Below are 227672 nucleotides of genomic sequence, written 5' to 3'. Positions count from 1 at the left end.
GGCTTGCCGAGGCGGCGGTCGAGTTCGTCTGATGTGATTATCTGTTCAGGAAGCGCCTTGCCGGTCGCTATGATGTTCAGCCGTGAGGCTATCGGGGCGTGGGATGTGAATACCATGAGGCGCTGTCCCTGAGCTAAACGTCCCCGACAGGCGGGGACGTTATCTGAAATGGTGTCTGGCGTTATTGTCAGTGGCGCGAACCATACCACGTCAGAAGGGACAAAAAAATATCGCTACCTTTTCCAGGTAGCGTGCGCTTACTCGTCTTCGTCGTCTTCAAAACGCGCGACGATGCGATCGCCCTGATGGGTAGCGCGAATTTCCTGCGCCACCTGTGCGATGGCCTCGCCGCTGCTCATGCCCTGTGACATCAGCTCCTGAATACGCTCGACGGCTTGCTGCTGCTGTTCATGGGTGAGAGAAGGTAAACCTGCAAACATCGCTGACTCCTGTTACATTGCTGAGTTCAATTATTTCATGCCGCGCGAGCCAGCGCCAGACGCCGCCCGCGCACCTGTTATCTGTCGTCCTGATGAATACGAACCTGACTCCTGAACTGATCTCCCTGCCCTGGCGCGCCGACGCGCTGCAAGATATTTTCTCCGCGCTGCATCATTTCCCCTGGGCGATGCTGCTGCACTCGGGGTTTGCCGATCATCCGCATAATCGCTTTGACATTCTGGTGGCCGAGCCGCGCGTCACGCTGACCACGCGCGGGGCGCTCACTATGACGCAAGACCCCAACGGTTGCCAGTACAGCGAGGACGATCCGCTGCGCCTGTTGCAGGCAGCGCTGGCGCGATTTGCGTTCGCTCCTGCGCCGGACGCGGACTTCCCGTTTCAGGGCGGCGCGCTGGGGCTTTTCGGCTACGATCTGGGGCGGCGCTTTGAGCGACTGCCTGCGCAGGCGGCGGCCGAACTGAACGCGCCGGATATGGCGGTCGGCATTTATGACTGGGCGCTGATTGCCGATCACAAACGTAAGCAGCTCACCCTGCTGTGCTATGGCGACGCCCGGGCGCGTCTCGCCTGGCTTGAGGCGCAGCAGCCGGTGAAAACCCCGCCATTTCGCTTAACCACGCCCTGGCGTTCTAACATGACGCGCGAGCAATATGGCGAGAAGTTTCGCCAGGTGCAGGCTTTTCTTCGCAGCGGCGATTGCTACCAGGTGAACCTGGCGCAGCGTTTTTGCGCCGGGTATGAAGGCGATGAATGGCAGGCGTTTTTAACGCTCAACGCCGCCAACCGCGCCCCGTTCAGCGCCTTTTTACGCCTGCCGGAACAGGCAATTTTAAGCCTGTCGCCGGAGCGGTTTATCCGCCTGCACGACGGTCATATTGAGACGCGGCCCATCAAAGGCACGCTGCCGCGTCTGAAGGATCCGCAGGAAGACGCGCGCCAGGCCGCCCGACTGGCGCAGTCGCCGAAAGATCGCGCTGAAAACCTGATGATTGTCGATCTCCTGCGTAACGATATTGGCCGCGTGGCGACGCCCGGCAGCGTGAAAGTGCCGGAGCTGTTCGTGGTCGAGCCGTTCCCGGCGGTGCATCATCTGGTCAGCACGATTACCGCGACGCTGCCGCCGCAGCTTCATGCAACTGATTTGCTGCGCGCCAGTTTTCCCGGCGGCTCGATAACCGGCGCGCCGAAGGTGCGGGCGATGGAAATTATCGAAGAGCTGGAGCCGCAGCGGCGTAACGCCTGGTGCGGCAGCATCGGCTATCTCAGCTTTTGCGGCGCAATGGACACCAGCATTACTATCCGCACGCTGACCGCTGAAGGCGGCGCGCTGTATTGCTCAGCGGGCGGCGGCATCGTGGCGGACAGCGAGGAAGCGGCGGAATATCAGGAAACTTTTGATAAAGTTAACCGTATCCTGCACGCATTAGAGAGGTAGATATGGAGAACAGTCCGCTCACGCTCGACCGGTTTTTATCGCGTTTTCAGCTACTGCGCCCGCAGATGACCCGACACAGCCTGAATCAGCGCCAGGCGGCAGTGCTGGTGCCCGTGGTGCGCCGCCCGGAACCGGGCCTGCTGCTAACGCAGCGCGCCGCGACGCTGCGTAAACACGCCGGTCAGGTGGCGTTCCCCGGCGGCGCGGTGGATGACACCGACGCGTCGCTGATTGCCGCGGCGCTGCGCGAGGCGCAAGAAGAAGTGGCGATCCCGCCCGAATCGGTTGAGGTGATAGGCGTTCTGCCGCCGGTAGACAGCGTGACCGGTTTTCAGGTGACGCCGGTAGTCGGCATTATCCCGCCGGATCTGCCGTATCACGCCAGCGAAGAGGAAGTGGCGGCGGTGTTCGAAATGCCGCTCGCCGAGGCGCTGCGGCTCGGGCGCTACCACCCGCTGGACATTCACCGGCGCGGCAACAGCCATCGCGTCTGGCTCTCCTGGTATGAGCACTATTTTGTCTGGGGAATGACCGCAAGCATTATTCGTGAGCTGGCGCTACAAATCGGCCATAAGCCCTGACTATTATTAAGGGTGAAAAGTGCGATCTGCAGCACTTTATTAGGCGGCCTTGCCGTATCCATTAGTATAATTCATGTGAATAGTTAACTGCGCAGCACAATAACCTCTTACACTATGCGCTGTTTTCACACCGTCATCTGCAAGGCAGATGACTCTGTCAGGAGTTACCACGTGATTAGTATATTCGACATGTTTAAGGTGGGCATTGGTCCCTCCTCTTCCCATACCGTAGGGCCGATGAAGGCCGGGAAGCAGTTCGTCGATGACCTGGTCGAAAAAGGATTATTGCAGGACGTCACGCGCCTCGCGGTGGACGTTTATGGCTCGCTCTCATTGACCGGCAAAGGCCACCATACGGATATCGCCATTATTATGGGCCTGGCAGGCAATGAACCCGCCACAGTGGATATCGATGCCATACCGGCGTTTATCCGGGACGTGGAAACTCGCGGTCGTCTGCTGCTCGCTCAGGGTAGCCACGAAGTGGATTTCCCGAAAGACAACGGCATGCGGTTTCAAAGCGACAACCTGCCGCTGCATGAGAACGGCATGACCATCCACGCCTACAGCGGCGACAAAGAAGTCTACAGCAAAACCTATTATTCCATCGGCGGCGGTTTTATCGTCGACGAAGAGAATTTCGGCAAAGCCGCCAGCAATGAAGTGAGTGTGCCGTATCCGTTCCACTCTGCAAAAGATCTGCTGGCGCACTGCAAAGAGACCGGCCTGTCGCTCTCCGGGCTGGTCATGAAAAACGAGCTGGCGCTGCACAGCAAAAAAGAAATCGAAGACTATTTCGCGGATGTCTGGCAGACCATGCGCGCCTGTATCGATCGCGGCATGAATACGGAAGGCGTGCTTCCGGGCCCGCTGCGTGTGCCGCGTCGTGCCTCCGCGCTGCGCCGCTTGCTGGTGGCGAGCGATAAGCTCTCCAGCGATCCGATGAATGTGGTGGACTGGGTGAATATGTTCGCGCTTGCCGTGAACGAAGAGAACGCCGCCGGCGGTCGCGTGGTGACCGCGCCGACCAACGGCGCCTGTGGCATTGTGCCCGCGGTGCTGGCCTACTACGATCACTTCATCGAATCGGTGAGCCCCGATATTTACATCCGCTACTTCCTGGCGGCAGGCGCTATCGGCACGCTGTATAAGATGAACGCCTCTATCTCCGGCGCCGAAGTGGGCTGCCAGGGCGAGGTGGGCGTCGCCTGTTCGATGGCGGCGGCAGGGCTTGCCGAACTGCTGGGCGCGAGCCCGGAACAGGTGTGCGTGGCGGCGGAAATCGGCATGGAGCATAACCTGGGGCTGACCTGTGACCCGGTCGCAGGCCAGGTGCAGGTGCCGTGCATCGAGCGTAACGCGATTGCCTCCGTGAAGGCGATCAACGCCTCGCGTATGGCGATGCGCCGCACCAGCGAGCCGCGCGTCTCGCTCGATAAAGTTATCGAAACCATGTACGAAACCGGCAAGGATATGAACGCCAAATACCGTGAGACCTCACGCGGCGGGCTGGCCATCAAAGTACAGTGTGACTAACGCCTCACAGCGCCGCGCTCGCGGCGCTTTTTTTATCCCCGCCCGTCTTTTATTCCTCCCGTCGCGTCAACCCCCACTACACTCTTAACATTCAGCCTTTTATTACTCAGCTGAGCCTGAGAGATTAAGCCTATGCAAAAAGCGCAGCGTATTATTCGGGCTTACCGCCGTCGGCGGTTGATCCTCTGTGTCGCCCTCTCCCTGCTGGCGTTAATTCTGACGCTGGGAATACGCTATTTCTCCGACCGCAAACAGTATCAGCACGACACTACGCGCTACGCCGACCATGCGGTGAAAACCCTGGATGAGCTGCTGGTACCGCTGGACGCCGCGCGCACCGCGCTGTTGCCGCTGGTGGGTATGCCGTGCCAGCAGGTGCATCGCCAGCTGCGCGAAATGGCCGCGAGCCTGCAGACGGTGCGGACCATTGCGCTGGTCGATGATGGCACGCTGTATTGTTCCAGCATTTTCGGCGCGCGTAACGTGCCGATACATGAGTTGCAGCCCCATCTGCCCGCCGCCACGCCGCTGATGCGGCTGTCGCGCGACAGCTCGTTAATTAAAGGCAGCCCGGTGCTGATTGTCTGGACGCCCGCTATTGATAACGGCAAATCGGGCGTGTTGCAGTCGGTAAATATCGAGTTTATCGCAAGCCTGCTGCTCAACCCTGACCCGCCGGTGATTGAGCATGTGCTCTTTGACGTGGCGGGCACGCAGCTGGAATATGGGCGCGGCCTCGTGGAGACATTGCCTACCGGCGATGACCTGACGCGCTATGAGAAATCCTCCAGCCGTTACCCGTTCTCGGTAACGCTGTTTGGCCCGTCGCCTGGCGCGCTGGCGCTAAAAAATCTGCCGAACCAGCTGCCGCTGGCGGTGCTGTTAAGCTTGCTGATTGGCTATATCGCCTGGCTTGCGACCGCCCGGCGCATGAGTTTTTCCTGGGAAATTAATCTTGGTATAGCCAACAATGAGTTTGAGGTGTACTGCCAGCCGCTGGTGAGCGGAAAAACCGGCGAATGTATGGGCGCGGAGCTGCTGCTGCGCTGGAATAATCCGCGCCTGGGGCCGATTGCGCCGGATGTGTTTATCCCCCTTGCCGAGCAGCTTAAGCTGATTAACGCGCTGACACGCTACGTGCTGATTAAAACCGCCGAACAGCGCCACTATTTCCCGGCCTCCGCTGATTTTCATATTGGGGTGAATATCGCCGCCAGCCATTTTCATCAGGGCGTGATTATTGAAGATCTGAAACGTTACTGGTATCCGTCTGACCCGATACAGCCGCTGTTTCTGGAGCTGACCGAGCGCGATGCGCTGCCGGAGGTGGATTATCGCGTGGCGCACGATCTGCGCCAGCTCGGCGTGAAGCTCGCGATTGACGATTTCGGCACTGGCCAGAGTTCGCTTTCCTATCTGGAAACGCTGAGTCCCGACGTACTGAAAATGGACAAACGCTTTACGGCGGCCATCGGCACCGACGCGGTGAACTCCACCGTGACGGACATTATTATCGCGATGGCGAGAAGGCTGAAGATTGAACTGGTGGCGGAAGGCGTGGAGACCGAAGAGCAGGCCGCCTATTTGTGCCGCCTCGGCGTGCCGGTGTTGCAGGGGTATTTATTCGCCCATCCAATGCCGATACGGGAACTGCCGCAGTGGCTGGAACAACGGCGCGCCCATCCGGGCACGCCGTTCTGGCGCCGGCGTCTTCCGGCGCCGTTGGTCTGACGGTTACTCTTCTTCGTCGTGCAGCGGCGCGTCTTTCACCACACGCACCAGATCGATGCGGTAGTCGTTTGCCTCCACGATGGTAATGCGCAGCGGCGGCACAGCCAGTTCGTCGCCCACGCGCGGGATTTGCCCGTTAATGGCGATAACGAGGCCTGCGACCGTCGCGATATCCTCTTCATCATTGACTAACGAGGACAGATCCAGCGTCTGTTGCAGCGCGTGAAGGTCGGTGGAGCCTTTTACGAGCCAGCCGTCGCCGTCGTGAATGATTTCCGGCGTTTCGTCGGCGTCCGGGAATTCGCCCGCGATAGCCTCCAGCACATCCAGCGGCGTTACCAGCCCCTGTACCACGCCAAACTCATTGTTGACGATAACGAAGCTGCCTCGCGCGCGGCGCAGCACGCCCAGCAGGTTGATCGGGTCCAGCGTTTCCGGCACCACGATAACCGGCGTCGCCGAGGCGATGGCCGCCACGTCGACGCCCTCTTCCAGCGCCACCAGCAGCTCTTTAGCACGCACCACGCCGATAATTTCATCCAGCTCGCCGCGACATACCGGGAACAGGCTGTGCGGCGACGATAACAACTGCTCGCGGATTTCATCAACGCTGCGGTTAGCGTCCACCCAACTGATTTCGCCGCGCGGCGTCATGATGCTGCGCAACGAACGGGAGGCCAGCGTCAGCACGCCGTTAATCATATAGCGCTCTTCCTCCGCAAACGCTTCGTCATGCACCGGCACCACGGCATGGTGTTCCGTCTCACTTACCGGCGCCGGGCGACGACGGTTGCCCATCAGGCGCAGGATAGCTTCCGCCGTACGCGCGCGCAGCGGCAGATTAGACTGGTGCTTGAGGAAGTTGCGGCGCGCCACCTGGTTAAAGAACTCGATGATGATGGAGAAACCGATCGCCGCGTAGAGGTAGCCCTTCGGAATATGGAAACCGAAGCCTTCCGCCACCAGGCTCAGACCTATCATCAGCAGGAAGCTCAGACAGAGCACCACGACCGTCGGGTGCGCGTTGACGAAGTTAGTCAGCGGCTTCGAGGCAAGCAGCATCACGCCCATCGCAATGACCACCGCGGCCATCATCACCGGCAGATGGTTCACCATGCCAACGGCGGTGATCACAGCGTCCAGCGAGAAGACGGCGTCGAGCACCACGATCTGCAATACCACGACCCAGAAGCTGGCGTAGCCTTTGCCGTGGCTGTCGTTGTGCTGGCGGTTTTCCAGACGTTCATGCAGCTCCGTTGTGGCCTTAAACAACAGGAACAGGCCACCTAAAAGCATAATCAGATCACGGCCAGAGAAGCTCAGGTCCCAGACGCTGAATAGCGGACGGGTGAGTGTCACCATCCACGAGATAAGCGAAAGCAAACCTAAGCGCATCACCAGCGCCAGGGATAAACCAATCAAACGCGCTTTATCGCGCTGCTTCGGCGGCAGTTTATCCGCGAGAATAGCGATAAACACCAAGTTGTCGATGCCAAGAACAATCTCAAGCACGACCAGCGTTAACAAGCCCGCCCAGATTGAGGGGTCCATTAAGAATTCCATAACAGGCTCCTGCGCAAGGAATGACTAAACGGCACCCCGACAGTGTCGGGCGCTTTGATATGTTTTATCAGTGAATTAAGGCGAAAGCCTTGTGACATGACGGCTGATGAAAGCCTGGAAAAGAAAAGACGTCGGTGACGGTCCATACGGTGGGCTGCTGCCCGCTACTCCTGTGAATTAATCGGAAATCTACCTTAACAAAGGGTAATAGCGTTTGGCAAAGATTTACCAGAATTTGCAATCGACGTGACACAAAAGGCGCGCATATTTTCCACAGACGCCGAATGCCTTGTTTTGATAGCGAAATTACAGAGCTTCATCACAAACATTATTTTTTCGCGTTCTAAAATAATTCGTGCTTAGGTTCTGAATGCTTACAAATCCTTATCTGAATCGATTCGATAAGCGAATCACTGTTAGCGGTGCCTGTTAGGGCATTGACGATAACCACGGAGGTAGCAAGTGACCATTGCTATTGTCATAGGCACGCATGGCTGGGCGGCTGAACAACTGCTGAAAACAGCGGAAATGCTGTTGGGCGAGCAGGAAAACGTTGGCTGGATCGATTTCGTGCCCGGCGAAAATGCGGAAACCTTGATCGAAAAATATCACGCACAGCTCGAAAAACTGGATACCAGCAAAGGCGTCGTCTTTCTGGTTGACACCTGGGGTGGCAGCCCGTTTAACGCGGCGAGTCGGATTGTGGTGGATAAACCCAATCATGAGGTTGTCGCTGGGGTGAATATCCCGATGCTTGTTGAAACGTTAATGGCGCGCGACGACGACCCATCTTTCGATGAACTGGTGGCGCTCGCCGTCGAAACCGGCCGCGAAGGCGTCAAAGCGCTGAAAGCGAAACCCGCAGAAAAAGCCGCACCCGCGGCGCCCGCCCCAAAAGCGGCAACGCCGGCAAAACCGATGGGCCCGAACGACTATATGGTCATCGGCCTCGCCCGTATCGATGACCGTCTGATCCACGGTCAGGTCGCCACCCGCTGGACCAAAGAGACCAACGTGACGCGCATTATTGTGGTGAGCGATGAAGTCGCCGCTGACAACGTGCGTAAAACGCTGCTTACTCAGGTCGCCCCGCCAGGCGTCACCGCGCACGTGGTGGATGTGGCCAAAATGATCCGCGTCTATAACAACCCGAAATACGCAGGCGAGCGCGTGATGCTGCTGTTCACCAACCCAACGGACGTCGAGCGTCTCGTGGAAGGCGGCGTCAGGATCACCTCCGTGAATATCGGCGGGATGGCCTATCGCCAGGGCAAAACGCAGGTCAATAACGCGGTCTCCGTCGATGAAAAAGATATCGAGGCCTTTAAGAAACTCAACGCACGCGGCATCGAGCTGGAAGTGCGTAAAGTCTCTAACGATCCCCGACTCAAAATGATGGATTTAATCAGCAAAGTGGCGCATTAACGGCTTTGCAGGGTTAACGCTTACTCAGTTTCTACACGTCAGTTTGATAACACAGGAGAAGTACAATGGAGATTACCACTCTTCAGATTGTGCTGGTGTTCATCGTCGCCTGTATCGCCGGTATGGAATCGGTGCTTGATGAATTTCAGTTTCACCGGCCGCTGGTGGCCTGTACGCTGGTCGGGGCCGTGCTGGGCGACATGAAAACCGGCATTATCATCGGCGGTACGCTGGAGATGATAGCGCTCGGCTGGATGAATATCGGTGCCGCCGTGGCGCCTGACGCCGCGCTTGCGTCGATCATTTCCACCATTCTGGTTATCGCGGGCCATCAGAGCATTGGCGCCGGTATCGCGCTGGCCATTCCGCTGGCTGCGGCAGGCCAGGTACTGACTATCATTGTGCGTACGATTACCGTCGGCTTCCAGCATGCGGCGGATAAAGCAGCCGAAAACGGCAACCTCACCGCGCTGTCCTGGATCCACGTCTCGTCCCTGTTCTTGCAGGCGATGCGTATTGCTATCCCGGCGGTGATTGTGGCGATTTCTGTCGGTACCAGCGAAGTGCAGCAGATGCTGAGCGCCATCCCGGAAGTAGTGACCGGCGGTCTGAACATCGCAGGCGGCATGATCGTGGTGGTAGGTTACGCGATGGTTATTAACATGATGCGCGCGGGCTATCTGATGCCGTTCTTCTATCTCGGCTTCGTCACTGCCGCCTTCACCGATTTCAACCTCGTGGCGCTGGGCGTCATCGGCGCCGTTATGGCGGTGCTCTATATCCAGCTGAGCCCGAAATATAACCGCTCCGCAGCGGCACCCGCGCAGACCGCAGGCGCAAACGATCTTGATAACGAACTGGATTAACAGGTGAGCGACATGGTTGATATGACTAAAACAACTGGTGAGAAAAAACTGACCCCGGGCGACGTGCGCGGCGTGTTTATCCGCTCTAACCTCTTCCAGGGATCGTGGAACTTTGAACGTATGCAGGCGCTCGGCTTCTGCTTCTCAATGATCCCGGCGATTCGTCGCCTGTATCCTGAGAATAACGAGGCGCGTCGTCAGGCCATTAAGCGCCATCTGGAGTTTTTCAACACGCATCCGTATGTCGCGGCACCGGTGCTCGGCGTGACGCTGGCGATGGAAGAACAGCGGGCGAACGGCGCGGCCATTGACGATGGCGCGATTAACGGGATCAAAGTAGGCCTTATGGGGCCGCTCGCGGGCGTCGGCGATCCGATATTCTGGGGAACGGTGCGTCCGGTGTTCGCGGCGCTCGGTGCAGGCATCGCGATGAGCGGCAGCCTGCTCGGCCCGCTGCTGTTCTTTGTGCTGTTTAACCTGGTGCGCCTCGCCACCCGCTACTACGGCGTGGCATATGGCTACCGTAAAGGCGTCGATATTGTCAAAGATATGGGCGGCGGCTTCCTGCAAAAACTGACCGAGGGGGCGTCTATTCTCGGCCTGTTTGTCATGGGGGCGCTGGTTAACAAGTGGACGCACGTAAATATCCCGCTAGTGGTGTCGCGCATTACTGACCAGAACGGCGCGCAAAAAGTCACCACTGTGCAAACCATTCTGGACCAGTTGATGCCGGGCCTGGTGCCGCTGCTGCTGACGTTCGCCTGTATGTGGCTGCTGCGCAAAAAAGTGAATCCGCTGTGGATTATCGTCGGGTTCTTTGTGATTGGTATCGCGGGTTACGCGGTCGGCCTGCTCGGCCAGTAGTGATATCGAGTGCTCGCCGGGGGCCGATGGCTCCCGGTTTTTTTATTTAAGGGAGATGGCATGACGCTGACTGACGGGATTCTGGTCGCTTTTATTATCGCGCTGCTGGGCTGGGCCATTTACGACCAGTGGGGGCTTGAACGGCGTCACGGGAAAACGCTGCTGCGGGTAGCGCTGCTACGACGCGGGCGCGCCGACAGCCTGATCTTTACCGGCCTCGTCGCCATTCTTATCTGGCAGAACGTCACGACCCACGGCGCCCCGCTCACCACCTGGCTTTTGTGCGCGCTGGGGCTGGTGGCAATTTATCTTTTCTGGATCCGCGAGCCGCAAATACGCTTTAAGCGCGAAGGCTTTTTCTTTGGCGGTGGCTGGGTGAAATATAACCACATTAAGACAATGAATTTATCTGAAGATGGCGTACTGGTCATTCAATTAGCCCAGCGCCGTTTGCTTATTCGGGTGAAAAATATCGACGATCTTGAAAAGATTTATCATTTTATGATTAATAATCAATGACTTAAAAATATAGCACAGGCTATTTTCATGCGTAAAAAATAACCATCCCTATAGCCAGTGCTATATTTCCCGGTGTTTCCTTTCCGTATTTTTTAACATGCCTTACATGTCCTGCTATTAAGCGAAAACAATTCTCATTTATAACCTGAAGGGTATTACGCGATTATTGTCTTTGCCGTCCTGAATATGGTATGGTTGCGCCCGTCATTGGGGAGTAGCCAATTTCCGGTCAGGAAATGTACGCGTCAACATACTCGTTGCAAAACGTGGCGCGTACGGACTGAAGCCCTTTCAGTCAGGCGAGACCATTGCACGCTGCTGCTGTTTACTGGGGGCGGTCGGCGTGTATATGGAGATCCCGGTCAGGACCTGTGTATGAATCTTTCCGCAACCCTGCTTCTCGCTTTCGGCATGTCAATGGACGCGTTCGCGGCGTCTATCGGCAAAGGCGCCACGCTGCACAAACCGAAATTCTCCGACGCCCTGCGCACGGGTCTGATCTTTGGGGTTATCGAAGCCATCACCCCGCTCCTGGGCTGGCTGCTGGGCCTGCTGGCCACGCAATTTGTACTGACCTGGAATCACTGGATTGCCTTCGTGCTGCTGGTGTTCCTGGGCGGTCGAATGATCCTCGAAGGCATGCGCGGCGGCGGCGATGATGAGCCGGAAAAAACCCGCCGCCACAGTTTTTTACTGCTGGTCACTACCGCGTTCGCCACCAGCCTTGATGCGATGGCGGTCGGCGTCGGTCTCGCTTTTCTTCAGGTTGATATCATAAAAACCGCGCTCGCCATCGGTTGCGCCACGCTGATAATGTCTACGCTCGGCATGATGATAGGCCGCTTTATCGGCCCGCTGCTCGGCAAACGGGCGGAAATTCTGGGTGGCGTGGTGCTGATTGGCATCGGCTGTCAGATCCTCTGGAGCCATTTCGCGGGCTAAGCGTCGCGTCGCCACAACCGCAGACAAAAATCAGTTTCACAGGCGAATGACGTCTGTTCGCGCAGCGTCTGCCAGACGTCAGAGCGCGCACGCCAGGCAAACGGCGTCATCTGCAGCAGCGTCGTCGCCTCTTCGCCATTCAGACGCATTTCATAACTCAACGTCTGCTCGTCTGCCAACGTAAAGCCCGGCAGGGACTCCTTATTCGGCGCATGCAGCCGCACCTCATCATAGATAAGCCCTTTGAGCTGAACTAAATGCCGCGGCCCCGGCGTCACGGTCATAACCACCGCGCCGGGTTTCACCACGCGCGCCAGCTCCTGCGCTTTACAGGGGGCGTAAATACGCACGACCGCGTCAAAAAACGCGTCGGGGAACGGCAGACGGTGGCTTGATGCCACACAAAACGCGATGTCAGCGTAACGCTTCGCGGCAGCGCGGATGGCGCTGCGCGAGACATCAAGCCCCCAGCTTTGTCCGGCTCGGGCCGTCGTCAGCGCCGCAAAAGCGCGGGTGTAATACCCTTCCCCACAGCCGATATCGAGCAGCGTCGCGCCATCATCCGGCAGATGCGCCGCCAGCATCTGCGCGGCGCGGTCGCGCAGCGGCGCATAATGTCCGGCGTCAAGAAAGGCGCGGCGCGCCTGCATCATTTCGCTGCTGTCGCCCGGATCGCGCGAGCGCTTGTGCTGCACCGGCAGCAGATTGACATACCCTTCCTTCGCGATATCGAACTGGTGATGGCTGGCGCAGCGAAAGCTTTTTGCTTGCGCCAGAAGCGGCAAATGGCAAAGGGGGCAGAGATAAGACATGGTGACTCCGAAACAGCGCAAAGCGCGGAGTTTAACGTGATTCGGCAGATGGGGAAACGCTGAGGCGCATTATGCATGAAAAAGCCCCGCCAGAGGGCGGGGCTTTAGAATAGCTGGCCGGTGAAACAAGGCACCGGGTCAGTTTAAGTGCGATTAGATAGCAACTACGTTAACAGCTGCCGGACCTTTCTGGCCGTCCTGAATCTCGAACTCAACGTTCTGGCCTTCAGCCAGAGTTTTGAAGCCATTACCCTGAATAGCAGAGAAGTGTACGAACACATCTTTGCTGCCGTCAGCCGGAGTAATGAAACCAAAACCTTTAGATTCGTTGAACCACTTAACTTGACCTTTAATCTTTGCCATTTCGCAAATTCCTTCAATTGTTTTGTTCGCCCGCAGGCGCTGACTTAGATAAAACAGAGACATTACTGCTTGAGGCACTAAAATAAGGTTCGGCAGAGAAGCGGTATTCAACGACAACGTGTTTACTCAGGACTTCTTTACTGAAAATGCCACACATAAACAGAACTGTACCTCGTTTAACCCAAAACTTGTTATCACATACAACGTAACCAATGGCAAGCCATTTTTATACGCTGCACGATCTGCCGCACAGATTCCTTAACAGATCGCTATGTGCCTGACAATAAAGCACAGAAGGGGCGCACATGGCCCCGCAAAGCGAGGTTCTGCCGCCCGACGCCGGCATGTTGCCAGAATGCACACTTTAAACGTAGCCCAATAGTTTCACTTCGTCCAGGCGACACGAGATTATGTTTATCGCTTTTTCTGCTTTGTTATTATTTCTGCAAAAGCTTATTCATTAATGTCGTTAAACTCCATTTTAACGAGGCTTTATTACAGCCTGACGGCAGTAAACAATGTACAAATCAAGAAAATTTGTACAAGCCATTTTCGTCATGCACCAAAATAATGACAATTTAATGAAAATGCCTCAAAAAGAGGCAAGCGCAATAAGACAATGTGATTATTAAATCAGCCAGCCAGAAGTAAATTTAACCAGCCCGATATATTCTTGTTTAACGTTTATTTGCCGCCAGCGATAAATATTCACCGATACGGCGCGGCGCGAACGTTGCTGCTTTTTCGCCGCGTTCAGTAAGTGCGCTCATCAGCTCTGCTGGCGGCGCGTCCAGAGATTCATCCGCCAGTTCAAAAACCCCCCAGTGGATAGGAATGGCAAGCGGCCTGCCCGCGTGCTGCCAGAGCTCAACCGCGTGTTGCGGATCCATATGGTGCGGCGCCATAAACCAGCGTGGCGCGTAAGCCCCGATAGGAATGGCCGCACCAGTGAGTGGCCCGAGGCGGCGGGGGATCTCAAGCAACTCAGGCGTGTATCCGCTGTCGCCGCTGAACCAGAAGCGCTGCGACGCGCTCTCCATTACCCAGCCACACCACAACGAGCGGTTCCGGTCCCACAGCGTGCGCATGCTCCAGTGCTGCGCGGGCACGGCGGTCATCCGCAGCCCTTCCCATTCCCGGCTATCCCACCAGTCGAGTTCGGTGACGTGACTGATGCCGCGTTTCGTAAACCACCCTTTCAGGCCCAGCGGCACAAAATATGCCGCGTCAGGAAATCGCTTTGCAAGCCGGCGTATCGTGCTGCTATCAAGGTGATCGTAGTGATTATGAGAAATCAGCACCGCGTCGAGGCGCGGCAGGCGGGCAAGCTCCAGCGGCAACGGCGTTTTACGGGCGGGGCCATAGAAGCTGACGGGTGAAGCGCGACGCGAAAAGAGCGGATCGGTGAGCAGGTAACGGCCGTTGAGGCGAAGCAGCAGCGTGGCGTGGCCGAGCCACCAGACGCCATCATCTTCGCCGTCAATAACGGCGGGTTGCCACCACTGGCGGATGAACGCCTCGTACCCCCCGGAAGGCGGCCGAGGCAACCCCTGGGCTTTACGTTCATCCTGCCAGCGGCGCAAATCGCCGGGCTGATGCCCGACGTCGTGCGTATTGCAAAAGCCGTCAGGGCGGTGATGGGCTTTCGAGGGATCGTACCAGGGATTTTTCCAGACCATGCCCATCACCTCGCTGGCGTTGGCAATTAACGTTCAGCCACCAGGCGGACAAACCCGTCATCGTCATCCTGAGTAGCGGCGGGAGCAGCGCTCGGTGCCTCTGGCTCGTTGGCATCGCAAAGGCGACGCAACAGCGCCGTTTGTCGTTTTTCCTGCTCAAGCAGCGCTTCCAGCAGTTCCACCTGCTGGTTGGCGCGCACGCTCGCGCGGTTGATAAAGAACCAGGCGACCAGCGCCACGATGATGCCCGCCAGAGACATCGCCAGGGAAACGAAATTTAATGCACCAGAATTTACAATGTCATTCATGCTAACCACCTCAAAGTAACGCGCTATCTTACCACCGCCGCGGCGTAAGGGCATCGGTCTCAGGCGTTACCAGGGGATGAACTTATTGATAGTGCAAATGCCGCTGAAAAACTGAACGTCCTGATCGCACATGACATTGATCGTCTGCGTCCACAACAATACACAGGCCACCAGCACGGCCAGCAAAATAGCCCATCTCAATTTTTTCACTACCTTCTCCGTTACGGCATTCACGGGGCCAAATTATCACGGAAACCTTAAACCAAATATCACTGTAACGTTAAGTCACGTAATCCGGAATCCTCTCCTTGTGACGCAGCGGCACACGCGGCAGGCTGTCCGCCTGAACGTTAACAAACGGAGCCGTTATGCGCTATTTGATTCGTGTTGTCGCGCTGTTGGTCGTGGTCTGGATTGCACTGCTTTTCAGCGGTTATGGCATATTGATTGGCAGCCATGAGAATGCCGCAGGTTTGGGGCTGCAGTGCCGTTATCTGACAGCGAGACAGGTGGTCAACGCGCAGTTTATTCACTCTGACAGTGGGCTTATCGGCATTACCGCCTGCCCGGTGCTGCGCAAAAGCGAAACCGTAGTGGATAACGGCTGATGCGCGCCAAGGAAAAAGCCGCAGGCTGGCTGCGGCTTTTTTCAGCACGGACTGTTATCAGAACGGATAACTGTTATACCCCATCTGCTCGGAGATTTTCCGCGCAGCCGTATGCAGGATTTCCACATACTCGTGCAGGCGCTCTTCGGAGAAGCGCAGCGTCGGGAACGAGATGCTCAGCCCCGCGATCACCACCCCGAAGCGGTCGAATACCGGCACCGCGATGCAGCGCAGCCCTTCTTCCTGCTCTTCGTTATCTTCGCCGTAACCGTGCTCGCGCACCTGATCCAATACCGGCAGCAGCGCGTCGGTGGAGACGATTGTGCGGTCAGTGCTGCGTTTATACTCAACGCCTTCGAGGATCTGACGAACCTCGTCGCGGTCGCGCCAGGCCAGTAATACTTTACCGATAGCGGTGCTGTAGAGCGGATTGCGGCGGCCAATGCGCGAATACATGCGCAGGTTATACATTGAGTCGATTTTATGGATGTAGACAATGCTGTCTTCATCCAGCGCGCCCAGGTGAATGGTTTCTTTCGTCAGACGCGACAGTTCACGCATCTGAATATCCGCGCTGCGGATAAGGTCGACATTCTGTAACGCGCGGGCGCCCAGCTCAAACAGCTTGAGGGTCAGGGAGTACTTTTCCGACTCCCCTTCCTGCGCGACATAGCCCAGAGATTTCATGGTTTGCAAAAAGCGGTAAACGGTGCTTTTTGACATCATGACGCGCTGCGACAATTCGGTGATACCAATTTCCCGTTCTTCACCCAACGCCTGCAAAATACCAAAGACCTTGAGCACCGAAGAGACGGAGTCAGGCTGTTTATCTAATTCTGCGATTGCCATTGATCACCTCGATCGCATTTGTTTTATAAAAATCAGAACCGGTTTTTATTATAAATTCGGGGCGTCACCGCCGCAATGAATCTGTGCCTGATGGTGGCAAATCTGCGACATCAGGCCTGATTATGCATGAAGGATATATCGTGAACGGCAGATCAACCGCTTAGAATGCGTCAACCACCTTAAAGCCGCGTTTAGCCTGGCGCTTTCGGGTATAAAAAAAGCGCGCCCGCGGGCACGCTTTTGTTGAGTTAACGGCGCGATTACTTGAGGTATTCACCGCTACGCAGCGCTTCGATACGTTTATCCAGCGGCGGGTGCGTCATGAAGAGTTCGCTCAGCGATTTCGATTTACCGTTGATGCAGAACGCCATCATGCTGCTCGCTTCCTGCGGCTCATAGCTCGTTTTCAATCGCTGAAGCGCGGCAATCATCTTCTCGCGGCCGACCAGTTTCGCCGAGCCTGCGTCGGCGTGAAACTCACGGTAGCGCGAGAACCACATGGTGATGATGCTCGCCAGAATACCGAACACCAGCTCCAGCACGGTTGCCACCGCGAAATAAATCAGCGGGTTGCCGTTGCTCTCTTCGCCCTCGTCGCGGTTTCCGCCAAGGAACCCTGCCGCTACCTGCGCGATAATGCGCGAAATAAAGATAACGAAGGTGTTTACCACGCCCTGAATCAGGGTCATCGTCACCATGTCACCATTGGCGATATGGCTGATTTCGTGGGCGATAACCGCCTCCGCTTCATCGCGGCTCATATTCTGTAAAAGCCCGGTACTGACAGCCACCAGCGAGGCATCACGGCGCGCGCCGGTCGCAAACGCGTTAATATCCGGCGCATGATAAATCGCCACCTGCGGCATCGCGATGCCCGCCTGGCGTGATTGCTGCGCCACGGTATCCATCAGCCAGCGTTCCGTTTCGTTACGCGGCGCTTCGATAACCTCGCCGCCTACCGATTTCAGCGCCATCCATTTGGACATCAGCAGCGAAACGATCGAGCCGCCGAAGCCAAACAGCAGCGCCATGATCAGAAGGCCCGTCACGCTGCTTGACTGGATCCCTGTCAGGCTGAGCACCAGACCGAACACCACCATGACGGCCAGGTTAGTCAACAGGAAAAGCGCAATTCGCATCATAATTTTCTTTTTACCTCGGTTTAACAATACGCCTTATGCGATTACACACATCGTAGGGGCGCGCACGCCGTTTTCAAGCACCACAGGCTGGCAAGTCTCTAAAAATACGAAACTTTACATTTTGTAGCATTTCGCTGACGGGGGGATAACACGATGCTAAAAAAACCGGCGCATCATCTGCGCCGGTTGGGGAGTTTACTTCTTCGCGGCATCGGCCTGCGCCGTGCTCTCTTTGGTCATATCCGCCAGATCGAGCGCGATATGGACCGTTTCATCGAGATACGGATCCGGCTCCTGATAATCCTTCGGCAGATCGTCGAGTTTCGCCAGCGGCGGTTTCCCGGCGCGCTTCAGGCGGTCGTTGATACGCGCCAGCCGGGTTGCGTCATCTTCGCGGTTCTCTTTTTCACGCTGAGCCAGATTAAGCGATACGATATTACGCTTATCTTTCATGGCGTTAAAACGAGCAATGTCCTTGATGATGTACTGAAACTCCGGATCTTTCGCGATACGATCGTTATGATTCTTGAGCAGTACAGGGCCGACCGGTTTGAGATCGCCTGACTTCTCATACGTGGCGGCGTTAATGCTATCCCACGGCAGCGCGTTATCCTCGAATTTCTCACCGGTTTCGGTCTCTTCATTGCCGGTCGGCATGATGATGTCCGGCGTCACCCCTTTACGCTGGGTGCTGCCGCCGTTGACACGGTAGAACTTCTGGATGGTGTACTGCACTGAACCCAACGCCGGCCATTCCGGACGCAGCATCTGATCGTAGATGCGGTTCAGCGAACGATACTGCTGCACGGTGCCCTTCCCGAAGGTCGGCTCGCCGACAATCAGCGCGCGGCCATAATCCTGCATTGCGGCGGCGAAAATCTCAGACGCCGAGGCGCTGAAACGGTCGACCATCACCACCAGCGGGCCTTTGTAATAGACCACGCCGTCGGTATCGCGATCTTCACGCACCTTGCCGTTGTTATCACGCACCTGAACTACCGGGCCGGACGGGATAAACAGACCGGAGAGCGAAACCGCCTCGGTCAACGCTCCGCCGCCGTTGGAGCGCAGGTCAATAATTACCCCGCTGACGTTCTGTTTCTCAAGCTTCTGGAGCTGCACTTTCACGTCATCGGTGAGACCAACGTAGAAGCCAGGAATATCCAGCACGCCGATTTTTTCTTTACCGACATTTTTCACTGACATCTTCACGGCACGGTCTTCAAGACGAATGCGCTCACGCGTCAGCGTAATAATGCGGGTTTTAGTGCCTTTACCGGCAGGCAGGATCTCAAGGCGCACTTTGCTGCCCTTCGGCCCTTTAATCAACGCCACGACGTCATCAAGACGCCAGCCGATGACATCCTGCATCTGCTGACCCACCTGACCGACGCCGACAATACGATCGCCAACGCTAATCGCCTTGCTTTTCGCAGCCGGACCGCCTGCGACCATGGAGTTGATAACGGTGTAATCGTCGTCCATTTGCAGTACCGCGCCGATGCCCTCAAGCGAGAGGCTCATTTCGGTGTTGAACTGTTCGGTGCTGCGCGGTGAGAGATAATTGGTGTGCGGGTCGATTTCGTGCGCGAAGGCGGTCATCGCCAGCGAGAACACATCTTCACTGTTGGTTTGCGCCAGGCGACGGATCGCGAATTTATAACGCTTGGTCAGTGTTTCGCGAATTTCCGCATCGGTTTTGCCGGTCAGCTTCAGGCTCAGCTCATCATATTTGACTTTGCCGTCCCAGAGCTTATTCAGCTCCGCTTCGCTGGCAGGCCAGGGCGCCTTGCTGCGATCGATATCAAACGTATCGTTACCGGTGAAATCCATCGGTCTTTCGAGCACTTTCAGCGCGTATTGATAGCGCTCAAAACGGCGCTGCTGTGCCAGATTATAGAGATCGTAAAACACGTCGAGCTTGCCGCTGCGCAGTTCGTCGCCGATCTGGCCCTTTTTCTTCGCGAACTGTTCAACGTCACCCGCCAGCAGCACGTTATGGCTGTAGTCGAGCAGGTTGAGGTAGCGATCGAAGATTTTGGCGGAGAAGGCTTCGTTAAGATCGAACTGGCGATAGTGAGAGCGGGTGAACCGGGAGGTCACGCGCTCGCTTACTGTGGCATGCTGCGGTTCTTCTTTAAGAACCGGGATCTGGTCAGGACGGGTAATGTCATCCACGGCCAACGCCTGGCCCGCCATCAGCAGCAGGCCGGCGACGGCGGTAAGCTTAAAAAAAGTGTTCATGCCCTGGTTGACCTCCGTTTCAGAACAATAAATGTTCTGCGCGTACAATCATCGACATACCAGAAGTCAGCTGTACACGGACGCCATCTTTGGTAATTTCCTGCACGGTGGCGTCCATCGCGTTATTGCCTGCTTTCACCTTAATAGCCTGGCCGACGCTGAGCGCCGTGATGTCAGATACCGGGGTGTGACGTTCTTCACGCGCAGGGCGTGGCGCTTTAGCAGCGGCGGCTTTAGCCGGACGAGGTTTACGCTCGGCGTTTTCCTTACGGCGCGGAGCCGGACGCGGCTTACGTTCACGACGCTCTGCGCCGTTTTCTTCGCCTTCAGCGCCTGCCGCTTCGCGTTTTTTCGCCTGCTGCTCGGCGCGCTGCGCCTGAACGCGGGCTTTCGCTTCTTCAAGCTGCTTGCGGGCGTGTTCTACGTGCTGCTCTTCCAGCACGCCGCACGGATTGCCGTCGAGGTCGACACGCGTCGCGCCAGGCTTAATACCGTAAAGGTAGCGCCAGCTCGACGTATAAAGACGTAATGCGGAACGCAGTTGCGTTTTGCTGAGGTTCATTTCGCCCTCAACGCGCTCCACCAGATCCTGAAAAATGCCGATCTTCAGAGGACGCGCTTCGCCTTCAGCACTGAAACACTGCGGAAAACGTTCGGCCAGAAAGGCGATAACTTCTTTACTGCTATTCAACTTAGGTTGATTTTCCATGAAATTTCCTGATTACAACGGATGTTGCCAACAAGCCGCAGGCATGAACAGGCGTCATTATAATGACGCCATCGGTAAATGCCACGTTATCCGTTGCTTATCATGCGTCTGGCGCAAAGAATTTTTTAAAGTCAGTACCCGCAATAACGGCTTCAAGCTGCTCTACCAGGGTACGCAGGCCTTGTTCGTCGTCGGCATCGAAGCGGTTAAAGACGGTGCTGTCGATATCCAGCACGCCGAAAACCTGACCGTTAACGCGCAGCGGCAGTACGATTTCGGCATTGCTGGACGCGTCACAGGCAATATGGCCATCGAAGGCATGCACGTCATCCACGCGTTGCACTTCGCCGGTCGCAACGGCGGTTCCGCACACGCCACGGCCATAAGGGATGCGCACGCAGGCGATTTTGCCCTGGAACGGGCCGAGCACCAGCGTTTTGTCTTCCAGAAGGTAGAACCCTGCCCAGTTTACGCCATCAAGACGTTCGAACAGCAGCGCACTGGTATTCGCGAGCGTCGCCAGAAAACTGGTTTCCCCTGCCATAAGGGATTGAAAATCGCGATTGAGTTCCGCGTAAAATTGTGTTTTGTTCATTAATCCGATCGCTTTGTTGTCTTACTTACTCTGCCAGCCTACTAAAATAAGCATTAAATGCGCTCATGCTCAAGATTAATCATTTCATGAGTTACGATAACAGAATCATATAAAATAATGCTTCGCACATGGCACTCAAAACCCAACAGCTTTCTCCTGGCAAAAAACTGACCATTCACGCCATCGGCGAGCCGTTGCCGATGGAACATTATCAGCGTTGTCCGCAATGCGATATCCTTTTTATGCTGCCTGTGGTCAAGTCCAACCAGACCGCGCACTGCCCGCGTTGCGACGCGAAAATCCGCGACGGGCGCGACTGGTCGCTCACCCGGCTGGCGGCAATGGCGATAACGATGCTGCTGCTGATGCCGTTTGCTTACAGCGAGCCATTGCTGCGTCTCTACCTGCTCGGCACGCGCATCGACGCTAATCTCTTTCAGGGCATCTGGCAGATGACCCGTCAGGGCGACACCATCACCGCCGCGATGGTACTGTTTTGCGCGGTTGGCGCGCCCGCCACGCTGGTGGCCGCCATCGCGTATCTCTGGTTTGGCAATATTCTCGGCATGAACCTGCGGCCGGTGCTTCTGATGCTGGAGCGGTTGCGCGAATGGGTGATGCTCGATATCTATCTGGTGGGCATCGGCGTCGCATCTATCAAGGTGCGCGAATACGCCTGGCTTGAGCCGGGGATCGGGCTGCTGGCATTTGTGGCGCTGGTGGTGCTGAGCGTGATGACGCTGATTCATCTTAATGTGGAACAACTCTGGGAACGGTTTTACCCGCAGCGCCCCGCCACCCGCTATCACGAGGATCTCCGCGTCTGTCTGGGCTGCCATTACACCGGCGTGCCGGATAAACGCGGTCGCTGCTCGCGCTGCCACATTCCCCTGCGCCGCCGCCGCCGTCAGAGCCTGCAAAAATGCTGGGCGGCGCTGATTGCCTCGATGGTCTTTCTGCTGCCCGCCAACCTGCTGCCGATCTCCATTATCTATATCAACGGCGCGCGCCAGGAAGATACGATCATGTCAGGCATCGTCTCGCTGGCGCAGAGCAACATTCTGGTGGCGGCCGTAGTGTTCATTGCCAGTATTCTGGTGCCGTTCACCAAAGTGCTGGTGCTGCTGACGCTGCTGGTGAGTATCCATTTCAAATGCCAGCAAGGGCTGCGTACGCGCATTCTGATGCTGCGACTGGTGGCCTGGATTGGCCGCTGGTCGATGCTCGATCTGTTTGTGATTTCTCTTACGATGTCGCTGGTCAACCGCGATCAGCTGTTGTCGTTTGTCATGGGGCCGGCTGCGTTTTATTTCGGCGCAGCGGTGATTTTGACTATTCTTGCTGTTGAATGGCTGGACAGCCGCTTACTTTGGGACGCACATGAGTCAGGAAACGCCCGCTTCACAGACTGAAGCGCGAATTAAAACAAAACGTCGCATCTCTCCGTTCTGGTTACTGCCCGTTATCGCTTTGCTGATTGCGGGCTGGCTTATCTGGACAACCTATGAAGAGCGAGGCACAACCGTCACTATCGATTTCATGTCCGCCGACGGGATCGTCGCCGGGCGCACGCCGGTGCGCTATCAGGGCGTCGAGGTCGGCACCGTTCAGGATATCCGCCTGAGCGATGACCTGAATAAAATCGAAGTCACGGTCAGTATTAAAAGTGATATGAAAGAGGCCCTGCGCGATCAGACGCAATTCTGGCTGGTGACGCCGAAAGCGTCGCTTGCAGGCGTCTCAGGGCTGGACGCGCTGGTCGGCGGCAACTACATCGGCATGATGCCGGGCGAAGGCGAGCCGCGCGACCACTTCCGCGCGCTCGACACCCAGCCCAAATACCGGCTTAACACGGGCGAGTTGATGATTCACCTGCACGCGCCGGATCTCGGCTCGCTGAACAGCGGCTCGCTGGTCTATTACCGCAAAATCCCGGTCGGGCGGGTTTATGACTACTCGATTAACACCGACAAACAGGGTGTGACCATTGACGTTATCATCGAACGTCGCTTCACCAATCTGGTGAAAAAAGGCAGCCGTTTCTGGAACGTCTCGGGCGTGAAAACCAATATCGGGCTGAGCGGCGCCAAAGTGGAGCTGGAGAGCCTGGCGGCGCTGGTCAACGGGGCTATCGCCTTTGACTCGCCGGCGGATTCTGCCCACGCCGACCAGAACGACACGTTCGGGTTGTATGAAGATCTTGCCCACAGCCAGCGCGGTGTACTCGTGAAACTCGATGTACCTGGCGGCCAGGGGCTGAAGGAAAATTCCACGCCGCTAATGTATCAGGGCCTTGAAGTGGGTACGCTGACTAAACTCAATCTCAACCCAGGCGGCGCGGTCACCGGCGAGCTGACCGTCGACCCGAGCGTCGTCAATCTGCTGCGCGACGGCACGCGCATTGAGATGCACAGCCCGAAACTCTCGCTTAATAATCCGGAAATCAGCACGCTGCTGACTGGCAGTACGCTGGAACTGGTGCCGGGCGAAGGCCAGCCGCGCAACCATTTTGTGGTGTTGCCGGATGACAAAACCCCGCTGCAAAAGCCTGGCGTGTTGACCCTGACGCTGCATGCGCCGGAGAGCTACGGCATCGACGCCGGGCAGCCGGTTATCCTGCACGGCATTCAGATAGGCCAGGTGCTGGAGCGCTCGCTGAATGCCAAAGGCGTCAGCTTCTCCGTCGCTATTGATCCGCAATATCGCGATCTGGTGAAAGGCGACAGCAAGTTTGTGGTGAACAGCCGCGTGGATGTCAAAGTCGGCCTCGACGGCGTCGAGTTTCTCGGCGCCAGCGCCAGCGAATGGCTGAGCGGCGGCATTCGTGTGCTGCCGGGCGAAAAAGGCGAGATGAAAGACGATTATCCGCTCTACGCCAATCTGGAAAAAGCGGTGGAGAACAGCCTGAGCGATCTGCCGACCACGACGCTGACGCTCACCGCCGAAAGCCTGCCGGACGTACAGGCCGGGTCGGTCGTGCTGTATCGTAAGTTTGAAGTGGGCGAAGTCATCACCGTGCGCCCGCGCGCCAACGCGTTTGATATCGAAGTGCACATTAAGCCGGAGTATCGCAAACTCCTCACGACGAACAGCGTCTTCTGGGCCGAGGGCGGCGCGAAAGTGCAGTTGAACGGTAGCGGGCTGACGGTGCAGGCCTCGCCGCTCTCCCGCGCGCTTAAAGGCGCCATCAGCTTCGATAATCTTAATGGCGCGGGCGCGGGCCTTGGCGAAAAAGATAAGCGCACGCTCTATCCGTCAGAGACCGCCGCCCGCGCAGTGGGCAGCCAGATAACCCTGCACGCCTTTGACGCCGGGAAAATCGCGGCGGGTATGCCCATTCGCTATCTCGGTATCAACATTGGCCAGATTGAGTCGCTGAAGCTCATTACCGAGCGCAACGAGGTGCAGGCGACGGCGGTGCTCTACCCCGAATACGTTAACACCTTCGCGCGCGCCGGCACGCGATTCTCGGTGGTGACGCCGCAAATCTCCGCCGCGGGCGTCGAAAACCTCGACACCATCCTGCAGCCCTATATTAACGTCGAGCCGGGTCGCGGGCCGGGCCGCCGTAGCTTTGAGTTGCAGGAAGCGACGATCACGGACTCTCGCTATCTCGACGGCCTGAGCATTGTGGTGGAAGCCCCTGAAGCGGGTTCGCTGAACATCGGCACGCCGGTGCTGTTCCGCGGCATCGAAGTGGGCACGGTCACCGGCATGTCGCTTGGCAGCCTCTCTGATCGCGTAATGGTGTCGATGCGTATCAGCAAGCGTTATCAGCATCTGGTACGTGAAAACTCCGTGTTCTGGCTCGCCTCCGGCTACAGCCTGAACTTCGGGCTGGTAGGCGGCGTGGTGAAAACCGGCACGTTTAACCAGTTCATTCGCGGCGGCATCGCGTTCGCCACCCCGCCACAGACGCCAGTCGCGCCGAAAGCGCAGGCCGGTAAGCACTTCCTGTTGCAGGACAGCGAGCCGAAAGAGTGGCGCCAGTGGGGGACTGCCCTGCCTCGTTAACGCCAGCGCCCCGGTGTCACGCCGGGGCGTTTGTGCTACACTTCGCGCCCTCTTTTTCTGCCCGCTGAGGTGTGCTGTGGCGCAATCCGGTTCTGTCTGCCTTCCTGAGGCTTTTCTTGATGTTATGCGTGATGCGATGCCCGCAGGGCTTGCGATGGACGATTTCATCGCTGCCTGCCAACGCCCGCTGCGCCGCAGCATTCGCGTTAACACGCTCAAAATCAGCGTCGAGGCGTTTCTCGCGCAGGTCGCCCCCTATGGGTGGCAACTGACGCCGGTGCCCTGGTGCGCGGAAGGTTTCTGGATAGAGCGTGATGACGACGAGGCGCTGCCGCTTGGCAGTACCGCCGAACATTTAAGCGGTCAGTTTTATATTCAGGAAGCAAGCTCCATGCTGCCGGTGGCGGCGCTCTTCGCCGACGGCAACACGCCCGCACGGGTCATGGATGTCGCCGCCGCGCCGGGCTCGAAAACCACTCAAATCGCCGCGCTGATGCAAAACCAGGGTTTTATACTCGCCAATGAATATTCCGCGAGCCGGGTCAAAGTGCTTCATGCCAATATCAGCCGCTGCGGCATCCGCAACGTCGGCCTCACTCACTTTGACGGGCGCGTTTTCGGCGCCGCGCTCCCTGAACAGTTCGACGCGATCCTTCTTGACGCGCCCTGCTCCGGCGAAGGCGTGGTAAGAAAAGATCCGGACGCGCTGCGCAACTGGTCGCCACAAAGCAATCAGGAGATTGCCGCTACCCAGCGCGAGCTTATCGACAGCGCGTTTCACGCGCTCGCGCCCGGCGGCACACTGGTTTATTCCACCTGCACGCTGAACCGCGAAGAAAATCAGCAAACGGTGCGCTGGCTGCTGGCGCGCTATCCGCAGGCGGTGGAGATACTCTCGCTTGAGGGGCTATTCCCCGGCGCGGAGGCGGCGCTGACCGATGAGGGTTTCCTGCACGTCTTTCCGCAGATTTACGACTGCGAAGGCTTTTTTGTCGCGCGGCTGCGTAAAACCGCCCCGGTCGCCCCGCTGCCCGCGCCGACCTATAAAGTCGGCGCTTTCCCTTTTACCCCGATGAAAACCCGCGAGGCGCAGGCGGTCATCGCGGCGGCTGGCAAGGTGGGGCTGGTCTGGGATGAGACGCTGGCCCTGTGGCAGCGCGATAAAGAGATCTGGCTGTTCCCGCAGGCGTTCACGCCGTTTATCGGCAAGGTACGATTCTCGCGCACTGGCGTTCGGCTGGCTGAGGTCCATAATAAAGGGTACCGCTGGCAGCATGAGGCTGTGGTGGCGCTTGCCGGGAGCGATAACCCGCTCGCGTTTGAGCTCACCGCCGAAGAGGCGCAGGAGTGGTATCGCGGGCGCGATGTCTGGCTGCAGACACCGCCGGATGCTGATGACGTCATCGTCACCTTCCAGCGCCAGCCGTTGGGCCTTGCGAAAAAAGTCGGTAGCCGGCTCAAGAACAGTTATCCGCGCGAACTGGTGCGCGACGGCGTGCTGTTCGCAACGCCCGTATAAGGCGAACAAAAAATCATCGCTGAGTTTTTGGCATTTCCTGCGCTTTTGACTATGCTAAAAGTGGGGCCTGACTGGTCATACCACCTGTCTACTGTCTGAGGGAGAGCGTTATGTCAAAAACCAGCGTTAAAATCGGTACGTTCGAGATTGATGATGCAGAGCTGCACGGCAACGCGCCCGGCGAGCGCAAGCTGAGTATTCCCTGCAAATCCGACCCGGATCTCTGCATGCAGCTTGATGCCTGGGATGCCGAAACCAGTATTCCGGCTGTACTCAACGGCGAACACTCCGTGCTATACCGCGAACATTACGATCAACAAGCTGATGCCTGGATCATGCGTCTTGCCTGATTCAAAAAGAACCCGTCGCTGAAGGCGGGTTATTTATTAAGAACCTTCGGTTTTCCCTTCCCGCCTGCTTCCCCTACACTTATGACAAACGTTGTCACTCAGAGGACGCCATGTTCGCTCTGGTTTTATTTGTTTGTTATCTGGATGGCGGTTGCGATGACATCGTCGTGGATGTGTACAATTCTGAACAGCAGTGCCTGAAAGCGATGGATGAGCAGCGGATGCGTCACGGCGGCTGTTACCCGGTAGAAGATTTTATTGACGGTTTCTGGCGCCCCGCACAGGACTACAGCGATTTTTAATCACTGTACCCGAATAAGCGTCAGCGGGTTGCCGAAGACCGCGCCGGTATCAATATAATGCAGATTCCCCCTGACGAGCGGTTCGCGCAGCGGCGTATGGCCGAAATAAAACGCGTCTGCGCCGTAGATATGCTCCTCTCCTCCCGCCTGCAGGCGATGAACTCGCGCCCGGCTCCAGACCACCGCATGCGTATCCAGCGGCTGCTGCCACGCATAGCGCGACGACGGGTAATCGGCGTGCGCCACCACCAGCGTACGCGCGCCGCTTCGTATCTCTATTACCAGTGGCAACTCTCGCGCTCGCGCCAGCTGCGCGTTAACCTCACGCTGCGCGCTGTCGCCAAGCGCGAAATACCAGTTCCCTCCGTTCACTGCCCACAGCGCCCCGTCGCCGGTTTCCAGCGCCTCCAGCGCCATCGCTTCATGATTACCGCGCACCGCGAAAAACCAGCGCTTACCGATAAGCGCCAGGCAACCTGGGCTGTCGGGGCCGCGATCGATAAGGTCGCCCACCGAAATCAGCGCGTCGACGCACGGATCAAACCGCTCGGCCTTCAGCGCGCTGACAAGCAGCGCCAGACAGCCGTGTAAATCGCCCACGATATAAATGCGCCGCCAGGCCGCGCCGTCGATTCGCTGATACATCGCCTGCTCCTCTGGTTATCAGGCAAGTATAGCGCTGCACCGGCGGCGTTAGCGCGTTGTCAGGCGCTTGCGGCGTCAACGCCCGCCCGGCACCGGTGCGCATCATTAAAAGTATGTTGTAACTAAATGGCACAAAAAAGCCTTACAGTGATCCCTTTAATTCGTGTCGGGACGCTTACTCTGCTAAGGATGTTCTATGCTTAAGGTAAGCAACGTCGGGAGGTGTCCTGTGACCATTTTTACTCACGAAGCTATCGTCAGTTTCATCGGCTGTGTCGTCGCGGCCATCTTTATGATTTGGTTCTTCAGCCGCAAGCACGACAAATAGGCGACTCGCGTCAGGCCGGTTTACCAAAGCCCCAGCACGGAAGCGGCGCCGGCCATTTCACGTAGCGCATCAAGCGTCAGGATCAGGCCAAATACATAGATAAAAGGATTCATCGGAATTAACTCCTTGTTTTCCTTCTCTCAATATAACCCACTCCTTAGTCTGCTACCGGTTCGTTTATAGCGATCCACCAGAATTGGTGGGGAAATCGCCATGCGCGGATGCAGGGACACAGGCGCCAGCACGCCCCTGTGCGCAGGCGGCCTTAAACGGCTCTTCACCCTGCGCATGATGCTTTTTGCACTGGCGATAAAAAAGCCTGGACGTTTATACCGCAGCCTGTGTTATGGTTGAAGCAGAAAAGTAAAGCGGAAGTTATGGATAGACGGGCTGCCTTTTCTCAGGATAAAAAAAGACCGAATACGATTCCTGTATTCGGTCCAGGGAAATGGCTCTTGGGAGAGAGCCGTGCGCTAAAAGTTGGCATTAATGCAGGCTCAGTCGCCTTGCCATTTAAGAATAGATGACGACAGCAGCTTTTCCAGTCCGCGCCGAAAGTCGTGGTAAAAAGCGCCTGAAACGTCAATAAAAACGAAAAACCGCAGCATTCGGCCTGGAATGCTGCGGTTTTTTTATCTCTGGCGGGATCAGCAGAGCTTTTGCGCACGCTCGATAAACGGTGCGAGGCTCATCTTCTGGCCCGGATGCGCCGGATCGTCAATCTGGATGACCGCGATCGGCTGTCCCGTCACTTTGCCCTGCGCCAGCTGTTTTTCCGCAATATCGTTCAGCGGATATTGCATTAGCGTACTCGGGTTAATCGCAAACAGCGCGTTGCCCGGACGGCAGGCGAGCATGACCTCTTCTCGGTTAAACGCCCATTTGTCTTTGCCGATTTCATAGCGGCTGACCGTGATAATCTGCGGCGCGGCGAGGGCCATGCCGGAACAGGAGAGCATCAGCAGCGCAAGCAGCGATTTCTTCATTTTATTCTCACCAGTTAAAAAGGTTCCCAGGTGGCGAACAGGCTGACGCTTATCAGCACCAGCGCCCCGAGCGCCACCTCCAGTTTTGTCATCAGGATAAAACGGCGCTGCGCCGTCGCCTGACGTGAAAATTTCGGCACCAGAACATAGCGGTTAACCAGGGCTATCGCCACCATCACCGCCACCAGCGCGATTTTAACCGCCAGCATACGGACATAGCCGCTGTCAGCAGGCCAGGCGACGCCGAGAATCAACACGCTGTTAACGACGCCTGTCGCGATAACGCCCGCCACCGCGAGATGCCCGTAACGTGAAAAGCGCATCATGGCGGTGATGGCGTCCGTGCGCCACGAGGTCTCTTTCGCGAAACGCATCAGCCGCAACAGCGGCACGAGCCCGCCAAACCACCAGGCGGCGCACAGCACATGCAGCGCATAACAGAGCCGCTGGAGCGCGCCGGTTATCCCTTCATGCATCGCGCCATGCCCGACACCCGCCAGCAGCACCAGTTGCGCGCAGAACACCACGAGCAGCCCCCCTCCGCGCTGCGGCGCCAGAAACGCGCACGGCAGCGTTGCCAGCGCGAGGACAATTTGCCACAGCCAGACGGCACCAAAGCGAGTCGATAACATGGCCTGCCAGATTTCCGGACGCAGGCTGTCTGCCGGGCCATCGCCCATCAGTCCCGCCTGCACGGCGAAAATCGCGACGGCACCGACTGCCGCTATCACTGCCGTGATGCGCCACAGACGGCGTGAATCCCGCGCTAACGTCGGCCTGAGCGCGCCCGGCGTCAACAGCGCCGTGTAAAGCGCCCCGCCCGCGCCGAGCATCAGCGCCGCGACATGCGCGAAACGCAGCGCCACATAACTCCATTCCAGCACGACGTTACTTCACGCTAAAGCGGTAGCTGCCTTTGGTTTTATGGCCGTCCACCGACACCACATGCCACTGAACCTGGTATGCGCCACTCGCCAGCGGCGCGCTCAGCGGGGCCACCAGCTGTTTGTCGTCGTCTGGCGCACATTTCACCGCGCCGGTTTTAATTGTTTTGCCATCGGGGCCAGTCAGCGTCACGCCGCTGAACGCCGGTTCGATGCCTTCAGAAAACGTTAAGGTCAGCGCCTCGGGCGATGTCGCGACGGTCGCGTTCGCGGCGGGCTGTTGCTGTTGGAGGTGAGCATGCGCCCAGACGCCAGGCGCGGTCATAACGGCGGCGACAAGCGCCAGCGCACGGCAAAAACGTGCGGCGAACAGTGCCATATGAATCATTCCTTTTTATTATAAATCAGGCGCAAGAATACCCCTGCGCTGATAGCAAGTCGAGCCGCGAGGGCATTTCCCGCCACATAAGACTTGTCATCCGGCGCGCGGCGCAGTACCTTCACGGCGATTAACAGGAGCACACCATGAACCAGAACCTTGCCCAACTTCCGCAGGAAGAGATGGATAAAGTGAACGTCGATCTGGCGGCCTCCGGCGTGGCTTTTAAAGAGCGCTACAATATGCCGGTCATCGCCGAAGCCGTTGAGCGCGAACAGCCTGCCCATTTGCGCGACTGGTTTCGCGAGCGCCTTATCGCGCATCGCCTGGCGTCGGTAAACCTCTCTCGCCTGCCCTACGAGCCGAAAGTGAAATAAACCGCTTTCTGCCTCGCCCGCCGCGCCTCTTCAACATGACGGCGGGCATCTGTTTTCCCTTCCGGCGGAGCGCATATGCTACGGATTATTGATACCGAAACCTGCGGCCTGCAGGGCGGCGTTGTCGAAGTGGCGTCGGTCGATATTATCGACGGCGCCATCGTCAACCCGATGAGCGATCTGGTGCGACCGGACCGCCCTATCAGCCATCAGGCGATGGCGATACATAAAATCACCGAGGCGATGGTCGCGGATAAGCCTTACATTGAGGAAATTATCCCGCGCTATCACGGCAGCCCGTGGTATGTGGCGCATAATGCGAGCTTTGATCGCAAAGTGCTGCCCGAAATGCCCGGTGAGTGGATTTGCACGGTGAAGCTGGCGCGCCGTCTCTGGCCGGGCATTCGCTACAGCAATATGGGACTCTATAAATCGCTCAAGTTGCAGGTGGAGACGCCGCCGGGGCTGCATCATCACCGCGCGCTCTTTGACTGCTACATCACCGCAGCGCTGCTGCTGGAGATCATGAAAGTGTCCGGCTGGACGCCGGAGGAGATGGTCAATATCACCGGACGCCCGCAGCTTATCGCCACACTGCCGTTCGGCAAATACCGCGGCGAACCGGTGGCGGAGATCGCCGGGCGCGATCCGGGGTATTTGCGCTGGATGCTCAATAACGTCAAGCAACTCAACCCCGATCTGCGCCTGACGTTAAAGCACTATCTGGATAACGATTAATCCACAAGCGGGTCCGGCGGCAGCGTGCCCTGGGCCAGCCCAATCAGAAAGGCGTACTCCATCGCCACCCCTTCATATGACTTGAAGCGTCCCGACTTCCCGCCGTGCCCTGAATCCATATCGGTACAGAGCAGCAGCAGGTTATTGTCAGTTTTCAGCTCGCGCAGCTTCGCCACCCACTTTGCCGGCTCCCAGTACTGCACCTGTGAATCGTGCAGGCCGGTCGTCACCAGCAGGTGCGGATAGCGCTGCGCGCTTACCTGGTCATAGGGGCTGTAACTTTTCATATAGTGATAAAAGGTTTCATCCGCCGGGTTGCCCCACTCTTCGAATTCGCCGGTGGTCAGAGGAATGGATTCATCAAGCATCGTGGTGACCACATCGACAAACGGCACCTGGGCGATGACGCCGCGAAACAGCGCCGGGCGCTCGTTAATCGCCGTGCCCATCAACATGCCGCCCGCGCTGCCGCCCATGCCGAACAGATAATCCGGGTCGCCATAGCCCTGCGCCAGCAGCGCATCGCAGACGTCCAGATAATCATTGAAGGTGTTTTTCTTCTTGAGGAACTTTCCTTCTTCGTACCACTGCTGGCCAAGCTCGCCCCCGCCGCGCACATGGGCGATGGCGTAGACAAAACCCCTGTCCAGCAGGCTCAAGCGGCTGGCGCTGAAATCAGCGTCGATACAGGTGCCGTATGAGCCGTAGCCGTAAACCAGCAGCGGATTTTTTCCTTCGCGGAAATGGTCTTTGTGCCAGACCAGCGATACCGGCACCTCGACCCCGTCGCGCGCCGTGATCCACAGATGTTCGCTGCGGTAGTTGCTGGCGTCGAAGCCCGCCACTTCGGTCTGCTTAAGCACGCGGCGCTCGCCGGTTTCCATATTCAGCTCAAACAGCGTGTCCGGCATGGTCATTGACGAGTAGCCATAACGCAGCTTGCAGGTTTCCGGCTCCGGGTTATAGGCGACCCACGTCACGTAGGCAGGGTCGTCAAAAGCGATGCCGAGCGACTCATGGGTTTTGCGGTTGATTTGCCGCAGGCTGGTGAGGCCGCGCTGACGCTCCTCCACCACCAGCCAGTCGGCGAAGAGCGTAAACCCCTCCAGCATAATGTGCTCGCGCGCCGCAATGATCTCTTCCCAGCGCGCCTCATCGCGCACGCGGCTGCGGTACAAACCGAAGTTTTTCCCGGCGCGGTTAGAGCGGATATAAAACATATGCTGAAAGTGATCGACGCTGTATTCGTGATCCTTTCGGCGAGGCAGAAAACTCAGCGGCGGCGCGTCAGGCAGGTCGGCGTTGACCAGCAGCACCTCCGTGGTGGTGGCGCTGCCGAGAAAAATCAGAATGAAATTTTGCGAGGTAGTTTTATAGAGGCTGACGTAGAAGGTCTCGTCTTTCTCTTCATACACCAGTTCGTCCTGGTCGGCGGCGGTATCGAGCGTGTGGCGCCAGATTTGATACGGCAGCAGCGTGACCGGGTGTTTGCGCACGTAATAGAGCGTGCGGGAGTCGTTCGCCCAGACGAAACTCGCCGAGACGTTCTCCAGCACTTCCGGGTACCACTGGCCGGTTTCAAGATTGCGAAAGCGCAGCCCGTACTGGCGGCGGGAAAGAAAATCCTCTGCCACCGCCATCACACGGTTATCCGGCGCGATATCCATCCCGCCCAGCGTGTAGAATTCGCTACGGGCGGCGCGTTTATTGCCGTCCAGCAGAACGTCCCACTCTTCCCATTCGCTGTGGATAACCGACTGGCGCTGATAGATGGCATATTCGCAGCCGGTTTCATAGATCTGCCGGTAACGATAGCCATTTTTGACATAGGGCGCAGAGACGTCGCGCGGGGGAATACGGCTGACCATTTCAGAGAGCAGCCGTTCCTCCAGCGCGCTCTGGGTGGACATCACGCGGCGTCCGTAGTCATTTTCCTGGCGCAGATAATCCAGCACTTCCGGCTGCGAGCGCGTGTCGTCACGCAGCCAGTAGTAGTTATCAATGCGGGTGTCGCCATGCCGGGTCATGGCGTAAGGTATCGGTTTCGCTTTCGGTGGCATGTCGCTGTTCTTTTTGTTTAACACACTGTAAGGGTGGCAAAACCCGCGCGCGTTGCAAGCGAAACATGCCTGTTTATCGCATTATCTGCTTATCCCGGCAGCGCTTTTTTCTCCTGCTGGATGTCACGCTCGATCTCTTCGCGCACCTCCTGCGGGATTTTCAGGGCGTCGCCGAGCGCCTGCAAATAGCTGCGCTCCATAAAATGGTCAATATCAATGGCCGCACAGCTCAGGAAATAGAGTTCCAGCGCTTCTTCTTCATTTTTCACGTCGGCGGCAAGACGCATCGGGTCGAGCGGCTGGTTAATGGCCTGCTCCACCAACACACGCCCCTGTTCTTCAATGCCCGCGTCGCGCAGCTGACGTTCAATCGCCGCGCGCTCGCTGTCGTCGATATGACCGTCGCTTTTGGCGGCGAATACCAGCGCGAGAATTAACCGCTCTGCGCGCCTGTCGATCGGCGTCTGCTGCTGACCATATTGCGGCTCATCCTGATGCGCCGCGCGGATTTTATCTTTGTACTTGTTCCACAGTACCGTGCCGGCAACCGCCCCGCCGCCGACCAGCAGCGCGCCGCCGCCATATTTCGCCAGCAGCTTGCGCGATGATTTACTCGCGACCAGCAGCCCGGCCAGGCCGCCCAGCGCGCCGGGAGAGAGAAGTTTATTTAACCCCTTTGAGCGCAGCGCGTCCTGAATCCCTGACGCGCCGGATGATGACCCTGCGCCGCTTTGCCCCAGCATTGACTGAAGCTGTGTTAACCAGTTGCCCATAATGTTCCTCTGCGCGGATTAGTGATAACCCAAGCGTAAGCGAGTGGACGTCAAGATGTGTCGGGAACCGCAAGGAAGGGAAAAGACGCGGCCCGAGATGGCGGGCCGCCGGGGCTCAGTGCTGGTAGTGCGCCTGGCCTGCCGCACAATCAACCCTCACCTGATAATGGATGTCGGTGTTTTTCCCGCGCACGGTGAGCGGCACTGACCATTTGTCATCTTTACCGGTTATCTCTTTGCTGTTGATCCAGGCGACCGGATCGGCCTGGCCCAGCGTTTTCTGATCGTCGGCCCATTTGACAATGCGGTTTTGCAGATAGTCGCGCTTCACGCTCGCGGCGATGCCTTCCGCCGTCATGCCTTCGCATTTCGGGAATGGAACCTGACGCGGATCGTCTGCGCGCGCCGTGCTCACGGCGGCGAGTAAGGCTAAGGAAATCAGGGCTCCTGCTGTTTTTTTCATCGTGCTTCTCCGAAGACGGGTGATGAAAAAAGTCTGGTACAAAAACAGCGAAGCGCAAGCAGCCCACAAAAAAGGAAGGGATAAAAAAAGCGCTATGAGCGCGGGCGACAGGCGACAGGCGACAGGCGACAGGCGACAGGCGACAGGCGACAGGCGACAGGCGACAGGCGACAGGCGACAGGCGACAGGCGACAGGCGACAGGCGACAGGCGACAGGCGACAGGCGACAGGCGACAGGCGACAGGCGACAGGCGACAGGCAGGAATGATGACCCGTGCGCCTGTTTTAAGCGATACCTGTTTTCAGCGTGCCCCCGCCTTCAGCAAATGCGCAGCATCAGGTGCGAAGGCCCGACGTACAAAAACCGCACCGCTACCTCTGAGACAGGCCGCGGCGCAGCGGAGGGGCGAATCAGGCCGCTTTGGTGCGTTTACGCGCGCTGTGCAGCGCGACAGCGCCCTCATCAGCTTCAGCTGCGTCTTCCTGAGCAGGCTGTGCCGCGTCGTTGGTTTGCTCGCTCGTTTCCTGCGGCAGACGCCCGGTGCGCACGATAGTGTTAAGGTTGTCTTTCTGTTCCGCCATCCACAGCGCCAGCTGTTCAACCTGACCTTCCGCAAAACCGACAGGCGCCTGCTCCAGCCAGCCCTCCAGGGCTTCGGCTAAATCGAGCATTTTGTCCCAGGCGTCGGCTTCCTTTTTACTGGCAAATGACATTTTTTCCACACCCTCACGGATTACGACGTATTTAATTTCTACCGCCATGATGCAACTCCCGTTACTGTATTTATATACAGTATAACGCTGTCAGACACGAAAAGCAACCGGGCGCGCACTGCGCAAAGCAAACGTTTTCGTATATACTGCCGCCAGAATTTCACACAGCAGGAAATCAGCTATGGCTATGTTAGGAACCGCTCTGCGCCCGTCAGCAACCCGCGTGATGCTGCTCGGTTCAGGGGAACTGGGAAAAGAAGTTGCGATTGAGTGCCAGCGTCTTGGCATCGAAGTGATCGCCGTTGACCGCTATGCCGATGCGCCTGCCATGCAGGTGGCGCACCGCAGTCACGTTATTAATATGCTCGACGGCGCGGCGCTGAAGAATCTGGTGGCGCAGGAGATGCCGGATTTTATCGTGCCGGAGATAGAAGCCATCGCCACCGACGCGCTCGTCGAGCTTGAAGAGCAGGGTCAGTGCGTGGTGCCGACCGCGCGCGCCGCGCGTCTGACCATGAACCGTGAAGGCATTCGTCGGCTCGCTGCGGAAGAGCTCGGGCTGCCGACGTCCGCCTATCGCTTCGCCGACAACGAGGCGCAGTTTCGCGAGGCCGTCTCGCAGATTGGCCTGCCCTGCATCGTCAAACCGGTGATGAGCTCCTCCGGCAAAGGCCAGAGCGTTATCCGCAGCGCCGATGCGCTGGATGCCGCCTGGCAGTACGCCCAGCAGGGCGGACGCGCCGGCGCGGGCAAAGTCATCGTCGAAGGCGTGGTGAAATTCGATTTCGAAATCACTCTGCTGACCGTTAGCGCCGCAGACGGCGTGCATTTCTGCGCGCCGATCGGCCATCGCCAGGAAGATGGCGACTACCGCGAATCCTGGCAGCCGCAGCAGATGAGTGATGTGGCGCTGGCGCGCGCGCAAGAGATTGCGCGGAAGGTGGTGCAGGCGCTCGGCGGCTATGGTCTTTTCGGCGTGGAGCTGTTTGTCTGCGGCGACGAGGTGGTGTTCAGCGAAGTGTCGCCGCGCCCGCACGATACCGGCATGGTGACGCTAATCTCTCAGGATTTCTCCGAGTTCGCGCTGCATGTGCGCGCGTTCCTCGGCCTGCCGGTGGGCAGCATTCGCCAGTATGGCCCCGCGGCCTCGGCGGTGATCCTGCCGACGCTCAAGAGTGACGACGTAAAATTTGCCGCGCTGTCCGGCGCGCTCGGCGCGGGGTTGCAGCTGCGTCTGTTCGGGAAGCCGGAGATTGACGGCTCACGCCGTCTCGGCGTGGCGCTCGCTACCGGCGAGACGATTGACGACGCCGTCGCGCGCGCTACCGCCTCTGCCGCGAGTGTGACGGTTAAAGGCTAAAAAAAACGCGCCGCCTTCTCAGGCGGCGCGCTTGTATCACATGGCGCAATATTACTGCGCGCCTTCCACCGCTTCGCGAGCCAGTTTCGTGATGCGATCCCAGTCGCCCGCTTCCATCGCGTCCGCCGGCACCAGCCAGGAGCCGCCGATGCACAGCACGCTTTTCAGTGCCAGGTAGTCGCGGTAGTTCGCCGGAGAGATGCCGCCGGTCGGGCAGAAACGCACCTGGGAGAACGGACCTGCGATAGCCTGCAGCGCTTTGGTGCCGCCGTTCGCTTCCGCCGGGAAGAATTTGAACTCTTTCAGGCCGTAATCCATGCCCAGCATCAACTCGGACACGGTGCTGATGCCCGGGATCAGCGGGATAGCGCCTTCGGTCGCGGCTTTCAGCAGCGGTTCAGTGAGTCCCGGGCTGATGGCGAACTGCGCGCCGGCTTCGGTCACTTCTTTCAACTGCTGCGCGTTAAGCACGGTGCCCGCGCCGACGATGGCCTCCGGCACGTCTTTGGCGATAGCGCGGATAGCGTCCATCGCGCACGGGGTGCGCAGGGTCACTTCGAGTACGCGTACGCCGCCTGCCAGCAGCGCCTTCGCCATCGGGACCGCGTGCTCCAGCTTGTTAATCACAATCACCGGCACGACCGGACCGCTTTTCAGGATCTGCTCGGCACTCGTTTTCCAGTTTTTCATCTGTGGATCTCTCCCGCCATTTTTAAAAAGTGAGGTGCGCGCCTGCGCACCTGATAGTCAGAAATCGATGCAGGTCGCGCCCTGCTCCGCCCCGGACAGCTTTTCACGCAGCGCGCCGAACAGCTCGCGCCCCGTTCCCACGCGCTGGGCGCTGAGATCCGGGTGGTACGGCTCGCGGCGCGCCAGCTCGGCGTCATCCACCAGCAGCGTCAGTTCGCCAGTCTGTCCATTCACGCGGATAATATCGCCGTCGCGCACTTTCGCGAGCAGGCCGCCGTCGTAAGCTTCAGGCGTCACATGGATGGCCGAAGGCACTTTCCCCGACGCGCCGGAAAGGCGACCGTCCGTGACCAATGCAATTTTGAAACAGCGGTCCAATAATACACCAAGCGGCGGCATAAGTTTATGTAATTCTGGCATACCGTTCGCTTTTGGCCCCTGATGTCTTACTACCACGACACAGTCGCGATCCAGCAGCCCGGCTTCAAAGGCAGGCATAACGTCATGCTGGCTCTCGAACACCACGGCAGGCGCTTCCACCACCTGGTTTTCTACTGGTACGGCGGAGGTTTTCATGACCGCACGGCCCAGATTGCCGCTCAGCACTTTGGTGCCGCCATGCACTGAAAACGGCTTGTCGATGGTGGCGATAATGGCGTTATCGAGCGAGGCTTGCGCCCCGTCGCGCCAGGCGAGTTCGCCGTTGTCGAGCCACGGCTCCTGGGTGTAACGCGCAAGTCCAAAGCCCGCCACGGTATTGACATCCTCATGCAGCAGGCCGCCTTTCAGCAGTTCTCGCATCAGCACCGGCACGCCGCCTGCGGCCTGGAAGTGGTTGATATCCGCCGGGCCATTCGGGTAAAGACGCGCCAGCAGCGGCACCGCCTCGGAGAGCTCCGAGAAGTCGTCCCAGTTGATGATGATGCCCGCCGCGCGCGCCATCGCTACCAGATGCATGGTGTGGTTCGTGGAACCGCCGGTCGCGAGCAGCGCCACAATGCCGTTCACCACCACTTTTTCATCCACCAGTTTGCCAAGCGGCATCCACGCGTTGCCATTGCCGGTAAGACGCGTTACCTGACGCGCGGCGGCGGCGGTGAGCGCCCGGCGCAGCGGCGCGTCCGGGTGCACAAACGAGGAGCCCGGCAGCTGCATCCCCATAAATTCGATGACCATCTGGTTGGTGTTGGCGGTGCCGTAGAAAGTACAGGTGCCCGGCTCATGGTAAGAGGCGGCCTCCGATTCCAGCAGCGCCGCGCGATCCACTTTGCCTTCAGCGTAAAGCTGGCGAATGCGCACTTTTTCTTTATTCGGCAGCCCGCTCGACATGGGGCCGGACGGAATAAATACGGCGGGCAGATGCCCGAACGACAGCGCCGCCATCACCAGCCCCGGCACGATTTTGTCGCATACGCCGAGATAGAGCGCGCCGTCGAACATATTATGCGAAAGCCCCACCGCCGCCGACATGGCGATGACTTCACGGCTCAGCAGCGACAGCTCCATGCCGTCCTGGCCCTGGGTGACGCCGTCGCACATCGCCGGTACGCCGCCTGCGACCTGCGCGACGGCGCCGACGCTGTGCAGCGCCTCACGGATCTGCTGAGGATAATTTTCGTAAGGCTGGTGCGCGGAGAGCATATCGTTATAGGAGGTGATAATGCCGATATTGTTACGCAGCATGCTTTTCAGCGCCGCTTTATCATCAGGCTGGCAGGCGGCGAAACCGTGGGCAAGGTTACCGCAGGCAAGGCTCGCGCGATGAACGGTCTGGCTTTTGGCCTGCTCAATGCGCGCCAGATAGGCTTCACGCGTGGCGCGGGAGCGTTCGGAGATGCGTTGTGTTACCCGTAACAATTTAGGATGCATAAAAATTCCTCTCTGGTATCTGCTGAGGCCGCCCGATTTGCGTTGCGCAACACCGCAGGGTTTTCACGTACACGCGCCAGCCGCGCCTCTCAGGAGCAAAATCGCTTCAGCCAGTGTAATGAAAAAAGCCCCGCTGGTGAATCCAGACGGGGCTTGAAAATGGAATTTTTTACACAACTCGTGTTCCGGATCATGTTACCGGTAAAGTAACGACGCTCCAGCGCGGGGGATTACTCGAATTCGCTCCAGGAACGGCCATCGCGGGTGATCATCGCCACGGACGCGACAGGCCCCCAGGTGCCCGCCTGATACGGCTTCGGCGCATCGTTGTCCGCCGCCCACGCTTCGGTGATGGAGTCGACCCATTTCCACGCCTCTTCCACTTCATCACGACGCACGAACAGCGCCTGGATGCCGCGCATGGTTTCCAGCAGCAGGCGCTCGTAAGCGTCCGCCAGATGGCTTTCGTTGAAGGTTTCGGAGTAGCTCAGATCCAGCTTGGTGGTTTGCAGATTATGCTTGTGATCCAACCCCGGCACTTTGTTAAGCACCTGGATATCCACGCCCTCGTCCGGCTGCAGGCGGATGGTCAGCTTGTTCTGCGGCAGCTCCTGCCAGGACTCTTTAAACAGGTTGAGTTCCGGGGTTTTGAAATAGACCACGACTTCAGAGCACTTCGCCGGCAGACGTTTGCCGGTACGCAGGTAGAACGGCACGCCCGCCCAGCGCCAGTTATCGATATCAACACGGATAGCGACAAACGTTTCGGTATGGCTGGTTTTGTTCGCGCCCTCTTCTTCCAGATAACCCGGCACTTTTTTGCCCTGGGCGAAACCGGCGGTGTACTGGCCGCGCACCGTTTTCTCGCGCACGTTAGTACGATCGATCCGGCGCAGGGATTTCAGTACTTTCACTTTTTCATCACGAATGCTGTCGGCGGTCAGATCTGACGGCGGCGACATCGCGATCATGCAGAGGACTTGCAGCAGGTGGTTTTGGATCATGTCGCGCATCTGGCCCGCCTGATCGAAATACCCCCAGCGGCCTTCGATACCCACCTCTTCGGCCACGGTGATTTCCACGTGATCGATAGTGCGGTTGTCCCAGTTGTTGACGAACAGGGAGTTGGCAAAGCGCAGCGCCAGCAGGTTCAGCACCGTTTCTTTACCAAGGTAGTGGTCGATACGGTAAACCTGGCACTCTTCGAAATGTTTACCGACCTGGTCATTGATTTCGCGGCAGGTTTCAAGCGACGTACCGAGCGGTTTTTCCATGACGACGCGCGCCGGTTTGGCGTTAAGCTTCGCCGCGCCCAGCCCGTCGCAGATCGCGCCGAATGTGCTGGGCGGCATCGCGAAATAGTTAATGGTGACGCGGTTCTTCTGATCGAGCATGTCGCCAAGACGGGTAAACGCGGCGGTGTCATTCACGTCGAGATTACAGAAATCGAGACGGCCGCTTAACGTTTCCCACAGGGTTTCGTCGATTTTCTCTTTCATGAAGGTTTCAAGCGCTTCACGGACGACTTTGGTATAGGCTTTTTTATCCCAGTCAGCGCGGCCCACTCCCAGAATGCGGGTCTCAGGATGGATTTGCCCCGCTTTTTCGAGCTGATAAAGGGAAGGCAACAGTTTTCGGCGCGCCAGATCGCCTTTGGCGCCGAAAATTACCAGGTCGCACGCCTGCGCTGTTTGCGTTACCGCCATGTCTTTCTCCTCGTTTCGGAATCCCTGTCGGGACAGGTCATCATTGTAATTTTCTTACACTGCACTCTACTGCTTTTACGTCTTTCAGGATACTCCTAAGCATCTGGCGCAGGTCATTAAACCGCCGTTCAACCGCGATTATCGCTGAGAAACCGGGCTGTTGCGCGCGGCGGACGCTTTTTCCGCCGCGGCCGCCATAACAAAATCAGACCGCGATCATGTTATGAAAAAAAACAACAACTTTGTTCGCACGCGCGAGCCCACGCCGTCATTATCAGGAGTATATTCTTGATAAAACTAATCGTTGTTTCCCAATCGTGTGAAATGACTTTCTCTGCGGGTCACATGTTAGCAATGAACATGCTGGAAAAGATCCAGTCGCAACTGGAACATCTGAGTAAATCCGAACGCAAAGTCGCCGAAGTGATTCTGGAATCGCCGTCTCAGGCCATTCACTCCAGTATCGCGACACTCGCGAGCGAAGCGGGCGTGAGCGAGCCGACCGTCAATCGTTTCTGCCGCAGCCTTGATACCAAAGGCTTTCCCGATTTTAAACTGCATCTCGCCCAGAGCCTCGCCAACGGCACGCCGTATGTGAATCGCAACGTCGATGAAGATGACAGCGTCGAAGCCTATACCAGCAAAATTTTCGAGTCGGCGATGGCAAGCCTCGACCACGTGCGCCAGTCGCTCGATATGGCGACGGTCAACCGCGCGGTGGACATGCTCACTCAGGCCAAAAAAATCGCCTTTTTCGGGCTGGGCTCGTCGGCGGCCGTGGCGCATGACGCCATGAATAAGTTTTTTCGCTTTAACGTGCCGGTGGTCTATTCCGAAGATATTGTCGTGCAGCGTATGAGTTGCATGAACGGCGGCGCCGATGACGTCGTGGTGCTTATCTCGCACACCGGCCGCACCAAAAGTCTCGTTGAGCTGGCGCGGCTGGCGCGCGAAAACGACGCGCTGGTGCTCGCCATTACCTCGCGCGGATCGCCGCTCGCCCGCGAGGCGAGTCTGGCGCTGCTGCTGGACGTACCGGAAGATACCGACATCTATATGCCGATGGTGTCGCGGCTCGCCCAGTTGACCGTCATCGACGTCCTGGCGACCGGCTTTACGCTGCGTCGCGGCGCAAAATTCCGGGATAACTTGAAGCGAGTCAAAGAAGCGCTCAAGGAATCGCGTTTTGATAAGACCTTACTGGTTTCTGACGACCAGTAAGCATATTGATAACAAAGTTGTAACTTATAAAGCCATTCGGTTATGGTTTGTGTCTCTTTCGAAACAGGCCACCGCGCCGAATTTTTGTTCACGCAACACCAAAGTTGTTTCAGTCAACGGAGTAATACATGTCCAGACGGCTTCGCAGAACCAAAATCGTTACCACGTTAGGCCCGGCTACCGACCGCGATAATAACCTGGAAAAAATTATCGCCGCCGGCGCGAACGTAGTACGCATGAACTTCTCGCACGGGACGCCGGAAGATCATCAGCTTCGCGCTGATAAAGTCCGCGAGATCGCGGCCAAACTGGGACGTCACGTCGCTATCCTTGGCGACCTCCAGGGGCCGAAGATCCGCGTTTCCACCTTCAAAGAAGGCAAAGTTTTCTTAAACATCGGTGACAAATTCCTGCTGGATGCCAACCTCGGCAAAGGCGAAGGCGATAAAGAAAAAGTCGGTATCGACTATAAAGGCCTGCCAGCGGATGTGGTGCCGGGCGATATCCTGCTGCTGGACGACGGTCGCGTGCAGCTGAAAGTGCTGGACGTTCAGGGCATGAAAGTGTTCACCGAAGTGACTGTGGGCGGCCCGCTCTCCAACAACAAAGGCATCAACAAGCTGGGCGGCGGCCTTTCCGCCGAAGCGCTGACCGAAAAAGACAAAGCGGACATTATCACCGCCGCGAAAATCGGCGTGGATTATCTGGCCGTCTCCTTCCCGCGCTGCGGCGAAGATCTCAACTATGCACGCCGTCTGGCGCGCGATGCAGGCTGCGACGCGAAAATCTGCGCTAAAGTAGAGCGCGCCGAAGCGGTATGCAGCAATGAAGCGATGGATGACATTATTCTGGCGTCTGACGTCGTGATGGTGGCGCGCGGCGATCTGGGCGTTGAAATCGGCGATCCGGAGCTGGTGGGCATCCAGAAAACCCTGATTCGTCGTGCCCGTAAGCTGAATCGTGCCGTCATTACCGCGACCCAGATGATGGAGTCGATGATAACCAACCCGATGCCGACCCGCGCCGAAGTCATGGACGTGGCGAACGCCGTGCTGGACGGCACCGACGCGGTCATGCTTTCCGCAGAAACCGCGGCGGGTCAGTACCCGGCGGAAACCGTGTCAGCGATGGCACGCGTCTGCCTGGGCGCTGAGAAGATCCCAAGCATCAACGTCTCCAAACACCGCCTGGACGTGGAGTTTGATAACGTCGAAGAAGCGATCGCGATGTCGGCAATGTACGCCGCCAACCACCTGAAAGGCGTAAGCGCGATTATCACCATGACCGAATCGGGCCGTACCGCGCTGATGACATCCCGTATCAGCTCCGGTCTGCCAATTTTCGCCATGTCCCGCCACGAGCGCACCCTGAACCTTACCGCCCTCTATCGCGGCGTGACGCCGGTCTATTTCGACAGCGCCAACGACGGCGTGGCGGCGGCGCAGGATGCGGTGAATCTGCTGCGCGACAAAGGCTATCTGGTGACCGGGGATCTGGTGATCGTCACCCAGGGCGACATGATGGGCACCACCGGCAGCACCAACACCACCCGCGTGCTGACTGTCGACTAAGCGCACAAAAAAGGGGCCTGCGCCCCTTCGTGTGAAAAGAGAAGCCGCTCGCCATGAGCGGCTTTTTATTTGGGATAGAGATCCTTGCGGCGATACGGCTCAGTCTCGCCCTCTTTACGCGTTTTCAGAAGCTTCAGTATCCAGGCGTACTGCTCAGGATGCGGGCCGACGAAATGCTCCACTTCCTCATTCATGCGGCGCGCAAGCGTGACGTCATCAGCATCCATCAAATCATCCATCGGCGGGCGGACTAATACGTCCAGACGGTGCGTTTTACCGTCATAGACCGGGAAGAGCGGGATCACCCGCGCGCGGCAGACTTTCATCAGGCGTCCTACAGCCGGCAACGTCGCTTTGTAGGTCGCGAAGAAATCGACAAATTCACTCTGCTCCGGGCCGTGATCTTCATCCGGCAGGTAGTAACCCCAGAAGCCATCGCGTACCGATTTAATAAACGGTTTGATGCCATCCTGCCGAGCGTGCAGACGGCCACCAAAGCGCAGGCGCACTTTGTTCCAGACATAATCCAGCAGCCGGTTGCCCTGATGATGGAACATCGCGGCGACGTGAACGCCGCGCGAGGCCAGCAGCATCGCCGGGATATCCACGCCCCAGCCATGCGGCACCAGCAGGATGACGCTCTCTTTGCTCTCAAGCATCTCGTTAATGATGGCTTCACCGTGCCAGTCGACGCGGTTCAGCACTTTTTCCGGGCCGCGCAGCGCCAGTTCGGCCATGAACACCATCGACTGCGGCGCGGTGGCGAACATATTGTCGATAATCGCTTCGCGCTGCGCCTCGGAGAGCTCCGGGAAGCAGTAGAGCAGATTAATGCGCGCGCGGCGGCGGGCGCTTTTGCCAAGCCGCCCCGCCAGTCGACCGATTTTGCCGAGCAGCGGATCGCGAAAGGACGGCGGCGTCAGCGCCAGCGCAGCGCAGGCGCCAATACCCAGCCAGGAGCCCCAGTAGCGCGGATGCAGGAACGCCTTCTCGAATTCGGGAATGTATTCACTTTTTGTTTTTTTAGTTTCCATGACGGTTCTCAGGGCAGAGCCAGGTTTTCAAAAGAGAAAAATAATGAAGGAGTTTAGCGGCGCGAAGGCCGCCAGACAAAATAAAAAGCCGGCGCACGAAGGCACCGGCTGTTATTTGCCGCGCTTTTAATCAAGCGTCAGCTGCGGAACCACTTCTTTGACCTGCGCCAGGTAGTCGCGGCGATCCGAGCCGGTCAGGCCCTCGGAGCGCGGCAGCTTGGCGGTCAGCGGGTTAACGGCCTGCTGGTTTATCCAGATTTCATAGTGCAGATGCGGGCCGGTGGAGCGTCCGGTGTTGCCGGAAAGCGCGATGCGATCGCCGCGTTTCACTTTCTGGCCAGGTTTCACCAGCAGCTTTTTCAGGTGCATATAGCGGGTGGTGTAGGTGCGTCCGTGGCGGATCGCCACATAATAGCCCGCCGCCCCGCTACGCTTCGCCATCACCACTTCACCATCACCCACCGCCAGCACCGGCGTACCCTGCGGCATCGCGAAGTCGACGCCTTTATGCGGCGCGACGCGCCCGGTCACCGGGTTCAGACGACGTGGGTTGAAGTTAGAAGAGACGCGGAACTGGCGCGACGTTGGGAAGCGCAGGAAGCCCTTGGCAAGCCCGGAGCCGTTACGGTCGTAGAATTTGCCATCTTCCGCGCGGATCGCGAAATAGTCTTTACCGGACGAACGCAGACGCACGCCAAGCAACTGGCTCTGCTCACGTTTGCCGTCGAGCATTTCGCGCGACATCAGCACCGAGAATTCGTCGCCTTTTTTCAGCTTGCGGAAATCCATCTGCCACTGCATCGCTTTAATCACCGCGCTGATTTCAGCACTCGTGAGCCCGGCCTCTTTGGCGCTGGCGACGAAACTACCGCCGACGGTGCCCTTGATCACATTATTGACCCAGTCGCCCTGCTGCACTTCGCTGCTCATTTTAAAGCCGCCGGCAGGTGTGCGGTCATAAGTACGGGTTTCGCGGCGCGACATCTCCCAGGTCAGGCGCTGTAATTCGCCGCTGTCGGTGAGCGTCCAGGAGATCTGCTGGCCGATTTTCAGGTTACGCAGGTCTTTATCGACCGAGGCGAGCTGGCTGATATCCCCCATATCGATACCGTACTGATTCAGCACGCTGCTCAAGGTATCGCCGGTGGAGACCACATATTCATGCACCCCGGCTTCGCCGGCGGTTTTATCGTCAAGCTCATCCTGCGGGATCGCTTCATCGTCTTCCGGCGCGGCCTGATCGATAGGCTCGCTCGCCTCAGGCAGCAGAGAACGGATTTCGCTCTTTTGCAGTTCGATGGTTTTAACGATAGGGGCTGATTCGGGGTGGTAAATGTACGGCCGCCAGACGGCGACCGCGAGTGTGAGAACTGTAAGAGACCCCAGCATAACGCGATGGGGTCGTGGCAGGTTGTTAAATGCCAGGGCGACAGAGCGGGCTATCTGTTGCACGTATCCACTTCCTCGTTAATCTCCTTTCAGGCAGCTGGCATATTGGTTAGATAACTGAGTCAGGAACTGCATATAGCTGTCCTTGCCCAGGCTGACAGACGTTCCCAGCGGGTCGAGTGTTCCCATTCGAACTTTCGTGCCCCTGGCAACGGCTTCAATCACCGCTGGCCTGAACTGTGGCTCAGCAAAAACGCACTCGGCTTTTTGCTCAACCAACTGTGTTCTTATTTCATGTAAACGCTGCGCACCGGGCTGGATTTCGGGATTGACGGTAAAATGGCCGAGCGATGTCAGGCCGTAATGTTTTTCGTAATAGCCGTAGGCGTCATGAAAAACGAAGTATCCTTTCCCTTTCAGCGGTGCCAGCTCGTTCGCCACCTGTTTGTCTGTTCGGGCCAGTTCGGCCTCGAAGCGCTGGAGGTTGGCGTCCAGTTTGGCTTTGCTTTGCGGCATAAGTTCCACTAATTTTTCGTGGATTGCAACCGCCGAGGCCCGGGCGATTTCCGGCGACAGCCAGATGTGCATGTTATAATCGCCATGATGGTGATGTTCGTCACTTTCTTCGCCATGATGCGCATGTTCATCATGGTCGTGATCGTCATCATCAGCGCCTTTCATCAGCAGCGGTTTTACAGCGGCAAGCTCGGCCAGCGCCAGATTTTTTTGTGACGGCAGCGCTTTGACGGACTTATCCATAAAGGCTTCCATATCGGGGCCAATCCAGACCACTAAATCCGCTTTCTGTAAGCGTTTAACATCAGACGGACGCAGTGCGTAGTCATGTTCCGACGCGCCGTCCGGCAGCAGCACTTCGGTTGGCGTAACGCCATCGGCAATCGCGGAGGCTATAAAGCCCACCGGCTTAAGCGAAGCGACAACGGCGGCCTGTGCGGAGGTGGCGGTGCCACCGATGATTGCTGCGCCGAGCGCAGCGCAAAGAAGCGTATTTTTATGTAACATAATGCGACTTATCATCGTTATGAATGTTGGAAGTGTGATATTATAACATTCGATAATTTCTGCAATAACTAAATTGCCATGACTAATCTCGTATCGCTTCAGAACGTCAGCGTCTCCTTCGGGCAACGCCGCGTTTTATCTGACATTTCTTTAACACTCCAGGGTGGACGGATCCTGACGTTGCTCGGCCCGAACGGCGCCGGGAAATCGACGCTGGTGACAGTGGTGCTTGGGCTGGTAGCACCCGATGAGGGGGTTATCAAGCGTGAACGCAACCTGCGCATCGGCTATGTGCCGCAAAAGCTGCACCTCGACGCCACCCTGCCGCTGACGGTGAGTCGTTTCCTGCGCCTGCGCCCCGGCACCCGCAAAGCGGATATCCTGCCGGCGCTGAAACGCGTGCAGGCAGGCCATCTTATCGAAGCGCCGATGCAGAAACTCTCCGGCGGCGAAACCCAGCGAGTTTTGCTGGCACGCGCCCTGCTCAACCAGCCGCAGCTCCTGGTGCTCGACGAACCGACACAGGGGGTAGACGTGAACGGTCAGGTCGCGCTTTATGATCTCATCAACCAGCTGCGCCACGAGCTTAATTGCGGCGTGCTTATGGTCTCACACGATCTGCATCTGGTTATGGCTAAAACTGATGAGGTGCTGTGCCTGAATCATCACATCTGCTGCTCCGGCGCGCCGGAAGTTGTTTCCACCCATCCGGAATTTATCTCTATGTTTGGCCCGCGCGGCGCTGAACAACTGGGGATTTACCGTCATCACCATAACCACCGTCACGATTTGCAGGGACGGATTATTCTGCGCAAGGGAAATGGCTCGTTATGATTGAACTTCTGCTTCCCGGCTGGATGGCCGGTATGCTGCTGGCCTGCGCCGCTGGCCCGCTGGGCTCTTTCGTGGTCTGGCGTCGGATGTCCTATTTCGGCGATACGCTGGCGCACGCCTCGCTGCTTGGCGTCGCGTTCGGGCTGTTACTGGACGTCAATCCGTTTTATGCGGTGATCGTCGTGACCCTGCTGCTGGCCGGCGGGCTGGTATGGCTTGAGAAACGCCCGCATCTCGCTATCGACACGCTGCTCGGCATTATGGCGCACAGCGCGCTGTCGCTGGGGCTGGTGGTGGTGAGCCTGATGGGCAATATCCGCGTTGACCTTATGGCGTATCTGTTCGGCGATTTACTGGCGGTGACGCCTGCTGATTTGCTCTCTGTCGGGCTTGGCGTTGTTGTGGTGCTCGGCGTGCTGTTCTGGCAATGGCGCAATTTACTGTCGATGACTATCAGCCCCGACCTCGCCTTTGTCGACGGCGTGCGCTTACAGCGCGTGAAGATCCTGCTGATGATGGTGACGGCGCTGACCATCGGCGTGGCGATGAAGTTTGTCGGCGCGCTGATAATCACCTCGCTGTTGATTATCCCGGCGGCAACCGCCCGCCGCTTTGCTCGTACGCCAGAACAGATGGCCGGTGTGGCGGTGGCGCTCGGTATGGTGGCGGTAACCGGCGGCCTGACCTTTTCCGCGTTTTATGACACGCCTGCCGGGCCATCGGTAGTGCTGTGCGCGGCGCTGCTCTTTATTTTCAGCATGGCGAAACGCCCGCCAGCCTGATCTGGTCTACCCGGAGAAACGGTTAACAAAAAAGCGCCCTGAGGGCGCTTTTTTTATGCATGTCGTTCACTCACATCAGCGATGTCACGGCATCTGCGGCGGCGTAATACCGAAATGGTTCCAGGCGCGTGTGGTCGCCATACGACCGCGCGGCGTGCGTTGCAAAAACCCTTGCTGGATAAGAAACGGCTCCAGCACATCTTCAATCGTTTCGCGCTCTTCCCCGATGGCCGCCGCCAGGTTATCGAGCCCCACCGGGCCGCCGAAGAATTTATCAATGACCGCCAGCAGCAGCTTGCGGTCCATGTAATCAAAGCCTTCGGCATCAACATTCAGCATATCGAGCGCCTGAGACGCCACATGTTGATTGATGACGCCATCGTGACGCACCTCAGCGAAATCACGCACGCGGCGCAGCAGACGGTTGGCGATACGCGGCGTGCCGCGCGAGCGCTTCGCCACTTCAAAGGACGCCTCGTCATTCATCTCAAGGCCCATATGGCGCGCGCTGCGGCTCACGATATGCTGAAGATCCGCCACCTGATAGAACTCCAGGCGCTGTACAATCCCGAAGCGGTCACGCAGCGGAGAAGTGAGCGAGCCTGCGCGCGTCGTAGCGCCAATCAGCGTAAACGGCGGCAAATCGATTTTTATAGAGCGCGCCGCCGGGCCTTCGCCGATCATGATGTCGAGCTGATAATCTTCCATCGCCGGGTAGAGCACTTCTTCCACCACCGGCGAAAGACGGTGAATTTCATCGATAAACAGAACGTCATGCGGCTCAAGATTAGTGAGCATCGCCGCGAGATCGCCCGCCTTTTCCAGCACCGGCCCGGAGGTGGTGCGCAGGTTCACGCCCATCTCGTTGGCGACGATATTGGCGAGCGTCGTCTTCCCAAGCCCAGGCGGGCCGAAAATCAGCAGATGATCGAGCGCGTCGCCGCGCAGCTTCGCCGCCTGGATGAAGATTTCCATCTGGGAACGCACCTGCGGCTGGCCGATGTACTCTTCGAGTAATTTGGGGCGAATGGCGCGATCGGCCACCTCTTCCGCCACGATACTGCCCGGCGCCACCAGGCGGTCTGCTTCAATCATCCTCTACCTCACAATACCGCGCGCAGCGCTTCACGAATCAGCATTTCGCTGCTCGCGTCCGCCTTCGCGACTTTACTGACCATACGGCTGGCTTCCTGAGGTTTATAACCCAGCGATACCAGCGCGGCAACGGCTTCCGCCTCGGCATCGTCCACCACCGGGCTTGCCGGCGACGTCAGCACCAGATCCGCCGCCGGCGTGAAGAGATCGCCATGCAGACCTTTGAAGCGGTCCTTCATCTCGACCACCAGACGCTCGGCGGTTTTCTTGCCGATACCGGGCAGCTTCACCAGCGCCGCAGGCTCTTCACGCTCCACGGCGTTAACAAACTGCTGGGCCGACATCCCGGAAAGGATAGCCAGCGCAAGCTTCGGCCCGACGCCGTTGACCTTAATCAGCTCACGAAACAGCGTGCGCTCTTGTTTATTGTTAAAGCCGAACAGCAACTGCGCGTCTTCACGCACCACAAAATGCGTAAACACCACCGCTTCTTTGCCGGTTTCCGGCAATTCATAAAAGCAGGTCATCGGCATATGGATTTCATAACCGACGCCACCCGTCTCCAGTAACACCAGCGGGGGCTGTTTTTCCAGTACGATGCCTCTGAGTCTGCCTATCACGTTGCGCTCCTGCATGGGGCTTAAGAAAGTTGCTGGCTATAATATAAAAAAAGCTGGACAGATATCCAGTCGAGAAATCGCCGCAGCGAAGAGGATGTGCATGTTGCGAGGCGTCTCGCAAAGGAACGGTAAATCCTTTTACCGTTAACGCAGTCGACCGCGCGCCAGATTCAGACGCGATTCGCTGACCTGCGCCGCATTCTGGCTGACGTGACAATGGGTGATGGCGATAGCCAATGCATCCGCCGCATCCGCCTGCGGGTTGGCGGAGAGTTTCAGCAGCGTACGCACCATATGCTGCACCTGGCTTTTTTCCGCGCTGCCGATGCCGACGACCGTTTGCTTCACCTGACGCGCCGCATATTCAAACACCGGCAGGTCGTGGTTCACCGCCGCGACAATCGCCGCGCCGCGCGCCTGACCGAGTTTCAGGGCCGAATCGGCGTTTTTCGCCATGAACACCTGTTCGATGGCGAAATAGTCAGGATGAAACTGGGTGATGATTTCGCTGACGCCCGCATAGATAAGCTTCAGGCGCGAGGGCAGATCGGTGACGCTCGTGCGGATACAGCCGCTGCCGAGATAGGTCAGTTGCCGACCGGTCTGACGGATAACGCCATAACCGGTGACGCGTGAGCCGGGGTCAATCCCGAGAATAATCGACATCACGCGTCTCCCGCAGACGTAGTGGCTACGCTCATCAGAGCGTCGCCGCCACCTCGTCAGAGATTTCACCGTTGTGGTAAACCTCCTGCACGTCGTCGCAGTCTTCCAGCATATCGATAAGACGCAGCAGTTTCGGCGCGGTTTCCGCATCCATATCCGCTTTGGTCGATGGGATCATGGAGACTTCGGCATTGTCTGCTTTCAGGCCCGCCGCTTCCAGCGCGTCGCGTACCGCGCCCATCTCTTCCCAGGCGGTGTAAACGTCGATAGCGCCATCATCGTAGGTCACCACATCTTCCGCGCCTGCTTCCAGCGCCGCTTCCATGATGGTGTCTTCATCGCCCGCTTCAAAAGAGATGACCCCTTTCTTGCTGAACAGGTAGGCGACGGAGCCGTCGGTGCCGAGGTTGCCGCCACACTTGCTGAACGCGTGGCGCACTTCGGCAACGGTACGGTTACGGTTGTCAGAGAGACATTCGACCATTACCGCGGTGCCGCCCGGGCCGTAACCTTCATAAATGATGGTTTCCATGTTCGCGTCTTCGTCACCGCCCACGCCGCGCGCGATAGCGCGGTTTAAGGTGTCACGCGTCATGTTGTTGGAAAGCGCTTTATCGATAGCCGCGCGCAGACGCGGGTTAGATCCCGGATCGCCGCCGCCCAGACGCGCTGCGGTTACCAGCTCGCGAATAATTTTAGTGAAGATTTTACCGCGCTTGGCATCCTGTGCCGCTTTGCGGTGTTTGGTGTTGGCCCATTTACTATGACCTGCCATAAAAATATCTCCAGAAAGCGCGCCTTTTCAGGCGGCGTTAATAACAAATTCTTCAATCGCCTGCCGGTTGCTCCAGGACTTGGTGAGCGCAGCCGCATCGGCCGCGTCAACCCAGCGGTAGGTCAGGTGTTCGGTAAATACGATCTCCCGCTCCGTCGGCAAGGCCAGACAGAACCAGGACTCCGTATTACGCATCACCCCCGGCGCATAGCGATGACGTAAATGACTAAAAATTTCAAACTCCACCGTGCGCTGACAGTCCATCAAGGTCAGTTGCTCGCGGGCAACGTCAATAGAGACCTCTTCCTTTACTTCGCGCGCGGCGGCCTGCGGCGCGGTCTCCCCCTCTTCCAGGCTGCCGGTGACCGACTGCCAGAAATCAGGATCGTCGCGCCGCTGCAACATCAGCACCCGTTTCGTGTCCTGCGCATAGATCACGACAAGCACTGAAACGGGACGCTTGAAGGGCATTTATTCGTTCTCCAAAGACTCTTTGGATGCTTTCTTCACCACCGCGATACCCAGTTCGCCAAGCGCGGTCGGGTTCGCAAAGCTCGGCGCTTCGGTCATCAGGCACGCCGCGGCGGTGGTTTTCGGGAAGGCGATAACATCGCGGATGTTATCGGTGCCGGTCAGCAGCATGGTCAGGCGATCGAGACCAAACGCCAGACCCGCATGCGGCGGCGTACCGAATTTCAGCGCATCCAGCAGGAAGCCGAATTTCTCGCGCTGCTCGTGCTCGTCGATGCCGAGAATGCCAAACACAGTCTGCTGCATATCGCCACGGTGGATACGCACCGAGCCGCCGCCCACTTCATAACCGTTGATAACCATATCGTAAGCGTTCGCCACGGCCTCTTCCGGCGCCGCTTTCAGCTCGTCGGCGGTCATGTCTTTCGGCGCGGTAAACGGGTGGTGCATCGCGCTCAGTCCGCCTTCGCCGTCATCTTCAAACATCGGGAAGTCGATAACCCACAGCGGCGCCCATTTGGTTTCGTCGGTGAGGCTGAGATCTTTACCGAGCTTGAGACGCAGCGCGCCCAGCGCGTCGGCGACCACTTTTTTGTTGTCTGCGCCAAAGAAAATCATATCGCCGTCCTGCGCGCCGGTGCGCTCAAGGATAGCCTCTACGATTTCTGCGTTGAGGAATTTGGCGACCGGGCTGTTGATGCCGTCAAGGCCGTTCGCGCGCTCGTTGACTTTGATGTATGCCAGGCCTTTTGCGCCGTAAATTTTGACGAAATTGCCGTAGTCGTCAATCTGCTTGCGGCTCAGCTGAGCGCCGCCCGGTACGCGCAGCGCGGCGACGCGGCCTTTCGGATCGTTCGCCGGGCCCGCAAATACCGCGAATTCGACGCTTTTCAGCAGGTCGGCAACATCCACCAGCTCCATCGGGTTACGCAGATCCGGTTTGTCGGAGCCGTAACGACGCTCGGCTTCGGCGAAGGTCATGATCGGGAACTGGCCCAGATCGACGCCTTTCACGTCCAGCCACAGCTTACGAATCAGATTTTCCATCACTTCACGCACCTGCGGCGCGGTCATGAAGGAGGTCTCAACGTCTATCTGGGTGAATTCAGGCTGACGGTCGGCACGTAAGTCTTCGTCGCGGAAACATTTCACAATCTGATAATAGCGATCGAAGCCCGACATCATCAGCAGCTGTTTGAAGAGCTGCGGCGACTGCGGCAGCGCGTAGAATTTGCCTTTGTGCACGCGGGATGGCACCAGGTAGTCGCGCGCGCCTTCCGGCGTGGCTTTGGTCAGCATCGGGGTTTCGATGTCGAGGAAACCGTGGTCATCCATAAAGCGACGCACGAAGCTTGTGATTTTCGCGCGGGTTTTCAGGCGCTGCGCCATCTCCGGGCGACGCAGGTCAAGATAGCGGTATTTCAGACGCGCTTCTTCGCTGTTGACCTGGTTGGAGTCGAGCGGGAGCGGCTCGGCGCGGTTGATGATGGTCAGTTCGGTGGCGAACACTTCCACTTCGCCGGTCGCCATATCGCGGTTGACGTTTTTCTCGTCGCGCGCACGCACGGTGCCGGTGATTTGAATGCAGAACTCATTACGCAGTTCAGAGGCGAGGCCGAAGGCGTCAGCGCGATCCGGGTCGAAGAACACCTGAACAATGCCTTCACGGTCGCGCATGTCGATAAAAATCAGACTGCCGAGATCGCGACGACGGTTGACCCAACCACACAGAGTCACTTGCTGTCCGACGTGGGACAGATTGAGCTGCCCGCAATATTCTGTACGCATGAGATATCCCTTAATTTAGCCGCAGGCCGTTTGTCGCCTGCCCTGCAGGCACCACTGTCGCAGCTTTGGCTGAATGTCACTACTGGATGAAAAAAGGGGGCTATTATACTGGAAATTCCGCGCCGCGATAAGCCCGAAGCCGCGCGCCCGCGCGATTGCTGCGCGTAAATTGCCGCTTCTCACAAAATTTAACAAAAATAGACAACCGTCCGGCGCGCGACGCCAGTAAGGTACTCATCCGAAACACGCTTTTAAGGGGAGACTCTATGTTAACGCTCAATCCCGCTACCACCGCGCTGGTGGTTATCGATTTACAGGAAGGCATCCTTCCCTTTGCGGGCGGCCCGCACAGCGCCGCGGATGTCGTTGCCCGCGCCGCACGGCTGGCTGAAAAGTGCCGCGCCGTCGGCGCGCCGGTGGTGATGGTGCGCGTCGGCTGGTCTGAAGATTTCGCCGAAGCGCTGAAGCAGCCAGTGGATTCCCCCATCGCCGGGCAAACGCTGCCCGAAGAGTGGTGGCACTATCCGGTGGCGCTCGGCAAACGCGACACCGACATCGAAGTGACGAAACGCCAGTGGGGCGCCTTCTATGGCACCGATCTGGAGCTACAATTACGTCGTCGCGGCATCACGACCATTATCCTGTGCGGCATTTCTACTAACATTGGGGTGGAATCCACCGCGCGCAACGCCTGGGAGATGGGCTTTGAACTGGTGATTGCCGAAGACGCCTGCTCCGCGGCCGACGCTGACCAGCACGACGGCAGCATGACGCATATTTTCCCGCGCATCGGGCGGGTTCGTTCCACAGAGGAGATCCTCGCAGCCCTATGATTTATCTCGGTCTGCCGCAGTGGTCGCACCCGAGATGGGTGCGGCTTGGCATTACATCGCTCGAAGATTACGCCCGGCATTTTAACTGCGTGGAAGGCAACACCACGCTTTACGCGCTGCCGAAGGCGGAGATCGTCGGGCGCTGGTACGCGCAGACCCACGATGACTTCCGCTTCTGTTTTAAATTTCCGGCCACCATTTCGCACAATGCGGCGCTGCGCCACTGCGATGATTTAACCGCCGAGTTTTTCGCCCGCATGGCGCCGCTTGACGCCCGCATCGGCCAGTACTGGCTGCAACTGCCCGCCGCGTTCGGCCCGCGCGATCTGCCTGCGCTTTGGGCGTTTCTTGACGCCCTGCCCGGCGATTTTACCTACGGGGTGGAAGTTCGCCATCCCGATTTCTTCGCCAAAGGCGAGGCGGAACTGGCGCTGAACCGTGGGCTTATCGCACGCGGCGTTAACCGCGTGATGCTCGACAGCCGCCCGGTGCATGCCGCCAAACCGCACAGCCCGGCGGTTATCGACGCCCAGCGGAAAAAACCCAAAGTACCGGTTCACGCGCTGGTCACGGCGCAACATCCGATGGTGCGGTTTATCGGCAGCGACGATATGACGCAAAACGCCGATTTCTTCACCGTATGGCTCGCCAAACTCGCGCTATGGCAGCAGACCACGACGCCTTATCTCTTTTTACACACGCCAGACATCGAACACGCCCCGGAGCTGGTGCATACGCTCTGGCCCGCGCTTCGCGAGGCGCTGCCGACGCTTGGCGATGAACCCGCCATCCCACACCAGGACACCCTCTTTTAGGGCAGCGACAATATGCCCGCGCCACGCTATCATAAGGGCGCCATTAACAGCGTTAAACGGAGTTTCTATGGTAAGCGCGCTTTATGCGGTTCTGGGTGCGTTGTTGTTGATGAAGTTCTCTTTCGATGTGGTTCGCCTGCGGATGCAGTATCGCGTCGCATATGGCGACGGCGGTTTCAGCGAGCTGCAAAGCGCTATCCGTATACACGGCAATGCCGTGGAATACCTGCCCATCGGCCTGTTGCTGCTGCTTTTTATGGAGATGAACGGCGCGCAGAACTGGATGCTGCACGTCTGCGGCCTGCTGCTGCTGGTCGGTCGTCTGATGCATTATTACGGCTTCCATCACCGGCTGTTACGCTGGCGGCGCAGCGGCATGAGCGCTACGTATATCGCGCTGCTGCTGATGGTGCTGGCCAACATCTTGTATATGCCCTGGGAGTTGGTTTTCTCGTTCCATTAGCGCAAAATACGCCCCTTTCGTTTTCCCCAGGATTTACGCTATGTCTAATCGCGACACGCTGTTCTCCGCGCCCATCGCCCGTCTGGGCGACTGGACTTTCGATGAGCGGGTGGCTGAAGTCTTCCCCGATATGATCCAGCGTTCCGTGCCGGGCTATTCCAATATCATTTCCATGATTGGCATGCTGGCGGAACGTTTCGTCCAGCCCGCAAGCCAGGTCTACGACCTCGGTTGTTCGCTCGGCGCCGCCACCCTCTCGGTGCGCCGCAACGTGCATCACGATGGCTGTAAGATTATCGCGGTGGACAATTCGCCCGCTATGGTGGAGCGCTGCCGTCGCCATATCGACGCGTTCAAGGCGAAAACGCCGGTGGAGGTGATTGAAGACGATATCCGCAATATCACCATTGAGAACGCCTCTATGGTGGTGCTCAATTTCACGCTCCAGTTCCTGAATCCGGACGACCGTCAGCTGCTGCTCAATAAAATCTATCAGGGGCTTAACCCCGGCGGCGCGCTGGTGCTCTCTGAAAAATTCAGTTTTGAAGACAGCGATGTCGGCGAGCTGCTGTTTAACATGCACCATGATTTCAAGCGCGCCAACGGTTACAGCGAGCTGGAGATAAGCCAGAAGCGCAGCATGCTGGAAAACGTCATGCTGACCGACTCCGTGGAAACCCACAAAGCGCGCCTGCGTCAGGCCGGTTTTGAGCACAGCGAACTCTGGTTCCAGTGCTTTAACTTTGGCTCGCTGGTAGCGCTGAAAGCCGGGAGCGCGGCATGATCGATTTCGGTAAGTTTTATCAGCAGATAGCCTGCGGCCCGCTCGCGCACTGGCTCGAAACGCTGCCCGCTCAGGTCGCCGCCTGGCAGCGCGACGCCCTGCACGGCCAGTTTAAGCAGTGGAAAAATTCTCTCGATAACCTGCCGGCGCTGGTGCCGGATCAGCTTGACCTGCTGCACAGCGTCAGCGCGCAGAGCGATACGCCGCTCAGCGACGGTCAGCGCAAGCGTATCGAACAACTGCTGCGTACGCTGATGCCGTGGCGCAAAGGGCCATTTTCGCTCTATGGCATCGATATCGACACCGAATGGCGCTCCGATCTCAAATGGGATCGCGTGCTGCCGCATATCACCCCGCTTGCTGGCCGCACTATTCTCGATGTGGGGTGCGGCAGCGGCTATCACCTCTGGCGCATGGTCGGCGCAGGCGCGCAATTGGCGGTGGGCATCGATCCGACGCAGCTGTTCCTGTGCCAGTTTGAGGCGGTACGCAAGCTGCTGGGCGGCGATAACCGCGCGCACGTGTTACCGCTCGGCATTGAGCAGATGCCCGCGCTGAATGCGTTCGATACCGTCTTTTCTATGGGCGTGCTCTACCATCGCCGCTCGCCGCTGGAGCATCTCTGGCAGCTTAAAGATCAGCTGGTGAAAGAGGGCGAGCTGGTACTGGAAACGCTGGTGGTGGAAGGCGATGAAAACACAGTGCTGGTGCCCGGCGAGCGCTACGCGCAGATGCGTAACGTCTACTTTATTCCGTCCGCGCCGGCGCTGAAAAACTGGCTGGAAAAATGCGGTTTTGTGGATGTGCGCATTGCGGATTACTCGGTCACCACGGTGGAAGAGCAGCGCCGCACCGCCTGGATGCAGACGGAGTCGCTGGCGGATTTCCTCGATCCTCAGGATGCCACGAAAACCCGCGAAGGCTACCCTGCCCCGCTGCGCGCCGTGCTGGTGGCCCGCAAGCCCTGACTGACAACGCCTCCCGCCCGGTATGAGCGGGAGGCGTACGGTTATTTCGGAATACGCAGCACCTGGCCCGGATAGATTTTTTCCGGGCTGGTCAGCATCGGTTTATTGGCTTCAAAAATTTTCTGATACTGGTTCGCATCGCCATAAACCTCTTTAGAAATCGCGCTCAGGGTGTCGCCTTTTTTCACCGTGTAATACTGGCTTTCCGGCGCAGGGCTTGCCACCGCCACGTTATCATCGACATGCCCGATGCCCGCGATATTCCCTACCGCCACCAGAATTTTCTCTTTGGCCTCCTGGCTTAAGCCCTGACCGGTCACGGTCGCTTTGCCGTCATCGACCTGCACCTGCACTTTATCGGCGTCCGGGATGCCGGTTTTTTTCAGGTGCTCCTGCACTTTGGCGTTCTGCTGCGCCGCATCGTTATGCCCGGAGACGCTGTCCCAGATTTTCTCGCCCGCTTCTTTGACAAAATTCAGTAAGCCCATAATTCCTCCTCAAAAAAATTCACCTGAGAAGTGTGGCAAAGAAACGGCGAAATAAACCAGGCGGTAGCGTACCGTTTGCGTTAAAAGTGAACAGCCAGCCGCAAGCGCGACGCCGCACCTTGCTATCACACAAAAAAAGCCCGGCGGTGCCGGGCTGGTGTGTTGTGCTTAGCGCGGCGCGCAGCGTTCGTACCAGTCGTGGTTTACCCGCTCGCTGCACGCCTGCGGATCGTTCAGGTTACGGCACAGTGGCGGCACCGCTGGCGGCGTGTCGCACGAATTCTGCGCCACCCTGGCAGGCCCGACGTGACCGCGCGTCGCCTCGCCGTGGTAAACGGTCGGCGCCGTTTTTGGGGCTTCAGGTGTCGCTCCCGGCAGCAGCGCGCGCACGCCGGTAATAATGGCGAAAAACAGCAGCGCCAGCAGCACCTGCTTCTTCATGCCGCCGCGTTTCGGTGCCGGCTTTTTGCGAAAGCGTTGCAGCGCGCCGGGGTAGCGCCAGAGATCGGTCCAGGCGAGCAGCAGCGTGACTGTCACAAAGATCCCCATCGCGAGCCGGCCGCAGATCAGCGCGATAACCACGCTGACGACACAGAACGGAATGACATGCGCGAGAAGCCGCCAGCGTTTGCGCCGTGGCGAGTAGATAAACCGCGGCAGCAGTCGTTCGCTCAGCGCCGTGTCGGTACCTGACAGTGACCGGGTGAAGCCAGACCACAGCGCCAGCGGCACCGCGCCCACGACCATCGCCACCACCGGCGCCACCAGCACGCGCAGCACCACGCCCAAGGGGGTTATCGTGCCGTCGTAAATCGCCGGCAGCATCCAGCCGAACGTCGCCATCATCAGCCCGATAAACCAGAGGCTGCGCAACATCGGCACGTTCGTGTTGTTAAGCTTATGAGACGTCTGCTCCCAGGCGTGGATATCCACGCCCACAAAACGCGGGATGAGCGCCGGATGACCAATCTCCAGCCGGTCGGTCAGCCTCGCGCAGGCAGCCCAGTCGTCATCGGTATAGTCGAGCCCCGCCAGCATTCGCGCGTCTTCATCCTGCTCGCGCAGCACCATACGCGCCGCCCGGTGCGCCGAAGAGTCGTCCGGCGCGTCGCGCTGCGCCGTAAGCGTCGCGAATAGCCGTTCATCTTCGTCGCGGGCAATGATCGACGTCCACAGCTCCGGCAGGTCGGGCCGCTCGCCGCGCGCCTCATCCCAGTAAAACAGCGTGCACAACGCGGCGAACCGCGACGTGGACCATTCGGGCATGTCATCGAGCAGCGTCAGCGCCAGGCGCTGCAACTGAAGCTGACCATCATAACTTTGCAGCCAGGGCGTATGCGCTAACGCACGCAGGCGCGCGAGATAATGGCCGTCCTGGCCTTCCGCCAGCGCCGCCGCCATCTCAGCGGCATAAGGTGCCAGCAGCACGCCGCGCAACCGGGTCTGTTGCGCGTTATCAAGCGGCAGGGTTTGCCCGGCCGTCAGCCACTGGAACAGCGCCTGGGCGTGCGCGACAAGGCCCGGCTCGCCGGAAGCGGAATGCGACAGACAGCGCGCCAGCACCGCTTTTTCAAACGCGACGCCCTCGCCCACCGCCCGCGCCTGGAGCCAGCGCGCATTGAGGTTTGCTTCAGTAAGCCCGTCGAGCCACTGGTCAACGCGCCGTGTACTGTCGCGCCTGGGCGGCGCAGGGTCGATGTCCGGCGGCCGCGTGGGTTCAGGCTCGCTGGCGCTCTGCTCTTCATGATGAAAGCGCCGCGAGAAGTCCGGCGCGTCTGGCGTCTGCGCCACATTGTCAGGCGCGAACGGCTCATCCGTCACGTCATCCGTTGGCTCGTCGTCCCAACGCTCGCGGGCATATTCCAGCGCCTGTTCATAGGCGTCACGTAATTGCTGAAAGCCTTCCGGGTCTTCATCCGGACGGCAGGTTTTGAGCTGTTTTGCGTAGGCGCGTTTAATGGCGCGCTCATCCGCGCCGGGCTCCAGGCCGAGAATATCCAGAAAACGCATCAGAAGAGCCACATCCCGGCTTCGATAGCGTCAGCCTGCAGGCTAATTTCCTGGCGCGCCTTGTCGATACGCGCATCATCCTGGCTCTCCAGCGCCTGCTGGAAACGCGCGCCGAGATAGCTGATTTCTTCGCGCAACTCGCCGGTGTTTTCCTGATATAACCGGTCAAGGCGGGCCAGCAGATGAGTGTTAGGCTGGCGCTCGCGGGGGTGAATTTTCAGCGCCTGCAATTCCGACAGCCGCTGGGCTATCTCCTCGGGCGTCAGTACGCCGGGATTATTTTCGATAATCAGCTGATGGCGCTGGCCGGTCAGCGGCACGGTGACTTCCGCCTCCAGAATGCCGTTAACGTCATAGGTAAAACGCACGTCCAGCGTGACCTCGCCCTCCGGTTTTGGCGGCACCGGCACGCGCATATGGCCAAGCTCAATGTTGTCTTTCACGAGGCGGCTCTCGCCCTGATAAATCGTGAACGCTACCATCGTCTGGTTATCGTAGAGCGTGCTGACGGTTTTCACGCGGCTCACCGGCACCACCACGTTACGCTCAATAATAGGCAGATAGTGGCCCTCGTCATGATGGCGGCCAAACGCCTTAACGGTTTCGATACCGAGCGTATACGGGCAGACGTCGGTCAGCACCACTTCCTCAAGCGCCGCATCGCGTTTTTTCAGCGCGGCCTGTACGGCCGCGCCAAGTGCTACCGCTTCGTCCGGGTTAATGGAAACCGACGGAAAACGGCCAAACAGGCTGGCGGCCAGACGGCGCACCAGCGGCATCCGGGTCGCGCCGCCCACCAGCAGGATTTCATCGAGATCCGCCACCCGGATGCGGGCGTCACGCAGCGCGCGCTCAATCGGCTGGCGCAGACGGGCCAGCAACGGCGCGAAAATCTCATTCAGTTCGCCCTGATGAATCGTCTCGCTCCAGATCTGTTCTTCAGCGCGCAGCGTAAACGTCGCGGTGTGCTGCTCGCCGAGCGTCTGACGCACCCGCTCGGCCTCGCGGCGCAGCGCGTGGGTGTACGCGGTCGGGTCAGGCAGGCCGCCGGCGGCCATCTGGCGCGACACGAAAAAGTCGATCAGCGCCTGGTCGAAATCCTCGCCGCCAAGAAAGTTATCGCCTGCGCTGGCGCGCACTTCCATCACGCCTTCAAACAGCTCAAGCACCGAGACGTCAAAGGTGCCGCCACCGAGGTCGAACACCAGAAATGTGCCCTCCTCGCCCTGGCGGTGCAGGCCATAGGCCAGCGCCGCGGCAGTCGGCTCGTTAATCAGTTTTTCAACTTTTAGCCCCGCCAGCTCGCCCGCCACCTTTGTGGCTTTGCGCTGCGCGTCGCTGAAATAGGCCGGCACGCTGATCACCGCCTCGGTCACCGGCTCGCCGCAGGCGCGCTCGATATCGTCCTTAAGGCTTTTCAGCACCAGCGCCGACAGCTCCTCAGCGCGAAACAGCTTATCGCCGAGCCGGGCACTCCAGGCGGTGCCCATATGGCGCTTGAAAAGCGCGGTAGTGAGATGCGGGTGCGTATGCAGGCGCTCCCGCGCGGCTTTGCCGACCAGTACGCGGCCTTCGTCGTCAAGGCCGACGACGCTCGGCGTAAGTAACTCCCCCAGCGCGTTGGTGATAAGCCGCGAGCTGCCATCCTGCCAGACGGCGGCGAGGCTATTGGTGGTACCGAGATCGATGCCGACGATCATCCTGTTCTCCCTTTTCAGGCTATGCTGTTGTCTGCGACAGAAACTGACACTGCGTGGCATCTTCCTTGAGCCCGCCCCGAAAGACAAGACGGCGACCAGATTTGGTAGTCCCCAGGCGTCAGGCATAAAAAAAGCCCCGGCAAAAGACCGGGGCCTGGTACGAGCAAGCATCATATTGGGCGACATGATGCGCGGTAAAAACTGAGGGCAAAAATCAGCGCGCTGACAACATCGCCGCCTTCATGGCGGCTACCGCGTTGCCATCCACCTGGTAACGGGAGTATTCGTCGGCGCTGGCGTCCGATGACATCGAGACGCCGGTATTGCGATAGCGCATGGGTGAAGCCACGTGGAGGCCCGCTGAGCTGTGAAGCTCGTCGATCCCCTGCGCCAGAAACAGGTCGAGGTTACTGAGCCGTACCCCTGCACCGGCCATAATGATTGGAGCACGGGACTTACGCTTTAGTTCCGTAATTAATGAAATTCCTTTTTCCGCGCTCGCCTGCTGCCCGGAAGTAAGAATGCGCGCCACGCCGAGATCGGTTAATTCTTCCAGCGCTTTCAAGGGGCTGGCGCACATATCGAAGGCGCGGTGAAAGGTGACGGCCATGCCGTCGGCGGCGCGCATAATTTTGCGCATCCGCACGATATCCACCTCGCCGTCTTCATTCAACACGCCGGTCACCAGCCCCGCAAAGCCGAGTTCACGGATAAACGCGATATCGTCGAGCATGGCGGCGAACTCATCGGCGCGGTAGCAAAAATCGCCGCCGCGCGGGCGCACGATAGGATGAACGGGAAGGGTTATCTGCGCCCGCGCGCCTTTGAGCACGCCTGCGGACGGCGTTAAACCGCCTTCATTTACGGCCGAGCAGAGTTCAATGCGGTCTGCGCCCGCCTCCTGCGCGGTCTTCGCGCACGCCAGGCTGTAACAGCAGATTTCCAGTAACGGCATGGGTAACTCCCTGTAAATTAAAGTAGTGGTCAGCTTCCGCCAAACGACTTAGTCTGGAAGCTCTCTCTCAGCAGGACAACCTATCATGGCATTCAATTTCGACGAAGAGATCAACCGCCGTCACAGCGACAGCATTAAGTGGAACGCCTATGACGACTCGGTATTGCCGATGTGGGTGGCCGACACCGATTTCCGTTCGCCCGCCTGTATTACCGACGCGCTGATGGCGCGCGTGCAACATGGCGTGTTCGGCTATGGCGCGCACCCGCAGGGGCTTGCGCAGGCGTTTGTCGACTGGTGCGAGCGCCGCTATGCCTGGCGTGTCGATCCGCAGTGGCTGGTGTTTTTGCCAGGCATTGTCGCCGGGCTGAACCTGTCGGTGCGCGCGTTTACCGCCCCTGACGAGACGACCATCGCGCCGACGCCGATTTACCCGCCGTTTCGCAAATCCGCCGCACTCGCCGGACGCGCGCAGCTTAACGCGCCGCTACAGCGGCGTGGGCAGCGCCTGACGCTGAATACCGACAGCCTGCGCGCGTCACTTACCGGCCGTGAAAAGCTGCTGATGCTCTGCAACCCGCAAAACCCCGGCGGTACGGCTTATCGTCGCGATGAGCTGGAGGCGCAGCTCGCGTTCGCGCAGGAGCGCGATCTGATCGTCTGCTCCGATGAAATCCACTGCGATCTGATCCTTGAGCCGGGCGTGTGTCATATACCGTTTGCCTCGCTGAGCGAAGACGCCGCGCGGCGCTCCATCACGCTGATGTCGCCGTCGAAAACGTTTAATATCGCCGGGCTTGGCGCGTCGGTGGCGGTGATCCCGGATGCCGCGCTGCGCCAGCGTTTTTGTGACGCGCGCGCCGGGATCGTGCCGAATGTGGATGTGCTGGCGCTGACCGCCGCCGAAGCAGCCTGGCGCGGCGGCGAACCGTGGCTCGAAGCGCAGCTAACCTACCTGCGTCGCAACCGCGACAGGCTTTACGCCGCGATAAGCTCGCTGCCGGGGATGGAAATGCTGCTGCCGGAGGCGACGTATCTCGCCTGGGTGGACGCGTCAGGGCTCGGCGTGGAAAATCCGACGCGCTTTTTTAAACGCCAGGGGCTTGGGTTCTCACCTGGCGCGGATTTCGGCGACCCGCAGCACGTGCGGATTAACTTTGGCTGCACGGCCGCCACGCTGGAGGAGGCGATCGCGCGCCTGACGCGCGCGATCAACGCCACTGACATCAGGGCTTAAACACCGCCCGCACGCAGCCATCCTCTTTGTTTTTAAACATTTCATAGCCACGCGGTGCGTCTTCCAGCGAGAAGCGGTGCGTGGCGAGAAAATCGGTACGCAGCTCGCCCCGCGAGGCGTGATCCAGCAGGCGTTTCATATAGGTTTGCCCATGCTGCTGGGCGGTACGAATGGTTAAGCCTTTATTCATCGCCACGCCGAGCGGGAATTTGTCCATCATCCCGTAGACGCCGAGAATAGCGAGCGTGCCGCCTTTACGGCAGGCGCGGATCGCCTGGCGCAGCGCCGCGCCGATATCGGTGTGCATTTTGAGCGCCTGTTTGGTGCGATCATAGGCATATTCGAGCCCCTCGCCGTGCGCCTCCATGCCAACCGCGTCGATGCAGCTGTCAGGGCCGCGCCCGCCGGTAATCTCCAGTAACGCCTCGTAGATATCCACTTTGGTATAGTCGAGCGGGATAGCGCCCACCATATCGCGCGCCATCGCCAGGCGCTCCGGGAAGCGGTCAATGGCAATCACTTTTTCCGCGCCCATCAGGTATGCGCTCTGTGCCGCCATCAGCCCCACGCCGCCGCAGCCCCAGACGGCAACCGTATCGCCCGGGTGAATATTGCAGAAATCCGCGCCCATGTAGCCCGTCGGCGCTGCATCCGAGAGAAACAGCGCCTGTTCGTCAGAAACGCTCTCCGGTACCACAAAACAGTCGTTATCGGCAAACGGCACGCGCACATACTCGGCGTGCGATCCGGCGTAGCCGCCGAAGGCGTGGCTGTAGGCGTAAATGCCCGCGGTGGGGTAGCCGAGAATTTTCTCCTGCATATGCGCGTTCGGGTTGGTGTTATCGCAGCAGGAGGTCAGGCCGTGGTTGCAGAACCAGCAGGAGCCGCAGGAGATAAACGACGGCACCACGACGCGGTCGCCGCGGCGGATGTTTTTCACCTCCGGCCCTGCTTCCACCACTTCGCCCATAAATTCGTGGCCGAGAATATCGCCCTCTTCCATGCTCGGAATCAGGCCGTCAATAACGTGTAAATCGGACCCGCAGGTAGTAGTAAGCCCCACCTTCAGGATCACATCGTGCGGGTTAACGAGGACAGGGTCGCTTACGGTCTCGACTCGCAGATCGTTCACGCCATTCCAGCAGAGTGCTCGCATCGTTTATTCCTCCACCTTGTCCATGCCGCCGTGGCGCCCCGCCGGCTGCGGTTTGTTCGTGGCGATTTCGCCTGTCTCAGCGAGGTTTTTAAAACGGCGCAGCGCCTGGCTCAGCATCGCCTCGGGCACCAGATCGATTTTCTTCGATAACCATTCGCCTAAAAACCCGCCCGGCGGATCGAAGTGCAGCGCCAGCGTCACTTCGGTGCCGCGCTCCTCAGAGACATGGCGGAAGGTCAGCCTGCCGGCGTTCGGCACCGTGGCCTTTTTCTCCGATGCCCAGCTGATGTAGTGGCCGCGCTCTTCGTCGACGATGTGCGCATCCCACTCGACGGTTTTGCCAAGCGGCATCCGCACCGCCCAGTGGGAAGCGGTATCGCTGAGGATGGTGATACGGGCGACGTGTTCCATAATGCGCGGCAGGGTTGCAGGGGCGCGCCATAAATCAAACAGCTCCTCGGCGGAGCGATGGATAAGCATGGAGCGGCGCAGCCCCGGCTCATCGCGGTTTATCCACAAATCGGTGTGTTTTACGGTGTGTTGCATGAGTCTCTCCCATCGGGTCGAAAACAGGCGTCGGGTCTCTCCTTACTTTTTACAGGGTCGTGCGGGAATAGATCCCCTGAATACTATAGACAAAAAACGGGGCCAGACGGTTTATCCGCCTGGCCCCGTGCGTGATGGCGCGCAATTAACGCTGTTCGCTTGCGACTATCTCTTCGATGGAATACGGGTGGAATTTGATGGTGACGATGCGGTCGGTCACGGCGAGCGTCGGGTTTGGCAGACGCTCATGTTCGCCCGCCGGCGAGCTGGTTTTCACCGCGATATCCGGGGCCATCAGGCCCTCGTCGCCCAACAGCGCCAGCGCCCGCTGGTTGAGCGTTTCCGGCGCGCCGGGCAGCACGATTTCAATGTGTTCCCAGCCTTCATGCGGATAACGCTTCTCGCCAGGCCACGGCAGCTCAACAATCGTAAAGCGCCACGGGCCGACGCAGACCGGCTCATCCAGCCGGAAGAGACAGATAGGGCGACCATTAATGATGTTTTCGCTCAGTAGCGTTCCACACTGCTCAAACCCTTTACGCCAGCGCTCGGCAGTAGCGTTCTGATGGCAGCGCAGAGAGATGTGGTCAGCGTGCAGGCCGTTAATGTCAAGCGCGAGGCGCGCGGCGAGCGTCTGTAGCGCCGCCTCAAAACGCGGCAGATCCGCGCGAATATCCTGGAGTTCTTCCGGGGTGTGCCAGTGGGTCATCGGCTTTTCTCATACGGGGACAAAGGCGCTAATCTACCCTGTTTGACGCCACGGCTCCAGCGTGCGCCGCCCTGCCCGCCGGTGCTGACGCCGCCATCTAAATACAGTATACTTTTGCCCTCTTTTTTCTTAAGACCGCACGCTGCCGCCTTCGACAGGCAGCGTTATTAACGTAAGGTATCCCGGTGAATATTCAGGCTCTTCTCTCAGAAAAAGTCAGTCAGGCGCTGATTGCCGCAGGTGCGCCTGCGGATTGCGAACCGCAGGTTCGTCAGTCGGCCAGAGCGCAGTTCGGCGACTATCAGGCTAACGGCGTGATGGCTATCGCTAAAAAACTGGGCATGCCGCCGCGACAATTCGCCGAGCAGGCTCTGGCGCAGTTGGATCTCACCGGGATCGCCGTGAAAACTGAAATCGCGGGCCCTGGCTTTATCAATATTTTCCTCGACCCTGCGTTTCTCGCGCAGCACGTTGAGGCGGCTGTCGCCTGCGATCGCGCAGGCGTTGAAAAAGTAGCCGCGCCGCAAACGATCGTGGTGGACTACTCCGCGCCGAACGTTGCCAAAGAGATGCACGTGGGCCACGTTCGCTCCACCATTATCGGCGACGCGTCCGTACGCACCCTGGAATTCCTCGGCCACAACGTTATTCGCGCGAACCACGTCGGCGACTGGGGCACCCAGTTCGGCATGCTCATCGCCTGGCTTGAGAAACAGCAGCAGGAAAACGCGGGCGAGATGGCGCTGTCCGATCTCGAAGGGTTCTACCGCGAAGCGAAAAAGCATTACGACGAAGATGAAGCGTTCGCCGCGCGCGCGCGCAGCTACGTGGTGAAATTACAGGGCGGCGACGAGTACTGCCGTGAGATGTGGCGCAAGCTCGTCGATATCACCATGGCGCAGAACCAGATCACCTATCAGCGTCTCAACGTGACCCTGACGCGCAACGACGTGATGGGCGAAAGCCTCTATAACCCGATGCTCCCCGGCATCGTCGCCGACCTTAAGGCCAAAGGCCTGGCGGTAGAGAGCGAAGGCGCCACCGTCGTGTTCCTCGACGAATACAAAAATAAAGAAGGCGAGCCGATGGGCGTCATCATCCAGAAAAAGGATGGCGGCTACCTCTATACCACGACCGATATCGCCTGTGCGAAATACCGCTACGAAACGCTGCATGCCGACCGCGTGCTTTACTACATCGACTCCCGTCAGCACCAGCATCTGATGCAGGCGTGGACCATCGTGCGTAAAGCGGGTTACGTGCCGGAGTCGGTACCGCTGGAACACCACATGTTCGGCATGATGCTCGGCAAAGACGGCAAACCGTTTAAAACCCGCGCGGGCGGCACCATTAAGCTGTCCGAACTGCTGGACGAAGCGCTGGATCGCGCCCGTCGCCTGGTGGCCGAAAAGAACCCGGATATGCCAGCCGACGAACTGGAGAAACTGGCGAATGCCGTCGGCATCGGCGCGGTGAAATACGCCGATCTCTCCAAGAGCCGCACCACCGATTACATTTTCGACTGGGACAATATGCTGGCCTTTGAAGGCAACACCGCGCCGTATATGCAGTACGCTTATACCCGCGTGCTGTCGGTGTTCCGCAAAGCGGGCGTGGCAGAAAGCGAACTGACCGCGCCGGTCGTGATTCAGGACGACCGCGAAGCGCAGCTCGCCGCGCGCCTGTTGCAATTTGAAGAAACGCTGGGCGTGGTCGCTCGCGACGGCACGCCGCATGTGATGTGCGCTTATCTTTACGATCTGGCGGGTCTGTTCTCCGGCTTCTACGAGCACTGCCCTATCCTGACCGCCGAAACCGACGCGCTGCGCCAGAGCCGCCTGAAGCTGGCGTTGCTGACCGCAAGAACGCTGAAGCTGGGTCTGGATACGCTCGGGATCGAAACCGTCGAACGTATGTAATCGCTTTTCGAGCACCAAAAGGCCCGTCATTGACGGGCCTTTTTTACTGGCATCCGCTTAATATTTTTGCGGCAACTTGCCGATAGTAATCAGTCGGCCACGCTGAATTTCGACATATCCGCCTATCCGCAGCTCCTGAATGACTTTCATTACATAGCTTTTCGATAAATTCGTGGTACTGGTAATATACTGGCTGGCGTTAATATTCATTCGCGTTTCCAGTGGCATTTCGCTAAGCGTAATTAACGATTTCCGTACTAACATATAGGAATCGACAGCATAAAAATGATAATTCTTCCACAGCAGCATGTGATAATAAAAAGAGATAACCAGACTGAGTTCTTTCCATAGCATCTTCTCTTCAATGATGTTGAAAAATTCCGTCCGTTTAATTTTTTTTACCAGACTATCTTCTTTTATTATTAACCGAAAACGCTCAAGCTGGGCGCTATGTAACTCGGGCGAAACACCGATAATATTCGGACGGTGAACTTCAAAAAAAATAAGATTATCCCAATCTCGTGTTAATACAAGGCTGCCGGACACCAGAATATGGATATACTCTTCACTCTGCGTCAGGCATGAACCGCGAGGATACTCTTTAATTGAGCCGTAACTCTGTAGGGCATTAATCAGCGTGTTTATCTGAGCGTCCGGCCGTGGCGGTAAAGGATAGTGGTTCATTTCAATGATCCATCAGGATTAACGGCTTCGCACACCGGCGCAGCCTGGCGGCGACTTCCTGTAAGTCAGCGCGATATGCGAATGCGTTGTGAGTTATGCAATCGCGTAGCCAGACGATAAACGATGCCTTTTTATTCAGCCTATGCCATGACAGACATTAACACGACAAAAAAGCCTCGAGCGAAATGTACCCAGGAACAGCATCCAGAAAGAATATTCTTAGCGCAATGCAAAGAATCACAGGCGTCATAGCAGCGAAATTGCGGGAATTACCGAATTATTGCCTCTGTTAAAATGAATCGACAATAATGGCAGTGCGGCTGGCATTTTAAGGACTGACAACAAAGAAACAAGCGACAATCAATTACTTTTTTGGAAAAATTTAATATTGAAAATACAATAATGGCCGAATAAGTACATTATAAACATCATCAAAGCCATAACAACCAGGCTTGTGTCTAAATAAGCTAATACTGATGATTTAAATGTCTTACTGGTAATGAGGTAAACCGGATGTGAGACGCAGCGTTAAAGGAAACGGTAAACACTGCATGAGGAGAATCAAATGGCCGCCGCGTAACCGGTACGCGGCGGCAGGCCTGTCACAGGAACGTGCGCAAATATTCTGTCAGGCAGAGGATCGCCATTGCCTGGCCATAGGGCATGGACGTTAACGGGATCTGGCGATAGGACTCAAGATCGCTCCCCATGCCTGTGCCAAACGACACCTGCAACAGTTCCCCCTGCGGCGAGACATTCGCCACCACGCCTTTAATGGCTTTCTCCGCGACCGCGGCGTATTCCTTGCCGATATAGCGCTTGCGTACCGCTTTCAGCAGGCCATACGCGAAACCCGCCGTGGCAGAGGCTTCCAGGTAGGAATTCGGATCGTCCAGTAACGTATGCCACAAACCGCTATCATCCTGGCACCTCGCGAGCGCCGCGGCCTGGCTCTCCAGCACCTGAATCAGGTAGCGACGCACCGGGTGGTTTTCCGGCCAGTCCATCAGCTCCAGAAAATCCGGAATAACGATAGTCAGCCAGCTGTTGCCGCGCGCCCAGCGGGCTTTCGCGAAATTATGGTGGCCTTCGTAATTCCAGCCGTGGAACCACAGACCGGTCTCGCGATCCATCAGATTCTGCACATGCAGCAGGAACTGATACACGGCCTCGTCGATATAATCCGGTTTGTTCAGCAGCTTGCCGATTTTCGCGAGCGGCAGCACGGTCATCATCAATGTGTCGTCCCACATCTGCTGATGATTTTCTTCCGCGAGGGTGATGTGCTGCATGCCGCCATAATCAGTGCGCGGCATGTCATACATCGCCCACTCCGCCCAGCTTTCCAGCCACGGCAGCAGCCGGGTGTCGCCCGTCTCCTCGTAGCGGTACGCCAGCGTAAGGAACGGTGCCATGGTATTGACATTTTTAGTGGTGGCGCCTTCGGCGAAACGCCCGGTGAACCAGTCATCAATGACGGCACGCATCCGCGCGTCGCCGGTCTGGCGGTAATAGTGATAAATGCCGTAAAGCCCCACCCCATGCGTCCACTCCCAGCCCGCCCAGCCTTTGGTGTCAATCACACGTCCATCATCCAGGCGCAGCAGGAACTGGCCGGTCTCATCCTTTATGTTAATCAGGTTGTCGGTAATTTTGTGGATCATCGCCTTGAGTTCGTCGCGGGCAATGAAACGCTCGGGCTGACGCAGCAGCGGGCTATGTTTTACAGGCCAGACAATCATTAACTTAACCTCTGTGTAGTATCAAATTCAGGCGTGGTCTCTTTCAGCGCCGGCGCGGCCGGCTTATTGCGATTCAGGTAACCGATATTGTTGTTGCCCCACAGGTTTTCATACGGCATGCCCGCCAGCATCTCGACGGTTGCGCGGTTAACCGGGCTTATGCTCTCCGGCATTACGCGGCCGCTGGCGCGCATTCTGACCGTCTCTTCGCGCAGGATGCTGTGGGTTTTCAGGTTGAGCTTAAAGCGCAGCGAAATCAGGAAGCCGCAGGCCAGCACGATAAGGGTGCCGACGCTAAGAATGGTCAGAATGGTGTGGCTCACCGCCGGCGCCTGCGTGCTCTGGCCGGAAACAAAGCCGGACATCTGCATCACTATCCCCACCAGCATCACCGCGCCCGCCTGCGACGCTTTACGGGTCAGCGTCATAATGCCTGCGAAAATCCCTTCGCGGCGCTGCCCCGTCACGACTTCATCGACATCCGCAATGTAGGTGTAGGTGTTCCACGGCACATAGTTGATGCCGCCGCGCCCAAGCCCGGCCACTGCGGAAATCAACAGCAGCAGCGCGTAGATATCGCTCATGCCGGCGTAATAGAGCAGCGCATAAGAGAGTGAACTCAGACCAAACAGCACGACCACCATGCGGTAGGACGGCGCAGGCCCGAAGCGAATGCACAGCGGGATCATCGCTATCACGGCGATAAACTGGAAAATCGCCATCGTGCCGAGCAGGTTAGAGGCGACCGACGCCTCCTGCATCAGCACAAACACTACGTAGTAGGTAAAGACGGCGTTAAACACGTCCTGGGCGATATAGCCGCCGAGGTACATGCCGAGATGCTGGCGGAAAATCTTAATGCGCAGCGTGGAGGAGAGTTCGACAAACAGGCGGCGCAGGCTCTGGCCGAGCGTCAGATGCTTTTTCTCCTCTTCGGCGCGCAGCGCGGCTTCCGACCACTCCTCGCGCGGGCGCTCCCAGGTGAAGATCCACACCAGCGTCAGCATAAACGCGCACAGGAACGAGAACACCAGGCTCGCGTAGAAAAACGACACCGCGTTATCTTTGCCAAAGTGCGTCAGCAGCACGCCCGGCAGGAATGACGCCAGAATAGCGGACATCTGCGCCATCGAGATACGCGCCCCGGAGAATTTGGTTTTCTGTTTGAAATCGTCGGTCATTTCCGGCACCAGCGTTTCGTAAGGCACCAGGATCATGGTGTAGACCACGTCAAACAGCAGATACGTCAACAGGTAATACCAGAATCCCATATCCCCTACCCACATCAGCGAGTAGCTGAACACGCAGGGGATCCCGAGCAGAATAAAGAACTTACGGCGACCGAACCGGCGACCAAACCAGGTGGTGCCGAAGTTATCGGTCAGAAAGCCCATTAGCGGGCTGACCACGGCGTCGAGTACGCGGGCCGCCGCGAAAATGAAGGTCGCCTCGATGGGCGATAATCCGCAAAATGTGGTGTAGAAGTACAGAAGCCATGCGGCCGTCAGGGCGGTTGTTCCTGCGCCGAGGAAGTCTCCTGACCCATAGGCAAGGTAATTTGCCAGTCCTGGTTTACGCGTTTTCATCGCCGTCACCCTGTGTGTTTTTATCGGGGCCCCGCAAGTCGCGCCGGGCATTTGGGAGCTATCACGGCTAAAGTAAAAGTATGGCGGACGGGAAACCTTTCCTTTTCTGCCACCTGAAACGGAAATCTGGCAAAAATACAAAGAGCGCTGCCACCAGCTTCACTGATTTATAAAACAGCGTTTCGAAGGGTTCAAAGCGAGAGTTCAGAATTGCGAGCCAGCCGCCAAAAAAACGCGGCGGCAGGATGCGTTAACGCGCGCGGCGCGTGATGCGGGAAGGATTAGCGGTAATTCACGATAACCTGACTGCTGCGCACTTGCAGCGCCGGATAGAGCCTACCGCCGCCGGGCACTTCAAAGATAAAGCGCAGCGGCTCGCTGGCGGAAACGTTCATGAACCCGCGGGTGGTGCCGGCCTGATCGTCCACCTGCGCGCAGCGGGTTTGCGAGCAGAGCCTCGCCACAAGCCCAGCGGGCGTCGGGCCAATCAGTTCATAGCGCCACGCCACCACCGTCATCACGCCCGTCGCAGGCGAGTCCGGTGCCAGCACGGGCGACGAGGCCGCCATCCCGCGCTGGCTTAACACCGGGCCCATCGCGCTGGCCTGCCAGGCCCCCTCGCCGGCGGCATTCGCCAGCGAAGAGGTCATCAACAGCGTTGTCAGCCAGAACGCGCGCATCATTTACCTCCGATGCTTGAGGTCATACGGATATTGCGATTGTCAGAGAGCTCAAGGTTCGAGAGCACCACCAGCTGCGGCAGATTGCGGCGCAGGAAGCGCGCCAGTAACGGACGCAGCGCGTGGTTAACCAGCAGCACCGGCGGCGCGCCCAGCATCTCCTGACGCGACAGCGCCTCTTGCGCCTGCTCCAGCAGTCGGTCAGCCAGGCCCGGCTCCAGACCGCCGCCGCCCTGCAGGGCCTGCAGCAGCAGACGCTCCAGCGCGGTATCCAGCCCAATGACCTGCACTTCGTCATTGCCCGGGAACCACTGCTGTGTAATGGCGCGGCCCAGCGCCACACGCACCACCGAGGTGAGCTCGTGCGGGTCGTTCTGGACAGGCGCGTGTTCCGCCAGCGTTTCCAGAATGGTGCGCATATCGCGGATTGGCACCTTCTCGGCGAGCAGGTTTTGCAGCACTTTATGCAGCGTAGTGAGCGTCACCACGCCCGGCACCAGATCTTCAGTCAGTTTCGGCAGCTCTTTGCTGACGCGCTCAAGCAGCTGTTGCGCCTCCTGACGGCCAAACAACTCGGCGGAGTATTGCGCGATCAGGTGGTTGAGATGGGTGGCGACCACAGTACTCGCCTCGACCACCGTAAAGCCCTGAATCTGCGCCTGTTCTTTCAGGGCGCTCTCAATCCAGATAGCGGCCAGGCCAAATGCCGGATCGACCGTCGGCTCGCCCGGCAGAGAGCCTGCGGCAGTGCCGGGGTTAATCGCCAGCCAGCGGCCCGGATAGGCCTCGCCGCTGCCGATTTCCACGCCTTTCATCAGAATGCGGTAGCGGGCCGGCGGCAGATCCATATTGTCGCGGATATGCACTACCGGCGGCAGGAAACCGAGATCCTGCGCGAATTTCTTACGGATACTGCGGATGCGGCCCAGCAGTTCGCCGTCCTGCTGCATATCCACCATCGGGATTAGGCGATAGCCCACTTCCATCCCCAGCGAATCTTCAAGCTGAACGTCGCTCCAGGTCGCTTCCACGGCCTGCGGGTTATCCTGTTGCACCACCGGCGCTGGGGCGGCAGGCGCCTGCTGTTCGCGACCGCGCATCCACCAGGCGAGGCCCAGCAGCGCAGCGGTAAACAGCAGGAACACAAAGTTAGGCATCCCCGGCACCATGCCGAGCAGGCCGAGTACGGCGGCGCTCAGCACCATCACGCGCGGGTTGTTGAACAGCTGGCCGACCATCTGCTCGCCGACGTCCTGATCGGTCGCGACGCGGGTCACGATAACGCCCGCCGCGGTGGAAATCACCAGCGCCGGGATCTGGGCGACCAGACCGTCGCCGATGGTCAGCAGCGTATAGCTTTCCGCCGCGTGGCCAACCGGCATGCCATGCTGCACGACGCCCACCAGCAGGCCGCCGATAATGTTAATCGCCATGATAAGCAGGCCGGCGACGGCGTCACCGCGCACGAACTTACTCGCACCGTCCATTGAGCCGTAGAAATCGGCTTCCTGGGTCACTTCGGTACGACGCTTTTTCGCCTCTTCTTCGCCGATAAGCCCGGCGTTCAGGTCGGCGTCGATAGCCATCTGCTTGCCCGGCATCCCGTCAAGCACAAAGCGCGCGCCGACTTCCGCGATACGCCCGGCACCCTTGGTGATAACCATGAAGTTGATAATGACGAGAATGATAAACACCACGATACCGATGGCGAAGTTCCCGCCCACCAGGAAGTGGCCGAACGCTTCCACCACTTTCCCTGCCGCCCCGGCGCCGGTGTGCCCTTCCAGCAGAATGATACGCGTGGACGCGATGTTCAGCGCCAGACGCAGCAGCGTGGTAAACAGCAGAATGGTCGGGAACGCCGCGAATTCCAGCGTGCGCTGGGTGAACATCGCCACCAGCAACACCATAATGGAAAGCGCGATGTTAAAGGTGAACAGCAGATCCAGGATGAATGCCGGCAGCGGCAGAACCATCATCGACAGGATCAGCAGGATGATAACCGGCCCGGCGAGGATCTGCCATTGGGTCGATTTCAAATTGCCAGGCAGGCGCAGCATTGCCACCAGATTAGCCATCAGTGTCCTTCTCGTTCATAAAATCCAGCGCCTCAGGCACCGGAAGGTTTTCAGGTTTCTTCGGAATCAAACCGCCAGCGAGACGCCAGCGCTTCAGTTGCCATACCCATGCCAGCACTTCCGCCACGGCGGCATAGAGCTGCCCTGGGATCTGCTGGCCAATCTCTGCATGCCGGTATAACGCGCGCGCCAGCGGCGGCGCTTCCAGCATCGGAATGCGATGCTCATTGCCAATTTCACGAATTCGCAGCGCCACAAGCCCTGCGCCTTTGGCCACGACTTTCGGGGCATTCATCTTGTTCTCGTCATACTGCAACGCCACGGAATAGTGGGTCGGGTTATTGACGATAACGTCGGCTTTCGGCACGTCCGCCATCATGCGCCGGCGCGCCGCTTCACGCTGCTGCTGACGAATGCGGCCTTTCACGTGCGGGTCGCCTTCCTGGTTTTTGAACTCGTCGCGGATATCCTGGCGCGACATGCGTAATTTTTTGGTATGGCTGACTATCTGCCAGAACACGTCGAAGCCAACCATCGGCACCAGGCCCATGACAATCAGCACGCAGCACAGCGCCACAAAATTCATGGAGTCGCGCATGGCCGCGATGGGCGACTGGCTGATAAGGCGCATCATGTCCGGCCAGTTGTACCAGAGGAAGACACCGGTCACGACGCCCACAAGCGCCGACTTCATCACGGCTTTCAGCAATTCCGCCAGCGACTGCGATGAAAAAATACGCTTAATGCCGGGCAGCGGGTTTAGCTTATCGAACTTAAACGCCACGGCTTTGGTGTTAAACAGCAGGCCGCCGAGCAGCATCGGGGCGAACAGCGCCACAATCACCACGCCCATAATCAGCGGCACCAGCGCCATCAGCGACTGCTTAATCAAAAAGCTAATCTGGCCGACCACCAGTTTGGGATCGTTAATAATGCTGTGATCGAAATGCAGACCGTGCGCGAGCATCGCCGCGAGCTGGCGCGCTAACAGCGAACCGCCGACCCACAGCACCGCGACGCCGACCAGCAGCATCAGCATAGAGGTCAACTCTCGCGATCGGGGGATCTGCCCTTCCTCACGCGCTTTTTCTAGTCGGTGGGGTGTGGGGGCTTCTGTTTTGTCGTCGCTATCGTCTGACACGATTCGATTCTCACTACATTTTGCCTGTGCCTATCATGCCAAAGGGCGCCCGCGCTAATAGCCGAATTAGCGCTAAGAAATGATGGGGTTTCTGCCGTTAAGTGGAATTCATTGGCTGTCGTGAACGTAAACGTTGCAGCGCTTTTGCGTGCCGCCTCGTGGAATAAAGATATATCCCTGAAAGGCTTAGCCTCACTTGCCCTGCTCTGGTAGCGTAACCGAACACACACAGGAAAAGAGGTTTTTATGGATATGCAGTGGGAAAGGCTGCTCAACAGCGCGCGCCGCAAGGATAAATATAAAGAAACGCCCGCACAAAAAGCGCCATCCGTTACCGACATCACACCGCCCATCAGTACGGGTCGTCAGGAGCTGGAGCGCGATTACGACCGCATTCTGTTTGCCGCGCCCACGCGTCGCCTCGCCGATAAAACACAGGTGTTTCCGCTCGACCGCAACGACAGCGTGCGTACCCGACTGACGCACTCTCATGAAGTCGCAAACTTTGCCCGCGGCATCGGCGTACGCCTCGCCTTTGAGATGAAGCCTGCTATCTTCGGCGCATTGCCCGAAAGCCTGTGCGTCGAGCGTGACGTCCCCGCCCTGCTCGCGGCGATTGGGCTCGCGCACGACTTAGGCAATCCGCCGTTTGGACACCAGGGCGAAGCGTCCATGCGCACCTGGTTTGCGCGTAACCTGACGCCGTTAATCGAAAAAGCCACAAAGACAGAACTTCCCAACCCTGCAATTTTCAACGACTTTCTCGAATTCGATGGCAACTCGCAGACGTTTCGCCTGTTGACAAAGCTGCAAATCATCAATGATGAATTCGGGCTGAACCTGACTTACGCCACTCTCGCCGCCTTAATTAAATATCCGCGTTCGTCCTGTACGAATACCGCGCGCCACTGGAAGAAGCACGGGTTTTTCTGGTCTGAGCGGGAAGTTGTAGAAGAGGTCTGGCAGGAAACAGGTTTACGCGCAGGCGTTCGTCATCCGTTTACCTGGCTGATGGAAGCCTGCGATGACATCGCCTATTCCGTCTTGGATGCTGAAGACACCGTTAAAAAAGGCCTGGCGTCCTATCACGATCTGATGAATTTTCTGCGCTGCTGGGAATCGCATAGCGTGAACGCGAACGATAACGCAGCCCCCCTGATCGCCGAGGTTATTAAGAGTACGCAAGAGAAGAACGAAAGCTATCGCCATAAGCTCAAAGAGCTCTCCCCAGCTGAGCTTAATGACCTGAATATGCAAATGTTTCGGGTAAACGCCACCAGCGCGCTTATCAACAGCGTCGTGCAAGCCTTCGCCCAGCATATAGAGACGTTAATGCGCTACGATTGCCTGTGGACTGATCTCATCGGCCAGAGCAGCGGGGCGCAACTCTGTAAAGCGCTAAAAGAATTCGATCGTACTCGTGGCTATCGTCATCGCAGCGTGCTGGAACTGGAACTGCGCGGCTCAAACCATATTCAGGGCGTTATGGATATGCTGTGGGTCGGTATTCACGGCCATAAAACCCGCGCGGAGCAAGACCGCGAAAAGAGACTTCAACGAACAGACGTCACGTTTTCCGGTCGTGCGTCGTATGACTCCGATACGCCTTTTGGCCGTTTTGCTTATGGACGGATCTCGGAAAACTATCGCCGCGTCTTTGAAGACCCGAACAACACCCTGCCGGTGCTTTATAAAGAAGCACAGCTGCTGGCGGATGCTGTCTCTGGCATGACGGATAGTTATTTGATGGACCTTCACGATGAGCTAAAATCGCTCTATGAATACCAATATCGCTTACAGGCGCGACCTGCTTAAGCGTCGCATTGAAGCCTATTTTAAATCCTGCGACGAGCGCATTGCCGCGAGAGAGATGATGATGCGTCTCGCGGCGCATTCGCACGCCTGGATTTTTGGCGGCATGATCCGGGATATTGGGCTCTATGGGACAAAAGGCTTCACCTCTGACATTGATGTTGTTATCAACACAACCCGTGATGCCCTGCTCGCAGAGTTACAACGTCTGGCGATTGATGATTACTGCCTGAATAAATATGGCGGCGTGCGCTTTCGGTATCAGAATATCGATTTTGATATCTGGTGCCTTGCGGATACCTGGGCGTTTCGTGAGAACCTCATCCCGCTTGAGAGCGAGCAGAGCTTGCTTAAAACCACGTTAATGTCATGGGATGCTGTGCTGTACGGATTACATAACCGCACACTGAGCAGTCCCGATAACTATCTGGATGAGTTGCAACAGCGGCGCCTCGAGCTGGTACTGGGCCATACCCCTAATGAAACCGGCGCACTGGTGAAGATTTTGCGCACCATTTATGGCAAGCAGGTAGGTACAATCGGCCCGCGTCTGGGTGCTTATCTGCAGGAACAGCTGGCGCATTACCACGATGACACGCTGCTGCGCTATGAACACGCCCATTACGCACGCCTCGCCCTTAACGGACTGCGGCTCGAAAAGCTGCGTCAGCGGCTAACGTCTTTTGAGGCGCAGGCCGATCTCACGCTCGATTTCCAGATGCCGCAACAACAGCTGACGCTCGCCCTGCAGGTAAAATAAAACCGCCGCCCATCAGGCGGCGGTTTTGACTCAGAACCCCAGGCTGTCGAGCAGGTCGTCGACCTGATCCTGGCTTGCCACAACGCCTGCGGCGGTGGCGTCCAGCTGCGGGCCATTGAGCAGGCTGTCGTTCGGGCGCTTGGCGCGCGCGTTCGGCTCCGGCATGTTCTCCAGCAGCACCATCAGAAGCTGGCGCTCAATTTCCTGGATAACATCCATCATGCGCTTGATAACCTGACCGGTCAGATCCTGGAAATCCTGCGCCATCATGATTTCCAGAAGCTGGGCGTTGGTGAAGCTGGTGTGCTCCGGAACGCCTGCCAGATACTGGCGGGTGTCCGTCACAAGCTCACGCGCGTCGCTCAGTTCGATCGGGTTTTCAAACCACTCGTCCCAGCGACCGCTCAGCGCTTTCGCGTCGCTTTCCAGTTTGTTCTGGTGAGGCTGCGAGGCCTCGACGCAGTTCAGGGCGCGTTCGGCGGCCTGCGCTGTCATCTGCACCACATAGTCCAGACGGTCGCGCGCGTCCGGAATAGCTTCCGCCGCTTCCGCAATCGCCTGATCAAGCCCCAGCTCGCGCAGGCTGTCACGCAGCATGCGGGTAAGACTGCCGATACGGACAATAATGTCGCCAGTAGAATGCTCGTCAGTCGGTTTTATCGATGCCGTCATCTGCCTGTCCTCACATGCCGAGTTTTTCGAAAATCTTGCTCAGTTTCTCTTCCAGGGTCGCCGCCGTGAACGGTTTCACCACGTAGCCGCTGGCGCCTGCCTGCGCTGCCGCGATGATGTTCTCTTTCTTGGCTTCCGCTGTCACCATCAGCACCGGCATAGAGGCCATAGCGCCGTCGGCGCGGATGGTTTTGAGCAGTTCAAGGCCATCCATGTTAGGCATGTTCCAGTCAGAAATTACAAAACCGAAACCGCCGGTCTGGAGTTTGTTGAGAGCATCCACACCATCTTCCGCTTCTTCTACGTTGTTGAAACCCAGCTCTTTGAGCAGGTTACGTACAATGCGGCGCATGGTGGAGAAGTCATCCACTACCAGAAACTTGAGATCTTTATCCGCCATAAAAACTGTACTCCTCGTTAAATACGTATTGCCTGTCCGGCACTGATTTTCGCCAGCATCTGCTGGCTGACCTGGCTTAGATCGACGACTTCGCTGACGCCACCCATGTTGATGGCCTCACGCGGCATGCCGAACACCACACAACTCGCTTCGTTTTGGGCGATGGTCCAGGCGCCCGCCTGGTGCATCGCCAGCATTCCCGCCGCGCCATCGTTGCCCATCCCGGTGAGGATCACGCCCACCGCGTTGCGCCCCGCATGTTTGGCTACGGAGTGAAACAACACATCCACGGCCGGACGGTGCCGGTTCACCGGCGGTCCGTCGTGGATCTTAATCTGATAGTTCGCGCCGCTGCGCGCGAGCTCCATATGCTTATCGCCCGGAGCGATATAGGCATGGCCCGGCAGCACGCGTTCGCCGTCTTCGGCTTCTTTCACGCTAATCTGGCACAGCTTGTTCAGACGCTCGGCGAATGAACGGGTAAAGCCAGGCGGCATGTGCTGAGTAATCAGCACCGCCGGGCTTGAGAGCGGCAGCGGCTGGAGCACATGGCGAATCGCTTCGGTGCCGCCCGTGGAGGCGCCGATGGCGATCAGTTTTTCCGAGCTCAGCAGCGGGCCCGCTTTCAGCGTTTTCGGCACCGCGTCCGGCAGACGGGCGGAGATGCGCGCGCGTGAAGCGGTACGGACTTTATCGGCAATCAGTTCGCTGTAAGCCAGCATGCCTTCGCGAATACCGAGCTGCGGCTTGGTGACGAAATCCACGGCGCCGAGCTCCAGCGCGCGCAGGGTCACTTCCGAGCCTTTGCCCGTGAGCGACGAGACCATCACCACCGGCATCGGACGCAGGCGCATCAGTTTTTCCAGGAAATCGAGGCCATCCATACGCGGCATCTCGACATCCAGCGTTAACACGTCCGGATTGAACTGCTTAATCAGATCGCGGGCCACCAGGGGGTCCGGCGCTGTCGCCACCATCTCCATATCGCTGTGGCTGTTGATAATTTCGGTCATGATCTGACGCATCAGCGCCGAATCATCTACTGACAACACTCTGATTTTACTCATTCTTTTTCCTTACTCAGGGCGTACACCGTCTGACCGCGCAGCGAGAAATCCCGGCTGAGGTTACTGAAGTTTTCCGAGTGGCCCGCGAAAAGCAGGCCGCCGGGCTTCAGCAGCGGAACAAAGCGTTTGAGGATCTCCTGCTGTGTTTCTTTATCGAAATAAATCATCACGTTGCGGCAGAAAATCGCGTCAAATGGCCCCGGTACGTTGTACTGCTTATCAAGCAGGTTCAGCGAGGCGAACTCAATCTGATTCGCCAGTTCGTTACGCACGCGCACCAGCCCCTGATGAGGGCCTGTTCCGCGCATGAAATAGCGTTGCATCTGCTGCGGTGAGAGGGTTTTTAACTCCTCCTGGCGGTAGATGCCGCTTTGCGCCTTTTGCAGCACTTCGGTGTCGATATCCGTGCCAAAGACTTTCCAGCGGCCCGGCGCGGTGCCAAGCGTATCCGCGAGCGTAATGGCGATGGAGTAAGGCTCCTCGCCGGTCGACGCCGCGGCGCTCCAGACGCGATAATCGCCGGTACGCTTGCGGGCGTGTTCCGCCAGCACCGGGAAGTGGTGCGCTTCGCGGAAAAACGCCGTCAGGTTGGTGGTCAGCGAGTTAATAAACGCCTGCCACTCGGCGCTGTTGGCGTTCGCTTCCAGCATGCTGAGATAGCGTCCGAAATCATCCAGGCCAAGCGTGCGCAGACGACGAACCAGACGGTTGTAGACCATATCCCGCTTATGTTCGGCCAGCACAATTCCCGCGCGCTGGTAAATCAATTGACATATCCGACGGAAATGCGTGTCGGACAGCGCGAGGCGCTGTGTCATCTGTACTAATAATGACGTTTGCCCAGCAGGCATGGATGATGTCATAGCGCCTTCTTCTTCACAGTCAGGGGGTTCCTGGCACCACCCAGGGTGGTGCGGCCATCTTGTTACGCTCGTGTGAGTCGTGTTCAAGGTTTAAGACTGAATCTCTTTTTTCATCCGCCGCGCCATCGTGCGGGCGGCTGACCCTATTCATTGTCGCGCAGGCGCTGTATCGCACGTTCCACGTGCGGGCGACCTGCGCCATCCCGACCACACTCCCTGTCGGTATGACCATTCTGTGCAACATCCTTGCTTCCTTAGCCGGTCATAAGCCGGACTTTGTTCAGAACGTTTCCCAGTTGTCTTGCCCGGCGGCGGCAGGTTTGCTCGCCGTATAGCTCGCGTCTGTCGGCGTCGCGCGCGGGGCGACTGGCGCCGGTCGCGCACTGGCGCGGGCATGCGCGAGGCGGAAAGCGGCGACTGCCTGCGACAGGCGGCTGGCCTGATCTTCCAGCGCGCTGGCGGCCGCAGCGGACTGCTGCACCAGCGAGGCGTTCTGCTGCGTTACGCGATCCATCTCGGAGACCGCCAGCGCCACCTGATCAATGCCGCGGCTCTGCTCGTCGGAGGCGGAGGCGATTTCGCCCATGATGTCGGTCACGCGGGTGACAGCCCCGACAATCTCCTGCATCGTTTCACCGGCGCTTTCCACCAGCACGGAGCCGGAGTCGACGCGGGAGACAGAATCTTCAATCAGCGCTTTAATCTCTTTGGCTGCCTGGGCGCTGCGGCTTGCGAGGTTGCGCACTTCGCCTGCCACGACCGCGAAGCCGCGGCCCTGCTCCCCTGCCCGCGCGGCTTCCACCGCGGCGTTCAGCGCCAGAATGTTGGTCTGGAAGGCGATGCCGTCGATAACGCTGGTAATGTCTGAAATCTTTTTCGAACTGGCGGCGATGTCGTGCATCGTGTTCACCACGCCATCCACCACTTTGCCGCCGCGCTGGGCGGTTTCCGACGCGCTCAGCGCCAGTTGCGATGCCTGACGGGCGTTCTCCGCGTTCTGCTTCACGGTCGCGGTCAGCTCTTCCATGCTGGCGGCGGTCTGCTCCAGCGCCGACGCCTGCTCTTCGGTGCGCGACGAGAGATCGGTATTGCCCGCGGCGATTTCGCTGGTGCCGCTGTAAATCGCGTCGGTGCCTTCGCGCACGCTGCTGACCGTCTGGATCAGCGCCTGCTGCATATGCTGGACGCTTGCGGACAGCTCGGTCATCTCGTTACGGCCTGAGACCGTAATGTTTTCGGTCAGGTTGCCGCCCGCTATCTCGCGGATATGGTGGATAACCCCCGCAAGCGGCGTCAGCAGGATATGGCGAATGCCGTACCACACCAGCGCGATAACCAGTACCAGAAGCACAGCCAGAATGGCGGTCTGCCACTGGGCCAGGCGGAAATCGCTGCGGCTGTCATCCCACGCCTGCTGCGCCAGACGCACGTTAACGTCGTCGTAGCGCGTCACCGCTTTTTCCAGCGCGTTCTGTTTGCCTTGCGTGGCCTGCGCGAAGTAGGCATCCATGTTGCCGGTTTCCAGGTACTGCACCAGTTCGCTCAGCGCCTGGTAGTAATCGCGATAGCTTTTCTCAACGTCGCCGACGGCCGCGTTAATTTCCGGCACGTCCACCGTGACGCCTTTGAAGGCGTTGAAGCGCGTATCCGCCTCGCCCAGCACTTTTTTCGCCGTGTTGAGCAGATCGGTTTTCGCGCTGCTCTGCTGGTTGTTTGCATCCATCATCATGCGCGCCGCGGAGCGGCTTAAGTTGATGCGGGTTTGCAGCAGCAAATTCCACGACTGGTTAAGCTGCGCCTGTTGCAGACGCAACTGGTGCGACGCGGCGAAACTTTGCTGGTTGTCATTCAGTGACGAGAAAAACAGCCCACCGGAAATGAGTTGCAGCAGTGCGAACACCACCAGCACCATCATCAGCAGTGAGACAACGCGGATACGATTCAACATGCGACACCTTCCTTCTGGTTCCTGAAGGGGTTATCGGCATGGCCTGGGGGAACTTTATCGTTGTGTTAAGGAAATTTGCCTTAGTCGGCGGGGGCGTCAGAAGGCGACGTCCACTACCAGCGTATCGGTATAACTCCCGGCGGGCGGCGTATTTTGCGTGGCAAGAATTCGCGCCGTGTATTGGTAGGATCGCAGCAGACCGTCGGTGCTGACCTGCGAGGCGCTATCGCTTGACCAGCGTTCGGCCCCGCTGACGCCCCAGCGGTTGGCGGTGCTGCCTTTATAAATCTCATAGCTGAGCCGGTTCGCGCCGCTCGCCATATTGCGCACGCTGCCCACGGCGTTGTTGCCATTGTTGATGCCGACGGTGTACGTGCTGCCTTTGGTGCAGGTAATGGCGATGGTTTGCGAGACGGGCGCGAAATCTTTAACCAGCGGCGCGCTGGCAAAATTCAGGTTCGGCGCGCTGATCGTGCTGCAATCATTGGTGACGGTGAGCGTCACCAGACTGGTAAAGGTTGACGTGCCGTTCTGCGGCGTCAGGCAGACCGCGACGCCCACCGCGCAAATGCTGTAGTTGACGCTGAAGCTGAGCGTCACCTGGTAGGCCCCCGCCGCGACGTTTTGCCCCTGTAGCGTGCGGATGTAGACAGGGAAAGTGTAGCGCTTGCTGGTGAGAAGGTTCAGCAGCGACTGGCCGCTCCAGCGGTAGCTGCCGTTTACCGTAAGCTCGCTGCCGGACGGACAGCCGCTCTGGGCGCAGACCTGCAAAGGGATGCGGTCAGTCGCGTCACCGCTGCGCCCAAGCGTGGCGCGGGTGCCGGAGGTGGTCGTGGCGCCGGTGAGCGTCAGGTTGACAAAGTCATTGTTCAGAATGTTGAGCACCGAGTCGCAGTCTACCGTCAGCGTCGCCGTGGTGGTCTGCACGGTGCTGTTGATAACAAAGGATGTCTGGTTGCCGTAAGCGGCGTTCGTGCCGCTGACGCGACAGGCCGCCAGCGCCGGCAGGCTTGAGAGCAACAGAACAACGACCAGCAGCAGACGAGTCATGGCGCAACCTCGCGACAAATAAGCGGACCATAGGTTTCCAGGCGATGCGTGCGGGCGCCCCCGACCGTCAGGGTCACGCTGCACGTTTTGCCGTCCGGTTTAACGACGCGCAGCAGATTAACCTCACCAATATCTTCGAGCCACGCGATGCCGTCGTAGCCCACCACAGCGGTAGCCCGGTCGGCGCGCTGTACCTGGCTTGCGACCGGCAGCGGCTCGCCGTTTTCATCATGCAGGATGACGCTCGCCACCCGCTCCTGCTCCATCGGGAAGGTCACCAGATAGCCGCTGTTGCGCCGCAGCGCGAGGCGCCGTTCGGTCTCGCGAATGCGGGTATCTGCCGGGAGGTTAAGCGCGTCGATGCTGTAGGTCGCCGGGTAGTACGACGTCACCCCGCTCACCAGCAGATAACCGTCTTCGTCGGTCTCGCCTATCGGCTGGTTTTCAAAGTTTACCGTCACGCCCGGTTGCCCCTGCGTGCTGACCACGGCGAAGGCGTCGTTGATCTGATTCGCGGCGAACAGCGAACCATCCAGCGTCACCAGCGAGCCGGTTGCCTCGCCCCAGCGGGTGAAGTTTTTGGTCTGCCCGTAGATCCCGCCCTGCATCTCGACATGATTATTGCGCCAGCCGAGCGTCGCCTGCTGATAGTTGTCGTCGCGCGACTGGTTCGCCCAGGCCAGGTTCCAGCTAAAGCCGCCGTCGCTCGGCATGGCGCGGCTGTAGTTGACGCGCTGCGTGGTGCCGCTCTCCGGCGTGGTTTCGGCGCTGAGCGCGACCGAGCTCTGCTCGCCAAGCGGAATTTGCAGCGAGAGCGCGAAGGTCCAGTCACGGTCTTCATAGTCGTGGCTGGCGGCGAGGTAGAGGCTGCTGTTCCATAGCGTTTTGTTCCAGGAGAGGTTCAGCAGCCGGGTATGGTCGCGGTTGAACGACTGCACGTCCAGCCACGCCGCGCCGACGCTACCCGCCGCGCCCATATTGAGCGTCAGCGCATATTGCGTGGTTTCGCGGCTTAAGGTGACGATAGGCTGCTGATACTGATCGTAGCGTACGGGTTGATCGTAGAGCGCCAGGTTGCCGAAACCGCGCGTGCGGCGAGTTTGCTGCGTCGAAAGGCTAAAGCCCGCCGTATTGTACTGATAGCCCCAGTTCCACTGCTGCCCGCTGTTGTCGCGCATGTTGCTCCAGCTGCCCGCGCCGTTTATCACGCCAAAACGCCCGAGTTTAACCAGCGACCCGACGCCGCCGAGCGTCAGTTTTTCCGCCGCCTCGCCGTGGGTTTCCAGCGTCCAGAAATCAGTTACGCCGTAGCGCCAGGAGCCGCTCGCCGCCGCCGGGCCGTAATCGAAATTTGTCACGCCGTAGTTGCGACGCAGCGCGCCCGCGCTGAACGAGCCGTCGCTTAAGCCAGGCTTCAGCAGCTCGCTTGCCACATAAAACGGCAGCGTGGTGGAGACCTGGCGGCCCAGGGCGTCGGTGGTGGCCAGCACGGCGTCGCCGGAGCCGTTGATATAAGGCAGATTGGTGAGCGTGAACGGGCCTGGCGCAAGCTCGGTGGAGCCGGAGCGGTAGCCGTTGATGAACACATCGACAGTTGAAGGCACCGCCGCCTCGCCGGAAAAAGCGGGCAGCGGATACGTAATGAGATCGGGACGCAGCGAGAAGTCGCGGCCCACGGTGATACCCCCCATGCGCACGCTGTTGCTCCAGCTCAGGCTGTCGCTTATCACATCGCCCAGCGACCAGCTCCAGGCGTTATCGTCGTTAGTGCGGTTAAACGTAGTGTCGTAGCGCATATAGCCTTCATCCTGACCCGGATAGCCGCGAAACACTTCGCGCAATGCCCCGGTGGACGAGAGCGAACCGGCGTTGCCGAACAGGCGCATCTCGTGCCACAGCGAGGCCTGGCGCAGGCCGTTATTGGTGTCGCTGGTGTAAAAATCGTAATTCAGCACCGCGCCGTTGCTGGCGCGCGGACGCACCCGGCGCTCCTGCTCGCCCAGCGCCACGGTATGCGACGGCACCCAGTCGGTGGGCACCGTCAGCAACAGCCGCTGTCCGACGCTGTCATAGCGGCTTTTGACCTGCGGGAGCGACGCGACATTCACATCGCCCGGCGGAATTTTATCGCCCGGCAGCCCGGCGCGTTGCAGATCCGCCGATGAGACCCACATCGCGCCGTCACGCCGCGTCACCGGCACGACCAGCCCGGTATCGTAATAGTTGACCACCAGCGAAAGATGGAACACCGCCTGGCGGTCGATGGCCTGCGCGTCCGGGGGCGGCGGCAGCGCGTCGTCGCCCTCCAGAGCGCTAACGGCGGGAGAGACGACGCAAAGCAGGCTGATTAGCACCCCCCGACCGCTTACCGGGCGGCGGCTTGCCATTTCGCCTCACGGGCATTAACGGAGGCGCTAAGCTGGGTCGGCTGCGGCATGCCTGCGGGCAGCGGGAATACGCGCGTCTGGCCGGGCAGCACATAGCCCAGCAATCCTTCCGCCAGCGTGCGCCGCTGGCCACCCTGCTGTATCGTCACTTTGCTGATGCGGGCGTGGATCTGGTCGCGGTTGGTGATTTCAATGGCCGGCTGGCCATTATCCCTGACCACCCGCCACGACAGATTCTCTGGCTGCAAAAACGCGTGATGCGCGCCCGCGCGCTGGGTGGCGACGCCCTGCCCGTAGGCGAAGAGCGGAATCGAATAGCGCATTTGCAGTTTCAGCCCCAGCTGCGGTTTGCCAGGCTCGGTGGGCTGAGGAATTTCATCCACCACGATGCGATACGCCTGCTCGACGCCCGCCGGGATTGCGGCCTGACGAATCAGGCGGATGAGCTGTTTCTTATTGCCGTCGATGCGCACGATAGGCGGGCTTGCCACCACATCCTGCTGTTGCTGGTAACGCTCGTTGCCGCCTTCCTGACGCCAGCGCACGATGCGCACCTGCATCGTCATTGGCGTGGCACCCTGATTCTGTATCCACAATTCCGCTGCGTTGTCGTCCGGCGCGAGGTAAGGATCGATGGGCCAGATAAGCATATTGCCGGCCGCCCAGGCGCTGCCTGTCATCAGCCAAAACGCGGCGGCCAGTCCGGACCGCCTGAGAGACGTTGCGAGATGCATCGTGTCTGCTCTCCCTGTATCACCATGATAATGTCACCGTAAGCCTGTCGGTGTAGGCTCCGGCGGGGCTGAAGCCCGTAAGCTGCGCTGCGCCAAAAATCGGCAGCGAAATGTTATTGCTGTTGCTGTAGGCGATGGAAACCGCCTGATTGACGCCGATTTCACTCGCCGCATTCAGCGAGCTTGACGTGTAAAGCCGATACGGCACCCGTTCGGTGCCGCCGCCGCGCACCAGATTACGCACCGAGGAGCCGTAGTTCTGCCCGCCGTCGATGCTCATGCTGAGCGCCACGCCTGGCGTGCAGGCGAGGAGCAGTGAAGAGGACGGGACAAAACTTGTGCTGACGCGCGCGCTTTCCACGCCGCTGCGGGTGCCGAAGTTCAGCGTGCCAAATGTGCCGCCGCTGCCGGTCGTTACGGAGCACCCGGCGGCGATGGTCGCGCTGACCTGAAACGACTGTGTCGTGATAGCGTGCGCCGCGCCGCTAAGGGCAAGCGTCAAACCGATCGCACTCCATTGAATTCGCCGCACAGCGCTCTCCAGGGGCAGCCGCGCCCGGCTGCCCGTCATCCTCATGCCCGCCCTGCTGGCGCTTAGTAGGTCACGCTGACGTTAATCGTGTCGGTATAGGTGCCCGGCACCACGGTCACGCTGTTGCCGCCGCCCTGGATACGGCCGTAGATGGTGTAGTTATCCACCCCGCCAGTGGTAGAGGCGACCGGAATGGCGGTGTTATTGGCGATAACGTTCTGGAAGGCGCTGTCGCTGTAGAGGCTGTAGGCCACGCCCTGCCCGGTATTGGTAGTGTTAATGAGATAACGGCCTGGTGTGCCTGGCGTGCCGACAATGGTGCCCGGCGCCTGGTTGGTGCTGCCCGTGATCTGAACGGTGTATTCCGGCGTGGTGCACTGGATGGAGAAGGTGTTGCCGCCGCCCGCGCCCGTAAGCTGAGTGGTCAATGTGGAGAAGGTCGCCGGACTGGTCCCGAAGTTCAGGGTACCGAAGTTGATCCCATTCTGGCTCGGGGAGCCGTTAATCAGGCAACCATTAGTCAGCGTTAAGGTTGCCCCGATAGTCCCGCTGCTGGTGACCGCGTGGCTGGCTGGCGCGGTCACCATCATGCCGGCACCGAAAATAGCAGCAATAAGACGTGTTTTCATCGTGTTTATCCTCAAACTCAGAACGGAATCGACGCGTTGCCTGGCCGGGATGGCGGCCTGCTCATGGAACGCAGCACGTCAGACGAGACGCTAAACTGAAATTTAGTTTATGTTTCAAAACATCACAAAAGTTGTTAAACGTGTCGGTGATGAACCGTGAGAAGGGATAAAAACGATTTATTATCAAATGCTTAAAAAGATATCGCGGACTTAAAATGTAAATAGCAAATGATATATTACCCATTATGTGATCTACATCACGCCGCGGACGGGCGTAAACCGCGAAATGCCCCCCCGGTGGCGGGCATATAACAGGCAGCCCGGCCCTGGGTTTGCGTTCAGCCGGATGATAGAAAGCAAAAAAAGGGGCGCTTTCGCGCCCCGTGCCACTGCTTTTCTTGTTGTCACGCCACGCGGGCGGTTGCGCTGTCAATCAGTTCCATTTCTTCACTGTTGAGCAGCTTCTCAATGTGTACCAGAATCAGCATACGTTCGCCAATAGCGCCGAGGCCGGTCAGGTATTCTGTGGAGAGCGTCACAGCGAATTCCGGCGCCGGGCGAATCTGATCGGCGGTGAGGGACAGCACGTCAGACACGCCGTCCACCACAATACCCACCACACGCTGGCCGAAGTTCAGTACGATAACCACGGTGTTTTCGTTATATTCCACATCGCCCTGCTCAAACTTCACGCGCAGGTCAACGATAGGCACGATCACGCCGCGCAGGTTAGTGACGCCTTTGATGAAAGACGGCGTGTTCGCTATGCGGGTTACCTGATCGTAACCGCGAATTTCCTGCACTTTGAGAATATCGATACCATATTCTTCGTCGCCCAGGGTGAATACCAGGAACTCCTGGCCAGACGGCTCGCCGGCCAGTTTAGTGACGTTGCTCATACCGGTCATATTACTTACCTTTTCTACGATAGTGGCTTCAGGCGGCGGTCTGCGCCATACGTTGCTCACGGTTTAAACTTTGCAGCGCGGATACATCGACAATCAGCGCCACGCTACCATCGCCCAGAATCGTGGCGGCCGAAATACCCGGCACCTTGCGATAGTTACTCTCAAGGTTTTTCACCACCACCTGGTGCTGGCCAATCAGCTGATCGACCAGCAGTGCATAACGGCGACCGGCGCTTTGCAGGATAACGACAATGCCCTGCGTCGCTTCGGTTTTGGCCCCTTGCACATCAAAGACTTTCCACAACTCCACCAGCGGCAGATATTCGCCACGCACTTCCAGTACGCGCTCGCCGCCTGCCAGCGGATGCAGATCTTCTTCACGCGGTTGCAGCGATTCCATTACCGCGTTCAACGGCAGAATAAAGACTTCTTCGTTTACCTTAACCGACATGCCGTCGAGGATCGCCAGCGTCAGCGGCAGCAGGATACGGATAGTCGTGCCCTGGCCCTGACGGGAGGCGATTTCCACATGGCCGCCCATCTCCTGAATATTACGTTTCACCACGTCCATGCCGACGCCGCGACCAGACACATCGGTCACCTGTTCGGCCGTGGAGAAGCCCGGGGCGAAAATGAGCATGCCCACTTCGTCATCGGTCATGCTTTCGCTGACGGCCATGCCCTGCGACATCGCTTTGGCAAGGATACGCTCGCGGTTAAGGCCCGCGCCGTCGTCGGTCACTTCGATACAGATGTTGCCGCCCTGATGCTCTGCGGAGAGGATCAGGTTGCCCACCGGGGATTTCCCTGCGGCGTCACGTTTTTCCGGCGATTCGATCCCGTGGTCGAGGCTGTTACGCACAAGGTGCGTTAACGGGTCGATAATGCGTTCGATAAGGCTCTTGTCGAGTTCCGTGGAACTGCCCTGCAACGTCAGTTCCACCTGCTTGCCGAGTTTGCTCGCCAGGTCGCGCACCAGACGCGGGAAGCGGCTAAAGACATATTCCATCGGCATCATACGGATGGACATGACCGATTCCTGCAGATCGCGGGCGTTACGTTGTAACTGACTCATGCTGGTGATCAGGTCGCCGTGAGTGACCGGATCAAGCTCGTTGGAGCGCTGCTGAAGCATCGACTGAGTGATAACCAACTCGCCAACGAGGTTGATGAGCTGGTCGACTTTCTCAACCGCCACGCGAATACTGGTGTTTTCTTTTTCACGGGCCGGTTTGTTCTGCTCGGCGCGCGGGGCGCTGGCGGCAGGCGCTTTGGCGACCGGCGCGGCGACCGGTGCCGTCGGCGCAGGCGTAGCCTGAACCACTGGCTCTGCCGGGGCGGCAGGCGCAGGCTCGGCGGCCGGCAGCGGCAGGAATTCAATCTGGTCGATTTCGATGACGAAGCAGAGCACCGCGGTGATGTCATCCGCGCTGGCGCTGGTTTCGAGCGTCGCTATCAGGTGATCGTCCGCTTTCTCAATCTGGCTTAAGGTGCCGAGGTTGCCGAGTTCCTCCTGCAACAGTTCGGTCTCATTGCCTTTGAGTTTGCCAAGTTTGATGCGCAGCTTGCCGCCATCCGTGGTTGCGGCCGGTGCTGGGGCTGCGGTTTCTGTTTCGACAACAGAGAGTTTCGCCGCGGCCGCAGGCGCTTCGCCTTTGGCCTCGAGCGCCAGCTGACGCAGTGCCTGACAGATATATTCAAAGCTGGCTGCGTCCGGCTCCTGAGAGCTTTTATAAGCGTCAAGCTGTTCCTGCATAATATCTTTGGTTTCCAAAAACAGGTTGATGATGTCGGTGTTAAGTTGCATTTCACCCCGACGTGCTTCATCCAGCAGGTTTTCCATCAGATGGGTGGTTTCCTGCAGGATGGTGAAGCCAAAGGTCCCCGCTCCGCCCTTAATGGAGTGCGCGGCGCGGAATATGGCATTTAGCTGTTCGGCATCCGGCGCTTCGGGCACCAGATCGAGCAAATGCTGCTCCATGTCGGCCAACAGTTCGTCGGCCTCATCGAAAAATGTCTGATAAAAATCGCTAATATCCATACTCACGCTATCACCTCGTAACCGGTTCGGACGGTGTTGGGTTTGAGGCCGGGGGGACGGCGCCCGGTTGTTGTAAAACGCTCAGTGACTCATTTTCGCTTTCGGCGTTTTCATGCACGATGGCATCTTCCGACTGCTTGTTGAGCACCAGCAAACTTATCCGGCGGTTGAGGGCTTCATTCGCGCCTTTTTCCGCCAGTCGCATCGTGGCGGCCATGCCGACCACGCGCAGGACTTTGCCATCATCAAGCCCGCCGACAACCAGCTCGCGACGCGACGCGTTGGCGCGGTCTGCCGAGAGTTCCCAGTTGCTGTAACCGCGTTCGCCGTTGGCGTACGGGAAGTCATCGGTATGGCCTGACAGGCTCACTTTATTCGGTATCCCGTTCAGCACCGGCGCGATAGCGCGCAGAATGTCGCGCATGTAGGGCTCCACTTCGGCGCTGCCGGTTTTAAACATCGGCCGGTTCTGGCTGTCGATAATCTGAATGCGCAGCCCTTCCTGCACCAGGTCGATACGCAGATGCGGACGCAGCGCGCGCAGTTTCGGGTCGGCTTCGATCAGCTGATCCAGATCGCCGCGCAGTTTTTTCAGCCGGTTTTGCTCCATGCGTTTTTTCAGCTCGTCGATGTTCGGCGCTTTTTTCACTTCGCCCTGCGACTGCGTGACGTCATCTCCACCCCCCGGAATCGGGCTCTGGCTATCAGCGATACGCTGCCCGCCGGTGATGGCGGCTGACAGCGGCGTGCGGAAATATTCCGCAATCTGCGTCAGCTCTTTCGGACTGGCGATGGAGATAAGCCACATCACCAGAAAGAAAGCCATCATGGCGGTCATAAAGTCGGCGTAAGCGATTTTCCAGGAGCCGTGCGAACCGCCGCCGTGCCCTTTATGCTTGCGCTTTTTTACGATAACGACGGGGTGGTTGCTGTTTTTCATGCGTCTTCTGTCACCTGCTGCTGATTAGGCGATTTCACCGCGCGAACGTGTTCATCCAGCTCGGTGAAGGACGGACGCTCGCTTGAGTAGAGCGTCTTACGGCCAAACTCGACGGCGATCGGCGGCGCATAACCGTTAAGGCTGGAAAGCAGCGTCACTTTCACGCACTGCATCATCTTGGTGGTTTCGGCGCTCTTCTGGCGCAGCACGGTGGCGAGCGGCGACACAAAGCCGTAAGCCAGCAGGATGCCGAGGAACGTCCCCACCATCGCGTGGGCGATCAACGCGCCGAGCTCCGCCGCCGGACGGTCCGCAGACGCCAGCGCGTGCACCACGCCCATAACCGCCGCGACGATACCGAACGCCGGGAGTGAGTCGCCCATCAGCCCCAGGCTGTTGGCCGGCACTTCGGCTTCGCTTTCGTGCGTTTCGATCTCTTCGTCCATCAGCGCTTCAATCTCAAACGTGTTCATGTTGCCGCTGATGATGAGGCGCAGATAATCGGTAATGAATTCCAGCATGGTGTTGTCCGCCAGAATGCGCGGGTAGCTGGTGAAGATCTCGCTCTCTTTCGGATTCTCGATATCGCGCTCCAGGGAGAACATCCCCTGCTGGCGCGATTTGGTCATCAGGCGATACAGCAGCGCCATCAGATCCATGTACATACTTTTGGTGTATTTGGAACGGCGAAACAGCAGCGGCAGCGCTTTCACCGTAGCCTTAATCGCTTTTCCGTTATTACCGACGATAAACGCACCCACACCCGCTCCGCCGATAATAATTAACTCGGCGGGTTGATAGAGTGCACCAAGGTGGCCTCCGGTCATCATGTAGCCACCGAAAACCGTTCCCAGAATGACCAGGTAACCTATTAAAATCAGCACGACATCATCCTTCCGCTGTTGGCTATGGCGAGGACGTTCAGGTGAGCAGAAAACGTTGCCGGTTTAAGTTAGGAAAAAAAAAGCAGCGGCCTTTTGGGCCGCTGCTGGAGTGGTTTTCCACACCTATCCGGTTAAACGGCCTGTTCGACCTGTTCATCCAGCAGTTGTGGAATAATATCGGCAGCATCTCGCGAAAGTTTACGTCTTTTTACGGCGCGAGATGGCGGTTGGCACAGGCTGCACGCGAAGCTGCCAACCGGCTGGTGTGCATGGGTAATAAAATTGCCGCCGCAGCTGTTGCAACGGGATAATTCAAGCATTCCGCTGTCCACGAAACGAACCAGCGTCCAGGCGCGGGTGAGCGCCAGCAGCGGGCCTGCATCGTCTTCTTGCGGGCATTGCTCCAGGTACAGACGGTACGCTTTGATAACCGCGTCAACGCCTGAACATAACCCGGTGCGCAGCAGATACTGCCAGGCGTTACAGAACATCGAGGCGTGGATGTTCTGTTCCCAGGTCATGAACCAGTCCGTGGAAAAGGGCAACATACCTTTTGGCGGCGGGCTGCCCCGCAGCTCTTTATAAAGTTTAATGAGTCTACCGCGGCTAAGTTGCGTTTCACTTTCCAGCATCTGTAAACGTGCGCCAAGGGTAATGAGTTCCATGGCGAGCTGGATATCACGGGCTTCCTGAACAATGCTCTTGTCGGTCATAAATTACGCCCTTTTCTTCCGAGCGACGTCTTCGGTGCCGTTGGCCTCGTTGAGCAGACGCGTGGAGAGCAGAATACCAGTATGAATCTGTTGCAGATCGTCAACGCGTGATTCCTGCGTTAAACGCGTGATCGACTGATGATCCTGAAAGCGGAACTGACAGACGAGCTGATTGGTTTCAGCCAGTTTCACCATTTGCGGAAGAGTCAGGTCGCCAAGCGTGGACGCCATCTCTTCGCTGATTCCCAGACGAAACATCGCAGACGCTTTATCCTGACTGATCAAGCGCTGGGCCAGTAACAGATATGACAGGTTGATGTCATAAATATGTTTCAGTAACTCGGATGTATGCATTTTTCCCATCCAATAACAAACTATTATTTTCAAGCGGCGAAGCCGCACCCCGTGATGTCGCCGGGCAAATCCCGGTAAAAAAATAAATCGTTACGGCCAAAATGCATCGGTGAAACCAGACTTGTCGGTGGTGATTATCCCCGTCAAATTCGAGTTATCCCTGGCAGGCTCCGTGCACGCCTTTCATCATTTCCTTACACTTACTTAAGATTTTTCCTAAATCGAGCAAATCGTACTCGGCGGACATCATTCACACAATGTGCAGATGAAAAGATTTTGGAAAAAGTGTGACGAGTATCACACATTTTCGGAAAAAGTCACCAAAAAAACATCAGAATCGCTTTTATTTTGTTCAAAAAAGAACCAATCGGGCGGATAGCAATGCGTAAAATTCCGAATATTCACTCCCTCTACACTGCCATGTAGCGCCCGGTTATACTTTCTGACAGCAATTATTTAACCCTGCCTGGTTACCGAGGGTCACTATAAAAGAAACAGTACTCGCGGGGGAGTACTTAAATCAACTTAATATTTAAAATCAGTAAGTTAACTTAAATATTCGCAAGCGTGCTAATCATGCGTCGCCGAAGGGAAAGTGGTCGGATTTGTAATAAGTCGCGGTGCGCAACTGTGTTACAAAATGTTACAAGGAAGGAATAAGAGCCTGAATATTCTTTTGATTAGAATACCTAATGTATTTAAATGAACCGCTGTGCCGTTCAAATTTCGTCCTTGCGCCCATTATGGGCGTCGTTGTCCTGCTATAAGATCATCACTGTTCCCTGCTGTTTTCTCTTATGTGACAAGGATATCTCTATGAGCTACTCGCATGTGCTGGTTGCCGTGGCCGTCACGCCGGAAAGCCACCGCCTTCTCGACCGCGCCGTTTCCCTGGTGAAACCTGTTAATGGCAAAGTCTCCCTTATTACTATCGCCACAGATCCGGAACTCTTTAATCAAATGTCGGCTCCGATGCTCGAAAATTTGCGTGAAGTCATGTTTGAGGAGACGCACACCTTCCTTGAGGCCCTCAAAACCGCAGCGGGATACCCGATTGAAGAGACCATCATCGCGAGCGGCGAACTCGGAGAATATATTCACGATATATGTGAAAAAAATGACATTGACCTGGTCATTTGCGGTAACCACAACCAGAGTTTCTTCAGCAAGGCGGTCTGTTCGGCGAAAAGCGTGCTGGCAGCCAGCAGGAGAGATCTTCTGCTGGTGGCGCTGGATTAACGAAGGGTTGCGCCCGGGCGGCGTGCCCGGGCGCAGAGACGGCCATCAGGCCAGTTTCGGGAAGGTCGCCACTTTCTGTTGCAGTTCACGTTCAGGGCTGCGTGGCGCTATCTGCTTTAGATCCTGGATAAAGGCCTCCTGCCAGTGGTTGATGTCGTTTTTACGGACAATCTCCAGCATCTCGCTGTGACGGGCGATACGCTCCGCCAGCGGCATTTTCAGCGCGCGGTCGAGCGCCGCCGCCACGTCATCACGATCGTATGGGTTAACCAGCAGGGCGGCGGTCAGTTCATTGGCAGCGCCGGCGAACTGCGACAGTACCAGCACGCCGGGGTTTTCCGGGTCCTGCGCGGCCACGTATTCTTTCGCGACCAGATTCATCCCGTCACGCAGCGGCGTTACCAGCCCGACATCGGAATAGCGGAAGACTTTCATCAGCAGCTTACGATCGAAGTGCTGATTGAGGTAATAGAGTGGCGTCCAGCCGAGTTGACCGTAGCGGCCATTGATACGCCCGGCCTCGGTCTCCAGCTGATGACGGATATCCTGATACGCCTGCACATCGCCGCGCGACGTAGGCGCAATCTGGGTGTAGCGGATTTTACCGTGGTGCTCCGGGTATTTCTCAAGCAGCGTTTCGAAGGCCTGGAAGCGCTCCGGAAGCCCCTTGGAATAGTCGAGACGCTCTACCGAGAAAATGTTCTTCACGCTGGCAAGTTCGGCTTTGAGCTGGGCAAGCTTCGGCGGCAGCGGGCCTGCGGACGCCTGCGCTATCTCTTCCGGCTCGATACCAATCGGATAAACCTTTGTGCGGAACGTTTTACCGTAGGCGGTGTGTTCACCATCGCTGTTGGTGGAAAGGTGCGTCTGCATCGCGAGGCAGTCCAGGAAAGCGACGCGATCGTTTTCGGTCTGGAAGCCCAGCAGATCGTAATCGCAAAGCTGCTCCAGCAGCTCGGTATTGGTCGGCAGCGCGTTGAAAATTTCCGGGGTTGGGAACGGGATATGCAGGAAGAAGCCGATGCGGTTATTGACGCCGCGCTTGCGCAGTTCGCTTGCAAATGGCAGCAGATGATAATCGTGGATCCACAGGTTATCATCCGGCTCAATCAGCGGCTTAAGTTTATCCGCCAGCAGGCTGTTGACGCGCAGATAGCCCTCCCAGGCTTCGCGCTGGAAATTCACCAGATCCAGACGGTAGTGGAACGCAGGCCACAATACGCCGTTGGAGAACTGATTGTAATACTGGTCGTGATCCTGCTCGCTCAGGTTAAATGACGCCCAGGTAATATTGTCACGGGTGACTTTTTTAAGCGGGGCATCCTCATTGCCGATTTCACCGCTCCAGCCAAACCACAGGCCGCCTGCTGCTTTCAGCGCTCCCAGTATCCCTACCGCGAGGCCCCCTGCGCTGCTCTTTTTATCATCCGGCGGGGCAATACGATTAGATACTACGACTAAGCGACTCATAGCCTTCTCTCCTTTTATTCAAAATTTTTTTTTCTTGTTCTTGATGTTGAGCAACGTGTTCCAGCCAGGCGTGAACGGACGGGACATCGGCGAGGTGCCATTTCGCCTGGGTATCCCCCTGCCCGACTTTCACGCTAATGCCATTAAGCTGGTTCACGATATAGAACCCGGCTTCGTCGGTAAGGTCATCACCGACAAAAACCGGCACGCGGCCTGCGAACGGCGCTTCATTCATGAATGCCTCGATAGCCGCGCCCTTATTAATGCCCAGCGGTTTTAACTCCACTACGCATTTACCCGGTTGCAGACCCAGCTGCTTATGTTCGCTCGCAATGCTTTCCGCCAGCGCCATAATCTCTTCTTCATACTCCGGCGCGCCGCGATAATGCAGCGCGAAAGCCATTCCCTTTGCCTCAAGTTCGGTGCCTGGCATCGTTGCCAGCGCCGCTTCCAGCTGCTGATGCAGATGCGCGACAAGTGTCTGCGGCAGCGTCACGACATGATGCTGACCACGGATATCACGACGCTCGGCCCCGTGGACCCCGGCCAGCGGAAAATGGTGCGGCGCGGCAAGTTGGTCCAGCTCCGTCATGGAACGTCCTGAAATCAATGCCAGGGCTCCGTTATTCATGTCGGCGAGTTTTTGCAGCAGGCGACGAACATCGGAAGGGATGAACACTTGATCGGGATGCGGCTTGATATCGGCAAGCGTGCCGTCAAGGTCGAAAAAAAAGGCAAGATTTTCGCGGTCTACGGGCGGTACAGCTAACTCTTCGGCCACCAGTGTTTCCTCCTCTCCTTGCGGGTTAAACAGCTAACCCTGAGGTTATCTGATAGTTTTACTGACCGTGTAAGTATAGACAGTGTGACGAGTGTCGCCATTCGGCAACGCTTTCCGCCTGTCTGAAAAACAGGTCGGAAAGCGTTTTTGCGGGGGGAAACAGGCAGGAAAAAACGTTACGCGACGCGTTTCGCTTTTTGTTTATAACGGTCGAAAATCACTGCTGCCAGCAGGATCAGACCGCGTACCACATACTGTGCGAAGGGCGAGATATTGAGTAAATTCATGGCGTTTTCGACAGTGCCGAGGATCAGGATACCCGCGACAACATACGAGATTTTTCCTATGCCGCCTTTCAGAGAAACGCCACCCAATACGCACGCGGAGATGACAATCAGTTCATAACCGATAGAGGTCATCGGCTGACCGCTGGTCATACGCGAAGCGAGAATAATGCCTGCCGCGGCGGACACCAGCCCGGAGAGCACGAAGATAATGATTTTGGTGCGTACAACCGGCACGCCTGCGAGCCGCGCGGCCTCTTCATTGCCGCCAATCGCCAGCGTGTTGCGCCCGAACGTGGTTTTATTGAGCAGAAAACCAAACACAATCAGGCAAGCCACCGTCAGCCAGATAGGCGCCGGCAGCCCAAGCCAGTTAGCATAGCCGAGGGTAAAGAAGCTTTCGTCTTCGATGCCCACCGCTTTACCGTCAGAGATGATATACGCAAGGCCGCGCACAATCTGCATCGTGGCGAGCGTAGTGATAAGCGCGTTGATTTTAAGCTTCGCGATAACAAAGCCGTTAACCAGCCCGCTTGCGACGCCGAGCAACAGACCTGCCGCCACGCCAAGCCACAGGCTTTCGGTCATGTTGATGACCACCGCCGTGGTCACGCCCGCGCAGGCGATAACTGACGCCACCGAAAGGTCGAAATCGCCGGAGGCGAGGCAGAACAGCATACCGCAGGCCACCATCCCGGACATGGAGATAGCGAGACCGAGGCCTTTCATATTGATAAAGGTGGCGAAGTTCGGCACGAAGATAGCGCACGCGAGGAACAGCACGGCGAAGACCACCAGCATGCCGTACTGATCCCAGATGCGACCCACGGAGAATGAGGACTTCGGCGCACCGGATGTGGTTAGTGATGACATAATTTCTCCTTACTTAAGCGACAGCCTGGTGGGTTTTAGGCATCGCGAGGCTGAGCGCCATGGATTCGCTGGCCTCCTCATGCAGTAATTCACCGGCGATTTCGCCTTCGCGCATCACAAGAATGCGGTCGGCCACGCCGAGGACCTCCGGCAGATCGCTGGAGGCGAAGAGCACCGCCACCCCCTGCGCCGCCAGCGCGTATATCACGTTGTAGATTTCATGCTTCGCCCCGACGTCAATCCCACGGGTCGGCTCATCGAGCAGGATCACTTTCATCTCTTCCGACAGCCAGCGGCCCAGAATGGCCTTCTGCTGGTTGCCGCCAGAGAGATTCATAATCAGCTGCTCAGCGCCGGGAGTTTTGATATTCAGCGAGCGGATATGATGGCGGGCGTTTTCCTGCTCCCAGCCGTTGTTGATAAGGCAGCCCGCGCTGATGTGCTTGCGTCGCGCGCTGATGTTGATGTTGTCCTGCACCGAGTGCACCGGGATGATGCCATCAGCCTTGCGATCTTCCGGACAGAGCATCATGCCTGCGCGAATCGCGTCGCCCGGCGCGCGGATAGCCACCGGTTCGCCGTCGATCAACACCCGGCCGCTGGTGATACGCGTACCGCCGAACATGCCTTTCATTAATTCGCTACGCCCGGCGCCCACCAGCCCGAAGAGGCCGACGATTTCGCCGCTCCTGACGCTTAAGCTCACCGGCGCGCGCACGCCCGGCGCTTTCACCGCGTCGAGACGCAGCCGCTCCGGGCCATATTCACGCGGCTGCCAGCCGTAGATATCGCCGAGATCGCGCCCGACCATCGCCTGCACCAGGCTGTCGTGGTTGACCTGTTGCATATCGCTGAAGGTGCGCACGTAACGGCCATCTTTAAAGACCGTAATGGCGTCGCTTAAAGCGAAAATCTCCTCCATGCGGTGCGAGACGTACAGAATCACGCGCCCTTCTTTACGCAGCTCACGAATAACGCGGAACAGGTGTTCGATTTCACGCGCCGAAAGCGAACTGGTCGGCTCGTCGAACGCGATAATTTTGGCGTTGCGCGCCAGCGCCTTGGCGATTTCCACCATCTGCCACTGGCCGATGGAGAGATATTTCAGCGGCGTCTGCGGGTCGATATCGAGCCCCAGATGTTCAAGCTGCAGCTTCGCCTCATAGTTGAGGAGCGAGCGATTAACTATCCCGGCCTTATGGGGGATCTGGCCAAGATAGATGTTTTCCGCCACGCTCATCTCCGGCACCAGATGCAGCTCCTGGTAGATGATGGCGACGCCCGCGTTCAGCGCCGCCGTGGTGTCGTTAAACGTGACCTCTTCGCCTTTAATGGCGATCGAGCCGGTGGTCGGCGCGTAGTTGCCGCTGAGAATTTTCAGCAGCGTCGATTTACCGGCGCCGTTTTCGCCCATCAGCGCGTGGACCTGGCCTGCGTGGCAGTCAAAGCTGATATCGGAAAGCGCCTTCACGCCGGGAAAGGTTTTCCCGATGCCGCGAAACGAGAGATAGGGTGAAGATGTCTGCATGAAACCTCCGGGCCACTCAAAAAGCGGGCACGCACGCGCGCCCGAACCGCGATAAATCGCCCATTACTTGCCGCCGAGACCTTTTTTCGCCAGTTCCTCTTTAAAGTTATCGCGGGTGATCAACACCACGTCGGTGACTTCGGTGAATTTCGGCGGCTCAGCGCCTTTGGTGACCCAGTTGTAGAGCATTTCGCTGGATTTATAGCCGTGGACGTCCGGGCTTGGCAGCAACGAGCCGTAGAAGCCGGTGGCCTGCGCTTTGGAAAGTTCGCTTACCGCGTCCACGCCGTTGATGCCGATGCCGATAACGTCAGCCGCCTTAAAGCCCTGCCCTTCAGTGGCGCGCACGCCGCCCAGCACGGTGTTGTCATTCATACCGACCACCAGCCAGTGTTTCACTTCCGGGTGCTGAACCAGCATGGAGTTGGCGGCGTCGAACGCGCCGGGGATGTCGTTGGATTTTGTCGGGACTTTATAGATCTGTTTTTCCGGGAAACCGGCTGCTTTCAGCGCGTCCATCGAACCCGTGGTGCGGCGGCGCGCGGTGTCGAGCTCATCGGCGGTGATTGCCATGACGGCGGTCTCTTTCACATCCCAGCCGCGTTTTTGCATCTCTTTATAGAGTTCCTGCCCCTGACGCTCGCCGATTTTGGTCGCGGCCATCATGACCAGCGGCACGGTTTCCATCGGTTTGCCTTTGGCGGTGACGAACTGATCATCGACCGCGATAACTTTCATGTCGTAGCCGCGTGCCTTGGCGACAATCGCCGAGCCGAGTTTCGGGTCCGGCGTACAGATAACAAAGCCTTTGGCACCGCTTGCCGCAAGGCTGTCAATGGCATTCAGGGTTTTCTCCCCGTCCGGCACCGCGATTTTGATAACCTCGAAACCGAGATCTTTGCCCGCTTTATCGGCGAATTTCCATTCGGTCTGGAACCACGGCTCTTCAGGCTGTTTCACCAGAAAACCGAGCTTCATGGTCTCGGCGATAGCGGATTGTGACATAACGGCGGCGAGCCCGATGGCCGCCAGCGCTTTAGTAAATTTGTGCATGGTTATCTCCAGCTTTAGCTTTCTTTTATGCAGGGTAAAAACCTGAAAGGTTCTTTTAATCGGACAGAAAACAACGCATTAGCCGTTCACTCCTGGAAGCGGCGATTGCTGGAGATAGTTTTAGCGGGAAATTAATTCTCCATAGGAGAGCGAAATCACATCATGGAATTACAGTGATTGCGTACATAAATACAGCAAAATCGGGCATAAATTTCGCCCGATATGTATGATGATTAAGAGTGGGCTTAGCAGATATCTCCATAAGCCCAGCCGGGGAATCCCTGAACGTTACCAGTGCGTGACCAGTCCGCCTTCCGGGCCGAAGAGAGGATCGCGCGGCGGCTTTGTCACCTGTGCCACCTGGCGACGCGTTTGCGGCAACTGCGCAGGTTCATCAAGGAATTTATCGGGGGACAGCCCATCAGGATAAGCGCCCACCGCCATGAAGTCGGGGCTGGCGTCGATTTGCTTATGCCCGACGCCCGCCGGGATCAGCACCGCGTCGCCTGCGCGCAGCGTCACCACCGGGCCCGCTTCGCCGCCAAGCTGGATCTGCGCCTCGCCCGCATAGATGCCGAGCACCTCATGGGTGTTAGTGTGAAAGTGGGTATAGGTGAACACCGGATAGCGCCAGCGCGCGGGCCACTGGTGCTGCGCGAAGCGCTGCTCAAACCAGACGGCGCGATCGTCCGTTCCTTCGGGGGCCGCCTGCCGGTAGAGAAGCACCGGCAGCGCGTTATTGGGCACGCCCCCGCAGGGCTCGCGCAGATAAAGTGTTTCACACGATGGGGTCATATTCTTCTCCTTTCGCAAACGTCAGGTGAGTATAGCCCGCCATGCTATGCCGCTTTACCAGGGGTAATAGATATGGTCGGCGTGATCGCGCGCGGCGGCTTCATCGCCGGTTAAACGCGCCGCGACGGTCAGCGCAAAGTCAAAGACGCGCCCGAGTCCTTTGCCGCTGATGAGATTGCCGTCTTCCACCACCGGCGCATCGACATACTCCCCGTCCTGCACCGCCTGCCACAGCTCGCCCGAGCAGACATAGCGGCGGCCTTTCAGCAGTCCGTTGCCGCCCAGTACGCGCGCGGCGGCGGAGCAAATGGGACAGATAAGTTTTCCGGCGCTGTCGTGGCGCGCGACAAAGTCGATTACCTGCGGGTCCGCCGCCAGATTAACGCTGCCCTGCGGGCCGCCCGGCAGGATCACCGCGTCGTAGGTTTCATCAAATCGCACGGCGAGGAGCGCATCCGCCACCAGCGGAATAGCGTGGTAGCTCACCACCGCGCGCGTTTCGGCGCAGGCGAGCGTTTCCACGTCAATGTTTAGCCGTCGTAATATATCGATAGTGACAATGGCTTCTCCCTCTTCAAATCCTGGCGCCAGCAGCACCGCCGCTCGTTTCATTTCTCGCTCCTGTTATGTGTACGTAAATGCGTGCGTTTTTCCGGTTTGGCTAAATAATGAAACATTGTTTCAATAATAATCCGGCGCTGCGTCACGTTTTGAGAAAGAAACGGTTGGAGTGGCAAAAGCCCCCATTTATACCAGGCTTAATACATCAGGAAAATAACGCACGCTTTTATAATGACGGTTGACAAGTAGCGGCCCGCCGGGATGTAGCAGGCCGGAAGCGCACTTGCCGCGGTCAATGACCGTCATCTCTTAAACCTGTCAATAAGGATATTTATATGGCTCCCATCAGCGTGGTGCAGAAACTGAATGCACAAATGAATAAGGAGTTTTATGCATCGAATTTGTGCCTGTATTACAGCGACTGGTGCGCGCAGCAAAGCCTCAATGGCAGCGCGACGGTATTGCGTCAGCAGGCGCAACATAATGTGACGCAAATGATGCGTTTATTCGATTATCTGAAGCAAACCGGCGCCAATCCGGTGCTCGGCGCTCTGAAATCGGTGAAACCCGACTGCTTAAGCCTTGAGGCGATTTTCCACCAGATGCAGGAAGAACTGACCGGGCGCCGCGCGGCCCTGACGCGCCTGATGAGCGAGGCGCACACCGCGCGCGACGAGGCGACACTGGCGATGCTCGGCGAATTCGAAAATGAGCTGCGCCAGGATGAGGCGCTGCTGGAGACTATCCTGCGTGAACTCGCAAGCGCCCGTAAAGCGGGCCTGTGCGCCGAAGAGGCGGACCAGCGCCTGCTGGGGATGATGGAACAGATGCAGTAAAACGTCTTGTAATGCCCCCGCGCCCTCTACCGAGGGCGCTGTCGTTTCTGCCGTTTGCCCTCCGCCCCGGCCCGACGTTAATCATAAGTTAACAATGTACTGTTTTTGTTAGGTTTTTATAAATCCGATCTGGCTCCCAATGGTTATCCACACAATTTGTAATGCTTAAGCGATTCACCCAACGTTGTGTGGCAGGAGCCTTATGATCACCCTCGAATTTATTGTCATTATTCTGTGTCTGCTGGCCGGCACCCGCTTCGGCGGGATGGGGCTTGGCTTAATCAGCGGCATCGGGCTGTTTCTTTTAACCTTTATCTTTGGGCTGGAGCCGGGCAAGCCGCCGGTGGACGTGATGCTGACCATCCTTGCGGTGATCGGCTGCGCCGCTACGCTGCAAACCGCAGGCGGGCTGAACGTGATGATGCAGTTCGCCGAGCGGCTGTTGCGCCGTCACCCGCAGCACATCACGCTGCTGGCGCCCCTCACCACCTGGACGCTGACCTTTTTATGCGGCACCGGGCACGTGGTTTACACCATGTTCCCGATCATTGCGGATATCGCGCTGAAGAAAAATATTCGCCCCGAGCGACCGATGGCGGTGGCGTCCGTCGCCTCGCAGATGGCGATCACCGCCTCGCCGGTATCGGTCGCGGTGGTGTCGCTGGTCTCGATTCTCGGTGCGCAGCACGGTATCGGCGAGGCGTGGAGCATTCTGGAGATCCTGGCGGTGTCGGTGCCCGCCTCGCTGTTCGGCGTGCTCATCGCCGCCCTCTGGAGCCTGAAACGCGGTAAAAATCTGGACGACGACGAGGCGTTTCAGGCGCGCCTGCGCGATCCGAAACAGCGTGAGTTCATTTATGGCGGCAGTGAAACGCTCATGAACCAGCGCTTTGACAAACACGCCTGGTGGTCGACCTGGATTTTCTTTGCCGCCATTGCGCTGGTGGTGCTGCTCGGCGCGCTGCCCGCGCTGCGCCCGGCGTTTGAGCTAAAAGGTAAAATCGCCCCGCTCTCCATGAATCTGGTGATTCAGATGATGATGTTGATCGCAGGCGCCGTGATGCTGGTGGTCTGTAAGGTCAACGCGGCGTCTGTCTCCAGCGGTGCGGTGTTCAAAGCCGGGATGGTGGCGATTTTCTCTGTGTTCGGCGTGGCATGGATGAGCGATACATTTTTTCAGGCGCATCTCGCGGAACTGAAAATAGCGCTGGAAGGCGTGGTGAAGAGCCACCCGTGGACCTACGCGCTGGTGCTGTTTCTGGTCTCCAAGCTGGTGAACAGCCAGGCCGCGGCGCTGACCGCCGTCGCGCCGATGGGGCTGATGCTCGGCGTGGAGCCGAAAATGCTGGTGGCGTTTTTCCCGGCCTCTTACGGTTACTTCGTGCTGCCGACTTACCCGAGCGACCTGGCGTGCATTGGCTTTGATCGCTCCGGTACAACCCGCATTGGCAAATTCATCTTAAACCACAGCTTTATTCTGCCCGGTCTGATTGGCGTCAGCTGCGCCTGCGCCGCCAGCTACCTGCTGGTGACGCTTTTCTTCTGATCGTATTTCTTTAACAGGGCGGCCTGCGGGCCGCCTGCACAAATCTTCCAGACTGTTGTTAACGATTCGTTATGCTAGAGTTTCCTTTCGCAGGAGACGCTATGGCAAAAGACTGGATTGAACTACGACAGCACGCTGACACCGGCATCGAAACCATCCGCGCGCACTTCGAAGGCCACGCCTACGATCCGCACTGGCACGACAGCTATCTGGCAGGCGTGACGCTCTCCGGCACCCAGCAGTTTCACTGCCGCCGGGAGCGGCATTACAGCACGCCCGGCGCCGCCTTTCTGCTGGAGCCCGGCGAGACCCACGACGGCGACGCGCCGCTCGCGGGCGGTTTTACCTATCTTACCTTTTATCTGGATGAGCGCTGGCTGCGCGACACGCTCGGCGGGCTTTACGCCACGCTGCCGGACAGTTACGAGCTGCGCTTCGCCCACACGATTGCCCGCGATCCGGTTCTCACGCACACCATCGCCACCACCTTCAACACGCTGCATCAGGATGAGATGCGTATTGTGCAACAGGGCGTGATGGATAATTTGCTTAATCAGCTGACGCACCACTGTCAGTGGCGCAAGCGGCTGCCCGGTGAGATCCGCGACGCGCGCATGGCCCAGCGCGCCCGTGATTATCTGTTTGCACACATCGGTGACAATATCGGGCTGGCGGAGCTGGCGCAGGCGCTCAATACCGACCGCTTCACGCTCTCGCGTAGTTTCAAGCACGCCTTCGGCATGGCGCCGCACGCCTGGCTGGTTCAACTGCGTCTCGCCCGCGCCAGAACGCTGCTTGCGCGCGGTATGATGCCCGCCGACGTCGCGGCCGCGCTCGGTTTTTCCGATCAGAGTCATCTGGGCCGCTGGTTCCAGCGCGCCTACCGGCTCTCGCCAGCCCACTACCGCAGACTCTGCACGAATCTTCCAGACCCGGCGCGCTGATCCCCCGAAGATAGCGGCTCAGATAACCGGGAGATCTTATGAGCCTGCTTTCACAACAACTGCCGTTTTTATGCTTCGCTTTTGTCGCCTCGATTACGCCGGGGCCGACGAACATTCTTATCTTCACCAACAGCCAGCGCTACGGCGCGCGGGCGACGCTGCCCGCCGTGGCGGGCGCCTGTTTCGCCTCAAGCGCAATTGTACTGCTGTGCGGCGTCGGCCCTGGCGAGGCGCTGCGTCACGCGCCGTGGCTGGCGCGACTGATGGCGCTCACAGGCGCGCTGTGGCTCACCTGGATGAGCTGGCAACTTTTCCGGGCGCCCGCCGTGACGCTTGCAGGCGACGCGTCGCGTCCGTTCAGCGCGCGGGCGGCGGCCGCATTACAGCTGATCAACCCGAAAACCTGGATGATGGCGATGGCGGTGGTGACGGTATTTGCGCCGCATGAGGGCCGCGCGTTTTTCACGCTCGCGTTTCAGGCGCTGGGCTTTCTGGTGATTTCGCTGGCCTGTCTTGCCGCCTGGGCATGGCTTGGACGCGGCGTTCATCGTGTGTTTCGCAGTGAGAAAGCGCTGGTGCGTTTTCAACAGGTGATGGCGCTCTGGCTGCTGACCAGCGCCTGGATGGGTTTCTTTCACTGACAACGGCCCCCGGAAGGGGCCGCTTTTCTTAGTGCGCGTCGCTCTGCGGGGTAAAGCGCAGTTCAATGAGCGCCACCGCTTTTTGAATGGCGCGCAGCGTCACCGGATCGGCGGAAGGATGGCCTGCGAAATCGATGCTTTTCAGCTGGCTGGCCATTTTTTCGCGCACTTCCACCGGCGCGATAACGTCGATGACGTCGAGGATCTGTTTGATAACCAACTGGCAGGCGACCACGTCGGAAACCAGTTCATCTTCGGCGGTGAGGGGCTGTGACATTACGTTCTCCTTATCTTGAAGCCGCACATAGTAACGGCAAAGCCCGGCGAATGCGAACGTGACGCCAGAGACACATAAAATGAACCGTGATTTCAGAAGGCAAAAAACAGGGGTTTGCGATTGAGACAGCCGCGAGTATAACGTGAGCGTCAGGCATAAAAAAACCTGCCCGGCGGCAGGTTTTTTTATCAGAACATCCCGGCTGGCGGAACGTCTTTAAAAGTTTTGCAGTAGTTTTCAAACATGCTTTTGAGGATCTTGCGCAGTTTCATAAAGGCTCCGAATTTGTTCATTCTGGTTAGCGGGTTGCCGCAGCCCAATAATATGACCTGCATCACAAAAATCAACCATTTTGTGATTAAAATCACGCCATTTAGTTAATGGGAATGGGCGTTATGTTAATAAAATGCTGATAATTCCGGCGCTTAACGATTAAGCTTTTTGGTTAAAATTTATAAAAATAGTTTAGGGAGCGGGCATGGGTCAGAATATGGCGAAGGCAGGTACCGGGGGCATCTCTCCCGCCGCGCTGCTGGTGGCAGGCGCCTTTTTTATGGAGTTCCTCGATGGAACGGTGATCGCCACCGCCCTGCCGACGATGGCGCAGACGTTCGGCGTTGAGGCCGTCGCGCTCAATATCGGCATCAGCGCGTATCTGCTCACGCTGGCGGTGCTGATCCCGGCCAGCGGCTGGATTGCCGATCGTTTCGGCGCGCGCAAAGTGTTTACCCTGGCGCTCGGAATTTTTACCGGCGCGTCGGTGCTGTGCGGTCTCGCGGATTCGCTGGAGACGTTCGTGCTGATGCGAATATTACAGGGCGCGGGCGGCGCGCTGATGGTGCCGGTCGGGCGGCTCGCGGTGCTGCGCGTAACGCCAAAACATCAGCTTATTACCGTTATCGCCACGCTCACCTGGCCTGCGCTGGTAGCGCCGATTATCGGGCCGCCGCTCGGCGGGTTTATCACCAGCTACGCCAGCTGGCGCTGGATCTTCTTTATTAACCTGCCCGCCGGGCTGCTGGCGATGGCGCTCGCCTGGCGTATTATCCCGGATAACCACGATGACGAGCGCCGTCCGTTCGACACGCCGGGATTTATCGCTACTGCGCTGGCAATGGTGGCGCTGGTAAGCGCTATGGAGATGCTGGCCGCGCGCGACACCAGCACCGGGCTTGCCGTCGCCCTGCTGCTCGCGGGAACCGGCGCGCTGGCTTTCGCGCTGCGTCATTTTCGCAGCGCGCCGTTCCCGATGATTCGCCTCAATGCGCTGGCCGTACCGACGTTTCGGGTGACGATGTATGGCGGCTCGCTGTTTCGCGCCTCGATAAGCGCCGTTCCCTTTTTACTGCCGCTGCTGTTTCAGGTGGGTTTCGGGATGGACGCGTTTCACTCCGGGCTGCTGGTGCTGGCGGTATTCGCCGGTAATCTGACGATCAAGCCCGCCACCACGCCGCTTATCCGCTGGCTTGGCTTCAAAAATCTGCTGCTGATTAACGGTCTGCTGAACGTGCTGGCGCTGCTCGCCTGTGCGCTGCTGACGCCACAAACGCCGGTATGGCTTATTCTGCTGATCCTGTTTCTGGGCGGGGTGTTTCGTTCGATTCAGTTTACCGGCATCAGCACGCTGGCGTTTGCCGATGTGCCCGCAGGGGAAATGAGCTACGCCAATACGCTGTTCAGCACGGCAACACAGCTCGCCGTCGGTCTTGGGGTCACGCTCGGCGCCATCGGCATCCGGCTTGGCGAGATGATAAGCGGGGCCTTTTTTACAGGGGATATTCCGGGCGTGAGCTTCCGGCTGGCGTTTGTGCTGATTGCGCTGATAAGCCTCGCCGGAATGATCGATACGCTGAGGCTCGCCACGCATGCCGGCAGCAGCGTTTCCGGCAAACAGGCATAAAAAAAGCCAGCCCACGGGCTGGCCTTTTTATCAGGCGTATTAGCCAAGGAGGCCGCGCACGAAACCTTCAATCTCTTTATCCTGGCAGTTATCGAAGAAACACTGCTGGAAACGCTCGCCTGAGACAGCGGTTTTCACCAGTTCAGGGTCGATGGCGCGCAGGGTGTCGAGATAGTTGTCTTTCACCACGGCCGCTTTCACCTGGTTGAGAATGCCCGCATTACGCACCTGCGGCTCTTTACGCTCCGGCGGGTAGCCTTCGCCTTTGCGCCCGGTAAAGGCTTTTTCAAAGATGAAGCGCACGTTGAGTTCAGCGCCCCAGCCGAAGCCTTTCGCAAACGGCAGCGCCAGCGCGTTGCCGTTGTTGATCTGCGCGAACAGGAAAGCATCCGCCGGATCGATGCAGTAACCGCACACCACGCCTGGATGAATATTCAGGGACATCAGCGCGCCCTGACCGGTGCCGCAGCCGGTGACCACGAAATCCACCGCTCTGGAATTCAGCAGGATGCTCGCCATGATCCCGAGGTGGATGTAGGTCAGGTGATGATCGTTCTCATCGCTCATGCCGACGTTGTACACCGGGAACGCTTTCTCATCCGCCACCGCTTTCAGCTCTTTATAGATGATTGCGTTTTTGGCCGCCTGACTGTTTTCCATCATCAGTGCAATTTTCATTGGGTTGTCTCCTGAAAAGGCTATGAATAGCAAACTGTGAACTCACCATACTATCCGCCAAACGCACTTTCAAATTAAATGAAAGATTGTTTTAAAAAATAGCGAGAGGTTCACAGTTTTCTATCACACAGCCCGGCTCAGAAGGTTTCCCAGTTTTCGCTGGCAGCGACGCTTTTCGGCGCAGCCGCGCTGGCCAGCGCAGGCCGTACCAGCGGCGCGGAGGCAGCGGGTTTAACGCGTTCAGTCTGACCGCGCAGGCGGAACAGCCCTACCACCTCGGTAAGATGCCCGGCCTGACGCTCCAGATCGTTTGATGCCAGCACGGACTGCTGCACCAGTTGCACGTTCTGTTGCGTGACAGCATCCATCTCTTTAACCGCCACGCCAACCTGACTGATGCCATCACTCTGCTCGCCGGAGGCGCTGGCGATTTCGCCCATGATGTCATTAACCTGGCGCACCGCGACCAGGATCTGATCCATCGCTTCGCCCGCCTTTTTCACCTGACCGGAGCCAGTCTGGATATTAGCGACGGACTCGTTAAGCAGCGTTTCAATCTCTTTCGCGGCCTGAGCGCTGCGGCTCGCGAGATTGCGCACTTCGCCCGCTACCACCGCAAAGCCACGGCCCTGCTCGCCCGCGCGTGCCGCCTCCACTGCCGCGTTAAGCGCGAGGATGTTAGTCTGGAATGCAATGCTGTTGATAACCGTGGTGATATCGACGATTTTGCTGGAGCTGCTGGAGATCCGCGACATGGTTTCCATCACCTCTTTCACGGAGGCGCCTCCCGCCTGCGCCGTGCGCGTGGCGTTGCCGGCGAGCGTGCTGGCATGGCTCGCGTTTTCCGCGTTGAGTTTTACCGTGCTGCTGAGCTGCTGCATGCTGGAGCTGGTTTGCTCCAGCGCGGCCGCCTGCTCTTCGGAGCGCGTGGAGAGTTCGTTATTAACACCGGTGACCTCTCCCGCATGGCTGCGGATACTGTCTGCGCTCGCGCGAATAGCGCTGACGGTTTTTTCCCAGTTATCCTGCATGCGCTGAATATAAGGCACCATCAGCCCCACGCAGTTGCTGCCAAGGTCCTGCAATTTCACTTCCAGATTGCCGTCCGCCAGAACGTTCAGGTGCCCACGAATTATCTCCACGGGGCGTACCAGACAGAAATAAAGATAACGCTCCATCAGCACGGTAAGGGCGATACTGCCCACGACCGAGAGGCTTAATATTAGTTGAGTGGTGTCGACCCAGCCTGCCTGCTCAGGCGTCAGTTTAAGACTATCTTCCAGGTGATGTAGAAACCAGAGCGTCGCTCCGGAGACCCCCACCCAGGCGATGGTTGATAAGAGTAAGACCCATACGACCATCGCGCGGATTTTAACGTTACGAATAAAATTCATAGTAAATTCCCGGTGTTAAGAAGCCGTCCCTGAGCGAATCATGACGGTATCTGTCCCTGTCTTCCCTGTACTTCTGTATGTCACAGATGAAGACTTACCGTATCGTAGTTGTCGGCCTGGTCATCTAAAACTTAAGCAGTGGAACAATAAAGTTAAGTAATTATTTAAAATCACCTTACGTTATTGATGGGTAAAAGCGCGGGAAATGGGGTGAACCGTGGGCTTTTCCGGCGATTGACGCACGCCGGCACGTGGCATGATGCTAATAAGGCAAACTTTGTGAGAAAACCGATGCGCAAGGTCATTTTAATTACCGCTCTGCTCGCGCTGGGCGGCTGTACCATTACCAAAACGCCGGAAGTGGTCGGCGGCAGTAAAGTTACCGGCACCGTCAGGCTCGGCATCAGCGAACAACCGCTGCAACATGCGAAAGTCGATAACTACGTCGCCCAGTCGATTGCGAATCGTCAGTGTCAGGACTGGGGCTACGCCGTAGCCGAAGCCTATGGCGCGCCGGTAAAAACGTGCTCTGTCGTGACCGGCACGCAATGCATGACCGAATCGATCGTGCTGGAATATCAGTGCCGCGGCTTCACCATCAATAACCGCGCCGTCGGCGGCTGGTAACTGCGCTTTACAGCCACCGGCGTCAGGCGGTGGCTGTGTTTACTTTTCGCCGGGTCAGAGAGGCTTTACGCCTTTGCGGCCATTCTTATCCCATTATTTAGCGTTTATTTCTTCCGCTTATTTTCATGTATTGTGACTGCAATAATAATTCTCATTTAATTTATAAATGCGTTTAATTCCCGTTTGCATTATTAACGCCACGCTTTTTTATTTTATCTTTTGCAAACAGTTTAATAACAAATTATAGTGCAGCGATAATCCCCCCTTATTCTGGAGCAAATATGCTGAAGCCGGATATGATTGAAAAACTCAATGAGCAGATGAATCTTGAACTTTATTCTTCCCTGCTTTATCAACAGATGAGCGCCTGGTGCAGCTATCACAGCTTTGAAGGGGCGGCGGCATTTTTAAGCCGTCACGCGCAGGAAGAGATGACGCATATGCAGCGTCTGTTTAATTACCTGACCGACACCGGCAGTTTCCCGCGTATCAACGCCGTGCCGTCGCCGTATGCCGACTATGCGTCGCTCGATGCGCTGTTCCAGGCAACTTACGAGCATGAGCAGCTGATCACGCGTCAGATTAATGCGCTGGCGCATGTAGCGATGACCACACAGGATTATCCGACCTTTAATTTCCTGCAGTGGTATGTGGCTGAACAGCACGAAGAAGAGAAACTGTTTAAATCCGTACTGGATAAACTGAGCCTCGCAGGCAAAAGCGGTGAAGGGCTTTATTTTATCGATAAAGAACTCGCGACCCTCGACGCCCAGGCATGATATTCCCACGGTAATGACGCCCGTCATTACCGTTTTTATTTCCCTTACCTTTATTCTTTCCCTTTTATTTTTTGTCCCTTTTCTCACCCACGCTGGCTCAGAGTGAACCAGACTGGCATACGCGCGCGATGTAAACTTTAAGTTACGCATCACGTAACGTCAGTTTGACGAACTGCGCAGATTTCTTTACCCTGCGCAGCATAAATTTTCAAAGGATCGTTCCAGGACAGTACACCGCGTGAAGAACCGCACACTTGGCAGTATTTTTATCGTCGCCGGCACTACGATCGGCGCAGGGATGCTGGCGATGCCGCTCGCGGCGGCTGGCGTTGGCTTTGGCGTGACCGCGCTGCTGCTCTTTATGCTCTGGGCGCTGATGTGCTACACCGCGCTGCTGCTGGTGGAGGTGTATCAGCATCAGCCCGCCTCAACCGGCCTCGGCACGCTGGCGCTGCATTATCTCGGCAAACCGGGGCAGTGGCTCGCAGGCTTCAGCATGCTGTTTTTAATGTACGCGCTGACGGCGGCGTATATCAGCGGCGCGGGCGAACTGCTGGCCTCAAGCCTCAGCCAGTGGCTCGGCATGACCATCACTCCTGCAACCGGCGTGCTGGCCTTTACCGCCGTGGGCGGGTTGATTGTCAGCATCGGTACGCACAGCGTTGACATGGTGAACCGGCTGTTATTTACCGCCAAAACGGTCTTTCTGGTCGTGATGCTGGCGATGATGATGCCGCATATTCATCAGGCGAATCTGCTGACGTTGCCGGTCGAACAGGGCCTTGCGTTCTCTGCCCTGCCGGTGATTTTCACTTCATTCGGCTTTCACGGCAGCGTGCCAAGTATCGTCAGTTATATGAAAGGCGACGTGCGTAAACTGCGGCTGATATTTATTACCGGCAGCGCGATCCCGCTGGTGGCGTATCTCTTCTGGCAGCTCGCCACGCTTGGGGCGGTTCCATCCACGACGTTTATGGGCCTGCTCGCCACGCATGCCGGGCTGAACGGGCTACTGCAGGCGGTACGCGACGTTGTCGCCTCGCCGCATGTGGAGCTGGCCGTACATCTGTTCGCCGACCTGGCGTTAGCCACCTCGTTCCTTGGCGTGTCGCTCGGGCTGTTTGATTATCTGGCGGATATGTTTAAGCGCAGGCGTACCGTGGCGGGCCGTGCTCAGAGCGGGCTGATGACGTTCGCGCCGCCGCTGGCCTTTGCGCTTTTCTACCCGCAGGGATTTGTGATGGCGCTCGGCTACGCGGGCGTGGCGCTCGCCGTGCTGGCGCTGCTGCTGCCGGCGATGCTCGCCTGGCAGAGCCGTAAACAACATCCGACGGCCTGGCAGGTCGCAGGCGGCAAAGCGATGCTGGCGGTGGTGTTTGCCTGCGGCATCGCCATCATCGCCATCCAGTTTCTGATTAGCGCAGGCGTGCTGCGCGAAGCAGGCTAACCACACCATAAAAAAAGCCCCGTCAGACGGGGCTTTTTTTATTCGTCACTCAGCGCTTTGCCAAAATAAAAGCGGGTGTGTTGATTCAGATAGCCTGACGCCTCGCCATACTTCTCATAACCCTGTTTGCGATAAAACGTGGGTGCCTGAAAGCTGAAGGTGTCGACAAATACGTGCCTGCAGCCGCGCCTGCGCCCCTCTTCTTCCGCCATGGCGATAAGCGTCGCACCGACGCCCTGCCTGCGCAGGGTTTCGTCCACCCACAGATAATCGATATGCAGACAACCCCAGGCGCTGCGGCCGGACAGCCCGCCCGTGAGGTTCCCCTGCGCGTCGTTAAGGATGATGACCAGTTCACGCAGATCCACAGGCATATGACTGGCGTTGTACAGGCCAACCTGTTTTTTGATCTGCGCTTTAAGCGCGTCGTCAGGGGTGTCGGTAAGCAGGTATTCCATCGTCGTCTCCTTGTTGTCTCAGAAGACCATAAACGATTTATCCCCGGCGGGGTAAGCGCTGAAATTAAGGCGTTGAAAAATGAGGAATGACGGGCAATACAAAATAAAAAACCACCCGAAGGTGGTTTGCACGACACTGCTTATTGCTTTGATTATTCTTGTCTTTCCCATGGTGCCCGGGGCGGGACTTGAACCCGCACAGCGCGAACGCCGAGGGATTTTAAATCCCTTGTGTCTACCGATTTCACCACCCGGGCTCGGGAAGAAAGTGGAGGCGCGTTCCGGAGTCGAACCGGACTAGGCGGATTTGCAATCCGCTACATAACCGCTTTGTTAACGCGCCAGAATTGCGTTGCCTTTTCAGGCGGACACCAGCAAAAGGCTGATGTCAGAATCTGGAGCGGGAAACGAGACTCGAACTCGCGACCCCGACCTTGGCAAGGTCGTGCTCTACCAACTGAGCTATTCCCGCTTATCGAAGTAATTATGCTAACCGCTTGAATCTAATTACTTGATTTGTTTATCGTCTGGCGAACCGTGCCGCCGTTCGATGCGTTGCATTCTACTTACCTGACGCAATGAGTCAACGAAATTTTCAGGCTACCTGGTTCGTTTGCTGAATTTTGCGTCGGATAGATCAACGTTCGAGCAAATCGCCGCGCGCGGCGTGCAGATACTGGAACATTGACCAGAACGTCAGCGCCGCCGCGACGAAAAAGAGCGCGATACCGGCGTACTCTACCCACATGTTCGGGCGCCACAGCAAACCGATCAGCGCCAGCATCTGCGCGGTGGTTTTGACTTTACCTATCCAGGAGACCGCCACGCTGCTGCGTTTGCCGAGCTCCGCCATCCATTCACGCAACGCGGAGATAATAATTTCGCGCGCGATCATGGTGGCCGCCGGCAGGGTTATCCACCAGCTGTGATAGTGCTCAGCCACCAGCACCATTGCGATGGCGACCATCACCTTATCCGCCACCGGGTCGAGAAACGCGCCAAAGCGGGTGCTCTGGTTCCAGCGGCGCGCGAGAAAACCGTCAAACCAGTCGGTAATCGCCGCGAGGCAGAAGATCAGCGCGCAAAGAAAAGGGGCCCAGTGAAAAGGCAGATAGAATGCCAGCACGAAAAATGGGATCAGAATGACACGAAACAGCGTCAGCAATGTAGGGATGTTAAATCGCATAGTGCAGGTAACTATCTGTCATAATTTAAGATTACCGCTATGTTGCTACATAGCCCTTAATGTTTCAACGAGTAGTAGATCTTTTCTGCGAGCGCCTGCGAGATGCCCGGCACTTTCGCGATTTCTTCAACCGATGCGTTCAACAGCGGCTGCAATCCACCCATATATTTGAGCAACATCTGGCGACGTTTCGGGCCGATGCCTTCGATCGTCTCAAGCGTACTGGTGTTTTTGACCTTAGCGCGTTTTTTACGGTGCCCGGTTATCGCATGATTGTGCGACTCATCGCGAATATGCTGGATAACATGCAGCGCCGGGGAATCGGGCGGTAGCGCGAAGCCCTCCCCTTCCGGCTCAAGGAACAGCGTCTCAAGCCCGGCTTTACGGTCGCTGCCCTTCGCCACGCCAAGCAGCAGCGGATGATGTTTATCCCACGTCACGTCCAGCTCGGCGAAAACCGATTTTGCCTGGCCAAGCTGGCCTTTGCCGCCATCAATAAGGATCAGATCCGGCACTTTGCTCTCTTCGATAGCTTTACCATAACGACGACGCAGTACCTGATTCATCGCCGCGTAATCATCGCCCGGCGTGATGCCAGTAATATTATAGCGGCGATATTCAGAACGCAGCGGCCCGTTGGCGTCAAACACCACACAGGAGGCGACAGTCTGCTCGCCCATCGTATGGCTGATGTCGAAACACTCCATGCGTTTCACTTCAGGCAGATGCAGCGCCTGCGCAAGCGCCGTCAGACGCTGGCTGATAGTGGACTGCTGCGACAACCGCGTGGTAAGCGCCGTGGCGGCGTTAGTGCGCGCGAGCTTCAGGTATCGCGCGCGGTCACCGCGCGGTCGGGTCTGGACGTTCACGCGACGCCCGGCGATTTCCGACAGCGTCTCCGTCAACAATTCCGGGGTGGTGAGATGAAAATCGAGCAGGATCTCGCCCGGTAACGTGCGCATCTGGCTGCCCTGTAAATAGAACTGGCCGACAAACGTCTCCACCACTTCCGCAAGCTCAGTGCCGCTCGGCACTTTCGGATAATAGCTGCGGCTGCCGAGGACTTTCCCCTGGCGGATAAACAGCACATGCAGGCAGGCCATGCCCGACTCGAACGCCACGCCGATGACATCCAGATCGTCGCCGTTGTTGGAGACAAACTGTTTTTCCGTTACGCGACGCACTGCCTGAATCTGATCGCGCAGGCGCGCGGCCTCTTCAAACGCCAGATTCAGACTCGCCTGCTCCATCCGCGCCACCAGTTGGTTGATGACCTGATCGTCTTTACCGGCGAGAAACAGCCGCACATACTCCACCTGCTGCGCGTAATCTTCTTCGCTCACCAGCCCTTCGACGCACGGCCCGAGGCAGCGGCCAATCTGATACTGCAGGCAGGGCCGCGAACGGTTGCGGTAGACGCTGTTCTCACACTGACGAATCGGGAAAATCTTCTGCAGCAGCGCGAGGGTTTCGCGCACCGCGTAGCCGTTCGGGAACGGGCCGAAATACTCCCCTTTAGCGTGTTTCGCGCCGCGATGAATCGCCAGACGCGGATGCGTGTCGCCGCTCAGGAAAATATACGGATACGATTTGTCATCACGCAGCAGCACGTTATAGCGCGGCTGGTAAAGCTTGATGTAGTTGTGCTCCAGCAGCAGCGCTTCGGTTTCGGTGTGGGTCACCGTCACGTCGATATTCTGGATCTGCGCCACCAGCGCTTCGGTTTTACGGCTGGCGAGGTTGCTGCGGAAGTAACTGGACAGGCGTTTTTTAAGATCTTTGGCCTTGCCGACGTAGATAACCGTCCCGCTGGCGTCATACATACGGTAGACGCCAGGCTGGCTGGTGACGGTTTTCAGAAATGATTTTGAATCGAAAACTTCACTCACTGACTTGATAAGGTCTCCGCGTTACACAGGCCATGGCGGATGGCCAGATGCGTTAACTCGACGTCGCCATGAATGTTTAACTTACTAAACATTCGATACCGATAACTGTTAACGGTTTTAGGACTGAGATTAAGCTGCTCAGAGATTTCATTGACCTTTTGGCCTTTGGTAATCATGAGCATAATCTGCAATTCCCTTTCCGACAAACTTGCGAAGGGAGATTCGCTGCGGTCGGGCTCTATCTGACTGAGCGCCATTTGCTGTGCGATGTCGGAAGCGATATAGCGTCGCCCGGCGTGAACGGACCGGATGGCGCTTACCACTTCGGCGGGGGCCGCACCTTTACTCAGATATCCCGCGGCGCCGGCCTGCATCACTTTCGCCGGAAGCGGGTTTTCCGTATGAACGGTAAGCATGATCACTTTAATGTCTGAAGAATAACGAGCGATTTTGCGAGTCGCCTCCAGGCCGCCAATGCCCGGCATATTCATGTCCATCAGCACCACATCCACCGGGTGAATGCGACACCATTTGATGGCGTCCTCGCCGCAGCAGGCTTCGCCTGCCACTTTAATGCCCTTCATATCTTCAAGTATGCGTCGTATCCCTGCGCGCACCAGTTCGTGGTCATCAACAAGAAGAACGTTGATCAAAGGAAAACACTCCTCAAAAAGGGATAACGCTGCTGGTAACTTATTCGCCCCATATTAGCGTTTTTTAAGTCAACTTTGAAACGCAAAAAATGCAGTCATGCGCCCGACTGAGAGGGCAAACAGAATTAAAACGCGTTTTTAACTCGCCGAACCTCGCCGCCATCCTTAAAAAACATTGAAAAATCAAAGTACAGCATTTTTCGATCTAACTTATTACGAAGCGTGAATTTTCAGGCAATAATTAACAACTTTTAAATTCACAACGTAGAAACTTATTAGAAACATATATTTTTAACGCGACGCCAGCGAACCTGGTGAAATGTTTGCTCTCAGTAAAACCTTATTATAATAAGCCGGGCGCCGCGCAGATCGCTCAAAAAATCGGCGCTAATTACTTTTTTGGACCTTATGGTATACTCCGCCGCCTCAAAACATCGACAGGCGTGCCCGGCGCACGCCGCCACACAGAAAAGGACATAAACATGAGCGCTCCCGATTTTTCCACCTCAGAGCAGATGCAGGAACTGGCTGTTGAAGTCTCCTGCCTGAAATCCCTTCTGACCCTGATGCTGCAGGCCATGGGCCAGGCTGATGCGGGCCGGGTCATCATTAAAATGGAAAAGCAGATCGCTGAAATGGAAGACGACGCGCAGGCGGCGGTATACACCAATACCGTTAAGCAGATTAAACAGGCTTACCGCCAGTAATTAAAAAACCGGCTGGAAGCGGTTATTCTTCCAGCCGGTCTGGGCGTCTGACACGCAGAACGAATTACCCGCTCAAATCAGGCCAATCGCAGCAGCATAGCAGGCAATTTGCGTTTTGTTCGGAGCATTAAACTTCTTCTGCATATTTTTTTGGTGGAAATTAACAGTATTTTCCGAGATAGATAATATTATCGCTATTTCCGCCGACGTTTTACCTTCAGCCGTCCACTGCAATATCTCTTTTTCTCGTTTACTCAGTTTCATTTCCAGCACGGTCACCGCCGGATCTTCCAACCGCGCCATAGTGACCAGACTCTGCTCCACTAAATGCTGAAGTCGCAACGCCAGTTCGTCATCCGACATGGCGTGTCCACGCGGGCTGGTTCCAGAGACGGACAGGAATCCCTGGGCGCGGTTAGGCGCAATGACGCACTGCGTTACGCCCTTGACCAGACCGTGGTCGCGCGCGGCATTCCAGAGCTCTTCCGCCGCACCGGAGAACAACGCGTCGCTCCAGGGGAGATGGCCCATCAGGTAATTCTGGGGCTTCAACACCGGGTCTATCACGTAGTAATTTTCCGCCTGATAATGCTCAAGCCAGGCTTCGGGATAGGTGGTGTGCAGCGTCAGTTTGGGGCGTGTGAAAGGCACAGGGTGACGAACGCAAAGCGCGAAATAATCATATTCCATGTTCTGCGTTTCGGTTTTCAGGAGCGAATAAATGTCGCTCGAATCCTGAATTTCCTGAAAGCGGGTCGCCATTTCCCGACGCCAGTTAAAAAAGTCACTTTCCTTCATGCTGTGGGGCGAAACTCCTGTCGTGCTGTGAGCATTATTTTTTGTGATATGACAAAGTAACACATTCTACATAATTATTAATATCAATAATCGGCATTCTGTCAGTGACTTTGAGCCAGCGAGAACCTTTAAGGCAAATTATTTCGCTAAGAGCCTGTTGGTGCTGATTAATTCGTCAGACGAATTTTAAGGCTTATTTTTGGCAGGGTTTAAGGCGGGAGCCCGGCGCGCAAAACACGCCGGGCGAGGCATCAGGTATTAAGAAATTTATCTAAAAACTGGCGCGTGCGCGGCTGCGTCGGGTTAGCAAACAGGGCTTTCGCCTCGCCCTGCTCCACGATTTTGCCCTGATCCATAAAGATGGCGCGGTCGGCCACGTCGCGCGCGAAACTCATCTCATGCGTCACGATAACCATCGTGCGCTTCTCCTGCGCCAGCTGGCGAATCGTGTTCAGCACTTCGCCCACCAGCTCCGGATCTAACGCCGAGGTCGGCTCGTCAAACAGGATAACTTCAGGGCGCATCGCCAGCGCACGCGCAATCGCCACGCGCTGTTGCTGTCCGCCGGAAAGGCGTTTCGGGTAGCTGTTTTCCTTACCGGATAGCCCCACTTTCGCCAGCAGCTCACGTGCGCGGGCGGTGGCGTCGGCTTTCGGCTCGCCTTTCACGATAACCGGCCCTTCGATGATATTTTCCAGCACCGTGCGGTGCGGAAACAGGTTAAAGCTCTGGAACACAAACCCCACCTGCTGGCGCAGCGCCCGCACCAGACCGCGCTGCTCGCGTGCCGGTTTCGCGGTGTCGATAAGAATATCGCCCACGCGCACGGTGCCGCTCTCCGGCTGTTCGAGCAGGTTAATGCTGCGCAGCAGCGTGGTTTTGCCGGAGCCGCTGGGGCCGATAATCGCCACCACTTCCCCGGTCTGCACTTCCAGATCAATGCCATGCAGCACCGCCTGCCCGTGGAACTTCTTCACCAGGTTTTTGACCTCAATGGCACTCATTTCGGATCGCGCTCCTGTCGGTTTAGCTGGTTTTCAAAATGGTTTTGCAGCGCGGACAGTACCGTCGCCATCACCCAGTAGATAAGCGACGCGGCCAGATACATGGTGAACACTTCCAGCGTGCGCGAGGTAATCAGCTGCGCCTGGCGGAACAGTTCCGGCACCTGAATCGTAGCGGCAAGCGAGGTGTCCTTCACAAGGCTGATAAAGCTGTTGCCGAGCGGCGGCAGCGCCACCCGCGCGGCCTGCGGCAGGATCGCGCGGCGCAGCGTCTGCCACGACGTCATACCGATGCTCGCCGCCGCTTCCCACTGTCCTTTATCGATGGACGAAATCGCCGCGCGCAGCGTCTCCGAGGTATACGCCGCGGTGTTAAGCGAAAGCCCAATCATCGCCGCCGGAACAGGATCAAGCTCAATGCCGAACTGCGGCAGGCCGTAGTAGATCATAAAGAGCTGTGCGATAAGCGGCGTACCGCGAAAAATCGAAATATAAAAGCGCGCCAGCCACGACACCGGCCAGAAGGCCGACAGCCGCATCATCGCCAGCACGAAGCCCAGCACCAGGCCGAAGAACATACCGCCGATGCTCAGCTGTAGTGTGAAAATGGCCCCTTTCAGAAGAAATGGCGCCGAATCGATAACCAGTTGGATACTTTCCTGCATTATGTTGGTTTCACCCTGCGTTTAAACGTGCGGATGGTACGCGAACAGCGCCGGAGCGCCGCCGGTGTGAATAAAAAGAATCGGGCCGTTATCCTTAAAGCGGTGCTGCGCGATGCCGTCAATCAGCCCGGCCATCGCTTTGCCGGTGTAAACCGGGTCAAGCAGAATGCCTTCGAGACGCGCCAGCAGTTTCACCGCCTCCATGCCCTCATCATTAGGTACGCCGTAGCCCGGCGCGAAATAGTCGTCCCACAACACGATATCGGCGTTGGCGTCGAGCTCCAGCGCCTGCGCCACGCCCTGCTGCAACGCGACCACTTTCGGTTTCTGCTCCGCCACCGTGCGGGAGACCGTCACGCCGATAAGCTCGGCATCCGGCATCCCCTGCTCCAGCCCGACCGCCAGCCCCGCGTGGGTGCCGGCGCTGCCGGAAGCCACCACCACTGATGAGGGCCGCACAATGCCTTCGCACTGCTGCACAATCTCAAGCGTGCTCTCGACATACCCGAGCGCGCCCAGCACGTTCGAGCCGCCGACCGGGATCACATACGGACGAAATCCCTGGGCTTCCAGACGCACCGCCAGTTCGTCGAGCTGGCGGTCCGGCGCGTCGAGCGCGTCGCACATCTCGACCTGCACGTTAAACAGATCCAGCAGCAGACGGTTGCCGTTGGTCAGGTAGTTTTCTTCGCGGGTCGCGATAGGGTTTTCCAGCAGCGCCACGCAGTGCAGGCCGAGGCGCGCGGCCACCGCTGCCGTCTGGCGCACATGGTTGGACTGAATCGCGCCCGCAGTCACCAGCGTGTCTGCGCCTTCGCGCAGCGCCTGGGCGGCGAGAAACTCCAGCTTGCGCAGCTTATTGCCGCCCATCGCCACCGGCATCGCGTCGTCGCGTTTGATAAAAATTTCGCGGCCCAGATAGTCGGACAGGCGCGGCAGAAACTCCAGCGGAGTCGGGGCGCCGATAAGCTCAAGGCGCGCAAAGCGGGTGAGATTATGCATCGTGGAACCTCATGCCAGTTCAGCGGTTAAACCGTCATTATGCAGCAATTTTCCGGCGGCATAAAAAAAGGCGCTGATATCAGCACCTTTTTTCAGCAGCGATAACCTTATTTGGTCACGTCTGCGCCAAACCACTTGTCAGAGATTTTCTTCAGCGAGCCATCCTGCTGCATCGCGGCGATCGCTTTATCGATAGCCTGCACCAGATCCTCGTTGCCTTTACGCACCGCGACGCCCGCTTCCTGACGGGAGAACGGTTCGCCTGCCGCTGCCAGCGTATTGTTGGTTTTCTTCACCAGATCCAGCGCCGCCAGGCGGTCCACCAGAATGGCGTCGATACGGCCTACGCGCAGATCCTGATATTTAGTCGGGTCATCGTCATAGGTGCGGATATCGACACCCTGTACGTTCTGGCGCAGCCACTCTTCGTAGTTGGTGCCAAGACCGACGCCCACTTTTTTGCCCTTGAGATCGGCCGCGGTTTTAATGCTCGCCGCGTTCTCTTTCTTCACCAGCGCCTGGATACCGGAAACGGTATAGGGCGTTGAGAAATCATATTTTTTCTTGCGCTCGTCAGAGATGGTGACCTGGTTAATCACCACGTCGATGCGCTTAGAATCCAGCGACGCCAGCATCCCGTCCCACTTGGTAGGCTTAAGGGAGGCTTTAACGCCCAGGTGCTTCGCCAGCTCCTCGGCGAACTCCACTTCGAAACCGGTCAGCTTGCCGTCATCGCCCTGGAAGCTGAACGGCGGATAAGTGCCTTCCAGCCCGACCAGCAGCGTGCCGCGTTCTTTAACTTTATTCAGCAAATTTTCCGCGGCATAGGTTTTTACGCTCATGCCCGCCACCAGCGCTACCGCCATAACGCCCATCAGCGCCTGACGACCTAAAAGTGCAAGTTTCATAAATACCCCGAATTAACGAAATTGAGTTGTAGTGTAAGTAGTTACGCAAAGAAATCAAAACCACTGTGCTACAACTTATACCTTTTTAATATATATCAGAAGTGGCCGCTGAGGCGGTTTTCTCCGTCGGGGCTAAGGAGAGCTGCTGATACTGGGCATACTTGCGAAGCGCAATCCGGTAATTATTGGTGCTCGTCAGCGGAAGATACGCCTCCAGATGCTCGTCGAGATTATCCTGACGGGCAAGGGAGAGCGGCACCTGACGCTGGGTGAGATGCGCGCCGAGACGGCGCAGGCGCACCACGTATTCGCGGATCGTGCCGTGGCTCATATCGGTCTGTTCGAAGAGGTATTGCTTAAAGCCGATGATGTCGAAGTAGTTGCTCTGCTCTTTACAGTGCAGATCGCCACAGAAGCGACAGAGCGCCACCCAGTCCTGCTTTTCAAGCTCCCAGGTGGCCTCGTCGAGAAGCGTGTCGAGCGCAGCGATAGCGACCTTGTTCACAATTTCGCCGCGGTGGACCAGCGTAATGCGGTCCAGCAGCTTGTGACAATGCGCACAATGCGTCTGCGAATGCTTAAAGTCTTTAAGGTAGCGGCTCAGGGGCCGCCTTTTAGGTTGCTGCGCCGTCATGATAACTCCTGGTTGTCGTTCCTCTGTGCGGCATTACCAGGATGATGACGAATCAACAACCTATAGCTTACCCAGCTTGGTTCGCAGACGTTTAATGGCCTGGCTATGCAACTGGCTGACCCTTGATTCGCCCACTTCCAGTACCGCGCCAATCTCTTTGAGATTGAGCTCTTCCTGGTAGTACAGCGTCAGCACCATCTGCTCGCGCTCCGGCAGCGATTCAATCGCCTCCATCACACGCTCGCGTAAATTGCTTTCCAGCAGTTGATGCAGCGGGTTTTCGTTCTGGTTATCTTCCGTCACCAGTTCGATACTATCGCCATGCTCTTCACGCCACTCGTCATAAGAAAAAAGTTGACTATTGTTCGTGTCGAGCAACATCTGACGATATTCTTCAAGCGGGATACTCAGTCGCTCTGCGACCTCCAGTTCCGTCGCGTTACGCCCCAGTTCCTGCTCCAGTTGGCCTATTGCCTGCGCCACCTCGCGCGCGTTGCGTCGGACACTGCGTGGCACCCAGTCACGGCTGCGCAGCTCGTCCAGCATCGCGCCACGTATACGCTGCACTGCGTAAGTGGTAAATGCCGTTCCTTGCAGGGCGTCATAGCGTTCTACAGCATTCAGCAAGCCGATGCCGCCCGCCTGTAACAAATCGTCCAGTTCGACGCTCGCCGGCAAACGCACCTGCAGGCGCAACGCTTCGTGACGCACCAGCGGGACATAACGCTGCCAGAGCGAGTGTTTATCCATTACACCATCAGCGGTATAGAGAGAATTCACGATAAACGGCCCTGCGTTAGTTGAGTTATCGGCGTGATTATCTAATTCTACAGCGCTTTTTAATCGGGAGAATAATGGTCTAAATAAGGGGTTATTTTCAGGTTGTAAGCTAACTCGCTGAAAATACGCTGATTAATAAGAAATTAAAGTTAAACGACGGGTCAGCATTTCAGCCAGCGGATAGCCATCCCAGTGCAAAGAGAACTGCATACTCTGCCCGAGCGGCACAATACGATCGACGCCGCGCGGTTTAGCGGTGGCTAAAAACCGTTGAAAATCCTGAGGATCTACGCCAAAGCTCACGATCGTCTGGCACTTCTCCCCGCACAGCGGCGCGATGTCCAGCAGATCCTGCGCAACATATTCAATAAACAAACCGCTCTGGTGATGATCCGCCAGTAACGCGCCATCCGGCGCGTGAGTTTGCGCCAGGAACAGACGATTATCGGGTTGCGCAATGCGTCGCAGCGTCGGGTCGTTTACCGTATGGGCGCAGAACCACGCGAGATTACTCACGGCGGTGGCGGGCAGCGGCGCGTAGCGCTCACCGCACCAGTCGCGGAACGCGGGCCAGAACTGCGCGCGCGCTTCATCGGCGCGATCGCCGGTCCAGACCACCATTTTCGCGGCAGTACACGCCTGCTGGCTGGTGAGCAGCGTGTCGTTATAGAACGCCTCCAGCAGACGCGCTTTATCCGGCGCGGCAAGCCAGGCGTCGGCGTTGATCACCGCAAAGGAGTAACGATCCGCAAACGCGATATCCACGCCGCGCGGGCGCAGCGCCGAGCGCCGGACCTCGCTGATAGTGCGATCGCCGCCCCAGATAAGCCGCGCGTCACACAGCGCGGAAAAATAGTCCGTCAGCGCCGCGTCGTGCGGGTATTGCACCAGACAGAGACTGTCGGCGAGTGCCGGCACGTGCGCCAGCGCCCCTTTCAGCGCATCGCAAATCAGCGCCGTCTGCGGGAACGGTTTTGAGGAGAGCCGCACGATGTTCGCGTTGCCGGTAAGCAGCCCCGCCGCCAGCGAAAACGCGAAATTCACCGCCACGTTAGAGGGCGCGATATGAAACGCCACGCCGCGGCCCTGAGTCATGCCCTGCGGCATAAATTCCTGACGCAGCTTTTCAAGCGACGCGGGACGACACCAGAAGGCCAGGCTCACCACGTCGCTGTAGGCCCGCACGCGCGGGTCGGCCAGCAGCCGGCGGGAAAATTCGCTTAAGAACGTGAGCGTAACGTCGTCAAACGGCGCGCGCGGGCGAAAACGCTCAAGGGCGGCGAGCTGCGCGGCGTCGCCCAGCAGAAAAGTCAGGTTATCAAAACTGGGCTGCATAAGTGTCGCTACATCCTCTGATTTCAGCCTGTTGCAGGCGTCCATTGATGCGAAAATATTTACCGTGCCGTCCACAGGGGCAGTCATCCTCGCCAAGCCAAACGCCCTCATCTTCTGTGAGCAGCGAATGCCCCGGATAGGACTCGGGAATAAGCGACAGCACCTGGACTATCCCGGCACGCCCCGGCGGACAGACCGAGAAATCGTGCGGATCGCGGATAATCACATCGGAAAAAATACTGGCGTGCAGGTGACCCTGTTCGCACTGCATGTAGATGCAGCCGGTCTGTTCCACCATGCCGTAATAATCATAAATGCGCGTCAGCCCGCAGACATCTTGCAGGCGGCGGGCGAACTCCTGCGGCGACACCGCTTCGCTGGCGAGTTTTTTCCACCCGCCGCCGTGGATCAAAATCCCCTGGCTGAGATCGAGCCGCTGCCCGCTTTGCGCGAGCGCGCGCCAGAAATGCTGCCAGATCATAAACGTGAAGCCGAACAGCAGCACCGGTTTGCCTGCGTGTTTCGCAAGAAACGCCGTGATGCCGTCAATATCGAGCTTCATGTCGTCATCCAGTGCGAACGCGCGATCGGCGCCGAAGATAGAAAAACCGAGAATGCCCGCGCCGCGCGCGGAAAACATGGTGCGATCTTTAAGCACCGAAGGCGCGTCAATAATCAGCATCGGCAGACGCCCCGCGCCGGTAAACGCGCTGACAATTTTCACCAGCGTTTTCTGCTGGTTGGCCGCGGTCTGTTTATCAAGATAAATACGCGACACCGCCTGGCCGGTCGTGCCGGATGACGTCATCACCTTTACCGCTTCGTCCGGCGCGATGCTCGCAAGCGTCAGGCTTTTAAACAGCGACACCGGCAGAAACGGCACCTCTTCCGGCGCGGTCAGCGCCGCCGTATCCACACCCAGCCCGTCAAGCATGGCGCGGTACGGCGCGCAGTTTGCGCGATGATGTTCCGTGAGCCATTGCAGGCGCTGCGTCATCAGCGCGCGTTTGTCCTCGCGCGCCAGCGAATAAGGGGGTTGCTGTAACCACTGCGCGTAATCAAGCACTGAGCGCCTCCAGTTGTGCGTAAAGCGTTTTTCCGGCGGCGTTTTTCGGTATTGTCGCAAGCGTCACCACGCGAAACGCGCTGTGATGCAGCTGACAGGTCTGCGCCAGCCAGGTTTTCACCGTGTCAGCCTGGGACTCGTCGGTAAGGTAAAGCGTAATGCGGTCATCGACGCCGCCAGTGGCGCAGTCCAGCCCGACAAAGCGGTTTTTCACCAGCTGTTCCAGCTCATCCAGCCCGACGCGGTTGCCGAACACTTTTAAAAAACGTTTTTTGCGCCCGACGATGGTGTACACGCCCTGCGCGTCACGGCGGGCCAGATCGCCTGTCGCGAGCCGCCCATTAAACTCATCGCCGCGCGCGAGACACGCACGCTCCTGCGCGTAGCCGAGACAGACGTTCGGCCCGTAATAGATAAGCTCGCCGGTCTCATCCGGCGCGAGAATCTCCGCGCCCTGTTCATCTTCCAGCGTAAAGCGCCCGCCCGGAATGGCCACCCCCATCGCGCCTGGCAGCGCCGCTGCCAGGCCGGCAGGCAGATAGCCCATGCGCGAGGTCGCCTCCGACGCGCCATACATCACCACGAAACGCTTGTCCTGCGCCTGCGCCCAGGCGGCGAACGCCTCATGCAGCGTCGCGGAGAGCTTGCCGCCCGCCTGGGTCAGCGTGCGCAGCGACGGCAGCGTCATTCGCATAAAGCGCAGCTTATTAAGCATTTCGAAGGTATAAGGGACACCCGCAAGCGACGTCGCCTGCTGGCTTTTGACAAAGGCCCAGAAACCTGGCTGCACCGGGCCGCTGCGGGTCATCAGCAGCGTCGCGCCGCGCGCCAGGTGAGTATGGATGACCGATAATCCAAATACATAATTCATCGGCAGATAGACCAGCGGACGCTCGCTCGCGTCAATCGCCAGATAGTCGCAAATGCTCTCGCAGTTGCTGATGAGATTCTGATAGCTCTGGCGCACCAGCTTCGGGCTGCCGGTAGAGCCGGACGTGGTAATCAGCAGCGCCAGCGCGTCATCCATCGCGGGCGCGGGTTCACCGGTCGCGATGAGCTGATAACCGCCCAGGCGTAGCAGCACCTCGCCCGCCGCCTCGCGCCCTTCCGGCAGCCAGAGAAAGCCGGGCCGCCAGCGGGCCTGTAGCGCGCCTGCCAGCGCGTCGTCAAGCTGGCCATCGAGCATCACCGGCACCGTGCGGGCGTTGAGCGCCGCCAGATAGCCGGTCAGCGATGCCGCGCTGTTTTCACAAAAGCAAAACAGCAGCGCGCGGGCGGGCAGATGCGCCTGCACCTGCGCCACCTGCTGCGCCAGTTCGCCCCAGGAGAGCGTCACGCCGCCATCTTCGATAAGCGCCACGCCGTCGCGCGGCGCGTGTGAGAGTTGCCAGAAAGGCGCTGTTGTCATAACACCGCGTCCAGAATCTGTTGTGTCACTTGCGGGGCCGTTAAGCCGCACTGCTCCAGCATCCAGGCGTATTCGCCCGCCGGGCCGTAGCCCTGTGGAATGCATGACATAATGTGACGGTTTTTAATTACGTAATCTTTCATTGCATACCGCCATCAACTCGTATTGTCTGACCAGTTACGTAAGACGACAGATCAGACACCAGCCAGACGGCGGCGGCAGCGATCTCCTTTGGCGCGCCGAGACGACGCAGATCGGTGCCGTTACGGGTTTCTTCGATAATGTAGTCCGGCATCGCTGAAAGCATATCGGTTTCTGTCATGCCCGGCGCGATGCAGTTGGCGCGAATGCCCTGCTCGCCAAGTTCGGTGGCGATGGTGCGGGTCAGCGCGACGACCGCGGCTTTCGCCGCCCCGTAGGCCGCTTTTCCTGAGTTACCGTCTTCGGCGGCGATGGAGGCAATATTCACGATGCTGCCGAAACGCTGGCGGGTCATCAGCTTCGACACCATCTGGGTCAAGCTGAACAGCGAGAAGAAGTTTACTTCAAACTGCTCGCGCAGCGTCTGCATGGTGGTCATCTGGAACAGCGCGTTCCAGATAACACCCGCATTATTCACCAGCGCGTGCAAAGGGCGTTTGTCGCTCATGAGCCGTTTCACCGCGCCTTTCATCGCGTCGTTATCGGTCAGATCAAAACACAACGGCCAGATCTCGACCTGATAGCGTTCGGCAAGCGCCGCCATGTCAGCCAGAAATTCCGGCGTTTCGCTGCGGGCATGGGCGTAAATACACGCGCCTTCGGCAGCGAACGCCTCCACCATCGCGCGCCCGATACCGCGCGCGCAGCCGGTGATAATGACGTTTTTTTCTTTCAACAACATGGGCTTCCCCTTTTAATAACCGATCCCGCCGTCGACGCGCACCACCTGGCCCGTCACGTAGCTTGCGGCGTCAGAGCCGAGCCAGACCAGCGTGTCGGCCACTTCGTCCGCGCGCCCGGTACGGCGCAGCGCGCTGTGAGCGAGCTTGCTTTCCACCACGTCGCTTGCCAGATTCTCTGTCATCGGTGTGGCGATCACGCCCGGCGCTACCGCATTCACGCGAATACCCTGCGGCGCCAGCTCAATAGAGAGCGTTTTGGTCGCCGCCACCATCGCGGCCTTCGAGGCAGCGTAGGCAAGCTGCCCGCTGTTGCCGTCGAGACCGGAGATGCTGGAGATGTTAATGATGCTGCCGCGTTTATTGCGCAGCATCAGGCGGGTGATGTACTGGGTGAACACCATCTGCGAAAAGAAATTGATGGCGAAGGTCTTGTGCAACTGCTCCATGGTGACCATCGGAAACAGCGCGTCGAGCGTCACGCCCGCCACGTTCACCAGGATATCCACCGGCACTTTCGCTTTCTGAATCGCCATCGCGGCCTGCTTGATGGACGCGTCGTCCAGCAGGTCGAAGCAAACCGGCGTGATGGTCACGCCGTATTGTTCGGAAAGTTCAGCGATTTGCGCGCTGAACGCCGCATCTTCCTGCTGAACGCAGGCGAAGATATTCGCCCCATGGCGTGCGTAGGCCACCATCGTGGCGTTGCCGATCCCCTGCAGACAGCCGGTAATTACCGCATTTTTTCCTGCGAGCAGCATGCTGACCTCCGTCATATCAGGCGATTTCTACATCGTATTTTTGCAGGATCTCTTTGCCTTTCTGCCACGAGGTAAAGTCAATAATGTCTTCAGTATCCATCATGATGTCGAAGGTCTCTTCCAGCGCCGCGATCATGGTCATGTGGCCCACGGAATCCCAGGAAGGGGTGTCCTGATATTTGTAGTCCGCCAGGGCATTTTCCGGCACTTCAAAGGTTTCCATAAAAATGGTGTTGTACTTCGCTAAGTTCGTCATGGTCATACTCCAGATAAAAAAATGTTCTGTCGCGGCGCTTATTTAAACACCTTGCCTTCGGTGTTCTGGCGCATCGCCCTGGCCGGGTTGCCAAGGACTATCGTGGCGTCCGCCACGTCGCTGAATACCGCCGATCCCATCCCGACGATGGCGTCATCACCGATGCGGGTCTGTTCTTTCACGCAACTGTTCATGCCGATAAACACGCGCTCGCCCACCGTACAGTGGCCCGCAAGCGCCGCCAGGCCGGAGACCACGCTATGAGCACCGATTGCGCAGTCGTGGCCGACACAGGCGCGCGGAAGGACCAGCACATTTTCGCCGACCGTCACGCCGCAGGAGATAAATGCGCCGTCGCAGATAATCGCGCCGGGGCGAATTTCGCTCTGTGTCGGGATATCGACATTCGGGTGAATAAGCGTGGCGAGCGGCGCGACGCCCACCAGCTTCTGCTCGAGACGCTGGCGCAGCACCGGCTCGCCGATAGCAATAGTCACTTCGCAGTCCGCCGGGCGCTCTTCGAAACGCACCACCGCCGCGCCATAAACTTCGCGCGCGTCGGTCACATCATCGATAAAGAAAATTTCGCGCCAGCGCGACGTACACTGGTTAATGGCGCGCGCCAGCGTCAGCACCTCGCGCCCTAATCCGCCTGCGCCGTAAATACCGAGCTTCATGCCACTTTCTCCGTCATGCCGAGCGCGGCCTGCGCGCGGATGGCATCCACCACGCGGCGCTGCTCCTCTTCGGTCAGATCCGGGAAAATCGGCAGACACAGGATGCGCTCGGCGATGCCGTTGGCGATCGGCAGGTTTTGCGGCTGCGCCGACGGCAGATGGCGATACATCGAAAACGCGCTAATAAGCGGGTAGAAATAGCGGCGCGAATAGATGTTTTCGGCTTTCAGCGCCTCATAGAGCGCGTCGCGGCTCACCGGGAAGTCGTCATTCACGCGGATCGGGAAGTAAGAGTGGTTCCACTCCACGTCATCCGGCGCGCTGAAAGTTTCGATGCCAGGGATATCGGCGAGCCATTCGCAGTAGCGGTCATGGATAGCCGCGCGGCTTGCCAGCGCGTTATCGATATGCCCAAGCTGCACCAGGCCGAACGCCGCCTGTACTTCGTTCATTTTGGCGTTGATGCCCGGCGCCACCACGGTCGTTTCGCCCGCGAAACCGAAGTTTTTCAGGTAGTCGATGCGCTGCTTCATGCGCGCGTCCGGGCAAATAATTGCCCCGCCTTCAAAGGTGTTGAAGACTTTGGTGGCGTGGAAGCTCAGAATCGACAGATCGCCGCAGTTCAGGATGCTCTGGTGATTTTTCTTCACGCCGAACGCGTGCGCGGCGTCGTAAATCACCTTCAGGCCCCAGGCGTCGGCGATGGACTGAATTTTGTCGACATCGCACGGCAGGCCGTAGCAGTGGACCGGCAGAATTGCAGAGGTCGCTGGCGTGATCAGCTGTTCGATTTTGTTCGGATCGATGTTACAGGTCACCGGATCGATATCGGCGAACACCGGCGTCAGGCCGTTCCACAGCAGCGAGTGCGAGGTGGCGACGAACGAATACGGCGTGGTAATCACTTCACCCGTAATGCGCAGCGCCTGTAACGCGGTCAGGAGCGCCAGCGTGCCGTTGGAAAACAGGCAGAGGTGTTCCACGCCCAGATATTCAGCGAGCCGGGTTTCCAGCTCCTGATGAAACGGGCCTCCGTTGGTCAGGTATTTGTTTTCCCAGATCTGTTCAAGATACGGGATAAACTCTTCCAGCGGCGGCAGCAGCGGGCTGGTGACAAAAAGATTTTGCATGATACACCTCGGTGTTTTACACCAAACGTTGCCGGCCCCGGCCGGTATGGGTAATGCCGTCGCGACGCGTTATTCCTCAACAAAGAACGAACGCGGCGCCTCTGCGGTACAGTAAATTTTCCACGCCTCGCGCAGCCCTTTTTCAAAGGTGTCAGCCACCCGGAACCCGTCGGCGTTATCCGTCGGGATGCGGCTGCGCATGGAGAGGCGAATCGCGTTCAGCTCTTCAAAACGGCCCTGCCAGGAGAGCGCTTTGTCGACGTAGTCCGCTTTATCGTTCGCCACGAATTCCGGCAGTCCATAGCCATTCATTGTTTCTACACCCTGACGCCCCGCCATCGTCTCGCCGCAGAGGGTGAGCGTCGGTACGCCCATCCACGCGCCGTGGTTGGTGGTGGTGCCGCCGGTATACGGGAAGGCGTCGAGCAAAATATCGATGTGATGGTGATATTCGAGATACCCGATAAGCCCGGTGCGCGTTTTGAAAATGAGCTGCTCAGGGCGCGCGCCGAAATGCGTCAGGCGGCGCGTCATCATCGTTATCATCTCGTCATCGGCCATAAAGCCCATCAACAGCTTCGCGCTCGGCTCGCGCACCAGGATCTGCGCCCAGAGTTCGAGCACTTCGTCGTTGACCTTTTTCGGGCGGTTAAAGCTTGCAAAGGTCAGGTGGCCGTTACGCAGCGCCGGCAGCGGGTTGACGTCCGGGCTTTGCGGATGCGGCTCGAAAATTTTGCGCATCGGCACCCAGAGGATCTGCTCGGTAAACTGTTCTGCGAGCCCTGGCGGGCTTGCGAGCGTTGAGGAGAGCAGACGGTAATCCATCGCCGGTACGCCGGTGGTGCCGGGGTAGCCAATCCAGGTCATTTGCAGCGGCGCCGGGCGCAGCGCGAACATCGGCAGCCGCGTCCAGGTCGTGTGCCCGGAGAGATCGATAAGAATGTCCACGCCATCGTCATTGATCTGGCGCGCCAGCTCGCGATCGCTTAACTGATAAACATCACGCCACAGCACGGCGCCCGCGCTCAGGTGATCGGTGACCTTATCTTTCATCGGCGCGGCGTTATAGCCCACCAGCTCAAACTGCATGCGATCAAAGGAATCCCAGAACGGCAGCAGGAAGTTGCTCACCGGGTGGGTGCGAAGATCGCCTGAGACAAACCCGACGCGCAGTTTGCGGTGGGGGTCTTTGACATTATTCAGCGGCAGGTCGAGCGCGCTGCGCGCGGCGGCGGCGGTGACGCGCTCGCCATACTCGCGGTGCTTCGCCAGCAGCTCCTGCGCGCTGACGCGGTTATCGTGCGTCATCACAAACAGCAGGCTGGTGAAGCAGTCGAAGTCCTGCGGGGCGAGTTCCAGCGACTTCTCGAGGAAGTAGCGCGCTTCGTCGAGCTTCTGGTTATCGCTCAGCACCACGCCCATCATCGCCAGATAGCGCGGGTTGCGCGGCTGGAAGCGAAACGCCTCGCGGGCGCATTTTTCGGCAAGCGTCATGTCGCCGTAGGTGTGGTAGAGCGTCGCCAGCGAGTTCCAGAACCCGCCGTTTTTCTCATCGAGGCGCAGCAGGCCGCGCACCACTTTACGGGCGTTGAAATGATCGAGCGTTTTTTGCAGCGCGGTCGCCAGATCGTAATAGATATCAAGGCTTGAGAAGTAATGGCCCATCAGGCGGCAGAGCGCGTCCAGCGCCTCGTCCCACGCGCCGGTCAGCACGCAGGTGCGCGAGTAGCAGCGCAGGATATGCATATTCTGCGGGTCGTCTTCCAGCAGCGCGCGGGTGTAGTCGCGCGCCTCTTTCGCCATGCCTTTGCCAATCAGCCGGTTAGCTTCTTCATAAACGGCGTCCATGTGGATGCTGTCGGTCTGGCTGTCGTCATCAAGGCTGGTTTCGCTATACAGCAGGCCGCCGCGCTTCTCGCTGACGCTTAACAGCAGCAGCGTATTAATACATTGCTTCAGCCACGCCACCTTGCCGGTGCGCAGGAACGGCTGGATCGCGTTTTTCCACGCCAGCGGCGAGCCTTTCAGCACGCCGCGAAGGCGCAGTGTGGTAAAACTTGCCCAGGCCTCATCATCGGTGGCGCGCATGCCGTCGCGCAGCCAGCGTGCCTGCGCGGGCGTGACGGTCACCGCCTCGCCCCACAGGTTCATGATGTGGGTGTCGTCATCGGTTTGCGCAAATGGCGCTACCGGCATTAAGACGTCGTTATCCGCCAGGTTATACGGCCCCGGCGCAACGCTCCAGTGAAGCCCGTCGAGGTTGTTCAAAAAGAGATCGCGCAGCGATTCCAGCACCAGCCTGCGGGTGTCATCGCCCGGCCGCTCCGGCAGACGGCAGTTAAAGACCAGCTGTTCAACGCTCAGGCTCATAGGCCAGGCGCCGCCCAGCAGGTCGAGAATTTGCAGCGTCACCGGGTTTTCGGTGCGCACCGGCACGCCGGACTGTGAAATATGGCCGCTGACCACGAGCCCGTTAATGGTAAACACGCGCGTGAAATTGCCCGCCCACTGCAGCGACTCAAGGACGGCCAGATCCGGCACGAACGACGGCTGCGCCGCGCCTGCGGCGCAGAGCAGCGTAAAGCGCTCGCGGCGGTTGACCGCAAAATCGAGATACTGACGCGCGCTGTGGCGGTCGCTCTGGCCTGCAATCATCGCGTGCAGCTGCTGCTGACGCTCGCCGTAAGAGGCGGCAAGGTCGGTCTGCGCCAGCGCGTCGCCGATACAATCCAGATCCAGCGCCTGCATCGCGCGGGCGAAATCGGTGTAATCACCCGTCGCCGCGTCGCCGGTCAGGTAACGCTTCCTGAGCGAGGCATCGTCCAGCGCCTCGGCGTCCGTCACCTGCGTTTTCAGCGCGCCGTCCGGCAGCGTCATCGCCAGATAGCCAAGCATGGCGCGCGCAGAAGACAGCTTCTCTGCCTCGCTTGCGGCGCGCGCACTGTGGAACGCCAGCGCGTTACGCAGCGTCGTCTCATCGTCGTTGTCCGACAGCGCAACCGCGTGATACGCAATGACGCCCTGCGCGGAAAGGTGCCGACGGCACCAGCCCAGCAGCGCGTCGCGCGTGTCGGCATCCGTGTAAGAAAAACGCCCGTGAATGATGATGTAATCGAACTCGCCCGGCGACACCGCCAGCAGATCGCCCAGACCCGCGGCGAACAGCTCAATATTGGTAAGCCCGCTTGCCTGGATCTGCTGTTGCCCTTCGCCGATACGCCCTTCGTCAAGATCGATACCGAGCGCGATGCTGTTCGGCCAGGCGCGGGCGTGGGCAATCAGCGCCTCGCCTGCCCCGCAGCCAATCTCCAGCACGCGCGCGAACGCGGGCAGCGTCGCCGCCACGTGGTTAAGCGCGGCGCTGGCGTGCAGCGCGGTTGGGCTAATGCGGTGTTCCGGGTAGAGCGTCTTCACATCATTCATCCGTTTTAAAAAGTCCAGAGCTTAAGCGGCGAGGTATTTCGCCATCAGGCTGGTTTTATAATCGCTGTAAGCGCCGTCACTATGCTTATCCGTCGTCACGACCCAGCTGAACGCGTCAGCCGTGTGGTTAATGCTGATAAGACGCGCAGCGGCTTCACGACGCACCTGCATCTGCTCGACGGCGGGCAGCGTGTCGAGCGCAAAGGAGAGCGCCACCTGATCCAGGAACCATTCGTTGTTTTGTGCCGCCAGGTTGCGGTCGATAAAGCGCGCGACGATGTCGAGATAACGGAAATTGGCCTCAGTGGGACGGGCATAAATAAAGCCGCCGAGCACGCGCTCCCAGAGCGGCGCGCCGTCGCTGCAGGTGAGGATCAGATCGGCGTTATCGAGACGCGCGTGAACCTCGGCCCACGGGTGGCGAACCAGACAATCGGCGTCCAGCAGAATCACCGGCGTGTCGAACTGTTCCAGCGCGTGGCGCAGGAAGACAAAACGACGCGAGGCGTAGTGCACGTTGATACCGCGCACCGGCTCGATGATTTCGCTGCTAAGGGACACATTCAGGCCAGGAAACGCCGCCTGCATGTCGCGCACGCGGGCTTCGCAACGCGCGTCGCAGTTATAGATGTGCAGATGTACGTCAAGCGCGGTGCCGTTGGTGTCATACACGGAGGCCACCAGCGCCTGGGCGTGATCGAAGAAATATTTCGGATCGCAGGAGACCAGCACCGTGGTGTTGCCGGTCGCGGCTTTCGGGATATGCCAGGTATAACGGTTGTAGTCCGGCAGCGGCAGCGCGTCGTTCAGCGGGCGGAAATCGATAAAGGAATCCGGGCAGCCGCCGAGCTTGTAAATACCGCAGACGATCATCAGCAGCGTCAGGGTGTCTTCTTCTATTAAGGAAGAGTCCGCCGTCAGCGCCTGAATAACGACGTATGCCTGGTTATAGTCTTCTTCCATCAGGCAGATCATCAGCAGGATTTTCAGCACCGGCGCGCTGTTGCTCAGGCGTGAAAGATGGTTGGAGATTAAAAAGACGGCGCCGTCAATTTCGCCCACGCGAAACAGCAACTGAATGGCGACCACTACGAGATTGACCGAGTCGTCGCGCTTAAGCGCTTCCACCACATGCGCGGTGACCTGTTCGCCAAAGCCTTCCGCCGCGGCGACCTGATGCCCCTGCTTTTTACTGTCAAACGCCTGGTTGGCGAGCGTCGCGGCACAGAGCAGATGTTTCACCGCCAGCGCGTTGTCTTCATCAAGGCGGGTTTGCGCCGCCATGATGGCGGGCTCCAGCGCGGCGTAATCGGTGCTCCAGAAGTGAAGCACTTCCGCGACCAGGTGCGACGGCATGACATCCGCTTCCGGCAGATAGATATCGCGGGTAAAGATGTCACGGTAGTACTGATGCATTGCACGACACTGGGCAAACTGATTCATCGGTGTTAACTCGTCATTAATTGCAACGCGCAACGGCGTTTTGCCAGTCAATCCGGCCGTATCTGTCGCAACCTGGGGGGTGAATTCCCTTCGCGGCATACAAAGAGGAAGCTTTCCTGAAAGGGTAACACCGGGCGCGCGGGCATAATGGAGGGAAAAACCCCGCGAATAGCGGCTTATTTTGGAGATTGCATTTAAGGCGAGGGCCGATAACAGAAAGGCAAAAAAAAAGGTTGCTGTTTCCAGCAACCTTTTTGAAAGCTTGAGCGTCTATTAACGCAGCAGGGACAGCATGGACTGCGGAACCTGGTTTGCCTGAGACAGTACAGAAGTACCAGCCTGTTGCAGGATCTGAGCGCGAGACATGTTAGAAACTTCGGTCGCGTAGTCAGCGTCCTGGATACGGGACTGTGCCGCAGACAGGTTGTTGATAGAGTTGTTCAGGTTGTTGATGGTAGATTCAAAACGGTTCTGAATCGCACCCATGTTAGAACGCGCGGTATCGATCTTAGCGATAGCAGCGTCAGCAGCAGAGATAACAGCCTGTGCAGAGGAGTTGTCTGCGATAGAGGTGCTCAGGCTTGCGTCCAGAGTACCAGAAGTGGCGTTGATCAGTGCGTTGCTGTCGATGGAGATGGTATCGTTAGAAGAAGTACCAGCGCCAACCTGAATTTTCAGAGCGGTGCTTACAGAACCGTCCAGCAGTTTTTTGCCGTTGAAGTTAGCACCACCAGCGATACGGTCGATTTCAGACAGACGCTGAGTGATTTCCGTGTTGATGGAAGTCAGGTCGGTAGAACCGTTGGTGTCGTTTGCAGCCTGAACAGCCAGCTCACGGATACGCTGTAAGTTGGTGTTGATTTCGTTCAGGTTACCTTCAGCGGTCTGAACCAGGGAGATGCCGTCGTTAGCGTTACGAGCAGCCTGAGTCATACCTTTAACCTGAGAGGTCATACGGTTAGCAATCGCCTGGCCAGCAGCGTCATCTTTAGCGCTGTTGATACGCAGACCAGAGGACAGACGCTCGATAGCAGTGCCCAGAGCAGACTGAGATTTGTTCAGGTTGGTCTGAGTGGTCAGGGACAAAAGGTTAGTATTGATAACTGACATAATTTAATTCCTTCAAAAATGGGGTTTAGGTTCGGTGCCTAACACTCACGGCGTCTCTCACCGTCAACAAGGTTATCGACGCTTCTTAAAAAGACTTTAGAAACAAACTCAAAAAAATTACATGTTATTGTTTTTTAAATATTTATTTTATTTAATGTCTGATTATAAGGCTTCGAACTAAGATTATTCTTATATAAAGGATAAATATATTCTGTGCGTTTTTTCCCCTTCTCTTTCCTTATTAATAGCTCGGGATCGTTTTTCTTTTACCGGCATATAAAGAAGGGAAATGATTTCGCTTAGGGCGCGCTATCGGTTCAATAGCCTGCGACTCTGTCATCTATTCCTGGGATTATTTTTTTGGCCGCGAGAGTAAACTTTTGCTTTGCGTCGCCGATAAGACACTGAAACGACCATCGACCTCAAGGAAATCACGCATGGCTACAATCAGTAATCTCGGGGTAGGCACGAATCTTGGGCTTGCCGATCTGTATGACAAGCTGGAAGCGGCAGAGCAGACCAAACTGACGGTTATTACCAAACAGCAGAGCACGTATAACACGCAACTGAGCGCTTACAGCAAGCTGCAAAGCTCCCTGCAAAGCCTGCAGACCGCGACGGCGACGCTGGGCAAAACCGCCACCTGGAACTCCACGGCAGTTAACGGCACCAATACCGCCTTTGCCGCGACCACCACCAGCGATGCGATGACCGGTGATTACACCGTCAACGTAAAACAGATGGCGAAAGCGCAGGTGCTGACCTCCGGCTCTATCGCCAGCAGCACCACGCAGCTTGGCGCCACGACCGGCACCACCCGTACCGTCACCATCAGCCAGCCGGGCACCACAAAACCGCTGACCGTTTCTCTGGCTGATGGCGATACCTCGCTGAACGGCATTGCGAAGGCCATTAACAAAGCGGGCGGCAACGTCTCCGCGAGCGTCATTAAAGCGGCCGATGGCGATTTCCGCCTGATGCTGACCTCGAAAACGACCGGCACCAGCAATGATATGACCGTAACGGTCACCGGCGACGATACGTTGCAGGGCGTGATTGGCTTCGACTCCGCGTCTAAAACCGGCGCGCTGTCCATCCAGACCGCCTCGCAGAACGCCAAAGTGGTCGTTAACGATATCGAAATCGAGCGTTCCACTAACGTGATTTCCGACGCGCTGCCGGGCACCACGCTGACGCTGAAAGCGCAGAGCACCGCCAACGAAACGCTGTCCGTCACCCGCGCGACCGACGCCAACAAAAAAGCCGTCACCGACTGGGTCAGCGCGTATAACTCGCTGCAGTCGACCATCGCTTCGCTCACCAAATATGTGAAAGTGGACGCGGGCGCGACCCAGTCCGCCAACAACGGCGCGCTGATTGGCGACAGCAACGTGCGTTCAATTCAGTCTCAGCTGCGCAGCACGCTGACGGAAGTACAGAGCGGCAGTTACGCTATCCTCGCGCAGTTAGGCATTACGCAGGATCCGGTTCTGGGCGCTGATGGCGCAGCCGGCAACCTGAAAATTGACGATGCTAAACTGACGAAGGCGCTGACCGAAAACCCGGACGCCGTTCAGGCTTACTTTGTGGGCGACGGTAAAACCACGGGTATGGCGACGAAGATGAATAACACCCTGACCTCCATGCTCAGCACCACCACGGGCAAAGAAGGGGTGATTCAGAATGCCAAAAACAGCATTAACGACACGCTGAAATCGCTGGATAAGCGTTATACCGCGATGGAAGCGTCCATCGAAGCGACCATGGCGCGTTACAAGGCGCAGTTTAGCAACCTGGATTCCCTGGTGAGCAAACTGAACAGCACCTCAACGTACCTGACCAAACAATTCTCTTCAAGCAGTTAAGGAACGGATATGTACAATAGCTCTGGTGTTCAGGCCTACCAGCAGGTGGGCCTGGAAAGTGCGGTAATGAGCGCAAGTCCACACCAGCTGGTCGTAATGTTGTTTGACGGGGCTCTCAGTGCCCTTGTCCGCGCGCGCCTGTTTATCGAACAGGGCGACACCCAGGCGAAAGGGCAGGCGCTGACCAAAGCCATCAACATTATCGATAACGGACTTAAAGCTGGCCTGAATATGGATATTGGCGGCGATCTCCCCCAAAACCTGGCCTCGCTTTATGAATATATGGTGCGACGTTTACTGCATGCGAACCTGCGTAACGATGTTGATGCCATCAATGAAGTCGAAACCCTGATGACCAATATTGCTGACGCCTGGAAGCAGATTGGCCCTGGCTCTACTATCGCGCAGGAAACCTTCTGATGAATGATTTCATCTCATCCCTAAATAACTGGCAGGCGCTTTACGCGCTTAGTAATACCATGCTCAGCCTGGCGAATTCAGGACAGTGGGATGAGCTGATTGAACAGGAAGTGAAATACGTGGCGCTGGTTGAGGCGATTGCCCGCAACCCTGTCGAGCCGGACAATAGTGTGTTTCAGGAAAAAGCGCGCGAATTGCTGACCAAAGTGCTGGCGAACGAAGCGGCGTTAAAGACCAAACTTCAGGCGCGGATGGAAGAGCTGCGCGTGCTGATAGAGCAGAATGGTAACCAGAAATCGCTGGTGTCGACCTACGGCAATCTTTCCGGCAACGTGCTGATGCCGCACGATCTTAACCCGTAATTTCCTGTCTGTCGGGGCACGGCGACCTGCCGCTGCCCTGCGCTTTTCTCCCGTCCGGGAATATCACTGCAGTGTATGTGTGAAGCGGGTGTTTTGCCTGCGGTGGGTGCGCGCACGCTTACCTGCCCTCAAAATTTCTCGCCCATAAAAAAAGCCCGGCACGCCGATACGCGCCAGGCTCATTTTTGCTGCCAATGCCCGTTACGGCAGCGGCGTCTCCAGCGGGTTTTTGGCAAGGAAATCCGCGCACTCGGTCGTTGGACGCTCCACGCGCTGAAGCGTCATCCCCGCGTATTCCAGCGTGTCGCCCATGCGCTCCAGCGAATACACCTCAAGCTTACTCGTCACGTTATATAAATCGTCGCCGCGGCGCATCAGCTTACCGGGTAACGCAATGACCCGCTGCCACTGACGGCAATCCAGCGTGTCGCCTTCGGGCGTCACCACCAGGCTCGCGATCGCCTCGGGGCTCACCAGCTTGCCCTGCGGCCCTTTCGACTGCCAGTACCCCGCAAGCCCCGCAGGCGGCGGCGTTTTCACCACCTCGTTATAGTTCTCCACCTGAACGCATCCGCTCAGCCCCAGCATCATCAATCCCAGCGCGATTTTTTTCATCGTTTGTCCTGCCTGTGAAGAAAAAAAGATTGTGGCATTAAAGCGTTAACGCTTCCACCCCAACGCCGCGCCGCAGGAATTGATCCAGATTCGCTTTTGCTGAATTTTTGCTGTGCGAAAACGGACAGCGGCGTAATATGCGGGCTTCTTCGGCGCCCCTCGCGGCGCCTTTTAGTTCCGTCTGAGTTCAGAGGCTAAAATTCATGTCATGGCACGACTTTAAACAGCAATACCTTATCCGTTTCTGGGCCCCGCTGCCCGCCGTCATCGCCGCAGGCATTCTTTCCACCTACTATTTCGGCATCACCGGCACCTTCTGGGCCGTCACTGGCGAATTTACCCGCTGGGGCGGACAGCTGTTACAGCTGTTCGGCGTCCATACCGAAACCTGGGGCTACTTTAAACTGATTCATCTGGAAGGCACCCCGCTTACCCGCATCGACGGGATGATGATTATCGGCATGTTCGGCGGCTGCTTCGCGGCCGCGCTCTGGGCCAACAATGTGAAGCTGCGCCTGCCGCAACACCGCATCCGCATTATCCAGGCGGTGGCGGGCGGCATTATCGCGGGCTTCGGCGCACGTCTCGCAATGGGCTGTAACCTCGCAGCATTCTTTACCGGCATTCCGCAGTTTTCACTGCACGCGTGGTTTTTCGCGCTGGCGACGGCCATCGGCTCCTGGTTCGGCGCGCGTTTTACGCTGCTGCCGCTGTTTCGCATCCCGGTGAAAATGCAGAAAGTGAGCGCCGCCGCGCCGCTTACGCAAAAGCCGGACCAGGCGAAGCGCCGCTTTCGCCTCGGCATGCTGGTGTTCGCAGGCATGATCGGCTGGGTGCTGCTCACCGCGATGAACGCGCCGAAACTGGGTCTCGCGATGCTGTTCGGCGTCGGCTTCGGGCTGCTTATCGAACGCGCGCAAATCTGTTTTACTTCGGCGTTTCGCGACATGTGGATAACCGGGCGCACCCATATGGCCAAAGCGATTATTTTCGGCATGGCAGTCAGCGCCATCGGCATTTTTAGCTACGTGCAAATGGGCGCTGAGCCGAAAATCATGTGGGCGGGCCCGAACGCGGTGCTCGGCGGCCTCTTATTCGGCTTCGGTATTGTGCTGGCAGGCGGCTGTGAAACCGGCTGGATGTATCGCGCGGTGGAAGGTCAGGTGCACTACTGGTGGGTGGGGCTTGGCAACGTTATTGGCTCCACGCTGCTCGCGTACTTCTGGGATGACCTGTCGCCGTCGCTCGCCACCCGCTGGGATAAAATCAACCTCCTGAATACCTTCGGGCCGCTCGGCGGGCTGCTGGTGACCTATCTGCTGCTGTTCGCCGCGCTGATGCTGGTCATCGCCCAGGAAAAACGCTTTTTCCGGCGTCAAAAACCGGCCGCCGCCATTGACGCCATTAAGGAGGGCGCATGAACGCCATGACTCCCGACTACCGCCTGGATATGTCCGGCGAGCCCTGCCCTTACCCCGCTGTCGCTACGCTCGAAGCGCTGCCGCAGCTGAAAAAAGGCGAAATTCTGGAAGTGATCAGCGACTGCCCGCAGTCAATCAATAACATCCCGCTTGATGCCCGTAACCACGGCTATACGGTGCTGGATATCCAGCAGGATGGCCCGACGATTCGCTATCTCATCCAGAAATAACCCGCCGCGCCCTCTCTGGCGGGAGGGCGCGGAGTTCTTTCATTCGGATGTAAAAAAACCGCCCTGAAGGCGGTCTTGTTATCAGCAATCTCTCTTAATAATGAGCGCTGTTTTTTTACCGACTAATCTCGCTGTCATTCAGTGCCAGCGCGCGGATATTGCCATTAGTTAGTTCAAAACCCGCTACAACATGCCGGGACGCCTCGCTGCTGTTTTTCGCTCCGGGGAGCAGCACATATTCCACGATATAAGGCGTCTGCGTTTTGAACGTGTAGAAAGACGGCGGGAGGCATAACTGCCCATCTTTTACATTTAGCGCAGGCTTTTCACGATACCAACGCTCCTTAGGCGGCGTATTGCGTGGCGCGATGATAATAATAGATGGCCAATAATCCTGTGCATCCGGCACGCTAAAGCAGACATTCTGCGAAACCAGTGTCACTGTCGTCGTTTCGCTGGGGGTTAATCTGTCCCCTGCGCCAGGACAGCCGGACAGCAGAAATACCGACAGTAGCCATAATTTCGGGGCCTTAAACATAAGGAAATCCTTTTAGGGTGTAGGCGTATCGCTCACGTAACGTAGACTCATCGAGAACGCCATCATACGAGACGATGTCCTGGCTTCTGTCTCTGTATACCAGCCATTGCGCATAACCAAAATTTTCTAACAAAAAATGATCGGCAATAATTTGGGCCTGCTGCTCCAGAGGATATTGCCTCAGGGTCCGTTTATCCAGGCCGTACCGGTAACTTACAGCCCAACTGAAAAAGCCGCGTAGCTTTACATACATTCCTCTCTCGCGCTGCCATACATGACTCATCTCATGAATGAAAAGATGCTGTAAATTGGCAGTCGACGTGGAGAAATCGTCTCTGTACCAGTAACGGAAATAAAGCTCACCATTAAGAGTCAACGCTGCGTAATCTCCTTGCATTCCCAGGGGAAGGTAGCTGTCATGATGGATCCATACCTTATGGTACGTAACAGAATTACCGAATACGGACTTTGCTAATTTGATTTCGCCTGGCGTTAATAGCCGAAGGCTGCCTTCCTGTTGAGCTTGCTCTGCCAAAAACCTTCCTTTAAATAAGTGAGAGCTCCTTAGCCTATAATTGTAAAAGCATTTTCACTTATTCAGAGTCGCAAATTCTGGTAGGTGTTTCATGGATAGCGAACGAACAGCACGTCATGAGGGAATGAAATACACGTAGAACGTGTCTGCCGGGAGGGCGCGGGGTTCCTGCCCTATACTTCGGTAAAGCCTGTTACCGGAGCCCTGCTATGTGCGGTCGATTTGCCCAGACGTTAAGCCGTGAGGAATATCTCGCGGCGCTTGATGAGAATGCCGAACGCGATATCGCTTTTGACCCGGAGCCGCTCGCCCGTTACAACGTCGCGCCAGGCAGCCGCGTGCTGCTGCTGAACCAGCGTGACGACGTGCTGCACCTCGACCCGGTGCACTGGGGCTATGCGCCCGAGTGGTGGCATAAAACGCCGCTGATTAATGCGCGTGTCGAAACCGCCGCCACCAGCCGGATGTTTAAACCGCTGTGGCAGCACGGGCGCGCTATTGTCTTTGCGGATGGCTGGTATGAGTGGAAGCGCGACGGTGATAAAAAGCAGCCCTATTTCATTCGCCGCGCCGATGGCGAGCCGCTCTTTTTCGCCGCCATCGGCAAAGCGCCGTTTGACGCAGGCCATGAGCACGAAGGGTTTGTGATTGTGACCGCGGCGGCGGACAAAGGGCTGATTGATATTCACGACCGCCGCCCGGTGGCGTTGACCGCCGAAGCCGCGCTCGCCTGGCTTAGCCCGGAGACGTCCGACGCGCGCGCAGGCGAGCTGGCGCACGACGCGGCCCTCGGCCCGGAGGCGTTTAGCTGGCACCCGGTAGACCGCGCGGTGGGGAATATCAGAAACCAGAGCCCCGATCTCCTGACGCCCATCGACAATCCGGTAGCGTGACGCTTTTATTAGATAATCCGCCGCGTTGCGGGCATCATGTTAAGGAAAACCTTAACCAGAGAACGGATACCATGCGCAAGACGACGATTATTTTACTGGTAGTGGCGGCAGTGGTCTGGAGTGCGGACTATATGGGCTGGCTGTAAGGGCTGGTAATGGGAAAAACTGTCTCAGGCGATCAGCGCATCAAAACGGGCATTAAGCGACAGCGTTCTCATATCGACAGGCGGGCTGCTGCTCGCCCTTCATACGCCGCGTAATGGCTGGCTACTGCTGGCGGGTGTCGTTGTCGCAGGGCAAGGCATAGCAGCTTTCATGGTCGGTTACTACGGGCAGGCGTTTGCGTTTCATGAGGGCCAGTCCTTTAGCGCCTTTACATAGCAGATAACACTATGGGGCAGATTGAGCCACAAAACCAGACGTTATCTGCTTTTGCCCCACCCATGCCCCATATCACAGGATCTGATTAAGATATCTTATTTATTTCAACGAGATAAATTCACTACACCTGCATATTCATAATGTCCTGATAGGCGGCGACCAGTTTGTTACGCACCTGGATGCCCATCTGCAGCGAAATCGACGACTTCTGCAGGTCTACCATGACGTCGTTCAGCGCCACGCCCGGCGTGCCGATTGCGAATTTTTCCGCCTGAGTGCGGGCGGCGCTTTGCGTATCGCTGATACGTCCAAGCGCGGCCTGTAACTCTCCGGCAAAACTCACGGAGGGCGGGGTTTGCACTGCATCATTGCGCGCCACCTGCATGGTGGCCTGCATCTGCTGAAGTACCCCTTCAATACCCTGAATAGCCATCTTTAACCCCTGGATGATTTTTCAACGGGGTGCAGAGTAACATTTTGTCAATGGGATAAAGCCTCTAAATAGCGATAAAAAACCAACCTATTTGGCCCATAGAAAATCCCATAAAAGCAAATAATGACCTCGCCATCCTAGTGGAACTTTAGTCGTGCTTGCCGACCCGGGAGTCCGTTTTGCTTCATAACACGCATTATTCTGTCAACGCTGAGTCAAGAGGGGCGCAATGACTGCCGCAGCTTCAACTCAAACGCCACAAAATAAAACCGTAGAGTGGCTCAACCGCTTACGCGCAAACCCGAAGATCCCCTTAATGGTGGCCGGGGCCGCCGCGGTCGCTATCATTGTGGCTCTGGTGCTCTGGGCAAAACAGCCCGATTACCGCGTGCTTTACAGCAATCTGAGCGATCAGGACGGCGGCGCTATCGTCACCCAACTGACTCAGATGAATATTCCTTACAGCTTCTCCGATAACGGCGCCGCCATTATGGTGCCCGCCGAGAAGGTGCATGAGCTGCGTCTGCGCCTGGCCCAGCAGGGGTTGCCGAAAGGCGGCGCCGTAGGCTTTGAGCTGATGGATCAGGAAAAATTCGGCATCAGCCAGTTCAGCGAGCAGGTTAACTACCAGCGCGCGCTGGAAGGCGAGCTGGCGCGCACCATCGAGACCTTAGGGCCGGTGAAGAGCGCGCGTGTGCATCTCGCCATGCCGAAACCGTCGTTATTCGTCCGCGAGCAGAAGTCACCGTCCGCGTCGGTCACGCTGAGCCTTGAGCCGGGCCGCGCCCTGGATGAAGGCCAGATAGCCGCCGTGGTGCATATGGTCTCCAGCGCTGTCGCTGGTCTGCCGCCGGGCAACGTCACGCTCGTGGATCAGGCCGGTCACCTGCTGACCCAGTCCGGCACTGCCGGTCGCGACCTTAACGACGCGCAGCTGAAATATGCCGCTGATGTCGAAGGCCGCGTGCAGCGCCGTATCGAATCTATCCTTGCGCCTATCGTCGGCACCGGCAACGTTCACGCCCAGGTTACCGCGCAAATCGATTTCTCTAATAAAGAACAGACCGAAGAGCAGTACCGTCCGAACAGCGACCCGGCGCAGATGGCGGTACGTTCTCGTCAGCTGAACACCAACGACCAGGTTGGCGGCGCATATCCGGGCGGCGTACCGGGTGCGCTCTCGAACCAGCCTGCACCGGCCAACAGCGCGCCTATCGACGCGCCTGCCGGCCAGAACAATGCCCAGAACGCCAACGGTCAGAACGCCAATGGCCAGAATGGCCAGCGTACCCAGAACACCAGCACCGCTGGCGCGAGCAGCGGCCCGCACAGCAGCCAGCGCGGTGAAACCACGAACTATGAAGTGGATCGCACCATTCGCCACACCAAAATGAACGTGGGCGACGTGCAGCGTCTCTCCGTTGCGGTGGTGGTGAACTACCGTCAGCTGGCGAACGGCAAACCGCTGGCGCTGACCGCTGATCAGCTGAAACAGATTGAAAACCTGACCCGCGAAGCGATGGGCTACTCCGACAAGCGCGGCGACACCCTGAACGTGGTCAACTCGCAGTTCACCGCGAGCGATGAAACCGGTGGCGAACTGCCGTTCTGGCAGCAGCAATCCTTCATCGATCAGCTTCTGGCCGCAGGCCGCTGGCTGGTGGTGCTGATTGTCGCCTGGCTGCTGTGGCGTAAAGCGATTCGTCCGCAGATCCAGCGCCGCGCTGAAGAAGTTAAGCGCGTCCAGGAAATGCAGCAGCAGCGTAAAGAAGTCGAAGAGTCCGTGGAAGTTCGCCTGAGCAAAGACGAACAGACGCAGCAGCGCCGCGCCAACCAGCGCCTGAGCGCAGAAGTCATGAGCCAGCGTATCCGCGAAATGTCTGACAACGATCCGCGCGTGGTCGCGCTGGTCATCCGCCAGTGGATGAGTAACGAGCTATGAGTAACGCTAATACCAACGCTAATACGAATGGTCTGTCCGGCACCGATAAGAGCGCCATTCTGCTGATGACCATCGGTGAAGACCGCGCGGCAGAGGTGTTTAAACACCTCTCGCCTCGCGAGGTGCAACACCTCAGCGCCGCGATGGCGAGCGTGCGCCAGATCTCCAACAAACAGCTGACCGACGTGCTGGCGGAGTTTGAGCAGGAAGCGGAACAGTTCGCGGCGCTCAGCATCAACACCAACGACTACCTGCGTTCGGTGCTGGTCAAAGCGCTGGGCGAAGAGCGCGCCTCCAGCCTGCTGGAAGATATTCTCGACTCCAAAGAGACGACGTCGGGCATGGAAACGCTCAACTTTATGGAACCGCAGAGCGCGGCCGATCTTATTCGCGACGAGCACCCGCAGATCATCGCCACCATTCTTGTTCACCTCAAACGTGGACAGGCGGCGGATATCCTGGCGCTGTTCGACGAGCGTCTGCGTCACGACGTCATGCTGCGTATCGCTACCTTCGGCGGCGTCCAGCCGGCGGCGCTGGCGGAACTGACCGAAGTGCTGAACAACCTGCTCGACGGTCAGAACCTCAAGCGCAGCAAAATGGGCGGCGTGAGAACGGCGGCCGAAATTATCAACCTGATGAAAACTCAGCAGGAAGAAGCCGTTATTACCGCGGTACGCGAGTTCGACGGCGACCTGGCGCAGAAAATCATCGACGAGATGTTCCTGTTCGAAAACCTGGTGGAAGTCGACGACCGCTCCATCCAGCGCCTGCTGCAGGAAGTGGAGTCCGAATCTCTGCTTATCGCGCTCAAGGGCGCCGAGCAGCCGCTGCGCGAGAAGTTCCTGCGCAACATGTCGCAGCGCGCCGCGGATATCCTGCGCGACGACCTGGCCAACCGCGGCCCGGTACGTCTGTCTCAGGTGGAAAACGAACAGAAAGCTATCCTGCTCATCGTCCGTCGTCTGGCGGAAACCGGCGAGATGGTAATTGGCAGCGGCGAGGATACCTATGTCTAATAAGCTTCCCTGGCAGCGCTGGATGCCTGACGACCTCTCTCCTCCCGTAATGCCGGAATTCACGGCATTCGACGAGACGGTCAGCGGCGAGAGCGAAGAAGTCGACGAAGAGCAGTTACGCCTGCAACAACAGCAGCAGGCGCTGGTGATGATGCAGACCCAGGCGCATGAGCAAGGCTATAACGCCGGGCTTGCCGAGGGGCGTCAGCAGGGCTTCGAACAGGGCCGCCAGGAAGGCTATGCGAAAGGTCTCGAACAGGGTCTTGCGGAAGCGCGCGCCCAACAAGGCCCGATCCACGCCCGCATGCAACAGCTGGTGAGCGAGTTCCAGTACACGCTGGACGCGCTCGACAGCGTTATCGCCTCGCGCCTGATGCAGATGGCGCTGGAAGCGGCGCGTCAGGTGATAGGCCATGTCCAGGTGGATAATAACCACCTGATCAAGCAGATCCAGACGCTGTTGCAGCAGGAGCCGCTGTTCAGCGGCAAACCGCAGCTGCGCGTGCATCCGGATGATTTACAGCGCGTCGAAGAGATGCTCGGCGCGACCTTAAGCCTGCACGGCTGGCGGCTGCGCGGCGACCCGACGCTGCATCCAGGCGGCTGCAAAGTCTCCGCCGATGAAGGCGATCTCGACGCCAGCGTGGCGACGCGCTGGCAGGAACTGTGCCGCCTGGCCGCACCAGGAGTGGTGTAATGACTGCCCGACTGACTCGCTGGCTCAACACGCTCGATAATTTCGAGGCCAAAATGGCGCAACTGCCGTCAGTGCGCCGCTACGGCCGCCTGACCCGCGCCACCGGCCTGGTGCTGGAGGCGACGGGCCTGCAACTGCCGCTCGGCGCGACCTGCATTATCGAACGTCAGGAAGGCACGCAGCTCCACGAAGTGGAGAGCGAAGTGGTCGGCTTTAACGGCCAGAAACTGTTTTTGATGCCGCTTGAAGAAGTGGAAGGCATTCTGCCGGGCGCGCGCGTCTATGCGCGTGGCGGTAGCGGCGAAGGGTTGCACAGCAGCAAACAGTTGCCGCTCGGCCCGCAGTTGCTGGGCCGCGTGCTCGACGGCGCGGGCAAACCGCTCGACGGCCTGCCCTCCCCCGATACCGAAACGACCGGCGCGCTCATGACGCCGCCGTTCAACCCGCTGCAACGTACCCCGATTGAAGACGTGCTGGACGTGGGCGTGCGCCCGATCAACGCCCTGCTGACGGTGGGACGCGGCCAGCGTATGGGCCTGTTCGCAGGCTCCGGCGTCGGTAAATCGGTGCTGCTCGGCATGATGGCGCGCTACACCCAGGCGGATGTCATCGTCGTGGGGCTGATTGGCGAGCGTGGCCGCGAAGTTAAAGACTTTATTGAGAACATTCTCGGCGCCGAAGGGCGCGCGCGCTCTGTGGTGATCGCAGCCCCGGCGGATGTCTCTCCTTTATTACGTATGCAGGGCGCGGCGTATGCGACGCGCATTGCGGAAGATTTTCGCGACCGTGGCCAGCACGTGCTGCTGATCATGGATTCGCTGACCCGTTACGCGATGGCCCAGCGTGAGATTGCGCTCGCCATCGGCGAACCGCCGGCGACCAAAGGCTATCCGCCTTCCGTCTTCGCCAAACTGCCTGCGCTGGTGGAACGCGCCGGTAACGGCATTACCGGCGGCGGGTCGATTACCGCGTTTTATACCGTACTGACCGAAGGCGACGACCAGCAGGACCCGATCGCCGACTCCGCGCGAGCCATTCTCGACGGCCACATTGTGCTGTCGCGCCGCCTCGCGGAAGCCGGACACTATCCGGCCATTGATATTGAAGCGTCCATCAGCCGCGTGATGACCTCCATCATCAGCGAGTCGCATTACGCGCGCGTGCGGACCTTCAAACAGCTGCTCTCAAGCTTCCAGCGCAACCGTGATCTGGTGAGCGTTGGCGCTTACGCCAAAGGCAGCGATCCGATGCTGGATCGCGCCATTACGCTGTGGCCGCAACTGGAAGCGTTTCTGCAGCAAGGTATTTACGAACGTTCCAATGTCGAGGATGCGTTACAGGCACTGGAACTTATCTTCCCGTCAGTGTGATGAGGTATGAGGGAGGTAGCCATGAAACAAAATGGCGCGCTGAACACGCTTAAAGATATGGCTGAGAAAGAAGTCGACGATGCCGCGTTGCGGCTCGGCGAAATGCGCCGCGGTTGCCAGCAGGCGCAGGAGCAGCTGTCGATGCTGATGAATTATCAGCAGGAATATCGCAATAACCTGAATCAGACCATGACCCAGGGGATTGCCAGTAACCGCTGGGTCAATTACCAGCAGTTTATCCAGACGCTGGAGAAAGCGATTGAACAGCATCGCCTCCAGTTGACGCAGTGGAATAACAAAGTCGATCAGGCGCTCTCGTTCTGGAAAGAGAAAAAGCAGCGTCTTCAGGCCTGGCAAACGCTCCAGGACCGGCATGCCAGCGCGGCGATGCTGGCGGAAAACCGGCTCGATCAAAAAAGAATGGATGAATTTGCCCAGCGGGCATCAATGAGGAAAGGCGAATGATTACGTTGCCCAATGTTGTGCTGACCAGCGATGTCGACGCGACATCCCCTGGCGCCGGTCTGAAAGGCGTTGACGCGAAAGGCGGCGACGCGGCGCAGGATTTCCTGGCGCTGTTAGGCCAGCACTTTTCTGGCGAGCTGACGCTTGCGGACGGTAAAACGTTATCGCTCGCGCAGTTACAGGGCGCTGCCGGTAAAGAGACGCTGGCGGGTAAAACGCTGGCGGACGCGACGGCGACCCTGCCGGGCTCCCAGAGCGATCTGGCGCGTCTGCTTGATCAGTTGACCCGCGGCGACATCACGCCCGCCGATCTCTCGCTTGCCGCGGGCGATACGCAGGCCGTGACTGCCGCTGCGCAACCGACGCTGAAACCGGCCGGTCTTGACGATGATAAAAAGCTCAGCGATGAAGATATGGCCGCGTTAAGCGCCCTCTTCGCGATGCTGCCCCCTGCACAGCAGCCGAACGCGGCGCCTGCCGTGACGGCGCAGACGCAGGCACAGGGCGTCGCGGCGCTCAGCGCCAATGGCTTTAGCCCAGCGGCCACCCTGACGCAGGCGCTCGGCAACGCGAAAGGCGATGCCAAAACTAACGCCAAAACCGATGACGCCGCTACTCCGCTGACGGCCGCTGCGGCGACCGCGCCGGTGGTCAGCCAGACTGCGGCCGATGTCGTCGCTCCGGTGTCAACGCTTGATAAAACCGCTGCGGATGTCAGCAGCACGCAGCTGCCGCACAACCTGAACCTGCACGCGCAGGCGATGACTCCGTCAGCGGCAGGCCAGCAGGCCAGCGCGCCGGTAATGACGATGCCGACCGCTCAGGTCACGGCGCCGTTCGGCACGCCGGACTGGCAGAACTCGGTAAGCCAGCACATTTCGCTGTTTACCCGCAATGGTCAGCAGAGCGCTGAACTGCACCTGCACCCTGAAGAGCTGGGCGCGGTACAGATTAGCCTGAAGATTGACGACAATATGGCGCAGGTACAGATGGTGTCGCCGCACAGCCACGTGCGCGCCGCCCTGGAAGCGGCGCTGCCGACCCTGCGCGCGCAGCTCGCGGAAAGCGGCATTCAGCTGGGCCAGAGCAGCATCAGCAGCGAAAACTTTAGCGGTCAGCAGCAGCAAAACAACCCGCAACAGTCTGGCTCATCCCGCGCTGGCAGCGGTTTTAGCCTCGGCGGTGAAGAAGAAGCGATTGCCGCTCCGGCAAGCCTTCAGGCAGCCGCTCGCGGCACTGGCGCGGTGGATATCTTTGCCTAACGCCAGAGGTAACGTGATTATTCCCGTTTTTTCCAGGCTTTGACTGCGCGCAGAGACGGGATAATCACTCTATCGCAGTACTGATACAGGAAACCCGAGTCTGATGACTGACAGCGCAATCACCAAAGGTAAAGGCCGTAAACGCTCCATCTGGATCCCGTTACTGGTCATTATAACTCTCGCTGCCTGTGCGACGGCAGGTTACAGCTACTGGCGTATGCAGCAGCATGGCACCACCGCGGCTAAAGCGGCGCCAGAACCGCCGCCGGCGCCGGTCTTTTTCGCCCTCGACACCTTTACGGTGAATCTGGGTGATGCCGATCGCGTGCTGTATGTCGGCATTACGCTGCGTCTGAAAGACGAAGCGACCCGTCAGCGCCTGAGCGACTATCTGCCGGAAGTGCGCAGCCGTCTGCTGCTGCTCTTCTCTCGTCAGGACGCCTCGCAACTGGCGACAGATGAGGGCAAACAGAAGCTGGTGGAAGCGATCAAACAGACGCTTTCCGAGCCGCTGGTGGCAGGACAACCGAAGCAGGTAGTGACTGACGTCCTCTACACTGCCTTTATTCTGCGGTAAAGCCATGGGCGACAGCATTCTTTCTCAAGCCGAAATCGATGCGCTGTTAAACGGCGACAGCGAGCAGAGCGCGGAACAGCAAGCGTCAGCGGGCGATGGCGACATCCGCCCCTACGATCCCAATACCCAGCGTCGCGTGGTGCGCGAGCGCCTCCAGGCGCTGGAGATTATCAACGAACGCTTCGCGCGTCAGTTCCGTATGGGATTGTTTAACCTGCTGCGCCGCAGTCCGGACATTACCGTGGGGGCGATTCGCATCCAGCCCTACCACGAGTTTGCCCGCAACCTGCCGGTGCCGACCAACCTTAACCTGATTCATTTAAAACCGCTGCGCGGCACCGGCCTGTTTGTGTTCTCGCCAAGCCTGGTGTTTATCGCGGTGGATAACCTGTTCGGCGGTGATGGCCGCTTCCCGACTAAAGTGGAAGGCCGCGAATTTACCCACACCGAACAGCGCGTCATCAACCGTATGCTCAAGCTGGCGCTTGAAGCCTACAGCGATGCGTGGAAAGCGATTAACCCGCTGGACGTAGAGTATGTGCGTTCAGAAATGCAGGTGAAGTTCACTAATATCACCACCTCGCCGAACGATATCGTGGTTAACACCCCGTTTCACGTCGAGATTGGTAACCTGACCGGCGAGTTTAATATCTGCCTGCCGTTCAGCATGATTGAGCCGCTGCGTGAAATGCTGGTCAACCCGCCGCTGGAAAACTCCCGTCAGGAAGACCAGCACTGGCGCGACAACCTGGTGCGCCAGGTACAGCACTCGGAGCTGGAGTTGATTGCCAACTTCGCCGAGATCCCGCTGCGACTGTCGAAGATCCTGAAGCTGAAGCCAGGCGACGTGCTGCCCATCGAGAAGCCGGATCGCATTCTGGTGCACGTAGATGGCGTGCCGGTTCTCACCAGCCAGTACGGCACCGTGAGCGGACAATATGCCCTGCGCGTTGAACATTTGATCAACCCAATTTTGAATTCGCTGAATGAGGAACAGCCCAATGAGTGACATTAACAAACCGTCCGATGAAAACGCAGGTGAAATGGACGATCTGTGGGCTGATGCACTGAAAGAACAAAAAAGCACCGGCGGTTCCGCAGATGATCTGTGGGCCGACGCGTTGAGCGAGCAGAAAACCGCAGGCAAAAGCTCCGCGGACAGCGTGTTCCGCGCGCTGGAAGGCGGCGACATGGTCGGCGCCCTGCAGGATATCAACCTGATTATGGATATCCCGGTGAAACTCACCGTGGAGCTGGGCCGCACCCGCATGACCATCAAAGAGCTGCTGCGTCTGACGCAGGGTTCCGTGGTGGCGCTGGACGGTCTCGCGGGTGAGCCGCTGGACATCCTGATCAACGGTTACCTGATTGCCCAGGGTGAAGTGGTGGTCGTCGCCGATAAATATGGCGTGCGTATCACCGATATCATCACCCCGTCAGAACGTATGCGTCGCCTGAGTCGTTAAATGAAAAATCAGACCACAGTTCAACAGCCGGCAATGCCCGACGCCGGCTCATCCTTAATCCAGGTCAGCGGCGCGTTAACGCTGATTATCATCTTCATTTTGCTGTTTGCCTGGATGGCAAAGCGTTTTGGCTTCACCGCTAAAACCGCCGGGATGCGTGGTCTGAAGCTTAACAGCAGCCTGAGCCTCGGGGCTCGGGAAAAGATTGTGATTGTCGAAGTGGAAGACGCCCGCCTGGTGCTGGGCGTGACCGCCACCTCGATTACGCCGCTGCACACCCTGCCGCCCGCGCCAGCCGCGCCGGAGCAGGAAACCGTGCCAGCCGGTGAGTTCCAGAACCTGATGAAGAATCTGCTTAAGCGTAGCGGGAGAAAGTAATGCGTCGTTGGTTGAATCTTTCTTTCCTCGCGCTCGGCCTGATGGCCGCGCCGGCGATGGCACAACTGCCGGGTCTTGTCAGCCAGCCGATGTCCGGCGGCGGACAGAGCTGGTCGCTGCCGGTACAGACGCTGGTGTTTATCACCTCGCTGACGTTCCTGCCCGCCATTCTGTTAATGATGACCAGCTTTACGCGCATCATTATCGTTTTCGGCCTGCTGCGTAACGCGCTGGGCACCCCGTCCGCGCCGCCAAACCAGGTGCTGCTGGGCCTCGCGCTGTTCCTGACCTTTTTTATCATGTCGCCGGTTATCGATAAGATTTATACCGACGCCTATCAGCCGTTCAGCGAAAACAAAATTTCGATGGAAGTGGCTATTGAGCGCGGCTCGCAACCGCTGCGCGAGTTTATGCTGCGCCAGACCCGTGAGGCGGATCTCGCGCTGTTCGCGAAGCTTGCCAATACCCAGCCACTCCAGGGGCCGGAAGCGGTGCCGATGCGCATCCTGCTGCCCGCCTATGTGACGAGCGAGCTGAAAACCGCGTTCCAGATTGGCTTTACCGTATTCATTCCCTTCCTGATTATCGATCTGGTGGTGGCGAGCGTGCTGATGGCGCTCGGGATGATGATGGTGCCGCCGGCGTCTATCGCGCTGCCCTTCAAGCTGATGCTGTTCGTGCTGGTTGACGGCTGGCAGTTGCTTGTCGGTTCTCTTGCCCAAAGCTTTTACAGTTAACGAGGTGCATGATGACGCCAGAATCAGTCATGATGATGGGCACGGAAGCCATGAAAGTCGCGCTCGCGCTTGCCGCCCCGCTGCTGCTGGTCGCCCTGGTAACAGGTCTGTTTATCAGTATCCTGCAGGCGGCCACCCAGATTAACGAAATGACGCTCTCGTTCATTCCTAAAATTCTGGCGGTGTTTGTGGTGATGGTAACGGCAGGCCCGTGGATGCTTAACCTGTTGCTCGACTACATGCGCACCCTGTTTTCCAACCTGCCGTATATCATCGGCTGACGGCCGTTCCCATGCTGCAATTCACCAGCGACCAGTGGCTCCACTGGCTGACTTTGTACTTCTGGCCGCTGCTGCGCGTGCTGGCGCTTATCAGCACCGCGCCTATTCTGAGCGAGCGCGCCATCAGTATTCGCGTCAAAATCGGCCTTGCGCTGCTGATTACCATCGCGCTCGCGCCGAATATTCCCGGCAGCAACGTGCCGATTTTCTCGCTTGAAGGGCTGTGGCTGGGGCTGCAACAAATTCTTATCGGCATCGCCGTCGGGTTTACGATGCAGTTTGCGTTTGCCGCGGTGCGTACCGCAGGCGAGCTTATCGGCCTGCAAATGGGGCTGTCGTTCGCCACGTTCTTCGACCCGGGCAGCCGCCTGAATATGCCGGTGCTGGCGCGCTTTATCGATATGCTGGCGATGCTGCTGTTCCTGACGCTCAATGGCCACCTGTGGCTTATCTCCATTCTTGCCGATACGTTTCATACGCTGCCCATCAGCGGCGAGGCCATTAACAGCAATGCGTTTATGGCGCTGACGCGTGCCGGCAGCCTCATTTTCGTCAACGGCGTGATGCTGGCGCTGCCGCTTATCACGCTGCTGCTGGCGTTAAACCTGGCGCTCGGCCTGTTAAACCGCATGGCCCCGCAGCTGACCGTTTTCGCGATTGGCTTCCCGCTGACGCTGAGTATCGGGATTATCGTGATGGCGGCGTTAATGCCCTTAATAGCACCGTTCTGTGAACATTTATTCGCAGAAATATTTCACTTGTTGACTGATATCGTTAGCGAAATTCCGGCTAAAGGTTAACCCTCCAATTTTAATGGTCATCCTAAGGATATTCCTAATATGGAAAATATATTCTCGGGCTGACCATACATCCCAGGCGGAATTAATGATTTTACGCCTCTCACATAACCGGATCGCCTCTTTACTTTAAGAACTTTCCTGGCAAATTATACGTAACTTTACGGGATAGTTGGGGTCGCCTGAATGACTTCGATACCCGGCTGATACGATTCACGCTATCGGTCTGCGGTATGCCGTTTTACGCTTTCTTATCCCGTAATTGCTGGTCTTGGCAGAACGGCGGTCGTTCTCAGGCTGGTGGAGCAATCGTTGTGCTTTAACGGATAACGCGTTTAGTGAGGGTAGGCTATGTCAACGATTATTATGGATCTCTGCAGCTATACCAGGCTCGGGCTAACCGATTATTTATCATCGAGAGGAGTACGGAAAAGACAGATATTTCATGCTGATAGCGTGGGAAATCTGGAGCAAGCCTGTCAGGTACGCAAGCCCCATGTGGTGTTTATTAATGAAGACTGTTTTATTCACGATCCCGAGAGCAGTCAGCATATAAAGCACATCATTAATCAGCATCCCGGTACGTTATTTATCGTATTTATGGCGATTGCCAATATTCACTTTGATGAATATTTACGGGTGCGTAAGAATCTGTTAATTAGCTCTAAATCGATTAAACCGGAGTCGCTGGATGCCATTCTGGGAGATTATTTAACCAAAGATATGCAGTGCATCGGCAAAATCAGTTTGCCTACACTTTCTTTAAGCCGTACTGAATCCAGTATGCTGAGAATGTGGATGTCGGGCCAGGATACGATTCAGATTTCCGATCAGATGAATATTAAGGCCAAGACCGTTTCGTCTCATAAAGGCAATATAAAACGTAAAATCAAGACCCATAATAAGCAAGTGATCTATCATGTCGTACGGTTGACCGATAACGTCACTAACGGCATTTTTGTGAATATGCGCTAACGCAGCACGTTAATTTTTATCCTGTACCCTACGCTTGAGTTCTGGCGCTCGCCGGAACGGTAAATGAATTTTCCATCGTATCGCCACGGCGAGGATTTTCATCGCCCAAAAAATGACGCCGCCCTTATTAACGGGGCGGCGTTATTATAAGCCAGACGTATGACGCGTTATTCCACCTTTTCGACAAATATCCCGTCCGGGTGATCTTTTTCATTAAAGAACCATATCCCCAGCGGATAGTCCTCCAGTGAAACCAGATACATGGTGCCTTCATTAAAAGGCTCGACGGCCAGCACCACGCCCGGGCGGCGCGGCCCGCCATCCGTCTTGACGGTAACCCGATCGTTAACGTTCATAACTGCTCCTCTTATTACTATTGAGCCAGTGTAGAACAAAACCGCTTTGCTGGCACCGGGCACGTGGTTGCGCGCACGCGCCTGGCTATACTTGTAGGGATGGGGCCGCCGGAGGTAAGTGCCATGAAACTGCAATATCCCACGCCAGACGCGCCGCAGGCCGATATCGACGCTCTGCTGGGCGCGATTGAGGTCATCAGCGAGCACGAGCAGCGCACGCCAGACAGCGTCTCCCCGGCGCAGGCGGATGCGCACAGGCAGGACGCGTGTCGGGAGCTGGGCGAAGAGTTTGAACTGGATATCCGCGACGCGGGGCCGAGCGAAGTGAACCGTTGAGCATAAAAATATCCCGGCCTGGGGAGCCGGGATAAGCTTGCGAAAGCAAGAAGCACTTAAAATTCGTTACACCAGGGAAACTGATGTCGATGAACAACATACCGCAAAATTTTTACAGCACAAGGATATATTCTGCTGGTGAATAATACGCTGCTAATATTATTGGCGGATATATTCACTGCAAGCCAACAACCGCGCGCCTTCCATGGAATCGATCCCGGAATACCCCTGCAAACGAGGCCGATTAATTGAGATTTTTCCTGGTTAACGGCGGGATCCCCGGCGCACAAAAAAGGAGCCGCTATGGCGCATCTTAATGACGATTTGCTGGTGATTACCGATCTCGACGGCACCTTGCTCGATCCCAACACACATGAATGGGAGCCTGCGCAGGCGTGGCTTACACGGTTAATCGACCACCAGGTGCCGGTCGTGCTCTCCAGCACCAAAACGGCGGCAGAGATTATCGCGCTGCAGGAGTCGCTCGGTTTACAGGGTCAGCCGTTTATCGCCGAGAATGGCGCGATTATTCAGCTTGATGCCCGCTGGGAGGAGAGCCCCGACTTCCCTCGCCTGCTTAACGGCGTGCCGCATGATGAAATTCTTGCGGTCATCAACCGCCTGCGCGACGAGCACGGTTATAAGCTCTTCTGCTTTAGCGATGTGGATGACAAAACCATCGCCGAATGGACGGGCCTCAGCCCGAAGCTCGCCGCGATGGCGAACCTGCTGGAAGCGTCAGAAACGGTTATCTGGCGCGACAGCGATGAAAACCTGGCGCGTTTTACCGCAAGCCTTGAGGCGCTCGGCTTAATGATGCTGGAAGGCGGTCGTTTCTGGCACGTGCTGGACGCGCGCGGCGGCAAGGGCCAGGCGGTGAACTGGCTTAAAGAGCAATACCGCCAGCGTGAAGGCAGGCTGCGCACCACGCTCGGGCTTGGCGACGGCCCGGATGACGCCTCACTGCTTGATAATGTCGATTTCGCCGTGGTGGTGAAGGGGCTCAGCCGCCAGGGCGTGAGCCTGAAAAATGACGATCCGCAACGCGTTTATCATACGCAGGAGAGCGGCCCGGCGGGTTTTCGTGAAGGGCTTGATCACTTTCTGGGTAAGGGATAAGCCTTACCCTTCGTCACACACCTGATTGCGTCCGCGCTGTTTCGCCAGGTAGAGGCGGTGGTCCGCTATCGACTGTAAATGCTCGAAATCGTAATCGCCGTCGCGTCTGGCCTCGCTGACCCCCACGGAAACGCTGATGCGAATCGTAGTGTCGGGCCGCACCAGAATCTCCTGGCTGTTAATGCGCTGGCGGATACGCTCCGCCACCATACGCGCGCCCTCAGGCGGCGTGCCCGGCAGGATAATACAAAACTCCTCGCCCCCGACGCGCCCGGCGATATCCTCCGCGCGCAGCGCGCGGCTTAGCATCCCCGCCGCCCACGTCAGCACTTTATCCCCCGCCTGATGGCCGAAGCGGTCGTTGATGCTTTTAAAATGATCGAGATCGAGCTGGATAACCGAGAAGGGCTGGTGCTGCGCCTCGCACGCTTTGGCGGCAAGCCGCGCCCGCTCAAAGAACGCGCCGCGGTTATAGAGCCGGGTGAGCGTGTCATACCAGGCGCGCCACTTCAGGGAGCGCTGCATGGTCAGCATATTGCGCACCATCCCCACGATCACACGCCAGGAGATAAACAGCATAGCGGTAAAGAGCAGCCACAGCAGGCCGAGCACCATCGCCACCTTGCCGAATCTACCCTCGGCGCTCTGTGAGACGGTGGTGACTTTCACCAGCACGCCGTCGAAATAATCAAGCTTCGCCCAGGTGATAAAGCGGGTATCCATGCGCGCGTCGCCTTCGTTCCCGCTCTCCATCTGACGCGCGAGCGTCGCTTTCTCCTGCGGGCTGAAGCGTAGCGTGTCATCCATGCCGGATGAGGTGGTGGAGATAAGGCTTAACTGACGGTCAAACAGCATGATTTCGCCGCCCGCTTCGTCATTGTCCAGCGCGTTTTTCAGGAAATCGCGCATCGCGCTGATGGGAAAATCCATCGCCAGCACGCCGAACCAGCGGCCATCGTCGTCAAGCGGAATACTGGCGGTGACGCGCTGCCCCGACGGCATGCTCGGGTCACGACTGTGCAGCCAGCGTACGCCGCGCGCCGGGTTCAGCCGCAGCGCATGGCCAAGAAACCAGCGGCTGCTGACCTGCTCGTAATATTGCTCCGGGATGCGCCCGTGGCCGTAGAACGGCAGGCTGGTGAGGTAGAACCCGGCGCGGGAAACATAATAGGTCCGCATTTCAGGCCGTTCATTACGGCTGTCGGCAATGCTCAGCATATGCCCGAGCGCCAGGGTCGCGTTGAGCTCGTTGTGCAGCAGCGCATCGTCGCGCTTAAGCAGCGTGCTCTCACTGACAAATTCATCCGACACGCCTTTGATAACCAGCGCATGGTCACGGGCTGCAGGCAGCACCCAGGCGGCGGCGTGGCGGTGCGCCTGAAAGGACGCCATTGTCGTGTCGGTCTCCGGCCCCTCCAGCAGATTGTGCATGGCATAGCGCATCCCGGCGCGATAAAACAGCAGCTTGTCGACGCTGTATTGCAGGTTGCGATCCATGGAAGTGGCGATAGTGTCCAGCTGGTTACGCTGGGAAGAGATAAACGCGTCCTGCAATATCACCCCTTCACGCCAGGTCAGGAGCGTGGAGAAGATAAAGACGGCGCAAAAGCAGAGGTTGACGACCCGAATTGGGTTTTTGGTCCGCCAGCGGCTGATGAGGATCTTGTCAGGCACGTCAGACTCCCTGTACTGATAAAGGCTCGACTCATTGAGGCATAGTGAAGGTCAGGCGGCTCCGATAATACCAGGCGGCGCGGATATTAAAAGTGTGGCCGGTTTTTTAAATATTGTCGCCTTGAAAGCACAAGGATGTCGTTGATCTGTTGCAGGATGAGGGGAGAATGAAAACGCCCGGCACGCTGGCCGGGCATTATTTCAACGACGCTCTTCGCGAGACTGTCTTTCACCGGGAAGCAGTTCGTCTTCACGAAACGCCTCCCGCTGCACGCCGTAACCGTCATACCATCGGCATTCAACCATGCCGCTTGAATAGCCGGTGACGACCATGCGTTGACCGCTGTTTTTGCGCTGAACTTCATCGCTGACTAAAAAGACCATAACCGCCTCCTTTATCAGTGTGAAAACATTCAGAAGATAGTCAACGCGCGCGATTTTCGCCTGTGGTCGTTAAATAATCAGGACTATTCTCAGTGTGCCGGTTTACCGCGCAGCCGCCCGATAAACTTGACCACCGCCAGCACCACGGCGCCGATAATAAAACCAAGCACCAGGTTCAACACCGTCGGCATCACCGCCGCACCAACACCGCCGAGGCCGTGTGCCCAGTGTTCGATGGCGTGATGCAACGGCGCGACGCCATGCACCACAATACCGCCGCCCACCAGAAACATCGCGACGGTGCCGAGAACGGAGAGAATTTTCATCAGCCACGGCGCCGCGACCAGCAGCCCTTTACCGACGCCACGCGCCAGCGCCGAGCGCTTATCGGCGAGCCAATAACCCATATCGTCGAGCTTCACGATAACCCCGACGATACCGTACACGCCAATGGTGACCAGAAGCGCGATGCCGCTCAGCACCAGCACCTGGCTTAACAGCGGCTCTTCCGCCACGATACCAAGCGTAATGGCGACGATTTCCGCCGAGAGGATAAAGTCGGTGCGCACTGCACCTTTGACTTTATCGCGCTCGTAAACTTTCGGGTCCTGTTTCGCTATCTCATTGAGACGTTGCTGTTTCTGCTCCGGCGTCTCTTTATGTTTGCGTGCGTGCAGGCTGTGCAGCACTTTTTCCACACCTTCGAAACAGAGAAACGCGCCGCCGACCATCAGCAAGGGCGTAATCGCCCAGGGCGCGAAGGCGCTGATGATGAGCGCCAGCGGCACGAGAATCACTTTATTGAGCAGCGAGCCTTTCGCCACGGCCCAGACCACCGGCAGCTCGCGGTTGGCGCGCACGCCGGTGACCTGCTGCGCGTTAAGGGAGAGATCGTCGCCCAGCACCCCTGCGGTCTTTTTTGCCGCGAGTTTTCCCATCATTGAGACATCGTCCAGCAGCGTGGCGATATCGTCCAGCAGCGTTAATAAACTACTTCCGGCCAAAATTTCATTCCTTCGTGTTGTGATTCTGGAGAGTTAAGTATGGAGCAAAAGGCTGAACCCTGAAACTACCACCTTCTGTCAACGCAAAATTAACTTAAGCGAAACAATTAAAAACCTCGCCTCTGCAATAATTTTAGCGTTCACTATAAGCGTTCTTTATTTCACGTCGTGAGGGAGTATGCGTTTCGGTCGAGTTTTACCGCTTTTGGGCGCGCTGTTCGCGCTGTATATCATCTGGGGTTCCACCTATTTTGCGATAGCGGTCGGCGTGAAAAGCTGGCCGCCGTTTCTGATGGCGGGCGTGCGCTTTCTCTGCGCGGGCGTGCTGCTACTGAGTGTCCTGTTGCTGGCCGGCCATAAGTTGCCGGCGCGCCGCCCGATGCTGAACGCGGCGCTGATTGGCGTGTTGCTGCTGGCGGTAGGCAACGGCTTCGTGACGGTCGCCGAGCACCAGCATGTGCCTTCCGGCATCGCCGCCGTGATGGTGGCGACCGTACCGCTGTTCGCCCTCGTGTTCAGCCGCTTTTTCGGCATTCAGACCCGCAAGCTGGAGTGGCTCGGCGTGGCCATCGGTCTTGCAGGTATCGTGCTGCTAAACAGCGGCGGCAACCTGAGCGGCAACCCGTGGGGCGCGCTGCTGATCCTTATTGGCTCGCTAAGCTGGGCGTTTGGGTCGGTTTACGGTTCGCGCATTGAACTGCCTGTCGGGATGATGGCGGGCGCGATTGAGATGCTCGCGGCGGGCCTGGTATTGTTAGTGGCCTCGCTGCTTACCGGCGAGCGGATGACCGCCATGCCCGATCTCTCCGGCTTCCTGGCGGTAGGTTATCTGGCGCTGTTTGGCTCGGTTATCGCCATCAGCGCCTATATGTATCTTATCCGCAACGTCTCGCCAGCGGTCGCCACCAGTTACGCCTACGTGAATCCGGTGGTGGCGGTGCTGCTCGGCACCGGTTTTGGCGGCGAGAGCCTCTCATCTGTCGAATGGCTTGCGCTTGGGGTGATTATTCTGGCGGTGCTGCTGGTGACGCTCGGCAAATATTTACTGCCGGGGAAACCGGTGGTGAAACCCTGCCCTGTCGAGAAGTAACGCTTAACCAGCGGGCGGCGCGGGCCGCTCGCCTTCCCGGGCGTGAATGCCCTGGAAGTCTATCTCCGCATGCGCCCCGCCGCTGCAAATCCACTCCTCCAGCCGTTCGGCGAGGGCCGCGTCCGAAAGCTTCTCGCGCCCTCGCAACGCGCATTCCCAGACCAGCAGCACCCGCCAGCCCCCGGCCAGCAGCGTCGCCACATCGCGTTTATCGCGCGCCACGTTTTTGCCGATTTTATCGAGCCAGAATTCGGTGCGGGTGGCGGGCACTTTAAAGAGATAACAGTGGTGGTGATGCCAGAAACAGCCGTGGGTGAAGATGACGCAGCGGTAGTCGTCGAGCACGAAATCCGGACGCCCGGCAAGCGCGGCGTCCTGGACGCGGAAGGTAAAGCCCTGCTCCGTCAGCAGCGCGCCGAGCCGCTTTTCGATGGCGGTATCGCGGGTGGCGATAGCGCGCATGTTTTTACTGCGAATGGCTTTGCTATGAACGTCCGCCATCGGTTTTCTCCTGACGCAGGCGCACCGCCTGCGCGATGCGCGGACGCAGCAGCTGCGCGACCGCTGCGAACGCGGGCACGACGACCGAGTTGCCAAACTGGCGATAGGCCTGCGTATCGGAAACCGGAATTCGAAACGCGTGGCCCTGCGGCGCTTCAAAGCCCATCAGGCGCGCGCACTCGCGCGGCGTCAGGCGGCGCGGGCGACGCTGCTGGTTGATGGCATCGTCAAAATCTTTCTCGCCAAGCGCTTTATCCCAGCCGCGATCGACCAGGATCTCCGCGCCATCTTTGTAATAGCGCGCCGACAGCGTGCGCGCCACGCTGGAGGGGTTCAGCGGATTCACCAGCCCATAGCCGAAGCCGTTGCCCTTCGCCTGATGTTTCTGGGCGTAACGGTAAAGGTATTTCCACAGCGTCGGCGTCAGCACGTAGCGGGCGTCCACGGTCGGGTCGAGCAACTCGCCAAACGCCGGTCGCCGCGCCGGGTAAAATTCCGGCAGCGCGCGCAGCGTAAACCCCTCATGCAGATTCAGGTCGCGGCGAAAGCCCACCAGCACGATGCGCTCGCGGTGCTGGGGCAGAAAATGTTTGCCGTCGATAATTTTCGGATCGTCCGGGCCCATCTCCGCGGCATCCGCCACTTCATAGCCCAGCTCATCCAGCGTCTGCATGATGATGCGAAACGTGTTGCCCTTATCGTGGCTCTTAAGGTTTTTCACGTTTTCCAGCACGAAAATCGCGGGCTGACGCGCGGCGATAATGCGTACCACGTCGAAAAACAGCGTGCCCTGCGTTTCGCAGGCAAAACCGTGCGCGCGGCCCAGCGCGTTTTTCTTCGAGACGCCAGCGAGCGAAAACGGCTGGCACGGAAAGCCCGCCAGCAGAACGTCGTGCTGCGGGATCTGCGCGCGGATATGCTCGGCGGCGGCCTCGTCGCTGACATCGGGCCGGTGGCTTAGCGTCACATCGCGAATATCTTCGTTGAACTGATGCTGTTGCGGGTCGCAATACCAGTTGGCCTTGTAGGTGCGCACCGCGTGTTTATTCCACTCGCTGGTAAAGACGCACTGGCCGCCCGCGGCTTCAAAGCCGCTACGAATGCCGCCAATACCGGCGAAAAGATCGATAAAGCGAAAGGCGTAGTTCGGATGATGGCGCGGCGGCGTGGGGAGCAGCGTCAGGAGGCGGCGGTATTCGCCGGGGCTGAGGCGCGCGCCGTCAGGGTGAAGCTGCTGGCGTTTCAGCCGGGCGCGGCTCCAGCGCTTCTCGCCGACGTCGTTTAATATAGCCACCAGCGTTTTGGTGTCGTAAATCTCCAGCACTTTTTGCAGCAGCGCGTGCGCGCTCAGCGCGGGGGCGGCGTCATCCTCCGCGCCCGTCAGTACGTCCTCAATAACAGAGTGATTTTCGAGCATTGCGTTAGCCATACAGATCCAATATCTGACAGAGTAACACACTTTGGGCCGGGGCTGCGGTTAAGGCGTCACCTGAATAAAGCGGCGCAGTACCGCTTCGTCGAGCTGGCAGTAGTCGCCTTTAAGCTCGGCGCAGAGCTTCGCCATATAGTGAACGAGAAAATCGGCGTTATGCCGCGCGAGCGCTCTGCCCGCCTCGGTTTGCATGGTGGAAGGCAGCGTCAGCAGCTTTTTCTGGAAGTGATCGAGCGCCCAGGCGGTATCGTCGAGCTCGCGATCGCTGGCGAGCGGATCGTCACTGTCAAACAGCGCCCGGCCCAGCGCGCCTGAGACATAAAAGACGCGCGCGAGGCCAATCGCGCCGAGGGATTCAAGCCGGTCGGCGTCCTGCACGACTTTCGCCTCGAACGTCTCGGGTCTGATGCCTGCGCTGAAGCTGTGCGCCCGCACCGCGTGGGCTACGGCGTCATACTCCTCACGCGGAAAATCAGGAAAGTGGGTTTCCAGAATGCGCAGCGTCTCCTGCGCCGCGAGCGTCGAGGCCAGATGGCGCTGCGGATGGTTTTTCGGCAGGTTGACGATATCGTGGAAATAACAGGCCGTCAGCACGACCCGTCGGTTAGCTTCGCTGCCCGCCATGATCTGCTGAGCCGTTTTCCAGACGCGGCGAAAGTGCGCGACATCATGGGCTTTATCATCCTGATTCCAGCTGTGATGCAGCCATTCTTCAAAACGCTGCTGCCAGTGGGTTAGCGACATAGAGACTCCTTTTGCGCGGGACACCCGGTTTGTTTCTGTAATGCAGATCACAAAATTAGCATGGTTTGCGCACCTTTGCGCGCGGCGTCGCGCTCCTTTTTGCCGTGTGATATGCGCTCTGCCTGCAAGTAATATTAATAAGATAATGCGTTCATAACGTGCGGCAGTGGCATCAGGGACACCTGACGCATAAGAGAATGTTTTTTAGCGCAGATGATAAATTTACCGTTGTGAAGCGGTTATTTATCCGGTTTCGCACCCCTTCTGTTTTCCGAAAAATAGTTATCGCCTTAATCGTTCAAGGGGCAATTATCTTAACGTTATCCTCAACGCGGATCTCACTCTTATTATCGCCGAGGCATCGCATCAGCGCTGGCGTGACGGGCCTTGCGACTGTTGATTATGGAAGAGTGTTTTTCTCAACAACATTTATTCCTGTTTTAATCTATTTACCAAGCCAATGAAATATAAATTTAAATAGACACCATGAATTATTTAAAAAGAAGAAAGCGCAATGATGGAAAATAATTTTTGTGGCGATTTTTCATTCTGCTAATATGCGTGCCGCGGACGATACTCCGCTACGTCATTCATTTACACCATTCATTTATATTATTTATGACGATAAGGAAATTGATAATGAAAAGAAAAGTACTGGCTCTTGTTGTACCCGCATTATTGTTAGCAGGCGCTGCCAACGCCGCAGAAGTTTATAATAAAGACGGTAATAAACTCGACCTGTTCGGCAAAGTCGATGCGCGTCACACGTTTTCTGATAACCCGGGCGATGATGGCGACGGCACCTATCTGGAATTCGGCTTTAAAGGCGAAACCCAAATCACTAACGCGCTGACCGGCTATGGCATGTGGAACTACAAAATCATGGCCAACAGCACCGAAGACAGCAACACCTCCTATAACAAACTGGCGTTCGCCGGTCTGAAATATGGCGATTACGGCTCTTTCGATTATGGCCGTAACTATGGCGTGATTTATGACGTTGAAGCCTGGACCGATATGCTGCCGGTGTTCGGCGGCGACTCCTACACCTATAGCGATAACTATATGGTTGGCCGCGGCAACGGGATGGCTACGTATCGCAACACCGACTTCTTCGGCATGGTAGACGGCCTGAATTTCGCGCTGCAATACCAGGGCAATAACGAAGATGACGGCAACGGCAACGAAGGCACCGCCAGCGGTCACGACGTGCAGAGCCAGAACGGCGACGGCTTCGGTCTTTCTACCACCTACGATTTCGGGATGGGCTTTAGCGCGTCCGCCGCCTACTCCACCGCCGATCGTACCGAGAAACAGGTCAACTATGGCCGTGGCGACACCATCGTCGCTGGCGGCGATCGCGCTGACGCGTGGGCGACCGGCCTGAAATATGACGCTAACGATATCTATCTGGCTGCGACTTATGCTGAAACCCGCAACATGACGCCGTATGGCGACAGCGTCGGCATCGCCAACAAAACGCAGAACATCGAAATCGTGGCGCAGTATCAGTTCGATTTTGGCCTGCGTCCGTCGCTGGCTTACCTGCAATCCCGCGGTAAAGACCTGTGGTATGCCGGTAAGTACCAGGATAACGATCTGGTGAAATACGCGGATGTCGGCGCCAGCTGGTATCTCAATAAAAACTTCCTCACCTATGTCGATTACAAAATCAACCTGCTGGATGAGGATGACGACTTCTATAAAGACAACGGCATCGCCACCGATGACATTGTCGGCATCGGCATGGTGTATCAGTTCTGATCCCGCTTCTGCCCTTTCAGGCCCGCCGCGTGCGGGCCTTTTTATTTTGCGGCTTCTTCGCGCGCGCCTGCACTCTCCCCTTTACCGGATGACGGACGGGCGCTATAGTGTGCCAGGACTGTATATATATCCATACTGTGGAGTTTTCCATGTTTGTTGAACTGGTTTATGACAAACGCAATGTCGCAGGCTTGCCCGGCGCGCGCGACATTATTCTGGCCGAGCTGACCCGCCGCGTGCATCGCATCTTCCCGGATGCTGACGTGCGTGTTAAGCCAATGCAGACGAACGGGCTTAATTCCGACGCCAATAAAAACGATCGCGAAAAGCTGAACCGGATGCTGGAAGAGATGTTCGATGAAGCCGATATGTGGCTGGTGAACGAATAAGCGCAATAAAAAGCCCGCCCGCCGCGGGTTTTTTATCGCCTGGCGTCAGCGTGGCTCTGCCGTGCGTTGTGCCATTAACTGCTGATTATATCGGTACGCCAGACATATCAGCTGCTGGCTGACCACCCCCGCGCGATGGTGACCCCAGCGCGCCACGCCGGGCTGAAGACGCAACCAGTCGGTAAACGCCATACAGGCCTGTAGCGAAACCGTCGGGATATCGCCTGGATCGTCCTCACCGGTCAGCATGCCGATCATCTTGCGCGTCGCGCCGTTCTCCCACTGCTGCCACAGATTATTCCACCAGCCGATCCGCCAGCTCCCGCGATGCACATACGCGCCGCCTGCCGCCCTCTCATTAAGCGTCTCTTCCACCACAAACCGCAGTTGCGTTTTACCGGCGCTCACCTGCGCAGCCCAGGCCGTGATCGCAGCACCCCGCAGCACACATTCGTGCGCCAGGCTGTGCGATAGCACCTCCGGAAACCGGCGTCGCAACCACTGAAAATGGCCATGAATGACGATAGCCGGGCGCAGCAGCGCGCCTGGATCGTTGCGGCATAGCGCGGCGTCGCCATAGCGGATGTCGTCAAACTGACGGCGGCGCATAAACTGCGCCTCCTGCTCCCTGACGCGTAGCGCGCCGCAGAGTCGCAGGGCTGGATGAACCGCTTCGCCGCCAGGATAACGCAGCGCCTCGTGCGGTTTCCATTCGCAGTAGCTGGAGGTGACTTGCAGCACCTGCCCGGTCACGATATCCGCGCTCAGCACCACATACAGCGGCTGCTGCGGATGTTCGCCCTGCATCGGCACGGTAAAGGTCTGCGTGGCGATATGCGCGGCGCGGTGCGCACGCTCCACCAGCCGCGCTTCGCACCAGTCCGCCGCCTGCGCCAGCGTGCGGTAGCAGGCGCGATCGCCTCCCGTTTCACCGCGCGCCAGCGCTGCAAGGCATGCCTGAATATGGCGCAGCGCTTTATCCCCCGGCTGCCAGGGCGTGAAGATTTTCCGGCACGCGCGACACTGCAACCGCTGGCGGCCGGTTTGCGTCGTGCCGTAGCGGATGGTCAGGGCGCTGGCGCAGTGCGGACACCCCGTCCCGCTCTGTTTTAATTTCTGTGCCAGAAAGCGCGAAAACCAGCCGTTAAACAGCGGCTCATTAAAAAGCGGCGGCAGGCTGCCGCAGCGGGCGCAGTGTAACGCCGGATATCCCAGCCGGTAGACTGGCTGCTGATAATCCATCGCGTCCGGCACGCCTAAATTCGGGCATGCCCAGCTTTTACACACATTGAGCCTCACCAGCAATCCTGCCGCCATTTCCCTTACCCACTTATTTTGTCAGTTGCCGCATTCTGAAAAGCCCGGCGAAAACGGTTTGTGCGAGGTATCACAAAAGCCCCCGGGCGCGCGGAAAAAAATAGCCCGGCACGATGGCATCTCCCTTCCGTTATTAAGGAGCAATTATGATGAAACGAAATTTTTTAGCTTTTCTGATTGCGGCCGGGCTTTCATTACCGGCGCTGGCGCAGGACGTCACGGTGATTTATACCAACGATCTGCATGCGCATGTCGAGCCTTATAAAGTGCCGTGGATTGCGAATGGCCAGCGCGACGTCGGCGGCTTCGCGACAATATCCGCGCTGGTGAAGCAGGAGAAAGCGCGCAATAAAGCCACCTTTTATTTTGATGCGGGCGACTATTTCACCGGGCCGTATATCAGCAGCCTGACGAAAGGCAAGGCGATCATAGATATTATGAATACGATGTCGCTTGACGCCGCCTCGGTCGGTAATCATGAATTCGATCATGGCTGGGATAATACGCTGCTGCAGTTAAGCCAGGCGCAATTTCCCGTATTGCTGGGCAATGTGTTTTATCAGAACAGCAAGATGCCCTTCTGGAATAAGCCCTATGTCATTCTGGAAAAAGAGGGCGTGAAAATCGGCGTTATTGGCTTACATGGCGTTTTCGCGTTTAACGACACCGTCTCGTCATCGATGCGCCAGGGCATTGAGGCGCGCGACGAGGTGAAATGGCTCCAGCACTATATCGACGAGCTGCGCGGCAAAGTGGACGTCACCGTCGCCCTGGTCCACGAAGGCGTGCCGGGCCGTCAGTCCAGCCTTGGCAATAAAGACGTTAAGCGGGCCCTGAATAAAGATATCCAGACCGCAAGCCAGGTGAAAGGGCTGGATCTCCTGATTACGGGCCATGCACATACCGGTACGCCGGAGCCGATTAAAGTGGGCGACACGCTGATTATGTCCACCGACAGCGGCGGCGTGAATATCGGCAAACTGGTGATGGATGTTAAGCCCGGCCAGCACGGCTACAAGGTGAAACAGTTTGAACTTAAGACCCTGTATGCCGATGAATTTACGCCCGACCCGACGACGCAGCAGCGCATTGACGGCTGGAATAAAAAGCTCGCTGAAACGGTGCGCCAGCAGGTGGGCGAAACGCCGGTGGCGCTGACGCGCGCCTATGGCGAATCGTCGCCGCTCGGCAACCTTTTTGCCGACGCGATGATGGTCGCCGCACCTGACGCGCAACTGGCGCTTACCAACTCCGGCGGCCTGCGCGATGATATCGCCGCCGGCAAAATCACCTATGGCGATATCATCAGCGCCTTCCCTTTCCCCAACGAGCTGACGGTGATGGATCTGACAGGCAAGCAGCTGCGCAGCCTGATGGAGCATAGCGCGGGGCTGACCAACGGCGTATTGCAGACCTCAAAAGGCGTAATGATGCGTTATGACCCGGCGAAACCCGCAGGCCAGCGCGTCGTACAGTTCACCCTTAACGACAAACCGATCGCTGACGACGCGACCTACCGGGTGGCGACCAATAGCTTCCTGGCGCCCGGCGGCGATGGTTTTACCGATTTCAACGCCGGGAAAAATAAACAGGTACACGGCGGCTATAACCTCTCTGACGCGGTGATCGATTACCTCAAAAAAGGCAATACCATCGTCGCCGCGCAGGTGCAGGAGATGCGGGTGAGCAAAGCAACCCCCCAGGGATGAGTCACATCAGGCGCGGCGGTTCGCCCGCCTGATTTTTATCGTTAACAAAGGAGATGATTATGACGATGGTACATTTGCAAACAGAACTGGCCCCGGCCAATAACCAGCTGGCGGCGTATGTCAGTTTTCGCACCGATTCGCCCGTTACTTTTACCTATACCGTTGCGGCGCGCGCGGGCAGCCCTGGCAGTATTCCGTTTACCTACACCTTCAATCAATGGACGACTGGAAAGGACGGCATTATCAAAGTACCCGTAACAGGTCTGTATGCCCATTACGCAAATGAAGTTCGCCTTATTTTTACCGAACAAAACGGCAATATCGCCTATGACAATACGTTGATTATCAGCACAGAGGATCAGACTTATCGCGACGAGACGATATTTCACCTGGATATTGAGCAGACCGATCCGGCGCTTTTTTCCAGCGTCTGGGGCAACAGCTGGCTGATGACGACATTCTGCGACGGCTACGACCGCAACGGCGATTTGCGCTGCTATTATAAAGCGCCTTATCGCAACCAGATGCTGCGCACCCACGACGGCTATTTTTATATCGGCAGTGAGGAAGAGGAACACTGGTATGCCCGCCGTTTTTTTAAAATCGATATTCTGGGCAACCCGGTGCTGGAATTTACCCTGCGGGATGAAAACGGCAACGCCTATACCAACACGCACGATCTGGCGTGGGACACCGCCGGCAACCTTTACATGATTGGCAGCGACTTCCCGGACCGCTCAACCAACACGATGCGTCAGGACGCATGGATCCTGAAGTTCGACGATCGGACCGGTGAAATGCTCTGGCGGAAAAATTTCACTGCCGAGTTTGATAACACCAATATCCTGAATAACAGTGGCACCAACGATGTACATTTCAATTCGCTGTCGCATATACCTGCCAGCGAGCGCTTTAGCGAAGCCATTATTGTGCATTCACGCTCGACAAGCCTGACGTTCGGTATCTCGCCGGATGATGGTCATATTTTATGGTCAGCAGATACCGGCAACTACAACCCGACGTTCGCGCAAACGTTGCCCGCACCGCGCCTGGATATCAGCACAATTACGGATCGCGATAATGGCGCGCACACGGTTTTCGTCACGCAAAATGCGTATTTCAGCGATAAAAGCGATATCAGTACCGGGAAATTTGTCCTGTCGCTGTTTAATAACCGTTCCTGCGCGGATACGACCGGCAAGGCGGTCGTGCGCCCCATGAGCGAGGCCGCCACTGCAACCGCTTATCGCGCCCTGCCTGTGCAGGTGCTGTTTTACGCCGTCGATCTCGCGACCAGCACCGTTAAACAAGTGGGCGAGGCGCTCACCCTGCCGCAAACGCGGGTTCCGCAGATAAGCGATTTTATGGGTGCGGTTTTCGACTATGGCGACTACTACACGGTTTTTACGAACGCCGCGCGCTCATTCTTTATTATCGACCCGACCGGCCATGTCATCGCGACGATTTATGATGTGATCAGCGCGCTGCATGGTTACCCGGAATTCCCCGGCGAGTGTTATCGCGCGCGGTTATTCGCCAGCGATGAACTGCAATCGTTAATGACAACGGCGTTTGCGCTTGCCTGATCGTTTTTACGCAAAAAAACAGGCCCGCATGCGAGCCTGTTTTTGGTTTTACCCCGGCCAGTGCGCGGCTACAGAATCGAGCGGAACGTGCCGCCCTCGACGCGCACCGCCGCGCCGTTAGAGGCCGCCCCCAGCGGGCTTGCCAGCAGCGCTACCATCGCCGCGATTTCATCGGCCTCAATCATGCGCGCGATAAGCGAGCTGGGGCGATACGTCGCGAAGAAATGCGCTTCAATCTGCGCGTCGGTCATGCCCGGCGCCGGGGCCGTCTGGCGCAGGTAATCCATAATCCCTTCCGAGCGGGTGGCGGATGGCAACACGCTGTTGACCGTCACGCCAGTGCCTTTCGTAAGCTCCGCCATGCCGCGTGATACCGCAAGCTGGGCCGATTTACTCATCCCGTAGTGGATCATGTCCGGCGGCGTAAAGGCCCCCACTTCGCTGGAGAGAAAAATGACGCGTCCCCATTTGTGCTCAAGCATCCTCGGGAAATAGTGCCGCGAGAGCCGTACCCCGGACATGACATTGACGTCAAACATGCGCAGCCACGCCTCGTCATCAATTTGTGCAAACGGCGTCGCCTCGTAAAAGCCGAGATTATTAATCAGAATATCCGTCTGCGGCTGGTGGGCGGTAAGCGTGGCGACGCCCTCCACGGTACTGACATCCGCCAGCACGCCGCTGACGCGCGCGGCGGGCGCATCGGCTTCAATCGCCGCCACCGCCGCGGCCAGTTTGTGGCTGTCGCGCCCGGTAATGGTCACCGCCGCGCCTTCCTGCGCCAGCCGCCGGGCGATGGCCAGGCCAATTCCCGCCGTCGCCGCCGTGACTATTGCCGTTTTGCCGTTCAGTTGCAGATCCATATGAATTCCTTAATGAGGTTCAACAGAAGTGGGTTTCAGTCGTGCCAGTAATTCCTGCGCCACGCCGGATGCCGACGCCGGGTTCTGGCCGGTAATCAGTTCACGATCCGTGACGACATGCGCGGTGAACGGCTCACTGTTGCTGCTAAATGCGCCGCCCGCTTGCTCCAGCGCGGTTTGCGGATAGAATTTCATCGCGCCGCCTTTGGGCAGCAGCCCTTTCGCTATCTCTTCTTCCGCATTGCTAATCACCGTCATGCGGTAACCCGCGTAGATCCAGCCGGGCTGGGCATTCGCGCGGCCCGTTTCGGCAAGCTTACGGGTAAAAGCCGGGGCGTCCGGCAGCGTGGAGAGCAGCGCGATGGGGCCGTGGCAGACCAGTGCCGTCGGTTTGCCTGCGGCATGAAACGCGGCCAGCGCGTCTCCCACCGCCGGGCTTGTCAGCAGATCCTGCATCGGGGCATGACCGCCCGGAATATAGATGGCGTCAAACTGTCCGTAGCCTTGTTGCGCGGCGCGCGCCAGGCTGATGACCGGCGAGGCGTCAGGTGAAGTGAGCTTCAGCGTGTTAAGCAGCGCGCGATGCGTGCGCCACGCGGTTTCATCGTTGTTGAAATACATTTTGTCATCAGAGGAGGTATCCAGCGTCGGCGCGCGGCCGTTCGGCGTCGCGAACGTGACCTGATGTCCGGCGTCCAGCAGGCGCTTGACCGGCTGCATCAGCTCGTTGAGGTAAAACCCTGTCGGGAAGACTTTGCCGTCTTTAAGATCCAGATGGTCGGCATCGGATAACACCACCAGCACGCTGGCGGCCTGGGCATGCAGCGCGGTGAGGCCAAGCGCGGCGGTGAGAACAAGGTGACGAAAAATTTTCATAAGGCGCTCCTGAGTAATAATCGTTGAGGCGCAGGCCGGGCTGCGGGATGGGCACACTGTAGTGTTTCCTCAAAAGTCGATAAACTACCGCCAGAGACAATCATTTGTTCTTCAGGAGACACAATGAGCCGACGCTTCGCCCACCTCAGCGATGTGGAGATATTCGTCACGATTATTGAGAAAGGGTCGATTACGGCGGCGGCGATCGCGCTGGCGACCACGGCTTCGGTGCTGAGCCGCGCGCTGACGCGGCTGGAGACGCGCCTCGGGGTGCAGCTGATGAGGCGCACCACGCGCCAGCTCAGCCTGACACAGGCCGGCCGCCATTATTATGAACAGGCGTGCAGCGCTTTCAGCGTATTTGAACGCGCCGAGCGCGATATCCAGGGGCGCGGCGCGGAAACTGTCGGTCATATACGGCTCAGCGCGCCGACCACCTATGCGCATTACCGCCTCCCGGCGCTGTTGCAGCAGTTCGCCGCACAGTATCCGGGGGTAACCGTCGAGCTGAATATTACCAATCGCAATGTGGATCTGGTGGCTGAAGGGTATGACCTGGCGATCCGTCTGGGCACGCTGCCGGACAGCCGCCTGGTGGCGCGCAAGCTGGAGGACGCGCCGCTGTGTCTGGTCGCCGCCCCTGCGTATCTGCAACAGCACGGCGAGCCGCAGCATATAAGCGACCTTGCGCACCACCGCTGCCTGCCCTTTATCATGCCGAGCAGCGGACGTATCGCCAGCTGGAGCCTGAACGATAACGCTCAGCCTGTGGAGTGGACGCCCAAAGGCCAGATACAGGTTTCCGATGACATTCTGGGCGTGATATCTCTTGCCGCCAGCGGCGCGGGAATTTGTCAGACCTACGATTTTATCGCGCGGCCATTAATGGCAGGCGGTCTGCTGAGGGAGATAATGCGCCACACGCGCGGGCGCACGCGCCCCTTTTCGCTGATTTACGCGCCGCACAAAGGGCTCTCCTCCGCCTGCGAGGCGTTGATTCGGTTTATGCAGCAGGCGACGGGGTAAGCGCGCCGCCGTTACGCCAGCCGAACCGCGCGGTTACGCCCGGTGCTTTTCGCCTGATAGAGCGCCTCGTCGGCGCCTTTAATAAGCGAGGTCAGGCACTCCATGCGCCCGTCCGCGACCATGCTGTAACAGCCCGCGCTGATCGTGACCACGCCTTCCGGCAGTTCGGTATCGGGGTGCGGCAGCGCCTTTTCCCTGACCATCCTGACCACTTTTTCCGCGATGCGCAGCGCGTCGTCCGGCGAGGCGTCGGAGAGAATAATCGCGAACTCTTCGCCGCCGTAGCGGGCGACCAGATCGCCGTGGTTGAATGACGCCTGTTGCAACACGCCGCCGATACGGCGCAGGCAGGCGTCGCCCGCCACGTGTCCGCGGTTGTCGTTATAGCGTTTAAAGAAGTCCACATCGATGAGGATCAGCGAGACGGGGTGACCGGTGACCGCGGAATCGGCCAGCGCCTGCTCAAGAAAAGCGTCGAAGCGTCGCCGGTTGGCAAGCCCCGTCAGGCCGTCGATCATCGCCATTGAATGCAGCGTCTGGTTGATTTTCACCAGCTCGTCACGCAGCGTGGCGAGTTCGTTGCGGTCGCGGATATTCACCCGCACCTGCCTGAAAAGCACAAATCCCATCAGGATAATGGCGGTCAGCAGCGCGCCGTTGATCAGTAAATCCGGGATGCTGTTGCGCAGCCAGGTCGCGCGCAGGTTGTTTTTATCGTAGCCGGCCACCACGACAATCGGGTAGCGCGTCGAGCGCGCAAAACCGTAAATCCGCACGACGTTATCCAGCGCCGACAGCCAGGTCGCGCTCCCCTGCCGCGCGCGCAGCAACACTTTGGTAAAGAGCGGGCTGGCGGAGAGGTCTTTATTCAGCACGCTTTCATCAAACGGGCGAATGTAGAGCGGTTTGCCATCCACCAGCAGCAGCGCGAGAATGTCAGTATTCGTGAGTTCAAAATAGCTGTAGAACTGGCGGAAATAGTCCATTTTTACCGTGGCCATCACGATGCCCGCAAAGCCGCCCGTGATGTCGTTAATGCGCAGGGATACCGGGATCACCAGCTCGCCGCTGATTTTACTGCGCACCACATGGCCGATATGCACGCCCATCCAGCTATGCTCTTTGTGATAGAGGAAATCGTCGCGCCCGGCAATATTTGCCTCAGCGGGTTCCAGCTCGTAGGAGCTGTTGCGCCACGCGCCCTGGGCATCATAAATAAACAGGCCATCAAGTTGCGGCAAGCGCCGCTCCAGCTCGGCAAGCGAGGCATTCAGCTCGGCGTCAGGCAGATAACCGTAGGCCAGATTGCGGCGGATCTCCTGCAAGGTCAGCTCCGCCTGAAGAAACGTGTCGTCGGCCTGGCGCACCTGTGAAAGCGATAAATTGATAGCCTTACTTTCGGTCTCGGCGACGGTGCGCTCCCAGGAGAGATAGAGTGTCACTGCATTGGCCGCGATGCTGCCTGCCAGCAGGATAAACAGGAAAAACGCCAGGCTGCGGCCCAGGGGAGTATCAAGCGCTAAAATGCGGATAAACTGCTTTTTGTCAGGCACGAATGCCACCTCCTGCGTATCCCGCCGCGTTTCATTAATGTGGCTGAAGTTTATCAGTAACTCCGCCAGGCCTTTATTCTCCGGCCCGGCGTGCACAAGCCTGCGAATTCCGGGGATTATCTACAGCGAATCATGCAGTAAGAATAGTACCGATAGCGCCAGAGAGGCACTTTTGAGCCGGCGTTATGCAAAACAATCAGCAGCGCGGGTGATGATTGGGCCTCTTACCGCCTGCTGTAAGTCTGACGCCAACAGCCTACTGACCGTTAAAGGGATGGATGCTTAATAATAGGTGACGGCCATCTTCGCGGAATAATGCTGTTCTTCCACCACGTTATTATTATGGATTTTCTTTGTGGTTATCGTGCATTCAACAGGCACTTTACGTGCGTCGTAAATGCAGGACCCGTCACCAACAAGGGTATATTCCTCGCCGAACACCGTGGTCATACTGAAATCCAGCGGCTTATTTTTTTCATCCCGATAAGCGACTTCGGAATAGCTGGCGACCTTGCCATTGAGAAAGTACTGACTTCCGGCGAAGCTGCCGCTGTCGGTATAATGATAAACGGAGAGCGGTTGTCCGTTAGCCATTGTCCGCTCAATCAGCCCTGCGCTGTTGGTCTGAAAAGTTTTCATGCCGTAGTTATCGGTCATGCTGACGATATTACATTTCTCGTCAAAAACATATTTCACCGGGCTGTTATTGAGTGAGCCTGCCAGCGTATTTCCCTGACGCGCCAGTACGGCGTTGCCATATTCATTACTATCGGTACGTGAAAAAGTCTCGATACAGCCTTGCGGTGAAAGCGCCACCTTCACCGTATAATTATCCGTCTCACTATGGACGTCGGCAGACAGTGTTTTAACAGGCCCTCTGACGGGATTGAAATCATACATGACGGAGAAATTATATAATGCGGGGATATAGCTTTCAGCGGCCGGTGCGTTAAAAGCCAGAAAACCTGCTGTCAGCGCCAGCGCGCTTTTTATCAATGCCATGTTCAATGCTTTCCTTGTCGCGAAAAGACAAAAATATCAGAATAGCCTTATCAGATCGAGTTCATGCGAAAAGCGTCAGCCGATAAATTCCTGTTCAGCAACTGCGCTTAAACGCGAGAGTAAACGCAAAGAAAGGTAAAAATAGCGCAGGCAAAAGACAGAGGCGCGTGCTGTTTTTAGCCGCGAATGGTCTCATTTTTTCTCAACGGGATGGTTATCACTGAAAGGCGAGGCGGTAAGTGTTTGAATAGTGGCGGAGAGAGGGGGATTTGAACCCCCGGTAGAGTTGCCCCTACTCCGGTTTTCGAGACCGGTCCGTTCAGCCGCTCCGGCATCTCTCCGTACTTGAGGTTGCCATGATGCCAGGATCTTTGGCATTTTAACAGTCCCTGCCTCTTCGATTTTGTTCAAGTGACGAGTTTGCGAGCAATAAGATGATTAAGTGGCCCTGGAAAGCAAATGAAACCGCCGCGCTGCCCCCCATTCCCTGGGACGCGGCGCTCGCCATTCCTGTTCTGGCGGGCCTGAGCGACGATCAACAGCAGAAGCTGGTGCGCTTCGCCGGGCGCTTTTTACAGCAAAAACGGCTGGTTCCCTTGCAGGGCTTTGAGCTCGACGAGTTGAAAAGCGCCCGCATCGCCCTGCTCTTTTGCCTGCCGGTGCTGGAGCTCGGCTTCGAATGGCTCGATGGCTTCCACGAAGTGCTGATCTATCCCGCGCCGTTTGTGGTGGATGACGAATGGGAAGATGATATCGGCCTGGTGCACAGCCAGCGCGTGGTGCAGTCGGGCCAGAGCTGGCAGCAGGGGCCGATTATCCTCAACTGGCTCGATATTCAGGACTCGTTCGACGCCTCCGGCTTTAATCTCATTATTCATGAAGTGGCCCATAAGCTTGATATGCGCAACGGTGACCGGGCGAGCGGTATTCCGCTGATCCCGCTGCGTGAAGTGGCAGGCTGGGAGCACGATCTGCACGCCGCGATGGAAAATATTCAGGATGAGATAGATCTGGTAGGCGAAAGCGCCGCCAGCATCGACGCCTATGCCGCGACCGATCCGGCGGAGTGTTTCGCAGTACTCTCGGAATATTTCTTCAGCGCGCCGGCGCTCTTCGCGCCGCGCTTTCCATCGCTGTGGCAGCGCTTTTGCCATTTTTACGGTCAGGATCCGCTGCCGCGCCTGCGCCAGAATGACATCGTGACGCTTACCGAGGATCGTCAGGTACATTAAAACCGCAAACTGACGCAGAATTAAGCATTTGAATCCATAGCGTAATTTTTTGCGTTGACACCGATACGGGGCATGATTATTATGCGCCCCGTTCACACGATTCCTCTGTAGTTCAGTCGGTAGAACGGCGGACTGTTAATCCGTATGTCACTGGTTCGAGTCCAGTCAGAGGAGCCAAATTCAAAAAAGCCCGCTTTTTAGCGGGCTTTTTGCTTTTCTGAATCCGTTATCCGTGCCCCTTCCCACCGCATAATCCTCTGCACATCCCGTCTCCCTGAGTCAAATTGCCCTTTCCCGCCATCTGCGGCGCAAAAGAGTTTTCACCTGGCGGCTGTCGCTGTAGTCTCTGTACCGACTTTTGCTGCGACCCATGTGAGTAACCTTTTCCCTGGTTTAATAACAATAAAAATACAGAATGTTGATGAATGGACAGGACAACGATGGACTCCACGCTCATTACTCCCCGCCCCGATGAAGAGGCGCCCGCATTCAACCGCGCCCGCCGCGCCGCCTGGGGCAGTTTCGCCGGCGCGGTCGTAGACTGGTTTGATTTCTTGCTTTATGGCATCACCGCGGCGCTGGTGTTTAACAGCGAGTTTTTCCCGCAAATCTCTCCGGCGATGGGCACGCTTGCCGCCTTCGCCACCTTCGGCGTCGGCTTTTTATTCCGTCCTCTCGGCGGGATTATCTTTGGGCATTTCGGCGACCGCCTGGGCCGCAAGCGGATGCTGATGATGACTGTCTGGCTGATGGGCATCGCCACCGCCTGTATCGGCATTCTGCCTTCGTTCGCCACGATCGGCTGGTGGGCACCCGCGCTGCTGGTGACGCTGCGCGCCATTCAGGGCTTCGCGGTGGGCGGCGAATGGGGCGGCGCGGCGCTGCTTGCGGTCGAAAGCGCGCCCGCCGGGAAAAAGGCGTTTTACAGCAGCGGTATTCAGGTGGGTTATGGCGTCGGGCTGTTGCTCTCAACAGGTCTGGTGTCACTTATCAGCACGCTCACCACCGACGAGCAGTTCCTGAGCTGGGGCTGGCGTCTGCCGTTCCTGTTCAGCATCGTGCTGGTGCTGGGCGCGCTGTGGGTACGTAACGGCATGGAAGAGTCTGCCGAGTTCGAACGCGCGCAGGCCGCCCAGCCTGCGCAGACGAAAAACCGGCTGCCGGTATTTGAGGCGCTGCTCCGTCATCCGGGCGCGTTCCTGAAAATCATCGCCCTGCGGCTGTGCGAACTGCTGACCATGTACATCGTAACCGCGTTCGCGCTGAACTATTCGACGCAGAATCTCGGTCTGCCGCGCGAGCTGTTTCTCAATATCGGACTGCTGGTGGGCGGCATAAGCTGCCTGACTATTCCACTGTTCGCCTGGATGGCGGATCGCTATGGCCGCCGGCGCATTTACATTACCGGCGCGCTACTTGGCGCGCTGAGCGCGTTCCCCTTCTTCATGGCGCTGGAGGCCCGTTCTGTCTTCGGCGTGGTGATTTTCTCGCTGATGCTGGCGAATATCGCCCACGACATGGTGGTCTGCGTGCAGCAACCGATGTTTACCGAGATGTTTGGCGCAGGGTATCGCTACAGCGGCGCGGGGGTCGGCTATCAGGTGGCAAGCGTGGTAGGCGGCGGCTTTACGCCGTTTATCGCCGCCGCGCTGCTGACGTTTTCCGGCGGCGCGTGGCATACGGTAGCTATCTACCTGATGGTGGGCTGCCTGCTCTCGGCGCTGACGGCGCTGTTTATCAAAGCCCCACCGCCGCGTTAAGCGAATATTCCCGCCAGCCGCTTGCTGGCGGGACGTTTCCGTTAAATCTGGTAATCAATCACTATCTCGCCTGCAGGCTCCAGCGCCTGCTGCTTGATCTCATCAAGCGACAGGCCGTTGTTGCAAAGCTCAATAAACCGCCAGACGTAATTGCGCTGGAGTTGTCCGCGCTTGAGGCCGAGCCAGACGGTGTTGGCGTCGAAAAGATGCCGCGTATCGAGGCGCGTCAGCGTGCTCTCTTCGCGGGTTTCGCTCGCCTGCTCCGCCACCAGGCCGATCCCCAGCCCTAGTTCCACGTAGGTTTTGATGACGTCGGAATCCTGCGCGCTCAGCACGATATCGGGCATCAATCCCTTACGGCTAAAAGCTTCGTCGATGCGCGAGCGGCCGGTGATGCCCTGCCGGTAGGTGATAAGCGGCCAGCGGCTGATCTCCTCAAGCGTTAGCGGGTTTGCCTGTGTAAGTGGGTGATCTTTTGGCACCAACAGACTGTGATGCCAGCGAAACCACGGATACGCCACCAGCCCAGGATCGGCGCTGAGACGTTCGCTGGCGATGCCGATATCCGCCGTGCCGTTTTGCAGCAGGGATTCAATCTCCTGCGGTGTTCCCTGAATAAGCTCCAGACGTACGTCAGGAAACAGCGACCGAAAGGTTTTGATCACGGAAGGCAGGCTGTAACGGGCCTGCGTATGCGTCGTGGCGATAGTCAGCACGCCGCTGGCGTCGTTGGTAAAGAGATCGGCGAGGCGGCGCACATTGCTGGCCTCGTTAAGGATACGCTCGGCAATCGTCAGCAGCGCTTTGCCAGGCTCAGTCATGCCCAGCAGCCGTTTGCCGCGTCGAATGAAAATTTCGATGCCCAGCTCTTCTTCGAGTTCGCGAATGTGCCGGCTGACGCCGGACTGCGAGGTATACAACATGTTGGCCACTTCGGTGAGATTAAAATCCCGCCTTGCGGCCTCGCGAATAATTTTAAGTTGCTGGAAATTCACAGCGCCCCCAGGAGACAGTCAACATGACGCTATTGTTAAAGTCCCCCGGCGGGCATCACAAATAATAAAAAGCGGTTTGTTATTCCACGGCGGAATATCGCTTAGCCCACCAGCATCAGCTCGCGGTTTTCCAGCGCCGGGCGCGCCACCAGCGACAGCAGAATATCTTTCACCGCCTGCGCCTGGGGCGTTAACGGCAGACGCGAAGAGACATTGAGCGACAGCGGCAGTGTCATCGACGGGCTGGTAATACGCGCGAGCCAGCCGTTTGCCGAACTGGCAAGCGAGCGTGCGGCAGATTCCGGCAGTACCGTCACGCCCATCCCGCTCGCGATAGCGGCGCTGAGCGTCGAGACGGATTCGATTTCGCCGATGATTTTCGCCGTCAGGCGACGCAGCGAAAACGCCTCGTCCACGCGCTTACGCACGGCGCTGTAGTCACGCGGCAGGAAGAGATTCATCTGGGCGACGCTCGCCAGATCCACGCTCTGCCCGGGGCAATCGCGGGTACCGACCAGGAACAGATCTTCTTTAATCAGCGCCTGGCTGGTCAGCCCGGCCACCGGCGCGCGGTCATAGAGCACCGCCATGTCGAGCTGACCGCTCAGCAGTTTGTCATTGAGCGTCGCACCGCTGTCTTCATGAAGGTAGACCAGCACATCCGGCAACTCCGCGCGCACTGCCTGGAGCAGCGGCATGGTGACGGAAGACGCCGCGGTGCCGGGCGCGAGGCCAATCGACACCTGGCCCTGCAAGGTCTGGCCGACGTTATTAACGGCGAGCTGCGCCTGTTCGCACTGGCGTAAAATGGTGCGGGCATGGGCATAAAGGATTTTCCCGGCTTCCGTTGGCGTCACGCCCCGTTTGGTGCGGATCAACAGTTGCTGATCCATCTCCCCTTCGAGCGTCGCGACCTGCTGGCTTAACGCGGGCTGCGCGATGTGCAGCACTTCGGCCGCCTGGGTCAGGCTACCGATATCGACGATTTTTACGAAGTATTTCAGTCGTCTTAAGTTCATTTTGCCTCCTGTACGGAATGCCAGAGCCAATGCCGGCAATGATGTCGTAACAGGTTTTGCAAGATGCTTGCCAGTTTTTGCAAAGCGCGCGCGGCTTATATAAGCGCTTAAATTATAAGAGAAAGCGATAACTTATCGCTTTCGGCGGTTGAAACACTGTTTTGCTTATGCCCCATTAGAGGTATTCCCGCACCATCATGGTGCAACCTCTGCACGCACACGCATTTTGATGGTTTTCTCGGCAAACGAATTTTCTGGCGCGTTCAGGGCTTTACAACGCCAGGCGACCCCGGTACTATGCGCCCCGTTCACACGATTCCTCTGTAGTTCAGTCGGTAGAACGGCGGACTGTTAATCCGTATGTCACTGGTTCGAGTCCAGTCAGAGGAGCCAAATTCAAAAAAGCCCGCTTTTTAGCGGGCTTTTTGCTTTTCTGCTGTGCGTAAGTCTAGGCGCGCCATCCCATTGCCGGCGCGATGTGCCGCAGAACCGACTCAATCACGTGTACGTTATATTCCACGCCCAGCTGATTCGGTACCGTCAGCAGCAGCGTATCCGCTTCGGCAATGGCCTCGTCCTGCTTAAGCTGCTCGATAAGTTTCTCAGGCTCGGCCGCGTAGCTGCGCCCGAAGATGGCGCGGGTTTTCTCATCCAGAAAACCGACTTTATCGCTGTCGTCCCGGCTTGCGCCAAACCAGGCACGATCCCGCTGGTCCATGAGCGGAAAAATACTGCGGCTCACCGATACCCGGGGCGTGCGGGTATGCCCTGCCGCTGCCCAGGCGGCACGGTAAGCGCGAATTTGCTGTGCCTGCTGAATGTGGAATGGCTCGCCGGTTTCATCATCCTTAAGGGTGGAGCTTTGCAGATTCATCCCCAGTTTCGCCGCCCAGACCGCGGTGGCATTGGAGCCAGCGCCCCACCAGATGCGCTCGCGAAGCCCCTCGGACCAGGGTTCAAGCCGGAGCAGACCGGGCGGATTGGCGAACATCGGCTGCGGATTGGGTTTAGCAAACCCTTCCCCGCGCAGCACCTCAAGCAACGCTTCGGTGTGGCGGCGCGCCATGTCGGATTCGTTTTCACCGGCGGCAGGCTCGTAGCCAAAATAGCGCCAGCCATCGATGACCTGTTCCGGCGAACCACGGCTGATACCAAGCTGCAAACGCCCGCCGGAGATAAGATCCGCCGCCCCTGCGCTTTCCGCCATATAGAGCGGGTTCTCATAGCGCATGTCGATAACGCCGGTGCCTATCTCAATATGGCGTGTTCTGGCACCGATCGCGGCCAGCAGCGGAAACGGCGAGGCGAGCTGACGGGCGAAGTGATGCACGCGGAAATACGCGCCATCCGCTCCCAGCTCTTCTGCCGCGACGGCTAAATCGATGGATTGCAGCAGCGCGTCTGCCGCGGTTCGCGTGGCGGACTGCGGCGACGGCGTCCAGTGGCCAAATGACAAAAAGCCGATTTTTTTCATAACGATCCCGTTTTCAGGGCGGGCAGCGCTTGTGCAAAGTGCGCGATGCCCGCCGCGTAGTCTGGTTCAGTGCTCCCACTCTGGACTGATAACGGGCAAGAATAAATGCCATTTGTTTCACATAATGGTTCAAATTTATTGACGGACACCCCTTGAGGGCGTTATCAGGCCTCGACGCCTGGCTTGCAACACTCCAGGAAACAGTGGCGAGCAATGTGGCTGTCTGTCATCCGGTGTGTGACGCTCGTGACGCGTTCTCATCAGGCCGCGGCCAGCTTACCGGCGGAACACAATTCAGTGCAGGCCTCGCAAAGAGAAAGCCCTGGAAATAGTTAATGCCTGCCGCCGTAAGCCAGCACCACTCCTCCACTTTCTCTACCCCTTCCGCTACCACGGTTATCTCAAGCTCATCGCAGCAGCGGAGAATGCCGTGTACGATGGCCTGTCTCGGGCCGTAAAGATGGATATCGGTAATGATGCTGCGGTCGATTTTAATGATCCCAGGCTGAAAGCGCGTAAGCAGCGACAGTCCGGCAAACCCGGCGCCAAAATCGTCTATCGCGAGATTAATCCCCGCCGCGCGCAACTGGCGGATAGCGTCCTCAAACTCATCAAAGCGCGAGATCACTTCACTTTCGGTGATTTCAACAATCACCTGCTGCGGCAACAGGCCATGACGCGCGATCTGCGCCAGCAGAATCGCCACCGCGTCCGGCACCTGCACCAGCGAACCGGGCAGCAGGTTAACCGAAATCATATGGCTGCCGATATTCAACGCTTTCGCCAGCGCAAAGGCGACATCTTTAGAGTGGAGGTCGGCTTCATAGAGCGCTTCGCCAGATAATGACGCAAACCAGGCGGCGGGCGAGCCACCGTCAGCGGTACGGATCAACGCTTCGAAAGTTTTAATTTTGCCAGTGAGCGGCTCCACGACAGGCTGCAATGCAAACTGGCAGGTGGCATCGAGCACGACGGGCGCTAAAGCAGGTTGCGGACGCGGCGGCATGAACCCGACCTGCCAGGCGTCCGGCTGAAACGCCCGGGAGAGCTGCTGGCGATCCGGCAAGCTTAAGAAGGAGCGGATAAATTTATACACCCGCGCTTCACGGGCGAGACTGAACGGCACCACGCTGGAGTCAACCACCGATTTCAGCACCGCGTGCGCTTTAACGCTGCGCAGGTCGAATAGCGTCATCCCGACATTTTGAAAGTGTCGACGCGGGGCATAGTCACGCATCAGCTCCACCACGAAATCGTGCCGCTCATCCTGACTGATGCGCGCGAACAGCGCCTCGACCGAACTCAGTGGCCCTTCCAGCACCTGCAGGAACTGGTCACCATCAAAAACCAGAATGCCGCTGACCTGCATCTGCGCATTACGTGTTTGCGCCTGCCTTACTATGGCGGCAAGGCTTGCCTGGTCGATATCCCCTTTCGCCCGGCTGCGGTAAATCAGGGTGGATAGCATCGTTTTCCTGCATTTTTAGGTCATATAAAGTGTCAGTATACCCTGGCGTATTTCGCTGCAATCCGCGAAACAGCCCGCATATATTCTCGCAATGAATGCTATTGCGCCTTTAATCTGCAAAAACATCGACATAGCCGGTAAAAATATTTATTCATAAAATGAATACTTAACAGTGAGCGGATGCCGGCGAACCCGCGGACAGAAAGGGGCAGGCTCAGCGTAATGCGCTTTGCAGACACTTTACAGATTAATGCCATTGCGCCATTCCGTTTAGTTTCATAAACCTGTGCCATCTTATAAGACACAACTGTGCCACGCAGGACAAGGAGACCAGATGAATACCACTACAACATCGCTGACGCCTGATGAGGCGCTCGACAAGCTGGAAGCGTTGTATGATGACGCGGTCAACGCCCTGCGCGACGCTATCAAGGCGTTTATTGACAACGGTACCCTGCCGGACGAAGCCCGCCGGGCTGAAGGTTTGTTTGTCTACCCGCAATTACGGGTGTGCTGGGACGGCGATGCGCGCAAGGCGCAGAAGACGCGCGCCTACGGGCGCTTTACGCATCCGGGCTGCTACACGACCACCATCACGCGTCCGGGGCTGTTTCGCAGCTACCTGCGCGAGCAGCTGATCCTGCTTTATGAAGATTACGGCGCGACCATCGAAGTGGGTCCGTCGCAGCATGAAATCCCTTATCCGTATGTGATTGACGGCTCAGCGCTGACGCTGGACCGTTCCATGAGCGCCGGCCTCACCCGCCACTTCCCGACCACCGAGCTGGCGCAGATTGGCGATGAAACCGCCGACGGGATTTTCCACCCGACCGAGTTTTACCCGCTCTCGCACTTTGACGCCCGCCGCGTCGATTTCTCGCTCGCGCGCCTGCGTCACTACACCGGCACGCCGGTCGAGCATTTTCAGCCCTTCGTGCTCTTTACCAACTACACGCGCTACGTGGATGAATTCGTGCGCTGGGGTTGCAGCCAGATCCTCGACCCGGAAAGCCCTTACGTGGCGCTCTCCTGCGCGGGCGGCACCTGGATCACCGCCGATACCGAAGCGCCGGAAGCGGCAATTTCCGATCTCGCCTGGAAAAAACATCAGATGCCCGCGTGGCACCTGATTACCGCCGATGGCCAGGGCATCACGCTTGTGAATATCGGTGTCGGGCCGTCGAACGCGAAAACCATTTGCGACCACCTCGCGGTGCTCCGCCCGGACGTCTGGCTGATGATCGGCCACTGCGGCGGCCTGCGCGAAAGCCAGTCGATTGGCGATTACGTGCTGGCCCATGCGTATCTGCGCGACGATCACGTACTGGACGCCGTGCTGCCGCCGGATATTCCGGTGCCGAGCATCGCCGAAGTACAGCGCGCGCTCTATGACGCCACGAAGCTTGTGAGCAATATGCCGGGCGAAGAGGTGAAACAGCGGCTGCGCACCGGCACCGTGGTCACGACGGACGACAGAAACTGGGAGCTGCGCTACTCTGCCTCAGCGCTGCGCTTTAACCTGAGCCGCGCGGTGGCTATTGATATGGAAAGCGCCACTATTGCCGCTCAGGGATATCGCTTCCGCGTGCCGTACGGCACCCTGCTGTGCGTCTCGGATAAACCGCTGCATGGCGAAATCAAACTGCCTGGCCAGGCGAACCGCTTCTACGAGGGCGCGATCTCCGAGCATTTGCAGATTGGCATTCGCGCCATTGACCTCTTGCGTGCCGAGGGCGAGCGTCTGCACTCCCGTAAACTGCGCACCTTCAACGAGCCGCCGTTCCGTTGATGGATTCTGGCGCAGCGCGGGCTGCGCCAGGATTTGCAGAATTATTCAGCAAACGGTTCAGCATTTCACATTCAGGCTTTGACAACCCCGAACGGTGCCGTTACTATGCGCCCCGTTCTCGCAATTCCTCTGTAGTTCAGTCGGTAGAACGGCGGACTGTTAATCCGTATGTCACTGGTTCGAGTCCAGTCAGAGGAGCCAAATTTTAGTTCTGAGATGTTTTAGTGAGTCTTAGAGCGTTATAAAACAAACGAACCCGGCACATCTGCTACAGATTGCCGGGTTTTTTGTTTCTGCTGTTTCGGGCACGTTATCGGGCAGCTTACGATTCGATGCCTGTCAGGCGCCTTCGCCAGTGGCATTAACCGATACCGTTGTCCGCAATATCAAACCCACCGATAAATCCTTCAGGCTTACCGACAATTCAGGATTGTACCTGCCGCTCTAACCCGACGGCTCAAGGCTCTGATACATGAAGTATCACATCTGCGGAAAAGAGAAAAAGCGAGCGCCCCTGTCCGGATGTATTCCTGTTTAACGAGTCAACTATTCGATACCGCAAGCGTATATGTATGCGAAGTAGCTGGCCCTGATGCTCATAAGAACGCCCGGATGAAAGAGCCGCGATTGGCTGCGGCGTAAGAACTGGCGCAGTACTTCAATTTTCCAGTGGTATAGGGAACTGGATTATTGAACAAAAAAACACAATACTTTTTTTTGAGAACGGCATGCTATAAACGTTTGAAAATGCAGGGTTTTTATTCCACCATTGCACAACGGATTAATTTAACTGGTGAATCAACTTTTTATATTTAGCTTTTGGGAGATCGTCCTGCGCCAGGTTTACCATCAATGTCACCGTATTTTTGCAGTGGTCTTTGAAGAAATTTTCTTGTTTAAGTTCCTCAAGCACTAACGCACAGTTATCGATGAGTTTGTTACGAAAAGTTCTTAAACTTGCATCCGTTAAAAGCAAGGCAGAATATTCTTCTAATTGTTCCGAAATAATGAAAATTTTATTATAATTTTTATCCTCTGTCCCTTCATATTTCCAATTGGCCGTGGAATATTTATAAAAGTCATCTTCATTGTTGTTTTTTGAGAGTGTTTCAAAATGCTCTTTTGTGTTAAATGCAGTCGCAATAAAAGAGGCTTCTTCTGCGGTATATAAACCAAAAGAATTTATAGTTTCATCAGTGTGTTTTCTTATAGTCTCGGTAAAAATTTCTTTTATTATATCTTTTAATTTTTCATTGAAACTGCAAAAATTAAAAGGTGGAATTTTAGGCCTTTTCACAAGACCTTTGACAAAACTTTCAAATGTTTCTGCCAATTCAAAATCAATTTCCTGCGTAGTGTTATCACGCCAGATTCTGGTATGACATATTACTCTTGGTTCCCCCTGCGAACCACACAGAGAATAATCAAGATAGTATTGCTTAGCATATCCGCCGTTGGGCATATGCAGGCCAATGAGAATACCAGAGCTGTATCCTTTTCGTATCCATTTGTTCCAGTCTGACATAAGTGAGAAACGTTTTTCACCACCGATAGCATTCAGAAATTCGCAAATAACAGATTTAATAATTTTCCCGTTAGCATCCTTTTTTTGAAACACATCCCTGCCCAGAATCCCGCCATTATGCCCTTTCATTAAGGCAATGTAAGAGTCTGGTAGTTTAAAGCCTAACTGTTTTTCGCATTGCTGTATTTCTTCATCAGAAACATCCTGACTGATAAAATCTTTTTTCGACTCAGCATTGTCTTTCCAGAAGCCTTTCAAATCAAAAGCGTTGAACATGTCATTCCTCATAATATGAATTTTTTTACCATCAACCACTCGCCCACCATCAGTACCAGATTCACTATATCACTGCCCCTGGCGAAAACGGGTGCGCATGATCGTGCCCCCAGAAAAACTGACTCATGTTGATTACGAAATTCGTTAAATATTAACCACCCACCTCTGTAAAAACAAGATATACATCAAAATTTCAATTGGTAGTCGCGTTTGGGGCTTTATTAAGGGCCTTGCTTCGAAATTTTCAATTAAAATGATTCAAGTTGAATATAATGTGAAACAAGTCGCATCCAGTAAGGGGAGCCAGATTTTAGTTCTGAGATGTTGTAGTGAGTCTTAGAGCGTTATAAAAACAAACGAACCCGGCACGGCTGAACAGCCCCCAGTATTAGATACAATAGTCAGTTAGTAATACCTGTTTTCTTAGTGCCTAATTTCCCATTTCGCCACCGTGCTGCAAACTCTGATGGTGTCTGATAATTCAGTGCTGAATGTGGGACGGCACTCGTTGTAATCCTGCGGCCGGTCATTAATCGTTTTCCGGGCATGAAGAATATCGCTGAACCAGTGCTTATTCAGCATTCATCGCTAAATCGTCCGTTAAAACTCTCAATGAATCCGTTCTGCGTTGGCTTACCTGGCTGGATAAGCCGTAGTTCCACACCATGCTCAAAGGCCCATTGATACAGTGCGTGGCAAGTGAACTCCGCCCCTGGTCCGTTCTTATCGTCGCCGGATAGCCACGAAATAGTGCAATGCTGTCCAGAATACGCGTGACCTGAACGCCTGAAATCCCGAATGCTGCGGTGATCGTCAGGCACTCCTTCGTGAAATCATCCACACAGGTCAGGCACTTAATCCGGCGACCGCAGGCGAGTGCATCCATGACAAAATCCATCGACCAGGTCAGGTTCGGCGCATCCGGGCGTAAAAGCGGAAGCCGCTCAGTCGCCAGCCCTTTACGACGCCGTCTGCGTTTTAAGCCCAGCCAGAAGAGTGACATTAAAAAGCCCGCATTCTGCGGGCTTTTTGCTTTTCATCGCAGCCTTACATTGCTTTCGGCTGGCCGGGGGGCGCGGGTGAATCCAGCACCACCGGTCGCTTTGGCGGGCGCGGATATTTCTGCAGCCACTTGCCGCTCACCATACGCCAGTAGAAGAAGACGCCGCGCACGGCCCAGTCCAGGAACATCCCGAGCCACACGCCGACCACGCCCATACCGAGCACGATGCCGAGCGTATAACCTGCCACCACGCGACAGCCCCACATGCCAAGCATCGATACCCACATCGCGAAACGCGCGTCGCGCGCGCCCTTAAGCCCGGCGGGCAGCACCCACGACGCCGCCCAGATGGGCATAAACGCGGCGTTGAGCCACAGCAGGACTTTTACCACCTCTTTCACATCCTCTTCATGGGTGTAAAACGATGCGAAGAGCCCGGCAAACGGCGCGCTCGCCCACGCGATGGCAGTCAGCATAAAAGTAGAGAGCCAGAAGACATGCCGCAGCTGACGTTCCGCCTGGCCAATCTGCCCTTTGCCGAGGCGCTTGCCGGTGATGATGGTGGACGCCGAGCCGAGCGCGTTGCCCGGCAGGTTAATCAGCGCGGCGACCGAGAATGCGATGAAGTTACCGGCGATAACGTTGGTGCCCATCCCTGCAACAAACATCTGCGTCAGCAGCTTACCGCCATTAAACAGCACCGACTCAATGCTCGCCGGCAGCCCGATGCCGAGCACCTCCCAGAGGATATTGAGCTTCAGCGGCGAGAAGTAGCTTTTCAGCGAGATGCGCAGCGCCGGGTTAAAGCCAATCATCAGCACGTAAATAATCGCAATGGCGCCGATGTAACGCGAGATGGTAAGCCCAAGGCCAGCGCCGATAAAGCCCAACCCGTCCCAGGAGAAGAGCCCGTAAATTAAAAAGCCGCTGATGACGATATTCAGGATGTTCATCCCGCCGTTAATCAGCAGCGGGATTTTGGTATTGCCCGCGCCGCGCAGCGCGCCACTACCAATGAGGGCGATAGCTGCCGCCGGGTAGCTCCAGGCGGTCAGCTGCAAATAGATAAGCGCCAGTTCTTTGACCTGCGCGGACGCCTCACCGGCCACCACATTGATGATGTATTCGCCAGTCATATGCACCAGCGCCGCCAGCAACACCGACACTATCGTCATCAGCACCAGCGACTGTCGGGCCGCCGCCCTCGCCCGCTTGCGATCGCGTTTGCCGAGGCTGAACGCCACCACGACCGTGGTCCCTAAGTCGACCGCCGCGAAGAACGACAGCACCACCATGTTGAAGCTGTCGGCAAGCCCTACACCTGCCATCGCCTCTTTTCCGAGCCAGCTTACAAGGAAGGTGCTCAGCACCCCCATCAGCAGCACGCAGGTATTTTCCAGCAGAATAGGCACCGCCAGCGGCGTGATCTCACGCCAGAACAGTACCCGATAGCTTTTACGTTTTTTGTACCAGGGCGTGCGAGCAATTGCCTGGCGAACGGTGGTGGTTACACTCAAAATGGACCTGCGCGCGAAAGTTGAAACCTCATTTCAAATAATGAGTTAGAACCCGCAATCCTGCAAAGGCTTTCCGCACATATTGTCTGAAAATAGCGCGTTATGCTCACAGAACATCCGAACGCGCGATCCGGTGGCAAATGCCATTTGACAATTCGCGCGAGGCCGCTATGATTAGCCTCCACACGATTCCTCTGTAGTTCAGTCGGTAGAACGGCGGACTGTTAATCCGTATGTCACTGGTTCGAGTCCAGTCAGAGGAGCCAGATTTTAGTATTAAGACATCTCAGTGAGTCTTAATGCGTTACAAAAACAATGAGTTAGATTGACCCGGTTGTCCTGATAAGGATTGCCGGGTTTTTTGTCATCTGTAGTTTTTAGGGGCTTAATCGGGGGCCTCACGGTTCGTTGAACGAATGGAGCCCCCGCTATGGCACCCACTGATACTGCTATCCACAAGCTCAGACCCGCAGACAAACCCTTCAAACTCGGTGACAGTGCCGGACTGTACCTGCTGATCAAACCCAACGGCTCAAAACTCTGGTATATGAAGTACCGCATTGACGGGAAAGAGAAGAAGCTGGCCTTTGGCCCCTACCCGGATGTTTCCCTGCTTACGGCACGCCAGCTCCGCGATGCGGTACACAGTAAGTTGAGAAAGAGATAAGCATTTATATAACTCTTAGGGGGTTTGTTTCATACCACGAATAAAGCATGAAGATAATAACTAGCCCAAAGATTACTGAAGAGTTCTTTGGTTTTATAAATGCGGCTAGAAATGTAATGGGAATGACAATATATCTCATACAGAAAACGACAAATCCGAGACTGCGCATAAAACAGGTTAAGGCCAGAACCGGACTCCATCGCTCACAAATCTACGCATGGATGAAAGAAGGCCATTTTCCGCAGTCAATTAAGACAGGCCCTGCCAGTGTGGCATGGCTTGGAAATGAAATTGACAAAGGGATTGAGAATAAACTCCGCCTGAGAGCGCTGCGCCCATCGCACAAGAGTAACAACAATGAATAGCAACAAATATAACCTGATTACTATCCCTTGAAAGATTTACGCCCTTTCGATATGAATCTACGACTCACCCGCAACCCGGACCATGACGAAATCAAAGCCTCAATACGTTTGCGCGATCCTGAGCATCCCCACATAATCCTGACCACGTAAAGTGGACACAGCTCTAAGCGAAATTCTGGTTTTCAAACTGTTCCGGGCTGAGCCAGTCACAGGCACTGTGGCGACGCCAGCGATTGTCATCGCACTCGATATAATTAAATACCGTCGTTGGTATTATTTCCCGACTGATAAAGCGTTCACCGTGAATGCCTTCGACTTTCAGTGAGCGGAAGAAGTTTTCCGCACAAGCGTTATCATAACAGCAGCCCTTTGCACTCATACTACCGCGCAAATTATGCCGCTGCAGCAGCGCCTGATAATCCGCCGGGCAGCACTGCCCGCCACGATCTGTGTGCACGATGACATCCTCCGGGCGTTTGCGCTGACGCGACGGACGCCATCTGTAGCGCATCGCAGGCCAGTTGCGCTGTCATCCGGGAGGACACCGACCAACCGATAACTGCCCGTAACCACAGGTCGATTGCCACGGCAAGGTACAGCCAGCCTTCATCCATACGTAAGCAGGTCATGTCTCCTGACCACTTCTGGTTCAAGCCGCTGGCGTAAAAATCCTGTTTCAGCAGATTCTCCGACACCGGCAGGCCATGTTCGCGGTAACTGACAGGACTTAACTTCCGTGAAGCTTTCGCTTGCAGCGCCTGACGACGCAGGCTGGCTGCCACGGTTTTTACGTTGAACCGGTAACCTGAGCATGCAGTTCATCGGTCAGGCGCGGTGCCTCGTAACGCTGTTTTGCCCGGCGAAAAGCCTCGTGCACAGTGCTGTCGCAACTCAGACGGAACTGCTGGCGTGAGTTTATCCCGGCGCGTCGCCGATTCCACACATACCAGCCGCTGCGGGCCACCCCGAGGACGCGACATATGGCTTTGATGCATAACTCAGCCTGATGCTTTCAATAAAGACATATTTCATTTCAGGCGCTTCGCGAAGTATGTCGCGCCTTTTGGAGGATAAGCTTGCCCCACCAGATGGCGTTTGAGGCGGGCATTTTCAGCGGCGAGTTCATTTCCCTGGTCAGAGGATGAGAGCTGTTGCTCCTGTTTACTGCGCCAGTTATAGCGCTGCGATGCATTCAGTCTGAGCTTGCGGGCTGTTGCGGCGACACCAATGCGCTCAGCCAGTTTAAGGGCTTCCTGAAGGAATTAAGGTGAGTGCTGCTTGCGGCTCTTTTTTATGCTTGATACTGGTTTTTTATGTGAGCTACCTCTGGTTGAGAGTTTATTCACTTAGTCGCGTGTCTACTATTGCTGGGTAGAATCGATGCGCGTTCAGGATAAAACTGAGGCGTTGGACGCCGCGAGCCTGGCTGTAAATAACTAAAGCTTTTCCCATTAAAAAGCCCGCTCAGGCGGGCTTTTCGCTGTGGCGCGCAGCGGTCTGACGTCACGCCGCAGGCATAAAAAAAACCGCCGAAGCGGTTTTTTTCTTTATTCTTCGCCTTTCGGCTCGTGGACTTTCAGCTCGCCCATCGCTTTAAGCTTTTTAGAAATCTCGCGGCGCTCTTTGGAGATTTCGGCGTTTTTGATGATGTAGTCATCAACGCGGTCTTCGTAGTCGCTTTTCATGCTGGCGATGATGCCCTGGATGGATTCCACGCTCATGCCCGGCTTGATGTAGTCGCTCAGGTTATCGAGCAGCAACACGCGCTTCTGGTTGTCACGGATTTTCTTTTCAACGTCCTGGATCTCGCGCTGCAACTTGTTCTTGCGACGGAACAGACGCACGAACTCAAGAACGTCCTGGAATGAAGGTTTGCTGTTTTCCATTTTTACACCCCTGCTGAATATAAGATTCGGATTCGTTAAAACAACCGCATAGCATAAACCTTACTGGCAGCGGCGGTTGATGACAATGGTTTTATCCCGTTCAGGATGCCTGTCACCATCATACTCTGAAACGGTGCTGAATCGAAACAAGCGCCTGCCGTCTGCGGGTTATTTGCGCAGCGCCCGGCAGATCAGCTGCGACAGGCGTTCCAGCTGCTGCGCCAGCTCCATACTTAACCATACATAGCCGTGAATCGGCGTTTCCACCAGATCATTCTGCTGGCCTTCTTTCATCAGCGTGCGCAGCTCCTGCACAATCTCGGCGAGCTTTTCACGGTTCGCCATCACCGGCGACGGGTTGCCCTCGCGCAGCGCCTCGGCAATCGCCGCCAGCGTATTTTCGGTCATCTGCTGCGAATCACGCAGCGTGCGGGCGTTGATCATCAGAAAATGGCTTTCGCGCGAGGCCCACCAGGCGTTAATTTGCATCTCCAGCGTGCAGACCATGTTGCGGCTGGTGGTCTGGATGGCTTCGAAAATGGCGCGCTGAATGTGCGTCTCTTTGCTGGCAGGCGTAATAAACGCGCGCAGCTTCACGACGCTGCCAAGAATATGCTGTAGAGGCTTATCGAGGCGCGGGCGTTCCACCAGATTCGGCGACAGCCCGGCATGGTAAATTTTGCCGAAATCGCTGACGAAATTCGCCATCTGGATGCGCCAGTGAATAAACGCGCGCTGCGGCCAGAGGCTGGTGAACAGCATCGCCAGCAGCGAGCCGAAAATCACATCGCCACCGCGCCAGAGCGCGACCAGCATGTCGCCCTGCGGCGCGCCCACCACCACCGAGAGCGTAATGCCGATAAGCAGCGCCTGGTACGGACGCTTGCCGAGCGCCAGGTAACCGCACAGAAACATCGCCAGCGCGCACCACAAGAGCATCGCAGGCAGCGACCAGCCCTCCAGCTGTAACGCTACCAGCCCGAGCGCGGCGCCGAGAATGGTGCCGCCGATACGCTCAAACGCGCGTGGCACGACGTTGCCCCAGAAAGAGATAGGCCCCATCACCACCACCAGCGTAATCAACGGCCAGGTGCCTTCCGGCACGTTCAGCATCCGCACCAGTAAAAAGGTAATGATAAACGCCAGCGCGATGCGCACGCCGTGGACGATGCGGTAATGCTGGTAGAGACGAATTTCGAAAGAGGTAAGCGATTTATCAGCTCGCACGCTAACTTTCCCGTTAATAACCCTGATGAAACGTCGCTTCAGGCGCAACGCCTAAAAATGAGGGGCGCTATTTTCTGATAAAAAACGGGGAAAAGCTGTAATTTTTGGGAAATTCGAGGCGAAAAATCGTGGAATTAACGTTATTTCACCTTTTATTTAACAAAAGCAGCGCACCCGCCGCCAGCACGGGCGCGCGTCAGGGTTATTCGCCGGATGTCTGTACCGGGATATACATATCGATGTCCCAGTAGCCGTCTTTCTTACCGTCGTTAAGATAGATTTCAAAGCACGGGCGCGCCGCCATTTGATAACGGACGTCCTGATGCAAACGTGTAAAGAACGCGAGCCACGGCGTGGCGAAGTCGTTATTTTCAACACGGGCGCGCGCCACGGCATACTGGCCGCCGGGCAAGTCCGTCAGGGTAACGCCGACGCTGTTCTCGGGCACCGTGAAATCCGGCGGCACTTCAACCACCGTATCGGCGCGCAGTTTCTCCGGCGCGACCTGCTGCGGATTATCATAGTAGACCGCAATCCAGGCCTGCGGCTGGATATGAAAGTTATCCACCCACATTGTTAACTGCTCAAAGCCCTGCGGCACCGTTTTCTCCCACGGGCCGACCAGATGAAACCCGGCGATTTTTCGCGTGACGATATGCTCGATGGTGTAATCCATGTTCACTCCTCGCTGTTAAAATAGCGAGTATAGTGTGCGGCGCTCACCCGGGCGTCTGTGAGCGCCTTCGCATTGGCAAGAAACGCTTACAGCGTCAGGTGCAGCCAGTCGCCAAAGCGCGAGAATATACCGCCCTTTTTCACTTTCTCAAGCGTCACCAGCGGCATCCGCGCTATTATCTGATCGCCGTTGTAGAGTTCTATTTCGCCCACTCTTTCATTAGCGTCCAGCGGCGCGTCAAGGCGTTCTCTGTCCAGCAGATATTTCGCTTTCACGTTGGCGAGCTGCGCTTTCGGCAGCGTCAGCCAGAAGTCGCGATCGGTCCCGACCGCCACCTGTTCATCTTTGCCGTACCAGACGCGCTCGCTGCCCACTTTTTTGCCTTTCTGGAGGATCTCCACGGTGTCGAACGTCTGCTGGCCCCAGTGGAGTAGTTTGCGCGCCTGATCTTCACGACCTTTCGGGCTGTCGGCGCCCATAATCACCGCGATCAGACGACGTTTACCGTCAACGCTTGAGGCAATCAGGTTAAAGCCCGCCCCGGAGGTGTGGCCCGTTTTCAGGCCGTCAACATTGAGCGTCTTATCCCACAACAGCCCGTTGCGGTTCTGCTGGGTGATGCCGTTCCAGGTCAGGCTCTTTTCGCTGTACATATGATAAAACGCCGGCTCACCGTGAATAATGGCGCGCGACAGCACCGCCAGATCGTAGGCGGAGCTGTGCTGCCCCGGCGCGTCCAGGCCGTGGACCGTCTCAAAATGGGTGTCTTTCAGGCCGAGCTTTTGTACGTAGTCATTCATCATCGCGACGAACTGCGGCTGCCCGCCCGCCACGTAATCCGCCAGCGCCACGCAGGCGTCGTTGCCGGAGTCGACAATCAGCCCGCGGCTGAGATCGCGCACCGTCACGCGATCGCCCGCCTTCAGGAACATCAGTGATGAGCCTTCAAAGACGGGATTATCTTTCGCCCAGGCGTCTTTGCCCACCGTCACCACGTCGTCCGGCGTGATGCGATGGCTGTCGATGGCGCGGTCCACCACATAGCCAGTCATTAATTTGGTCAGGCTCGCCGGGTTACGCTGTTGATGTTCGTTATTCGCCGCCAGTATTTGTCCGGTTGTGTAATCCATTAACACATAGCTACCCGCCACGATGGCAGGCGGCTGTGGCATGGCAGGCGCAGCGGCGTTCGCCTGCGCGGTAATACCGGCCAGCATGATGCAGGAAACGGCAATCATCGGTCTAAATTTCAACAGCATATCCTCAGTAACGTCTTGATGGGGCGCCTTTTTTACGGCAGTTTTTATTTCCTTGCTCCGTTAAATTGCAAGAAAATATGAATAAGATGTGTCTGAACCTCTCTTTTCGCCTGTTTATTTCCCTGTCGATGCCCGGCTGCGGAAAATCTGATAATGCATATTTCACGTACTCTTCCGATTGTGATAAAGGCCGACTCTTTTTAGCCTGGTGACTTTTAAAGGCTGAGGAGAAGGGTATGGCGCAGGGTAAAAGCTGGTCGCCGGAGCTGGAGGGATTACGCGGTCTCGCGTCGTTGTGGGTATTACTGGGGCATATTTGCCTGCTGGTACAGTGCCGCATTCCTCTCTTATATGATCCGGGTATGGGTGTCGATCTGTTTATTTTGCTGTCAGGCTTTCTGATGGCGAAGAATTATCTTGAGCGTCGGGACATTGAGCCCTGGACCAGCAGCCATACCATGCGTAATTTCTGGTTGCGGCGCTTTTTCAGGATTGCGCCGCTCTATTATTTCCTGCTGCTGTTAGCGCTTATTTTCGGCGCCGCGTTTGGCGAATGGCGCGACGTTATCGCACAGGCCTGGCCGTCCACGCAAACCGAGAGCCAGCGCTATGCAGATACGTCCGCAGGCAATATCCTCGCGCATATTTCGTTTGTTTTCGGCGCTATCCCTTATTACTCCTTCCGCACGGTACTGCCGGACTGGAGCATCGGGCTTGAAATGCAGTTCTACCTGCTGTTCCCGTTCATTATGCTGCTGGTGATGCGCTGGGGCTTTTTCGCCGCGTCGTTTGCGGTGATGGTGGGCTGTTTCGCGGCGCGCTGGGCGTTTCCGGGCTATTTCGAGGCGTTCCCGATGCCGTCGATGATCCTGATTAAGCTGCCGCTGTTTGTCGCAGGAATGCTGATTGCCGCCGCCGTGCGCGACAGCCGTCGCCTGTTGCTGCTGCTGGCGTTTCTCGCGCCGGTCATCGCCTGGCAGATGCATATCGCGGTGACGCCAAACCGTCTTATCGCCCAGTGCGTGATGATTGCGGGCCTCGGCGCGCTGCTGTGGCAGGCGCAGGCAGGCTCGCTGTTGCATCAGGCGATGCGCCTGCCGCGCTGGCTCCTGACGCGCCGCGTCAGCCAGTATCTGGGGGATGTCTCGTACTCCGTCTACCTGCTGCATCTGATGATTGTAATCCCGGTCATCGGGATGCTGGTGGAGCACAGCGCGTTCGCGCAGCACGCCTCGCCGGTGCGCCTGTTGATTGCCGCCGCTATCAGCCTGCCTGTCACATACGGGCTGGCGACAGTGCTGTTCCATCGCGTCGAGAAGCCGGGTATCGCGCTGGGCAAGCGTCTGATTACCCGCAAGCCGGTACAGCCGGAGCAGGTATTGCCTTAAGGTCGCTGCCACTTCTTCCTGAGAGGGCTATGGTTTACCATAGCCCTGTTTTTTTACTTACTCTGGATGGTGACCTGGTGTCTGATTCTGCCGCGCAACCGACTTTTCTGTTCCACGACTACGAGACCTTCGGCAAAAGCCCCTCGCTCGACCGCCCGGCGCAGTTCGCCGCTCTGCGCACCGATGAGAATTTTAACGTTCTCGGCGAACCGGACGTCTTCTACTGCAAACCTGCCGACGATTATCTTCCACAGCCGGAAGCCGTGCTGATAACCGGCATTACGCCGCAGGTCGCCCGCGCGCGCGGCGAGAACGAAGCCGAGTTCGCAAGACGCATCCATGCGCTGTTCACCGTGCCGAAAACCTGCGTGGTGGGCTATAACAACGTGCGCTTCGACGACGAAGTGACACGCAATATTTTCTACCGCAACTTTTACGACCCTTACGCGTGGAGCTGGCAGCACGACAACTCGCGCTGGGATCTGCTGGATGTGATGCGCGCCTGCTATGCGCTGCGCCCGGAAGGGATTGTCTGGCCAGAGAACAGTGACGGCCTGCCGAGTTTCCGGCTCGAACACCTGACGGTCGCTAACGGTATCGAGCACGCCAACGCGCACGACGCGATGGCGGATGTCCACGCCACCATCGCGATGGCGCAGCTGGTGAAAACCCGTCAGCCGCGGATGTTCGATTATCTCTACACCTATCGCAGCAAGCAGAAGCTGGCGACGCTGATTGATATCGTCCAGATAAAGCCGCTGGTACATGTCTCCGGCATGTTTGGCGCCTGGCGCGGCAATACGAGCTGGATAGCGCCGCTCTCGTGGCACCCGGACAACCGCAATGCGGTGATTGTGGTGGATCTGGCAGGGGATATCAGCCCGCTGCTGGAGCTGGACGCCGATGCCCTGCGCGAACGGCTGTATACGCCGAAAGCCGCACTCGGCGACGACAGCGCGGTGCCGGTGAAGCTGGTGCATCTCAATAAGTGTCCGGTGCTGGCGCAGGCCAATACGCTGCGCCCGGAAGACGCCGAGCGCCTGGGGATCGACCGTCAGCATTGCCTGAATAATCTGAAGGTGCTGCGCGATTCGCCGCAGGTGCGTGAGAAACTGGTGGCGCTGTTTGCCGAGGCGCCCCCCTACCCGCCCACCAGCAATGTGGATGCGCAGCTCTACGACGGCTTTTTCAGCGATGCCGATCGCGCCGCGATGCGCATTGTGTTGCAGACACCGCCGCAAAACCTCCCGGCGCTGGATATCACGTTCGTGGATAAGCGCATCGAGAAGCTGTTGTTTAACTACCGGGCGCGCAATTTTCCCGGCACGCTCAGCGAGCCGGAACAGCAACGCTGGCTTAACCATCGTCGTGATGTGTTTTCGCCGGAATTCTTGCAGGCTTACGCGCAGGAGTTAGAGATGCTCTACAACCAGTATGAAAGCGATAAAGAAAAAACGGCGCTGCTAAAAGCGCTGTATCAGTACGCGCAGGAGATTGTCGGGTAAACCGTTGTGGCAGGTGGGTGCGCTTCGCTTACCAACCCTACTTTATTGCTTTAAGCACGCCTGCATTGTAGGGCGGGTAAGCGAAGCGCACCCGCCGGTGTTTCCCCGCAAATCCAAATCCGTCATTTCGTAGGGCGGGTAAGCGAAGCGCACCCGCCGCCCCAGCCCATCGACATCTCAATCCATCGCCCCAAATCCTCCGCCAACAAAAAAGGCTCCCCGAGGGAGCCTTTTTTCGTGTGCCTTGGGGCAACTTACGCGATGTCTTCGCGGTACTGCGGAACCGGGTTACGGAAGCTGCGGGTTACGCACGCCAGATAAACCACACCGATACCCGCCCAGATCAGGCCCAGCACCATGGAGCTTTCTTCCAGGTTCAGCCACAGCGCGCCGACGGTCAGTGCGCCGCACACCGGCAGCAGCAGGTAGGTGAAGTGGTCTTTCAGCGTCTTGTTGCGGCCTTCGCGGATCCAGAACTGCGAAATCACAGACAGGTTCACGAAGGTGAACGCCACCAGCGCACCGAAGTTAATCAGCGCGGTCGCCATCACCAGGTCGAAGTTAATCGCCATCAGCGCAATCGCGCCAACCAGCACCACGTTCAGCGCCGGGGTGCGCCATTTCGGATGCACGTAGCCAAAGAAGCGGTTCGGGAACACGCCGTCACGGCCCATCACGTACATCAGACGCGCCACGCCTGCATGCGCCGCCATACCGGAAGCCAGCACGGTAATGGTGGAGAAAATCAGCGCGCCCACCTGGAAGGCTTTGCCCGCGACATACAGCATGATTTCCGGCTGAGACGCATCCGGCTCTTTAAAGCGCGAGATATCCGGGAAGTAGAGCTGGATAAAATAGGTCGAGAAAATAAAGATCAGGCCGCCAATCAGCGCGGTCAGGAAGATAGCGCGCGGGATAACGCGACCGGCGTCTTTGGTTTCTTCCGACAGGTTGCTGATGCCGTCAAAGCCGGTAAACGAGAAGCACAGAATGGTCGCCCCGGTGATCATCGGGATGACGTGCGCATTCTCAGACCAGAACGGACGGGAGCTTGCCAGCGTACCGGCGCCTTCGCCGTGAGACACGCCGTAAATCACCATGCCCAGAATCACGGCGATCAGGATAACCTGCAGCACCACGATAATGGTGTTGAAGTTCGCCACGCCTTTGAGGGTACGCATGTTGAAAACGGTCATGAACGCGACCAGCAGCACCACGAAAATCCACGACGGGATCTCCGGCACCAGCGCTTCAAAGTAAATTTTCGCCAGCAGGATGTTGATCATCGGCGCGAACAGGTAATCGAGCAGCGACGACCAGCCCACCATGAAGCCCACGGTCGGGTTAATCGCTTTCTGAGCGTATGTATAAGCGGAGCCGGCCGACGGGAAGCGGCGCACCAGTTTACCGTAGCTCAGCGCGGTAAAGAGGATGGCGACCAGCGCGAAGGCGTAGGCGGTCGGCACATGGCCATCCGTCAGGCCAGATACAATACCGAATGTATCGAACAGCGTCATAGGCTGCATATAGGCAAGGCCCATCATGACAACCGGAATCAACGTAAGCGTTTTACGTAATTCCACGCGAGAGGTTTTTGGAGTTGCATTAAGCGACATGATTATTCTCCTTTACGGTGAACATCGCCGCATAAGCGAAAAATTGCCCCATTTTCTGTATTCCTCAGCGACAACAACTGTCGGATTTTAAGTAAGTATCTATCCGGTACGAAGCCCGGCCTCTTGAATTTAATTACGATGCTCTTGACTGCAAAAAAATAACCGACGCGTTGAACGTCGGTTAATCATCTCATTTTGCAGGGCGCGTATTTTGCACCACTTTAAGGCACGATGACAAGATGTTGAGACCTTCTGTCACAATTTCTTTCTCCGCGGTGAGCGGGATAAGAAAACGGATGACGTTCGCCCGTACGCCGCAGGTCAGTAAAATCAGCCCCTGACGCCCCGCCTCCTGCACCAGTTGCTGGGTTAACGCTTTGTCAGGACGCTGGCTGTCGCGCTCATGCACCAGCTCCATCGCCACCATCGCGCCAACGCCGCGCACGTCGCCGATAAAATCATAAATTTCGGCAAACTCACGCAGGCGGTCAGTCAGCAGTTCGCCCTGCGCCACCGCCCGCTCGTTCAGTCGTTCCCGCGCGATAATATCGGTCACCGCCAGCGCGGCGGCGATGCTGACCGGCGAACCGGCGTAGGTGCCCCCAAGCCCGCCCGGCAGCGCTTTATCGAACAGCGCCTTTTTGCCCACCAGCGCCGAGAGCGGAAAACCGCCCGCCAGGCTTTTCGCCATGGTAATGAGATCCGGTTCAACGCCCGCGTGTTCGATGGCGAAAGTTTTGCCGGTGCGGCAAAAACCGCTCTGGATCTCATCGACAATCAGCACAATGCCGTGCTTATCGCACAACGCGCGCAGCTGTCGCATGAATTCCGCCGACGCGGCGTAAAACCCGCCCTCGCCCTGTACCGGCTCGATAATAATGGCAGCGACTTCGTCCGGCGCGACATCAGCGGCGAAAATCCCGGCGAGCGACGCCAGCGCCTGGGTGTCGCTTACGCCCAGGTAGGCCGCCGGATACGGCGCGTGGTAGATACCCGCCGGGAACGGGCCATAACCCTTTTTATACGGCTGCACTTTGCCGGTGAGCGCCATGCCAAGCAGCGTGCGGCCATGAAACGCGCCACGAAAGGCAATGACCGCTGAGCGGCCGGTCGCGATACGCGCGACCTTAATAGCGTTTTCCACCGCCTCGGCGCCGGTCGAGAGAAACAGCGTCTGGCAGGGCTCGCTGATGGGCGCAAGCGTATTCAGCCGCTCCGCAAGCTCAACGTAATTGCCGTAAGGCGTCACCTGAAAACAGGGATGCGTGAAGTTATCGAGCTGCGCTTTCACCGCGTCCATGACCGCCGGGTGGTTATGCCCGGTGTTGAGCACCGCAATCCCCGAGGCGAAATCGATATAGCGCCGCCCCTCGACATCCCAGATCTCCGCATTTTTCGCCCGCGCCACATACACCGGCAATGCGTTGCCCACGCCCTGCGGCACCGCGCGCTCACGCCTCTCCTGCCACTGCTGATTGCTTTGCATCATTGACTCCTGTGCGCAAAAAGCCTCCGCCCGGAAAGACGGAGGCCATACTATTCTCATTGGTATGTTATGGGGCGCGCTGAAAAGCGCCTGTCGGGCGGTTTTGCATCATGAGGACGTGGCGAAAACCGCTCAAATAACGCCCGTTATCAAACCATAGCTCAAGGCGAAGGTTCCGCCAGAGCGCCCGCACGGAAAGTTGACCCGCTGCGAATGCTTAACTACAGGATCTGTATCCCGGCAAAACAGGCGAAGCACCATGGGCGTAACCACACCGCCATTGATTGGCGTATTGATGTGTCAAAGTAATCAGGAAGGACAGTTGATCCTGACGGTGGAAAATCTCTATCTGGCCCCGCTGTACCACGCAGGTGCCGTAGCGGTGCCGCTTCCTCATCATCTGGCGGACGATCCGCTCTCTCTGGCGGCGGCGTTAAAATCGCTGAGCGGCCTTTTTCTCCCCGGCAGCCCGTGCAATATCGAGCCGCACCACTACGGCGAAGAGGCGCAGGAGAGCAGTAACGATCCGGGGCGCGACAAGCTCGCGCTGATGCTCGTGCGCCATGCGCTTAACACCGGCCTGCCGCTGCTCGGCTCATGCCGCGGCGTGCATGAAATGGTGGTCGCCACCGGCGGCAAGCTCTGGCGACAGCTGCATAACGTTGAAGGGCTACGGGAACATGAAGTAAACCCGAGCGGCAGCCCGGAGGAGAAATTCGCGCCCGTCCACGGGCTTGAGATTACGCCCGGCGGCTGGCTCGACAGTTGGGTAACGCCAGGGGAGCCCGTTCGCGTGAATACGCTGCACCAGCAGGGGATACGCGAGGTCGGGCCTGGCGTGTTTATCGAAGCGCGCGCCGACGACGGGCTGATTGAGGCGATAAGCATTCCGGATCACCCCTTCGCCTTCGGCGTACAGTGGCACCCGGAATGGGGCGCGCTGCACGATGAACCGCTCTCGAAACAGATCTTCGACGCCTTTGTGGCGGCCTGCCGTGTCTGGCAGGCCGACCATCAGGCGCTTACGCCATTGGCATAACCAGCGGGTCCGGGTAGAGATACTCGAACCCCAGTTCGTGGCAGATCCGGTTGCCGTCGATGAGTTTGCCTTTGCTGCCCACAGGGCTGTCGCTAAAGCGTGGCGGCTCCAGGCCAAGCTGGCGCGCCATTACCGGGTAAAACTCGGCGCGTGCCGGGTGCTGCGGGGCGCACAGATTATAAATATGGCCGCCCTTCGGCGCCTGCAACAGGAGGCTAATGGCGCCGATCACGTCCTCAAGATGTACGAGATTGACGCCATGTCCGCCGTTTGGCGCGCTTTTACCGGCAAAGAAACGCCCCGGATGGCGCCCCGGCCCTACGAGCCCGGCGAGGCGCAGAATATCGACCGACGTGCCCGGCAGATGGTGCAGCCACTGCTCCAGCTCTTTTAACACGCGCCCGCTTTCGGTTACCGGATTGAGCGGCGATGTCTCTTTGCACAGGCCGTCCGCTTCGCCGTAGACCGAGGTAGAGCTGGTAAAAATAATACGCGGGATCTGGTGCGCCAGCGCGCTGTCGACCACCTGCTGCACTGCCTGTAAATAGTATTCGCCGTTGCCGCCGGTTCGCCGCGCGGGCAGCGTTACCACCAGCGCGTCGGCGTTAAAGAGCGCCTCCAGATCGTCGCTGTCGCACGCCATTTCCGGCAGCAGCTCAAGCTGATAGCTTTCGATGCCGCACATACGCGCGGCCTCCACGCCGTCGGCGGTGGTTTTACTGCCAGCGACCTGCCAGCCACGGGCGTTAAGCGCGAGCGCCAGCGGCATCCCCAGCCATCCTAATCCGACAATCGCGACCTTTTTCATCTCGTTCTCCTGCTCCGTTTACGCCTGCGTCTTTTCAGGCTACGCCAGCCGCCGCAGGCTGACAATTCATGTAATGAATATGAAAGGTTTTAATGATGAAAAAAAGCCCTTGCCTTCTCTGCCCGGTATGGTTTACGGTTAAGACAGGTTTGAATAAGCATTCATCAAGAGAATTTTATGACACGCGTTCAGTTTAACAACCATCACCATCACCATCATCCTGATTAGTCTTTCAGGCGATGTGTGCTGGAAGACGATCGGATCTTCCAGTGGTGCATGAACGCTAAGAGAGCCCCCGGAAGATCACACTTCCGGGGGCTTTTTTTATTGGGCGTTTGCAGGCGAATTTCACGAGAAAACAAGGATAAGGCGAGATGACAGACAACAACCGTTTACGCATAGCTATTCAGAAATCAGGCCGTTTAAGCGATGATTCACGCGAACTGCTGGCCCGTTGCGGCATAAAAATTAATCTCCACACCCAGCGTCTGATTGCGCTGGCGGAGAATATGCCGATCGATATCCTGCGCGTGCGCGATGACGATATTCCGGGCCTGGTGATGGATGGCGTGGTCGATCTCGGCATCATCGGCGAAAACGTGCTGGAAGAAGAGCTGCTCACCCGCCGCGCGCAGGGCGACGACCCGCGTTACTACACGCTGCGTCGTCTCGACTTCGGCGGTTGCCGTCTCTCGCTCGCCACGCCGGTGGACGATGTCTGGGAAGGCCCGGAAAGCCTGAATAACAAACGTATCGCCACGTCTTACCCGCACCTGCTCAAGCGTTATCTCGACCAGAAAGGCGTACAGTTTAAATCCTGCCTGCTGAACGGCTCGGTGGAGGTCGCCCCGCGCGCCGGGCTTGCCGACGCCATCTGCGATTTAGTCTCCACCGGCGCGACCCTTGAGGCCAACGGCCTGCGCGAAGTAGAGGTGATTTACCGCTCCAAAGCCTGTCTTATCCAGCGCGACGGCGAGATGCCTGCCGTGAAGCAGCAGCTTATCGACAAACTGCTGACCCGAATTCAGGGCGTTATCCAGGCGCGCGAATCGAAATACATCATGCTGCACGCGCCAACCGAGCGTCTTGATGAAGTGATCGCCCTGCTGCCGGGCGCAGAACGCCCGACCATTCTGCCGCTGGCAGGCGATCAGCAGCGCGTGGCGATGCATATGGTGAGTAGCGAAACCCTGTTCTGGGAAACCATGGAGAAGCTCAAGGCGCTGGGCGCAAGCTCCATTCTGGTACTGCCGATTGAGAAGATGATGGAGTAATCGCCATGACGTTCAACACGATCATCGACTGGAACACCTGTAGCGCCGCACAGCAGCGCGAGCTGCTGATGCGTCCGGCTATTTCAGCTTCAGAGAGCATTACCCGCACCGTGGCCGATATTTTAGATAACGTCAAAGCCCGGGGCGACGCGGCGCTGCGTGAATACAGCGCGAAGTTTGATAAGACCGACGTCACCGCATTGCAGGTGAGCGCGCAAGAGATTGACGCCGCCGCCGCGCGCCTTGACGACAACGTAAAACAGGCGATGGCGGTCGCGGTGGCGAATATTGAAAAATTTCACCGCGCCCAGCAGCTCGCGACGGTTGATGTGGAAACCCTGCCCGGCGTGCGCTGCCAGCAGGTGACGCGCCCCGTGGCGTCGGTCGGCCTTTATATACCTGGCGGCTCCGCGCCGCTTTTCTCCACCGTCCTGATGCTGGCGACGCCTGCGCGCATCGCGGGCTGTCAACGCGTCGTACTCTGCTCGCCCCCGCCCATCGCCGATGAAATTCTCTATGCCGCGAAGCTCTGCGGCGTGCAGGAAGTGTTTCAGGCCGGCGGCGCGCAGGCGATTGCCGCCCTCGCCTTTGGCACCGAAAGCGTGCCGAAAGTGGCCAAAATTTTCGGGCCGGGCAATGCCTTTGTGACGGAAGCCAAACGCCAGGTGAGCCAGCGTCTTGACGGCGCGGCGATTGATATGCCCGCCGGGCCTTCCGAGGTGCTGGTGATTGCCGACAGCGGCGCGACGCCGGATTTCGTCGCCTCCGATCTGCTTTCGCAGGCCGAGCACGGGCCGGATTCGCAGGTGATTTTACTCACGCCGGACGCCGCGATGGCGCAGGCGGTCGCCGACGCCACCGCCCGCCAGCTGGAGGCGCTGCCGCGCGCCGACACCGCGCGTCAGGCGCTCGCGGCAAGCCGCCTCATTGTGGCGCGCGACCTCGCGCAGTGTGTCGCTATCTCTAACCAGTATGGCCCGGAGCACCTGATTATTCAGACCCGTAATGCGCGTGAACTGGTGGACGACATCACCAGCGCCGGTTCAGTATTTTTAGGCGACTGGTCGCCGGAATCCGCAGGCGATTACGCCTCCGGCACCAACCATGTGTTGCCGACGTATGGTTACACCGCCACCTGTTCAAGCCTCGGGCTGGCGGATTTCCAGAAGCGCATGACTATCCAGGAGCTGACGCCCGCCGGGTTTTCCGCACTCGCCGGCACCATCGAAACCCTGGCGGCGGCAGAACAGCTTACCGCCCACAAAAACGCCGTGACGCTGCGCGTGGCCGCCCTGAAGGAGCAAGCATGAGCATTGAAGAACTGGCGCGCGAGAACGTGCGCAATCTGACGCCCTATCAGTCTGCGCGCCGTCTCGGCGGCAATGGCGATGTCTGGCTGAACGCCAATGAATACCCGCAGGCGGTGGAATTTCAGCTCACCGCGCAGACGCTCAACCGCTACCCGGAGTGTCAGCCGAAGCAGGTTATTGAGCGTTACGCGCAGTACGCAGGCGTCAAACCGGAGCAGGTGCTGGTCAGCCGCGGCGCGGATGAAGGCATTGAACTGTTGATCCGCGCGTTCTGCGAGCCAGGCCGCGACGCGGTGCTCTACTGTCCGCCGACCTACGGCATGTATAGCGTCAGCGCCGAAACCATGGGCGTTGAGTGTCGCACCGTGCAGGCCATCGACGGCTGGCAGCTCGACCTCCCGGCTATCGCTGAACAGCTCGACGGCGTAAAAGTGATTTTCGTCTGTAGCCCCAATAACCCGACCGGACAGTTGATCAAGGCGCAGGATCTGCGCGTGCTGCTGGAGATGACGCGCGACAACGCTATCGTAGTGGCGGATGAGGCTTATATTGAGTTTTGCCCGCAGGCGACGCTCGCCGGCTGGCTTGGCGAATACCCGCATCTGGTCGTGCTGCGCACGCTTTCCAAAGCCTTCGCGCTCGCCGGGCTGCGCTGCGGCTTTACGCTCGCCAGTGAAGAAGTCATCAGCCTGCTGCTGAAAGTGATTGCGCCCTACCCGCTCTCCACGCCGGTGGCGGATATCGCCGCCCAGGCCCTGAGCCCGCAGGGCATCGCCGCGATGCGCGAACGCGTGGCGCAGGTGCTGGTTAACCGCCAGTTCCTGATTGCTGGCCTGCGCGAGACCCCGTGTGTCGAGGCGATTTTCGACAGCGAAACCAACTATGTGCTGGCGCGCATCACGGCCTCCAGCGCGGTATTTAAATCGCTGTGGGATCAGGGCATTATCTTACGAGACCAGAACAGACAACCGACACTCAGCGGGTGCCTGCGCATTACCGTCGGCACCCGTGAAGAGTGCCAGCGCGTGATTGACGCCCTGCGTGACCAACCCGGCCTTGCGGCCACGGAGCGAGTATGAGCCAGAAGTATCTCTTTATTGACCGCGACGGCACCCTGATTGCCGAGCCGCCGGAAGATTTCCAGGTGGACCGCTTTGACAAGCTCGCCATTGAGCCGGACGCGATCCCGGTGCTGCTGCAACTGCAAAAAGCGGGCTTTAAGCTGGTCATGATCACCAATCAGGACGGCCTTGGCACCGACAGCCTGCCGCAGGCGGATTTCGACGGCCCGCATAATCTGATGATGCAGATTTTCACCTCTCAGGGCGTGCTGTTTGAAGACGTGCTGATCTGTCCGCACTTCCCGACGGACAACTGCGAGTGCCGCAAGCCGAAAGTGAAGCTGGTGGAGCGTTATCTGGCGCCGGGCGTGATGGATGCGGCGAACAGCTATGTGATTGGCGACCGCGCCACCGATGTGGAGCTTGCCGATAACATGGGCATTACCGGACTGCGCTACAGCCGCGCCGACCTGAACTGGCCGGCCATCGCCGAGCGCCTGACGCGCCGCGACCGCTACGCGCACGTTGAGCGCAACACGCGTGAAACCCAGATTGACGTTAAGGTCTGGCTGGATCGCGAAGGCGGCAGCAAAATCAACACCGGCGTCGGCTTCTTTGATCATATGCTTGACCAAATCGCCACCCACGGCGGCTTTCGTATGGAAATCACGGTAAAGGGCGATCTCTATATCGACGATCACCATACCGTCGAAGATACCGGCCTGGCGCTGGGCGAAGCCCTGAAGCTCGCGCTCGGCGACAAGCGCGGCATTAACCGTTTCGGCTTCGTCCTGCCGATGGACGAATGTCTGGCGCGCTGCGCGCTCGATATTTCCGGCCGCCCGCACCTCGAATATAAAGCCGAGTTCACCTACCAGCGCGTGGGCGATCTCAGTACCGAGATGGTCGAGCACTTCTTCCGCTCGCTCTCGTACACCATGGCCGTCACGCTGCACCTGAAAACCAAAGGCAAAAACGACCACCACCGCGTGGAGAGCCTGTTTAAAGCCTTTGGCCGCACCCTGCGTCAGGCGATCCGCGTCGAAGGCGATACCCTGCCCTCATCGAAAGGAGTGCTGTGATGAACGTGGTGATTCTGGATACCGGCTGCGCGAACCTGCATTCGGTGCAGTCCGCGGTGCGCCGCCACGGCTATGAGCCCGTGGTAAGCCGCGACCCGGATCTGGTGCTGCGCGCCGATAAGCTGTTTCTGCCAGGCGTCGGCACCGCCGAGGCGGCGATGAACCAGATAATCGAGCGCGATCTGGTGGATTTAATTAAAGCCTGCACTCAGCCGGTTCTGGGGATCTGCCTTGGTATGCAACTGCTCGGCAGCCGCAGCGAAGAGAGTAACGGCGTCGACCTGCTGGGCATTATCGACCAGCCGGTGCCGAAAATGACCGATCACGGCCTGCCGCTGCCGCACATGGGCTGGAACCGCGTCTCTGCCAAAGCGGGCGACCGGCTGTTTCGCGGCATTGACGACGGCGCCTGGTTCTACTTCGTGCACAGCTACGCCATGCCGGTAAACGAGAATACGATTGCGCAGTGCCACTACGGCGAGGCATTTACCGCCGCGGTGCAGAAAGATAACTTCTGGGGGGTGCAGTTCCACCCGGAGCGTTCGGGAGCTGCGGGCGCGCAGCTGCTGAAAAACTTCCTGGAGATGTAAATGATTATTCCCGCTCTGGATTTGATTGACGGTAATGTGGTGCGCCTGCATCAGGGCGATTACGGTAAGCAGCGCGATTATGGCCGCGATCCGCTGCCGCGCCTGCAGGAGTATGAAGCGCAGGGCGCGCAGCTGCTGCACCTGGTGGATTTGACCGGCGCGAAAGATCCGGCGAAGCGCCAGATCCCGCTGATTCAAAAGCTGGTGGCAGGCGTGAACGTGCCCGTTCAGGTTGGCGGCGGCGTGCGTCGCGAAGAGGACGTGGCGGCGCTGCTGGAAGCCGGTGCGGCGCGGGTGGTGGTTGGCTCAACGGCGGTGAAAACCCCGCAAGAGGTGCAGCGCTGGTTTGCGCGTTTCGGCGCCGACGCGCTGGTGCTGGCGCTTGATGTGCGCATCGACGAGACGGGCAGCAAGCAGGTCGCCGTCAGCGGCTGGCAGGAGAACTCCGGCGTGTCGCTGGAAACGCTGGTGGAGAGCTATCTGCCGTTCGGCCTTAAACATGTGCTGTGCACGGATATCTCTCGCGACGGCACGCTGTCCGGTTCAAACGTGGCGCTGTATGAAGAAGTCTGCGCGCGTTACCCGCAGGTGGCGTTTCAGTCCTCCGGCGGCATCGGCGAGCTTTCGGATATCCGCGCGCTGCGCGGCAGCGGTGTGGGCGGCGTGATCGTTGGCCGCGCGCTGCTGGAAGGCAAATTTAACGTAACGGAGGCGATCCAATGCTGGCAAAACGGATAATTCCCTGTCTTGACGTGCGCGACGGGCAGGTTGTCAAAGGGGTACAGTTTCGCAATCACGAAATCATTGGCGACATCGTGCCGCTCGCGAAACGCTATGCCGAAGAAGGCGCCGATGAGCTGGTGTTCTACGATATCACCGCCTCCAGCGACGGTCGTGTGGTTGATAAAAGCTGGGTGACCCGCGTCGCGGAAGTTATCGATATCCCCTTCTGCGTGGCGGGCGGCATTAAAACGCTGGACGACGCGGCGCAAATCCTCTCTTTCGGTGCGGACAAAATTTCCGTCAACTCCCCGGCGCTGGCGGACCCGACGCTTATCACCCGTCTTGCGGATCGCTTCGGCGTGCAGTGCATCGTGGTCGGCATCGATACGTGGTTTGACGAGCAGACCGGCAAATATCACGTCAACCAGTACACCGGCGATGAGAGCCGCACCCGCGTCACCCAGTGGGAAACGCTGGAGTGGGTCAAGGAAGTACAGCAGCGCGGCGCGGGCGAAATCGTGTTGAATATGATGAACCAGGACGGCGTGCGTAACGGCTATGACCTTGTGCAGCTCAAAAAAGTGCGCGAGGCGTGCCGCGTGCCGCTCATTGCCTCTGGCGGCGCGGGCACGATGGAACATTTCCTTGAGGCGTTCCGCGAGGCGAACGTCGACGGCGCGCTGGCCGCGTCGGTGTTCCACAAACAGATTATTAATATTGGCGAGCTGAAAACGTTTCTGGCTCAGCAAGGCGTGGAGATACGGGTGTGTTAACAGAACAACAGCGGGCCCAACTGGACTGGGCGAAAACGGACGGACTGCTGCCAGTCGTGGTGCAACATGCGGTTTCCGGCGAAGTGTTGATGCTGGGATATATGAATGAAGACGCGCTGCGCGAAACCGAGCAGCGCGGCAAAGTGACGTTTTTCTCACGTACTAAAGGACGCCTGTGGACCAAAGGCGAGACGTCCGGCCATTTTCTCAATGTTGTCAGCATCACGCCGGACTGTGATAACGATACGCTGCTGGTGCTGGCAAACCCGATTGGCCCGACCTGCCATCTCGGCACTTCCAGTTGCTTTGGCGACGCGCACCACCAGTGGCATTTTCTGTACCAGCTCGAAGAGCTGCTGGCCGCGCGGAAAACCGCCTCGCCGGACAGCTCTTACACCGCGAAGCTCTACGCCAGCGGCACCAAGCGCATCGCGCAGAAAGTCGGTGAAGAAGGCGTGGAAACGGCGCTTGCCGCCACCGTTCGCGATCGTGACGAGCTGGTGAATGAAGCATCTGACCTGGTTTATCACCTGCTGGTACTGCTACAGGATCAGGAGCTCGATTTAAGCGCGGTGATTGAAAACCTGCGAGGGAGGCATAAATAAGCCCCGGTTAACATGCAATAAAAAAGGCCGCGTGATGCGGCCTTTTTCTTTTCGCCAGATTAACGCACCTGACGGCTGTTGTGCTCGCGCAGCGCGTTGCGCCCCAACACGATGCCGGCGCCAATAAGGCCGCCCAGCAGCACCGAAAGCACCAGCACCAGCGCGCGTTTTGGACTGTCGCGACGCAGCGGCTCGGTCGGCTTCATCACGTAGCGGTACGCGTGAAGCGAGGATTCATCGATTTTCAGCTTGGAGATATCCAGCAGGTTCTGTTTGGTCTGGTAATACGCATCAGAGAAAACCAGCGGGCGCGTCGCTTCGTTTTTGATCATTGAAGAGAGCGCTTCGCTGCCTAACAGAAACAGCGTGTCCTGCGTTACTTCCTGCGCCTGCGGCATTTGGGGAGACGTCACGTTCGATTCCTGGGCGAACTTAAGCGCTTCGGCAATCTGCTTGATGCGCAGATCTTTCTGCTCCTGCGCCACTTTCTCCTGCGTTGAGAGCGATTCCTGCAACTCTTTAGCGCGCGCCGTTACGTTATCAGTCAGGTCTTTGTTCAGCTCTTTCGCGATCTGCTCATCCACCTGCTGAATGTATTCCGCCAGTTTTTTCTGCGCGGCCTGAGGCGTTTGCGCCTGATAGGTGACTTTCAGCGGCAGCGGCTGCCCTTTCACTGCCATATCGATGGTCAGCTGTTCCGGCTCTTGCTGGTTTTGCAGCGTCTCCGTCAGCGCGGAAAACGCAGAGCTGAAGCGCCCGACCACGCGCTGCTGCACGTCAGTGACGTTCGGCGCGGCGTTGCCATAAAGGATATTCATCGCGTTGTTGTAACTGGCGATCTGGCCGGCGTCCGGCATCGTTACGATGGCCGTCGACGTCCATTTTTCTTTGGCGACGAAAAGATAAAGTACCGCCAGAACAATCATTACGATGACCGTCGCAATGATGGTGAGACGTCCCCGCCAGAGCTGCATCAGCAGGTCGATAAGGTCAATCTGTTCCGGGTTCCCATTGCTGTGGTGAATAGCGCCACCCTGAAATTCTTTGCTCATAGAGTCCTTGTTTGTCATCTAATTATTATGAGAAAGCCACACCAGCCATGAGTGTAGATGCAAGGCGTTATGATTGCATAACGAAGCGTGAATGTGGCTTGGGAAAATACTGAAAAACAAAGCGCTTACTGGCTTCCCTCGCGGTTCGCGGCGGTCGTCAGGCATAAAAAAAGCCCGGCGCAACCACCGGGCTTGTCTTATTAAAAGGAAACGTTATTCCATCCACTCGGTATGGAAGACGCCTTCTTTGTCGGTGCGCTTGTAGGTGTGCGCGCCGAAGTAGTCACGCTGCGCCTGGATAAGGTTCGCCGGCAGCACCGCGGAACGGTAGCTGTCGTAGTACGCGATGGCCGCAGAGAAGGTCGGGGTCGGGATGCCATTCTGCACAGCATAAGCGACAACATCACGCAGCGCCTGCTGGTAATCGTCCGCCGCTTTTTTAAAGTACGGCGCAAGCAGCAGGTTCGCGATGGACGGATTCTCTGCATAAGCGTCGGTGATTTTCTGCAGGAACTGGGCGCGAATAATGCAGCCTGCGCGGAAAATCTTCGCGATTTCGCCGTAGTTCAGGTTCCAGTTGTGCTCTTCAGACGCGGCACGCAGCTGGGAGAAACCCTGCGCGTAAGAAACGATTTTACCGAGATACAGCGCGCGGCGGACTTTCTCAATGAACTCGCCTTTATCGCCTGCGAACGGTTTCGCCTGCGGGCCGCTCAGCACTTTAGAGGCGGCAACACGCTGCTCTTTCAGGGAGGAGATATAGCGCGCGAATACGGATTCAGTGATGAGAGACAGCGGTTCGCCGAGATCCAACGAGCTCTGGCTGGTCCATTTGCCGGTGCCTTTGTTGGCCGCTTCGTCAAGAATGACATCAACCAGGTAGTTACCGTCTTCATCTTTTTTGGTGAAGATATCTTTGGTGATATCGATCAGGTAGCTGCTGAGCTCGCCTTCGTTCCACTCAGAGAAGGTTTTTGCCAGCTCTTCGTTGGAGAGGTTCAGGCCGTGCTTCAGCAGCGAGTAGGCTTCTGCGATCAGCTGCATATCGCCGTATTCGATACCATTGTGCACCATTTTGACATAGTGACCGGCGCCATCCGGACCGATGTAAGTCACGCACGGCTCGCCTTCGGCAACGGCTGCGATCTCTTTGAGGATCGGCGCAACCAGCTCATAGGCTTCTTTCTGGCCGCCAGGCATGATGGAAGGGCCTTTCAGGGCGCCCTCTTCGCCACCGGAAACGCCGGTGCCGATGAAGTTGAAACCTTCTTCGGAGAGTTCGCGGTTACGGCGAATGGTGTCCTGGAAGAAGGTATTGCCACCATCAATAATGATGTCGCCTTTTTCCAGATACGGCTTCAGGGAGTCGATGGCTGCATCCGTACCCGCCCCGGCTTTTACCATCAGCAGGATGCGGCGCGGGGTTTCCAGCGACTCGACAAATTCCTGAACGGTATAGTAAGGCACCAGTTTTTTGCCGGGATTTTCGGCAATCACTTCTTCGGTTTTTTCACGGGAGCGGTTGAATACGGAGACGGTGTAACCACGGCTTTCAATGTTGAGCGCCAGGTTGCGCCCCATGACTGCCATACCGACGACGCCGATCTGTTGCTTGGACATTACATACTCCTGTCAGGTTTGGTCACCGCGACTAGTGCGCGGCTTGGAAATGTATCTTAGATGTTAACTCATGAACGACGAAAGAGGATAGAAGAAGATGTACAAGAGAAAGGTACTACCAAATATTTCGAAGCTTTTAATGCTAAAAAGATTAAACCCATTCATAAAAAGTGCGAGAATAAAATTCTATTATAAAGAGAGACTATAAAGAGAGACATAATCACACTCGTATATTTAATAAATAGGTATCTTTGAATGCAAGTGATTGAGTTAATATGCTTATGATATTATTGCACGTTATTAACCATGAACATAACGAACAAGATTGTAAAGATATTTTTTAAATGTATTAGGTAAAAGCCTAAATATGGAACGAATCGCTAAAAAGCGCGCAAATTCAAACGCATTAATAAATTTGATTTTTTTTTGGTATTTAAGAACCTGATATTCATACTTCAGATAACCTAAACCGCGACGTGCCATTAATTCTTGACCAGTTCTCATTTTAAGCAACACTTGATCAATATTTGCGAAATGAGCACCATTAACTAGTAAAAGGCTCCAGAGTGCGAAATCTTGAGATTTGCGAAAATGCGGATAACCTCCGAAAGAAAGGACAGTAGATTTTTTAAACATTACAGAAGGGTGACTAACAGGGCTTCTTTTTTTACCAAAAGAAGCAATTTCAGCATCCGTTAGAGGTACTTTTCTTATAGCAATAGCTTTCTCAGTATCGCTTTCAACTTCTTCTACATATGTTCCACAAACATCAATTTCAGGATGAGTAATCATAAAATCATATTGTGTTGCAAAGCGTGCTGGCAAAGAAATATCATCCGCGTCCATTCTGGCTACTAAATCATATTTGCACCGTGCAAGCCCTTGATTGAGGGCAACTGCAAGACCTTGATTCTTATCAAGACAAAAAAAATCAACAATATTTCCAGCAACCTTTTGTACAAAAGATGTGATGGTATCTATTAATTCTTGAGTGAGCTGCCCATCACCTACAATAACAATTTGTGCGGGCTTTACCTTTTGTTCATTATATACGCTTTCAAGGGCAACTCTCAGATATTCAGGGCAGTCATCCTTATAAACGCTAATTAATACAGAAAAAAGTCCAGTCGTAGCGCTAGTATTCATGACATTTTTCCTGTTTTACCGTGCACACCGTCTTTTATCCCTTTTAAAAAATAGCGCATCCGCTCTTTACCTTTTGGAAGAAATATAGGATAAAATATCACCTTCCCAGAGAGTTTAACCAAGCTTGAAATTTTCCAGAATAAAGGAACGTGTTTTTCTTTAAGAAGAAGAAAAATATTTCTTGTCGCATAATAATGACGAAATGGGCTCGGCAAACCTACAGAGATTAACGAAAGGATCTTGAAACGACCATCCCCAAGACGATGGCCAAGTAATGCATGTAAATTACGAATCGTTAAAAAACCCTTGCTACGAAGTCGCCAGCAGTACTCATGATCAACCGCATCAATAAATAAATCGTCACGCATCCCGCCAACTTTTTCCCATGCTGTTTTAGGAATTAAACTACCCGAACTTAAAGTGCTGTCTACAGTATAATAATAATTTTTGTATAGGGGTTTACCCTTTTTCACCCGTGCCTTATTAACCTCACCAGTAAAACGGTCATAGTCTTGAGCACCAACTAAACCAACTTTATAGCCCGCTTCCGTAAGTTCTTCGTAGCAACGTAGCAACTGTGCGACCATATCATCGTGCGGCGTACTGTCTTGGTCCATTTGCAAAATGAAATCGGCACCATTTTCAAAAGCCCACTTCATGCCTATACTCTGGGCTTCGGCAATACCTAGGTTCTTACCAAAATTAATGATTTTAACATTCTTAGTGCAATTTAAAATGTCAGGATCGAGCTTTTGTTCACTATTATTACAAATAACCAACATTGTAGATTGTTTACTAATCGCCTCAAGAAGAATATTTAAATGCTTTATCTCAGGATTATATGTGGTAATAATTGAATAAATCTGACTACTCATCATTAATATCTCTGGAAGAAAATTTTATATGTTTACTATGTCTCATACTTGAAAAATTGCTTAAAATTTCAATTGTTATCGCAATAAAAAAAACCATTATCAACTTAAGAACAAACTCTTTTCCAAATAAAAAATAATTAAACGCCTGATTCAAACGGAACTCAGGAATTATATAAACAGAAAAAGGTATAAAATATATAGGCTTGTAGTCAATAAATAGATCTATCACTTTAACAAATAGTGCGACAGAAAAAGCAACAATAATGGGAGCGAATACTAACCCATAATAACCAAACATTGACCATGCTTCACCTAAATAGTAACTATTAACATTTACTAAATCAGCGCCATTATAAAAAGTCATATATGGTATTACATCTACGTCTGCACGTGATGGCGTTACACCTAATCGTTCAATAAAATAAAAGCTACTAAACCAATATTTGGCATCAGGTTTTATTGAATTTATAATATGGTAAAAGCCTTGGTTTTGTCCCAAAAGGAACCTGTCAGAAACGCTGCTCAGCGCATTTTCGATATCAGAGCCTACTACGAGTGATTGCAAGATAATACCAACAATAAAGATTATAGCCAATGCGCCAATTAACTTTTTAATAGTATGTTTTTTTAAATAGTAAATAAAAACGCATCCTAACAACATAAAAATTAACGGAGCTTTCTGAGTTTCGTATAAACATTCAATACATGCTAGCGAAAAAGAAGCTAAAAGTAAGATTTTTAGATAAAAGCTTTTTTTGTTAGAAAAAGTGTAAAAATAATATAAAAAATAAAACTGATAAACACTCAACAGAGAGGTCAAATTGCCAATGTAAGGTAGATAATAATCCTTTTGATTAAGTTGGATCTCTATTCTCGCTTGGTAAGCTCTTTCAAAATCGCCTTCTAATAAATAATAGATCGGTGGTGTTTTTAATAAAAGTAATTTAGCAAGCAATCCTAGTAAAGCTATAAAAAAAATTGTTGTAGCCTTACTTATAACTTGATCGTAATTAATAATACTCGACACATTATTATTATAACTCTTTATATTAAAGCTTTTGATAAAAAAGCAATTAAATAAAATAAAAACCATAATTGAATAGATGTACCATAAACCTATTTCAAATTTTACACTTTCATTGATTGAATCATATCTAAAAGACTGAAATCCTAAAAACGAAATTAGAATAACACCTGGCAATGAAAATATACATATTTGAATAATTACAAAGAGTGCCAAAGGATGTGTTTTTTTTCCTGCTAGCCTTATATTACATAATGAATAAAATTTCATTAATATGTAATAAGAAAATAAAGAAATGAAAATTGCAATTGTCGTCGCCAATTTTAGCCTCTAACGCTCTGCTTAGACAAAGTGGTTATTATATGCTCAAAAATATGTATAGCATTTTTATAAGTTTCCTTATATAAAAGGCTAGTACTATATTTCCACTTATATCTAATTTGTATGTTTTAAGATATATCCTTGCCAATCTATTGAATTCACTATAATATTTGTAATTGACAAGTGAAAATTCTGCACTCGCATTTTCCTTAAAAAAACTTGTTCTACTTAAATTGTTTGAGTGTATACGATAACAAGCTACTTTAGCACTATTGAAAATAACATTTTTTTTACTACTTAATAAGCGCAAATAAAAATCCCTGTCTTCAGCCATTAAAGAAGGATCATACTGGCCAATGTCATCGTAAACGGTTTTCTTTAATAATAGCGCAGGACCCGGTACAACCCAATTGAAAACAAGTGCATTAGCAATATTCTTTTTAAGTTGCCTAGCAGAGCTTTTACGATAATCAAAAAAAGCACTTTCTGCAACAATTTCATTATTTTCATTTACAACATGGCAATCACTGATTATGGCATCTGCATTTTTTTCTAATAGAAAGAGCATTGCCTGTGTTAATCCATTTTCGCAAAGATAATCATCACTCGCGATAAGATAAACATAATCGTGTTTGGCTTGTTTTAGACAGCGATTTAGCGTGTTACAAACCCCACTATTAGTCTCATTCTGTAGAAAAATATAATTAATTTTACCCCGTTCATTATTTTTTATAAATGAGCGAATTATGTCTGCACTGGAATCTTGTGATGCGTCATCGCATATAATGACTTCAAGAACGCCTTCATATGCTACAAGTGTGCTTTCGAGGCAATTTTTGACATAGGCACTATGGTTATAACATGGAATTATTATGCTAATTGTGGGTAAATTCATATTGATATCATTTCGCTATTATCTTTTTAAAAAAACAAAGCATAAACATAAAATAAAGGCAATAATTTATAAGATATGCCAAGTTTGCGCCGCTTGCATGGTAAAAAGGTATGAAAACAGTTGACAGAACAACAAGCATTGTACTAAAAAATATTTCACTTCCAATAAACCATTTTGCTGTTCCGCGTGCAATCATAGGATAAGCATAGATCCAACTTGCTATTTTAATGACGTCACCGACAAGTTGAATAAGAAATAATTCTCTGGCAGGGCGAAATTTTTCAGTGTAGAGGATAGTAATTGCAGTATCGCGTAAAAAATAAATAATAATTGCCATCAGACATATCACGGGAATGACAACAAGAAGAGTTCCATTTATTTCTTTGCGTATTTCCTTATAATCAGATAATTTTGCTAGCTTGGGTAGAAAATAAGTTCCTAACCCCAAAGTTATAACACTTAAATATACCTCAGAAATTTTCCAGACTGCTTGCCATTGCCCCGCCGCATCCCATCCGGCATGTTCAATTAATTCATTCCTCACTCCTATAAGAGCCAATGGCATACATATTGCCGAGGTGACAGCCATCAAAATATAGCCGCCAATTTGTTTTCGATGATAAAGTGTTACTGTCCCCCACCAGTAACTAATCTTGAGCCAAGGCTGCCTTAAAGAAAAAATAAGCATAATTAAACCGATTAACGCTGCTTGTACTGATGCCGCTATTAACGCCCCCGTAAGACCACCATATATAATCATTACCATCATCACAATGCTTGAGATAAAAACAGAGATGATACCGAGAGTAATATACCGCCGGTATTTCTGCTGCCCATTAATAATCGAATTAATAAATGTAGCAACTGCGGACAGAGGAAGAACAACAACCATTAACTTAATAAGCCATGATAAATCGCGGTCGTTAAATAACCATTGTGAAATATATCCGGAAGAAAAAAAACCAACCGGAATAATAATTCCCGCGAGTAAGCCTACCCACTGCAGCGCAGCGCGCCACCATGGCGCGCATGCATTATAACCTGACTCACAATGTTCTGATGTAAAGCGTACTACAGCATTACCAACGGGTGCGGTGATAATACCATTAAGGATAGTGATAAGATTTTGCACTTGGCCTAATGTTGCCATACCTAACGTACCAGTATAAACCGCAATTACCTTTGCAACGGCAAAGCCTGCCAACATTCTGCTTAAGGTTAGGAATGCGGAAAAAAAGGTTACGCTTAGTAACTTCTTCATGCTGAAAACTCATTAACCGCTTTGATTATCAACTCAACACTTTCTTCTGACATAGTTGGGTCTATTGGGAGCGATAATACTTCATTGTGTAACTGTTCTGTAATCGGCAATGATAGTCCGTTATATTCTGTATAAGCCTCTTGTTTATGGGGCGGAATGGGGTAATGAATCAACGTACTTATGCCGGCATTAGCCAAATGTTGCATCAGTTTTTCGCGCTCGGATGTCTTCACAACATATAAATGCCATACATGCTTTTCAACCTTATCTACTTTCGGCGTTAACACATGCGTATTGGTTATGCCTTTAGTCAACATGCCAGCAATGTGGCGTCGAATACGAATATCATCATCCAAGTATTTTAATTTTACACTCAGCATCGCTGCCTGAATTTCATCAAGGCGACTATTAACACCCTTATAAATATTCTGATATTTTTTATGTGACCCATAATTACCCAATGCTCGTAATGCACTGGCAAGCTCATCATTATTAGTTGTGACAGCGCCAGCATCACCTAATGCTCCGAGGTTTTTTCCTGGATAAAAACTGAACCCAGAAGCGTCACCCCATGCCCCAGCACGTTTCCCATCAATGCTGGCACCATGTGCTTGTGCTGAATCTTCAAGTACCAGCAAGCCATGCTGGTGAGCAATCGCCATAATCTCTTCCATAGGCGAAAGGTAACCATACAAGTGTACAGGCATAATGATACGGGTTTTGTCTGTCAATGCTCCGTTTATGCCCACTGCATCAAGATTGAACGTCTGTGAATTAGGCTCGACAAAAACTGGGCAAAGTTTATTTTCGGTTATAGCAAGAATTGTAGCGATATAAGTATTAGCAGGCACGATGACTTCATCGCCCTCTTTAACCAAGCCTAATTCTTTCCATGCGCGGATAGTAAGTACCAATGCATCTAAACCATTGGCCATGCCAATGCAGTGTTTAACGCCACAATATTCAGCGAACTTTTTCTCAAATTGCTCTAACTCATTACCACCGATGTACCAACCGGAATCAATCACGCGTTCACATGCTAGTTTTAATTCTTTTTCGTAGCGAGCATTAATTGATTTCAAATTAAGGAAATTAATCATTTTCATTTACCATCCCCATCAATTTGGCCGGGTTACCGTAGACAATCGCGTAATCAGGAACATTTTTTGTAACTACCGCACCAGCACCAACCATACTTTTTTTACCTATAATTAATCCAGGAAGAATAGTTGCATTAGCGCCTATCGATGCTCCCTCTTTGATATAGGTAGAAAGAAATTCTTTATCATGCACTTTTGAGCGCGGATGTTTATCGTTAGTGAAGGTGACATTTGGGCCGATAAATACATCATTTTCAATAAAAATGTTATCCCAAATGTAAACACCACATTTTACCGTAACACGGTCTCCAATAATCACATTATTTTCAATCAGCGTGTGCGCGCAAATATTACAATCCCGTCCAATTTTAGCTCCTTTCAATATAACAGAAAATTGCCAGACTTTTGTATCTTCACCAATCTGTACAGACTGAACGTCACTTAGTGGATGAATTTTTGGCATTAGTAGTATTCTCTAAAAAGACATCATAGTCACGAATATAATCAGCTTCATCATACAGACTGTCTGCCAGTACCATCAGTACACAATCGTCGGAGAAATCATACATTTCTCGCCAAACACACGAGTCAATAAGTAATCCTTGTGCTGGATTATCCAGCAACAATTCTACACGTTCAGAACCGTCATCTAATACAAAACGGCAAGAACCCCTTACTGCGATAGCGACCTGTTTTAATTTTTTATGTGCATGAAAACCACGACGCACTCCTTCTTTAGTATTAAACATGTAATACACACGCTTAATTTCAAATGGAATGTTATGTTTTTCTTCAAGCGCTATTAGAGAGCCACGCTCGTCGCCGTGCGCCTGCAACGGAATAATTTTTACATCCATTGTTATCCCTCAAATAAGTCTGCATTTGCAAATGAAGGCGCCACGGCATCTTTTTCAGAAATGATAGCTGCTTTAGCTGGCCATTCAATGGCAATCTGTTCATCATCCCAGCGAATCGCACGTTCACTTTCTTTTGAATAAAAGTTGTTCGTTTTATAAAGGATTTCTGTGCCATTTTCTAGCGCAATAAAGCCATGCGCGAATCCTTCCGGAATCCATATCTGGCGTTTATTTTCCGCTGATAACTCGGCACCAACCCACTTACCAAAGGTTGGTGAATTACGGCGAATATCTATCGCCACATCATAAATTGCACCATGTAGGCAACGTACCAGTTTAGCCTGAGCATATGGCGCAAGTTGATAATGTAGTCCCCGCAAGACACCTTTAGCTGATTTAGAATGATTATCCTGTACAAATTCAATTTTACGACCTACCGCTTCTTCAAAAGTACGCTGATTGAAGCTTTCAAAGAAAAAGCCACGGGCGTCACCAAATACTTTTGGTTCTAAAATCAAAACATCCGGTATTTCTGTCTGGATAACATTCATTACTTAATAACCTTTAATCATCTTGAGCAAATATTGACCATAGGCATTTTTTGCAAGCGGCTGCGCCAGCCTTTTTACCTGCTCAGCATCAATAAAGCTCTTACGGAAGGCAATTTCTTCCGGACATGAAACCTTGAGGCCTTGACGTTCTTCAATGGTGGCAATGAAATTACTGGCTTCGATTAAACTTTGGTGTGTGCCGGTATCAAGCCAGGCATAACCACGTCCCATCATCGCGACATTAAGGCGGCCCTGTTCAAGGTAAAGCCGGTTAATATCGGTGATTTCCAACTCGCCACGTGCTGATGGTTTCAAGCTTTTAGCCATTTCAACAACGTCATTGTCATAGAAATAAAGTCCAGTAACAGCATAATTGCTTTTTGGTTCTGCAGGCTTTTCTTCCAGGCTAATGGCTTTGCCAGTTTTATCAAACTCAACAACGCCGTAGCGCTCAGGATCATTGACATGGTAAGCAAAGACAGTCGCGCCGTTATCTTTACTAACCGCTGATTCCAGTTGTTTTGGTAAATCATGACCATAGAAAATGTTATCGCCCAGAACAAGCGCGCATTTATCATTACCAATAAACTCTTCGCCAATAATAAAAGCCTGCGCCAGGCCATCCGGGCTTGGCTGTACTTTATACTGTAAATTCAGGCCCCACTGGCTGCCATCGCCGAGGAGTTGCTCAAAGCGCGGCGTATCCTGGGGCGTACTGATAATGAGGATATCCCGTATCCCGGCAAGCATGAGCGTGGATAGCGGATAATAGATCATCGGCTTATCATAGATTGGTAATAATTGCTTGCTCACCGCCATGGTGACCGGATAGAGACGAGTCCCTGATCCCCCAGCCAGTATAATTCCTTTACGCGTTGTCATTCTCTTTATTCTCTCAATGAAAATGCCCGCCGACGGGCATTTCTGTCATTAATTTACGCTGGTAAACCACTCTTCCAGCATCCGTTTAACACCGACATCCCATTGCGGAAGCACCAGCCCAAATTGTTGCTGGAATTTTGTGGTGTTTAAACGTGAATTCTGTGGCCTGCGAGCAGGCGTTGGATAGGCGCTTGTTGCTACAGGATGCAAATCAGTAAGCTTCAGCGTTATCCCTGCCTTACGAGCTTCATCAAATACCAGCGCCGCAAAATCATACCAGGTCGTAACACCTGAGGCGACGAGGTGGTATAAACCCGCAACGTCAGGTTTCGCGAGTGCCACGCGAATGGCATGCGCCGTGCAGTCAGCGAGTAATTCAGCCCCGGTTGGCGCACCGAACTGATCGTTAATCACTGAAAGTGATTGACGCTCTTTGGCAAGCCGCAACATAGTTTTAGCAAAGTTATTTCCTTTACCTGCATACACCCAACTGGTTCTGAAAATAAGGTGATTCTGACAAAAATTTTGTACGGCCTGTTCGCCCGCCAATTTTGTTTCACCATAGACATTCAGCGGGGCCGTAGTGTCGTCCTCAAGCCAGGGCGTTTCACCCGTACCTGGAAATACATAAT

Annotated in this window: 226 protein-coding genes, 8 tRNA genes, 4 pseudogenes, 1 riboswitch and 1 other annotated feature (2 of these 240 running past the window's edge); of the genes and pseudogenes, 91 read left to right on the top strand and 147 right to left on the bottom strand. The window is 56.9% G+C overall.

Annotated features, from left to right (window positions below; genetic code table 11):
- Together BJP61_RS09510 and BJP61_RS09505 are read right to left on the bottom strand one after the other, a co-directional pair.
- On the bottom strand, positions 1–116 hold the start of the coding sequence (locus BJP61_RS09510; protein ID WP_161580167.1) for a 3-oxoacyl-[acyl-carrier-protein] synthase III C-terminal domain-containing protein. The gene continues 892 nt to the left of window position 1, outside the view; 116 of the gene's 1008 nt are visible here — the first part of the coding sequence; its start codon is at positions 114–116; its stop codon lies beyond the left edge, outside the window.
- Between the two features lie 141 nt (positions 117–257).
- Entirely contained in the window at positions 258–440 is a 183-nt protein-coding gene (locus tag BJP61_RS09505) for a YoaH family protein (RefSeq protein ID WP_007668632.1), read from the bottom strand.
- Between the two features lie 92 nt (positions 441–532).
- Here BJP61_RS09505 and pabB point away from each other — a divergent pair, with 92 nt between their 5' ends.
- The 4 genes from pabB (at position 533) to BJP61_RS09485 (ending at position 5745) form a co-directional block, all read left to right on the top strand.
- Positions 533–1897 (top strand): aminodeoxychorismate synthase component 1, encoded by a 1365-nt coding sequence (gene pabB, locus BJP61_RS09500; protein ID WP_171998194.1) that lies wholly within the window; start codon positions 533–535, stop codon positions 1895–1897.
- Between the two features lie 2 nt (positions 1898–1899).
- Positions 1900–2478: a CoA pyrophosphatase gene (locus tag BJP61_RS09495; RefSeq protein WP_161580166.1), complete on the top strand. Its 579-nt coding sequence runs from the start codon at positions 1900–1902 to the stop codon at positions 2476–2478.
- Positions 2479–2649: 171 nt separating this feature from the next.
- A complete protein-coding gene (sdaA, locus tag BJP61_RS09490; RefSeq protein WP_038862422.1) occupies positions 2650–4014 on the top strand; it encodes an L-serine ammonia-lyase in 1365 nt (454 codons plus the stop codon).
- 132 nt (positions 4015–4146) lie between these two features.
- The gene (locus BJP61_RS09485) at positions 4147–5745 is read left to right on the top strand and encodes an EAL domain-containing protein (RefSeq protein WP_171998193.1); all 1599 of its coding nucleotides are present in this window, start codon (positions 4147–4149) and stop codon (positions 5743–5745) included.
- Between the two features lie 3 nt (positions 5746–5748).
- Here the strand turns inward: BJP61_RS09485 and yoaE are convergent, their stop codons facing one another.
- Positions 5749–7308, bottom strand: a complete 1560-nt coding sequence (gene yoaE, locus BJP61_RS09480; RefSeq protein WP_038862420.1) for a CNNM family cation transport protein YoaE — start codon at positions 7306–7308, stop codon at positions 5749–5751.
- 462 nt (positions 7309–7770) lie between these two features.
- Here yoaE and manX point away from each other — a divergent pair, with 462 nt between their 5' ends.
- The 5 genes from manX (at position 7771) to mntP (ending at position 11924) form a co-directional block, all read left to right on the top strand.
- Positions 7771–8733, top strand: coding sequence for a PTS mannose transporter subunit IIAB (manX, locus tag BJP61_RS09475; RefSeq protein ID WP_038862418.1), 963 nt, complete (start codon positions 7771–7773; stop codon positions 8731–8733).
- A gap of 65 nt (positions 8734–8798) precedes the next feature.
- Positions 8799–9599: a PTS mannose/fructose/sorbose transporter subunit IIC gene (locus BJP61_RS09470; protein WP_038862417.1), complete on the top strand. Its 801-nt coding sequence runs from the start codon at positions 8799–8801 to the stop codon at positions 9597–9599.
- A gap of 12 nt (positions 9600–9611) precedes the next feature.
- Complete coding sequence (locus BJP61_RS09465; protein WP_038862415.1) at positions 9612–10463, top strand: PTS mannose transporter subunit IID; 852 nt, start codon at positions 9612–9614, stop codon at positions 10461–10463.
- A gap of 60 nt (positions 10464–10523) precedes the next feature.
- A complete protein-coding gene (locus BJP61_RS09460; RefSeq protein WP_038862414.1) occupies positions 10524–10982 on the top strand; it encodes a DUF986 family protein in 459 nt (152 codons plus the stop codon).
- Positions 10983–11179: 197 nt separating this feature from the next.
- Positions 11180–11279: riboswitch (yybP-ykoY riboswitch) on the top strand.
- Positions 11280–11357: 78 nt separating this feature from the next.
- On the top strand, positions 11358–11924 hold the full coding sequence (gene mntP / locus BJP61_RS09455) for a manganese efflux pump MntP (RefSeq protein ID WP_161580161.1): 567 nt from the start codon (positions 11358–11360) through the stop codon (positions 11922–11924).
- On the opposite strand, the gene rlmA is transcribed toward mntP, so the two are convergent.
- The 6 genes and pseudogenes from rlmA to mgrB form a co-directional block, all read right to left on the bottom strand.
- Positions 11921–12736 (bottom strand): 23S rRNA (guanine(745)-N(1))-methyltransferase, encoded by an 816-nt coding sequence (gene rlmA, locus BJP61_RS09450; protein ID WP_038862412.1) that lies wholly within the window; start codon positions 12734–12736, stop codon positions 11921–11923. The genes mntP and rlmA overlap by 4 nt on opposite strands.
- 153 nt (positions 12737–12889) lie before the next feature.
- Positions 12890–13099, bottom strand: coding sequence for a transcription antiterminator/RNA stability regulator CspE (gene cspE, locus BJP61_RS09445; protein WP_004386688.1), 210 nt, complete (start codon positions 13097–13099; stop codon positions 12890–12892).
- Between the two features lie 15 nt (positions 13100–13114).
- Positions 13115–13256: pseudogene (locus BJP61_RS09440) on the bottom strand (DUF2627 domain-containing protein); the annotation flags it as partial.
- A gap of 520 nt (positions 13257–13776) precedes the next feature.
- Positions 13777–14784, bottom strand: coding sequence for an MBL fold metallo-hydrolase (locus BJP61_RS09435; protein ID WP_075193553.1), 1008 nt, complete (start codon positions 14782–14784; stop codon positions 13777–13779).
- Between the two features lie 20 nt (positions 14785–14804).
- Positions 14805–15086, bottom strand: a complete 282-nt coding sequence (locus BJP61_RS09430) for a YebO family protein (protein ID WP_038862410.1) — start codon at positions 15084–15086, stop codon at positions 14805–14807.
- Between the two features lie 66 nt (positions 15087–15152).
- Positions 15153–15296 (bottom strand): PhoP/PhoQ regulator MgrB, encoded by a 144-nt coding sequence (gene mgrB, locus BJP61_RS09425; RefSeq protein WP_038862409.1) that lies wholly within the window; start codon positions 15294–15296, stop codon positions 15153–15155.
- A gap of 158 nt (positions 15297–15454) precedes the next feature.
- Here mgrB and BJP61_RS09420 point away from each other — a divergent pair, with 158 nt between their 5' ends.
- Positions 15455–15694: a YobH family protein gene (locus tag BJP61_RS09420; protein ID WP_075193551.1), complete on the top strand. Its 240-nt coding sequence runs from the start codon at positions 15455–15457 to the stop codon at positions 15692–15694.
- Between the two features lie 57 nt (positions 15695–15751).
- On the opposite strand, the gene kdgR is transcribed toward BJP61_RS09420, so the two are convergent.
- The 5 genes from kdgR to BJP61_RS09395 form a co-directional block, all read right to left on the bottom strand.
- Entirely contained in the window at positions 15752–16543 is a 792-nt protein-coding gene (gene kdgR / locus BJP61_RS09415) for a DNA-binding transcriptional regulator KdgR (RefSeq protein ID WP_007714118.1), read from the bottom strand.
- A 260-nt stretch (positions 16544–16803) separates the two neighbouring features.
- Positions 16804–17685, bottom strand: a complete 882-nt coding sequence (gene htpX, locus BJP61_RS09410; RefSeq protein WP_004386682.1) for a protease HtpX — start codon at positions 17683–17685, stop codon at positions 16804–16806.
- A gap of 195 nt (positions 17686–17880) precedes the next feature.
- Positions 17881–19929 (bottom strand): carboxy terminal-processing peptidase, encoded by a 2049-nt coding sequence (gene prc, locus BJP61_RS09405; protein ID WP_038862404.1) that lies wholly within the window; start codon positions 19927–19929, stop codon positions 17881–17883.
- A gap of 19 nt (positions 19930–19948) precedes the next feature.
- A complete protein-coding gene (gene proQ / locus BJP61_RS09400; protein ID WP_038862403.1) occupies positions 19949–20638 on the bottom strand; it encodes an RNA chaperone ProQ in 690 nt (229 codons plus the stop codon).
- A gap of 100 nt (positions 20639–20738) precedes the next feature.
- Positions 20739–21233, bottom strand: a complete 495-nt coding sequence (locus tag BJP61_RS09395) for a GAF domain-containing protein (protein ID WP_038862402.1) — start codon at positions 21231–21233, stop codon at positions 20739–20741.
- Positions 21234–21361: 128 nt separating this feature from the next.
- Here BJP61_RS09395 and yebS point away from each other — a divergent pair, with 128 nt between their 5' ends.
- The 5 genes from yebS to BJP61_RS09370 all read left to right on the top strand — a co-directional run bounded on the left by yebS (position 21362) and on the right by BJP61_RS09370 (position 27418).
- The gene (gene yebS, locus BJP61_RS09390) at positions 21362–22645 is read left to right on the top strand and encodes a membrane integrity lipid transport subunit YebS (RefSeq protein WP_038862401.1); all 1284 of its coding nucleotides are present in this window, start codon (positions 21362–21364) and stop codon (positions 22643–22645) included.
- A complete protein-coding gene (locus BJP61_RS09385; protein WP_171998192.1) occupies positions 22614–25247 on the top strand; it encodes a PqiB family protein in 2634 nt (877 codons plus the stop codon). Before yebS ends, BJP61_RS09385 begins: the two co-directional genes overlap by 32 nt.
- A gap of 124 nt (positions 25248–25371) precedes the next feature.
- Positions 25372–26766, top strand: a complete 1395-nt coding sequence (rsmF, locus tag BJP61_RS09380) for a 16S rRNA (cytosine(1407)-C(5))-methyltransferase RsmF (RefSeq protein WP_255485520.1) — start codon at positions 25372–25374, stop codon at positions 26764–26766.
- Between the two features lie 110 nt (positions 26767–26876).
- The gene (locus tag BJP61_RS09375) at positions 26877–27116 is read left to right on the top strand and encodes a YebV family protein (protein ID WP_007698851.1); all 240 of its coding nucleotides are present in this window, start codon (positions 26877–26879) and stop codon (positions 27114–27116) included.
- Positions 27117–27226: 110 nt separating this feature from the next.
- Entirely contained in the window at positions 27227–27418 is a 192-nt protein-coding gene (locus BJP61_RS09370; RefSeq protein ID WP_038862398.1) for a YebW family protein, read from the top strand.
- Here BJP61_RS09370 and BJP61_RS09365 read toward each other — a convergent pair whose 3' ends face one another.
- The 5 genes from BJP61_RS09365 to yobA all read right to left on the bottom strand — a co-directional run bounded on the left by BJP61_RS09365 (position 27419) and on the right by yobA (position 30640).
- Positions 27419–28063, bottom strand: coding sequence for a metallophosphoesterase (locus tag BJP61_RS09365; protein WP_171998191.1), 645 nt, complete (start codon positions 28061–28063; stop codon positions 27419–27421).
- Between the two features lie 348 nt (positions 28064–28411).
- Entirely contained in the window at positions 28412–28504 is a 93-nt protein-coding gene (locus BJP61_RS21585; protein ID WP_217348513.1) for a KPN_01571 family protein, read from the bottom strand.
- A 534-nt stretch (positions 28505–29038) separates the two neighbouring features.
- Positions 29039–29377, bottom strand: coding sequence for a YebY family protein (locus tag BJP61_RS09360; RefSeq protein WP_038862394.1), 339 nt, complete (start codon positions 29375–29377; stop codon positions 29039–29041).
- A gap of 14 nt (positions 29378–29391) precedes the next feature.
- Positions 29392–30261: a copper homeostasis membrane protein CopD gene (copD, locus tag BJP61_RS09355; RefSeq protein ID WP_171998190.1), complete on the bottom strand. Its 870-nt coding sequence runs from the start codon at positions 30259–30261 to the stop codon at positions 29392–29394.
- A 4-nt stretch (positions 30262–30265) separates the two neighbouring features.
- On the bottom strand, positions 30266–30640 hold the full coding sequence (gene yobA, locus BJP61_RS09350) for a CopC domain-containing protein YobA (RefSeq protein WP_171998189.1): 375 nt from the start codon (positions 30638–30640) through the stop codon (positions 30266–30268).
- Positions 30641–30786: 146 nt separating this feature from the next.
- Here yobA and BJP61_RS09345 point away from each other — a divergent pair, with 146 nt between their 5' ends.
- Complete coding sequence (locus BJP61_RS09345; RefSeq protein ID WP_007734209.1) at positions 30787–31017, top strand: DNA polymerase III subunit theta; 231 nt, start codon at positions 30787–30789, stop codon at positions 31015–31017.
- 75 nt (positions 31018–31092) lie between these two features.
- Positions 31093–31755 (top strand): exodeoxyribonuclease X, encoded by a 663-nt coding sequence (exoX, locus tag BJP61_RS09340; protein ID WP_075193546.1) that lies wholly within the window; start codon positions 31093–31095, stop codon positions 31753–31755.
- On the opposite strand, the gene ptrB is transcribed toward exoX, so the two are convergent.
- The 3 genes from ptrB to yebF all read right to left on the bottom strand — a co-directional run bounded on the left by ptrB (position 31752) and on the right by yebF (position 35051).
- Positions 31752–33815, bottom strand: a complete 2064-nt coding sequence (gene ptrB / locus BJP61_RS09335; RefSeq protein ID WP_171998188.1) for an oligopeptidase B — start codon at positions 33813–33815, stop codon at positions 31752–31754. The genes exoX and ptrB overlap by 4 nt on opposite strands.
- Before the next feature lie 89 nt (positions 33816–33904).
- Positions 33905–34588 carry a DUF533 domain-containing protein gene (locus BJP61_RS09330; protein WP_038862389.1) on the bottom strand — a complete coding sequence of 228 codons (684 nt, stop codon included), beginning with the start codon at positions 34586–34588 and terminating at the stop codon, positions 33905–33907.
- A gap of 115 nt (positions 34589–34703) precedes the next feature.
- Entirely contained in the window at positions 34704–35051 is a 348-nt protein-coding gene (yebF, locus tag BJP61_RS09325) for a protein YebF (protein ID WP_038862387.1), read from the bottom strand.
- A 22-nt stretch (positions 35052–35073) separates the two neighbouring features.
- Between yebF and BJP61_RS09320 the strand changes: the two genes are divergently transcribed.
- A complete protein-coding gene (locus BJP61_RS09320) occupies positions 35074–35319 on the top strand; it encodes a hypothetical protein (RefSeq protein ID WP_171998187.1) in 246 nt (81 codons plus the stop codon).
- Between the two features lie 143 nt (positions 35320–35462).
- On the opposite strand, the gene BJP61_RS09315 is transcribed toward BJP61_RS09320, so the two are convergent.
- Positions 35463–35813: a YebG family protein gene (locus BJP61_RS09315; RefSeq protein WP_075193967.1), complete on the bottom strand. Its 351-nt coding sequence runs from the start codon at positions 35811–35813 to the stop codon at positions 35463–35465.
- 133 nt (positions 35814–35946) lie between these two features.
- On the opposite strand from BJP61_RS09315, the gene purT reads away from it, so the two are divergent.
- On the top strand, positions 35947–37125 hold the full coding sequence (gene purT, locus BJP61_RS09310) for a formate-dependent phosphoribosylglycinamide formyltransferase (protein WP_171998186.1): 1179 nt from the start codon (positions 35947–35949) through the stop codon (positions 37123–37125).
- Between the two features lie 51 nt (positions 37126–37176).
- On the opposite strand, the gene BJP61_RS09305 is transcribed toward purT, so the two are convergent.
- From BJP61_RS09305 to zwf, 3 genes are all read right to left on the bottom strand, one after another.
- A complete protein-coding gene (locus BJP61_RS09305) occupies positions 37177–37815 on the bottom strand; it encodes a bifunctional 4-hydroxy-2-oxoglutarate aldolase/2-dehydro-3-deoxy-phosphogluconate aldolase (RefSeq protein ID WP_038862382.1) in 639 nt (212 codons plus the stop codon).
- 57 nt (positions 37816–37872) lie between these two features.
- On the bottom strand, positions 37873–39684 hold the full coding sequence (gene edd, locus BJP61_RS09300) for a phosphogluconate dehydratase (protein ID WP_161580152.1): 1812 nt from the start codon (positions 39682–39684) through the stop codon (positions 37873–37875).
- Positions 39685–39914: 230 nt separating this feature from the next.
- Positions 39915–41390, bottom strand: coding sequence for a glucose-6-phosphate dehydrogenase (gene zwf, locus BJP61_RS09295; RefSeq protein WP_171998185.1), 1476 nt, complete (start codon positions 41388–41390; stop codon positions 39915–39917).
- 354 nt (positions 41391–41744) lie between these two features.
- On the opposite strand from zwf, the gene BJP61_RS09290 reads away from it, so the two are divergent.
- Together BJP61_RS09290 and pyk are read left to right on the top strand one after the other, a co-directional pair.
- Positions 41745–42611: a MurR/RpiR family transcriptional regulator gene (locus BJP61_RS09290; protein ID WP_075193970.1), complete on the top strand. Its 867-nt coding sequence runs from the start codon at positions 41745–41747 to the stop codon at positions 42609–42611.
- Between the two features lie 128 nt (positions 42612–42739).
- The gene (gene pyk / locus BJP61_RS09285; RefSeq protein WP_038862378.1) at positions 42740–44182 is read left to right on the top strand and encodes a pyruvate kinase; all 1443 of its coding nucleotides are present in this window, start codon (positions 42740–42742) and stop codon (positions 44180–44182) included.
- A gap of 65 nt (positions 44183–44247) precedes the next feature.
- Here pyk and lpxM read toward each other — a convergent pair whose 3' ends face one another.
- The 3 genes from lpxM to znuA all read right to left on the bottom strand — a co-directional run bounded on the left by lpxM (position 44248) and on the right by znuA (position 47628).
- Positions 44248–45216, bottom strand: coding sequence for a lauroyl-Kdo(2)-lipid IV(A) myristoyltransferase (gene lpxM, locus BJP61_RS09280; protein WP_038862325.1), 969 nt, complete (start codon positions 45214–45216; stop codon positions 44248–44250).
- A 126-nt stretch (positions 45217–45342) separates the two neighbouring features.
- Positions 45343–46668, bottom strand: a complete 1326-nt coding sequence (mepM, locus tag BJP61_RS09275) for a murein DD-endopeptidase MepM (protein ID WP_075193972.1) — start codon at positions 46666–46668, stop codon at positions 45343–45345.
- 15 nt (positions 46669–46683) lie between these two features.
- Positions 46684–47628, bottom strand: coding sequence for a zinc ABC transporter substrate-binding protein ZnuA (gene znuA / locus BJP61_RS09270; protein ID WP_171999291.1), 945 nt, complete (start codon positions 47626–47628; stop codon positions 46684–46686).
- Positions 47629–47706: 78 nt separating this feature from the next.
- On the opposite strand from znuA, the gene znuC reads away from it, so the two are divergent.
- Complete coding sequence (gene znuC / locus BJP61_RS09265) at positions 47707–48462, top strand: zinc ABC transporter ATP-binding protein ZnuC (RefSeq protein WP_171998184.1); 756 nt, start codon at positions 47707–47709, stop codon at positions 48460–48462.
- A complete protein-coding gene (znuB, locus tag BJP61_RS09260; protein WP_038862320.1) occupies positions 48459–49244 on the top strand; it encodes a zinc ABC transporter permease subunit ZnuB in 786 nt (261 codons plus the stop codon). The genes znuC and znuB overlap by 4 nt, the downstream gene beginning before the upstream one ends.
- Before the next feature lie 84 nt (positions 49245–49328).
- Here the strand turns inward: znuB and ruvB are convergent, their stop codons facing one another.
- The 6 genes from ruvB to aspS form a co-directional block, all read right to left on the bottom strand.
- Positions 49329–50339, bottom strand: coding sequence for a Holliday junction branch migration DNA helicase RuvB (gene ruvB, locus BJP61_RS09255; RefSeq protein WP_007775934.1), 1011 nt, complete (start codon positions 50337–50339; stop codon positions 49329–49331).
- Positions 50340–50347: 8 nt separating this feature from the next.
- Positions 50348–50959 carry a Holliday junction branch migration protein RuvA gene (gene ruvA / locus BJP61_RS09250; RefSeq protein WP_171998183.1) on the bottom strand — a complete coding sequence of 204 codons (612 nt, stop codon included), beginning with the start codon at positions 50957–50959 and terminating at the stop codon, positions 50348–50350.
- A gap of 144 nt (positions 50960–51103) precedes the next feature.
- Complete coding sequence (gene ruvC, locus BJP61_RS09245; protein ID WP_032967022.1) at positions 51104–51625, bottom strand: crossover junction endodeoxyribonuclease RuvC; 522 nt, start codon at positions 51623–51625, stop codon at positions 51104–51106.
- A 34-nt stretch (positions 51626–51659) separates the two neighbouring features.
- Positions 51660–52400: a YebC/PmpR family DNA-binding transcriptional regulator gene (locus BJP61_RS09240; protein ID WP_004384823.1), complete on the bottom strand. Its 741-nt coding sequence runs from the start codon at positions 52398–52400 to the stop codon at positions 51660–51662.
- A gap of 27 nt (positions 52401–52427) precedes the next feature.
- A complete protein-coding gene (nudB, locus tag BJP61_RS09235) occupies positions 52428–52871 on the bottom strand; it encodes a dihydroneopterin triphosphate diphosphatase (protein WP_075193974.1) in 444 nt (147 codons plus the stop codon).
- A complete protein-coding gene (gene aspS / locus BJP61_RS09230) occupies positions 52872–54659 on the bottom strand; it encodes an aspartate--tRNA ligase (RefSeq protein ID WP_171998182.1) in 1788 nt (595 codons plus the stop codon).
- Between the two features lie 266 nt (positions 54660–54925).
- On the opposite strand from aspS, the gene BJP61_RS09225 reads away from it, so the two are divergent.
- The 5 genes from BJP61_RS09225 (at position 54926) to cmoB (ending at position 58522) form a co-directional block, all read left to right on the top strand.
- Positions 54926–55492 carry a hydrolase gene (locus tag BJP61_RS09225; protein ID WP_075193976.1) on the top strand — a complete coding sequence of 189 codons (567 nt, stop codon included), beginning with the start codon at positions 54926–54928 and terminating at the stop codon, positions 55490–55492.
- Entirely contained in the window at positions 55489–56307 is an 819-nt protein-coding gene (locus BJP61_RS09220) for a DUF72 domain-containing protein (protein ID WP_038862314.1), read from the top strand. Before BJP61_RS09225 ends, BJP61_RS09220 begins: the two co-directional genes overlap by 4 nt.
- Positions 56308–56374: 67 nt before the next feature.
- Positions 56375–56770 (top strand): MAPEG family protein, encoded by a 396-nt coding sequence (locus tag BJP61_RS09215; protein ID WP_171998181.1) that lies wholly within the window; start codon positions 56375–56377, stop codon positions 56768–56770.
- 40 nt (positions 56771–56810) lie between these two features.
- Entirely contained in the window at positions 56811–57554 is a 744-nt protein-coding gene (cmoA, locus tag BJP61_RS09210; RefSeq protein ID WP_038862312.1) for a carboxy-S-adenosyl-L-methionine synthase CmoA, read from the top strand.
- Complete coding sequence (cmoB, locus tag BJP61_RS09205) at positions 57551–58522, top strand: tRNA 5-methoxyuridine(34)/uridine 5-oxyacetic acid(34) synthase CmoB (protein WP_161580149.1); 972 nt, start codon at positions 57551–57553, stop codon at positions 58520–58522. The genes cmoA and cmoB overlap by 4 nt, the downstream gene beginning before the upstream one ends.
- Positions 58523–58563: 41 nt before the next feature.
- Here the strand turns inward: cmoB and lysM are convergent, their stop codons facing one another.
- The 4 genes from lysM to cutC form a co-directional block, all read right to left on the bottom strand.
- Positions 58564–59010: a peptidoglycan-binding protein LysM gene (lysM, locus tag BJP61_RS09200; protein WP_038862310.1), complete on the bottom strand. Its 447-nt coding sequence runs from the start codon at positions 59008–59010 to the stop codon at positions 58564–58566.
- A gap of 168 nt (positions 59011–59178) precedes the next feature.
- Positions 59179–61020 (bottom strand): hypothetical protein, encoded by a 1842-nt coding sequence (locus BJP61_RS09195; protein ID WP_171999289.1) that lies wholly within the window; start codon positions 61018–61020, stop codon positions 59179–59181.
- A complete protein-coding gene (locus BJP61_RS09190) occupies positions 61020–62720 on the bottom strand; it encodes a molecular chaperone HscC (protein ID WP_038862307.1) in 1701 nt (566 codons plus the stop codon). The genes BJP61_RS09195 and BJP61_RS09190 overlap by 1 nt, the downstream gene beginning before the upstream one ends.
- A 214-nt stretch (positions 62721–62934) precedes the next feature.
- Positions 62935–63675, bottom strand: coding sequence for a copper homeostasis protein CutC (cutC, locus tag BJP61_RS09185; RefSeq protein WP_038862306.1), 741 nt, complete (start codon positions 63673–63675; stop codon positions 62935–62937).
- Between the two features lie 85 nt (positions 63676–63760).
- On the opposite strand from cutC, the gene BJP61_RS09180 reads away from it, so the two are divergent.
- On the top strand, positions 63761–64912 hold the full coding sequence (locus tag BJP61_RS09180; RefSeq protein WP_171998180.1) for a PatB family C-S lyase: 1152 nt from the start codon (positions 63761–63763) through the stop codon (positions 64910–64912).
- Here BJP61_RS09180 and BJP61_RS09175 read toward each other — a convergent pair.
- From BJP61_RS09175 to BJP61_RS09165, 3 genes are all read right to left on the bottom strand, one after another.
- Positions 64902–66068: a zinc-dependent alcohol dehydrogenase gene (locus BJP61_RS09175; protein ID WP_075193980.1), complete on the bottom strand. Its 1167-nt coding sequence runs from the start codon at positions 66066–66068 to the stop codon at positions 64902–64904. The two genes, BJP61_RS09180 and BJP61_RS09175, sit on opposite strands and share 11 nt — an antisense overlap.
- Before the next feature lie 3 nt (positions 66069–66071).
- Positions 66072–66614: an SRPBCC family protein gene (locus BJP61_RS09170; protein ID WP_038862303.1), complete on the bottom strand. Its 543-nt coding sequence runs from the start codon at positions 66612–66614 to the stop codon at positions 66072–66074.
- Between the two features lie 145 nt (positions 66615–66759).
- Positions 66760–67323: a VOC family protein gene (locus BJP61_RS09165; RefSeq protein ID WP_171998179.1), complete on the bottom strand. Its 564-nt coding sequence runs from the start codon at positions 67321–67323 to the stop codon at positions 66760–66762.
- Positions 67324–67508: 185 nt separating this feature from the next.
- Here BJP61_RS09165 and argS point away from each other — a divergent pair, with 185 nt between their 5' ends.
- Complete coding sequence (argS, locus tag BJP61_RS09160; protein WP_038862300.1) at positions 67509–69242, top strand: arginine--tRNA ligase; 1734 nt, start codon at positions 67509–67511, stop codon at positions 69240–69242.
- Positions 69243–69299: 57 nt separating this feature from the next.
- Here argS and BJP61_RS09155 read toward each other — a convergent pair whose 3' ends face one another.
- The 6 genes from BJP61_RS09155 to flhB all read right to left on the bottom strand — a co-directional run bounded on the left by BJP61_RS09155 (position 69300) and on the right by flhB (position 77153).
- A complete protein-coding gene (locus tag BJP61_RS09155) occupies positions 69300–69926 on the bottom strand; it encodes a helix-turn-helix domain-containing protein (RefSeq protein WP_038862299.1) in 627 nt (208 codons plus the stop codon).
- Positions 69927–70528: 602 nt separating this feature from the next.
- The gene (locus BJP61_RS09150; RefSeq protein WP_171998178.1) at positions 70529–71668 is read right to left on the bottom strand and encodes a glycoside hydrolase family 88 protein; all 1140 of its coding nucleotides are present in this window, start codon (positions 71666–71668) and stop codon (positions 70529–70531) included.
- Positions 71668–73254 (bottom strand): MFS transporter, encoded by a 1587-nt coding sequence (locus BJP61_RS09145; RefSeq protein WP_171998177.1) that lies wholly within the window; start codon positions 73252–73254, stop codon positions 71668–71670. The genes BJP61_RS09150 and BJP61_RS09145 overlap by 1 nt, the downstream gene beginning before the upstream one ends.
- A 281-nt stretch (positions 73255–73535) precedes the next feature.
- Positions 73536–73934 (bottom strand): flagellar protein FlhE, encoded by a 399-nt coding sequence (locus BJP61_RS09140; protein ID WP_171999287.1) that lies wholly within the window; start codon positions 73932–73934, stop codon positions 73536–73538.
- On the bottom strand, positions 73934–76012 hold the full coding sequence (flhA, locus tag BJP61_RS09135) for a flagellar biosynthesis protein FlhA (protein ID WP_038862291.1): 2079 nt from the start codon (positions 76010–76012) through the stop codon (positions 73934–73936). The genes BJP61_RS09140 and flhA overlap by 1 nt, the downstream gene beginning before the upstream one ends.
- A complete protein-coding gene (flhB, locus tag BJP61_RS09130; RefSeq protein WP_071603660.1) occupies positions 76005–77153 on the bottom strand; it encodes a flagellar biosynthesis protein FlhB in 1149 nt (382 codons plus the stop codon). The genes flhA and flhB overlap by 8 nt, the downstream gene beginning before the upstream one ends.
- A gap of 246 nt (positions 77154–77399) precedes the next feature.
- Here flhB and dgt point away from each other — a divergent pair, with 246 nt between their 5' ends.
- Positions 77400–78968: a dGTP triphosphohydrolase gene (gene dgt / locus BJP61_RS09125; protein ID WP_255485519.1), complete on the top strand. Its 1569-nt coding sequence runs from the start codon at positions 77400–77402 to the stop codon at positions 78966–78968.
- Entirely contained in the window at positions 78931–79725 is a 795-nt protein-coding gene (locus tag BJP61_RS09120; RefSeq protein ID WP_171998176.1) for a hypothetical protein, read from the top strand. The genes dgt and BJP61_RS09120 overlap by 38 nt, the downstream gene beginning before the upstream one ends.
- A gap of 30 nt (positions 79726–79755) precedes the next feature.
- Here the strand turns inward: BJP61_RS09120 and cheZ are convergent, their stop codons facing one another.
- From cheZ to flhD, 16 genes are all read right to left on the bottom strand, one after another.
- Positions 79756–80397 (bottom strand): protein phosphatase CheZ, encoded by a 642-nt coding sequence (cheZ, locus tag BJP61_RS09115; protein WP_038862288.1) that lies wholly within the window; start codon positions 80395–80397, stop codon positions 79756–79758.
- A 10-nt stretch (positions 80398–80407) separates the two neighbouring features.
- Positions 80408–80797, bottom strand: coding sequence for a chemotaxis response regulator CheY (gene cheY / locus BJP61_RS09110; RefSeq protein WP_004388326.1), 390 nt, complete (start codon positions 80795–80797; stop codon positions 80408–80410).
- Positions 80798–80814: 17 nt separating this feature from the next.
- Positions 80815–81864, bottom strand: a complete 1050-nt coding sequence (locus BJP61_RS09105) for a chemotaxis response regulator protein-glutamate methylesterase (protein WP_004388325.1) — start codon at positions 81862–81864, stop codon at positions 80815–80817.
- On the bottom strand, positions 81861–82727 hold the full coding sequence (gene cheR, locus BJP61_RS09100) for a protein-glutamate O-methyltransferase CheR (RefSeq protein ID WP_038862286.1): 867 nt from the start codon (positions 82725–82727) through the stop codon (positions 81861–81863). The genes BJP61_RS09105 and cheR overlap by 4 nt, the downstream gene beginning before the upstream one ends.
- A 280-nt stretch (positions 82728–83007) precedes the next feature.
- Positions 83008–84675 (bottom strand): methyl-accepting chemotaxis protein II, encoded by a 1668-nt coding sequence (gene tar, locus BJP61_RS09095; RefSeq protein ID WP_075192477.1) that lies wholly within the window; start codon positions 84673–84675, stop codon positions 83008–83010.
- Between the two features lie 96 nt (positions 84676–84771).
- Complete coding sequence (locus BJP61_RS09090; protein ID WP_075192476.1) at positions 84772–85725, bottom strand: spore coat U domain-containing protein; 954 nt, start codon at positions 85723–85725, stop codon at positions 84772–84774.
- The gene (locus BJP61_RS09085) at positions 85722–88112 is read right to left on the bottom strand and encodes a fimbria/pilus outer membrane usher protein (RefSeq protein WP_171998175.1); all 2391 of its coding nucleotides are present in this window, start codon (positions 88110–88112) and stop codon (positions 85722–85724) included. The genes BJP61_RS09090 and BJP61_RS09085 overlap by 4 nt, the downstream gene beginning before the upstream one ends.
- Positions 88091–88846 (bottom strand): molecular chaperone, encoded by a 756-nt coding sequence (locus tag BJP61_RS09080; RefSeq protein ID WP_075192474.1) that lies wholly within the window; start codon positions 88844–88846, stop codon positions 88091–88093. The genes BJP61_RS09085 and BJP61_RS09080 overlap by 22 nt, the downstream gene beginning before the upstream one ends.
- A 19-nt stretch (positions 88847–88865) precedes the next feature.
- The gene (locus tag BJP61_RS09075; RefSeq protein WP_217703617.1) at positions 88866–89417 is read right to left on the bottom strand and encodes a spore coat U domain-containing protein; all 552 of its coding nucleotides are present in this window, start codon (positions 89415–89417) and stop codon (positions 88866–88868) included.
- A 23-nt stretch (positions 89418–89440) separates the two neighbouring features.
- The gene (locus BJP61_RS09070; RefSeq protein ID WP_038862278.1) at positions 89441–90007 is read right to left on the bottom strand and encodes a spore coat protein U domain-containing protein; all 567 of its coding nucleotides are present in this window, start codon (positions 90005–90007) and stop codon (positions 89441–89443) included.
- A gap of 404 nt (positions 90008–90411) precedes the next feature.
- Positions 90412–90915 carry a chemotaxis protein CheW gene (gene cheW, locus BJP61_RS09065; RefSeq protein ID WP_007719446.1) on the bottom strand — a complete coding sequence of 168 codons (504 nt, stop codon included), beginning with the start codon at positions 90913–90915 and terminating at the stop codon, positions 90412–90414.
- A 28-nt stretch (positions 90916–90943) separates the two neighbouring features.
- Positions 90944–92956, bottom strand: a complete 2013-nt coding sequence (gene cheA, locus BJP61_RS09060) for a chemotaxis protein CheA (protein ID WP_171999284.1) — start codon at positions 92954–92956, stop codon at positions 90944–90946.
- Positions 92957–92966: 10 nt separating this feature from the next.
- Positions 92967–93896, bottom strand: coding sequence for a flagellar motor protein MotB (gene motB / locus BJP61_RS09055; RefSeq protein ID WP_038862275.1), 930 nt, complete (start codon positions 93894–93896; stop codon positions 92967–92969).
- Positions 93893–94780, bottom strand: coding sequence for a flagellar motor stator protein MotA (gene motA, locus BJP61_RS09050; RefSeq protein ID WP_038862274.1), 888 nt, complete (start codon positions 94778–94780; stop codon positions 93893–93895). The genes motB and motA overlap by 4 nt, the downstream gene beginning before the upstream one ends.
- Positions 94781–94911: 131 nt before the next feature.
- A complete protein-coding gene (gene flhC / locus BJP61_RS09045; protein ID WP_038862271.1) occupies positions 94912–95493 on the bottom strand; it encodes a flagellar transcriptional regulator FlhC in 582 nt (193 codons plus the stop codon).
- 3 nt (positions 95494–95496) lie between these two features.
- A complete protein-coding gene (flhD, locus tag BJP61_RS09040; RefSeq protein ID WP_015741652.1) occupies positions 95497–95847 on the bottom strand; it encodes a flagellar transcriptional regulator FlhD in 351 nt (116 codons plus the stop codon).
- Between the two features lie 816 nt (positions 95848–96663).
- Here flhD and uspC point away from each other — a divergent pair.
- Entirely contained in the window at positions 96664–97086 is a 423-nt protein-coding gene (uspC, locus tag BJP61_RS09035) for a universal stress protein UspC (RefSeq protein ID WP_038862269.1), read from the top strand.
- Positions 97087–97131: 45 nt separating this feature from the next.
- Here uspC and otsA read toward each other — a convergent pair whose 3' ends face one another.
- The 7 genes from otsA to BJP61_RS09000 all read right to left on the bottom strand — a co-directional run bounded on the left by otsA (position 97132) and on the right by BJP61_RS09000 (position 104482).
- Complete coding sequence (gene otsA, locus BJP61_RS09030) at positions 97132–98556, bottom strand: alpha,alpha-trehalose-phosphate synthase (RefSeq protein ID WP_075192473.1); 1425 nt, start codon at positions 98554–98556, stop codon at positions 97132–97134.
- On the bottom strand, positions 98531–99337 hold the full coding sequence (otsB, locus tag BJP61_RS09025; RefSeq protein ID WP_075192472.1) for a trehalose-phosphatase: 807 nt from the start codon (positions 99335–99337) through the stop codon (positions 98531–98533). Before otsB ends, otsA begins: the two co-directional genes overlap by 26 nt.
- 176 nt (positions 99338–99513) lie before the next feature.
- The gene (gene araH / locus BJP61_RS09020) at positions 99514–100494 is read right to left on the bottom strand and encodes an arabinose ABC transporter permease AraH (RefSeq protein ID WP_007769772.1); all 981 of its coding nucleotides are present in this window, start codon (positions 100492–100494) and stop codon (positions 99514–99516) included.
- Positions 100495–100507: 13 nt separating this feature from the next.
- Positions 100508–102022: an L-arabinose ABC transporter ATP-binding protein AraG gene (gene araG, locus BJP61_RS09015; protein WP_038862265.1), complete on the bottom strand. Its 1515-nt coding sequence runs from the start codon at positions 102020–102022 to the stop codon at positions 100508–100510.
- A 63-nt stretch (positions 102023–102085) separates the two neighbouring features.
- Complete coding sequence (gene araF / locus BJP61_RS09010) at positions 102086–103075, bottom strand: arabinose ABC transporter substrate-binding protein AraF (RefSeq protein ID WP_004384880.1); 990 nt, start codon at positions 103073–103075, stop codon at positions 102086–102088.
- 288 nt (positions 103076–103363) lie between these two features.
- On the bottom strand, positions 103364–103870 hold the full coding sequence (locus BJP61_RS09005; RefSeq protein WP_038862264.1) for a cupin domain-containing protein: 507 nt from the start codon (positions 103868–103870) through the stop codon (positions 103364–103366).
- 54 nt (positions 103871–103924) lie between these two features.
- Positions 103925–104482, bottom strand: coding sequence for a DJ-1/PfpI family protein (locus BJP61_RS09000; RefSeq protein WP_171998174.1), 558 nt, complete (start codon positions 104480–104482; stop codon positions 103925–103927).
- 284 nt (positions 104483–104766) lie between these two features.
- Between BJP61_RS09000 and BJP61_RS08995 the strand changes: the two genes are divergently transcribed.
- The 4 genes from BJP61_RS08995 to BJP61_RS08980 all read left to right on the top strand — a co-directional run bounded on the left by BJP61_RS08995 (position 104767) and on the right by BJP61_RS08980 (position 108398).
- Complete coding sequence (locus BJP61_RS08995) at positions 104767–105267, top strand: non-heme ferritin-like protein (RefSeq protein WP_161579143.1); 501 nt, start codon at positions 104767–104769, stop codon at positions 105265–105267.
- A gap of 202 nt (positions 105268–105469) precedes the next feature.
- Entirely contained in the window at positions 105470–106813 is a 1344-nt protein-coding gene (locus BJP61_RS08990; RefSeq protein WP_171998173.1) for an anaerobic C4-dicarboxylate transporter, read from the top strand.
- A gap of 101 nt (positions 106814–106914) precedes the next feature.
- Positions 106915–107757, top strand: a complete 843-nt coding sequence (locus BJP61_RS08985; protein ID WP_161579144.1) for an AraC family transcriptional regulator — start codon at positions 106915–106917, stop codon at positions 107755–107757.
- Positions 107758–107795: 38 nt separating this feature from the next.
- Complete coding sequence (locus tag BJP61_RS08980; protein WP_075192466.1) at positions 107796–108398, top strand: LysE family translocator; 603 nt, start codon at positions 107796–107798, stop codon at positions 108396–108398.
- Between the two features lie 28 nt (positions 108399–108426).
- Here BJP61_RS08980 and BJP61_RS08975 read toward each other — a convergent pair whose 3' ends face one another.
- On the bottom strand, positions 108427–108675 hold the full coding sequence (locus BJP61_RS08975; protein WP_038862255.1) for a DUF2766 family protein: 249 nt from the start codon (positions 108673–108675) through the stop codon (positions 108427–108429).
- 188 nt (positions 108676–108863) lie between these two features.
- Positions 108864–108947: a stress response protein AzuC gene (azuC, locus tag BJP61_RS08970; protein WP_015386592.1), complete on the bottom strand. Its 84-nt coding sequence runs from the start codon at positions 108945–108947 to the stop codon at positions 108864–108866.
- Positions 108948–109153: 206 nt separating this feature from the next.
- On the opposite strand from azuC, the gene BJP61_RS08965 reads away from it, so the two are divergent.
- Positions 109154–110575 (top strand): MFS transporter, encoded by a 1422-nt coding sequence (locus BJP61_RS08965; protein WP_171998172.1) that lies wholly within the window; start codon positions 109154–109156, stop codon positions 110573–110575.
- Between the two features lie 39 nt (positions 110576–110614).
- On the opposite strand, the gene BJP61_RS08960 is transcribed toward BJP61_RS08965, so the two are convergent.
- Both BJP61_RS08960 and BJP61_RS08955 read right to left on the bottom strand, forming a co-directional pair.
- Complete coding sequence (locus BJP61_RS08960) at positions 110615–111253, bottom strand: RpiB/LacA/LacB family sugar-phosphate isomerase (RefSeq protein ID WP_075192464.1); 639 nt, start codon at positions 111251–111253, stop codon at positions 110615–110617.
- Positions 111254–111390: 137 nt separating this feature from the next.
- Positions 111391–112647 (bottom strand): methyl-accepting chemotaxis protein, encoded by a 1257-nt coding sequence (locus tag BJP61_RS08955; protein WP_171998171.1) that lies wholly within the window; start codon positions 112645–112647, stop codon positions 111391–111393.
- 279 nt (positions 112648–112926) lie between these two features.
- Between BJP61_RS08955 and yecR the strand changes: the two genes are divergently transcribed.
- The 3 genes from yecR (at position 112927) to tyrP (ending at position 115500) form a co-directional block, all read left to right on the top strand.
- Complete coding sequence (gene yecR / locus BJP61_RS08950; RefSeq protein ID WP_038862245.1) at positions 112927–113274, top strand: YecR family lipoprotein; 348 nt, start codon at positions 112927–112929, stop codon at positions 113272–113274.
- Positions 113275–113555: 281 nt separating this feature from the next.
- Complete coding sequence (gene ftnA / locus BJP61_RS08945) at positions 113556–114053, top strand: non-heme ferritin (RefSeq protein ID WP_038862243.1); 498 nt, start codon at positions 113556–113558, stop codon at positions 114051–114053.
- A 238-nt stretch (positions 114054–114291) separates the two neighbouring features.
- On the top strand, positions 114292–115500 hold the full coding sequence (gene tyrP, locus BJP61_RS08940) for a tyrosine transporter TyrP (RefSeq protein WP_171998170.1): 1209 nt from the start codon (positions 114292–114294) through the stop codon (positions 115498–115500).
- A 38-nt stretch (positions 115501–115538) separates the two neighbouring features.
- Here the strand turns inward: tyrP and BJP61_RS08935 are convergent, their stop codons facing one another.
- The 7 genes from BJP61_RS08935 to uvrY all read right to left on the bottom strand — a co-directional run bounded on the left by BJP61_RS08935 (position 115539) and on the right by uvrY (position 119686).
- Entirely contained in the window at positions 115539–115958 is a 420-nt protein-coding gene (locus tag BJP61_RS08935; protein WP_171998169.1) for a GNAT family N-acetyltransferase, read from the bottom strand.
- 170 nt (positions 115959–116128) lie between these two features.
- Positions 116129–116215 (bottom strand) — tRNA-Leu (locus BJP61_RS08930).
- A gap of 12 nt (positions 116216–116227) precedes the next feature.
- Positions 116228–116301, bottom strand: a tRNA-Cys gene (locus BJP61_RS08925).
- A 53-nt stretch (positions 116302–116354) separates the two neighbouring features.
- Positions 116355–116430, bottom strand: a tRNA-Gly gene (locus BJP61_RS08920).
- Positions 116431–116595: 165 nt separating this feature from the next.
- The gene (pgsA, locus tag BJP61_RS08915; protein ID WP_038862236.1) at positions 116596–117144 is read right to left on the bottom strand and encodes a CDP-diacylglycerol--glycerol-3-phosphate 3-phosphatidyltransferase; all 549 of its coding nucleotides are present in this window, start codon (positions 117142–117144) and stop codon (positions 116596–116598) included.
- A gap of 56 nt (positions 117145–117200) precedes the next feature.
- Positions 117201–119033 carry an excinuclease ABC subunit UvrC gene (gene uvrC / locus BJP61_RS08910; protein WP_075192460.1) on the bottom strand — a complete coding sequence of 611 codons (1833 nt, stop codon included), beginning with the start codon at positions 119031–119033 and terminating at the stop codon, positions 117201–117203.
- The gene (gene uvrY, locus BJP61_RS08905) at positions 119030–119686 is read right to left on the bottom strand and encodes a UvrY/SirA/GacA family response regulator transcription factor (protein WP_004387982.1); all 657 of its coding nucleotides are present in this window, start codon (positions 119684–119686) and stop codon (positions 119030–119032) included. Before uvrY ends, uvrC begins: the two co-directional genes overlap by 4 nt.
- Before the next feature lie 482 nt (positions 119687–120168).
- On the opposite strand from uvrY, the gene BJP61_RS08900 reads away from it, so the two are divergent.
- Positions 120169–120393 carry a DUF2594 family protein gene (locus tag BJP61_RS08900; protein ID WP_038862358.1) on the top strand — a complete coding sequence of 75 codons (225 nt, stop codon included), beginning with the start codon at positions 120169–120171 and terminating at the stop codon, positions 120391–120393.
- 72 nt (positions 120394–120465) lie between these two features.
- On the opposite strand, the gene sdiA is transcribed toward BJP61_RS08900, so the two are convergent.
- The 19 genes from sdiA to BJP61_RS08805 all read right to left on the bottom strand — a co-directional run bounded on the left by sdiA (position 120466) and on the right by BJP61_RS08805 (position 139674).
- Positions 120466–121191 (bottom strand): transcriptional regulator SdiA, encoded by a 726-nt coding sequence (gene sdiA / locus BJP61_RS08895; protein ID WP_038862228.1) that lies wholly within the window; start codon positions 121189–121191, stop codon positions 120466–120468.
- A gap of 251 nt (positions 121192–121442) precedes the next feature.
- Entirely contained in the window at positions 121443–122195 is a 753-nt protein-coding gene (gene tcyN / locus BJP61_RS08890; protein WP_171998168.1) for an L-cystine ABC transporter ATP-binding protein TcyN, read from the bottom strand.
- On the bottom strand, positions 122192–122860 hold the full coding sequence (gene tcyL / locus BJP61_RS08885) for a cystine ABC transporter permease (RefSeq protein WP_171998167.1): 669 nt from the start codon (positions 122858–122860) through the stop codon (positions 122192–122194). The genes tcyN and tcyL overlap by 4 nt, the downstream gene beginning before the upstream one ends.
- Before the next feature lie 21 nt (positions 122861–122881).
- On the bottom strand, positions 122882–123862 hold the full coding sequence (gene dcyD, locus BJP61_RS08880) for a D-cysteine desulfhydrase (RefSeq protein ID WP_038862218.1): 981 nt from the start codon (positions 123860–123862) through the stop codon (positions 122882–122884).
- Between the two features lie 107 nt (positions 123863–123969).
- Positions 123970–124770: a cystine ABC transporter substrate-binding protein gene (tcyJ, locus tag BJP61_RS08875; protein WP_038862212.1), complete on the bottom strand. Its 801-nt coding sequence runs from the start codon at positions 124768–124770 to the stop codon at positions 123970–123972.
- An 85-nt stretch (positions 124771–124855) separates the two neighbouring features.
- A complete protein-coding gene (gene fliZ / locus BJP61_RS08870; RefSeq protein ID WP_038862210.1) occupies positions 124856–125404 on the bottom strand; it encodes a flagella biosynthesis regulatory protein FliZ in 549 nt (182 codons plus the stop codon).
- A 60-nt stretch (positions 125405–125464) separates the two neighbouring features.
- Positions 125465–126184, bottom strand: a complete 720-nt coding sequence (locus BJP61_RS08865; protein WP_004387973.1) for an RNA polymerase sigma factor FliA — start codon at positions 126182–126184, stop codon at positions 125465–125467.
- Between the two features lie 132 nt (positions 126185–126316).
- Positions 126317–127519, bottom strand: a complete 1203-nt coding sequence (locus BJP61_RS08860) for an acyl-CoA reductase (RefSeq protein ID WP_171998166.1) — start codon at positions 127517–127519, stop codon at positions 126317–126319.
- Positions 127503–128585, bottom strand: coding sequence for an acyl-protein synthetase (locus tag BJP61_RS08855; RefSeq protein WP_171998165.1), 1083 nt, complete (start codon positions 128583–128585; stop codon positions 127503–127505). The genes BJP61_RS08860 and BJP61_RS08855 overlap by 17 nt, the downstream gene beginning before the upstream one ends.
- A complete protein-coding gene (locus BJP61_RS08850) occupies positions 128578–129993 on the bottom strand; it encodes an AMP-binding protein (RefSeq protein WP_171998164.1) in 1416 nt (471 codons plus the stop codon). Before BJP61_RS08850 ends, BJP61_RS08855 begins: the two co-directional genes overlap by 8 nt.
- Positions 129990–130136, bottom strand: coding sequence for a hypothetical protein (locus BJP61_RS08845; protein ID WP_171998163.1), 147 nt, complete (start codon positions 130134–130136; stop codon positions 129990–129992). Before BJP61_RS08845 ends, BJP61_RS08850 begins: the two co-directional genes overlap by 4 nt.
- Positions 130133–130876 carry an SDR family oxidoreductase gene (locus tag BJP61_RS08840; RefSeq protein ID WP_161581525.1) on the bottom strand — a complete coding sequence of 248 codons (744 nt, stop codon included), beginning with the start codon at positions 130874–130876 and terminating at the stop codon, positions 130133–130135. The genes BJP61_RS08845 and BJP61_RS08840 overlap by 4 nt, the downstream gene beginning before the upstream one ends.
- 12 nt (positions 130877–130888) lie before the next feature.
- On the bottom strand, positions 130889–131635 hold the full coding sequence (locus BJP61_RS08835) for an SDR family NAD(P)-dependent oxidoreductase (RefSeq protein WP_161581524.1): 747 nt from the start codon (positions 131633–131635) through the stop codon (positions 130889–130891).
- Between the two features lie 16 nt (positions 131636–131651).
- Entirely contained in the window at positions 131652–131891 is a 240-nt protein-coding gene (locus BJP61_RS08830; RefSeq protein WP_105662932.1) for an acyl carrier protein, read from the bottom strand.
- Between the two features lie 38 nt (positions 131892–131929).
- Positions 131930–132568: a NeuD/PglB/VioB family sugar acetyltransferase gene (locus BJP61_RS08825; RefSeq protein WP_171998162.1), complete on the bottom strand. Its 639-nt coding sequence runs from the start codon at positions 132566–132568 to the stop codon at positions 131930–131932.
- Positions 132565–133698 carry a DegT/DnrJ/EryC1/StrS family aminotransferase gene (locus BJP61_RS08820; RefSeq protein ID WP_171998161.1) on the bottom strand — a complete coding sequence of 378 codons (1134 nt, stop codon included), beginning with the start codon at positions 133696–133698 and terminating at the stop codon, positions 132565–132567. The genes BJP61_RS08825 and BJP61_RS08820 overlap by 4 nt, the downstream gene beginning before the upstream one ends.
- Positions 133699–133767: 69 nt before the next feature.
- A complete protein-coding gene (locus BJP61_RS08815) occupies positions 133768–137121 on the bottom strand; it encodes a bifunctional class I SAM-dependent methyltransferase/glycosyltransferase (protein ID WP_171998160.1) in 3354 nt (1117 codons plus the stop codon).
- Positions 137122–137142: 21 nt separating this feature from the next.
- Entirely contained in the window at positions 137143–138564 is a 1422-nt protein-coding gene (locus tag BJP61_RS08810) for a hypothetical protein (protein ID WP_171998159.1), read from the bottom strand.
- Between the two features lie 273 nt (positions 138565–138837).
- Entirely contained in the window at positions 138838–139674 is an 837-nt protein-coding gene (locus tag BJP61_RS08805) for a flagellin (protein ID WP_038862178.1), read from the bottom strand.
- A 437-nt stretch (positions 139675–140111) separates the two neighbouring features.
- Here BJP61_RS08805 and fliD point away from each other — a divergent pair, with 437 nt between their 5' ends.
- Genes fliD through fliT form a run of 3 tightly spaced genes read left to right on the top strand, consistent with a single transcriptional unit; the run spans position 140112 to position 142321 of the window.
- Positions 140112–141539 (top strand): flagellar filament capping protein FliD, encoded by a 1428-nt coding sequence (gene fliD, locus BJP61_RS08800; protein ID WP_255485518.1) that lies wholly within the window; start codon positions 140112–140114, stop codon positions 141537–141539.
- A 9-nt stretch (positions 141540–141548) separates the two neighbouring features.
- A complete protein-coding gene (gene fliS / locus BJP61_RS08795) occupies positions 141549–141959 on the top strand; it encodes a flagellar export chaperone FliS (RefSeq protein ID WP_038862173.1) in 411 nt (136 codons plus the stop codon).
- Entirely contained in the window at positions 141959–142321 is a 363-nt protein-coding gene (gene fliT, locus BJP61_RS08790) for a flagella biosynthesis regulatory protein FliT (RefSeq protein WP_075192452.1), read from the top strand. Before fliS ends, fliT begins: the two co-directional genes overlap by 1 nt.
- Before the next feature lie 201 nt (positions 142322–142522).
- On the opposite strand, the gene yedD is transcribed toward fliT, so the two are convergent.
- Positions 142523–142936 (bottom strand): lipoprotein YedD, encoded by a 414-nt coding sequence (gene yedD / locus BJP61_RS08785; RefSeq protein WP_038862168.1) that lies wholly within the window; start codon positions 142934–142936, stop codon positions 142523–142525.
- A gap of 203 nt (positions 142937–143139) precedes the next feature.
- Between yedD and yedE the strand changes: the two genes are divergently transcribed.
- On the top strand, positions 143140–144357 hold the full coding sequence (gene yedE, locus BJP61_RS08780; RefSeq protein WP_171998158.1) for a selenium metabolism membrane protein YedE/FdhT: 1218 nt from the start codon (positions 143140–143142) through the stop codon (positions 144355–144357).
- The gene (gene yedF / locus BJP61_RS08775) at positions 144354–144587 is read left to right on the top strand and encodes a sulfurtransferase-like selenium metabolism protein YedF (RefSeq protein ID WP_075192450.1); all 234 of its coding nucleotides are present in this window, start codon (positions 144354–144356) and stop codon (positions 144585–144587) included. Before yedE ends, yedF begins: the two co-directional genes overlap by 4 nt.
- A 115-nt stretch (positions 144588–144702) precedes the next feature.
- Here the strand turns inward: yedF and BJP61_RS08770 are convergent, their stop codons facing one another.
- Entirely contained in the window at positions 144703–145125 is a 423-nt protein-coding gene (locus tag BJP61_RS08770) for a putative T6SS immunity periplasmic lipoprotein (protein ID WP_038862162.1), read from the bottom strand.
- Positions 145118–145660 carry a type IV secretion protein Rhs gene (locus BJP61_RS08765; RefSeq protein ID WP_171998157.1) on the bottom strand — a complete coding sequence of 181 codons (543 nt, stop codon included), beginning with the start codon at positions 145658–145660 and terminating at the stop codon, positions 145118–145120. The genes BJP61_RS08770 and BJP61_RS08765 overlap by 8 nt, the downstream gene beginning before the upstream one ends.
- Positions 145661–145869: 209 nt before the next feature.
- Here BJP61_RS08765 and BJP61_RS08760 point away from each other — a divergent pair, with 209 nt between their 5' ends.
- On the top strand, positions 145870–146553 hold the full coding sequence (locus tag BJP61_RS08760; protein WP_171998156.1) for an SOS response-associated peptidase: 684 nt from the start codon (positions 145870–145872) through the stop codon (positions 146551–146553).
- Positions 146554–147055: 502 nt separating this feature from the next.
- Here BJP61_RS08760 and fliE read toward each other — a convergent pair.
- Positions 147056–147367 carry a flagellar hook-basal body complex protein FliE gene (gene fliE / locus BJP61_RS08755; protein ID WP_038862155.1) on the bottom strand — a complete coding sequence of 104 codons (312 nt, stop codon included), beginning with the start codon at positions 147365–147367 and terminating at the stop codon, positions 147056–147058.
- Positions 147368–147596: 229 nt separating this feature from the next.
- Here fliE and fliF point away from each other — a divergent pair, with 229 nt between their 5' ends.
- The 14 genes from fliF to rcsA all read left to right on the top strand — a co-directional run bounded on the left by fliF (position 147597) and on the right by rcsA (position 159333).
- Positions 147597–149309: a flagellar basal-body MS-ring/collar protein FliF gene (fliF, locus tag BJP61_RS08750; protein ID WP_171998155.1), complete on the top strand. Its 1713-nt coding sequence runs from the start codon at positions 147597–147599 to the stop codon at positions 149307–149309.
- A complete protein-coding gene (gene fliG, locus BJP61_RS08745) occupies positions 149306–150328 on the top strand; it encodes a flagellar motor switch protein FliG (protein ID WP_038862149.1) in 1023 nt (340 codons plus the stop codon). Before fliF ends, fliG begins: the two co-directional genes overlap by 4 nt.
- On the top strand, positions 150321–151025 hold the full coding sequence (gene fliH, locus BJP61_RS08740) for a flagellar assembly protein FliH (protein WP_038862147.1): 705 nt from the start codon (positions 150321–150323) through the stop codon (positions 151023–151025). The genes fliG and fliH overlap by 8 nt, the downstream gene beginning before the upstream one ends.
- Entirely contained in the window at positions 151025–152395 is a 1371-nt protein-coding gene (gene fliI, locus BJP61_RS08735; protein WP_171998154.1) for a flagellar protein export ATPase FliI, read from the top strand. Before fliH ends, fliI begins: the two co-directional genes overlap by 1 nt.
- Positions 152396–152416: 21 nt before the next feature.
- On the top strand, positions 152417–152860 hold the full coding sequence (gene fliJ / locus BJP61_RS08730) for a flagellar export protein FliJ (protein WP_038862138.1): 444 nt from the start codon (positions 152417–152419) through the stop codon (positions 152858–152860).
- Positions 152857–154122 (top strand): flagellar hook length control protein FliK, encoded by a 1266-nt coding sequence (fliK, locus tag BJP61_RS08725; RefSeq protein WP_075192445.1) that lies wholly within the window; start codon positions 152857–152859, stop codon positions 154120–154122. Before fliJ ends, fliK begins: the two co-directional genes overlap by 4 nt.
- Positions 154123–154225: 103 nt before the next feature.
- The gene (gene fliL / locus BJP61_RS08720; protein WP_038862132.1) at positions 154226–154699 is read left to right on the top strand and encodes a flagellar basal body-associated protein FliL; all 474 of its coding nucleotides are present in this window, start codon (positions 154226–154228) and stop codon (positions 154697–154699) included.
- A 4-nt stretch (positions 154700–154703) separates the two neighbouring features.
- A complete protein-coding gene (gene fliM, locus BJP61_RS08715; protein ID WP_038862130.1) occupies positions 154704–155708 on the top strand; it encodes a flagellar motor switch protein FliM in 1005 nt (334 codons plus the stop codon).
- A complete protein-coding gene (gene fliN / locus BJP61_RS08710; RefSeq protein ID WP_038862128.1) occupies positions 155701–156165 on the top strand; it encodes a flagellar motor switch protein FliN in 465 nt (154 codons plus the stop codon). The genes fliM and fliN overlap by 8 nt, the downstream gene beginning before the upstream one ends.
- On the top strand, positions 156166–156543 hold the full coding sequence (fliO, locus tag BJP61_RS08705; protein ID WP_075192444.1) for a flagellar biosynthetic protein FliO: 378 nt from the start codon (positions 156166–156168) through the stop codon (positions 156541–156543).
- Complete coding sequence (gene fliP, locus BJP61_RS08700; RefSeq protein ID WP_038862123.1) at positions 156543–157280, top strand: flagellar type III secretion system pore protein FliP; 738 nt, start codon at positions 156543–156545, stop codon at positions 157278–157280. Before fliO ends, fliP begins: the two co-directional genes overlap by 1 nt.
- Positions 157281–157291: 11 nt before the next feature.
- Complete coding sequence (gene fliQ / locus BJP61_RS08695) at positions 157292–157561, top strand: flagellar biosynthesis protein FliQ (RefSeq protein ID WP_038862121.1); 270 nt, start codon at positions 157292–157294, stop codon at positions 157559–157561.
- Between the two features lie 11 nt (positions 157562–157572).
- On the top strand, positions 157573–158361 hold the full coding sequence (fliR, locus tag BJP61_RS08690; protein WP_038862119.1) for a flagellar biosynthetic protein FliR: 789 nt from the start codon (positions 157573–157575) through the stop codon (positions 158359–158361).
- 348 nt (positions 158362–158709) lie between these two features.
- A complete protein-coding gene (rcsA, locus tag BJP61_RS08685; protein WP_038862117.1) occupies positions 158710–159333 on the top strand; it encodes a transcriptional regulator RcsA in 624 nt (207 codons plus the stop codon).
- Positions 159334–159500: 167 nt separating this feature from the next.
- On the opposite strand, the gene dsrB is transcribed toward rcsA, so the two are convergent.
- Positions 159501–159689, bottom strand: coding sequence for a protein DsrB (gene dsrB, locus BJP61_RS08680; RefSeq protein ID WP_038862114.1), 189 nt, complete (start codon positions 159687–159689; stop codon positions 159501–159503).
- Between the two features lie 123 nt (positions 159690–159812).
- Between dsrB and BJP61_RS08675 the strand changes: the two genes are divergently transcribed.
- Positions 159813–160025 carry a DUF2525 domain-containing protein gene (locus tag BJP61_RS08675; protein ID WP_171998153.1) on the top strand — a complete coding sequence of 71 codons (213 nt, stop codon included), beginning with the start codon at positions 159813–159815 and terminating at the stop codon, positions 160023–160025.
- A gap of 303 nt (positions 160026–160328) precedes the next feature.
- Entirely contained in the window at positions 160329–161144 is an 816-nt protein-coding gene (locus BJP61_RS08670; RefSeq protein WP_161579170.1) for a mannosyl-3-phosphoglycerate phosphatase-related protein, read from the top strand.
- Between the two features lie 3 nt (positions 161145–161147).
- On the opposite strand, the gene dgcQ is transcribed toward BJP61_RS08670, so the two are convergent.
- The 3 genes from dgcQ to BJP61_RS08655 all read right to left on the bottom strand — a co-directional run bounded on the left by dgcQ (position 161148) and on the right by BJP61_RS08655 (position 164206).
- On the bottom strand, positions 161148–162818 hold the full coding sequence (gene dgcQ / locus BJP61_RS08665) for a cellulose biosynthesis regulator diguanylate cyclase DgcQ (protein WP_050568133.1): 1671 nt from the start codon (positions 162816–162818) through the stop codon (positions 161148–161150).
- 201 nt (positions 162819–163019) lie between these two features.
- Positions 163020–163202, bottom strand: coding sequence for a DUF2158 domain-containing protein (locus BJP61_RS08660; protein ID WP_038862107.1), 183 nt, complete (start codon positions 163200–163202; stop codon positions 163020–163022).
- Positions 163203–163291: 89 nt separating this feature from the next.
- Positions 163292–164206 carry a DUF808 family protein gene (locus BJP61_RS08655; protein WP_075192440.1) on the bottom strand — a complete coding sequence of 305 codons (915 nt, stop codon included), beginning with the start codon at positions 164204–164206 and terminating at the stop codon, positions 163292–163294.
- 178 nt (positions 164207–164384) lie between these two features.
- On the opposite strand from BJP61_RS08655, the gene yedA reads away from it, so the two are divergent.
- Positions 164385–165296, top strand: coding sequence for a drug/metabolite exporter YedA (gene yedA, locus BJP61_RS08650; RefSeq protein WP_161579171.1), 912 nt, complete (start codon positions 164385–164387; stop codon positions 165294–165296).
- A 3-nt stretch (positions 165297–165299) separates the two neighbouring features.
- On the opposite strand, the gene BJP61_RS08645 is transcribed toward yedA, so the two are convergent.
- From BJP61_RS08645 to BJP61_RS08635, 3 genes are read right to left on the bottom strand one after another with little or no spacing between them, the layout of a single operon-like run.
- Positions 165300–165797: a very short patch repair endonuclease gene (locus BJP61_RS08645; RefSeq protein ID WP_075192439.1), complete on the bottom strand. Its 498-nt coding sequence runs from the start codon at positions 165795–165797 to the stop codon at positions 165300–165302.
- Positions 165781–167226: a DNA cytosine methyltransferase gene (locus BJP61_RS08640; RefSeq protein ID WP_237584633.1), complete on the bottom strand. Its 1446-nt coding sequence runs from the start codon at positions 167224–167226 to the stop codon at positions 165781–165783. Before BJP61_RS08640 ends, BJP61_RS08645 begins: the two co-directional genes overlap by 17 nt.
- A 48-nt stretch (positions 167227–167274) precedes the next feature.
- On the bottom strand, positions 167275–167973 hold the full coding sequence (locus BJP61_RS08635) for a phosphohydrolase (protein WP_038862098.1): 699 nt from the start codon (positions 167971–167973) through the stop codon (positions 167275–167277).
- 639 nt (positions 167974–168612) lie between these two features.
- Between BJP61_RS08635 and ompC the strand changes: the two genes are divergently transcribed.
- Positions 168613–169737, top strand: a complete 1125-nt coding sequence (gene ompC, locus BJP61_RS08630; RefSeq protein ID WP_038862095.1) for a porin OmpC — start codon at positions 168613–168615, stop codon at positions 169735–169737.
- A 149-nt stretch (positions 169738–169886) separates the two neighbouring features.
- Complete coding sequence (locus tag BJP61_RS08625; protein WP_038862092.1) at positions 169887–170126, top strand: DinI family protein; 240 nt, start codon at positions 169887–169889, stop codon at positions 170124–170126.
- A gap of 45 nt (positions 170127–170171) precedes the next feature.
- On the opposite strand, the gene BJP61_RS08620 is transcribed toward BJP61_RS08625, so the two are convergent.
- Positions 170172–171443 (bottom strand): IS1 family transposase, encoded by a 1272-nt coding sequence (locus tag BJP61_RS08620; protein WP_171998152.1) that lies wholly within the window; start codon positions 171441–171443, stop codon positions 170172–170174.
- Between the two features lie 149 nt (positions 171444–171592).
- Between BJP61_RS08620 and BJP61_RS08615 the strand changes: the two genes are divergently transcribed.
- Positions 171593–173152 carry a bifunctional UDP-sugar hydrolase/5'-nucleotidase gene (locus BJP61_RS08615; protein ID WP_075192482.1) on the top strand — a complete coding sequence of 520 codons (1560 nt, stop codon included), beginning with the start codon at positions 171593–171595 and terminating at the stop codon, positions 173150–173152.
- A 59-nt stretch (positions 173153–173211) separates the two neighbouring features.
- Positions 173212–174738 carry an aryl-sulfate sulfotransferase gene (locus BJP61_RS08610; protein WP_171998151.1) on the top strand — a complete coding sequence of 509 codons (1527 nt, stop codon included), beginning with the start codon at positions 173212–173214 and terminating at the stop codon, positions 174736–174738.
- Positions 174739–174806: 68 nt separating this feature from the next.
- Here the strand turns inward: BJP61_RS08610 and BJP61_RS08605 are convergent, their stop codons facing one another.
- Together BJP61_RS08605 and BJP61_RS08600 are read right to left on the bottom strand one after the other, a co-directional pair.
- Positions 174807–175601: an SDR family oxidoreductase gene (locus BJP61_RS08605; protein ID WP_161579174.1), complete on the bottom strand. Its 795-nt coding sequence runs from the start codon at positions 175599–175601 to the stop codon at positions 174807–174809.
- 9 nt (positions 175602–175610) lie between these two features.
- Positions 175611–176477, bottom strand: a complete 867-nt coding sequence (locus BJP61_RS08600) for a type 1 glutamine amidotransferase domain-containing protein (protein WP_161579175.1) — start codon at positions 176475–176477, stop codon at positions 175611–175613.
- A gap of 123 nt (positions 176478–176600) precedes the next feature.
- Here BJP61_RS08600 and BJP61_RS08595 point away from each other — a divergent pair, with 123 nt between their 5' ends.
- Positions 176601–177503 (top strand): LysR family transcriptional regulator, encoded by a 903-nt coding sequence (locus tag BJP61_RS08595; protein ID WP_075192432.1) that lies wholly within the window; start codon positions 176601–176603, stop codon positions 177501–177503.
- A gap of 11 nt (positions 177504–177514) precedes the next feature.
- Here BJP61_RS08595 and BJP61_RS08590 read toward each other — a convergent pair whose 3' ends face one another.
- From BJP61_RS08590 to BJP61_RS08580, 3 genes are all read right to left on the bottom strand, one after another.
- A complete protein-coding gene (locus BJP61_RS08590; protein WP_038862351.1) occupies positions 177515–179056 on the bottom strand; it encodes a sensor domain-containing diguanylate cyclase in 1542 nt (513 codons plus the stop codon).
- Between the two features lie 282 nt (positions 179057–179338).
- Complete coding sequence (locus BJP61_RS08585) at positions 179339–180058, bottom strand: YnfC family lipoprotein (protein WP_171998150.1); 720 nt, start codon at positions 180056–180058, stop codon at positions 179339–179341.
- Between the two features lie 251 nt (positions 180059–180309).
- Positions 180310–180399, bottom strand: a tRNA-Ser gene (locus BJP61_RS08580).
- A 93-nt stretch (positions 180400–180492) separates the two neighbouring features.
- Between BJP61_RS08580 and mtfA the strand changes: the two genes are divergently transcribed.
- The 3 genes from mtfA to shiA all read left to right on the top strand — a co-directional run bounded on the left by mtfA (position 180493) and on the right by shiA (position 183050).
- On the top strand, positions 180493–181290 hold the full coding sequence (mtfA, locus tag BJP61_RS08575) for a DgsA anti-repressor MtfA (RefSeq protein ID WP_161579178.1): 798 nt from the start codon (positions 180493–180495) through the stop codon (positions 181288–181290).
- Between the two features lie 101 nt (positions 181291–181391).
- Positions 181392–181467 (top strand) — tRNA-Asn (locus BJP61_RS08570).
- Positions 181468–181730: 263 nt separating this feature from the next.
- Positions 181731–183050, top strand: a complete 1320-nt coding sequence (gene shiA, locus BJP61_RS08565) for a shikimate transporter (protein ID WP_171999282.1) — start codon at positions 181731–181733, stop codon at positions 183048–183050.
- Positions 183051–183091: 41 nt separating this feature from the next.
- Here shiA and cbl read toward each other — a convergent pair whose 3' ends face one another.
- Together cbl and nac are read right to left on the bottom strand one after the other, a co-directional pair.
- Entirely contained in the window at positions 183092–184045 is a 954-nt protein-coding gene (cbl, locus tag BJP61_RS08560; RefSeq protein WP_075192428.1) for an HTH-type transcriptional regulator Cbl, read from the bottom strand.
- 101 nt (positions 184046–184146) lie between these two features.
- Complete coding sequence (gene nac, locus BJP61_RS08555; RefSeq protein WP_038862064.1) at positions 184147–185064, bottom strand: nitrogen assimilation transcriptional regulator NAC; 918 nt, start codon at positions 185062–185064, stop codon at positions 184147–184149.
- Positions 185065–185381: 317 nt separating this feature from the next.
- On the opposite strand from nac, the gene BJP61_RS08550 reads away from it, so the two are divergent.
- Positions 185382–185457: transfer RNA gene (locus BJP61_RS08550), tRNA-Asn, on the top strand.
- A gap of 55 nt (positions 185458–185512) precedes the next feature.
- Here BJP61_RS08550 and BJP61_RS08545 read toward each other — a convergent pair.
- Both BJP61_RS08545 and BJP61_RS08540 read right to left on the bottom strand, forming a co-directional pair.
- Complete coding sequence (locus BJP61_RS08545; protein ID WP_161580551.1) at positions 185513–186538, bottom strand: LLM class flavin-dependent oxidoreductase; 1026 nt, start codon at positions 186536–186538, stop codon at positions 185513–185515.
- Between the two features lie 226 nt (positions 186539–186764).
- Positions 186765–188006 (bottom strand): diguanylate phosphodiesterase, encoded by a 1242-nt coding sequence (locus BJP61_RS08540; protein ID WP_171998149.1) that lies wholly within the window; start codon positions 188004–188006, stop codon positions 186765–186767.
- Positions 188007–188340: 334 nt separating this feature from the next.
- On the opposite strand from BJP61_RS08540, the gene BJP61_RS08535 reads away from it, so the two are divergent.
- Both BJP61_RS08535 and BJP61_RS08530 read left to right on the top strand, forming a co-directional pair.
- Positions 188341–189795 (top strand): AMP nucleosidase, encoded by a 1455-nt coding sequence (locus tag BJP61_RS08535; protein WP_038862060.1) that lies wholly within the window; start codon positions 188341–188343, stop codon positions 189793–189795.
- Positions 189796–189920: 125 nt separating this feature from the next.
- A tRNA-Asn gene (locus tag BJP61_RS08530) sits at positions 189921–189996 on the top strand.
- A gap of 580 nt (positions 189997–190576) precedes the next feature.
- Here BJP61_RS08530 and BJP61_RS08525 read toward each other — a convergent pair.
- The 3 genes and pseudogenes from BJP61_RS08525 to BJP61_RS08515 form a co-directional block, all read right to left on the bottom strand.
- A complete protein-coding gene (locus tag BJP61_RS08525; protein WP_171998148.1) occupies positions 190577–191635 on the bottom strand; it encodes a DUF4303 domain-containing protein in 1059 nt (352 codons plus the stop codon).
- Between the two features lie 362 nt (positions 191636–191997).
- Positions 191998–192578 (bottom strand): annotated as a pseudogene (locus BJP61_RS08520) (integrase core domain-containing protein); the annotation flags it as partial.
- Positions 192579–192643: 65 nt separating this feature from the next.
- A complete protein-coding gene (locus tag BJP61_RS08515; protein ID WP_038862050.1) occupies positions 192644–194116 on the bottom strand; it encodes an EmmdR/YeeO family multidrug/toxin efflux MATE transporter in 1473 nt (490 codons plus the stop codon).
- 190 nt (positions 194117–194306) lie between these two features.
- On the opposite strand from BJP61_RS08515, the gene BJP61_RS08510 reads away from it, so the two are divergent.
- The 3 genes and pseudogenes from BJP61_RS08510 (at position 194307) to BJP61_RS08500 (ending at position 195148) form a co-directional block, all read left to right on the top strand.
- Positions 194307–194382, top strand: a tRNA-Asn gene (locus tag BJP61_RS08510).
- A gap of 164 nt (positions 194383–194546) precedes the next feature.
- Positions 194547–194756: pseudogene (locus tag BJP61_RS08505) on the top strand (Arm DNA-binding domain-containing protein); the annotation flags it as partial.
- A 149-nt stretch (positions 194757–194905) separates the two neighbouring features.
- Positions 194906–195148 carry an AlpA family phage regulatory protein gene (locus tag BJP61_RS08500; RefSeq protein ID WP_171999280.1) on the top strand — a complete coding sequence of 81 codons (243 nt, stop codon included), beginning with the start codon at positions 194906–194908 and terminating at the stop codon, positions 195146–195148.
- Positions 195149–195311: 163 nt separating this feature from the next.
- Here BJP61_RS08500 and BJP61_RS08495 read toward each other — a convergent pair.
- The 5 genes and pseudogenes from BJP61_RS08495 to dacD all read right to left on the bottom strand — a co-directional run bounded on the left by BJP61_RS08495 (position 195312) and on the right by dacD (position 200190).
- A pseudogene (locus BJP61_RS08495) lies at positions 195312–196494 on the bottom strand (IS3 family transposase).
- Between the two features lie 201 nt (positions 196495–196695).
- Positions 196696–197034, bottom strand: a complete 339-nt coding sequence (locus tag BJP61_RS08490; RefSeq protein ID WP_007728894.1) for a DUF496 family protein — start codon at positions 197032–197034, stop codon at positions 196696–196698.
- Positions 197035–197202: 168 nt separating this feature from the next.
- A complete protein-coding gene (locus BJP61_RS08485; RefSeq protein WP_171998147.1) occupies positions 197203–198261 on the bottom strand; it encodes an FUSC family protein in 1059 nt (352 codons plus the stop codon).
- A gap of 202 nt (positions 198262–198463) precedes the next feature.
- Complete coding sequence (gene sbmC, locus BJP61_RS08480; protein WP_171998146.1) at positions 198464–198937, bottom strand: DNA gyrase inhibitor SbmC; 474 nt, start codon at positions 198935–198937, stop codon at positions 198464–198466.
- Positions 198938–199023: 86 nt separating this feature from the next.
- On the bottom strand, positions 199024–200190 hold the full coding sequence (gene dacD, locus BJP61_RS08475; RefSeq protein ID WP_171998145.1) for a serine-type D-Ala-D-Ala carboxypeptidase DacD: 1167 nt from the start codon (positions 200188–200190) through the stop codon (positions 199024–199026).
- 242 nt (positions 200191–200432) lie between these two features.
- Here dacD and BJP61_RS08470 point away from each other — a divergent pair, with 242 nt between their 5' ends.
- Positions 200433–201584: an acyltransferase gene (locus BJP61_RS08470; RefSeq protein ID WP_038862039.1), complete on the top strand. Its 1152-nt coding sequence runs from the start codon at positions 200433–200435 to the stop codon at positions 201582–201584.
- Between the two features lie 77 nt (positions 201585–201661).
- Positions 201662–203089: an exodeoxyribonuclease I gene (gene sbcB, locus BJP61_RS08465; protein WP_171998144.1), complete on the top strand. Its 1428-nt coding sequence runs from the start codon at positions 201662–201664 to the stop codon at positions 203087–203089.
- Positions 203090–203343: 254 nt separating this feature from the next.
- Here sbcB and BJP61_RS08460 read toward each other — a convergent pair whose 3' ends face one another.
- The 3 genes from BJP61_RS08460 to gabT all read right to left on the bottom strand — a co-directional run bounded on the left by BJP61_RS08460 (position 203344) and on the right by gabT (position 206191).
- Positions 203344–204705 (bottom strand): APC family permease, encoded by a 1362-nt coding sequence (locus BJP61_RS08460; protein WP_038862037.1) that lies wholly within the window; start codon positions 204703–204705, stop codon positions 203344–203346.
- Positions 204695–204757, bottom strand: coding sequence for a membrane protein YoeI (gene yoeI / locus BJP61_RS08455; RefSeq protein WP_129232645.1), 63 nt, complete (start codon positions 204755–204757; stop codon positions 204695–204697). Before yoeI ends, BJP61_RS08460 begins: the two co-directional genes overlap by 11 nt.
- Before the next feature lie 138 nt (positions 204758–204895).
- The gene (gabT, locus tag BJP61_RS08450) at positions 204896–206191 is read right to left on the bottom strand and encodes a 4-aminobutyrate--2-oxoglutarate transaminase (RefSeq protein WP_161580675.1); all 1296 of its coding nucleotides are present in this window, start codon (positions 206189–206191) and stop codon (positions 204896–204898) included.
- A gap of 259 nt (positions 206192–206450) precedes the next feature.
- Between gabT and BJP61_RS08445 the strand changes: the two genes are divergently transcribed.
- Positions 206451–207230: a gamma-glutamyl-gamma-aminobutyrate hydrolase family protein gene (locus BJP61_RS08445; RefSeq protein ID WP_171998143.1), complete on the top strand. Its 780-nt coding sequence runs from the start codon at positions 206451–206453 to the stop codon at positions 207228–207230.
- On the opposite strand, the gene BJP61_RS08440 is transcribed toward BJP61_RS08445, so the two are convergent.
- Complete coding sequence (locus BJP61_RS08440; RefSeq protein WP_171998142.1) at positions 207214–208038, bottom strand: SDR family oxidoreductase; 825 nt, start codon at positions 208036–208038, stop codon at positions 207214–207216. The genes BJP61_RS08445 and BJP61_RS08440 overlap by 17 nt on opposite strands.
- A 177-nt stretch (positions 208039–208215) precedes the next feature.
- On the opposite strand from BJP61_RS08440, the gene hisL reads away from it, so the two are divergent.
- From hisL to hisIE, 9 genes are all read left to right on the top strand, one after another.
- Complete coding sequence (gene hisL, locus BJP61_RS08435) at positions 208216–208266, top strand: his operon leader peptide (RefSeq protein ID WP_071601073.1); 51 nt, start codon at positions 208216–208218, stop codon at positions 208264–208266.
- Positions 208242–208364: a sequence feature (His leader region), on the top strand. Its footprint overlaps the gene before it by 25 nt.
- A 48-nt stretch (positions 208365–208412) precedes the next feature.
- Positions 208413–209312: an ATP phosphoribosyltransferase gene (gene hisG, locus BJP61_RS08430; protein ID WP_004385872.1), complete on the top strand. Its 900-nt coding sequence runs from the start codon at positions 208413–208415 to the stop codon at positions 209310–209312.
- Between the two features lie 5 nt (positions 209313–209317).
- Positions 209318–210622 carry a histidinol dehydrogenase gene (gene hisD, locus BJP61_RS08425; protein ID WP_161580676.1) on the top strand — a complete coding sequence of 435 codons (1305 nt, stop codon included), beginning with the start codon at positions 209318–209320 and terminating at the stop codon, positions 210620–210622.
- On the top strand, positions 210619–211701 hold the full coding sequence (hisC, locus tag BJP61_RS08420) for a histidinol-phosphate transaminase (RefSeq protein ID WP_171998141.1): 1083 nt from the start codon (positions 210619–210621) through the stop codon (positions 211699–211701). The genes hisD and hisC overlap by 4 nt, the downstream gene beginning before the upstream one ends.
- Positions 211698–212765: a bifunctional histidinol-phosphatase/imidazoleglycerol-phosphate dehydratase HisB gene (hisB, locus tag BJP61_RS08415; protein WP_171998140.1), complete on the top strand. Its 1068-nt coding sequence runs from the start codon at positions 211698–211700 to the stop codon at positions 212763–212765. Before hisC ends, hisB begins: the two co-directional genes overlap by 4 nt.
- Complete coding sequence (gene hisH, locus BJP61_RS08410) at positions 212765–213355, top strand: imidazole glycerol phosphate synthase subunit HisH (RefSeq protein WP_038862021.1); 591 nt, start codon at positions 212765–212767, stop codon at positions 213353–213355. Before hisB ends, hisH begins: the two co-directional genes overlap by 1 nt.
- Positions 213356–214093, top strand: coding sequence for a 1-(5-phosphoribosyl)-5-[(5-phosphoribosylamino)methylideneamino]imidazole-4-carboxamide isomerase (gene hisA, locus BJP61_RS08405; RefSeq protein ID WP_038862019.1), 738 nt, complete (start codon positions 213356–213358; stop codon positions 214091–214093).
- The gene (gene hisF, locus BJP61_RS08400; protein WP_038862016.1) at positions 214075–214851 is read left to right on the top strand and encodes an imidazole glycerol phosphate synthase subunit HisF; all 777 of its coding nucleotides are present in this window, start codon (positions 214075–214077) and stop codon (positions 214849–214851) included. Before hisA ends, hisF begins: the two co-directional genes overlap by 19 nt.
- Complete coding sequence (hisIE, locus tag BJP61_RS08395; RefSeq protein ID WP_075192415.1) at positions 214845–215456, top strand: bifunctional phosphoribosyl-AMP cyclohydrolase/phosphoribosyl-ATP diphosphatase HisIE; 612 nt, start codon at positions 214845–214847, stop codon at positions 215454–215456. The genes hisF and hisIE overlap by 7 nt, the downstream gene beginning before the upstream one ends.
- Positions 215457–215515: 59 nt before the next feature.
- Here the strand turns inward: hisIE and wzzB are convergent, their stop codons facing one another.
- The 13 genes from wzzB to rfbD all read right to left on the bottom strand — a co-directional run.
- Positions 215516–216508 carry an LPS O-antigen chain length determinant protein WzzB gene (gene wzzB / locus BJP61_RS08390; protein ID WP_038862013.1) on the bottom strand — a complete coding sequence of 331 codons (993 nt, stop codon included), beginning with the start codon at positions 216506–216508 and terminating at the stop codon, positions 215516–215518.
- Positions 216509–216721: 213 nt separating this feature from the next.
- Positions 216722–218128: an NADP-dependent phosphogluconate dehydrogenase gene (gndA, locus tag BJP61_RS08385; protein ID WP_038862012.1), complete on the bottom strand. Its 1407-nt coding sequence runs from the start codon at positions 218126–218128 to the stop codon at positions 216722–216724.
- Positions 218129–218428: 300 nt separating this feature from the next.
- Complete coding sequence (locus BJP61_RS08380) at positions 218429–219274, bottom strand: glycosyltransferase (RefSeq protein WP_171998139.1); 846 nt, start codon at positions 219272–219274, stop codon at positions 218429–218431.
- Entirely contained in the window at positions 219271–220152 is an 882-nt protein-coding gene (locus BJP61_RS08375) for a glycosyltransferase family 2 protein (RefSeq protein WP_255485516.1), read from the bottom strand. Before BJP61_RS08375 ends, BJP61_RS08380 begins: the two co-directional genes overlap by 4 nt.
- On the bottom strand, positions 220142–221494 hold the full coding sequence (locus BJP61_RS08370) for an oligosaccharide repeat unit polymerase (RefSeq protein WP_171998138.1): 1353 nt from the start codon (positions 221492–221494) through the stop codon (positions 220142–220144). The genes BJP61_RS08375 and BJP61_RS08370 overlap by 11 nt, the downstream gene beginning before the upstream one ends.
- 37 nt (positions 221495–221531) lie before the next feature.
- On the bottom strand, positions 221532–222389 hold the full coding sequence (locus tag BJP61_RS08365) for a glycosyltransferase (protein ID WP_171998137.1): 858 nt from the start codon (positions 222387–222389) through the stop codon (positions 221532–221534).
- Between the two features lie 7 nt (positions 222390–222396).
- The gene (locus BJP61_RS08360; RefSeq protein ID WP_171998136.1) at positions 222397–223650 is read right to left on the bottom strand and encodes an O-antigen translocase; all 1254 of its coding nucleotides are present in this window, start codon (positions 223648–223650) and stop codon (positions 222397–222399) included.
- The gene (locus BJP61_RS08355) at positions 223647–224750 is read right to left on the bottom strand and encodes a DegT/DnrJ/EryC1/StrS family aminotransferase (protein WP_171999277.1); all 1104 of its coding nucleotides are present in this window, start codon (positions 224748–224750) and stop codon (positions 223647–223649) included. The genes BJP61_RS08360 and BJP61_RS08355 overlap by 4 nt, the downstream gene beginning before the upstream one ends.
- The gene (locus tag BJP61_RS08350; RefSeq protein WP_171998135.1) at positions 224743–225213 is read right to left on the bottom strand and encodes an acyltransferase; all 471 of its coding nucleotides are present in this window, start codon (positions 225211–225213) and stop codon (positions 224743–224745) included. Before BJP61_RS08350 ends, BJP61_RS08355 begins: the two co-directional genes overlap by 8 nt.
- A complete protein-coding gene (locus BJP61_RS08345; RefSeq protein ID WP_171998134.1) occupies positions 225188–225607 on the bottom strand; it encodes an FdtA/QdtA family cupin domain-containing protein in 420 nt (139 codons plus the stop codon). The genes BJP61_RS08350 and BJP61_RS08345 overlap by 26 nt, the downstream gene beginning before the upstream one ends.
- A 2-nt stretch (positions 225608–225609) precedes the next feature.
- Positions 225610–226158 carry a dTDP-4-dehydrorhamnose 3,5-epimerase gene (gene rfbC / locus BJP61_RS08340; RefSeq protein WP_171998133.1) on the bottom strand — a complete coding sequence of 183 codons (549 nt, stop codon included), beginning with the start codon at positions 226156–226158 and terminating at the stop codon, positions 225610–225612.
- Between the two features lie 3 nt (positions 226159–226161).
- Complete coding sequence (gene rfbA / locus BJP61_RS08335; RefSeq protein WP_038861983.1) at positions 226162–227040, bottom strand: glucose-1-phosphate thymidylyltransferase RfbA; 879 nt, start codon at positions 227038–227040, stop codon at positions 226162–226164.
- Between the two features lie 48 nt (positions 227041–227088).
- On the bottom strand, positions 227089–227672 hold the 3' portion of the coding sequence (gene rfbD / locus BJP61_RS08330; protein ID WP_171998132.1) for a dTDP-4-dehydrorhamnose reductase. The gene runs 313 nt beyond the window's last position; the window shows 584 of its 897 coding nt (coding positions 314–897); the start codon falls outside the window, past its right edge; its stop codon occupies positions 227089–227091.

This window comes from Cronobacter sp. JZ38, from assembly GCF_008932145.1.
Lineage (GTDB): Bacteria > Pseudomonadota > Gammaproteobacteria > Enterobacterales > Enterobacteriaceae > Cronobacter > Cronobacter muytjensii.
Note: the sequence above shows the minus strand (reverse complement) of the source record. Positions and strands in the feature narration are given on the sequence as shown.

What these genes read in the sequence shown, in the direction of transcription:
- BJP61_RS09505 (WP_007668632.1), bottom strand. Translation starts at nt 440, where the DNA reads ATGTTTGCAGGTTTACCTTCTCTCACCCATGAACAGCAGCAGCAAGCC.
- pabB (WP_171998194.1), top strand. Translation starts at nt 533, where the DNA reads ATGAATACGAACCTGACTCCTGAACTGATCTCCCTGCCCTGGCGCGCC.
- BJP61_RS09495 (WP_161580166.1), top strand. Translation starts at nt 1,900, where the DNA reads ATGGAGAACAGTCCGCTCACGCTCGACCGGTTTTTATCGCGTTTTCAG.
- BJP61_RS09485 (WP_171998193.1), top strand. Translation starts at nt 4,147, where the DNA reads ATGCAAAAAGCGCAGCGTATTATTCGGGCTTACCGCCGTCGGCGGTTG.
- yoaE (WP_038862420.1), bottom strand. Translation starts at nt 7,308, where the DNA reads ATGGAATTCTTAATGGACCCCTCAATCTGGGCGGGCTTGTTAACGCTG.
- BJP61_RS09470 (WP_038862417.1), top strand. Translation starts at nt 8,799, where the DNA reads ATGGAGATTACCACTCTTCAGATTGTGCTGGTGTTCATCGTCGCCTGT.
- BJP61_RS09465 (WP_038862415.1), top strand. Translation starts at nt 9,612, where the DNA reads ATGGTTGATATGACTAAAACAACTGGTGAGAAAAAACTGACCCCGGGC.
- BJP61_RS09460 (WP_038862414.1), top strand. Translation starts at nt 10,524, where the DNA reads ATGACGCTGACTGACGGGATTCTGGTCGCTTTTATTATCGCGCTGCTG.
- mntP (WP_161580161.1), top strand. Translation starts at nt 11,358, where the DNA reads ATGAATCTTTCCGCAACCCTGCTTCTCGCTTTCGGCATGTCAATGGAC.
- rlmA (WP_038862412.1), bottom strand. Translation starts at nt 12,736, where the DNA reads ATGTCTTATCTCTGCCCCCTTTGCCATTTGCCGCTTCTGGCGCAAGCA.
- cspE (WP_004386688.1), bottom strand. Translation starts at nt 13,099, where the DNA reads ATGGCAAAGATTAAAGGTCAAGTTAAGTGGTTCAACGAATCTAAAGGT.
- BJP61_RS09435 (WP_075193553.1), bottom strand. Translation starts at nt 14,784, where the DNA reads ATGGGCATGGTCTGGAAAAATCCCTGGTACGATCCCTCGAAAGCCCAT.
- BJP61_RS09430 (WP_038862410.1), bottom strand. Translation starts at nt 15,086, where the DNA reads ATGAATGACATTGTAAATTCTGGTGCATTAAATTTCGTTTCCCTGGCG.
- BJP61_RS09420 (WP_075193551.1), top strand. Translation starts at nt 15,455, where the DNA reads ATGCGCTATTTGATTCGTGTTGTCGCGCTGTTGGTCGTGGTCTGGATT.
- kdgR (WP_007714118.1), bottom strand. Translation starts at nt 16,543, where the DNA reads ATGGCAATCGCAGAATTAGATAAACAGCCTGACTCCGTCTCTTCGGTG.
- htpX (WP_004386682.1), bottom strand. Translation starts at nt 17,685, where the DNA reads ATGATGCGAATTGCGCTTTTCCTGTTGACTAACCTGGCCGTCATGGTG.
- prc (WP_038862404.1), bottom strand. Translation starts at nt 19,929, where the DNA reads ATGAACACTTTTTTTAAGCTTACCGCCGTCGCCGGCCTGCTGCTGATG.
- proQ (WP_038862403.1), bottom strand. Translation starts at nt 20,638, where the DNA reads ATGGAAAATCAACCTAAGTTGAATAGCAGTAAAGAAGTTATCGCCTTT.
- BJP61_RS09395 (WP_038862402.1), bottom strand. Translation starts at nt 21,233, where the DNA reads ATGAACAAAACACAATTTTACGCGGAACTCAATCGCGATTTTCAATCC.
- yebS (WP_038862401.1), top strand. Translation starts at nt 21,362, where the DNA reads ATGGCACTCAAAACCCAACAGCTTTCTCCTGGCAAAAAACTGACCATT.
- BJP61_RS09385 (WP_171998192.1), top strand. Translation starts at nt 22,614, where the DNA reads ATGAGTCAGGAAACGCCCGCTTCACAGACTGAAGCGCGAATTAAAACA.
- rsmF (WP_255485520.1), top strand. Translation starts at nt 25,372, where the DNA reads ATGCGTGATGCGATGCCCGCAGGGCTTGCGATGGACGATTTCATCGCT.
- BJP61_RS09375 (WP_007698851.1), top strand. Translation starts at nt 26,877, where the DNA reads ATGTCAAAAACCAGCGTTAAAATCGGTACGTTCGAGATTGATGATGCA.
- BJP61_RS09370 (WP_038862398.1), top strand. Translation starts at nt 27,227, where the DNA reads ATGTTCGCTCTGGTTTTATTTGTTTGTTATCTGGATGGCGGTTGCGAT.
- BJP61_RS09365 (WP_171998191.1), bottom strand. Translation starts at nt 28,063, where the DNA reads ATGTATCAGCGAATCGACGGCGCGGCCTGGCGGCGCATTTATATCGTG.
- BJP61_RS21585 (WP_217348513.1), bottom strand. Translation starts at nt 28,504, where the DNA reads ATGAATCCTTTTATCTATGTATTTGGCCTGATCCTGACGCTTGATGCG.
- BJP61_RS09360 (WP_038862394.1), bottom strand. Translation starts at nt 29,377, where the DNA reads ATGAAGAAATCGCTGCTTGCGCTGCTGATGCTCTCCTGTTCCGGCATG.
- yobA (WP_171998189.1), bottom strand. Translation starts at nt 30,640, where the DNA reads ATGGCACTGTTCGCCGCACGTTTTTGCCGTGCGCTGGCGCTTGTCGCC.
- BJP61_RS09345 (WP_007734209.1), top strand. Translation starts at nt 30,787, where the DNA reads ATGAACCAGAACCTTGCCCAACTTCCGCAGGAAGAGATGGATAAAGTG.
- exoX (WP_075193546.1), top strand. Translation starts at nt 31,093, where the DNA reads ATGCTACGGATTATTGATACCGAAACCTGCGGCCTGCAGGGCGGCGTT.
- ptrB (WP_171998188.1), bottom strand. Translation starts at nt 33,815, where the DNA reads ATGCCACCGAAAGCGAAACCGATACCTTACGCCATGACCCGGCATGGC.
- BJP61_RS09330 (WP_038862389.1), bottom strand. Translation starts at nt 34,588, where the DNA reads ATGGGCAACTGGTTAACACAGCTTCAGTCAATGCTGGGGCAAAGCGGC.
- yebF (WP_038862387.1), bottom strand. Translation starts at nt 35,051, where the DNA reads ATGAAAAAAACAGCAGGAGCCCTGATTTCCTTAGCCTTACTCGCCGCC.
- BJP61_RS09320 (WP_171998187.1), top strand. Translation starts at nt 35,074, where the DNA reads ATGAAAAAAGTCTGGTACAAAAACAGCGAAGCGCAAGCAGCCCACAAA.
- BJP61_RS09315 (WP_075193967.1), bottom strand. Translation starts at nt 35,813, where the DNA reads ATGGCGGTAGAAATTAAATACGTCGTAATCCGTGAGGGTGTGGAAAAA.
- purT (WP_171998186.1), top strand. Translation starts at nt 35,947, where the DNA reads ATGGCTATGTTAGGAACCGCTCTGCGCCCGTCAGCAACCCGCGTGATG.
- BJP61_RS09305 (WP_038862382.1), bottom strand. Translation starts at nt 37,815, where the DNA reads ATGAAAAACTGGAAAACGAGTGCCGAGCAGATCCTGAAAAGCGGTCCG.
- edd (WP_161580152.1), bottom strand. Translation starts at nt 39,684, where the DNA reads ATGCATCCTAAATTGTTACGGGTAACACAACGCATCTCCGAACGCTCC.
- zwf (WP_171998185.1), bottom strand. Translation starts at nt 41,390, where the DNA reads ATGGCGGTAACGCAAACAGCGCAGGCGTGCGACCTGGTAATTTTCGGC.
- BJP61_RS09290 (WP_075193970.1), top strand. Translation starts at nt 41,745, where the DNA reads ATGAACATGCTGGAAAAGATCCAGTCGCAACTGGAACATCTGAGTAAA.
- pyk (WP_038862378.1), top strand. Translation starts at nt 42,740, where the DNA reads ATGTCCAGACGGCTTCGCAGAACCAAAATCGTTACCACGTTAGGCCCG.
- lpxM (WP_038862325.1), bottom strand. Translation starts at nt 45,216, where the DNA reads ATGGAAACTAAAAAAACAAAAAGTGAATACATTCCCGAATTCGAGAAG.
- znuA (WP_171999291.1), bottom strand. Translation starts at nt 47,628, where the DNA reads ATGTTACATAAAAATACGCTTCTTTGCGCTGCGCTCGGCGCAGCAATC.
- znuC (WP_171998184.1), top strand. Translation starts at nt 47,707, where the DNA reads ATGACTAATCTCGTATCGCTTCAGAACGTCAGCGTCTCCTTCGGGCAA.
- znuB (WP_038862320.1), top strand. Translation starts at nt 48,459, where the DNA reads ATGATTGAACTTCTGCTTCCCGGCTGGATGGCCGGTATGCTGCTGGCC.
- ruvB (WP_007775934.1), bottom strand. Translation starts at nt 50,339, where the DNA reads ATGATTGAAGCAGACCGCCTGGTGGCGCCGGGCAGTATCGTGGCGGAA.
- ruvC (WP_032967022.1), bottom strand. Translation starts at nt 51,625, where the DNA reads ATGTCGATTATTCTCGGGATTGACCCCGGCTCACGCGTCACCGGTTAT.
- BJP61_RS09240 (WP_004384823.1), bottom strand. Translation starts at nt 52,400, where the DNA reads ATGGCAGGTCATAGTAAATGGGCCAACACCAAACACCGCAAAGCGGCA.
- nudB (WP_075193974.1), bottom strand. Translation starts at nt 52,871, where the DNA reads ATGCCCTTCAAGCGTCCCGTTTCAGTGCTTGTCGTGATCTATGCGCAG.
- aspS (WP_171998182.1), bottom strand. Translation starts at nt 54,659, where the DNA reads ATGCGTACAGAATATTGCGGGCAGCTCAATCTGTCCCACGTCGGACAG.
- BJP61_RS09225 (WP_075193976.1), top strand. Translation starts at nt 54,926, where the DNA reads ATGTTAACGCTCAATCCCGCTACCACCGCGCTGGTGGTTATCGATTTA.
- BJP61_RS09220 (WP_038862314.1), top strand. Translation starts at nt 55,489, where the DNA reads ATGATTTATCTCGGTCTGCCGCAGTGGTCGCACCCGAGATGGGTGCGG.
- BJP61_RS09215 (WP_171998181.1), top strand. Translation starts at nt 56,375, where the DNA reads ATGGTAAGCGCGCTTTATGCGGTTCTGGGTGCGTTGTTGTTGATGAAG.
- cmoA (WP_038862312.1), top strand. Translation starts at nt 56,811, where the DNA reads ATGTCTAATCGCGACACGCTGTTCTCCGCGCCCATCGCCCGTCTGGGC.
- cmoB (WP_161580149.1), top strand. Translation starts at nt 57,551, where the DNA reads ATGATCGATTTCGGTAAGTTTTATCAGCAGATAGCCTGCGGCCCGCTC.
- lysM (WP_038862310.1), bottom strand. Translation starts at nt 59,010, where the DNA reads ATGGGCTTACTGAATTTTGTCAAAGAAGCGGGCGAGAAAATCTGGGAC.
- BJP61_RS09195 (WP_171999289.1), bottom strand. Translation starts at nt 61,020, where the DNA reads ATGCGTTTTCTGGATATTCTCGGCCTGGAGCCCGGCGCGGATGAGCGC.
- BJP61_RS09190 (WP_038862307.1), bottom strand. Translation starts at nt 62,720, where the DNA reads ATGATCGTCGGCATCGATCTCGGTACCACCAATAGCCTCGCCGCCGTC.
- cutC (WP_038862306.1), bottom strand. Translation starts at nt 63,675, where the DNA reads ATGCCGTTACTGGAAATCTGCTGTTACAGCCTGGCGTGCGCGAAGACC.
- BJP61_RS09180 (WP_171998180.1), top strand. Translation starts at nt 63,761, where the DNA reads ATGGCATTCAATTTCGACGAAGAGATCAACCGCCGTCACAGCGACAGC.
- BJP61_RS09175 (WP_075193980.1), bottom strand. Translation starts at nt 66,068, where the DNA reads ATGCGAGCACTCTGCTGGAATGGCGTGAACGATCTGCGAGTCGAGACC.
- BJP61_RS09170 (WP_038862303.1), bottom strand. Translation starts at nt 66,614, where the DNA reads ATGCAACACACCGTAAAACACACCGATTTGTGGATAAACCGCGATGAG.
- BJP61_RS09165 (WP_171998179.1), bottom strand. Translation starts at nt 67,323, where the DNA reads ATGACCCACTGGCACACCCCGGAAGAACTCCAGGATATTCGCGCGGAT.
- BJP61_RS09155 (WP_038862299.1), bottom strand. Translation starts at nt 69,926, where the DNA reads ATGAACCACTATCCTTTACCGCCACGGCCGGACGCTCAGATAAACACG.
- BJP61_RS09150 (WP_171998178.1), bottom strand. Translation starts at nt 71,668, where the DNA reads ATGATTGTCTGGCCTGTAAAACATAGCCCGCTGCTGCGTCAGCCCGAG.
- BJP61_RS09145 (WP_171998177.1), bottom strand. Translation starts at nt 73,254, where the DNA reads ATGAAAACGCGTAAACCAGGACTGGCAAATTACCTTGCCTATGGGTCA.
- BJP61_RS09140 (WP_171999287.1), bottom strand. Translation starts at nt 73,934, where the DNA reads ATGCGCGCGTTCTGGCTGACAACGCTGTTGATGACCTCTTCGCTGGCG.
- flhA (WP_038862291.1), bottom strand. Translation starts at nt 76,012, where the DNA reads ATGGCTAATCTGGTGGCAATGCTGCGCCTGCCTGGCAATTTGAAATCG.
- dgt (WP_255485519.1), top strand. Translation starts at nt 77,400, where the DNA reads ATGGATATGCAGTGGGAAAGGCTGCTCAACAGCGCGCGCCGCAAGGAT.
- BJP61_RS09120 (WP_171998176.1), top strand. Translation starts at nt 78,931, where the DNA reads ATGAATACCAATATCGCTTACAGGCGCGACCTGCTTAAGCGTCGCATT.
- cheZ (WP_038862288.1), bottom strand. Translation starts at nt 80,397, where the DNA reads ATGACGGCATCGATAAAACCGACTGACGAGCATTCTACTGGCGACATT.
- cheY (WP_004388326.1), bottom strand. Translation starts at nt 80,797, where the DNA reads ATGGCGGATAAAGATCTCAAGTTTCTGGTAGTGGATGACTTCTCCACC.
- BJP61_RS09105 (WP_004388325.1), bottom strand. Translation starts at nt 81,864, where the DNA reads ATGAGTAAAATCAGAGTGTTGTCAGTAGATGATTCGGCGCTGATGCGT.
- cheR (WP_038862286.1), bottom strand. Translation starts at nt 82,727, where the DNA reads ATGACATCATCCATGCCTGCTGGGCAAACGTCATTATTAGTACAGATG.
- tar (WP_075192477.1), bottom strand. Translation starts at nt 84,675, where the DNA reads ATGTTGAATCGTATCCGCGTTGTCTCACTGCTGATGATGGTGCTGGTG.
- BJP61_RS09090 (WP_075192476.1), bottom strand. Translation starts at nt 85,725, where the DNA reads ATGACTCGTCTGCTGCTGGTCGTTGTTCTGTTGCTCTCAAGCCTGCCG.
- BJP61_RS09085 (WP_171998175.1), bottom strand. Translation starts at nt 88,112, where the DNA reads ATGGCAAGCCGCCGCCCGGTAAGCGGTCGGGGGGTGCTAATCAGCCTG.
- BJP61_RS09080 (WP_075192474.1), bottom strand. Translation starts at nt 88,846, where the DNA reads ATGCATCTCGCAACGTCTCTCAGGCGGTCCGGACTGGCCGCCGCGTTT.
- BJP61_RS09075 (WP_217703617.1), bottom strand. Translation starts at nt 89,417, where the DNA reads ATGACGGGCAGCCGGGCGCGGCTGCCCCTGGAGAGCGCTGTGCGGCGA.
- BJP61_RS09070 (WP_038862278.1), bottom strand. Translation starts at nt 90,007, where the DNA reads ATGAAAACACGTCTTATTGCTGCTATTTTCGGTGCCGGCATGATGGTG.
- cheW (WP_007719446.1), bottom strand. Translation starts at nt 90,915, where the DNA reads ATGACCGGTATGAGCAACGTCACTAAACTGGCCGGCGAGCCGTCTGGC.
- cheA (WP_171999284.1), bottom strand. Translation starts at nt 92,956, where the DNA reads ATGGATATTAGCGATTTTTATCAGACATTTTTCGATGAGGCCGACGAA.
- motB (WP_038862275.1), bottom strand. Translation starts at nt 93,896, where the DNA reads ATGAAAAACAGCAACCACCCCGTCGTTATCGTAAAAAAGCGCAAGCAT.
- flhC (WP_038862271.1), bottom strand. Translation starts at nt 95,493, where the DNA reads ATGACCGACAAGAGCATTGTTCAGGAAGCCCGTGATATCCAGCTCGCC.
- flhD (WP_015741652.1), bottom strand. Translation starts at nt 95,847, where the DNA reads ATGCATACATCCGAGTTACTGAAACATATTTATGACATCAACCTGTCA.
- uspC (WP_038862269.1), top strand. Translation starts at nt 96,664, where the DNA reads ATGAGCTACTCGCATGTGCTGGTTGCCGTGGCCGTCACGCCGGAAAGC.
- otsA (WP_075192473.1), bottom strand. Translation starts at nt 98,556, where the DNA reads ATGAGTCGCTTAGTCGTAGTATCTAATCGTATTGCCCCGCCGGATGAT.
- araH (WP_007769772.1), bottom strand. Translation starts at nt 100,494, where the DNA reads ATGTCATCACTAACCACATCCGGTGCGCCGAAGTCCTCATTCTCCGTG.
- araG (WP_038862265.1), bottom strand. Translation starts at nt 102,022, where the DNA reads ATGCAGACATCTTCACCCTATCTCTCGTTTCGCGGCATCGGGAAAACC.
- araF (WP_004384880.1), bottom strand. Translation starts at nt 103,075, where the DNA reads ATGCACAAATTTACTAAAGCGCTGGCGGCCATCGGGCTCGCCGCCGTT.
- BJP61_RS09005 (WP_038862264.1), bottom strand. Translation starts at nt 103,870, where the DNA reads ATGACCCCATCGTGTGAAACACTTTATCTGCGCGAGCCCTGCGGGGGC.
- BJP61_RS09000 (WP_171998174.1), bottom strand. Translation starts at nt 104,482, where the DNA reads ATGAAACGAGCGGCGGTGCTGCTGGCGCCAGGATTTGAAGAGGGAGAA.
- BJP61_RS08995 (WP_161579143.1), top strand. Translation starts at nt 104,767, where the DNA reads ATGGCTCCCATCAGCGTGGTGCAGAAACTGAATGCACAAATGAATAAG.
- BJP61_RS08990 (WP_171998173.1), top strand. Translation starts at nt 105,470, where the DNA reads ATGATCACCCTCGAATTTATTGTCATTATTCTGTGTCTGCTGGCCGGC.
- BJP61_RS08985 (WP_161579144.1), top strand. Translation starts at nt 106,915, where the DNA reads ATGGCAAAAGACTGGATTGAACTACGACAGCACGCTGACACCGGCATC.
- BJP61_RS08980 (WP_075192466.1), top strand. Translation starts at nt 107,796, where the DNA reads ATGAGCCTGCTTTCACAACAACTGCCGTTTTTATGCTTCGCTTTTGTC.
- BJP61_RS08975 (WP_038862255.1), bottom strand. Translation starts at nt 108,675, where the DNA reads ATGTCACAGCCCCTCACCGCCGAAGATGAACTGGTTTCCGACGTGGTC.
- azuC (WP_015386592.1), bottom strand. Translation starts at nt 108,947, where the DNA reads ATGAAACTGCGCAAGATCCTCAAAAGCATGTTTGAAAACTACTGCAAA.
- BJP61_RS08965 (WP_171998172.1), top strand. Translation starts at nt 109,154, where the DNA reads ATGGGTCAGAATATGGCGAAGGCAGGTACCGGGGGCATCTCTCCCGCC.
- BJP61_RS08960 (WP_075192464.1), bottom strand. Translation starts at nt 111,253, where the DNA reads ATGAAAATTGCACTGATGATGGAAAACAGTCAGGCGGCCAAAAACGCA.
- BJP61_RS08955 (WP_171998171.1), bottom strand. Translation starts at nt 112,647, where the DNA reads ATGAATTTTATTCGTAACGTTAAAATCCGCGCGATGGTCGTATGGGTC.
- ftnA (WP_038862243.1), top strand. Translation starts at nt 113,556, where the DNA reads ATGCTGAAGCCGGATATGATTGAAAAACTCAATGAGCAGATGAATCTT.
- BJP61_RS08935 (WP_171998169.1), bottom strand. Translation starts at nt 115,958, where the DNA reads ATGGAATACCTGCTTACCGACACCCCTGACGACGCGCTTAAAGCGCAG.
- pgsA (WP_038862236.1), bottom strand. Translation starts at nt 117,144, where the DNA reads ATGCGATTTAACATCCCTACATTGCTGACGCTGTTTCGTGTCATTCTG.
- BJP61_RS08900 (WP_038862358.1), top strand. Translation starts at nt 120,169, where the DNA reads ATGAGCGCTCCCGATTTTTCCACCTCAGAGCAGATGCAGGAACTGGCT.
- sdiA (WP_038862228.1), bottom strand. Translation starts at nt 121,191, where the DNA reads ATGAAGGAAAGTGACTTTTTTAACTGGCGTCGGGAAATGGCGACCCGC.
- tcyN (WP_171998168.1), bottom strand. Translation starts at nt 122,195, where the DNA reads ATGAGTGCCATTGAGGTCAAAAACCTGGTGAAGAAGTTCCACGGGCAG.
- tcyL (WP_171998167.1), bottom strand. Translation starts at nt 122,860, where the DNA reads ATGCAGGAAAGTATCCAACTGGTTATCGATTCGGCGCCATTTCTTCTG.
- dcyD (WP_038862218.1), bottom strand. Translation starts at nt 123,862, where the DNA reads ATGCATAATCTCACCCGCTTTGCGCGCCTTGAGCTTATCGGCGCCCCG.
- tcyJ (WP_038862212.1), bottom strand. Translation starts at nt 124,770, where the DNA reads ATGAAACTTGCACTTTTAGGTCGTCAGGCGCTGATGGGCGTTATGGCG.
- fliZ (WP_038862210.1), bottom strand. Translation starts at nt 125,404, where the DNA reads ATGACGGCGCAGCAACCTAAAAGGCGGCCCCTGAGCCGCTACCTTAAA.
- BJP61_RS08860 (WP_171998166.1), bottom strand. Translation starts at nt 127,519, where the DNA reads ATGCAGCCCAGTTTTGATAACCTGACTTTTCTGCTGGGCGACGCCGCG.
- BJP61_RS08850 (WP_171998164.1), bottom strand. Translation starts at nt 129,993, where the DNA reads ATGACAACAGCGCCTTTCTGGCAACTCTCACACGCGCCGCGCGACGGC.
- BJP61_RS08845 (WP_171998163.1), bottom strand. Translation starts at nt 130,136, where the DNA reads ATGAAAGATTACGTAATTAAAAACCGTCACATTATGTCATGCATTCCA.
- BJP61_RS08840 (WP_161581525.1), bottom strand. Translation starts at nt 130,876, where the DNA reads ATGTTGTTGAAAGAAAAAAACGTCATTATCACCGGCTGCGCGCGCGGT.
- BJP61_RS08835 (WP_161581524.1), bottom strand. Translation starts at nt 131,635, where the DNA reads ATGCTGCTCGCAGGAAAAAATGCGGTAATTACCGGCTGTCTGCAGGGG.
- BJP61_RS08830 (WP_105662932.1), bottom strand. Translation starts at nt 131,891, where the DNA reads ATGACGAACTTAGCGAAGTACAACACCATTTTTATGGAAACCTTTGAA.
- BJP61_RS08825 (WP_171998162.1), bottom strand. Translation starts at nt 132,568, where the DNA reads ATGAAGCTCGGTATTTACGGCGCAGGCGGATTAGGGCGCGAGGTGCTG.
- BJP61_RS08820 (WP_171998161.1), bottom strand. Translation starts at nt 133,698, where the DNA reads ATGCAAAATCTTTTTGTCACCAGCCCGCTGCTGCCGCCGCTGGAAGAG.
- BJP61_RS08815 (WP_171998160.1), bottom strand. Translation starts at nt 137,121, where the DNA reads ATGAATGATGTGAAGACGCTCTACCCGGAACACCGCATTAGCCCAACC.
- BJP61_RS08810 (WP_171998159.1), bottom strand. Translation starts at nt 138,564, where the DNA reads ATGAATCAGTTTGCCCAGTGTCGTGCAATGCATCAGTACTACCGTGAC.
- BJP61_RS08805 (WP_038862178.1), bottom strand. Translation starts at nt 139,674, where the DNA reads ATGTCAGTTATCAATACTAACCTTTTGTCCCTGACCACTCAGACCAAC.
- fliD (WP_255485518.1), top strand. Translation starts at nt 140,112, where the DNA reads ATGGCTACAATCAGTAATCTCGGGGTAGGCACGAATCTTGGGCTTGCC.
- fliS (WP_038862173.1), top strand. Translation starts at nt 141,549, where the DNA reads ATGTACAATAGCTCTGGTGTTCAGGCCTACCAGCAGGTGGGCCTGGAA.
- fliT (WP_075192452.1), top strand. Translation starts at nt 141,959, where the DNA reads ATGAATGATTTCATCTCATCCCTAAATAACTGGCAGGCGCTTTACGCG.
- yedD (WP_038862168.1), bottom strand. Translation starts at nt 142,936, where the DNA reads ATGAAAAAAATCGCGCTGGGATTGATGATGCTGGGGCTGAGCGGATGC.
- yedE (WP_171998158.1), top strand. Translation starts at nt 143,140, where the DNA reads ATGTCATGGCACGACTTTAAACAGCAATACCTTATCCGTTTCTGGGCC.
- yedF (WP_075192450.1), top strand. Translation starts at nt 144,354, where the DNA reads ATGAACGCCATGACTCCCGACTACCGCCTGGATATGTCCGGCGAGCCC.
- BJP61_RS08770 (WP_038862162.1), bottom strand. Translation starts at nt 145,125, where the DNA reads ATGTTTAAGGCCCCGAAATTATGGCTACTGTCGGTATTTCTGCTGTCC.
- BJP61_RS08760 (WP_171998156.1), top strand. Translation starts at nt 145,870, where the DNA reads ATGTGCGGTCGATTTGCCCAGACGTTAAGCCGTGAGGAATATCTCGCG.
- fliE (WP_038862155.1), bottom strand. Translation starts at nt 147,367, where the DNA reads ATGGCTATTCAGGGTATTGAAGGGGTACTTCAGCAGATGCAGGCCACC.
- fliF (WP_171998155.1), top strand. Translation starts at nt 147,597, where the DNA reads ATGACTGCCGCAGCTTCAACTCAAACGCCACAAAATAAAACCGTAGAG.
- fliG (WP_038862149.1), top strand. Translation starts at nt 149,306, where the DNA reads ATGAGTAACGCTAATACCAACGCTAATACGAATGGTCTGTCCGGCACC.
- fliH (WP_038862147.1), top strand. Translation starts at nt 150,321, where the DNA reads ATGTCTAATAAGCTTCCCTGGCAGCGCTGGATGCCTGACGACCTCTCT.
- fliI (WP_171998154.1), top strand. Translation starts at nt 151,025, where the DNA reads ATGACTGCCCGACTGACTCGCTGGCTCAACACGCTCGATAATTTCGAG.
- fliJ (WP_038862138.1), top strand. Translation starts at nt 152,417, where the DNA reads ATGAAACAAAATGGCGCGCTGAACACGCTTAAAGATATGGCTGAGAAA.
- fliK (WP_075192445.1), top strand. Translation starts at nt 152,857, where the DNA reads ATGATTACGTTGCCCAATGTTGTGCTGACCAGCGATGTCGACGCGACA.
- fliL (WP_038862132.1), top strand. Translation starts at nt 154,226, where the DNA reads ATGACTGACAGCGCAATCACCAAAGGTAAAGGCCGTAAACGCTCCATC.
- fliM (WP_038862130.1), top strand. Translation starts at nt 154,704, where the DNA reads ATGGGCGACAGCATTCTTTCTCAAGCCGAAATCGATGCGCTGTTAAAC.
- fliN (WP_038862128.1), top strand. Translation starts at nt 155,701, where the DNA reads ATGAGTGACATTAACAAACCGTCCGATGAAAACGCAGGTGAAATGGAC.
- fliO (WP_075192444.1), top strand. Translation starts at nt 156,166, where the DNA reads ATGAAAAATCAGACCACAGTTCAACAGCCGGCAATGCCCGACGCCGGC.
- fliP (WP_038862123.1), top strand. Translation starts at nt 156,543, where the DNA reads ATGCGTCGTTGGTTGAATCTTTCTTTCCTCGCGCTCGGCCTGATGGCC.
- fliQ (WP_038862121.1), top strand. Translation starts at nt 157,292, where the DNA reads ATGACGCCAGAATCAGTCATGATGATGGGCACGGAAGCCATGAAAGTC.
- fliR (WP_038862119.1), top strand. Translation starts at nt 157,573, where the DNA reads ATGCTGCAATTCACCAGCGACCAGTGGCTCCACTGGCTGACTTTGTAC.
- rcsA (WP_038862117.1), top strand. Translation starts at nt 158,710, where the DNA reads ATGTCAACGATTATTATGGATCTCTGCAGCTATACCAGGCTCGGGCTA.
- dsrB (WP_038862114.1), bottom strand. Translation starts at nt 159,689, where the DNA reads ATGAACGTTAACGATCGGGTTACCGTCAAGACGGATGGCGGGCCGCGC.
- BJP61_RS08675 (WP_171998153.1), top strand. Translation starts at nt 159,813, where the DNA reads ATGAAACTGCAATATCCCACGCCAGACGCGCCGCAGGCCGATATCGAC.
- BJP61_RS08670 (WP_161579170.1), top strand. Translation starts at nt 160,329, where the DNA reads ATGGCGCATCTTAATGACGATTTGCTGGTGATTACCGATCTCGACGGC.
- BJP61_RS08660 (WP_038862107.1), bottom strand. Translation starts at nt 163,202, where the DNA reads ATGGTCTTTTTAGTCAGCGATGAAGTTCAGCGCAAAAACAGCGGTCAA.
- yedA (WP_161579171.1), top strand. Translation starts at nt 164,385, where the DNA reads ATGCGTTTCGGTCGAGTTTTACCGCTTTTGGGCGCGCTGTTCGCGCTG.
- BJP61_RS08645 (WP_075192439.1), bottom strand. Translation starts at nt 165,797, where the DNA reads ATGGCGGACGTTCATAGCAAAGCCATTCGCAGTAAAAACATGCGCGCT.
- BJP61_RS08640 (WP_237584633.1), bottom strand. Translation starts at nt 167,226, where the DNA reads ATGGCTAACGCAATGCTCGAAAATCACTCTGTTATTGAGGACGTACTG.
- BJP61_RS08635 (WP_038862098.1), bottom strand. Translation starts at nt 167,973, where the DNA reads ATGTCGCTAACCCACTGGCAGCAGCGTTTTGAAGAATGGCTGCATCAC.
- ompC (WP_038862095.1), top strand. Translation starts at nt 168,613, where the DNA reads ATGAAAAGAAAAGTACTGGCTCTTGTTGTACCCGCATTATTGTTAGCA.
- BJP61_RS08625 (WP_038862092.1), top strand. Translation starts at nt 169,887, where the DNA reads ATGTTTGTTGAACTGGTTTATGACAAACGCAATGTCGCAGGCTTGCCC.
- BJP61_RS08620 (WP_171998152.1), bottom strand. Translation starts at nt 171,443, where the DNA reads ATGGCGGCAGGATTGCTGGTGAGGCTCAATGTGTGTAAAAGCTGGGCA.
- BJP61_RS08615 (WP_075192482.1), top strand. Translation starts at nt 171,593, where the DNA reads ATGAAACGAAATTTTTTAGCTTTTCTGATTGCGGCCGGGCTTTCATTA.
- BJP61_RS08610 (WP_171998151.1), top strand. Translation starts at nt 173,212, where the DNA reads ATGACGATGGTACATTTGCAAACAGAACTGGCCCCGGCCAATAACCAG.
- BJP61_RS08605 (WP_161579174.1), bottom strand. Translation starts at nt 175,601, where the DNA reads ATGGATCTGCAACTGAACGGCAAAACGGCAATAGTCACGGCGGCGACG.
- BJP61_RS08600 (WP_161579175.1), bottom strand. Translation starts at nt 176,477, where the DNA reads ATGAAAATTTTTCGTCACCTTGTTCTCACCGCCGCGCTTGGCCTCACC.
- BJP61_RS08595 (WP_075192432.1), top strand. Translation starts at nt 176,601, where the DNA reads ATGAGCCGACGCTTCGCCCACCTCAGCGATGTGGAGATATTCGTCACG.
- BJP61_RS08585 (WP_171998150.1), bottom strand. Translation starts at nt 180,058, where the DNA reads ATGGCATTGATAAAAAGCGCGCTGGCGCTGACAGCAGGTTTTCTGGCT.
- mtfA (WP_161579178.1), top strand. Translation starts at nt 180,493, where the DNA reads ATGATTAAGTGGCCCTGGAAAGCAAATGAAACCGCCGCGCTGCCCCCC.
- shiA (WP_171999282.1), top strand. Translation starts at nt 181,731, where the DNA reads ATGGACTCCACGCTCATTACTCCCCGCCCCGATGAAGAGGCGCCCGCA.
- nac (WP_038862064.1), bottom strand. Translation starts at nt 185,064, where the DNA reads ATGAACTTAAGACGACTGAAATACTTCGTAAAAATCGTCGATATCGGT.
- BJP61_RS08545 (WP_161580551.1), bottom strand. Translation starts at nt 186,538, where the DNA reads ATGAAAAAAATCGGCTTTTTGTCATTTGGCCACTGGACGCCGTCGCCG.
- BJP61_RS08540 (WP_171998149.1), bottom strand. Translation starts at nt 188,006, where the DNA reads ATGCTATCCACCCTGATTTACCGCAGCCGGGCGAAAGGGGATATCGAC.
- BJP61_RS08535 (WP_038862060.1), top strand. Translation starts at nt 188,341, where the DNA reads ATGAATACCACTACAACATCGCTGACGCCTGATGAGGCGCTCGACAAG.
- BJP61_RS08500 (WP_171999280.1), top strand. Translation starts at nt 194,906, where the DNA reads ATGACAATATATCTCATACAGAAAACGACAAATCCGAGACTGCGCATA.
- BJP61_RS08490 (WP_007728894.1), bottom strand. Translation starts at nt 197,034, where the DNA reads ATGGAAAACAGCAAACCTTCATTCCAGGACGTTCTTGAGTTCGTGCGT.
- sbmC (WP_171998146.1), bottom strand. Translation starts at nt 198,937, where the DNA reads ATGGATTACACCATCGAGCATATCGTCACGCGAAAAATCGCCGGGTTT.
- BJP61_RS08470 (WP_038862039.1), top strand. Translation starts at nt 200,433, where the DNA reads ATGGCGCAGGGTAAAAGCTGGTCGCCGGAGCTGGAGGGATTACGCGGT.
- BJP61_RS08460 (WP_038862037.1), bottom strand. Translation starts at nt 204,705, where the DNA reads ATGTCGCTTAATGCAACTCCAAAAACCTCTCGCGTGGAATTACGTAAA.
- gabT (WP_161580675.1), bottom strand. Translation starts at nt 206,191, where the DNA reads ATGCAAAGCAATCAGCAGTGGCAGGAGAGGCGTGAGCGCGCGGTGCCG.
- BJP61_RS08445 (WP_171998143.1), top strand. Translation starts at nt 206,451, where the DNA reads ATGGGCGTAACCACACCGCCATTGATTGGCGTATTGATGTGTCAAAGT.
- BJP61_RS08440 (WP_171998142.1), bottom strand. Translation starts at nt 208,038, where the DNA reads ATGAAAAAGGTCGCGATTGTCGGATTAGGATGGCTGGGGATGCCGCTG.
- hisG (WP_004385872.1), top strand. Translation starts at nt 208,413, where the DNA reads ATGACAGACAACAACCGTTTACGCATAGCTATTCAGAAATCAGGCCGT.
- hisD (WP_161580676.1), top strand. Translation starts at nt 209,318, where the DNA reads ATGACGTTCAACACGATCATCGACTGGAACACCTGTAGCGCCGCACAG.
- hisC (WP_171998141.1), top strand. Translation starts at nt 210,619, where the DNA reads ATGAGCATTGAAGAACTGGCGCGCGAGAACGTGCGCAATCTGACGCCC.
- hisB (WP_171998140.1), top strand. Translation starts at nt 211,698, where the DNA reads ATGAGCCAGAAGTATCTCTTTATTGACCGCGACGGCACCCTGATTGCC.
- hisH (WP_038862021.1), top strand. Translation starts at nt 212,765, where the DNA reads ATGAACGTGGTGATTCTGGATACCGGCTGCGCGAACCTGCATTCGGTG.
- hisA (WP_038862019.1), top strand. Translation starts at nt 213,356, where the DNA reads ATGATTATTCCCGCTCTGGATTTGATTGACGGTAATGTGGTGCGCCTG.
- hisF (WP_038862016.1), top strand. Translation starts at nt 214,075, where the DNA reads ATGCTGGCAAAACGGATAATTCCCTGTCTTGACGTGCGCGACGGGCAG.
- wzzB (WP_038862013.1), bottom strand. Translation starts at nt 216,508, where the DNA reads ATGAGCAAAGAATTTCAGGGTGGCGCTATTCACCACAGCAATGGGAAC.
- gndA (WP_038862012.1), bottom strand. Translation starts at nt 218,128, where the DNA reads ATGTCCAAGCAACAGATCGGCGTCGTCGGTATGGCAGTCATGGGGCGC.
- BJP61_RS08380 (WP_171998139.1), bottom strand. Translation starts at nt 219,274, where the DNA reads ATGAATACTAGCGCTACGACTGGACTTTTTTCTGTATTAATTAGCGTT.
- BJP61_RS08375 (WP_255485516.1), bottom strand. Translation starts at nt 220,152, where the DNA reads ATGATGAGTAGTCAGATTTATTCAATTATTACCACATATAATCCTGAG.
- BJP61_RS08365 (WP_171998137.1), bottom strand. Translation starts at nt 222,389, where the DNA reads ATGAATTTACCCACAATTAGCATAATAATTCCATGTTATAACCATAGT.
- BJP61_RS08360 (WP_171998136.1), bottom strand. Translation starts at nt 223,650, where the DNA reads ATGAAGAAGTTACTAAGCGTAACCTTTTTTTCCGCATTCCTAACCTTA.
- BJP61_RS08355 (WP_171999277.1), bottom strand. Translation starts at nt 224,750, where the DNA reads ATGATTAATTTCCTTAATTTGAAATCAATTAATGCTCGCTACGAAAAA.
- BJP61_RS08350 (WP_171998135.1), bottom strand. Translation starts at nt 225,213, where the DNA reads ATGCCAAAAATTCATCCACTAAGTGACGTTCAGTCTGTACAGATTGGT.
- BJP61_RS08345 (WP_171998134.1), bottom strand. Translation starts at nt 225,607, where the DNA reads ATGGATGTAAAAATTATTCCGTTGCAGGCGCACGGCGACGAGCGTGGC.
- rfbC (WP_171998133.1), bottom strand. Translation starts at nt 226,158, where the DNA reads ATGAATGTTATCCAGACAGAAATACCGGATGTTTTGATTTTAGAACCA.
- rfbA (WP_038861983.1), bottom strand. Translation starts at nt 227,040, where the DNA reads ATGACAACGCGTAAAGGAATTATACTGGCTGGGGGATCAGGGACTCGT.